At 68.4% G+C, this 226877-nt stretch carries 200 protein-coding genes, 1 pseudogene and 1 riboswitch (1 of these 202 running past the window's edge); of the genes and pseudogenes, 101 read left to right on the top strand and 100 right to left on the bottom strand.

Annotated elements, in window-relative coordinates; genetic code table 11:
• Nucleotides 1-26: 26 nt before the first annotated feature.
• Complete coding sequence (locus M2352_RS06855) at nucleotides 27-635, bottom strand: TetR/AcrR family transcriptional regulator (RefSeq protein WP_264663747.1); 609 nt, start codon at nucleotides 633-635, stop codon at nucleotides 27-29.
• A gap of 90 nt (nucleotides 636-725) precedes the next feature.
• Here M2352_RS06855 and M2352_RS06860 point away from each other — a divergent pair, with 90 nt between their 5' ends.
• The 4 genes from M2352_RS06860 (at nucleotide 726) to M2352_RS06875 (ending at nucleotide 5023) form a co-directional block, all read left to right on the top strand.
• A complete protein-coding gene (locus M2352_RS06860; protein ID WP_406567235.1) occupies nucleotides 726-1724 on the top strand; it encodes an aldo/keto reductase in 999 nt (332 codons plus the stop codon).
• A 129-nt stretch (nucleotides 1725-1853) separates the two neighbouring features.
• Nucleotides 1854-2315: a MarR family winged helix-turn-helix transcriptional regulator gene (locus M2352_RS06865; protein ID WP_264663748.1), complete on the top strand. Its 462-nt coding sequence runs from the start codon at nucleotides 1854-1856 to the stop codon at nucleotides 2313-2315.
• Nucleotides 2316-2341: 26 nt separating this feature from the next.
• The gene (locus tag M2352_RS06870) at nucleotides 2342-3460 is read left to right on the top strand and encodes an HlyD family secretion protein (protein WP_264663749.1); all 1119 of its coding nucleotides are present in this window, start codon (nucleotides 2342-2344) and stop codon (nucleotides 3458-3460) included.
• A gap of 12 nt (nucleotides 3461-3472) precedes the next feature.
• Nucleotides 3473-5023 (top strand): DHA2 family efflux MFS transporter permease subunit, encoded by a 1551-nt coding sequence (locus M2352_RS06875; protein ID WP_264663750.1) that lies wholly within the window; start codon nucleotides 3473-3475, stop codon nucleotides 5021-5023.
• A gap of 6 nt (nucleotides 5024-5029) precedes the next feature.
• Here M2352_RS06875 and M2352_RS06880 read toward each other — a convergent pair whose 3' ends face one another.
• The 4 genes and pseudogenes from M2352_RS06880 to M2352_RS06895 form a co-directional block, all read right to left on the bottom strand.
• The gene (locus M2352_RS06880) at nucleotides 5030-5377 is read right to left on the bottom strand and encodes an HVO_A0114 family putative DNA-binding protein (protein ID WP_264663751.1); all 348 of its coding nucleotides are present in this window, start codon (nucleotides 5375-5377) and stop codon (nucleotides 5030-5032) included.
• Nucleotides 5358-5597 (bottom strand): annotated as a pseudogene (locus M2352_RS06885) (toxin-antitoxin system TumE family protein); the annotation flags it as partial. The gene M2352_RS06880 and the pseudogene M2352_RS06885, both read right to left, overlap by 20 nt.
• A 118-nt stretch (nucleotides 5598-5715) precedes the next feature.
• Nucleotides 5716-6645, bottom strand: coding sequence for a glycosyltransferase family 9 protein (locus M2352_RS06890; RefSeq protein ID WP_264663753.1), 930 nt, complete (start codon nucleotides 6643-6645; stop codon nucleotides 5716-5718).
• Nucleotides 6642-7895, bottom strand: coding sequence for an O-antigen ligase family protein (locus M2352_RS06895; protein WP_264663754.1), 1254 nt, complete (start codon nucleotides 7893-7895; stop codon nucleotides 6642-6644). The genes M2352_RS06890 and M2352_RS06895 overlap by 4 nt, the downstream gene beginning before the upstream one ends.
• 187 nt (nucleotides 7896-8082) lie before the next feature.
• Between M2352_RS06895 and M2352_RS06900 the strand changes: the two genes are divergently transcribed.
• Nucleotides 8083-9243 carry a BMP family ABC transporter substrate-binding protein gene (locus M2352_RS06900; protein WP_264663755.1) on the top strand — a complete coding sequence of 387 codons (1161 nt, stop codon included), beginning with the start codon at nucleotides 8083-8085 and terminating at the stop codon, nucleotides 9241-9243.
• 56 nt (nucleotides 9244-9299) lie between these two features.
• Here the strand turns inward: M2352_RS06900 and M2352_RS06905 are convergent, their stop codons facing one another.
• Nucleotides 9300-10016: an RluA family pseudouridine synthase gene (locus tag M2352_RS06905; RefSeq protein ID WP_264663756.1), complete on the bottom strand. Its 717-nt coding sequence runs from the start codon at nucleotides 10014-10016 to the stop codon at nucleotides 9300-9302.
• A gap of 102 nt (nucleotides 10017-10118) precedes the next feature.
• Here M2352_RS06905 and M2352_RS06910 point away from each other — a divergent pair, with 102 nt between their 5' ends.
• The 6 genes from M2352_RS06910 (at nucleotide 10119) to M2352_RS06935 (ending at nucleotide 16131) form a co-directional block, all read left to right on the top strand.
• A complete protein-coding gene (locus M2352_RS06910; protein ID WP_264663757.1) occupies nucleotides 10119-10868 on the top strand; it encodes a VWA domain-containing protein in 750 nt (249 codons plus the stop codon).
• A complete protein-coding gene (locus M2352_RS06915; RefSeq protein WP_264663758.1) occupies nucleotides 10865-11563 on the top strand; it encodes a J domain-containing protein in 699 nt (232 codons plus the stop codon). Before M2352_RS06910 ends, M2352_RS06915 begins: the two co-directional genes overlap by 4 nt.
• A 160-nt stretch (nucleotides 11564-11723) precedes the next feature.
• On the top strand, nucleotides 11724-12593 hold the full coding sequence (galU, locus tag M2352_RS06920; RefSeq protein ID WP_264663759.1) for a UTP--glucose-1-phosphate uridylyltransferase GalU: 870 nt from the start codon (nucleotides 11724-11726) through the stop codon (nucleotides 12591-12593).
• Nucleotides 12594-12701: 108 nt separating this feature from the next.
• On the top strand, nucleotides 12702-14054 hold the full coding sequence (locus tag M2352_RS06925) for a UDP-glucose dehydrogenase family protein (RefSeq protein WP_264663760.1): 1353 nt from the start codon (nucleotides 12702-12704) through the stop codon (nucleotides 14052-14054).
• The gene (gene pgmG, locus M2352_RS06930; protein ID WP_264663761.1) at nucleotides 14051-15433 is read left to right on the top strand and encodes a phosphoglucomutase/phosphomannomutase PgmG; all 1383 of its coding nucleotides are present in this window, start codon (nucleotides 14051-14053) and stop codon (nucleotides 15431-15433) included. Before M2352_RS06925 ends, pgmG begins: the two co-directional genes overlap by 4 nt.
• 95 nt (nucleotides 15434-15528) lie before the next feature.
• Nucleotides 15529-16131, top strand: coding sequence for a GDSL-type esterase/lipase family protein (locus M2352_RS06935; RefSeq protein WP_264663762.1), 603 nt, complete (start codon nucleotides 15529-15531; stop codon nucleotides 16129-16131).
• Nucleotides 16132-16199: 68 nt separating this feature from the next.
• Here M2352_RS06935 and M2352_RS06940 read toward each other — a convergent pair whose 3' ends face one another.
• Genes M2352_RS06940 through M2352_RS06955 form a run of 4 tightly spaced genes read right to left on the bottom strand, consistent with a single transcriptional unit; the run spans nucleotide 16200 to nucleotide 18445 of the window.
• The gene (locus tag M2352_RS06940) at nucleotides 16200-16445 is read right to left on the bottom strand and encodes a type II toxin-antitoxin system HicB family antitoxin (protein ID WP_264663763.1); all 246 of its coding nucleotides are present in this window, start codon (nucleotides 16443-16445) and stop codon (nucleotides 16200-16202) included.
• A complete protein-coding gene (locus M2352_RS06945; RefSeq protein WP_264663764.1) occupies nucleotides 16442-16870 on the bottom strand; it encodes a putative toxin-antitoxin system toxin component, PIN family in 429 nt (142 codons plus the stop codon). Before M2352_RS06945 ends, M2352_RS06940 begins: the two co-directional genes overlap by 4 nt.
• 23 nt (nucleotides 16871-16893) lie before the next feature.
• Nucleotides 16894-17544, bottom strand: coding sequence for a guanylate kinase (gene gmk / locus M2352_RS06950; RefSeq protein WP_264663765.1), 651 nt, complete (start codon nucleotides 17542-17544; stop codon nucleotides 16894-16896).
• Between the two features lie 34 nt (nucleotides 17545-17578).
• Nucleotides 17579-18445, bottom strand: a complete 867-nt coding sequence (locus M2352_RS06955; protein WP_264665313.1) for a YicC/YloC family endoribonuclease — start codon at nucleotides 18443-18445, stop codon at nucleotides 17579-17581.
• Between the two features lie 118 nt (nucleotides 18446-18563).
• Here M2352_RS06955 and M2352_RS06960 point away from each other — a divergent pair, with 118 nt between their 5' ends.
• Nucleotides 18564-19334: an SDR family NAD(P)-dependent oxidoreductase gene (locus tag M2352_RS06960; protein WP_264663766.1), complete on the top strand. Its 771-nt coding sequence runs from the start codon at nucleotides 18564-18566 to the stop codon at nucleotides 19332-19334.
• Nucleotides 19335-19396: 62 nt separating this feature from the next.
• Here M2352_RS06960 and M2352_RS06965 read toward each other — a convergent pair whose 3' ends face one another.
• From M2352_RS06965 to M2352_RS06975, 3 genes are all read right to left on the bottom strand, one after another.
• On the bottom strand, nucleotides 19397-20002 hold the full coding sequence (locus M2352_RS06965; RefSeq protein WP_264663767.1) for a class I SAM-dependent methyltransferase: 606 nt from the start codon (nucleotides 20000-20002) through the stop codon (nucleotides 19397-19399).
• A 143-nt stretch (nucleotides 20003-20145) separates the two neighbouring features.
• Nucleotides 20146-20817 (bottom strand): exopolysaccharide biosynthesis protein, encoded by a 672-nt coding sequence (locus M2352_RS06970; protein WP_264663768.1) that lies wholly within the window; start codon nucleotides 20815-20817, stop codon nucleotides 20146-20148.
• Nucleotides 20814-22706 carry an ABC-F family ATP-binding cassette domain-containing protein gene (locus tag M2352_RS06975; RefSeq protein ID WP_264663769.1) on the bottom strand — a complete coding sequence of 631 codons (1893 nt, stop codon included), beginning with the start codon at nucleotides 22704-22706 and terminating at the stop codon, nucleotides 20814-20816. Before M2352_RS06975 ends, M2352_RS06970 begins: the two co-directional genes overlap by 4 nt.
• Before the next feature lie 151 nt (nucleotides 22707-22857).
• Between M2352_RS06975 and ndk the strand changes: the two genes are divergently transcribed.
• Together ndk and M2352_RS06985 are read left to right on the top strand one after the other, a co-directional pair.
• Entirely contained in the window at nucleotides 22858-23280 is a 423-nt protein-coding gene (gene ndk / locus M2352_RS06980; protein ID WP_264663770.1) for a nucleoside-diphosphate kinase, read from the top strand.
• A gap of 155 nt (nucleotides 23281-23435) precedes the next feature.
• The gene (locus M2352_RS06985) at nucleotides 23436-23942 is read left to right on the top strand and encodes a hypothetical protein (RefSeq protein WP_264663771.1); all 507 of its coding nucleotides are present in this window, start codon (nucleotides 23436-23438) and stop codon (nucleotides 23940-23942) included.
• Nucleotides 23943-23950: 8 nt separating this feature from the next.
• Here M2352_RS06985 and bla read toward each other — a convergent pair whose 3' ends face one another.
• Entirely contained in the window at nucleotides 23951-24826 is an 876-nt protein-coding gene (gene bla, locus M2352_RS06990; protein WP_406567268.1) for a class A beta-lactamase, read from the bottom strand.
• Nucleotides 24827-25053: 227 nt separating this feature from the next.
• Between bla and M2352_RS06995 the strand changes: the two genes are divergently transcribed.
• Entirely contained in the window at nucleotides 25054-25920 is an 867-nt protein-coding gene (locus tag M2352_RS06995; RefSeq protein WP_264663773.1) for a LysR family transcriptional regulator, read from the top strand.
• A 30-nt stretch (nucleotides 25921-25950) separates the two neighbouring features.
• On the opposite strand, the gene M2352_RS07000 is transcribed toward M2352_RS06995, so the two are convergent.
• Nucleotides 25951-26937, bottom strand: a complete 987-nt coding sequence (locus M2352_RS07000) for a cobalamin biosynthesis protein CobD/CbiB (protein WP_264663774.1) — start codon at nucleotides 26935-26937, stop codon at nucleotides 25951-25953.
• A gap of 22 nt (nucleotides 26938-26959) precedes the next feature.
• A complete protein-coding gene (locus M2352_RS07005) occupies nucleotides 26960-27523 on the bottom strand; it encodes an ankyrin repeat domain-containing protein (protein ID WP_264663775.1) in 564 nt (187 codons plus the stop codon).
• Nucleotides 27524-27658: 135 nt separating this feature from the next.
• Here M2352_RS07005 and M2352_RS07010 point away from each other — a divergent pair, with 135 nt between their 5' ends.
• The 8 genes from M2352_RS07010 (at nucleotide 27659) to M2352_RS07045 (ending at nucleotide 32451) form a co-directional block, all read left to right on the top strand.
• On the top strand, nucleotides 27659-27838 hold the full coding sequence (locus tag M2352_RS07010; RefSeq protein ID WP_264663776.1) for a hypothetical protein: 180 nt from the start codon (nucleotides 27659-27661) through the stop codon (nucleotides 27836-27838).
• A gap of 68 nt (nucleotides 27839-27906) precedes the next feature.
• Nucleotides 27907-28500: a hypothetical protein gene (locus M2352_RS07015; protein ID WP_264663777.1), complete on the top strand. Its 594-nt coding sequence runs from the start codon at nucleotides 27907-27909 to the stop codon at nucleotides 28498-28500.
• A 113-nt stretch (nucleotides 28501-28613) separates the two neighbouring features.
• On the top strand, nucleotides 28614-29006 hold the full coding sequence (apaG, locus tag M2352_RS07020) for a Co2+/Mg2+ efflux protein ApaG (RefSeq protein WP_264663778.1): 393 nt from the start codon (nucleotides 28614-28616) through the stop codon (nucleotides 29004-29006).
• A gap of 153 nt (nucleotides 29007-29159) precedes the next feature.
• Nucleotides 29160-29774 carry a GTP cyclohydrolase I FolE gene (gene folE, locus M2352_RS07025; protein WP_264663779.1) on the top strand — a complete coding sequence of 205 codons (615 nt, stop codon included), beginning with the start codon at nucleotides 29160-29162 and terminating at the stop codon, nucleotides 29772-29774.
• 137 nt (nucleotides 29775-29911) lie between these two features.
• Nucleotides 29912-30430, top strand: a complete 519-nt coding sequence (gene def / locus M2352_RS07030; protein ID WP_264663780.1) for a peptide deformylase — start codon at nucleotides 29912-29914, stop codon at nucleotides 30428-30430.
• Nucleotides 30431-30433: 3 nt separating this feature from the next.
• Complete coding sequence (gene fmt, locus M2352_RS07035; protein ID WP_264663781.1) at nucleotides 30434-31384, top strand: methionyl-tRNA formyltransferase; 951 nt, start codon at nucleotides 30434-30436, stop codon at nucleotides 31382-31384.
• A 4-nt stretch (nucleotides 31385-31388) separates the two neighbouring features.
• Nucleotides 31389-32126 (top strand): tRNA pseudouridine(38-40) synthase TruA, encoded by a 738-nt coding sequence (truA, locus tag M2352_RS07040; RefSeq protein ID WP_264663782.1) that lies wholly within the window; start codon nucleotides 31389-31391, stop codon nucleotides 32124-32126.
• Nucleotides 32127-32145: 19 nt separating this feature from the next.
• Complete coding sequence (locus tag M2352_RS07045; RefSeq protein WP_264663783.1) at nucleotides 32146-32451, top strand: monooxygenase; 306 nt, start codon at nucleotides 32146-32148, stop codon at nucleotides 32449-32451.
• 40 nt (nucleotides 32452-32491) lie between these two features.
• Here M2352_RS07045 and M2352_RS07050 read toward each other — a convergent pair whose 3' ends face one another.
• Together M2352_RS07050 and M2352_RS07055 are read right to left on the bottom strand one after the other, a co-directional pair.
• Nucleotides 32492-33412, bottom strand: a complete 921-nt coding sequence (locus M2352_RS07050) for a DMT family transporter (RefSeq protein ID WP_264663784.1) — start codon at nucleotides 33410-33412, stop codon at nucleotides 32492-32494.
• An 18-nt stretch (nucleotides 33413-33430) separates the two neighbouring features.
• Complete coding sequence (locus M2352_RS07055; RefSeq protein WP_264663785.1) at nucleotides 33431-33664, bottom strand: hypothetical protein; 234 nt, start codon at nucleotides 33662-33664, stop codon at nucleotides 33431-33433.
• Nucleotides 33665-33823: 159 nt separating this feature from the next.
• Here M2352_RS07055 and M2352_RS07060 point away from each other — a divergent pair, with 159 nt between their 5' ends.
• Nucleotides 33824-35191 carry a TldD/PmbA family protein gene (locus M2352_RS07060; protein ID WP_264663786.1) on the top strand — a complete coding sequence of 456 codons (1368 nt, stop codon included), beginning with the start codon at nucleotides 33824-33826 and terminating at the stop codon, nucleotides 35189-35191.
• A 3-nt stretch (nucleotides 35192-35194) separates the two neighbouring features.
• Here the strand turns inward: M2352_RS07060 and M2352_RS07065 are convergent, their stop codons facing one another.
• The 4 genes from M2352_RS07065 to M2352_RS07080 all read right to left on the bottom strand — a co-directional run bounded on the left by M2352_RS07065 (nucleotide 35195) and on the right by M2352_RS07080 (nucleotide 41290).
• On the bottom strand, nucleotides 35195-36892 hold the full coding sequence (locus tag M2352_RS07065; RefSeq protein WP_264663787.1) for a methyl-accepting chemotaxis protein: 1698 nt from the start codon (nucleotides 36890-36892) through the stop codon (nucleotides 35195-35197).
• A gap of 293 nt (nucleotides 36893-37185) precedes the next feature.
• Nucleotides 37186-38649: a cytochrome c oxidase accessory protein CcoG gene (gene ccoG, locus M2352_RS07070; protein ID WP_264663788.1), complete on the bottom strand. Its 1464-nt coding sequence runs from the start codon at nucleotides 38647-38649 to the stop codon at nucleotides 37186-37188.
• A 143-nt stretch (nucleotides 38650-38792) separates the two neighbouring features.
• The gene (locus tag M2352_RS07075; protein WP_264663789.1) at nucleotides 38793-40259 is read right to left on the bottom strand and encodes an aminotransferase-like domain-containing protein; all 1467 of its coding nucleotides are present in this window, start codon (nucleotides 40257-40259) and stop codon (nucleotides 38793-38795) included.
• Between the two features lie 59 nt (nucleotides 40260-40318).
• Nucleotides 40319-41290, bottom strand: coding sequence for a helix-turn-helix domain-containing protein (locus M2352_RS07080; RefSeq protein WP_264663790.1), 972 nt, complete (start codon nucleotides 41288-41290; stop codon nucleotides 40319-40321).
• Between the two features lie 164 nt (nucleotides 41291-41454).
• On the opposite strand from M2352_RS07080, the gene M2352_RS07085 reads away from it, so the two are divergent.
• From M2352_RS07085 to M2352_RS07110, 6 genes are read left to right on the top strand one after another with little or no spacing between them, the layout of a single operon-like run.
• Complete coding sequence (locus M2352_RS07085) at nucleotides 41455-42600, top strand: amine dehydrogenase large subunit (RefSeq protein ID WP_264663791.1); 1146 nt, start codon at nucleotides 41455-41457, stop codon at nucleotides 42598-42600.
• Nucleotides 42597-43130, top strand: coding sequence for a MauE/DoxX family redox-associated membrane protein (locus M2352_RS07090; protein ID WP_264663792.1), 534 nt, complete (start codon nucleotides 42597-42599; stop codon nucleotides 43128-43130). The genes M2352_RS07085 and M2352_RS07090 overlap by 4 nt, the downstream gene beginning before the upstream one ends.
• A gap of 21 nt (nucleotides 43131-43151) precedes the next feature.
• Nucleotides 43152-43763, top strand: a complete 612-nt coding sequence (gene mauD, locus M2352_RS07095) for a methylamine dehydrogenase accessory protein MauD (RefSeq protein WP_264663793.1) — start codon at nucleotides 43152-43154, stop codon at nucleotides 43761-43763.
• Nucleotides 43764-43805: 42 nt separating this feature from the next.
• Nucleotides 43806-44339, top strand: a complete 534-nt coding sequence (locus M2352_RS07100; protein ID WP_264665314.1) for a methylamine dehydrogenase light chain — start codon at nucleotides 43806-43808, stop codon at nucleotides 44337-44339.
• Entirely contained in the window at nucleotides 44336-44779 is a 444-nt protein-coding gene (locus tag M2352_RS07105; protein ID WP_264663794.1) for a c-type cytochrome, read from the top strand. Before M2352_RS07100 ends, M2352_RS07105 begins: the two co-directional genes overlap by 4 nt.
• A gap of 59 nt (nucleotides 44780-44838) precedes the next feature.
• Nucleotides 44839-45309 carry a c-type cytochrome gene (locus M2352_RS07110; protein WP_264663795.1) on the top strand — a complete coding sequence of 157 codons (471 nt, stop codon included), beginning with the start codon at nucleotides 44839-44841 and terminating at the stop codon, nucleotides 45307-45309.
• Nucleotides 45310-45387: 78 nt separating this feature from the next.
• Here the strand turns inward: M2352_RS07110 and M2352_RS07115 are convergent, their stop codons facing one another.
• On the bottom strand, nucleotides 45388-46425 hold the full coding sequence (locus tag M2352_RS07115; protein WP_264663796.1) for an FkbM family methyltransferase: 1038 nt from the start codon (nucleotides 46423-46425) through the stop codon (nucleotides 45388-45390).
• A 47-nt stretch (nucleotides 46426-46472) separates the two neighbouring features.
• Nucleotides 46473-47897, bottom strand: coding sequence for a hypothetical protein (locus tag M2352_RS07120; RefSeq protein WP_264663797.1), 1425 nt, complete (start codon nucleotides 47895-47897; stop codon nucleotides 46473-46475).
• A gap of 161 nt (nucleotides 47898-48058) precedes the next feature.
• On the opposite strand from M2352_RS07120, the gene dusA reads away from it, so the two are divergent.
• On the top strand, nucleotides 48059-49051 hold the full coding sequence (gene dusA / locus M2352_RS07125) for a tRNA dihydrouridine(20/20a) synthase DusA (RefSeq protein WP_264663798.1): 993 nt from the start codon (nucleotides 48059-48061) through the stop codon (nucleotides 49049-49051).
• 44 nt (nucleotides 49052-49095) lie between these two features.
• Nucleotides 49096-49743: a DUF6766 family protein gene (locus M2352_RS07130; protein WP_264663799.1), complete on the top strand. Its 648-nt coding sequence runs from the start codon at nucleotides 49096-49098 to the stop codon at nucleotides 49741-49743.
• A gap of 66 nt (nucleotides 49744-49809) precedes the next feature.
• Here the strand turns inward: M2352_RS07130 and M2352_RS07135 are convergent, their stop codons facing one another.
• The 9 genes from M2352_RS07135 to glnK all read right to left on the bottom strand — a co-directional run bounded on the left by M2352_RS07135 (nucleotide 49810) and on the right by glnK (nucleotide 59805).
• Nucleotides 49810-50556, bottom strand: a complete 747-nt coding sequence (locus M2352_RS07135) for a glucose 1-dehydrogenase (protein WP_264663800.1) — start codon at nucleotides 50554-50556, stop codon at nucleotides 49810-49812.
• 34 nt (nucleotides 50557-50590) lie between these two features.
• Nucleotides 50591-50827, bottom strand: coding sequence for a FitA-like ribbon-helix-helix domain-containing protein (locus tag M2352_RS07140; protein WP_264663801.1), 237 nt, complete (start codon nucleotides 50825-50827; stop codon nucleotides 50591-50593).
• 46 nt (nucleotides 50828-50873) lie between these two features.
• A complete protein-coding gene (locus M2352_RS07145; protein WP_264663802.1) occupies nucleotides 50874-52265 on the bottom strand; it encodes an aldehyde dehydrogenase family protein in 1392 nt (463 codons plus the stop codon).
• Nucleotides 52266-52279: 14 nt separating this feature from the next.
• Nucleotides 52280-53551 carry a TRAP transporter large permease gene (locus M2352_RS07150; protein ID WP_264663803.1) on the bottom strand — a complete coding sequence of 424 codons (1272 nt, stop codon included), beginning with the start codon at nucleotides 53549-53551 and terminating at the stop codon, nucleotides 52280-52282.
• A gap of 3 nt (nucleotides 53552-53554) precedes the next feature.
• Nucleotides 53555-54106 (bottom strand): TRAP transporter small permease, encoded by a 552-nt coding sequence (locus tag M2352_RS07155; RefSeq protein WP_264663804.1) that lies wholly within the window; start codon nucleotides 54104-54106, stop codon nucleotides 53555-53557.
• A gap of 17 nt (nucleotides 54107-54123) precedes the next feature.
• Nucleotides 54124-55095: a TRAP transporter substrate-binding protein gene (locus M2352_RS07160; protein ID WP_264663805.1), complete on the bottom strand. Its 972-nt coding sequence runs from the start codon at nucleotides 55093-55095 to the stop codon at nucleotides 54124-54126.
• A 203-nt stretch (nucleotides 55096-55298) separates the two neighbouring features.
• Nucleotides 55299-57938 (bottom strand): DNA translocase FtsK, encoded by a 2640-nt coding sequence (locus M2352_RS07165; RefSeq protein WP_406567237.1) that lies wholly within the window; start codon nucleotides 57936-57938, stop codon nucleotides 55299-55301.
• A 98-nt stretch (nucleotides 57939-58036) separates the two neighbouring features.
• A complete protein-coding gene (locus M2352_RS07170) occupies nucleotides 58037-59257 on the bottom strand; it encodes an aminotransferase class I/II-fold pyridoxal phosphate-dependent enzyme (RefSeq protein WP_264663806.1) in 1221 nt (406 codons plus the stop codon).
• A 209-nt stretch (nucleotides 59258-59466) separates the two neighbouring features.
• Nucleotides 59467-59805: a P-II family nitrogen regulator gene (glnK, locus tag M2352_RS07175; protein WP_264663807.1), complete on the bottom strand. Its 339-nt coding sequence runs from the start codon at nucleotides 59803-59805 to the stop codon at nucleotides 59467-59469.
• A gap of 303 nt (nucleotides 59806-60108) precedes the next feature.
• Here glnK and M2352_RS07180 point away from each other — a divergent pair, with 303 nt between their 5' ends.
• Nucleotides 60109-61374 carry a UbiH/UbiF/VisC/COQ6 family ubiquinone biosynthesis hydroxylase gene (locus M2352_RS07180; RefSeq protein WP_264663808.1) on the top strand — a complete coding sequence of 422 codons (1266 nt, stop codon included), beginning with the start codon at nucleotides 60109-60111 and terminating at the stop codon, nucleotides 61372-61374.
• Between the two features lie 210 nt (nucleotides 61375-61584).
• Nucleotides 61585-63552, top strand: a complete 1968-nt coding sequence (locus tag M2352_RS07185; RefSeq protein WP_264663809.1) for a di-heme-cytochrome C peroxidase — start codon at nucleotides 61585-61587, stop codon at nucleotides 63550-63552.
• A 498-nt stretch (nucleotides 63553-64050) separates the two neighbouring features.
• Here M2352_RS07185 and ettA read toward each other — a convergent pair whose 3' ends face one another.
• The 5 genes from ettA to M2352_RS07210 all read right to left on the bottom strand — a co-directional run bounded on the left by ettA (nucleotide 64051) and on the right by M2352_RS07210 (nucleotide 68392).
• Nucleotides 64051-65730 carry an energy-dependent translational throttle protein EttA gene (gene ettA / locus M2352_RS07190; protein ID WP_264663810.1) on the bottom strand — a complete coding sequence of 560 codons (1680 nt, stop codon included), beginning with the start codon at nucleotides 65728-65730 and terminating at the stop codon, nucleotides 64051-64053.
• 285 nt (nucleotides 65731-66015) lie between these two features.
• Complete coding sequence (locus M2352_RS07195) at nucleotides 66016-66705, bottom strand: hypothetical protein (protein WP_264663811.1); 690 nt, start codon at nucleotides 66703-66705, stop codon at nucleotides 66016-66018.
• Nucleotides 66706-66843: 138 nt separating this feature from the next.
• Entirely contained in the window at nucleotides 66844-67341 is a 498-nt protein-coding gene (locus M2352_RS07200; protein ID WP_264663812.1) for a periplasmic heavy metal sensor, read from the bottom strand.
• Between the two features lie 2 nt (nucleotides 67342-67343).
• Nucleotides 67344-67799 (bottom strand): hypothetical protein, encoded by a 456-nt coding sequence (locus tag M2352_RS07205; protein ID WP_264663813.1) that lies wholly within the window; start codon nucleotides 67797-67799, stop codon nucleotides 67344-67346.
• Nucleotides 67796-68392: an RNA polymerase sigma factor gene (locus M2352_RS07210; RefSeq protein WP_264663814.1), complete on the bottom strand. Its 597-nt coding sequence runs from the start codon at nucleotides 68390-68392 to the stop codon at nucleotides 67796-67798. Before M2352_RS07210 ends, M2352_RS07205 begins: the two co-directional genes overlap by 4 nt.
• Before the next feature lie 165 nt (nucleotides 68393-68557).
• Here M2352_RS07210 and M2352_RS07215 point away from each other — a divergent pair, with 165 nt between their 5' ends.
• The gene (locus tag M2352_RS07215) at nucleotides 68558-69283 is read left to right on the top strand and encodes a hypothetical protein (protein WP_264663815.1); all 726 of its coding nucleotides are present in this window, start codon (nucleotides 68558-68560) and stop codon (nucleotides 69281-69283) included.
• 11 nt (nucleotides 69284-69294) lie between these two features.
• On the opposite strand, the gene M2352_RS07220 is transcribed toward M2352_RS07215, so the two are convergent.
• The 7 genes from M2352_RS07220 to M2352_RS07250 all read right to left on the bottom strand — a co-directional run bounded on the left by M2352_RS07220 (nucleotide 69295) and on the right by M2352_RS07250 (nucleotide 76795).
• A complete protein-coding gene (locus M2352_RS07220) occupies nucleotides 69295-70494 on the bottom strand; it encodes a fused response regulator/phosphatase (RefSeq protein WP_264663816.1) in 1200 nt (399 codons plus the stop codon).
• Nucleotides 70495-70748: 254 nt separating this feature from the next.
• Nucleotides 70749-71519 (bottom strand): ABC transporter ATP-binding protein, encoded by a 771-nt coding sequence (locus M2352_RS07225; protein WP_264663817.1) that lies wholly within the window; start codon nucleotides 71517-71519, stop codon nucleotides 70749-70751.
• On the bottom strand, nucleotides 71507-72259 hold the full coding sequence (locus M2352_RS07230) for an ABC transporter permease (protein ID WP_264663818.1): 753 nt from the start codon (nucleotides 72257-72259) through the stop codon (nucleotides 71507-71509). The genes M2352_RS07225 and M2352_RS07230 overlap by 13 nt, the downstream gene beginning before the upstream one ends.
• Nucleotides 72256-73275, bottom strand: coding sequence for an ABC transporter substrate-binding protein (locus tag M2352_RS07235; RefSeq protein WP_264663819.1), 1020 nt, complete (start codon nucleotides 73273-73275; stop codon nucleotides 72256-72258). Before M2352_RS07235 ends, M2352_RS07230 begins: the two co-directional genes overlap by 4 nt.
• Nucleotides 73276-73364: 89 nt before the next feature.
• Nucleotides 73365-75224, bottom strand: coding sequence for an adenylyl-sulfate kinase (gene cysC / locus M2352_RS07240; RefSeq protein ID WP_264663820.1), 1860 nt, complete (start codon nucleotides 75222-75224; stop codon nucleotides 73365-73367).
• Between the two features lie 18 nt (nucleotides 75225-75242).
• Nucleotides 75243-76037 (bottom strand): sulfate adenylyltransferase subunit CysD, encoded by a 795-nt coding sequence (cysD, locus tag M2352_RS07245; RefSeq protein WP_264663821.1) that lies wholly within the window; start codon nucleotides 76035-76037, stop codon nucleotides 75243-75245.
• A gap of 5 nt (nucleotides 76038-76042) precedes the next feature.
• Complete coding sequence (locus M2352_RS07250) at nucleotides 76043-76795, bottom strand: phosphoadenylyl-sulfate reductase (protein WP_264663822.1); 753 nt, start codon at nucleotides 76793-76795, stop codon at nucleotides 76043-76045.
• Nucleotides 76796-77021: 226 nt separating this feature from the next.
• On the opposite strand from M2352_RS07250, the gene M2352_RS07255 reads away from it, so the two are divergent.
• From M2352_RS07255 to M2352_RS07270, 4 genes are all read left to right on the top strand, one after another.
• Complete coding sequence (locus M2352_RS07255) at nucleotides 77022-77327, top strand: DUF2849 domain-containing protein (RefSeq protein ID WP_264663823.1); 306 nt, start codon at nucleotides 77022-77024, stop codon at nucleotides 77325-77327.
• Between the two features lie 24 nt (nucleotides 77328-77351).
• A complete protein-coding gene (locus M2352_RS07260) occupies nucleotides 77352-79052 on the top strand; it encodes a nitrite/sulfite reductase (RefSeq protein ID WP_264663824.1) in 1701 nt (566 codons plus the stop codon).
• Nucleotides 79039-79539 carry a DUF934 domain-containing protein gene (locus tag M2352_RS07265; RefSeq protein ID WP_264663825.1) on the top strand — a complete coding sequence of 167 codons (501 nt, stop codon included), beginning with the start codon at nucleotides 79039-79041 and terminating at the stop codon, nucleotides 79537-79539. The genes M2352_RS07260 and M2352_RS07265 overlap by 14 nt, the downstream gene beginning before the upstream one ends.
• A 115-nt stretch (nucleotides 79540-79654) precedes the next feature.
• On the top strand, nucleotides 79655-80044 hold the full coding sequence (locus tag M2352_RS07270) for a response regulator (RefSeq protein ID WP_264663826.1): 390 nt from the start codon (nucleotides 79655-79657) through the stop codon (nucleotides 80042-80044).
• Nucleotides 80045-80057: 13 nt separating this feature from the next.
• On the opposite strand, the gene M2352_RS07275 is transcribed toward M2352_RS07270, so the two are convergent.
• The gene (locus M2352_RS07275; protein ID WP_264663827.1) at nucleotides 80058-80258 is read right to left on the bottom strand and encodes a hypothetical protein; all 201 of its coding nucleotides are present in this window, start codon (nucleotides 80256-80258) and stop codon (nucleotides 80058-80060) included.
• Between the two features lie 160 nt (nucleotides 80259-80418).
• A complete protein-coding gene (locus M2352_RS07280) occupies nucleotides 80419-81426 on the bottom strand; it encodes a polysaccharide lyase (protein WP_264663828.1) in 1008 nt (335 codons plus the stop codon).
• Nucleotides 81427-81715: 289 nt separating this feature from the next.
• On the opposite strand from M2352_RS07280, the gene M2352_RS07285 reads away from it, so the two are divergent.
• Nucleotides 81716-83416, top strand: a complete 1701-nt coding sequence (locus M2352_RS07285; RefSeq protein ID WP_264663829.1) for a methyl-accepting chemotaxis protein — start codon at nucleotides 81716-81718, stop codon at nucleotides 83414-83416.
• A gap of 93 nt (nucleotides 83417-83509) precedes the next feature.
• Here the strand turns inward: M2352_RS07285 and purB are convergent, their stop codons facing one another.
• Nucleotides 83510-84805: an adenylosuccinate lyase gene (gene purB / locus M2352_RS07290; protein WP_264663830.1), complete on the bottom strand. Its 1296-nt coding sequence runs from the start codon at nucleotides 84803-84805 to the stop codon at nucleotides 83510-83512.
• A 399-nt stretch (nucleotides 84806-85204) separates the two neighbouring features.
• Here purB and M2352_RS07295 point away from each other — a divergent pair, with 399 nt between their 5' ends.
• The 3 genes from M2352_RS07295 to M2352_RS07305 all read left to right on the top strand — a co-directional run bounded on the left by M2352_RS07295 (nucleotide 85205) and on the right by M2352_RS07305 (nucleotide 86762).
• Nucleotides 85205-85630 carry a hypothetical protein gene (locus M2352_RS07295; RefSeq protein WP_264663831.1) on the top strand — a complete coding sequence of 142 codons (426 nt, stop codon included), beginning with the start codon at nucleotides 85205-85207 and terminating at the stop codon, nucleotides 85628-85630.
• 71 nt (nucleotides 85631-85701) lie between these two features.
• Nucleotides 85702-86277 (top strand): hypothetical protein, encoded by a 576-nt coding sequence (locus M2352_RS07300; RefSeq protein WP_264663832.1) that lies wholly within the window; start codon nucleotides 85702-85704, stop codon nucleotides 86275-86277.
• Nucleotides 86278-86315: 38 nt separating this feature from the next.
• Nucleotides 86316-86762, top strand: coding sequence for a hypothetical protein (locus M2352_RS07305; protein WP_264663833.1), 447 nt, complete (start codon nucleotides 86316-86318; stop codon nucleotides 86760-86762).
• A gap of 123 nt (nucleotides 86763-86885) precedes the next feature.
• On the opposite strand, the gene M2352_RS07310 is transcribed toward M2352_RS07305, so the two are convergent.
• Nucleotides 86886-88436 (bottom strand): methyl-accepting chemotaxis protein, encoded by a 1551-nt coding sequence (locus M2352_RS07310; protein WP_264663834.1) that lies wholly within the window; start codon nucleotides 88434-88436, stop codon nucleotides 86886-86888.
• Nucleotides 88437-88767: 331 nt separating this feature from the next.
• On the opposite strand from M2352_RS07310, the gene M2352_RS07315 reads away from it, so the two are divergent.
• Together M2352_RS07315 and M2352_RS07320 are read left to right on the top strand one after the other, a co-directional pair.
• Nucleotides 88768-91416 carry a sensor domain-containing protein gene (locus tag M2352_RS07315; RefSeq protein WP_264663835.1) on the top strand — a complete coding sequence of 883 codons (2649 nt, stop codon included), beginning with the start codon at nucleotides 88768-88770 and terminating at the stop codon, nucleotides 91414-91416.
• Between the two features lie 132 nt (nucleotides 91417-91548).
• Nucleotides 91549-94788, top strand: coding sequence for a bifunctional diguanylate cyclase/phosphodiesterase (locus M2352_RS07320; RefSeq protein ID WP_264663836.1), 3240 nt, complete (start codon nucleotides 91549-91551; stop codon nucleotides 94786-94788).
• Nucleotides 94789-94794: 6 nt separating this feature from the next.
• Here M2352_RS07320 and radC read toward each other — a convergent pair whose 3' ends face one another.
• From radC to M2352_RS07335, 3 genes are all read right to left on the bottom strand, one after another.
• Nucleotides 94795-95589, bottom strand: coding sequence for a RadC family protein (gene radC, locus M2352_RS07325; RefSeq protein WP_264663837.1), 795 nt, complete (start codon nucleotides 95587-95589; stop codon nucleotides 94795-94797).
• A 131-nt stretch (nucleotides 95590-95720) separates the two neighbouring features.
• Entirely contained in the window at nucleotides 95721-96335 is a 615-nt protein-coding gene (locus M2352_RS07330; protein WP_264663838.1) for a hypothetical protein, read from the bottom strand.
• Entirely contained in the window at nucleotides 96332-96871 is a 540-nt protein-coding gene (locus tag M2352_RS07335) for a hypothetical protein (protein ID WP_264663839.1), read from the bottom strand. Before M2352_RS07335 ends, M2352_RS07330 begins: the two co-directional genes overlap by 4 nt.
• Before the next feature lie 437 nt (nucleotides 96872-97308).
• On the opposite strand from M2352_RS07335, the gene M2352_RS07340 reads away from it, so the two are divergent.
• On the top strand, nucleotides 97309-98505 hold the full coding sequence (locus M2352_RS07340) for a pentapeptide repeat-containing protein (RefSeq protein WP_264663840.1): 1197 nt from the start codon (nucleotides 97309-97311) through the stop codon (nucleotides 98503-98505).
• A gap of 31 nt (nucleotides 98506-98536) precedes the next feature.
• Here M2352_RS07340 and M2352_RS07345 read toward each other — a convergent pair whose 3' ends face one another.
• Nucleotides 98537-100960, bottom strand: a complete 2424-nt coding sequence (locus M2352_RS07345) for a hybrid sensor histidine kinase/response regulator (protein ID WP_264663841.1) — start codon at nucleotides 100958-100960, stop codon at nucleotides 98537-98539.
• Nucleotides 100957-102009: a BMP family lipoprotein gene (locus M2352_RS07350; RefSeq protein WP_264663842.1), complete on the bottom strand. Its 1053-nt coding sequence runs from the start codon at nucleotides 102007-102009 to the stop codon at nucleotides 100957-100959. The genes M2352_RS07345 and M2352_RS07350 overlap by 4 nt, the downstream gene beginning before the upstream one ends.
• 270 nt (nucleotides 102010-102279) lie before the next feature.
• On the opposite strand from M2352_RS07350, the gene M2352_RS07355 reads away from it, so the two are divergent.
• Nucleotides 102280-103125 carry an SDR family oxidoreductase gene (locus M2352_RS07355; protein WP_264663843.1) on the top strand — a complete coding sequence of 282 codons (846 nt, stop codon included), beginning with the start codon at nucleotides 102280-102282 and terminating at the stop codon, nucleotides 103123-103125.
• A gap of 145 nt (nucleotides 103126-103270) precedes the next feature.
• Here the strand turns inward: M2352_RS07355 and M2352_RS07360 are convergent, their stop codons facing one another.
• A complete protein-coding gene (locus M2352_RS07360; protein ID WP_264663844.1) occupies nucleotides 103271-103522 on the bottom strand; it encodes a hypothetical protein in 252 nt (83 codons plus the stop codon).
• A gap of 259 nt (nucleotides 103523-103781) precedes the next feature.
• Here M2352_RS07360 and M2352_RS07365 point away from each other — a divergent pair, with 259 nt between their 5' ends.
• On the top strand, nucleotides 103782-104579 hold the full coding sequence (locus tag M2352_RS07365; protein WP_264663845.1) for a Crp/Fnr family transcriptional regulator: 798 nt from the start codon (nucleotides 103782-103784) through the stop codon (nucleotides 104577-104579).
• A 180-nt stretch (nucleotides 104580-104759) separates the two neighbouring features.
• Nucleotides 104760-106439 (top strand): sensor histidine kinase, encoded by a 1680-nt coding sequence (locus tag M2352_RS07370; protein WP_264663846.1) that lies wholly within the window; start codon nucleotides 104760-104762, stop codon nucleotides 106437-106439.
• On the opposite strand, the gene M2352_RS07375 is transcribed toward M2352_RS07370, so the two are convergent.
• From M2352_RS07375 to modA, 8 genes are all read right to left on the bottom strand, one after another.
• On the bottom strand, nucleotides 106420-107619 hold the full coding sequence (locus M2352_RS07375; RefSeq protein ID WP_264663847.1) for a DUF1513 domain-containing protein: 1200 nt from the start codon (nucleotides 107617-107619) through the stop codon (nucleotides 106420-106422). The two genes, M2352_RS07370 and M2352_RS07375, sit on opposite strands and share 20 nt — an antisense overlap.
• A 3-nt stretch (nucleotides 107620-107622) precedes the next feature.
• Entirely contained in the window at nucleotides 107623-108756 is a 1134-nt protein-coding gene (locus M2352_RS07380; RefSeq protein WP_264663848.1) for an imelysin family protein, read from the bottom strand.
• A 14-nt stretch (nucleotides 108757-108770) separates the two neighbouring features.
• Nucleotides 108771-110087, bottom strand: a complete 1317-nt coding sequence (locus M2352_RS07385; protein WP_264663849.1) for a di-heme oxidoredictase family protein — start codon at nucleotides 110085-110087, stop codon at nucleotides 108771-108773.
• Complete coding sequence (locus M2352_RS07390) at nucleotides 110077-111555, bottom strand: multicopper oxidase family protein (protein ID WP_264663850.1); 1479 nt, start codon at nucleotides 111553-111555, stop codon at nucleotides 110077-110079. The genes M2352_RS07385 and M2352_RS07390 overlap by 11 nt, the downstream gene beginning before the upstream one ends.
• Complete coding sequence (locus tag M2352_RS07395; RefSeq protein ID WP_264663851.1) at nucleotides 111555-112865, bottom strand: imelysin family protein; 1311 nt, start codon at nucleotides 112863-112865, stop codon at nucleotides 111555-111557. Before M2352_RS07395 ends, M2352_RS07390 begins: the two co-directional genes overlap by 1 nt.
• Before the next feature lie 292 nt (nucleotides 112866-113157).
• Nucleotides 113158-114270, bottom strand: a complete 1113-nt coding sequence (gene modC / locus M2352_RS07400) for a molybdenum ABC transporter ATP-binding protein (RefSeq protein WP_264663852.1) — start codon at nucleotides 114268-114270, stop codon at nucleotides 113158-113160.
• Between the two features lie 3 nt (nucleotides 114271-114273).
• Entirely contained in the window at nucleotides 114274-114981 is a 708-nt protein-coding gene (gene modB, locus M2352_RS07405; RefSeq protein WP_264663853.1) for a molybdate ABC transporter permease subunit, read from the bottom strand.
• A gap of 43 nt (nucleotides 114982-115024) precedes the next feature.
• Complete coding sequence (gene modA, locus M2352_RS07410) at nucleotides 115025-115903, bottom strand: molybdate ABC transporter substrate-binding protein (protein WP_264663854.1); 879 nt, start codon at nucleotides 115901-115903, stop codon at nucleotides 115025-115027.
• A 421-nt stretch (nucleotides 115904-116324) separates the two neighbouring features.
• Here modA and M2352_RS07415 point away from each other — a divergent pair, with 421 nt between their 5' ends.
• Nucleotides 116325-117722 (top strand): GGDEF domain-containing protein, encoded by a 1398-nt coding sequence (locus M2352_RS07415; protein ID WP_264663855.1) that lies wholly within the window; start codon nucleotides 116325-116327, stop codon nucleotides 117720-117722.
• Nucleotides 117723-118220: 498 nt separating this feature from the next.
• Here the strand turns inward: M2352_RS07415 and M2352_RS07420 are convergent, their stop codons facing one another.
• Nucleotides 118221-118811 carry a DUF882 domain-containing protein gene (locus M2352_RS07420; RefSeq protein ID WP_264663856.1) on the bottom strand — a complete coding sequence of 197 codons (591 nt, stop codon included), beginning with the start codon at nucleotides 118809-118811 and terminating at the stop codon, nucleotides 118221-118223.
• Between the two features lie 422 nt (nucleotides 118812-119233).
• Between M2352_RS07420 and M2352_RS07425 the strand changes: the two genes are divergently transcribed.
• On the top strand, nucleotides 119234-120394 hold the full coding sequence (locus tag M2352_RS07425; protein ID WP_264663857.1) for a L,D-transpeptidase family protein: 1161 nt from the start codon (nucleotides 119234-119236) through the stop codon (nucleotides 120392-120394).
• 70 nt (nucleotides 120395-120464) lie between these two features.
• On the opposite strand, the gene M2352_RS07430 is transcribed toward M2352_RS07425, so the two are convergent.
• Nucleotides 120465-122501 carry an elongation factor G gene (locus M2352_RS07430; RefSeq protein ID WP_264663858.1) on the bottom strand — a complete coding sequence of 679 codons (2037 nt, stop codon included), beginning with the start codon at nucleotides 122499-122501 and terminating at the stop codon, nucleotides 120465-120467.
• Between the two features lie 153 nt (nucleotides 122502-122654).
• Nucleotides 122655-123038 carry a hypothetical protein gene (locus tag M2352_RS07435; RefSeq protein WP_264663859.1) on the bottom strand — a complete coding sequence of 128 codons (384 nt, stop codon included), beginning with the start codon at nucleotides 123036-123038 and terminating at the stop codon, nucleotides 122655-122657.
• Between M2352_RS07435 and M2352_RS07440 the strand changes: the two genes are divergently transcribed.
• From M2352_RS07440 to M2352_RS07455, 4 genes are all read left to right on the top strand, one after another.
• The gene (locus M2352_RS07440; protein ID WP_264663860.1) at nucleotides 123037-123525 is read left to right on the top strand and encodes a cache domain-containing protein; all 489 of its coding nucleotides are present in this window, start codon (nucleotides 123037-123039) and stop codon (nucleotides 123523-123525) included. The genes M2352_RS07435 and M2352_RS07440 overlap by 2 nt on opposite strands.
• A gap of 80 nt (nucleotides 123526-123605) precedes the next feature.
• Nucleotides 123606-125318 (top strand): methyl-accepting chemotaxis protein, encoded by a 1713-nt coding sequence (locus tag M2352_RS07445; protein WP_264663861.1) that lies wholly within the window; start codon nucleotides 123606-123608, stop codon nucleotides 125316-125318.
• Nucleotides 125319-125588: 270 nt separating this feature from the next.
• Nucleotides 125589-126056: a Dps family protein gene (locus tag M2352_RS07450; RefSeq protein WP_264663862.1), complete on the top strand. Its 468-nt coding sequence runs from the start codon at nucleotides 125589-125591 to the stop codon at nucleotides 126054-126056.
• 190 nt (nucleotides 126057-126246) lie between these two features.
• Nucleotides 126247-128361, top strand: coding sequence for a response regulator (locus M2352_RS07455; protein ID WP_264663863.1), 2115 nt, complete (start codon nucleotides 126247-126249; stop codon nucleotides 128359-128361).
• A 38-nt stretch (nucleotides 128362-128399) separates the two neighbouring features.
• Here the strand turns inward: M2352_RS07455 and M2352_RS07460 are convergent, their stop codons facing one another.
• The 5 genes from M2352_RS07460 to M2352_RS07480 form a co-directional block, all read right to left on the bottom strand.
• The gene (locus tag M2352_RS07460) at nucleotides 128400-129101 is read right to left on the bottom strand and encodes a DedA family protein (RefSeq protein ID WP_264663864.1); all 702 of its coding nucleotides are present in this window, start codon (nucleotides 129099-129101) and stop codon (nucleotides 128400-128402) included.
• Between the two features lie 113 nt (nucleotides 129102-129214).
• Nucleotides 129215-129706, bottom strand: coding sequence for a hypothetical protein (locus M2352_RS07465; protein ID WP_264663865.1), 492 nt, complete (start codon nucleotides 129704-129706; stop codon nucleotides 129215-129217).
• 97 nt (nucleotides 129707-129803) lie between these two features.
• Entirely contained in the window at nucleotides 129804-130244 is a 441-nt protein-coding gene (locus tag M2352_RS07470; protein WP_264663866.1) for a (deoxy)nucleoside triphosphate pyrophosphohydrolase, read from the bottom strand.
• 96 nt (nucleotides 130245-130340) lie between these two features.
• A complete protein-coding gene (gene argJ / locus M2352_RS07475; protein WP_264663867.1) occupies nucleotides 130341-131570 on the bottom strand; it encodes a bifunctional glutamate N-acetyltransferase/amino-acid acetyltransferase ArgJ in 1230 nt (409 codons plus the stop codon).
• 271 nt (nucleotides 131571-131841) lie between these two features.
• Nucleotides 131842-132828 (bottom strand): peptidylprolyl isomerase, encoded by a 987-nt coding sequence (locus tag M2352_RS07480; RefSeq protein ID WP_264663868.1) that lies wholly within the window; start codon nucleotides 132826-132828, stop codon nucleotides 131842-131844.
• A gap of 452 nt (nucleotides 132829-133280) precedes the next feature.
• Between M2352_RS07480 and secA the strand changes: the two genes are divergently transcribed.
• The 3 genes from secA (at nucleotide 133281) to M2352_RS07495 (ending at nucleotide 139477) form a co-directional block, all read left to right on the top strand.
• Complete coding sequence (gene secA / locus M2352_RS07485) at nucleotides 133281-135974, top strand: preprotein translocase subunit SecA (protein WP_264663869.1); 2694 nt, start codon at nucleotides 133281-133283, stop codon at nucleotides 135972-135974.
• Nucleotides 135975-136130: 156 nt separating this feature from the next.
• Nucleotides 136131-137036, top strand: a complete 906-nt coding sequence (locus M2352_RS07490) for a DMT family transporter (protein WP_264663870.1) — start codon at nucleotides 136131-136133, stop codon at nucleotides 137034-137036.
• Nucleotides 137037-137281: 245 nt separating this feature from the next.
• Nucleotides 137282-139477 carry an anthranilate synthase gene (locus M2352_RS07495; protein WP_264663871.1) on the top strand — a complete coding sequence of 732 codons (2196 nt, stop codon included), beginning with the start codon at nucleotides 137282-137284 and terminating at the stop codon, nucleotides 139475-139477.
• A 57-nt stretch (nucleotides 139478-139534) separates the two neighbouring features.
• Here M2352_RS07495 and M2352_RS07500 read toward each other — a convergent pair whose 3' ends face one another.
• Complete coding sequence (locus M2352_RS07500) at nucleotides 139535-139786, bottom strand: DUF2312 domain-containing protein (RefSeq protein ID WP_264663872.1); 252 nt, start codon at nucleotides 139784-139786, stop codon at nucleotides 139535-139537.
• A 272-nt stretch (nucleotides 139787-140058) separates the two neighbouring features.
• Here M2352_RS07500 and M2352_RS07505 point away from each other — a divergent pair, with 272 nt between their 5' ends.
• The 8 genes from M2352_RS07505 to blaOXA all read left to right on the top strand — a co-directional run bounded on the left by M2352_RS07505 (nucleotide 140059) and on the right by blaOXA (nucleotide 147499).
• Complete coding sequence (locus M2352_RS07505; RefSeq protein WP_264663873.1) at nucleotides 140059-141213, top strand: Re/Si-specific NAD(P)(+) transhydrogenase subunit alpha; 1155 nt, start codon at nucleotides 140059-140061, stop codon at nucleotides 141211-141213.
• 13 nt (nucleotides 141214-141226) lie between these two features.
• Nucleotides 141227-141649, top strand: coding sequence for an NAD(P) transhydrogenase subunit alpha (locus M2352_RS07510; RefSeq protein WP_264663874.1), 423 nt, complete (start codon nucleotides 141227-141229; stop codon nucleotides 141647-141649).
• 4 nt (nucleotides 141650-141653) lie between these two features.
• The gene (locus M2352_RS07515; RefSeq protein WP_264663875.1) at nucleotides 141654-143051 is read left to right on the top strand and encodes an NAD(P)(+) transhydrogenase (Re/Si-specific) subunit beta; all 1398 of its coding nucleotides are present in this window, start codon (nucleotides 141654-141656) and stop codon (nucleotides 143049-143051) included.
• A 259-nt stretch (nucleotides 143052-143310) separates the two neighbouring features.
• Nucleotides 143311-144486 (top strand): lytic transglycosylase domain-containing protein, encoded by a 1176-nt coding sequence (locus M2352_RS07520; protein WP_264663876.1) that lies wholly within the window; start codon nucleotides 143311-143313, stop codon nucleotides 144484-144486.
• Nucleotides 144487-144623: 137 nt separating this feature from the next.
• The gene (gene infA / locus M2352_RS07525) at nucleotides 144624-144842 is read left to right on the top strand and encodes a translation initiation factor IF-1 (protein ID WP_014198195.1); all 219 of its coding nucleotides are present in this window, start codon (nucleotides 144624-144626) and stop codon (nucleotides 144840-144842) included.
• A 34-nt stretch (nucleotides 144843-144876) separates the two neighbouring features.
• On the top strand, nucleotides 144877-145485 hold the full coding sequence (locus M2352_RS07530; RefSeq protein WP_264663877.1) for a Maf family protein: 609 nt from the start codon (nucleotides 144877-144879) through the stop codon (nucleotides 145483-145485).
• Nucleotides 145482-146693 (top strand): ribonuclease E/G, encoded by a 1212-nt coding sequence (locus M2352_RS07535; protein WP_264663878.1) that lies wholly within the window; start codon nucleotides 145482-145484, stop codon nucleotides 146691-146693. The genes M2352_RS07530 and M2352_RS07535 overlap by 4 nt, the downstream gene beginning before the upstream one ends.
• Nucleotides 146690-147499, top strand: a complete 810-nt coding sequence (blaOXA, locus tag M2352_RS07540) for a class D beta-lactamase (RefSeq protein WP_264663879.1) — start codon at nucleotides 146690-146692, stop codon at nucleotides 147497-147499. The genes M2352_RS07535 and blaOXA overlap by 4 nt, the downstream gene beginning before the upstream one ends.
• 3 nt (nucleotides 147500-147502) lie before the next feature.
• On the opposite strand, the gene M2352_RS07545 is transcribed toward blaOXA, so the two are convergent.
• Nucleotides 147503-148282, bottom strand: coding sequence for an alpha/beta fold hydrolase (locus M2352_RS07545; protein WP_264663880.1), 780 nt, complete (start codon nucleotides 148280-148282; stop codon nucleotides 147503-147505).
• Between the two features lie 273 nt (nucleotides 148283-148555).
• On the opposite strand from M2352_RS07545, the gene murJ reads away from it, so the two are divergent.
• Together murJ and fliN are read left to right on the top strand one after the other, a co-directional pair.
• A complete protein-coding gene (gene murJ / locus M2352_RS07550) occupies nucleotides 148556-150121 on the top strand; it encodes a murein biosynthesis integral membrane protein MurJ (protein WP_264663881.1) in 1566 nt (521 codons plus the stop codon).
• 68 nt (nucleotides 150122-150189) lie between these two features.
• A complete protein-coding gene (gene fliN / locus M2352_RS07555; protein WP_264663882.1) occupies nucleotides 150190-150489 on the top strand; it encodes a flagellar motor switch protein FliN in 300 nt (99 codons plus the stop codon).
• A 4-nt stretch (nucleotides 150490-150493) separates the two neighbouring features.
• Here fliN and M2352_RS07560 read toward each other — a convergent pair whose 3' ends face one another.
• Nucleotides 150494-151012, bottom strand: a complete 519-nt coding sequence (locus M2352_RS07560; protein ID WP_264663883.1) for a septal ring lytic transglycosylase RlpA family protein — start codon at nucleotides 151010-151012, stop codon at nucleotides 150494-150496.
• A gap of 453 nt (nucleotides 151013-151465) precedes the next feature.
• Between M2352_RS07560 and M2352_RS07565 the strand changes: the two genes are divergently transcribed.
• The 4 genes from M2352_RS07565 (at nucleotide 151466) to M2352_RS07580 (ending at nucleotide 156610) form a co-directional block, all read left to right on the top strand.
• Nucleotides 151466-152707: a diaminopropionate ammonia-lyase gene (locus M2352_RS07565; RefSeq protein ID WP_264663884.1), complete on the top strand. Its 1242-nt coding sequence runs from the start codon at nucleotides 151466-151468 to the stop codon at nucleotides 152705-152707.
• A 103-nt stretch (nucleotides 152708-152810) separates the two neighbouring features.
• Nucleotides 152811-154415 carry a DegQ family serine endoprotease gene (locus M2352_RS07570; protein WP_264663885.1) on the top strand — a complete coding sequence of 535 codons (1605 nt, stop codon included), beginning with the start codon at nucleotides 152811-152813 and terminating at the stop codon, nucleotides 154413-154415.
• 85 nt (nucleotides 154416-154500) lie between these two features.
• On the top strand, nucleotides 154501-155178 hold the full coding sequence (locus M2352_RS07575; RefSeq protein WP_264665316.1) for a winged helix-turn-helix domain-containing protein: 678 nt from the start codon (nucleotides 154501-154503) through the stop codon (nucleotides 155176-155178).
• Between the two features lie 10 nt (nucleotides 155179-155188).
• Nucleotides 155189-156610 (top strand): sensor histidine kinase, encoded by a 1422-nt coding sequence (locus M2352_RS07580; protein ID WP_264663886.1) that lies wholly within the window; start codon nucleotides 155189-155191, stop codon nucleotides 156608-156610.
• 292 nt (nucleotides 156611-156902) lie between these two features.
• Here M2352_RS07580 and M2352_RS07585 read toward each other — a convergent pair whose 3' ends face one another.
• The 4 genes from M2352_RS07585 to M2352_RS07600 form a co-directional block, all read right to left on the bottom strand.
• A complete protein-coding gene (locus M2352_RS07585) occupies nucleotides 156903-158447 on the bottom strand; it encodes an MDR family MFS transporter (RefSeq protein WP_264663887.1) in 1545 nt (514 codons plus the stop codon).
• Between the two features lie 142 nt (nucleotides 158448-158589).
• Nucleotides 158590-159165: a TMEM165/GDT1 family protein gene (locus M2352_RS07590; protein ID WP_319802024.1), complete on the bottom strand. Its 576-nt coding sequence runs from the start codon at nucleotides 159163-159165 to the stop codon at nucleotides 158590-158592.
• Between the two features lie 7 nt (nucleotides 159166-159172).
• Nucleotides 159173-159347: riboswitch (yybP-ykoY riboswitch) on the bottom strand.
• A gap of 42 nt (nucleotides 159348-159389) precedes the next feature.
• Nucleotides 159390-159842 carry a bacteriohemerythrin gene (locus tag M2352_RS07595; protein ID WP_264663888.1) on the bottom strand — a complete coding sequence of 151 codons (453 nt, stop codon included), beginning with the start codon at nucleotides 159840-159842 and terminating at the stop codon, nucleotides 159390-159392.
• 84 nt (nucleotides 159843-159926) lie between these two features.
• Nucleotides 159927-161270: a glutamine synthetase family protein gene (locus M2352_RS07600; RefSeq protein ID WP_264663889.1), complete on the bottom strand. Its 1344-nt coding sequence runs from the start codon at nucleotides 161268-161270 to the stop codon at nucleotides 159927-159929.
• A gap of 178 nt (nucleotides 161271-161448) precedes the next feature.
• Between M2352_RS07600 and M2352_RS07605 the strand changes: the two genes are divergently transcribed.
• From M2352_RS07605 to M2352_RS07620, 4 genes are all read left to right on the top strand, one after another.
• Nucleotides 161449-162738 carry an NAD(P)/FAD-dependent oxidoreductase gene (locus M2352_RS07605; RefSeq protein ID WP_264663890.1) on the top strand — a complete coding sequence of 430 codons (1290 nt, stop codon included), beginning with the start codon at nucleotides 161449-161451 and terminating at the stop codon, nucleotides 162736-162738.
• 170 nt (nucleotides 162739-162908) lie between these two features.
• Entirely contained in the window at nucleotides 162909-163934 is a 1026-nt protein-coding gene (locus M2352_RS07610; protein WP_264663891.1) for a hypothetical protein, read from the top strand.
• Nucleotides 163935-164473: 539 nt separating this feature from the next.
• Nucleotides 164474-164848, top strand: coding sequence for a hypothetical protein (locus tag M2352_RS07615; protein ID WP_264663892.1), 375 nt, complete (start codon nucleotides 164474-164476; stop codon nucleotides 164846-164848).
• Nucleotides 164835-165980 carry a hypothetical protein gene (locus M2352_RS07620; protein WP_264663893.1) on the top strand — a complete coding sequence of 382 codons (1146 nt, stop codon included), beginning with the start codon at nucleotides 164835-164837 and terminating at the stop codon, nucleotides 165978-165980. The genes M2352_RS07615 and M2352_RS07620 overlap by 14 nt, the downstream gene beginning before the upstream one ends.
• Nucleotides 165981-166130: 150 nt before the next feature.
• On the opposite strand, the gene M2352_RS07625 is transcribed toward M2352_RS07620, so the two are convergent.
• From M2352_RS07625 to M2352_RS07640, 4 genes are all read right to left on the bottom strand, one after another.
• Entirely contained in the window at nucleotides 166131-169214 is a 3084-nt protein-coding gene (locus M2352_RS07625) for an efflux RND transporter permease subunit (RefSeq protein ID WP_264663894.1), read from the bottom strand.
• Between the two features lie 4 nt (nucleotides 169215-169218).
• Nucleotides 169219-170355, bottom strand: a complete 1137-nt coding sequence (locus M2352_RS07630; protein WP_264663895.1) for an efflux RND transporter periplasmic adaptor subunit — start codon at nucleotides 170353-170355, stop codon at nucleotides 169219-169221.
• A 216-nt stretch (nucleotides 170356-170571) separates the two neighbouring features.
• On the bottom strand, nucleotides 170572-170967 hold the full coding sequence (locus M2352_RS07635; RefSeq protein ID WP_264663896.1) for a hypothetical protein: 396 nt from the start codon (nucleotides 170965-170967) through the stop codon (nucleotides 170572-170574).
• Between the two features lie 72 nt (nucleotides 170968-171039).
• Nucleotides 171040-171900, bottom strand: a complete 861-nt coding sequence (locus M2352_RS07640) for a glycosyltransferase family 2 protein (RefSeq protein ID WP_264663897.1) — start codon at nucleotides 171898-171900, stop codon at nucleotides 171040-171042.
• Between the two features lie 223 nt (nucleotides 171901-172123).
• On the opposite strand from M2352_RS07640, the gene M2352_RS07645 reads away from it, so the two are divergent.
• The 6 genes from M2352_RS07645 (at nucleotide 172124) to M2352_RS07670 (ending at nucleotide 181594) form a co-directional block, all read left to right on the top strand.
• Nucleotides 172124-172759, top strand: coding sequence for an ATP-dependent Clp protease proteolytic subunit (locus tag M2352_RS07645; RefSeq protein ID WP_264663898.1), 636 nt, complete (start codon nucleotides 172124-172126; stop codon nucleotides 172757-172759).
• A 194-nt stretch (nucleotides 172760-172953) separates the two neighbouring features.
• Nucleotides 172954-173862, top strand: a complete 909-nt coding sequence (gene ybgF / locus M2352_RS07650) for a tol-pal system protein YbgF (protein WP_264663899.1) — start codon at nucleotides 172954-172956, stop codon at nucleotides 173860-173862.
• Nucleotides 173863-173875: 13 nt separating this feature from the next.
• Nucleotides 173876-175207: a tRNA lysidine(34) synthetase TilS gene (tilS, locus tag M2352_RS07655; RefSeq protein ID WP_264663900.1), complete on the top strand. Its 1332-nt coding sequence runs from the start codon at nucleotides 173876-173878 to the stop codon at nucleotides 175205-175207.
• 113 nt (nucleotides 175208-175320) lie between these two features.
• Nucleotides 175321-177261: an ATP-dependent zinc metalloprotease FtsH gene (gene ftsH / locus M2352_RS07660; protein ID WP_264663901.1), complete on the top strand. Its 1941-nt coding sequence runs from the start codon at nucleotides 175321-175323 to the stop codon at nucleotides 177259-177261.
• A 538-nt stretch (nucleotides 177262-177799) separates the two neighbouring features.
• Nucleotides 177800-181165 (top strand): response regulator, encoded by a 3366-nt coding sequence (locus M2352_RS07665; RefSeq protein WP_264663902.1) that lies wholly within the window; start codon nucleotides 177800-177802, stop codon nucleotides 181163-181165.
• Nucleotides 181166-181369: 204 nt separating this feature from the next.
• The gene (locus M2352_RS07670; RefSeq protein WP_264663903.1) at nucleotides 181370-181594 is read left to right on the top strand and encodes a hypothetical protein; all 225 of its coding nucleotides are present in this window, start codon (nucleotides 181370-181372) and stop codon (nucleotides 181592-181594) included.
• Between the two features lie 99 nt (nucleotides 181595-181693).
• On the opposite strand, the gene M2352_RS07675 is transcribed toward M2352_RS07670, so the two are convergent.
• A complete protein-coding gene (locus M2352_RS07675) occupies nucleotides 181694-182110 on the bottom strand; it encodes an HRDC domain-containing protein (protein ID WP_264663904.1) in 417 nt (138 codons plus the stop codon).
• Between the two features lie 344 nt (nucleotides 182111-182454).
• Here M2352_RS07675 and M2352_RS07680 point away from each other — a divergent pair, with 344 nt between their 5' ends.
• The 3 genes from M2352_RS07680 to M2352_RS07690 all read left to right on the top strand — a co-directional run bounded on the left by M2352_RS07680 (nucleotide 182455) and on the right by M2352_RS07690 (nucleotide 184558).
• Entirely contained in the window at nucleotides 182455-182769 is a 315-nt protein-coding gene (locus M2352_RS07680; RefSeq protein ID WP_264663905.1) for an STAS domain-containing protein, read from the top strand.
• Nucleotides 182770-182930: 161 nt separating this feature from the next.
• Entirely contained in the window at nucleotides 182931-184127 is a 1197-nt protein-coding gene (locus tag M2352_RS07685; protein ID WP_264663906.1) for a PP2C family protein-serine/threonine phosphatase, read from the top strand.
• Between the two features lie 218 nt (nucleotides 184128-184345).
• Nucleotides 184346-184558 carry a hypothetical protein gene (locus M2352_RS07690; protein WP_264663907.1) on the top strand — a complete coding sequence of 71 codons (213 nt, stop codon included), beginning with the start codon at nucleotides 184346-184348 and terminating at the stop codon, nucleotides 184556-184558.
• A gap of 93 nt (nucleotides 184559-184651) precedes the next feature.
• On the opposite strand, the gene M2352_RS07695 is transcribed toward M2352_RS07690, so the two are convergent.
• Both M2352_RS07695 and M2352_RS07700 read right to left on the bottom strand, forming a co-directional pair.
• Complete coding sequence (locus M2352_RS07695) at nucleotides 184652-185113, bottom strand: ferritin-like domain-containing protein (RefSeq protein ID WP_264663908.1); 462 nt, start codon at nucleotides 185111-185113, stop codon at nucleotides 184652-184654.
• A 108-nt stretch (nucleotides 185114-185221) separates the two neighbouring features.
• Complete coding sequence (locus M2352_RS07700) at nucleotides 185222-186373, bottom strand: hypothetical protein (RefSeq protein ID WP_264663909.1); 1152 nt, start codon at nucleotides 186371-186373, stop codon at nucleotides 185222-185224.
• 94 nt (nucleotides 186374-186467) lie between these two features.
• Here M2352_RS07700 and hrpB point away from each other — a divergent pair, with 94 nt between their 5' ends.
• Nucleotides 186468-188999: an ATP-dependent helicase HrpB gene (gene hrpB / locus M2352_RS07705; protein WP_264663910.1), complete on the top strand. Its 2532-nt coding sequence runs from the start codon at nucleotides 186468-186470 to the stop codon at nucleotides 188997-188999.
• Nucleotides 189000-189099: 100 nt separating this feature from the next.
• Here the strand turns inward: hrpB and nifA are convergent, their stop codons facing one another.
• Nucleotides 189100-191049, bottom strand: coding sequence for a nif-specific transcriptional activator NifA (nifA, locus tag M2352_RS07710; RefSeq protein WP_264663911.1), 1950 nt, complete (start codon nucleotides 191047-191049; stop codon nucleotides 189100-189102).
• A gap of 366 nt (nucleotides 191050-191415) precedes the next feature.
• Here nifA and M2352_RS07715 point away from each other — a divergent pair, with 366 nt between their 5' ends.
• The 6 genes from M2352_RS07715 to M2352_RS07740 all read left to right on the top strand — a co-directional run bounded on the left by M2352_RS07715 (nucleotide 191416) and on the right by M2352_RS07740 (nucleotide 197381).
• Nucleotides 191416-192066, top strand: coding sequence for a TetR/AcrR family transcriptional regulator (locus M2352_RS07715; protein ID WP_264663912.1), 651 nt, complete (start codon nucleotides 191416-191418; stop codon nucleotides 192064-192066).
• Nucleotides 192063-193028, top strand: a complete 966-nt coding sequence (locus M2352_RS07720; protein WP_264663913.1) for an HlyD family secretion protein — start codon at nucleotides 192063-192065, stop codon at nucleotides 193026-193028. The genes M2352_RS07715 and M2352_RS07720 overlap by 4 nt, the downstream gene beginning before the upstream one ends.
• Entirely contained in the window at nucleotides 193025-193966 is a 942-nt protein-coding gene (locus tag M2352_RS07725) for an ABC transporter ATP-binding protein (protein ID WP_264663914.1), read from the top strand. Before M2352_RS07720 ends, M2352_RS07725 begins: the two co-directional genes overlap by 4 nt.
• Before the next feature lie 28 nt (nucleotides 193967-193994).
• Nucleotides 193995-195134, top strand: a complete 1140-nt coding sequence (locus M2352_RS07730; RefSeq protein ID WP_264663915.1) for an ABC transporter permease — start codon at nucleotides 193995-193997, stop codon at nucleotides 195132-195134.
• A gap of 84 nt (nucleotides 195135-195218) precedes the next feature.
• On the top strand, nucleotides 195219-196268 hold the full coding sequence (gene mepA, locus M2352_RS07735; RefSeq protein WP_264663916.1) for a penicillin-insensitive murein endopeptidase: 1050 nt from the start codon (nucleotides 195219-195221) through the stop codon (nucleotides 196266-196268).
• 138 nt (nucleotides 196269-196406) lie between these two features.
• On the top strand, nucleotides 196407-197381 hold the full coding sequence (locus M2352_RS07740) for an SAM-dependent methyltransferase (RefSeq protein WP_264663917.1): 975 nt from the start codon (nucleotides 196407-196409) through the stop codon (nucleotides 197379-197381).
• 21 nt (nucleotides 197382-197402) lie between these two features.
• Here M2352_RS07740 and M2352_RS07745 read toward each other — a convergent pair whose 3' ends face one another.
• From M2352_RS07745 to mltA, 3 genes are read right to left on the bottom strand one after another with little or no spacing between them, the layout of a single operon-like run.
• Nucleotides 197403-198182, bottom strand: coding sequence for a polysaccharide deacetylase family protein (locus M2352_RS07745; protein ID WP_264663918.1), 780 nt, complete (start codon nucleotides 198180-198182; stop codon nucleotides 197403-197405).
• The gene (locus tag M2352_RS07750) at nucleotides 198179-198709 is read right to left on the bottom strand and encodes a GNAT family N-acetyltransferase (RefSeq protein WP_264663919.1); all 531 of its coding nucleotides are present in this window, start codon (nucleotides 198707-198709) and stop codon (nucleotides 198179-198181) included. Before M2352_RS07750 ends, M2352_RS07745 begins: the two co-directional genes overlap by 4 nt.
• Before the next feature lie 12 nt (nucleotides 198710-198721).
• A complete protein-coding gene (mltA, locus tag M2352_RS07755; protein ID WP_264663920.1) occupies nucleotides 198722-199867 on the bottom strand; it encodes a murein transglycosylase A in 1146 nt (381 codons plus the stop codon).
• A 274-nt stretch (nucleotides 199868-200141) separates the two neighbouring features.
• Between mltA and M2352_RS07760 the strand changes: the two genes are divergently transcribed.
• Nucleotides 200142-201488, top strand: a complete 1347-nt coding sequence (locus M2352_RS07760; RefSeq protein ID WP_264663921.1) for an RsmB/NOP family class I SAM-dependent RNA methyltransferase — start codon at nucleotides 200142-200144, stop codon at nucleotides 201486-201488.
• Nucleotides 201489-201516: 28 nt separating this feature from the next.
• Here M2352_RS07760 and hutH read toward each other — a convergent pair whose 3' ends face one another.
• Entirely contained in the window at nucleotides 201517-203049 is a 1533-nt protein-coding gene (gene hutH, locus M2352_RS07765) for a histidine ammonia-lyase (protein ID WP_264663922.1), read from the bottom strand.
• Nucleotides 203050-203255: 206 nt separating this feature from the next.
• Here hutH and M2352_RS07770 point away from each other — a divergent pair, with 206 nt between their 5' ends.
• Nucleotides 203256-205004, top strand: coding sequence for a type I secretion system permease/ATPase (locus M2352_RS07770; RefSeq protein WP_264663923.1), 1749 nt, complete (start codon nucleotides 203256-203258; stop codon nucleotides 205002-205004).
• 101 nt (nucleotides 205005-205105) lie between these two features.
• Nucleotides 205106-206431 carry an HlyD family type I secretion periplasmic adaptor subunit gene (locus tag M2352_RS07775; protein WP_264663924.1) on the top strand — a complete coding sequence of 442 codons (1326 nt, stop codon included), beginning with the start codon at nucleotides 205106-205108 and terminating at the stop codon, nucleotides 206429-206431.
• Nucleotides 206432-206457: 26 nt separating this feature from the next.
• Here M2352_RS07775 and M2352_RS07780 read toward each other — a convergent pair whose 3' ends face one another.
• Both M2352_RS07780 and M2352_RS07785 read right to left on the bottom strand, forming a co-directional pair.
• Complete coding sequence (locus tag M2352_RS07780; protein WP_264663925.1) at nucleotides 206458-206901, bottom strand: response regulator; 444 nt, start codon at nucleotides 206899-206901, stop codon at nucleotides 206458-206460.
• Between the two features lie 184 nt (nucleotides 206902-207085).
• Nucleotides 207086-207751, bottom strand: coding sequence for a hypothetical protein (locus tag M2352_RS07785; protein ID WP_264663926.1), 666 nt, complete (start codon nucleotides 207749-207751; stop codon nucleotides 207086-207088).
• 199 nt (nucleotides 207752-207950) lie between these two features.
• Between M2352_RS07785 and M2352_RS07790 the strand changes: the two genes are divergently transcribed.
• Nucleotides 207951-209654 carry a hypothetical protein gene (locus M2352_RS07790; protein ID WP_264663927.1) on the top strand — a complete coding sequence of 568 codons (1704 nt, stop codon included), beginning with the start codon at nucleotides 207951-207953 and terminating at the stop codon, nucleotides 209652-209654.
• A 112-nt stretch (nucleotides 209655-209766) separates the two neighbouring features.
• Here the strand turns inward: M2352_RS07790 and trpE are convergent, their stop codons facing one another.
• Both trpE and M2352_RS07800 read right to left on the bottom strand, forming a co-directional pair.
• On the bottom strand, nucleotides 209767-211281 hold the full coding sequence (gene trpE / locus M2352_RS07795; RefSeq protein ID WP_264663928.1) for an anthranilate synthase component I: 1515 nt from the start codon (nucleotides 211279-211281) through the stop codon (nucleotides 209767-209769).
• Between the two features lie 60 nt (nucleotides 211282-211341).
• Complete coding sequence (locus tag M2352_RS07800; protein WP_264663929.1) at nucleotides 211342-213216, bottom strand: SurA N-terminal domain-containing protein; 1875 nt, start codon at nucleotides 213214-213216, stop codon at nucleotides 211342-211344.
• 318 nt (nucleotides 213217-213534) lie between these two features.
• Between M2352_RS07800 and tpiA the strand changes: the two genes are divergently transcribed.
• From tpiA to kdsA, 4 genes are all read left to right on the top strand, one after another.
• On the top strand, nucleotides 213535-214290 hold the full coding sequence (tpiA, locus tag M2352_RS07805) for a triose-phosphate isomerase (RefSeq protein WP_264663930.1): 756 nt from the start codon (nucleotides 213535-213537) through the stop codon (nucleotides 214288-214290).
• A 142-nt stretch (nucleotides 214291-214432) separates the two neighbouring features.
• The gene (secG, locus tag M2352_RS07810; RefSeq protein ID WP_264663931.1) at nucleotides 214433-214762 is read left to right on the top strand and encodes a preprotein translocase subunit SecG; all 330 of its coding nucleotides are present in this window, start codon (nucleotides 214433-214435) and stop codon (nucleotides 214760-214762) included.
• Between the two features lie 224 nt (nucleotides 214763-214986).
• Nucleotides 214987-216618, top strand: a complete 1632-nt coding sequence (locus M2352_RS07815; RefSeq protein WP_264663932.1) for a CTP synthase — start codon at nucleotides 214987-214989, stop codon at nucleotides 216616-216618.
• A gap of 91 nt (nucleotides 216619-216709) precedes the next feature.
• Nucleotides 216710-217534 carry a 3-deoxy-8-phosphooctulonate synthase gene (gene kdsA, locus M2352_RS07820; protein WP_264663933.1) on the top strand — a complete coding sequence of 275 codons (825 nt, stop codon included), beginning with the start codon at nucleotides 216710-216712 and terminating at the stop codon, nucleotides 217532-217534.
• A 103-nt stretch (nucleotides 217535-217637) separates the two neighbouring features.
• On the opposite strand, the gene M2352_RS07825 is transcribed toward kdsA, so the two are convergent.
• The 6 genes from M2352_RS07825 to M2352_RS07850 all read right to left on the bottom strand — a co-directional run bounded on the left by M2352_RS07825 (nucleotide 217638) and on the right by M2352_RS07850 (nucleotide 225561).
• Nucleotides 217638-218174, bottom strand: coding sequence for a hypothetical protein (locus M2352_RS07825; RefSeq protein ID WP_264663934.1), 537 nt, complete (start codon nucleotides 218172-218174; stop codon nucleotides 217638-217640).
• A gap of 41 nt (nucleotides 218175-218215) precedes the next feature.
• A complete protein-coding gene (locus tag M2352_RS07830) occupies nucleotides 218216-220261 on the bottom strand; it encodes a serine/threonine protein kinase (protein WP_264663935.1) in 2046 nt (681 codons plus the stop codon).
• A 162-nt stretch (nucleotides 220262-220423) separates the two neighbouring features.
• Complete coding sequence (locus tag M2352_RS07835; RefSeq protein ID WP_264663936.1) at nucleotides 220424-221716, bottom strand: adenylosuccinate synthase; 1293 nt, start codon at nucleotides 221714-221716, stop codon at nucleotides 220424-220426.
• A 132-nt stretch (nucleotides 221717-221848) separates the two neighbouring features.
• The gene (locus tag M2352_RS07840) at nucleotides 221849-223030 is read right to left on the bottom strand and encodes an ATP phosphoribosyltransferase regulatory subunit (protein ID WP_264663937.1); all 1182 of its coding nucleotides are present in this window, start codon (nucleotides 223028-223030) and stop codon (nucleotides 221849-221851) included.
• A gap of 175 nt (nucleotides 223031-223205) precedes the next feature.
• Nucleotides 223206-224600, bottom strand: coding sequence for an aminotransferase-like domain-containing protein (locus M2352_RS07845; RefSeq protein WP_264663938.1), 1395 nt, complete (start codon nucleotides 224598-224600; stop codon nucleotides 223206-223208).
• A 97-nt stretch (nucleotides 224601-224697) separates the two neighbouring features.
• Nucleotides 224698-225561 carry a ChbG/HpnK family deacetylase gene (locus M2352_RS07850; protein ID WP_264663939.1) on the bottom strand — a complete coding sequence of 288 codons (864 nt, stop codon included), beginning with the start codon at nucleotides 225559-225561 and terminating at the stop codon, nucleotides 224698-224700.
• 125 nt (nucleotides 225562-225686) lie between these two features.
• Between M2352_RS07850 and hutI the strand changes: the two genes are divergently transcribed.
• A protein-coding gene (gene hutI, locus M2352_RS07855; protein ID WP_264663940.1) for an imidazolonepropionase crosses the window boundary here: on the top strand, nucleotides 225687-226877 show its 5' portion. Its footprint extends 39 nt past the window's final position; only the first 1191 of its 1230 coding nucleotides appear in the window; the start codon lies at nucleotides 225687-225689; its stop codon lies beyond the right edge, outside the window.

Here is a 226877-nt window from a genome sequence, read left to right on the forward strand (position 1 = left end):
GCCGGGAAGAGGGGCCGGGGAGACGGTTAGTCCGCCCGGTGTGCGCGCAGGAAGGTCTTCACCGCCGCCGCGATCACCGGCCCGTCGTCGCTTACGGGCAAGCCCAGCAGCATGGGCCAGAACAGCGCCTCCTTGATCCCGCCGAGAAACAGCCCCGCCGCTGCCGCCTGATCGGGGATGCGCAGCACGCCGCGCTCGTTCAGCCCGGCGAGATAGCCCTGCAGCGGCGCCACCGCCGGCCCCTTGCCCTCGTTCAGAAGCACCAGCGCCAGTTCCGGGAAACGCCGGTGCTCGGCGATGACCAGACGCAGCAGGCCGGTCACCTCCGGCCGCCGCAGATGGGACAGCAGCGTGCGCGCGAAGTCGGGCAGCACGGTTTCCGGGGGCTGGTCCGGTGGTAGCCGGTCGTGGCCGGGGCCGTTCATCCCCTCGTACAACTGGGCCACGACGGCGGCGAACAGTTCCCGTTTGCTGGGGAAGTGGTTGTAGACGGTGCGCTTGGACGCCTGTGCCGCGGCGGCGATGGCGTCCATGGACACCGCCCCGTAACCGTCGGTCAGAAAGGCGCGGGCCGCCGCTTCCACCACCGAGCGGCGCTTGGCGTCCCCGCGCCGGGAACCGGACCCGATTGACATCTCCCCTCCCATAAGTACACTGCACAGTGTAGTGTATTTGTTGGCGCGGCCCAGCGTACCGCGGGCACACAGGGATGGAAAGGGCGGGCGATGACTTCACACACTCTGGAACGGCGGGCGCTGGGGGGCGGGCTGGCCGTCTCGGCGATCGGCCTCGGCTGCATGGGCATGTCGGAGTTCTATGGCCCCACCGACGACGAACAGTCGCTGGCGGTGCTGGCACGGGCGCTCGACTTGGGCGTCACCCATTTCGACACCGCGGACATGTACGGATCGGGCCACAACGAGCGGCTGCTGGCGCGGTTCCTGGCCGGGCGGCGCGACGGCGTGGTGGTGGCCACCAAATTCGGCATCGTCCGCAAGCCCGGCGACTACGCCCGCAGCCTGGACACCAGCCCGGCCTATGTCCGCCGGGCGTGCGAGGAGTCGCTGGCCCGGCTGGGGGTGGACACCATAGACCTCTACTACGCCCACCGGCTGAACCGCGACGTGCCGGTGGAGGATACCGTCGGCGCCATGGCCGATCTGGTGCGGGAGGGCAAGGTCCGGGCGCTGGGCCTGTGCGAGGTGTCGGCGGCCACGCTGCGGCGCGCCCACGCCGTCCACCCCATCGCCGCGGTGCAGAGCGAATATTCCCTGTGGACCCGCGATGTGGAAGACCATGTGCTGCCCGCCTGCAGGGAACTGGGCGTCAGCCTCGTCGCCTATGCCCCGTTGGGCCGCGGCATGCTGACCGGCACCGTGACCAGCGCCGGGCAACTGGCCGAAAACGATTTCCGCCGTCTGTCGCCGCGTTTCCAGGACGGCAACCTCGACGCCAATCTGGCGCTGGTGGAGGCGGTGAAGCGGCTGGCCGCGGCCAAGGGCTGCACGCCGGGGCAAGTGGCGCTGGCGTGGCTGCTGGCCCAGGGGCCGGACATCCTGCCCATCCCCGGCACCAAGCGGATCGCCTACCTGGAAGAGAACGTGGGGGGTGCCTCGGTGTCCCTCGGTGCCGATGAGGTGGCGGCCCTGTCCGCCGCCCTGCCGCGCGGGGCCGCCGCCGGCGACCGCTACCCGGCGGAGGGGATGAAGGGGCTGAACGCCTGACGGGGGATGGGGGCGGCGGGGGACTGCACCGCCGTTCCCGCATGGCTTGGGCGGATGGTTCGCGCTTGACTCCATAAGCAGGCTTACTAATTCTTCCTCTATGATAAGCCTGCTTATGATAAGTGCGTCATGACATCCCACGTACCCGACAGCCTGGGTGTTCTGCTGAACGAATCCACCCGCCTCCTGAACCGCCGGTTCGACCAGCGGGCGCGGGAGTTCGGGCTGACCCGTGCCCAGTGGCAATTGCTGAAACAGCTTTTCCGCAACGAAGGCATCAATCAGGCCGGGCTGGCCGAGCGGATGGACATCGAGCCGATCTCGCTGTGCCGTCTGGCCGACCGGATGGAGGAGGCGGGGTGGATCGAACGCCGCCCCGACCCCGACGACCGCCGCGCCCGCCGCCTGTTCATGACCGAGAAGTCCCTGGCCATGATCGGCACCATGCGGGCGCTGGCCGAGGGCATCTATGCCGAAGCCCTGGAGGGGCTGGAGCCCGACGAGGCCCGCCGCCTCATTGAGACGCTGGCCCATGTCCGCAACAACCTGTCCCGCCGCCGCGGGACCGATGCCGACGGCACCGAAGACTGACCCCCCTTCGATCAGGAATCCCTTCCATGTCCGATACCCCGTCCGCTCCCCAGCCCGTCCGCCGCCGCCCCTGGCGCCGCCGGCTGCTGATGGGGGCGGTGCCGCTGGCGGTGCTGCTGGCCGGCGGCTACGCCTGGATCTACGGCAGCCGCTATGTCGCCACCGACAACGCCTATGTGCAGCAGGACAAGGTGACGGTCAGCGCCGACGTCGCCGGGCGGGTGACCGCCGTGGCGGTGGCGGAAAACCAGCACGTCGTCCGGGGCGATGTGCTGTTCCGCATCGACGGCGAACCCTACCGCCTGGCCCTGCAACAGGCCGAGGCGGCGCTGTCCGCCGCCCGGCTGCAGGTGGAACAATACCGCGCCGCCTTCGGCCAGGCCGCCGCCGACGCCAAGGGGGCGGAGGAGACCGTGGCCTATCAGCAGCGGGAATTCGACCGGCAGCAGAAACTGCTGTCCAGCGGCGTGGCCGCCCTGTCGCGCTACGATCAGGCCCGCCATGACCTGCAGGACGCGCAGCAGAAGCTGCAATCGGCCCGCCAGTCCATGGAAAGCGCCCGCGCCGCCCTGGGCGGCGACACCAACATCGCCACCGACGATCACCCGGCGGTGCGCGAGGCCATCGCGCGGCGCGACACCGCCCTGCGCGACCTGAACCACACGGTGGTCACCGCGCCTGACGACGGCATCGTCAGCCAGACCGGGCGGCTGCTGGTGGGGCAGTACGTGGGCACCGGCATCCCCACCGTCAGTCTGGTGGAAACCGGGCGGACGTGGGTGGAGGCCAACGTCAAGGAAACCGACCTGACCCACATGCACACCGGCCAGACCGCGACGGTGGAACTGGACGCCTATCCCGGCCGCCGCTTCACTGCGGTGGTGGACAGCATCGGGGCGGGGACGGGCGCGTCCTTCTCGCTGCTGCCGGCGGAAAACGCCACCGGCAACTGGGTGAAGGTGGTGCAGCGGGTGCCCGTGCGCCTGCGCCTGGAACGGAAGACGGACGGGGACGCCCCCTTGCGCACCGGCCTGAGTGCGGCGGTGGAGATCGACACCGGCTATGTCCGCGACCTGCCGGGGCCGATGAAGGGCGCGCTGGCCTGGGCCGGGATCGGGTCCGCCACCGCAGCACCGGTGAACTGAGGATCATCCGACATGAGCGCCCATTCCGCGCCGACCCTGCACGTGGCCCATCCCGGCCCGGTCACCGTCTCCATCATGCTGGCGACGGTGATGCAGGTGCTGGACACCACCATCGCCAACGTGGCCCTGCCCAACATGCAGGGATCGCTGGGGGCGGCGCAGGACAGCATCACCTGGGTTCTGACCTCCTACATCGTGGCGGCGGCCATCGCCACGCCGCTGACCGGCTGGGCCGCCGACCGGCTGGGGCGGCGGCGGCTGTTCCTGATCGCCGTGGCGGGCTTCACCATCGCGTCCATGCTGTGCGGTCTGGCCGGCAGTCTGGTGGAAATGGTGGCGTTCCGGCTGGTGCAGGGGGTGTTCGGTGCCGCCCTGGTGCCGCTGTCGCAATCGGTGCTGCTGGACATCAACCCCAAGGAGCGGCACGGGTCGGCCATGGCCATGTGGGGGGCGGGCATCATGGTCGGCCCCATCGCCGGTCCCACGCTGGGCGGGTGGCTGACCGACACGCTGGATTGGCGCTGGTGCTTCTACATCAACCTGCCGGTGGGCATCCTGGCGTTCCTGGGGATCCTGCTGTTCCTGCCGGAATCCGACAGGCGGGTCCGGCGCTTCGACGCCTTCGGCTTCGTGGCGCTGGCGGTGGGCATCGGGGCATTGCAGATGATGCTGGACCGGGGCGAGTTGCTGGACTGGTTCGGGTCCACGGAGATCCTGATTGAAACGGCGCTGGCGCTGTGCGGGTTCTGGGTGTTCGCGGTCCACACCGCCACGGCCACTGCGGTGGGCAAGGTGCCGTTCATCGACCCGGCCATGCTGCGCGACCGCAACCTGCTGACCGGGCTGGGGCTGATCTTCATGGTCGGCATCATCCTGCTGGCCACCATGGCGCTGCTGCCGCCGCTGCTCCAGCATCTGCTGGGCTATCCCACGGTGACCACGGGGCTGCTGCTGGCCCCGCGCGGGGTGGGGACCATGGTGTCCATGATCCTGGTGGGGCGGCTGGTGCGCCACATCGACCCGCGCCTGCTGATCCTGTCGGGCCTGAGCCTGACCGCCGGATCGCTGTGGTGGATGACCGGCTTTTCCCTGACCATGGACCGCTGGCCGATCGTGTGGAGCGGGGTGGTGCAGGGCCTGGGCCTGGGTCTGGTGTTCGTGCCGCTCAGCACCGTGACCTTCGGCACGCTGGCGCCGCAGTTGCGCACCGACGCCGCCAGCCTGTTCAGCCTGATGCGCAACATCGGGTCCAGCATCGGCATCTCGCTGGTGTCCACCCTGCTGTCGCAATACACCCAGGTGAACCACGCCGAACTGGCCGCCCACGTCACCCCCTTCAACCCGGCGGTGGAGATGGCGCTGGGCGCCGCCCCGGCGCAGGCGGGGCTGGAGGCCATGGCCATGCTGAACGGCGTGGTGACGCAGCAGGCGGCGATGATCGCCTATCTGAACGATTTCAAGCTGATGATGTTCATCGCCCTGGCGATGATGCCCCTGCTGCTGCTGGTCCGCCGCCCGCCCAAGGCCGCCGCTCCGCCGGCAGACGCCGCGGCGATGGAGTGATCCGGCCTATGCCGCCCGCAGCATGAAATCCACGTGAACGGCGTCATAGGGAAATTCCGCCGTTCCGTCCGGCCCCCGGCGCAGAAGCCCGGCATCGGCCAAAGCCTCCACATCGGTGCGGACGCTTTCGGTGTCACGCCCCACGCGGCGGGCGATACTGTCGAGGGGCAGCGGCCCTTGCCCGGCCATGGCCCGCAGCACGTCCCACCGCGGGGCGGTGAACAGTTGCCACAGCAGGCCGGGCGAGGCGAAGCTGATGCGGGCGCCGTCCTCGGGCCGGTGGTTGTTCCAGGCATCGCGGAACGCGGCCAACCCCTCGGCCAATCCCGCGACCTCAAGAGTCACCGTGCTCATCGAGCCACCTCCGCACGTCGGTTTCGAAATCGGCCACCAGACGGTCGATCCCCTGAAAGTGGTAGGGGAACTCTTCCGCACCACGATGGACGTGATCGCCCTTGCCGGCCTCGTTGTCGTAGCGCAGGACACAGACGCCTTTGGTTACCAGGGCCATGCGGTATTTGTAGACATGGGCGCTGCCGACGAGGGCCACCGGCACTTCCCATAGGACCAATTCTGCTAAAGACCTTTGGCGTCAGGACGATGCGGCGGTCAAGGAGCGGGCGGGCCTTCATAGTTTATAGGGTGTCTACAACATTTGTTGTTGTCAATACACAACGAATGTTGTTTCCCCCTCACACCGCCGCCATCCGCAGGGTCACCGCCGCCAGCACCTCATCCACGTCCATGGTGTCGAAGGTGGGGTGATAGAGGGGGGCGGCGTGGCGGCCCACCGACTGGAAGATGGGGAAGGCGTCGGACAGCAGCACCAGCGACGGCGTGCCCACCGCGCCCACCAGATGGGTGGGGCCGGTGTCGTTGCCCACCGCGCACGCCGCCCGGCGGGCCAGCCCGGCGATGGCGGCCAGATCGGTCTTGCCGGTCAGGTCCACCGTCTGGGGACAGAGCGTGCGGATGCGGGCGGCCAGAGGCGTTTCGTTCGGGCCGCCCAGCACCACCGGGGTCATGCCGCGTCCGGCCAGCCGTTCGGCCAGGGCCGCATAGCGGTCCACCGGCCAGCGCTTGTCGGTGCGGTCGGGCGAACTGCCGGGGATCAGCAGGGCGAAGGGGCCGGGGGGCAGGGCGAAACGCCCGATGTCGGCGTCCAGCCACGACAGGTCGGGCCACGGCTCCACCGTGATCCCGGCCTGCGCCAGTTGCCGCGCATAGCGCTCGGGGCCGGGCAGGGCGCGGCGGTCCGGCGTCCGGTCGGGGTGGGAGCAGCCCCACGCCGTGCCCGACCATTCGGGCCAGGGGCCGGGGAACAGGGAATAGAAATAGCGGTTGGTGCGCTTTTGCGTCTGAAGATCATAGACGCGGGCGAAGCCGCCGCCGCGGATCATCCGCCGCACCGCCCAATAGGCGGCGGGGGAGCGTCCGCGCGGGTCGGTCCACACCGCGTCGAACCGCCCGCTGCGCTGGGCCAGATCGGCCAGGGATGGGATGGTCAGCAGCACCAGCCGGTCGCCGGCGTGGCGGCGGCGGATGGCCTCGAACGCTGGCTGGGCGAAGAAGAAATCCCCCAGCGCCCCCAGCTTGATCACCAGAATGGACCGGGTGCTCATGACGGCCGCCTCCACGGGCTGCGCACCGCCAGCGCGGTCAGCAGAGCCGCCGCCATCAGTGCCGCCATCCACCACGCCTGCCACAGCCCATAGGCCATGCTGGACAGGGTGAGGCCGGCGGCGTAGAGGGCCAGGGCCAGAGGCTGGTCGCCGGCGGCCAGCCGCCCGACGGCCCGCAGCACCAGCAGCAGCAGCGCCGTGGCCAGCACCGCCCCCGCCGCCCCCAGCTCGAACCACACCTGAAGGAAGGCGTTGTGAGGGTGCAGCGGCAGCAGGGTGTTGTCCATGGGTTCGAACTTGGACGTGACGCCGCCCGCCGGCACGGCGCGGGACGAATCCAGCCCCAGGCCCAGCCAGGGGGATTCCAGGATCTTGGTGGCCGCACGGTCCCAGATCTCCACCCGGTGGCGGGCGGACTGGAACAGCCATCCGGCGTCCGACAGATGGGCCACCCGCTCGGCCACCAGGGCGGCGGGAACGGCGCCGGCAAAGGCCGCCACCGTCACCGCCATCAACCCCTCCCGCACGGCCGCCGCCGGCCAGCGCCGCACCGCCAGCAGCACCAGCCCGCCCGCCGCCAGCCCGGCCAGCGCCGACCGGCTGGACTGGCCCAGGCTGACTGCGGCCATCAGCACCAGCACCGCCGCCGCCGCCCGCGCGCCCCAGCGGTGGTACAGCATCAGGGCCACGGGCCACACCAGCACCGCCAGCGCCGCCGCCGCCCGCTTGGGCACGTTGAACGCCTCGGTCCGCGGGTCGGCCTTGCCGCCGTGGAACAGGTGGTAGAGGGGGAAATCGGCGTTGGTCTCCACCCCGAACAGCACGATGCCCACCGTCATCCCGGCGGCCACCGCCAGCCCCAGCCGTTCCGCCGTGGCGGGAACCAGGGCGCGCACCGCCGCCCCGGCGATCAGGGCCGCCGCGGCGATGTAGGCCAGCTCCCCCAGCGTGGCCGGTGCACGGCCCGCGGGCGTCCATGGCAGGCTGGCCGCCGCCAGCCCCAGAAAGCCGGCGGCCACCGCCGCCCCGGCCCGTCCGCCGGGGGACGGCAGCGGCATCGCACGCCAGCGCACCAGCGCGGCCAGCGCCGTCAGGGTCGCCAGATTGATCCACACGGGCAAGCCCCGCGGCACCAGCCCGGCGCACAGGCCCAGAACGGCGGCCAGAAACACCGCCAGGGCGGCCAGAACGGTATCGGCGGAAAAACGGCGGAAAGAGGGGGCCGGATCGGCGGCCACAGGGTCGGTCATCGTCACGAAACCGGGAAACATCCGCCGGATCGGCGGGTGCCGCCCTTCTAGCACGGGGAACCTGCGCTGCAAAGGCGCAGGAAGGGGCCGCCGGGCGGCATTCCGGTGCCATTTTTCCCTGTTGTGATTCACGCTGGTTATCCGGTAGGGCTCGCGTATAGTCCTGAGACCCCTGAGCGAGGAGGCCATGACAGACCCGTTCACCCTCCGTCCCATGCTGTCCCGCCGCGGGTTCCTGGCTGCTGCCGGTGCGGGGGCCGGGCTGGTTCTGGCCGGGAGCATGCCGCCGGGCCGGGCCGCGGGGGTGGATTCCGGGGCGCCGTTCACCGTGGGGATCCTCTACAAGGGGCCGCGGGCCGATTTCGGCTACAACCAGGCCCACGCCGACGCCGCCCGCCACATGGCGGCCCTGCCCGGCGTGACCCTGGACGAGGTGGAATACGATCCCGGCGGGCGTGATGCCGCCCTGGCCGGGCTGGCGGGGCGGGGCGATTGCGGCCTGATCGTCGCCACCCGCGGCGGCGGGGCCGTGTCGGAATTGCTGTCCCAGGCCACCGCCCACCCCCGCACCGTGTTCCTGATCTATGGCGACGGGATGGAGGGCATGCGCCTGCCGTCCAACGTCATCACCTATGAAGGGTTGCTGAACGAGGCGCAGCACATCAGCGGCCTCGTCGCCGGCTATGCGGGGAAGAGGCCGGGGATGCGCGGGCGTTCCATCGGCTTCGTCGCCGCCGCCCGCACGCCGCGGGCGCTGCGGTCCATCAACGCCTTTGCGCTGGGTGTGCGGCGGGCCGATCCCACCGCCACCGTCCGGCTGGCCGTGGTGGGCGACGGTGCCACGCCTGAACAGGTGGCGGAGGCCGCCCAGGCCCTGGTCCACAGCCATGGTGCCGAGGTGCTGGCCGGCTATCTCGACAGCCTGCGCCCGGTGTGCGCGGTGGCGGAGGCCAACGGGGTGCTGTGCTGCGGCCTGCACACCAACCTGTCCTTCGCAGCCCCTCAGGGGTTCCTGACCGGGGCGGAATGGGAGTGGGGAACCTTCTACGCCGAAACGGCGGCGGCGGTGCGCCGGGGCGGGGGCTGGCCGGCGTCGGTGCGCGGCGGTTTCGCCGCCGGGCTGGTGCGCAACTCCCCCTATGGCCCCGCGGTGTCGGCGGAGGCCCGCGCACACGCCGACGCCGCGCGCATGCAGCTTGCCAACGGCAACGCCGCCGTGTTCCGCGGCCCGCTGACCGACAACAACGGCCGGGTGGTGCTGCCGCGGGGCAAAACCCTGTCCAGCAGCGACGGGGCGCTGGACAGCATGGCCTGGCTGGTGGATGGCGTCACCGACGTGTCCCGCTGACGCCTTTTTGTCCCGCTGACGCCTTTTTATGGATAAAAGCAAAGGGGGTTTGGGGATCACCCCAAACGGGTCTGGGCGGTAGCCCACTCCTCGCTCCACCCGCACCCGGCCAGCGCCGCCCGCATATGCTCCGGCACCGGTGCGGTCACGTCCACCCGCGGCCCGTCCCGCTCCAGGGTGAAGGCGATGCGGCGGGCCAGCAGGTGCAGGTTGCCCGGCGGCTGCCGTTCCGGCCCGTAATAGGGCTCACCCACCAGCGGGCAGCCGATGGCGGCGGCATGGACGCGGATCTGGTGGGTGCGCCCGGTGCGGGGGGTGAAGGCGATCCACGACCGCCCGCCGCCGGTGCCCAGCACCCGGTATTCGGTCACCGCCGGCTGCCCGTCCGGGTGGGGGGCGATGGTCCACGACACCTTGGGGATCACGGTCTTGAGCAGGGGCAGGTCGATCACCCCCGATTCGGCGGGCGGGATGCCGTCGGCCACCGCCCAATAGCTCTTGTCCACCCAGCCCCCGGCGAACAGCTTGGACAGCCGCGCCGCCGCCGCCGCCGAGCGGCCCAGCGCCAGACACCCGGCGGTGTCGCGGTCCAGCCGGTGGCCCAGCCGGGGAATCCCGTCCGCGTCGAAGGTCAGGGCGTCCATATAGAGGCCCAGGTGGTCCTCGATCCGGGCGGCGGCGTGGACCGCCAGCCCGGCGGGCTTGTTCAGCACCAGCACGTCGGTGTCGCGGTGGAGCACGCAGGCCCGGATGGCGTCGGCGGTGTAAGGCATGGCGGCCGTGGATAAGGGGTGGCGGGACCGGCTGCCGTCTGGACAGCGCGGCCCCGGCGTCATATCTGCAAGGAACCCCTCGCGACAAGGTGTTGCCTGCGCATGTCCGGTTCCGACGACGGATCTTTGCCCACCCGTTCCTCCGCCCGTCCTCCCGCGGCGGCGGAGGTGGATGCCTTCTTGAGGGCGGTGGACGCCTGCCCGCCGCCCGCGGTGCGCGCCGGCGGGGCGCGCGGGCGGCTGATGTTCGCGCTCGACGCCACCATCAGCCGTCAGGCCACCTGGGACCGCGCCAGCACCATCCAGGGGGAGATGTTCGAAGCGGCGGCGGCCCTGGGCGGGCTGGACGTGCAGCTTGTCTATTACCGCGGTTACAACGAATGCCGGGCCAGCCGCTGGGTGGGCGACGCGCGCGAACTCCTGCGGCTGATGACCGCGGTGCGGTGCGAGGCGGGGCGCACCCAGATCGGGCGCGTGCTGGCCCACGCCCTGTCCCAGACCCGCAAGGCCTCCGTCAACGCGGTGGTCTTTGTCGGCGACTGCATGGAAGAGAACCTGGACGAACTGGCGGCCCAGGCCGGGGAACTGGGCATTCTGGGCGTGCCGCTGTTCCTGTTCCACGAGGCCGGGGACCGGGCGGCGCGCGCGGCATTCGACACCCTGGCCCGGCTGTCGGGCGGTGCCTGCTGCCCGTTCGACGCCGGGTCGGCGGAGCAGTTGCGCAGCCTGCTGGGCGCGGTGGCCGCCTATGCCGCCGGGGGCGTGGCGGCGCTGGAGGATTACGGACGGCGCCCCGGCGGGCAGGCGGCGGTGCGGCTCTTGACGGCGCAGATGGCGGGCGCACGGCGATGATCTGGATTTTGACCGGAGCCGCCGTTCTGATGGGAATGATCCTGCTGGTGCGCGTGTTTATGACGGCGAACCCCCGCACCCTGGCGCGCGGCCTGCGCGTCACGGCGGTGGGGGGCGGTCTGGCGGTGGCGGCGGGGCTGATCGCCGCCGGGCGGCTCAATCTGGTTCTGGCGGCGGGCACCATGGCCGCACCGTTTCTGATCCGCTGGCTGCGGGCGCGCCGGTGGAGCGGGGCCGGTGGGGCGGGGCCGGCGGCGGGGGCCGAGTCCCGCGTGGAGACCCGTTTCCTGCGCATGGTGCTGGATCACGCCAGCGGTGCGCTGATGGGCGAGGTGCTGTCCGGTCCCCTGGCCGGGCGGGCGCTGGGCTCGCTGGACCGGGGGGAGGCGATGGCGCTGCTGGCGGCGTGCCGGGCGGACGATCCGTCCTCGGTCCCGCTTCTGGAACGGTGGCTGGCACGCGAGCGGCCCGGCTGGACCGCGGACGACCCGCCGCCGGACCCGCATGAACCGGCGGGCGGGCCCATGGGCCGGGCCGAAGCGCTGGCGGTGCTGGGGCTGGACGAGGGAGCGGACGAGGCGGCGATCAGGGAGGCGCATCGGCGTCTGATGCGGACGGTCCATCCCGACCATGGGGGGTCGTCCTATCTGGCGGCCAAGATCAACCAGGCGAGGGATGTTCTGTTGCCCCACTGACCTTTTGTCGCCCACCGGAAGGGCGGATTGAACCTTTCCGGGGGCTGTGGCAGAAGATGGGGCCGACGCCGGCCGCTTGTCCCGGCATCTTGCGGGACCGTCGCGGCAAACGGGTTTTGTGGTTCTTTCAAACATTGGTTCTTCAACATAAGAGACCCAAATGCGGAAATCTGTGCGCAAGGTGGTGTTCCCGGTGGCCGGCCTCGGCACCCGTTTTCTTCCGGCGACCAAGGCCATTCCCAAGGAAATGCTGCCCCTGGTGGACCGGCCCTTGCTTCAGCACGCGGTTGAAGAGGCTCGCGCCGCCGGCATCGAGGATTTCGTCTTCGTTACCGGCCGTTCCAAGCGCGCCATCGAGGACCATTTCGACGCCGACACCGAACTGAACCGCACGCTGGAGGAGCGCGGCAACGCCGCCGCCCTGGCCGAGGTCCACAACAGCGAAATCGCGCCGGGCCGCTGCTTCTACACCCGCCAGCAGCAGCCGCTGGGGCTGGGCCACGCGGTGTGGTGCGCCCGCGCGGTGATCGGCAACGAGCCTTTCGCCATCATCCTGCCCGACGATTACGTCCAGGCCGACAAGCCGTGCCTGAAGCAGATGGTCGAGGCGTATGAGGAGGTGGGCGGCAACATCGTCGCCGTGGTGGACGTGCCGCGCGAGCACACCCGCCGTTACGGCATCCTGGACGTGGCCAAGGACGACGGTCGTCTGGCCACCGTGCAGGGGCTGGTGGAAAAGCCCGACCCGGCGGTCGCCCCCTCCACCCTGTCGATCATCGGGCGCTACATCCTCCAGCCCGAGGTGTTCGACCATCTGGAAGCCGGCACCCGCGGGGCCGGCAACGAGATCCAGTTGACCGACGCCATGGCCAAGCTGATCGGCTCCCAGCCGTTCCACGGCCTGCGGTTCGAGGGCACCCGGTTCGATTGCGGCGACAAGGTGGGCTTCATCGAAGCGACCCTGGCGCACGCGCTGGCCCGCCCGGACATGGCGGACAAGGTGCGTGATATGCTGCGCAAGTACTGCTGATCAGAAAAACGTCATGGAAAAGACGCCCGCCGCCCCCTTGACGGGACGCGGCGGGCGTGGCTTTTCAAGCCCAAGCCTTGTCCAAGGGCACCAGCAGCGAGGACTCACATGCGCATTGCCATGATCGGCACCGGCTACGTCGGTTTGGTGTCGGGAGCGTGTTTTTCGGAATTCGGCGTGGACGTGTGCTGCGTCGATAAGGATGCCGGCAAGATCGAGCGGTTGAAGCGCGGTGAGATCCCGATCTACGAACCGGGCCTGGACGATCTGGTGGCCCGCAACGTGGCTGCCGGGCGCCTGTCCTTCACGACCGACCTGAAAGAGGCGATGGCCGGGGCCGACGCGGTGTTCATCGCCGTCGGCACCCCCACCCGCCGCGGCGACGGCCACGCCGATCTGTCGTACGTCTTTGCGGCGGCGGAGGAAGTCGCCACCCACATGGACCGCTACATGGTGGTGGTCACCAAATCGACGGTGCCGGTGGGCACGGGCCGCCAGGTGCAGGCGATCATCCGCCGCACCCGCCCGGACGCCGATTTCGACGTGGCGTCCAACCCCGAATTCCTGCGCGAAGGCTCGGCCATCGGCGATTTCCTGCGCCCCGACCGCGTGGTGATCGGCACCGAGACCGAGCGGGCCGCCGAGGTGATGCGCCAGCTCTACCGTCCGCTGTACCTGATCGAGACGCCCATCGTCATGACGGCGCTGGAAACCGCCGAGCTGATCAAGTACGCCGCCAACGCCTTCCTCGCCGTCAAGATCACCTTCATCAACGAGGTGGCGGACCTGTGCGAGAAGGTGGGCGCCAACGTCCACGACGTGGCCCGCGGCATGGGGCTGGACGGGCGCATCGGCAAGAAGTTCCTGCACGCCGGCCCCGGCTACGGCGGGTCGTGCTTCCCCAAGGACACGCTGGCGCTGGTGCGCACCGCCCAGCAGCACGGCAGCCCGGTCCGCATCGTCGAGACCGTGGTGGACGTGAACGACAAGCGCAAGAAATCCATGGCCGGGCGCATCGTCGCCGCCTGCGGCGGGTCGCTGGCGGGCAAGACCGTGGGCGTGCTGGGCGTGACCTTCAAGCCCAACACCGACGACATGCGCGATGCGCCGTCGCTGGACATCATCCCGGCGCTGCTGGCCGCGGGTGCCACCGTGCGCGCCTATGACCCCGCCGGCATGCACGAGGCGGAAAAGCTGCTGCCCGGCGTGGTGTGGGTGCGGGATGCGTACGACGCGCTGAACGGCGCCGATTGCGCCGCCATCCTGACCGAATGGAACGAGTTCCGCGCGCTGGATCTGGGCCGCGTCAAATCGCTGCTGAAGCAGCCGGTTCTGGTGGACCTGCGCAACGTCTATAATCCCCAGGAAATGGCGAAGGCCGGGTTTGCCTATACCTCCATCGGCCGCCCGCTGAACGTTCCGGCCGCCAACGAGCCGGCAACCCAAGAGGAAACGAAATGAGCGCCCCGCACACCTTCCATTCCACCGTCCTGCGCGAATACGACATCCGCGGCATCGTCGGCGACACGCTGACGGTGGACGACGCCCGTGCGGTGGGCCGCGCCTTCGGCACCGTGGTGGTGCGCAAGGGCGGCAAGACCGCCGTGGTCGGCTATGACGGCCGTCTCAGCTCCCCCGATCTGGAAGCGGCGATGGTCGAGGGGCTGATGTCCACCGGCCTGCATGTGCTGCGCGTGGGGCTGGGCCCGACGCCCATGCTCTATTTCGCCACCCGCGACCGCCACGCCGACGCCGGCATCATGATCACCGGCTCCCACAACCCGCCCGAATACAACGGCATCAAGATGATGCTGGGCAAGGGGCCGGTCTATGGCGCCATGATCCAGGAACTGGGCACCATCGCCGCGGCGGGCGATTTCGCCACCGGCGAAGGCTCGTCGGAGCAGGTGGACGTGCAGGACGAATACGTCGCCCGCATGCTCAAGGACTATGACGGCACCCGCGATCTCAAGGTCGTGTGGGACGCCGGCAACGGGGCGACGGGCGAGATCCTGCGCCGTCTGGTCGCCAAGCTGCCGGGCACGCACATCTGCCTGTTCGACGAGATCGACGGCACCTTCCCCAACCATCACCCCGATCCCACGGTGGAAAAGAACCTCGTGGACCTGAAGGCGGCGGTGGCGGAGCATGGTGCTGATCTGGGCATCGGTTTCGACGGCGACGGCGACCGCATCGGCGCCATCGACCACAAGGGCCGCGTGGTGTGGGGCGACCAGCTCGTCGCCATCTATGCCGGCGACGTTCTGAAGGACCATCCCGGCGCCACCATCATCGCCGACGTGAAGGCCAGCCAGACCCTGTTCGACGAGATCGCCAAGCTGGGCGGCACGCCGCTGATGTGGAAGACCGGCCATTCGCTGTTGAAGGCGAAGATGGCCGAAACCGGCTCGCCGCTGGCCGGCGAAATGTCGGGTCACATCTTCTTCGCCGACAAGTGGTACGGGTTCGACGACGCGCTCTATTGCGCCGTGCGCCTGATCGGGCTGGTGTCGAAGTCGGGCGGCACGCTGGCCGACCTGCGCGACCGTCTGCCGCCGGTGGTCAACACCCCGGAAACCCGGTTCCAGGTGGACGAGGTGCGCAAGTTCCAGGTGGTGGACGAGGTGAAGGCCCGTCTGGCCACCGCCGGGGCCGATGTCAACGACATCGACGGCGTGCGCGTCAACACCCCCGACGGCTGGTGGCTGCTGCGCGCGTCCAACACCCAGGACGTGCTGGTGGCCCGCGCCGAAGCCTTCTCCGACGAAGGGCTGGAGCGGCTGAAGGACCAGGTCATCGCCCAGCTTATTCAGTCGGGCATCGAAGCCCCGACCTTCTAAAGGGCGGGTTTCTTGTGTAGATGACGAAACGGCGTGTTCGGGATCACCCCGGACGCGCCGTTTTCCGTTTGGAGCAGCAGGGCAGGGGGGACGGAATGGCGGTTCTGCGTCTGGCGTTCGTGGGGGACAGCTTCGTCAACGGCACCGGCGACCGCATGTGCCTGGGCTGGGCGGGCCGGGTGTGTGCGCTGGCGGTGCTGCGGGGGCACGACATCACCCATTACAATTTGGGTGTGCGCCGCGACACCAGCGCCGACATCGCCGCCCGCTGGCGCGCCGAGGTGTCGGCCCGTCTGCCCGCCGAGTGCGATGGCCGGGTGGTGTTTTCCTTCGGCGCCAACGACGTCTGCCCCGGTGACGACGATGGCCAGCGCGTGTCCATGGCCCGCACGCTGGTCAACGCCGAGTCCATCCTGAGCGAAGCGCGGGCCCGCTGGCCGGTGCTGCTGGTGGGGCCGCTGCCCATCGCCGACGACCCGGCGGCCAGCACCCGCGCCGCCCAATTGGGCCGGGCGCTGGGCGAATTGTGTGAGGGGCTGGGCGTGCCGTACCTCAACCCCCATCCCGACATCGTGGAGTCGCGCGTGTGGCTGCGCGAAGCCCTGTCCGGCGACGGCGCCCACCCCGACGCCGGAGGGTACGAGGCGCTGGCCGCCCTGGTGGACGGGTGGGATGCGTGGCGGGCGTGGGTGCCGTAGGCGGCAGACGTCAAGGGGCGCTGCCCCTCGACACGCCCCGACAGGGGCCGGCGGCCCTTGTACCCCCCTTATTCGATCAGATCGTCGGGGCGTGGCGGATTGCCGATGCCGGAACGGGCCAGGATGGCTTTGGCCTGTCCGGGAACGGCCCGGCTGGCACGGGCGGTGAAGTAGCGTTCCGCTTCGGCTTGGGCACCGACCCGTGCGGCCAAGGCCGTGGTGATGTACTGATTGAGACTGACCCCAGCGGCCTCCGCCTGGGCGCTGGCCTCTTTCTTCAGGTCTTTGGGGATGCGAAGCGGAAACGTGCTCATGCCCTCAGCCTCCTCAACACATCGCTCGGGCGTTCGACCCGAATACCAAAAGGAATGGCGCCTGCTGTCATGTCGGCCAGATTGAAGCTGGCGATGACATCCGCCCTTCCGTTGATGGCCGTTTCCAGCACCAGATCGTCGTCGGGATCAACCGCTCCCGGCCGCCAGCGGTAATCGAAGGCAACCGGGATGCAGCACAGAGCCAGTTCATCAAGCACGGCAAGCACATCTGCTGCATCGATACCGAATTTCGCCAGATTGCCCGGACGGGTCAGCACGGCTTCGTATTCGACCATTAAGGTCGCCGATAGAAGAAGATGTGCGCCACCATCCAGCATGTCCAGAAGCAGGCGGCGGGATGCCCCCTGCTGGCTCTGGAAAGCCGCAAACATGACATCGGTATCGAGAACGATGCGCAGCATCATGACATCGTATGTGATGCCATCTCTTACCGCAACGACTCCTGCACCCCCCGCACGAAGCCCGACAGCCCCACCTGGCGGCGGCGTTTCAGGCGTTCGGCGCGCAGGATGGCCTGGACCGAGGCCACGCTTTCCTCGACGTCGGTGTTGACGATCACATAGTCGTATTCGGCCCAGTGGCTGATTTCGTCGCTGGCCTTGGCCATGCGGTGGGCGATGACCTCCGCCGAGTCTTGCGCGCGGGTGTGCAGGCGGCGTTCCAGTTCCTCGCCCGAGGGGGGCAGGACGAAGATGCTGACCAGATCCTCCCGCGCTTTTTCCGCCACCTGCTGGGTGCCCTGCCAGTCGATGTCGAACAGCACGTCCCGGCCTTCGCTCAGCTTGGCTTCCACCATTTCGCGCGGGGTGCCGTAGCAGTTGTTGAAGACGCGGGCGTATTCCAGCAGTTCGCCCGCGGCGGCCATGCGGTCGAATTCGTCCTGGCTGACGAAATAGTAATCGACCCCGTGGGTTTCGCCGGGGCGCATGGGGCGGGTGGTCACCGACACCGACATGGCGATGCCGGTGTCGCGTTCCAGCAGACGGCGGGAAATGGTGGTCTTGCCGGCGCCGCTGGGCGACGACAGGACCAGCATCAGGCCGCGGCGGTGGATGTCACGGACGCTCGTGGTTGCCATGGTCGGAAGCCTTCTTCTCTCTCTCGACGTTTCGTCACTCGATGTTCTGGACCTGCTCGCGGAACTGCTCGATGGTGGCCTTCAGCGACAGGCCGATGCGGGTCAGGTCCACGTCCTGGGATTTGGAGCAGAGCGTGTTGGCCTCGCGGTTGAACTCCTGGCACAGGAAGTCCAGGCGGCGGCCGATGGCGCCCCCCTCGGCCAGCAGGGCGCGGGCCTGCTCCACATGGGCGCGCAGGCGGTCCAGTTCCTCCCGCACGTCGCCGCGGGCGATCAGCAGGGCGGCTTCCTGGGCCAGGCGGTCTTCGGACAGGGCCGGCACCATCTCCAGCAGCGCCTGCACCTGGGCGCGCAGCTTTTCGCGCAGCGCTTCGGGCTGGGTCGTGACGTTGGCCGCGGCGGCCTCGGTCAGGCGGGCGATCTCGTCCAGATGGCCGGACAGCACGGTCAGCAGCCGCGCCCCTTCCTCGGCCCGTGCGGCGGCCAGCTTGCGGGTGACCTCGGCCAGACCGGCCTTTACGGCACCTTCCAGCTTGGTGCGGGCGTCCGATTCGTCCTCTTCCACCGTTTCGATGATGCCGCGCACGGACAGCAGCGCGTCGAGCCGCGGGGGGGCCGCCCCTTCGCCTTCGATCTCGCGGGCCACGGCCAGCACCTGGGCCAGCAGGTCGCGGTTGACGCGCACCTGCGACACGGCGGCGGTGCGGGTGACGGTCAGGGTCAGGTTGACCGAGCCGCGGGCCAGGATCTTGGGAATATCGGCGCGGGCCGCGGCTTCCACCGTGTCGAAGCCGTAGGGCAGGCGGCAGCGGATGTCCAGGGTGCGGCCGTTGACGCTCTTGGCTTCGAACGTCCAGGTGTAGCCGTCGCCATGGCCGTCCACGCGGGCGAAACCGGTCATGCTGGCGATGGTGCGGGGTGCGGTCACTCTGGCCTCTGATCGGGTGGGGGATGATAAAAAGGTGGCGTTCTTATAGCCCGGCGACAGAGCCGGCAACAACGTTGCAGCGGGGGGAGATATGAGCAAACCGGGACGCATCGTCATCACCGGCGCATCCAGCGGCATCGGTGCGGCGCTGGCGCTGCACTATGCCGCACCGGGGGTGATGCTGGGCCTGACCGGGCGCGACGCCGGGCGGCTGGCGGCGGTGGCCGATGCCTGCCGCGCCAAGGGGGCCGGCGTGGTGGCCGACACGGTGGACGTGGTGGACCGGGCGGCCCTGGCGGCGTGGCTGTCGGCCTTCGACGACGCCCACCCGGTGGACCTGCTGGTGGCCAACGCCGGCATCTCCGCCGGCAGTGGTGCTGCGGGGGAGACGGAGGAGCAGTCGCGCCGCATCTTTGCGGTCAACCTGGACGGGGTGCTCAACACCGTCTATCCGCTGCTGCCCCGGCTGCGGGCGCGGCGGCGGGGGCAGGTGGCGCTGGTGTCGTCGCTGGCGGGGTTCCGCGGCTTTCCCGGCGCGCCGGCCTATTGCGCGTCGAAGGCGGCGGTGCGGGTGTGGGGGGAATCCCTGCGGCCCCTGTTGGCCGCCGACGGCGTGGGGCTGTCGGTGGTCTGCCCCGGCTTCGTGGTCAGCCGCATCACCGACAGGAACGATTTTCCCATGCCGTTCCTGATGGGGGCGGAGCGGGCCGCCCGCATCATCGCCGATGGGCTGGCGGCCAACCGGGCGCGCATCGCCTTTCCCTGGCCCATGCGGGTGATGACATGGCTGGTGGCGGCGCTGCCGCCGGCGTGGACCGACCCGCTCCTGTCCCGCACCCCGCGGAAGGCGGCGCAGACATAAAAAAAGCCCCGCCGGTCCATCCCTGGGGCCGGCGGGGCGCTTTCGCAGCACGATCTCGGTCCTCAGTCGCGCCAGTAGGCCCAGACCGACGCGGGCGGGATGTTGCCCATGGTCCAGCCCAGCCGGTGACCCTTGATGTTCAGGGCGTCGCGGTTCAGCGGCGAATGGATCATGTAGGTGTAGAGCAGGAACCGCCCGCCCTTGGGCAGGACGCGAATCGTGGCGTCCACGATCTCCTGCTGCAGGGGCATGGGCAGGGTGACCATGGGAATGCCGATGACCACGGTGCTGACGCGCGATGCCAGGTCCGGCCCCAGCACCTTTTCCACGTTGCGGCAATCCTCGTTCAGCACGTTCACGTCGGGGAACACGCCGCGGACGTAGGATGCCAGTTCCGCGTCGATCTCGAACGAATAGATCCGGTCGCCGGACACCCCGGATTCCAGCAGCGCGCGGGTGATGGCGCCGGTGCCGGCACCGAATTCCACGATGATCTGGTCGGGGCCGCAGGCCAGATGCTCGCGGATCAGCCGGCGCAGACCCGGACCGGACGGCGTGACCGACCCCATGGACAGCGGGTTCGCCATCCAGCGCTGGAAGAACAGCCACGCTGCCGGCGGCTTCTTCGCCTTTTTCGCCTTATCCGCGGTGATTTCCGTTGGTGTCATTGATCGGCCTTTCGCCGGAGTGTGTTGAACCGAGAGGCTGGGGTGACAACAAGCGACGGCAGCGGAATATCCCCACTTCGATATTCCACGTCGCGTTTATGTCCGAAAGCGGGGTCTGCTGCAACAAACGCAACGGACCTATCCTATTCCGCCGCACCGTTTGCCATGAGTTCGTGACCCGCGTATGACAGTCCGCTGGCCACCGCCATGAAAAACACCACGCCCGCCAATCCCAGTCCCAATCCGGCCCCCACGGCCCCCCCGTCCCGTTCGATCAGGCCCAGGGCCAGCAGCAGCAGGGCGAAGCCCGGCAGCCACCCCGTCAGCGGCAGCGGCACGAACGCCGCCAGCGCCAGCACGAAGACCATCACCCCGAACCAGCGTTCCCCGTCGATGTCCGCCAGCCGCAGCCAGCGGGGCCGCAGCAGCCGTTCGATGGACCGCAGCCGCGGCAGCACCGCGTCCAGCATGGCGCCTGCGGCCTTGGTGGACACCGACCGGCGCAAGAGCCACCCCGGCAGCACCGTATCCCCCCGCCCCAGCATCAGCCGCAGCGAGAACAGCAGCACCGGCGTGTTGAACAGCACCGATACCCCCAGCGGCACCGGCGCCACCGTGGGCAGGGCCAGCGCCAGCAGCACCGTGCCCAGCGAACGGTCGCCCAGCGCGGTGATCAGATCGCCCAGGCTGACCCGCCCCGCCGGCATGTCCGCGCGGAACGCGGCCAGCACGTCGGACGTGCGCACACGGTCATGGTCGGCGGGGTGGGGATCGCCGATGCGGGGTTCCCGGTGATGATCCTCGATCCCGCTCATGCGCCGATGCCGGCCTCCGCCGCCGCGGCCTCATAGGCGTCGGCGGCGGTCAGCCACGCGTCCTCCGCCTCGGCCAGTTTCTTCTGCACGGAGCCCAGTTCGATCTGCAGCTTGGTCAGCGCGTCCGCCGGGCCGGTGTAGAGGGCGGGGTCGGCCAGCTTCGCCTCGATCTTCGCCTTGTCCCCGCTCAGCTTGGTCACGCGCTTTTCGGCGTCGGTGACCGTGCGCTTCAGCGGCGCCAATGCGGCGCGCGCCTCGGCCGAGGCGCGGCGCTGGTCCTTGCGGCTGGGGCCGGCGTCGGCGCCGCGGGCATCGGCACGTTCGCCGCGCGCCTTGTCCAGCAGCAGCTTCTTGTAATCCTCCAGATCCCCGTCGAACGGCTGGCAGGTGCCGCCGTCCACCAGCCACAGCCGGTCGGCGGTCAGTTCCACCAGATGGGGATCGTGGCTGATGAGGATCACCGCGCCGTCATAGGCGTTGATGGCCTGCACCAGCGCCTCGCGGCTGTCGATGTCCAGATGGTTGGTGGGTTCGTCCAGCATCAGGATGTGCGGCGCCTCGCGGCTCATCAGCGCGAACAGAAGGCGGGCCTTCTCGCCCCCCGACAGGCTGCCGATCACCGTGTCCGCCTTGGCCTGGGGGAAGCCGAAGCGGCCCAGATGGGCGCGCACCTTTTCCTCCGGCGCCTGGGGCATGGTGCGCTGGACCTGCGTGACGGGCGTCACGGACAGGTCCAGCTCCTCCGCCTGATGCTGGGCGAAATAGCCGACCTTGATCTTGCCGGACTTGCGCATCTCCCCGTCCATGGTGGCGAGCCGTCCGGCCAGCAGCTTCACCAGCGTGGATTTGCCGTTGCCGTTGGCGCCCAGCAACGCGATGCGGTCCTCCATGTCGATGCGCAGGTTGAGCCGCCGCAGGATCGGCTTGCCGTCATAGCCCACCGTGGCGTTTTCCAGCGCGATCAGCGGCGGGTTCAGCGGCTCGGGCGAGGGGAAGTTGAAGGCGATGGCCGATTCCTCTTCGATCGCCGCGATGGGCTCCATCTTTTCCAGGAGCTTCATGCGGCTCTGCGCCTGCCGGGCCTTGGTGGCCTTGGCGCGGAAGCGGTCGATGAAGTCCTGGATGCGCTTGCGCTCGGCGGCCTGCTTGGTGGCCATGGCCTGGGTGCGCTCGATGTTGGCGCGGCGGGTGGCCACGAACTGGTCGTAATTGCCGCCATAGGTCACCAGCTTGCCCTGGTCCACGTGGATGGTGGTGGTGGGCACGCTGTTCAGCAGGTCGCGGTCGTGGCTGACCAGCAGGATCGTGTGGGGATAGCCGCGCAGGTAGCTTTCCAGCCACAGCGTCGCTTCCAGATCCAGATGGTTGGTGGGTTCGTCCAGCAGCAAAAGGTCGGGGCGGGCGAACAGCACACCGGCCAGCGCCACGCGCATGCGCCAGCCGCCGGAGAAGTCGGAGCAGGGCCGGGTCTGCGCCTCGGCGCTGAAGCCCAGGCCCGACAGGATCTGGGCGGCGCGGGCGGGGGCCGAATGGGCCTCGATGTCGGCCAGCCGCGTGTGCACCTCGGCGATGCGCATGGGGTCGGTGACGGTTTCCGCCTCCGCCAGCAGGGCGGTGCGTTCGGTGTCGGCGGCCAGCACGGCGTCGATGAGCGTGGTGGGGCCGCTGGGCGCCTCCTGCGCCACCATGCCCATGCGGGCGGTGGCGGGGATGGAGATGGAGCCGCCGTCGGGGGCATAGTGCCCGGCGATGAGCTTGAGCAGGGTGCTCTTGCCGGCACCGTTGCGCCCGACCAGCGCCACCCGGTGGCCGCGGGGCACCACGGCGGTCGCCTGATCGAACAGCACCCGTCCGCCGAAGCGGAACGTCAGATTATTGATATGAAGCATGGCACCGCCGGTTTAGCACGGGCGCGGGTATGCGGAAAACCGTCATGGTACTGTCCCATCATGCCGGTTGCCGACGCCGCCGTGCCCCATTATAACCCCGCTCACCCATAGCACCCTTTCCAACGAAAATCTTTCTATCAGGAGGTCCACCATGGCCGTCGAACGCACCCTGTCGATTCTGAAGCCGGACGCCACCCGCCGCAACCTGACCGGCAAGATCAACGCCCGCTTCGAAGAAGCCGGCCTGCGCATCGTCGCCCAGAAGCGCGTCCTGCTCTCCCAGGCCCAGGCCGAGGAATTCTACGGCGTCCACCGCGAACGCCCGTTCTTCAAGGATCTGGTGGCCTTCATGATCTCCGGCCCGGTGGTCCTGCAGGTGCTGGAAGGCGAGAACGCCATCGCCCGCAACCGCGAGATCATGGGCGCCACCAACCCGGCCAACGCCGCCGAAGGCACCATCCGCAAGGATTTCGCCGAATCGATCGACGCCAACTCGGTCCACGGCTCGGACGCCCCGGAAACCGCCGCGGTGGAAATCGCCTACTTCTTCTCCGGCCTGGAGCTGGTGGGCTGAGATCAGCCGCCGCTCCGCTGCCGCAGCGGATGATGGAATGGGCCGCTTCCCCCCGTGGGAAGCGGCCTTTTTCATGGCCCGTGGACAGGCCGCCCGTTTGGCGCTATCTGGGAAGATAAGAGGCCACGATACGCCGTCAGCGGAGAGTGCAGGCGATGGATTACACCGGAAAGCCGAAACCGATCGTCCTGTCCCTGCTGGAGCCGGTAACGCCCCAGACCGGCGGCGCCAACGATCTGGGCGACGAAGCGGTGGTGACGCTGCTGGTGCGCAGCTATGTGGACCGCTGTCTCGATTCCTTCCACGACGCCCTGACCGGCGCGCGCACCCAGGACGACGCCAGCGAGGACATCTACGCGGTCGCCATGGCGCTGAACGACCTGTTCCTGGGGCTGGAGCCGTTTGAGGCGGTGACGCTGCACCCGTGGAACGACCCGGACCAGCTTGGCGTGTTCCTGCGCGACACGCTGGACCTGGATTTCCCCCCGGATGAATGCGTGCGCGCGGCCCTGGTGCTGCTGGCCACCCACGTCATGGACATCCTGCGCAAGCCCGAAGAGGAACGCGGGCCGGAGATCGAGGCGCTGATCGTCGAAACCCGCGACCTGCTGATGGGCCGGCTGGCGGACGAGGGCGGGGACAATCCCTTCACCCTCATCTGAAGATTATCTTATCTCCCCAGCGTGGCGGCCAGGGCGGCTCCCACCTCGGCAATCGCCTGGTTGCGGGTGTCGATGGTGCCCTTGGTGCCGGTCAGATAGACGGCGGCGATCACCGGCTGGCGCTCCGGCGGCCAGATCACCGCGATGATGGAGCGCGACCCGTGGCCACCGGCCCCGGTGCGGTCGGCCACCCGCCACCCTGACGGCAGGCCGGCGCGCAGCAGCGGGCCGCTGACCGCGTTGCCCAGAAGCCAATCGGTCAGGCGCTGGCGCGACGGCGGCGTCAGAACATCGCCCAGCACCAGCCGCTGAAGGCTGGCCGCGGCCATGGCCGGGGTGGTGGTGTCGCGGGGGTCGCCGGGGCTGGCCTCGTTCATCTCCGGCTCCCAGCGGTCGAGCCGGGTCTTTTCGTCACCGATCGAGCGCATGAAGGCGGTGAAGCCCGCCGGGCCGCCGATGCGTTTCAGCGCGGCGTTGGCGGCGGCGTTGTCGCTCTGGACCATGGCGGCGGCGCAGACCTCGGCCACGCTCATCCCCGGCCCGCCCGCCACCTTTTCCACCACGGGGGAGTGGGACACCAGATCGCTTTTGGCGAAGGTGACGATCCGGCCCAGATCCTCCTGCCCCCGGTCAACCCTCGCCAGGACGCCGGCACAGGCGAACGCCTTGACGGTGCTGTTGAGGGGGAAGCGTTCTCCGGCCCGGTGCGTCCAGGTCCGCCCGGTCTGGGTGTCGAGGATGAAGGCGCCCACCCGCCCCCCCAGCCGCTGTTCGATGGACCGGAAGCTCTGGCCCAGCGGCGAGGTGTCGGACTTTTCCGCCGCCATGACCGGGGACGACAGGCAAAGCGCGCCAATAACGGCAAAAATGCCGAGAGATTTCATGCGGCGGTGCAAACGGAACCCGTTGGCACCCTGGATCATTCCAGCGCCTTTGGTGATGATATTCTTCATTTTTTCTTCCAGAATTTCGATTGTATCTGGGATACGATCCGTTGATGCCGGCAGCGGTGATGCATCCGTCATGGAAAATTGCCCCGATACACGGTGTCGGTGCAAAGGATCATTCCTTGGGTTAGACCCGAGAAAAATTTGGGGGCAGGGCAACACTGATGGAAATCTCGCAACTGCCGCTCAACGCCCTGCGCGCGTTCGAGGCGTCGGCGCGTCTGTGCAGCTTCACCCGCGCCGGGCTGGAACTGAACGTCACCCAGACGGCGGTCAGCCATCAGGTAAGGGCGCTGGAGGAGATGCTGGGGATCACCCTGTTCGAACGGCTGCCCCGCGGGCTGGCGCTGACGGAGGAGGGGCACGCGCTGCTGCCGGTGCTGACCGACGCCTTCCGCCGCATGGGCGCCATCCTCAGCCAGCTCGAAGAGGGGAATTTCCACGAGATCCTGACGGTGGGGGCGGTCAGCACCTTTGCCGTCGGCTGGCTGTTGCCGCGGCTGGCGCGGTTCCAGCGGGCGCACCCGTCCATCGACCTGCGGCTGAAGACCAACAACAACCGCGCCGACATGCTGGCCGACGGGCTGGATTTCTTCATCCGTTTCGGGCACGGCGCATGGCACGGAACGGACGCCGTGCCGCTGGTGGAGGCCCCGCTGGCCCCGGTCTGCGCCCCCGCCCTGGCGGCGGGGCTGTCGGAGCCCGCGGACCTGCTGAAGCTGCCGCTGCTGCGTTCGTACCGCCGGGACGAATGGACCCTGTGGTTCCGCGCCGCCGGGCTGGAGGTGGCGAATCCGCGGGGCTGGATGTTCGATTCGTCCATCGCCATGGTGGAGGCGGCGGCGCAGGGCGCCGGTGTGGCCCTGGTCCCCGCCGCTTTGTTCGCCAGCGACATCGCATCGGCCCGGATCGTCCAGCCCTTTGCGGTCACGGTGCCCACGGGCCGCTATTGGCTGACCCGTCTGATCTCCCACCCCGAAACCCACGCCATGCAGGCGTTCCGCACCTGGCTGCTGGAAGAGACCGGATAAGGGAGTGGGGCGCGGGCGGCAGCCCGGCGTTCAGAGCCGCGCCACACCCACCATCAACACCCCCACCAGCCCGGCCAGCAGCAGCGCCGCCACGGCGGTGAGTGCCTGCGCCTTTCTGATGTCGGCGGGGGTGGCCTTTGCCCGTCCCTGACCGACCCAGGGATCGTTGACGGTGACGCCACCGTCCTTGTGCGGCCCCGCCAGCGCCAGATCCAGCGCCCCCGCCATGCCGGCCAGCGGCCAGCCCATGTTGAGGGAGGGATGAAGCCGTGCGTCGGTGCCCAGGGTGCGCAGGGCGGACCCCAGGCGGCCCCCGGTGAACGGGGCGCCCAGCGCCAGCAGCAGCCCGGCCAGCCGGGCGGGCAGGGCGTTCAGGGCGTCGTCCAGCCGGGCGGCGGTCAGGCCGAACCGCTCGTGCCGCGGGCCGGCGCGCCCGATGGCGGCGTCGGCGCCGTCCACGACGCACCACATCAGCAGGCCCGGCACCCCCAGCAGGATGAACCAGAAGGCCGGCGCCACGGTCTTGCGGCAGAAACTGCGGGCGGCGTGCTCGATGGCGGCGCGGGCGATGGCGTGGATGTCCATGGCGTGGACGTAGCGGCGGGTCAGGCCGGTGACGGCGGCCCGCGCGCCCTCGATCCCCGGCTGTTCCAGGGCATGGCGCACGGCGCGCACCCGCGCCGCCGCCATCCCGCCGCGCAAGGCGGCCAGCAGCACCAGCAGCTTGAGAAGGGTGCCGATGGCGGAGCCGCCGGCGGCCAGCGCCTCCACCACCCAGCCGGCGGATGCCGCCACGGCCAGCAGCACCGCGATGACCAGGGCCCCGCGCAGCAGCCGGTCCTTTTCCCGCCGGTCGGGGCGGTTCAGGCGGCGGTCGAGCACGGCGCACAGGCGTTGCGTCAGCCCGGCCACGTCGGGCAGCGCCCGGCCCAGCCACGCGCCCAGCACGGCGTCGATCCCCAGCGCCAGCAGCAGCAGGAACAGCGGCCCCGGCCCGCCGAAGGCGGTGGACATCATGGGCAAGCCCCCGCGGCGGGCATCAGCGCCCGCCGGCGTTTTGGATCAGGGTGGTCACGCGGGCGTTGCGCCCCTCGCGCGCCCAGCCCAGGGCGGTGCGCCCGGTGTAGTCGGCGATGTCCACCCGCGCCCCGGCCTTCAGCAGCCGTTCCACCGAATCCGCGCGGCCGGCGCGGGCGGCGACCATCAGCGGCGTCAGGCCCTGGCGGTTTTCCTGGTCGAGGCGCGCACCGCGCTTGATCAGCGCGTCGATGCTGTCGATCTGGCCGCTTTCCGCCGCCCAGATCAGCGGAGTGTTGCCCACCCGGTCGGCGTTGTTGGGGTTGGCGCCCTGGTCCAGCAGCAGCTTGACCATATCGAACCGCCCGCTGTTGATGGCGACGATCAGCAGGGTCTTGCCACCCTTGTCGGCCATGTTGGGGCTGCTGCCCTTCATGATCGACGCGCGGGCGCCGTTCAGGTTGCCGTCGGTGACGTGCTTCAGCAGGTCGTCGCCGGCCAGGATGTTGATTTCCGCCGCCGCCGGCAGCGCCAGGGAGGTGGCGGCGGCGGTGGCCAGAAGGGCTGCCAGAACCAGACGTTTCACGACCCCTACTCCCTTGTCTCCCCATCCGGCGGGTGCGCCGGTGAATTTCGTTCCCATGGCAGGGCGCCGCAGTGTACCCAAAGGGACGGAACGCCGCATCAGTTTCCCATCCTCCGGCTGCATCGGAAGCGCCCCATGACCCAGCCCGCCGCCCCGGCCCGGGACAGGCCCCGCAACCCGCTGACCCGGCACATCGTGCTGTTTCTGGTGGTCAAGGCCGTGCTGATCGGGCTTGGGCTGTGGTGGTTCGTCGCCACCCTGCCGCCGCCGCGCGGGGCGATCGTGCCGGCGGCGGCCGGTTCCCCGCCGCCCTGATACGGGCGGAACCCCGCCCGCCCTGCGCCGGTTATTCCGTCATGGGTTTCAGGAACGGGAGGGCCGTCATGACCGATACCACCGCATCCGCCGCCGCATCCGCCGCCACCGCCGGGCGCATCCGCGAGGCGGTGGCGGTGTTCGACGCCCCCGAGGCTTTGCAACGCGCGGTGGACGACCTGACCATCGCCGGGTTCGAGCGGCGGGAACTGAGCCTGATGGCCGGGGACGACACCCTGAAGGAGCGGCTGGGCGCCGTCCCGTCCGACATCGACGCGGTGAAACACGATCCCACCACCCCGCGCCAATCCTATGTGGCGCCGGAGGACGAGGGGAACGCCAAGGGCATCGCCATCGGCGTGCCGGCCTATGTGGGGGCGGTGCTGGCATCGGGTGCGGTGCTGGCGACGGGGGGCACGGCGCTGGCGGCGGCGGCGGTGGCCGCGGCGGCGGGGGCCGGCGGCGGTGCCCTGGGCGGGGTGTTCGCCTCGTGGCTCGGCGACAAGCGCAGCGAACCGCTGCGCCAGCACATGGCGAAGGGCGGCATCCTGCTGTGGGTTCATCTGGCCGATGCGCCGCGCGAGGCGCAGGCGGTGGAAATCCTGTCCCGCCACACCCCCCACCCGGTGGAGATTCACGAGGTGCCCCAGACCGGAAGCTGACCGCCGGGGCTCCGGACCGGCCGTAACTCTGGACAGGCGGTGGGGTGCCTTTCTATGCTTCGCCTCGGAAAGAATGCGCCGCACCAGGGTCAGAGGCGGCGGGAGGGGCGGTCATGTACACCAAAGTCACCCGCGATATCCGCATCACCGTCGAACCGGTCTTTCTGGAGGATCAGTCGATCCCCTCCCAGAACCATTTCGTCTGGGCCTATCACGTGAAGATCGAGAACGTGGGCGGTGAAACCGTTCAGCTCCGCACCCGCTATTGGCGAATAACCGACGCGCTGGGCCGGGTGCAGGAAGTGCGCGGCCCGGGTGTGGTCGGAGAACAGCCCCGGCTTTCACCCGGTAAATCCTTCGAATACACCAGTGGAACCCCGCTCACGACTCCATCGGGAATCATGGTGGGCAGTTACCAGATGGAAACCGATACGGGCGAGATGTTCGACGCTGCTGTTCCTGCCTTTTCCCTGGACAGTCCGCACCAAGCCATACGTTTGAATTGATTTGTTTTCTACAGGACAGCTTTTCCCGTTATTTCGTTAAAATTTTTCAAGAGATGTGGTCTGAAGGGTTGACGTGTGGCACGCTCGTCCTAAGTCGCAGGGGCCGGGCCCATGCCGGCACCGGCAGGTGGTTTGCTTGAGAGGACGCGCATCGTGACCGTAGTGACAGTTGCCCCGGCGACGAAGCCGACCCGTGCCGAGGCCGAAGAGGCGGTGCGGACCCTGATCCGCTGGGCCGGCGACGATCCCGCCCGCGAGGGGCTGGCGGGCACCCCCGACCGTGTTGTCCGTTCCTATGAAGAGTTCTTCGCCGGCTATGAGATCGAGCCGTCGGAAATCCTGTCGCGTACCTTCGAGGAGACCGACGGCTACGACGAGATGGTGATCCTGCGCGACATCCGTCTGGAATCCTATTGCGAGCATCACATGGTGCCGATCATCGGCAAGGCCCATGTGGCCTATCTGCCCCGGCACCGGGTGGTCGGCATCTCCAAGCTGGCCCGTCTGGTGGATGCCTACGCCAAGCGGCTGCAGATCCAGGAGAAGATGACCGCCCAGATCGCCAACACCATCGAGGAGGTGCTCCAGCCCGAGGGTGTGGCCGTGGTGATCGAAGCGCAGCATCAATGCATGACCACCCGCGGCGTGCACAAGACCGGGGTGACCATGGTCACCAGCCGCATGCTGGGCGCGTTCCGCACCGACCCGTCCACCCGGCGGGAGTTTCTCAGCATGATCGGGAACCCGGTCAGCCACAGCCGGGATTGATCGGTGGCCGGGACTGGCCGGCAAACCGGGGTGGATCCCTGGGCGTTCCCCGCCGTTCCTTGACGGAAGGGCGGGGGGAGCATAGGTATTGACCATACCGACTTTCGTCCCGCACTTCTCAGGTCCGCTGCACTCCGATGGCCATCCTGCCGATTCTCGTCGCTCCTCACCCGGTGTTGAAACAGACCGCCCGGCCCGTGGCCGCGGTTGACAGGCGTGTCGCCACGCTGATGCGCGACATGCTGGAAACCATGTACGACGCCAACGGCATCGGTCTGGCCGCCCCCCAGGTCGGGGTGTCGGAACGCATCATCGTGGTGGACGTCCATGAAAAGGACGAGGCCCCGGCGCCGCTGATGATGGCCAACCCGGAAATCATCGCCGAATCCCCCGACCTGAAGGTGTACGAGGAAGGGTGCCTGTCGGTGCCCGAACATTACGCCGAGGTCACGCGCCCGTCGTCGGTCACCGTCCGCTATCTGGACGAGACCGGGGCGGTGAGGGAGCTGCAGGCCGACGGCACGCTGGCCGTGTGCGTCCAGCACGAGATCGACCATCTGAACGGCGTGCTGTTCGTCGATCACCTGTCCTCCCTCAAGCGCAGCATGATCCTGCGCAAGCTGCAAAAGCAGCAGCGGCAGAAGGCGCCGGCCTGAGCCATGGCCGCCGTTCCGCTCCGGGTCATCATGATGGGCACGCCGGATTTCGCCGTGCCCACGCTCCGCGCCATCGTCGATGCCGGCCATCAGGTGGTCTGCGCCTATTCCCAGCCGCCGCGTCCGGCGGGCCGCGGGCAGCAGGTGCAGCTTTCCCCCATCCACAAGGCGGCGGAAGCGCTGGGCATCCCCGTGCGCACGCCCAAGACCCTGCGCACCGCCGAGGCGCAGGCGGAGTTCGCGGCGCTGGGGGCCGACGTGGCGGTGGTGGCGGCCTATGGGCTGATCCTGCCCCAGCCGGTGCTGGACGCCCCCCGTCTGGGCTGCATCAACGTGCACGGCTCGCTGCTGCCGCGCTGGCGCGGGGCAGCCCCGATCCAGCGCTCCATTCTGGCCGGCGACGCCGAGACGGGCATCACCATCATGCAGATGGACGCCGGTCTCGATACCGGGGCCATGCTGCTGAAGGAAGCGGTGGCGATCACCGGTGACACCACGGCCGCCACGCTGCACGACGCCCTGGCCGCCCTGGGCGCGCGGATGACCGTGGCCGCCCTGGACGGGCTGGCCGCCGGCACCCTGACGCCCGAGTCCCAGCCCGCCGACGGCGTCACCTATGCCGCCAAGCTGGCCCGCGACGACGGGCGGCTGGACTGGACCCATGACGCGGCTTTCATCGAGCGGCAGGTGCGGGCGCTGACGCCGTGGCCGGGGTGCTGGTTCGATCTGGGGCCGGCTCAGGGAAACGAGCGCATCAAGGTTCTGGCCGCCGAACCGGCGGGGGAGGGGGCAGGCGCCCCCGGCACCCTGCTCGACGGGCGCATGACCGTGGCCTGCGGCGACGGGCGGGCGGTGCGGCTGGTGCGGGTGCAGCGCCCGGGCAAGGCGCCGGTGGACGGGGAGGCGTTCCTGCGCGGCTTCGCCATTCCCCCCGGCACGGTTCTGGGCGCCTGACGGCATGGCGCGGTGGAAACTGACGGTCGAATACGACGGTCGCCCCTTCGTCGGCTGGCAGCGGCAGGACAACGGACCCTCGGTCCAGCAGACCCTTGAGGAAGCGGTCCTCCGCCTGTCGGGGGAAACGGTGCGGGTCCACGCCTCGGGCCGCACCGACGCCGGGGTCCATGCCCGCGGGCAGGTGGTGCATGTCGATCTGGACCGCCCGATCACCGGGCTGAAGCTGCGCGACGCGCTGAATTTCCACGTCCGCCCCTGGCCGGTCGCCGTGTTGGCGGTGGAGGAGGTGGGCGAACCGTTCCACGCCCGCATGTCGTGCCTGGGCCGGTCGTACCTGTACCGCATCCTCAACCGCCGTGCGCCGCCGGCCATCGACGCCGGGCGGGTGTGGCACGTCCAGCGTCCGCTGAACGCCGCCGCCATGCACGAGGCGGCGCAGGTGCTGGTGGGCCGGCACGATTTCTCCACCTTCCGCGCCGCCCTGTGCCAGGCCAATTCGCCGGAAAAGACGCTGGACCTGCTGACCGTCGAACAGGCGGGGGAGGAGATCCACATCCGCGCCGCCGCCCGGTCGTTCCTGCATCATCAGGTGCGCAACATGGTGGGCACGCTGGAGATGGTGGGGTTCGGCAAATGGACCGCCGCCGACGTGCGCCGGGCGCTGGAGGCCCGCGACCGCTCCAAGGGCGGTCCCACCGCCCCGCCGGACGGCCTCTATTTCATGGAAGCCCGCTATTGACGGCAGGAGGACGGAAACGATGAGCGCTGTGCTGTTTCAGGTGGATTTCCCCTACGGCGGCCCGTGGGGCGCGGAGATGGCCGGGGCCTTCGACGGTCTGGCCCGGGACATCGCCGCCGAAGACGGGCTGTTGTGGAAGATCTGGACGGAAAACCGTGCCGGGGGCCGGGCCGGCGGCGTCTATCTGTTCCGCGACGCCGCGTCCGCGGAGCGCTACCGCGACAAGCACGTGGCCCGGCTGACCGGATTCGGCATCACCGGCATCGTGGCCCACGTCTTCGCGGTCAACGGGCCGCTGTCCGCCGTCACCCGCGCCCCGCTCTGATACCGGCCCGGCGGCCTCAGCCGGTTTTGATCCGCCGGCCTCAGCCGGCCTTGGGCTTGCGGGTGGCCAGCAGGATGCCCGCGGCGATCAGCGCGATGCCGGCGGCGTGATACCAATGGGGCTGTTCGCCCAGGAACAGGATGGCCAGCAGGCTGCCGAACACCGGCATCAGATGGATGCTGAGGCCGGTGCGGTTCGGCCCGATCAGCGCCGCCGCCCGGTTGAAGCACAGATAGGCCAGGATCGACGGGAAAACCGAGACATAGGCGATGGCCCCGATGGACACCGGGGTCAGGCGCAGGGGATGGCCGCTCATCCCTTCCCACACATAGAGGGGCAGCAGCATCGCAGCCCCGATGGCGAAGGTGACCACCACGAACGACAGCCCGTGCACCGTGGGCCGCTTGCGCAGCAGGGCGGTATAGGCGCCATAGGCCAGGACGGCGGCGAAGATCCACACATCCCCGGCGGCAAAGCGCAGGCCGGCCAGAACCTCCGGGTCGCCGTGGGCGATGAGGGTCAGGGCGCCGGTCAGCGACACGGCGATGCCCAGCATCTGCGCCGGGCTGATGGTGTCGCCGAACAGGAAGAAGCTCATCAGCACGATCAGCACCGGCATGGCCGACTGCATCATCACGCCGTTGAGCGCGGTGGTGCTGCCCAGCCCGATGTAGACCAGCGTGTTGAACGCCGCGATGCCCAGCGCCGAGAGCAGCAGCACCATGGGCCAGTGGCGGGTGAACACCGGCCAGTCGCGGCGCAGGTGCTTCCACGCGAACGGCAGGGTGATGAGCGCCCCCAGCGTCCACCGCCAGAAGGCGAGCGCCACCGGCGGAACCTCCCCCGCTACGAACCGTCCCAGGATGAAGTTGCCCGACCAGAACAGCGGCGGCAGCATCAAGAGCAGCCACGCCTGATCGAACACGCCGTGGCGGGACGGGGAGGCGGCGGGGGTGGTCATGGCGTCTCCGGGCTGGTCTTAGCGGCGGGGGCCGGCGGGGGGCGGACGGCGGGCGGGACGCGGCTCCACGGGGGCGCGCAGCTCCGCTTCCAGATCGGCGATGCGCTTGACCAGCGCCTCGCGGATGGTGGGGGCCGTGTGGGACTTCAGCGCGGCGAGCTGTTCCTTGAGCTGCTGGAGTTGCAGCACCTTCTGCTCGCGGGTGCGTTTGATGGTGATACGGTCGGAATGCTGGCCGTCGAAGGCACGCATGGCAAACGCCTTTTCCTGTAAACAAGTGGTGAAGCCGTCCCGGCGGGGCCGCCGGGCGGAAGGGGCGGATTATTGGGATCGGACCCCGCCCATGCAAGGCCAGTCTTTTTTCGGCACACCCGGTATACTGCCCCCGTCCCTGCCCACAGGAAGCCGCCCATGACCGCCGCACCGCCTCCCGCCCCTGTCCCCGCCGCCACCGACGATGATCTGACCCTGCTGGACGGGCTGGTCAAGGCCGCCCGGCGGCAGGGCGCCGATGCCGCCGACGCGGTGCTGCGGCGCCATGATTCGCTCAATCTGGCCGTGCGGTCGGGGGAGACGGAGCGGCTGGTGCGGGCCGAATCGGTGGCGCTGGGCCTGCGCGTCCTGATCGGTACGCGCCAGGCGGTGGTGTCGGCCAGCGACCTGTCGCGCGGCACCCTGGACGGTCTGGTCCCGCGGGCGGTGGCCATGGCACGCGCGGTGCCGGAGGATCCCTTCTGCGGGCTGGCGGATGCGTCCGCCGCCGTCTGGCCCGCCCTGGACCTGGACGAGCCGGGGGAGCCGTCCGCCGATGTCTTGCGCGAACAGGCGCTGGCGCTGGAGGCGGCGGCCTATGCCGTGCCGTCGGTGGCCAACGCCCGCGTGATCGATTCGACCTGGAGCCGCAGCCGCTTCGCGCTGGCCGGCTCCAACGGCTTCGCGGGCGCGTGGTCGGCCACCCGCCATGCGCTGATGGCGTGGGTGCTGGCGGCCGGTCCCGGCGGGATGGAGCGGGGGGGCGACAGCGATGCCGCCACCCACGCCGCCGCCCTGCGCGGCACGGCGGAGATCGGGCGCACCGCCGGGGAGCGGGCGGTCCGCCGGCTGGGGGCGCGCAAGATGCCCAGCGGCTCCCTGCCGGTGGTGTTCGACCGCACGGTGGCGGGGTCGTTGCTGGATCACCTGCTGGCGGCGCTGTCGGGGCCGGCGGTGGCGCGCGGCACCAGCTTTCTGAAGAACGCGCTGGGCACGGCGGTGTTCGCCCCCGGCGTGTCGGTGATCGACGATCCGCTCCAGCCCCGCGGCCTGCGCTCCCAGCCCTTCGACGCCGAGGGGGTGACGGGCGCGCGGCGGGCGCTGATCGACGGCGGGGTGCTGACCGGGTGGCTGCTGGACGCCCGCTCGGCCCGGCAACTGGGGCTGCCCCCCACCGGCCACGCTGCCCGCGCGGCGGGGGGTATGCCGGGACCGTCGGCGGGCAACGTACGGCTGACGGGGGGAGCCGGCACGGTGGCCGACCTGATCTCCGACATCCGCGAGGGGTTCTACGTCACCGAGCTGATGGGGTTCGGCGTCAACATCGTGACCGGCGACTACAGCCGCGGGGCGGCGGGGTACTGGATCGAGAACGGGCGCATCACCCACCCCGTGGCCGAGATGACGGTGGCGGGAACGCTGCCGGCCATGTTCCGCCGGCTGGTGCCGGCGGGCGACCTCGACCCCCGCACCGGCATCGACGCCCCCACCGTGCGCATCGACGGCATGACCGTGGCGGGGCGGTAGGGGTTACCCCCGCGCCGCCCGGGGCGCGTCCATGTGGTCCAGGCTGGCGCGGACCACGCGCACCAGGGTGGTGCGCAGGTCTTGCACGCTGTCGGCCATGTGGTCGGCGGTGCCGCGGACCGCGCCGGCCCGTTCGCCGGTGGCCCCGGCTTCCCGCGATACCTCGGCGATGCGGCGCGACACCTCTTCCGCGGCGGCGGCGGTCTCGTGGACGTTGCGGCTGATTTCCCGGGTGGCGGCGGCCTGCTCCTCCACCGCGGTGGCGATGGAGCCGGCGATGCCGTCCATCTCGGCGATACCCTCGGCGATGGCCTGCACCGCCTGCACCGCGTCCACCGTCACCGCTTCGATGGCGGCGATCTGTTCGGCGATGTCCTCGGTCGCCTTGGCGGTCTGGCTGGCCAGATTCTTCACCTCGGTCGCCACCACGGCGAAGCCCTTGCCCATCTCGCCTGCCCGCGCCGCCTCGATGGTGGCGTTCAGCGCCAGCAGGTTGGTCTGGGACGCGATATCCTGGATCAGCCGGGTCACGTCGCCGATGCGGCCCACGGTTTCCGACAGCGACAGGATGGTGGTGCGGGTGTGCGCGCCGGTTTCCACCGCCCGGCGGCTGACGGTGCCGGCCTGGGCCACCTGGGTGCCGATCTCGCGGATGGCGCCGGCCAGTTGTTCGGACGCGGCGGCGACGGTCTGGGCGTTGTGCAGCGCCTGCTGCGCGGCGGCGGCCACCGACTGGCTGTTGGTGCCCACCGCGTCCGCCGAGCGGGCCATGGTGGATGCCGCCTCGTGCATGCGGCGGGAATGGCCCGCCACCTGCTCCACGGCGTCGTGGGCGGCGCGTTCCACCGTGTCGGCCATCTCGGCCAGGGCGGCGCGTTTGGCCGCCTCCCCCGCCTGGCGCTGGCGTTCCTGGTCGTGGCGCAGGCGGTCGTTCTCGATGCCGCTGGCCTTGAACACCTCCACCGTGCGGGCCATGTCGCCCACCTCGTCCCGGTGGTGGGTGTGGGGGATGACGACGGAGAAATCGCCCTGGGCCAGCCGCTTCATCACCGCGGTCAGCCCGCCGATGGGCCGCACCACCCGTGTGAGCACCATCAGCCCGCCCGCCGCCGCCAGCAGCGCCCCCACCAGCAGCAGCAGGAGCGACACCGCGTGCGCGGTGGCGTAGCTGGCCTGCGCCTCCGCAAAGCTTTCCCCCGCCACCCGGACCTGCAGGTCGATCAGCGCGCCGATGATGTCGGTCAGCGGGTCGATGGTCTGGTACAGCTCGGTCTTGACGAAACGGTCCAGGGCGGCGGCGTCGCGGGTGGCCAGAATGCCGGTCAGCCGGGCGACGGCGGCGTCGGCGGCGGCCATCAGCGGCTTTGCCCGGTTCACCAGATCCCGTTCCTCCGGCACCAGATACGTGGCGAGGTACGTGGTCCAGCGGCTCTTGATGTCGGCCTCGGCCCTGGCGACCGACGCGGCGCCGTCGGCCCAGGTGAAGTTGCCGTTGCGCACCTTGTGCGAAGCATCGACGATGAACACGGCGTAGGCGTCGGAAATCACCTTCAGATCCCGCAAGGGGACCACGCGGTCCTCATAGACCGTCTTGATGTCCTCGTTGGCATTTTCCAGCGCCCGCAGACCGATCAGATCGCTTATCAGCAGCAATCCCCCCAGGCAGGAGAGAACGAGCAGCAGAACGAATTTGATGGTCATACGCATTGTTCTTCGGCCTTGTCCTGTATAACGGATTTATGACGAATGCTCGTCTGGGGGCGTCAGCAAAACCTTTTTGTGCATGAACGGCTTCTGATGAACGCTTCCTGCGCAATTGCCGAAGGAACGGGCGGAGGATTGCTGCGAAGGGAGGCAATAAAACTGTCAGCAAATCATACAATCAGTTCGTTTCGATGGTATGAAAAAGCCCCCCTGTCCCGACTCGGGCGGAACAGGGGGGCGAGGTGGCCGCGGAGGCGGCAGGGTGTATGGATTGATCGGATAACCGCCCGTCAGGGCGACAGGAACACGGTGCCGGCGCTGTGGACCCTGCCGGTGGCGGTGTCGGTCAGGGTGACGGTCAGGGGGGTGGAGGCCGGCAGGCCGGCGGCGGCGCGCACGTGGATGCGGGCGGTTTCCACCCGGTCCGGCCCGGCGGTCAGGGTGGGGGCGGCGTCTTCCCCCCCGCCGGCCACCGTCACCGCCGCTCCGGGCACCCCGGCGACGGTCAGGCGGAAGGTCTGCGGCTGCGGCGTCATGTTGGACAGCTTGACGGTGTAGCTGTTCTGGATGCGCCCGTCGGACAGGGTGACGAACAGCGGCGCGCGGTCGCGCAGCACCGCCACGTCGGCGGTGGGCCGCAGCACCAGCCCCATGGTGGTCAGCCCGCCGGAAATGATCAGCAGCAGGGCATAGACGATGGTGCGCGGGCGGACGATGCGGGTGGGGACGGCGGGGGTTTCGGCCCGGCGCTCGGCCTTCACCGCCTGGGCGGCCTGGGTGTCGAAGCGGATGAGGCCCGTTGGCTGGCCGATGCGCGTCATCACGTCGTCGCAGGCGTCGGCGCACAGGCCGCAGCTGATACAGTCCATCTGCAGCCCGTCGCGGATGTCGATGCCGGTGGGGCAGACATGGACGCAGGCACCGCAGTCGATGCAATCGCCCAGCCCCATGGCCCGGCGTTCGGCATGGTTCTGGTCCTTGCGCAGCGGCGCGCGGCCTTCGCCCCGCCAGCCCTGATAGGTCACCACCAGACTGTCGTCGTCCAGCATCGCCGCCTGGATGCGCGGCCAGGGGCAGACGTACAGGCACATCTGCTCGCGCATGAAGCCGGCCATCAGGTAGGTGCTGACCGTCATGAACGCCATCCACCCCAGCACCAGCGGCGAGGCGGCAAAGGCCGCCGCGTCGGCCACGAAGCCGAAGGCGTCGGTGAAGTACAGCAGCGCCGTGACCCCGGTCACCGCGGAGATCGCCAGCCACAGGGCGTGTTTGGCCGCCTTCTTGGCGATGTAGGCGCCGTCGCGCGGCCCCTTGTCCAGGCGGATGCGGGCGCCGCGGTCGCCCTCGGTCAAGGCTTCCGCCCACACGAACAGGTCGGTCCAGACGGTCTGGGGGCAGGCGAAGCCGCACCACACCCGCCCGGCGATGGCGGTGGCCAGGAACAGCCCCACCGCCGCCAGGATCATGATCCCGGTCATGATGTAGACCTGCTGCGGCCACAGTTCGGCGGCGAACAGGTAGAAGCGCTGGGCCTCCAGGTCGAACAGCACCGCCTGATCGGGCAGGCCGGCGCCGCGGTCCCACCGCACCCACGGCAGCACCAGATACAGAACCAGAAACACCGCGGTCAGCCACCATTTCAGCCGGCGGAACCGGCCCTTCACCGCCTTGGGGTGGATCTTGCGGTGGGAGGCGTAGAGTGGAGCGGCGGCGGGGGCGCCCGAAAACGGGCTATGGGCATGGTCGTTCATCATGCGCCTTTTCATGAAGCCGGGAGACGGGCGCACTGTATGCATTCAATGATCCCGGCGCAAGGAAAATTGAATGCATTGATTGGTGCTCCGGCGGCGCGTGATTGTATGGTTCCGTGATTGTATGGGGCCGGTCCGCCCCCGGATCAGATCACCGTGCCGGGCGCCGCGGGCAGCCGGTCCAGCGCCTCGGCCACCACCGCCAGCATGCGGCGGGTGCCGTCGCGCCCGTGGGCCGCGCCCAGGCACAGGCGCAGCGCCTCCGGCACCGGGGACGTGCCGTCGGCGGCGAAGGCGTCGGCGGTGACGGCGGCGATGCCGTGGGTGCGCAGATAGGCGGCGAAATCGGCCCGCGGCCACACCGCGGGCAGGGGCAGCCACACGTGGTACGCCTCTGCCGGGCCGATGGTGCTGCCGGGGGGCAGGAGGGATGCCGCCATGGCCCGGCGGGCCACGGCCTCGGCGCGGATGGCCCCCAGCACCTGGGCGGCGGTGCCGTCGGCGATCCACCGCCGGGCCACCGCCGCGGTGATGGGCGAGGGCATCAGCGCCGATCCCCGCAGCACCGCTCCCAGCCGCAACGCCTGCCGCGCCGAGGGGGCGGCCACATAGGCGATGCGCACCTGCGGCGACAGGCATTTCGCCAGCCCGGCGATGTGGAACACCTGATCCGGGGCGAAGGCGGCCAGCGGTGGAATCGGCGTGGCGGGCAGGGGGCCGTACACGTCGTCTTCCAGCACCGGCAGCCCGTGGCGCTGCACCACCGCGGCCACCGCCCGCCGCCGGTCTTCCGGCATGGTGGCGGTGGTGGGGTTGTGCAGGGTGGGCGTGCAATAGAGCAGCGCCGGCCCGTGTTCGGCGCAGCAGCGGTCCAGCGCGCCGGGGTCGATGCCGTCGCCGTCCATGGGCACCCCCACCACCCGCAGCCCGCGCTGGGCGGCGGCGGCCTTGAAGCCGGGGTAGGTCAGCGCCTCGGTGCACACGGTGTCGCCGGGCTGGGTCAGCAGGGTCAGCAGCGCCAAAAGCGCCCCTTGCGTGCCCGGCGCGGTCAGCAGCCGGTCGGCGGGCACGCCGGGCAGCCGCGGGGCCAGCCACGCCGCCGCCGCCGCGGGCCCGTCGGCCTCCGCATCCGGGTCCAGCCCGTCGGGATAATGCAGCAGGCCGGACAGCCCGGCGGGCAGCGCCGCCGCCATCCCCGCCCGCATCCGTTCCAGCAGCGCCGGATCGGCAGGGACCGGCGGCTGGTTCATGGTCATATCGACCAGCCCCGATACCGGCCCCGGCATGGGGACCGGTTCGGGCCGGGCCGGGCCGGCGGGTGCGGCGGCGCGGACAAAGGTGCCCTGGCCCACCCGCGCGTCGATCAGCCCGCGGTGGCGCGCCTCCACATACGCCCGGCTGACGGTGGTGAAGTCGATGCCCATCAGGGCCGCCAGATGCCGCTGGGGCGGCAGCCGCTGGCCGGGGGTCAGGATGCCGGCGGCGATGTCGTCGGCGATGGCGTCGGCGATGGCCAGATAGACCGGCTTGTCCCGCCCCGCGGTCACGGGCACCCACATGGCCCCGCTGGGGGCCGCCGTCGGGGTCTCGTTCCCCTGTCTGCCGTGGCTCATGCTCGAATCCTCCCGTCGCACCCTGCGCGGCCCATAGGGCGACGGAATTGTATGGATTGTCAAGACGGGCGGCGGCGCCTCCGTCCCCCCGCCTTGTCGGGGTGGGCGGCCTCGTCGGTCTTGCGCGCGGTCTGGGACGGGGATTCGCCGTACTGTTCGGCGTAATAGGCGGAAAAGCGCCCCAGGTGCCAGAATCCCCATTTCATGGCGATGTCCGACACGGTGCTGCCGGTGGTGTCGGACGCCATCAGATCCCGCCGCGCCCCGTCCAGCCGGTGCTGGCGCAGCCATGTGCCGGGGCCGATGCCGACCGTGGTCAGGAACGCCTGACGCAGCGCCGCCGCCGACACGTCCAGGCGCAGCGCGATTTCGCTGATGGTGTGCGGCTCCTCGCTTTCCGCCGCCACCAGATCGCGGGCGCGCTGGAACAGACGGAAATCGCCGGACGAGCGCAGCCCCAGCGCCCGGCCCCCCGCGACGATGCGGTCGAACAGATAGGCCAGCTTGTCGGTCATCAGGTCGGACAGCAGCAGCGCCTGTTCCGGCCCGGCAGCCAATTCGCCCGCCATGCTGCCGGCCAGCAGCGACAGGAACCATGTCCCCGCCACGTCCGCCGCCGTGAACCCCGCGGCCAGATAAGCCGGGGCCGGACGCCGCACCGGCACCGGCAGCCGCTCCTTGTCCACCGTCACGATCAGCAGGTCGCTGCCGGGGGGAAGGGCGGCGTGAACCTCCTGCCCGCCGTGCAGCATGATGACGTGGCCGTCGGGGATGCGCGCGGCGTTGATGCGCCCGTCCTCGACCGGCGTCAGCGGTTGGACGAACACCATGCGGCCCGCCGGGGCCACCACGTCCTGCTCCACCGCCACATTGATCCATTCCCGCGAAATGCTCACGCCCGGCAGGGTCAGGGTCTCCACCGACCCGTCATAGCTCCCCGGCTTCAACTGCACATAGTGCTGGGTCCAGTTGCGCAGGCCGCACTCCTGCTCGCTCGCATCCGCAAAACGCTGCCGATGCAAATCCATCATTCACCCGGTGATTTGTTGCCCCGCGCTCATTAGACGCTTCGCACAAAAGATAGTCAATCACGTCGATGATGAATTTATAGGCAATGCTGCACCGCGAAACTGGATAGCTGACGCTTGCGGGCTTCCCCTATCGTCTTACTCGGTCACAGTGTGGAGGAACCATCGTGGTCCAGTTCGAACGGCTCGCCCTTTGTGCGGTCCTGGCCCTTGCCGCCGCCCCCGCCATGGCGCAGCAGGCCCCCTTCAAACCGGAACAGCTCAGCGTTAAAAGTGCCATCGACCCCGGCCCCAACCTGTTGATTCATCAACAGGAATGGAAGGGTGCAGGGTCCACCGCCGTGTTCTCCAAGGACGATCTGTCCTTCAAGGGAACCCTGGCGACGGGCAACATGGCGCAGATGCTGGTGGGTGTGGACGGCAAGACCGCCTATGCCCAGTCCACCTTCATGAAGCGCATCGTTTCCGGCGATCTGGAGCATGTCCTCCAGATCTACGACATCGCCACCCTGACCCCGGTCAAGGAGGTGAGCCTGCCGCCCAAGGCCGCCATGTCGCTGGGCTATGCCGCCCTGTTGCAGCAGAGTGCGGACGGCAAATTCGTCTATGTCCAGAACGGGACGCCCGCCTCGTCGGTCACGGTGGTTGACGTGACCAAGGCCGCGGTGACCCAGGAAATCCCAACCCCCGGTTGCTGGGGCATCTACCCCTCGGCCAAGGGCTACGGCTTCACCATGCTGTGCGGTACGGGCACGGTGGGGGCGTTCTCCCTGACCGACGCCGGCACGCTGGCGGGTTCGACCCAGAGCGCCAAGATCTTCGATCCCGACAAGGATCCGCTGTTCATCACCTCGGCCACCATCGGCGGCGACCGGCTGTTCCCCAGCTACGGCGGGTCGATCCTGCGGGTGTCGGACGCCGACAAGACCGCCAAACTGGTCGAGACGGTCACGATCAACGAGGGGATCGAGGGCCACTGGGCGCCCGGCGGCTATGCCCCCATGGCCTACAGCGAAAAGGCCGGCGTGCTGTTCGTCGGCATGCACGCCGATGCCAGGAACGGCAGCCACAAGAACGCCGCGGAAGAGGTCTGGGCCTATGACCTGAAGGCCAGGAAGCTGCTGTCGCGCACGCCGGTCGAGCATCTGATGACCATCATCGTCACCGGCGATGCCGAGCCGGTGGTGTTCGGCCTGACCGAAGACCCCAAGGTCATCCGCTTCACCACCGACCCCAAGGCCGGTTTCGCCCTGGCCAAGACCGGGGAAGCCAAGCTGACCGGCTATCCCTATGTGGCCGCGGTGACGCCATGACCGGCGGGGCGTGGGGCGCGCTCGCCTCCGGGACGGCGGTGGTGTTCACCACCCTGCTGTTCGCCCGCGCCGCCTGGCACAAGCTGGCCGATTTCACCGCCTTCACCGGCTATGTCGCCGATTACCAGCTGATGCCCGAGTCCTGGTCCAAAGCCGCCGGGGCCGTGGTGGTGGCGGCCGAGTTGCTGGCCGTGGCCGCCCTGGTGCTGCCGGGCGGGCAGGCGGCGGGGGTGGCGCTGTCCATCGCCCTGCTGCTGGGCTACGCGGCGGCCATGGGGATCAACCTGCGCCGGGGCCGCGACCGCATCGAATGCGGGTGCGGCGGGGCGGTGCAGCCGCTGAACCAGGCGTTGATCCTGCGCAACATCGGCCTGTCGGCGCTGGCCGCCGTCGGCTTTATCGGTTCCGATTTCGGCTTGCTGGCGCCGGAAGCGGTCACGGCCCTGATGGGCGGTGCGACCCTGTGGATCGGCTATGTGCTGGTCGATCAGATCCTTGCCAACGGCGCGTACCTGCGCCGCCGCGCCTGACGAGACGGGTGGAGACGTAAAATGGAAACCGTGAACGTTCTGACCTTCGCCATCGGCATGCTGTGGCTGGTGGTGATCGCCCTGATCGTGGCGCTGTTCGCGCTGGCCCGTCAGGTGGGCGTGCTGTTCGAGCGCATTTCGCCCATGGGCGCGCTCATCAACGACTCCGGCCCCAAGGTCGGCGATGTGTCGCCGCAGTTCGCCCTGCCCAGCCTGACGGGCGGCGAGGTCGCCATCGGCCCGCGGGCGGGGCGTGCGACGCTGGTGTTCTTCGTGTCGCCCACCTGCCCGGTGTGCAAGAAGCTGCTGCCCGTGCTGCGCTCGGTCCGGCAGGCGGAATCCAAGTGGCTGGACGTGGTGCTGGCCAGCGACGGCGAGCGGGAGAAGCACGAACGCTTCATCGAAACCGCCAACCTGTCGGCTTTCCCCTATGTGGTGTCCACCGAACTGGGGCTGGCCTACCGCGTCTCGCGCCTGCCGTTCGCCGTCCTGCTGGACAGCGCGGGCGTGGTCCGGTCCAAGGGCCTGATCAACAGCCGCGAGCAGCTCGAAAGCCTGTTCAACGCCCATGAGATGGGCGTCGGCTCGATCCAGAGCTTCCTGGACGACCCGGCGGCCCCGGCCCGCGGCTGACGCCGTTCCGATACCGTCTTTTCCGAGGGAGACATCGACGTGATGAACCTGTTCGACACGATCCTGGAGAGGATCGACCGCTTCACCGAGCGGAGCACCCGCACGGTGGCCAAGACCAGCGGGCGGCGCAGCTTCCTGGCCCGTGCCGGGGGCATGATGCTGGGCGGGGCGATGCTGCCGCTGCTGCCCTTCGACCGCACCTTCGGTCAGGCCATGGCCGCCACCCCCACCGACGGCGACGCGCTGGTGTGCGAGTACTGGCGCTATTGCGCGTTGGACGGCAACCTGTGCAGTGCGTGCGGCGGGTCGATCACCCAGTGCCCGCCGGGGTCGGAGGCGTCCAAGGTGTCGTGGGTCGGCACCTGCCGCAACCCCAACGACGGCAAGGATTATCTGGTCGCCTACAACGATTGCTGCGGCAAGCCCATCTGCGCCAACAGCCCGTCGTGCCTGCGCTCGGAAGGGGAACGCCCCGGCTACCGCATGGGCCTGCACAACGACATCAATTGGTGCATGGCCAACGCGTCCAAGGGCTACCATTGCACGGTGGCCATCCTGGTCGGTCTGGCCGAATGAGGCTGGGTGCGACCCTGCTGACGCTGGCGGCGCTGGTGGCGCCGCCGGCGCTGGCCGCCGGGCCGGGCGAGACCGTGTTCAATCAGGTCTGCGCCGCCTGCCACCAGGCGGGCGGGGTGGGGGCGCCGGGTCTGGCGCCGTCGCTGGTGGACCCGCCGTTCTGGCAGAAGCTGGGCACGGGTGCCCCCGGCTATGTGACGGGCGTGCTGCTGGGCGGGCTGTCGGGCACCATCGTGGCGCGGGGGGAAACCCTGATGGGGCTGGTGATGCCGGCCCAGGAAGCGCTCGGCGATGCCGATCTTGCCGCCGCCGCCACCTATGTTCTGAAGGATCTCAACGGGATCGGGGTGACCGTGGACGCATCGGCCGTCGCCGCCGCCCGCAAGGCGGTGCCGTCCCATGCCGAACTGCGCGCCCAGCGCAAGGCGGCGGCGCAATGACCGTGCGCGCGGCCCGGACCGGGACCAGCCGGAAAGGAACCAGCCCGAAAGGAACCAGAATGATGCGTGCTGTTCGTATCATGGCCGGCGTTGCCGTGATCGGTGCCGGTGCCCTGCTGGCTTCGGCGTCCGGGGCGCGCGCCGACGGCTACACCCCGGTGACCAACTACATCCTGCGCTGTGCCGGGTGCCACAGCATGGACGGCTCCGGCCACCCGGTGGGGGGCATCCCGGATTTCCGCGGGTATATCGGGGCGTTCATGAACGACGACGATGGCCGCACCTATGTGGTGCGGGTGCCGGGGGTGGCGGGCGCCGGCCTGACCGCGGCGGAGACCGCCGCCGTGCTCAATCTGGTGGTCGCCAACTGGGCGGGGGACTCGAGACCCGCCACGTTCCGCCCCTTCACCGAGGCGGAGGTCACCGAACGCCGCACCCGCCCGGTGACCGACGTGGTGGTGCTGCGCCGGGAGATCGCCGCCCGGCTGGTGAAACAGGGGTTGCCCATGGCCGAATACCCCTGGCCGTGAGAGCGGCACCGCGTCAGGAAAAACGGTGCTCCGGTGGGGCGCCGTTTTTCCAAGATGGAAGCATGCCTTCCAGTAAGCTTAATTCAGAGCAGCATTGTAATCTTCACGGAAAAAACGGCTTGCAATAACATTGGTTCCATTCTGCCAAATAACATAATAGCCGTTGGCGGGCAAAAAGGCCATCAATTCGTAATTCATTTTACCGGCGGTATCGACTTCGGAAATGATGACGCGAGGGCGGTATTTTTCAAGATTCAAGCCAAGCAAGACATTGATTTCTGTTCCTTCGGTGTCAATGCTCAAAAGCTCGAATTCATGAGGAAAATTCAATTCGTCCAGAACCGTTTCCAGGCGCCGGACCTGTACGGGGGTGGAGGTGGTGTGGATAAAACTACGTTTTAGCGACGAGTGAACCGTGTGTTCCCCGTGGAAGAACTCCATCTCCCCGTCTTTATCGGAGGCAGCGATGTCCAGACAGACATCCTCGGGGCGGTAGGTCTGGAAAAGGGCATTGAGCTTGGGATGCGGTTCCAGGCATACACCCCGCCATCCGCGCGTGTACAGCCCATATGTGTTGCTCATTTGAACCGGATGGTGCGCGCCCACATCGGCGAATCGTCCGAAAGGAATGTCACGGAACAGCCGGTACAAGATCTGGTCTTCACCGAATTGGCTGAACGATCGGACGGGTTCACGCGCATTGTGGCCACGGATGGCCGCGGCCATGTGTGCATACACCATGTTGGCCGCGGTGTGTTGCCCCAGGATCGACAGAGCGCTGGCGTAATCGGCAAGCTCGGACGTGCTGTCAGGCCGCCCATCGGCAGCCCGCTGCAGGTATGGCAACGCCCTTTCGGCCCCGGCGGTATCCCAGATTTGCAGACCGATTCGATGGGCATCGGCCGGGGCCAGCATATCGGGAGGCGTCATCGGACCGAGGGCCGGGATGAGATCCTGACGGTTGGCCTGGTAACAGAGGCAAGCGAACAGATGCTGGGCCTCGGGCTGGCCAGGCAGGGCGCTGAGGATGTTCTGATAGACTCCTCCCGCCTCGTTCAAACGCCCAGCTTTATGGTGCTGGATGGCGAGTTCCAGCGCCTCTGTCAAGGTGGCCATAATCTATCCTTGGTCGTGATCGGTCTTGGCCTGCTGCTCAAGGAGATTCAGGCCTCGGACCACGGATTATAGGGACGGAAACATGCCCCAGCAATATCCGGCTCCACCACCAGGCGTGCGGTAACGTTCAACGCGGCGGCAACACGGCTGAAAGTGCTTTCACTGGCCATCACGATATCGCTGTGCATCAGAATATAGAAATCCTGGACCTGTTCCAACCCTTCCCAGGCGGGGGCCAGATCGGACAGAATCAACGGTTTGAACTCGGCCAGTTCGCTGCGGATGATGTCTACGTCATCGCTGGCGACAAAAAGAACGGGGGCATCGAGGCTGGGCCAGATGTTCCGCAGCCAGCGTCGGTACATTTCAGGTTTCGGCATGAAGTCGGCGTAATGCGCATATTGTGGCAAGCGCAGGTCGCCATGCCGATAATGCAGACCGACGACGGTGTTCCCACGGCGGCGCAATTCGGCAAGAGCAGGGGCAAGCCGCGGCCGCCATACCGGCCGGAAACGCATACGTGACAGAATTTCCGCGCGTCCCGACAAGCGGTAGGGGTGGCGCATCTCCTTCATGATGTCATCTGGGTCCGTCATACAGGGCCGATCCGACAGCCCTGGATCGTCCAGTTCGAACAGATAGTGTCCAACCCAATCCGGGGTTTCAAAATCAGCCCCATATTTTCGGGCATACTGAAGGGTGGTCATGTACACTAGGAGGGAGTGCCCGAACCGGACCCCGTAATCGACCAGCTTGGTCGTGATCTTGGGTTGAATCAGAGCGGGAGGGCGTCGGGGAAGCACGCCGCCTTCACGGTGCAGATACGTGTTGAGCCAGGCAACACTTAAGGCCGGGGAATTGTAGACGAGCCGGATATCGCGGGCGACCCCGCGTTCGTACATGCGCGCGGATTCCTCAGGATAGCCGCATTTGGCCAGTTGAAAGGAGACATTACCAAAAAATGACGCGTCTCCATCGAATGGAAGATCGGCCAAACCCTTCAAGATATTGCCCGCACCCTTTGGATCATGGGCATTCAGGCGTTCCGCCGCCAAGGCGCTGGTCAGGTTTATGAGCAAGGGTATTGCTTCGTGCAGGTCGGGCTTTAGGGCCAGTGCTCTGCGGTAAGCGTTCAGGCTCTCTTCTGCCCGGCCCACCGTCTTCAACGCATTGGCGAAATTGAACAGCACTTCGGCGCGTTCACCGCCCAAGGCGATCGCGCGGCCGATCAGCCGGACGCCGTCCTGGCTCCGTCCCGTTTGATGATGAAGCGTCCCCAAAAGATGAAGAGCATCATAATGGATTGGGTTATCTATCAACGAAAGCCGATAGAATTTTTCTGCCAAATCATAGTGTTTTGATTTATGGCTTTCGAAGGCTCTGATGAGAAAATCAGCAAATACTATTGCTTCATTTAAAATATTTCCAGAATCTATCTCGTTTTTTGATGTATCTTTATTGGTAGAATTCATTCTACGCACCTCCTCAGGGGAAATTTCAGCCATTTCAGCCATTTTTGACCGGAAATCAAATGGGCTGTCAATGTGTTTGGGTCAGGCGTCTTTCCCTTGCCAATCTTGTTCCTCCGGCGTATTCCCCACCTTTGCTTCATTTGGACCATACCTGCCTCTCCATGACCACGCACCCGCTCAGCATTGCGCCCATGATGGACTGGACGGACCGGCATTGCCGGTTCTTTCACCGGCTGCTGACCCGGCACACGCTGCTGTATACTGAGATGGTGACCTCCGCCGCCATCCTGCACGGGGACCGTGACCGGCTGCTGGGGTTCAACGACGCCGAACACCCGGTGGCGCTGCAGCTCGGCGGGTCGGAGCCGGCGGATCTCGCCGTGTGCGCGCGGGTGGGGGAGGATTGGGGGTACGACGAGATCAACCTGAACGTCGGCTGTCCCAGCGACCGGGTGCAGTCGGGGCGGTTCGGGGCCTGCCTGATGGCCGAGCCGGATCTGGTCGCCCGCTGCGTCGCCGCCATGCAGGACGCCACCCGCGTTCCCGTCACCGTCAAGACACGCCTTGCCATCGACGAAATGGAGGAATGGCCGACGCTGCTGGGCTTCGTGCGCACGGTGCGGGCGGTGGGCTGCACGCGCTTCATCGTCCATGCGCGCAAGGCGTGGCTGAAGGGCCTCAGCCCCAAGGAGAACCGCGATATCCCGCCGCTGCGCTATGATCTGGTCCACCGGCTGAAGGATGAATTTCCCGATCTGGACATCTCCCTGAACGGCGGCATCCGCACGCTGGATGCGGCGGCGGAGCACAGGCCGCATCTGGACGGGGTGATGATCGGGCGCGCGGCCTATGAAGACCCGTGGATTTTGGCCGATGCCGACCGCCGCTTCTATGGGGTGGAGGACCGCGAGCCGCTCACCCGCCATGATGTGATCGCCGCCATGATGCCCTATGTGGAGGAGCAGTGCCGCCGCGGCGTGCCGCTCAACGCCATCACCCGCCATATGCTGGGGCTGTTCCAGGGCATTCCGGGGGCGCGGGCGTGGCGGCGTCTGTTGTCGGAAAACGTCCACCGCGCCGGTGCCGGGCCGGACTTGCTGATGCAGGCGGCCTCTCTTGTGCGGGGCGGCGGGGGGCTGGCGGAAACCGGATGAGCTTCCCGCGCGTTTCCTCCTGACCAACCGGGAGGAGAGGCGGGATGAGGCGCTTTTTGCACGATAACGGGCTGTCCCTGGTGTTGCTGGCGCTGTTCCTCGGCGCCATCATCGCGCAGGCGGTGGCCGGGTGGCGGGCGGATGTGGAGGATCTGCGGGTCCACGGCGCCCCGGCGCTGGGCTTCGCCGCCTATCTGGCGTCCGGCCATTTCCTGTCGGCGGTGTTCGAGAACTGGGAAAGCGAATTTCTGCAGATGGCGGTCTATGTGGTGCTGACCGCCATCCTGATTCAGCGCGGATCACCGGAATCCCGCGACCCCGACGAACAGGAGGATGAGGACCAGACGCCCGCCGATGCCCTGCCGGGGCCGGTGCGGCGGGGCGGGCTGCGGCTGTGGCTCTATTCCCATTCGCTCAGCACGGCGCTGGTGGCGCTGTTCCTGCTCTCCTTCGGGCTGCACGCGGCGGGCCGCACCCTGCGGGCGAATGAGGAGGGCGCCCTGCACGGCCAGCCGCCCCACACCATCGCCGACACCGTCACCGACGCCGAATTCTGGTACGAGAGCTTTCAGAACTGGCAGAGCGAATTCCTGTCGGTGGCGGTGCTGGTGCTGCTGGGCATCTGGCTGCGGGAGAAGGGATCGCCGGAATCCAAGCCGGTGTCCGCCCCCCACAGCCAGACAGGGAGATGATAAAAAAGGTGGAGGTTTGGAGGCGCCAGCCTCCAAGCGGGGTCGGGGCGGCAGCCCCGATCTCCCTCACACGCAGCGCCCGCCATCCACCTCCAGACACACGCCGGTCAAGAACTCCGCCTCGTCCGAGCACAGAAACAGCGCGGCGTTGGCGATATCCGCCGGGGTGGACAGGCGGCCCAACGGGATGGAACTGCGGAACAGATCGCGCTTGGCCTCGGTATCTTCCCCCATGAACAGGTGCAGCATGCCGGTTTCCCCGGCGACGGGGTTCAGGGCGCAGACGCGGATGCGGTCGGGGGCCAGTTCCACCGCCATGGATTTGGTCAGGGTGATGACCGCACCCTTGGACCCGTTGTACCACGTCAGCCCCGGCCGGGGCCGCAGGCCGGCGGTGGAGGCCACGTTGAGGATCACCCCGCCGCCCTGGTCCCGCAGCACCGGCACCCCGTGGCGGGCGGCCAGGAAGATCGACTTCACGTTCACCGCGTAGATGCGGTCGAAGGTGGCTTCGTCCACCGCGGTCATGGGCATGTTGCGGTGGGTGAAGCCGGCGTTGTTGACGATGATGTCCAGCCGCCCGAACGCCGCCACCGCCTGGGCCACCATGGCCGCCACGTCGGCATCCACCGACACGTCGGCGCGGCAGGGCAGGGCGGCGGGGCCGCAGTCCGCCGCCACCTGGGCGGCGGCATCGGCGTTCAGGTCGGCCACCAGCACCCGCGCCCCTTCCGCCACGAAGCGGCGGACGATGCCGGCGCCGAACCCCGATCCGCCGCCGGTGACGATGGCGGTCTTTCCTTCCAGGCGCATGCGCCGTCCCCCCTCTGCCTGCCGGGCTGTTTGCTCAGACGGTGCCGCGGGTTTGCCGCATCAGCAGGTCCGACGGGGTGAGCCGCCCGCCGGCGACGGAGGCGCGGAAACCCTCCAGCTTGCGCAGCGCCTCGGCCTTCAGGTCGGGGGTCAGCGCGCGGCACAGGATCTCGCGCATTTCCGCCTCCATGGAGCGGCCGTTGCGGGCCGCGCGTTCGCGCAGGCGGTCCACCAGATCGTCGTCCACGTTGTGGATCATCAGGGTTTGCATGGTCTTGTCCTTCCCTACGGGTGTTTGCCGGTGGGTTGCGGGGCGGTCAGCCGTGCCGGATGGCGATGGTCTTCACGGTGGAAAAGCCGTACAGCGCCTCGAACCCTTTTTCGCGGTTGAATCCGCTCTTCTTGACGCCGCCGAAGGGCAGTTCCACCCCGCCCCCGGCGCCGTAATTGTTGATGAACACCTGCCCGGCCTGAAGCCGGCGGGCCATGCGCAACGCCCGCCCGCCGTCGCGGGTCCACACCCCGGCGACCAGGCCGAAGGGGGTGCCGTTGGCAATGCGCACCGCCTCCTCCTCCCCGTCGAAGGGGATGAGGGCGAGGGCGGGGCCGAACACCTCCTGCTGCGCCAGGGGGGCGTCGGGATCGACGCCGCCGAACAGCACGGGCGGAACGTAGAAGCCCCCCGTCGGCGCCGACGGGACGATGCGGCCCGCGGCCAGCACGTGGAAGCCGTTGGACCGCGCCACATCCACCATGCCCGCCACCCGCTCGCGCTGGGCGGCGTTGATCAGGGGGCCGAGGTCGTGATCCTCCAGCGCCGGGCCGGCGGTGAGGGTGGCGAAACGCTCGGCGATGCGGGCGGCCACCGTCTCATAGATGGGCCGCTCGATCAGCACGCGGCTGCCGGCGGAACAGGTCTGGCCGGCGTTCTGGATGGCGGCGCGCACCAGGAAGGGCAGGGCGTCGTCCAGGTCGGCGTCGGCGAACACCACCTGCGGCGACTTGCCCCCCAGCTCCAGCGTGACGGGCACGATGTTGCGGGCCGCCGCCTGCTGCACCAGCACCCCCACCTCCTGGCTGCCGGTGAAGGAGATGTGGTTGATGCCGGGGTGGGCGGCCAGCGCGGCACCCGCCTCCTCGCCATAGCCGGTGACGATGGCGAAGGTGCCGTCGGGGAACCCGGCCTCCGCCGCCAGACGGCCCAGGTACATGGTGGTGAGGGAGGCGTCCTCCCCCGGTTTGATGACGCAGGCGTTGCCCATGGCGAGTGCGGCACCGACGCTGCGCCCGATGATCTGCATGGGGTAATTCCACGGGATGATGTGCCCGGTCACCCCGTGGGGTTCGCGCAGCGTCATCACCGTGTAGCCGTCGAGATAGGGGATGGTGTCGCCGTGCACCTTGTCCGCCGCCCCGCCGTAGAATTCGAAATAGCGGGCGCAGGCCGTCACGTCGGCGCGGGCCTGGGCCAGCGGCTTGCCCACGTCGCGGGATTCCAGCACCGCCAGCGCGTCGGCGTGTTCGAGGATCAGGGTGGAGAGCCGGTGCATCAGCCGCCCGCGCTCCGCCGCCGTCCGTTTGCCCCATTCACCGTCGAAGGCCGCGCGGGCGGCGTCCACCGCCGCGCCGATGTCGGCGGCGGTGCCGCGGGGGATGCTGTCGAACGCCTCCCCCGTGCTGGGGTCGATGCAGGGTATGGTGTCGCTCATGCGGGCACACTCCTTCACGGCAGGCTGCGGAACAGCAGCGTCAGCCCCGGCACATAGGTGATGATCATCAGACAGGCGAAGACCACGGCGACGAACGGCACCAGCCGCGGGACGATGCGCTCGATGCCCACATTCGCCACCTGGCAGGCGGCGAACAGGTTGACCCCGAACGGCGGCGTGACCATCCCCAGCGCCAGATTGACGATCATCACCAGCCCGAAATGCACCGGGTCGATGCCGAAATGCACCGCCACCGGCGCCAGGATCGGGGCCAGCACGATGATGGCCGCCGAGGTTTCGATGAACATCCCCACCACGAACAGGAAGACGTTCACCGCCAGCAGAAAGGCCCAGCCGCTGCCGATGGCCCCGGCGATCCAGGCACCGATGGCCGCCGGTACCCCGGCGCGGGTGATGAGGAAGCTGAACAGCCCGGCGGCGGCGATGACGAACATGATGATGGCCGACGACAGCACCGATTTGCGCAGGATCGGCCCCAGATCCCGCCAGCCGATGGCGCGGTACACACCCATGCCCACCGCGAAGGCATAGACCACCGCCACCGCCGACGCCTCGGTCGGGGTGAAGACGCCGCGGTAGATGCCGCCGATGATGATGACCGGCATCAGCAGCGCCAGGGCGGCGCGTTCGGTGGCGCGGACGAAGCTCAGGCGCCCCTCGCGGTCGCCCGTGCCCCAGCCGTTCAGGCGGCACAGCAGATAGGTGAACAGGATCAGCGCCCCGCCGATCAGCAGCCCCGGCCCGATGCCGGCCAGGAACAGGTCGCCGATCGACACCTCCGCCGACACCCCATAGAGGATCATGGGGATCGACGGCGGGATGATGACGCCCAGTTCGGCGGACGTGGCCTGCAGTGCGGCGGCGAACTCCCGCGGATAGCCGTGAGCGATCATGGCCGGAATGATGATGGCGCCGATGGCAAACGTGGTTGCCACGCTGGACCCCGACACCGCGGCGAAGATCATGCAGGTCAGCACGCACGAACAGGCCAGCCCGCCCTGGATGCCGCCGACCACGGATTTGGCGAAATCCACCAGCCGGGCGGAAATGCCCCCCGATTCCATCAGGTTGCCGGCCAGGATGAACAGCGGCACCGCCATCAGCGGAAAGCTGTCCAGCGAGGTCATCAGCTTCTGCGCCACCACCACCAGCGGCATGGGCGTGAACAGGGTGATGCCGCCGATGGCCGCCGCCGCGATGGATATCGCGATGGGCACCGACAGGGCGAACAGGGCGACCATGGCCGCCATCATGAAGGCGGTCATGGGCTACACCTCATAGGTTTCGTGTGGCGCCACCGGGGCGGTGCCGCTGCGTTCGGCCAGAAGGGCGCGCACCTGTTCGGCGGTGCGGGCCAGCAGACCGACGATGGCGAGCGCCGCCCCGGTGGGCACGGCGGCATAGACCCAGGCGATGGAGATGCCGCCGCCGGTCAGGGGGTTTTCCACCCCCGCCAGCATCTGGAAGCGGGCGCGCATCACCATGTCGATGCCCGCCCACACCATCACCAGCAACACCCCCAGCGACAGGCCGAAGATCACCGCCGTCAGCACCAGCCGGGCCGTGCCGTGCAGATGGCTGTAAAGGAAATCCACCGCCAGCAGCGCGCCGGTGCGGAACGCCGCCGCCACCCCCAGATAGACCATCCAGATGGTGAGCGAACGGGCCGCCACCTCCGACCATGTGGACGGTTCCTCGAACAGGAAGCGCGTGACCACCTGATAGAAGGCGATGCCCGCGGCCAGCACCAGCAGCGCCATGGCCGCGCGCAGGGTCCAGCGCATCAGGGCGCGTTCGACGGCGGCAAGGACCGTCAGCATGGGGGCCGGTCCCCGGATCAGTACTTGTAATTGCGGATGGCGTCGATCCGCTCCTGCCCGAAGGTCTTGGCGTACTGGGCATAGGCGGGCTTCAGGGCTTCCTGGAAGGCGGCGGCGTCCACGTCGGTCACCACCTCCATGCCCTGGCGGCGCAGCTCGTCCACACCGCTGGCGGCATCCGCCTCGGCCTTGTCGCGCATGGCCTTGGCGCCGACCTTGGCGGCCTGCATGAACCAGCCCTTTTCGGTGTCGTTCAGCCGGCCCCACACCGTGGGCGACAGGATGATGAAGGCGGGGGAATAGACGTGCTGGGACACGGTCAGGTACTTCTGCACCTGGGAGAACTTGGCCGACAGGATCACGCCGATGGGGTTTTCCTGCCCGTCCACCGTGCCCTGCTGCAGGGCGGTGAACAGTTCGGGAAAGGCCATGGGGGTGGGCAGGATGCCCAGCGTCTTGAACGCCGTCATGTGGACCTGATTTTCCATGGTGCGGATCTTCAGGCCCTTGGCATCCTCGGGCGTGCGGACGGCGTGCTTGGAATTGGTCAGGTTGCGGAACCCGTTCTCACCCCACGCCAGCGCGATCAGCCCGTGCTTGGGGAACTGGTCCAGGATGGCCTGCCCGATGGGGCCGTCCAGCACCGCGTGGGCGTGCTGGTAGTTCTTGAACAGGAAGGGGATGTCGGTGATGAGCGTGTCGGGGACGAAGTTCCCCACCGGGCCGGAGGAGGTGACCACCACGTCCACCGTGCCGATCTGTGCCCCCTCCACCATCTCGCGCTCGCCGCCCAGGGCGTTGGCGGGGTATTGCTTCAGCGTCCACTTGCCCCCGGACAGTTTCGCCAGTTCATCGGCCATGGCCGTGGCGCTGACACCGTAATGGGACGTGGGGGCCAGCGAATAGCCGATCTTCAACTCCTCCGCCGCCACGGGCGTACAGAGAAAGCCCGCGGTCAGGGCGCATGCGCCCACCCATGCCTTGAGCATCGAAATACCCTCCCCGGTGATTGTTTGTTTGCCGCTTTGTTTTGCTGAGCAGCCTAACCCAACCACGGGAGGATGTGAGATAGCCTCTTCGGCGTAAGGCCCTGGTCATACCGGAGGGGACGGCGGTAGGTGGACAAAGCCGGGAAATCCCCCTCTCCCCGGGGGGAGAGGGCTTGTTGGTGCACGGAAAGCGCCCCCAACCGTTATTCCTCGATGTTCCGCGCCAGCACGTCGCGCTTGCCCGAATGGTTGGGCTTGGACACCACGCCTTCCTCCTCCATCCGCTCGATCAGGCGGGCGGCGGAGTTGTAGCCGATGCGCAACTGGCGCTGGATGAAGCTGGTGGAGGCCTTGCGCTCGCGGCAGACCACGGCGACGGCGCGGTCGTAGAGATCGTCGCCGCTGGCGCCGTTGCCCCCACCCGGCCCGCCGCTGTCCGACAGGATGGGATCGCTGTCGTCCTCTTCCAGCACCGCTTCCACATAGGACGGCTCGCCCTGGGATTTGAGGTAGCGGACCACGTGCTCCACGTCGGAATCCGACACGAAGGGGCCGTGGACGCGGGTGATGCGCCCGCCGCCGGCCATATAGAGCATGTCGCCCTGGCCCAGAAGCTGTTCGGCCCCCGCCTCGCCCAGGATGGTGCGGCTGTCGATCTTGGTGGTGACCTGGAAGCTGATGCGGGTGGGGAAGTTGGCCTTGATGGTGCCGGTGATGACATCCACGCTGGGCCGTTGGGTCGCCATGATCAGGTGGATGCCGGCGGCGCGCGCCATCTGGGCCAGACGCTGGATCGCCGCCTCGATGTCCTTGCCGGCCACCAGCATCAGGTCGGCCATCTCGTCCACGATGACGACGATGTAGGGCAACTCGGTCAGGTCCAGCGGCTGTTCTTCGAACAGCGGCTTGCCGGTGTCGGGGTCGAATCCGGTCTGCACCCGGCGGGTCAGGGATTCGGCGTTCTCGCGGGCTTCGCGCAGGCGGGCGTTGTACCCCTCGATGTTGCGCACGCCCAGCTTGGACATGTTGCGGTAGCGGTCCTCCATCTCCCGCACCACCCATTTCAGCGCCACCACCGCCTTTTTCGGGTCGGTGACGACGGGGGTCAGCAGGTGGGGGATGCCCTCATAGACCGACAGTTCCAGCATCTTGGGGTCGATCATGATGAAGCGGCAGCGGTCGGGCGGCAGGCGGTAGAGCAGCGACAGGATCATGGTGTTGATCGCCACCGACTTGCCCGACCCGGTGGTGCCGGCCACCAGCAGATGGGGGAAGCGGGCGAGATCGGCCACCACCGGCTGCCCGCCGATGTCCTTGCCCAGCGCCAGCGTCAGCTTGCCGGGGCTGTCGGCGAACATCTCCGCCGTCAGCAACTCGCGCAGCACCACGGTTTCGCGCTTGGCATTGGGAAGCTCGATGCCGATGACGTTGCGGCCCGGCACCACGGCCACGCGCACCGACACCGCACTCATGGACCGGGCGATGTCCTCGGCCAGACCGATCACGCGCGACGATTTGGTGCCGGGGGCCGGCTCCAGCTCGTACAGTGTCACCACCGGGCCGGGGTGGACCTTCTGCACCACGCCGCGCACGCCGAAATCGGACAGCACCTTTTCCAAAGCCTCGGCGTTCTTGGACAGGGCGGCCTCGTCCACCCGCTGGGGGCCGGTGCTGGGCGGCGGGGCCGTCAGCAGGTCCATGGGCGGCAGTTCGTAGCGCTCGGCCTCCTCATCCTCGCCGTAATAGGCGTCGGGGTCGTCGGGGTCGTGGCGGGGCGGGGGGACCGCCGGCGTTTCCGCCGTCACCACCACCCGCGGGCGCGGGCCGGCGGGCCGGGGGCTGTCGCCATCGTCGTCGAAATCGTCCGCGTTGTAGCCGCTGCCCGGTTCATAGGCAGCGCCGGAGGCGGGGGAATCGTCGAAGCCCGGCATGATGCGCGGGCGTTCGGCTTCCGCGGGGCCACCGCCGAAGAGGCTGCCGAAGCGGGGGGATTCCCGCCGGGCCGTCTCCGCCTCCGCCCGCGGGGGCGGGGAGGAATAGGAGGGGGTGGCAGCCCGCGGAGGCGGCTCGTCCTCTTCCCCCATGGCGGCGGCACCCAGGCGGTGGGCGGTGCGCAGGGCGCCGTCGCGGGTGCGCCGCGCCAGATCCATGCCCGAGCGCACACCGCCGCCGACGCTGCCCAGCAGCCGGCGGATGGAGCCGAACAGGGCGATGACGCTGCGCACCCATTCCACGACGGACAGGCCGAAAGCGATGAACAGCGCCACACCGGACAGGGCGGCGGCACCGGCGGCCACGGTTTCCTTGGCCCCGCCCCCGAACAGCAGCCGGTTGACCGCGTTCAGGATCAGCGTGCCCGCACTCCCCCCCGGATAGCCCATCAGCGGGTCGGCCTGCACCGGCATGAAGCCGGCGATGGCGGCGGCGGCCAGCAGCACGCCCCACAGCGCCAGCACCAGCCGGAACAGCGGCGCCGTCACCGGCTTCTGCATGGACAGCCGCCAGCCCCACGCCATGGGCAGCACCGCCAGCAGCCACGCGGCCCAGCCCAGCGTCTGGATCAGCAGATCGGCCACATAGGCGCCGGGCGTGCCCAGCAGGTTGCGCGCCGGGGTGGTGGAGGCCGTGTTCCACGACGGGTCCGACGGGTCATAGGTCAGCAGCATCGCCACCATGACGCCGCCGACGATGGCCAGGACGAATCCCACCGCCTCGCGCGTGCGGGCGATCAGCATGGCGCGGGCGGCAGGGGACAGCAGCGGCCGTCCCTGGGGACGGCCCGTGGCCCGGCCCGCGGTGCGGGGGGCGGTGCGGGCCGATGCGTCCGCCGCACCCTTTCCCATGACCGGTTCCCGTTTGGCGGGTTTTTCCCGTTTCCTGGTCACGCCCATGGTTCCAACCGTGATCCTGACGACAAAAGAGGCAGAGAGACGAAAACGCTTCAGCGGTCCAGAATACGCACCAGCGCCGCCGTGCCCTGGGCGACGGTGGCGGTGTCGTGGACCAGGGCGACACGGATATAGGGGGCGCCGGCGTTGGGGCCGTCACCGTTGGTGCGGGTGAGATAGGCACCGGGCAGCACGCGGATGGCCCCCTCGGTCCACAGCCGCCGCGCCGCATCCTCCCCATCGCCCACGTCGAGCCACAGGAAGAAGCCGCCCGCGGGCCGGACATAGCCGAACCGGCCCTGCAGCGCCTCTTCCGCCGCGGCGAACTTGGCGCGGTAGGCGGCGCGGTTCTCCTCCACATGGGCCTCGTCCCGCCACAGGGCGGTGGCGACGGACAGCAGCGGCAAGGGCGTGCCGGCGTTGGAATAGCTGCGCAGGCGGTTGAAGCGGCGGATCAGCGCCGGGTCGCCGGCCACGAAGCCCGAGCGCAGGCCGGCAGCGTTCGACCGTTTGGACAGGGAATGGAACACCAGGATGTTGTCCCACGGCGACACCGCCCACGGCAGGGACGACGCCACCTCCAGCGCGCCCACCGGGGGCGTGTCCAGATAGATCTCGGCGTAGCATTCATCCACCGCCAGCACGAAGCCGTACTGCCGGGCCAGCGTGATGGCGCGGGCCAGATAGGCCGCATCCGCCGCCGCCCCTTGCGGGTTGGCGGGGGTGCACAGGTAGAACAGCGCCGTGCGCTCCAGCAACTCCGGCGTCAGGGCGTCGAGATCGGGCAGGAACCCCGTTTCCCGCGTGGCAGGCAGGAACACCGGCTCACCGCCGGCCAGCAGCCCCGCCCCCTCGTACACCGCATAGAAGGGGTTGGGCATCAGCACCGCGGGGGTCTGCCCCGCCTTGCGTTCCGGCACGGCCAGGACGGCGGTGAGATAGAGCGCCTCACGCGTGCCGGCCACCGGCAGCACCGACACCTCGGGGTCGAACAGGCCCGAGGGAAGCTGGTAGCGGCGGGCCAGCCAGTCGCCCACGGCGGCGCGGAAGTCCGGCGTGCCGGCCACGGGCGGGTATTTGCCCCACAAATGGGCGGTGGTGCGCAGCGTCTCGTCGATCAGGGCGGGGGGCGTGTGCTGCGGCTCGCCGATGGACATCACCACCGGCTCCACATTGGCCCGCGGGGTCAGACCGTTCAGCAGGTTCGCCAGCCGGGTGAAGGGGTAATCGGTCAGCCGGTCGAGCCGGTCGTTGCCAAGCGCCGGAGTCGCCATGACGGGACAGCACCTTTCCAAAGAATATCGTCCGATCGCCACACTGCGCCCATGCAGCATGCGGCGCGACTGTACCCGCCCACGGGTGCGGGGCACAAGACCCGCGGGGGCCGGAGACAAGGCCAAGGGAAAGACACGAAAAAGGCCGCAGCCGGGTCACCCCCGCTGCGGCCAATCCGTCACCGCCCTTACAGGCCGGGGATGCCCGATCAGAGCGCTTCGGCGTTGGTCTCGCCGGTGCGGATGCGGACCGCCTGGGCGATTTCCAGCACGAAGATCTTGCCATCGCCGATGCGGCCGGTGTTGGCGGCCTTCTGGATGGCCTCCACCACCTGATCGGCCTGGTCGTCGGCCACCGCCACCTCGATCTTCACCTTGGGCAGGAAGCTCACCGAATATTCGGCCCCGCGGTAGATTTCGGTCTGGCCCTTCTGACGGCCAAAGCCCTTGACCTCGCTCACGGTCAGGCCCTGGATACCCAGCGAGGTCAGCGTCTCGCGCACTTCATCCAGCTTGAACGGCTTGATGATGGCCATGACGAGTTTCATGGTGCTCCCCTTCATTGACTATGTTCCGGCGCCCCGGTGTATGGCCGCCTGATGGCTTGCGGACGCCCCGCGTCTTTCAGGATAAGCCTGTTCGCGCTGGCCGCAAAAATCAACGAATTCAAGAAGCGTGCCGTTGCCGCAGCGCAGAATTCCGTCACCCGTCCGGCCACCGTCGGCTTCAATGCCGGGCAGTTGCCCAAAATGTGGGCATTCGGCCCCTGCGGCGTTTGCTCCCTCTGGACAAGCGGCGCGGACCGTCCGATTGTCTGCGCCATTATCACACAAGCGCACGGGCAGGGTATCATGGCCGAATCGGGGGTTGAAACGGCACGGGACGGTTCCACCGACGTGATCGAGACCGACGTGATCGTTCTGGGCGGCGGTCTGGCGGGCCTCAGCATGGCGGCGGCGCTGGCCACGGCGGGGGTGCCGGTGGTGTGCATCGACCGCGACAGCCCGCAGAACCACCAGCGCGACGATTTCGACATCCGCACCACCGCCATCGCCTATGCCTCCAAGAAGGTGCTGGAAGGCGCGGGGGTGTGGCGGCACATGGAACAGGATGCCGGCCCCATCCTGGACATCCGGGTGGCCGACCAGTTCTCCCCCCTGTTCGTCCATTACGATCACCGCGAACTGGACCTGAACGGCGAGAACGTGCCGTTCGGCTGGATCCTCGACAACAAGGACATGCGCCGCGCCCTGTTCGCGCGGGCCGCCGAACTGCCGGGCCTGCGCCATCTGGCCCCGGCCCAGGCCACGGCCATCGACCGCGACGGCAGCGGCGTGACGGTGACGCTGGCCGACGGGCGGCGGGTGCGCGGGCGGCTGCTGGTGGGGGCCGACGGGCGCAAGTCCATGGCGCGCGAGGTGGCGGGGATCAAGGTGCGGCGCTGGGCCTATGACCAGACCGCCATCATCTGCACCATCCGCCATTCCGAACCGCACAACGGCGTGGCGGTGGAGCATTTCCTGCCCACCGGCCCCTTCGCCCTGCTGCCCATGACCGAGAACCGTTCGTCGGTGGTGTGGAGCGAGAAGTCGTCGCTGGCCGACGCCTACATCACCCTGCCGGAAGAGGAGTTCATCGCCGAGCTGGACCGCCGTTCCGGCGGCTATCTGGGCGATATCGAGATCCTGACCCGGCGCGAGGGCTGGCCGCTGTCGGTGCTGCTGGCGGAATCCTTCGCCGCCCCCCGCATCGCCCTGGTGGGTGAAGCCGCCCACGCCATCCACCCCATCGCCGGGCAGGGGTTGAACCTGTCCCTGCGCGACGTGGCGGCCCTGGCCGAGGTGATCGTGGACGCCTACCGGCTGGGCGTGGATGTGGGGTCTGATACGGTGCTGGCCCGGTATCAGCGCTGGCGCCGGTTCGACACCGTGCTGCTGGCCGTGGTGTGCGACGGGCTGGTGCGGCTGTTCTCCAACAACATCCCGCCCATCAGGCTGGCCCGCGACGTGGGCATGGCGGTGGTCAACAAGCTGCCGCCGCTGAAGCGCTTCTTCATGCGCCATGCCATGGGGGTGGTCGGCGACCTGCCGCGGTTGATCCGCGGGGTGCCGCTGTAAGAACAGTTCTGCCGGTTCCTGAGAAACGCCGCCCTATCCATGGGCGGCGTTTTTCTATTCTCAGGGCGGAGTGCGCGGTCAAAATAGTACGAATGTATTCAAAAGAAAATTATCTTTCTCGCGTCATAAGTATTACTTCTTTTGTGGTTATCAAAACTATCCTCCCGAGCAAAGGCGGTGTGGCGCCTTGCGTTTGGGGAGAAATAACCAATGACAAAGCGTATTTTGGGGGTGGCGGCCCTGGCGGGCCTGATGCTGAGCGGTTGTGCCAGCGTGGAACCGCAGCCGGCCCGGCCCGTGTCGGTCAAGCCACCGGTGCAAATCAACGGGATCTGGTATCTGGACCAGAATTGGACGGATGAAGCGCGCCAGTGGTATTATAATACCACTCAGGGTTCGCAGATCATGCCCTATGACTGGTTCATGGCGCTGACCGATCCGCAGACCAAGGCGCCCTTCGTCCAGAGCCTGCAGCGCTTCGGCTATCCCGCCGGCACCGCCGGGTCGGGCACCGCCGACACGCTGCCGCTGGGCTTCGTCAAGGATACCAATCCCGACAAGAGCAGCTTCATCGGCATGACCTGTGCTGCCTGCCACACCGGCGACGTGACGGTCAACGGCCAGACCCTGCGCATCGACGGCGGCGTCACCACCGGCGACCTCTACGGCTTCATCCAGGCGCTGAGCCAGACGCTGCACGCCACGGTGACGGTGGATGCGCTGTTCGAGCCCTTTGCCACCCGCGTGCTCGGGCCCAACGCCACGCCGGAAAAGCGGCTGGAACTGTACAATCAGGTCAAGGATTTCGACGGCAGGTTCGCGCTGTTCGTGTCGCAGAGCACGCCGGCCACGCCCTGGGGGCCGATGCGCACCGATGCGTTCGGCATGATCTTCAACCGCGTCTCGTCCATCGACCTTGATATTCCGGCCAACAGCCAGCCGCCCGACGCCCCGGTCAGCTATCCGGTGCTGTGGGACGGCCCGCACCAGCCCAAGGTGCAGTGGAACGGGCTGCTGCCGAACGCCAACGCGTTCGACGCGCTGGGCCGCAACGCCGGCGAGGTGCTGGGCGTGTTCGGCCACATCACCCTGAAACCGCCGACGCTGACCCATTACTACTACAGTTCCAGCGTCCGGGCGCGGAACCTGATCGACATGGAAAAGCAGCTTCGCGCGCTGCGGTCCCCCGTGTGGCCCGACGCGATCGCCGGCCGCGTCAACACGGTGGAGGCCGCCAAGGGAGCCGACCTCTACCAGCAGAACTGCGTGAGCTGCCACGCACTCCTGCCGCGCGACAAGACCTACACCACCGCGCCCATCACCATGGTCCCGCTGGTCCAGTGGGCGAAGCCCGACGACCCCGATGCGGTCATCAAGGCGCTCGATACCATGTGCAAGGGCGGTGTCGAGGCGGCGGTGACCGCCAAGATGGTCACGGTGAGCTATGCCGCCGATCCCAAGACGGCGCTGGACGCCCTGTGCCGGAACGTGAGCACCGGCCCGCTGGCCGGCACCGCCATGCCGCCCCAGCTTCTGGGCGGGACCAAGCTGAAGAATCCCGACATGGCGGTGAACCTGCTGGCCAATGCGGTGATCGGCGCCATTCTGAGCGACATCGTGAACGATCCGTCGCTGCTGATGGATCTGGCCAACGCCAACAACGGTGTGGGTGATCCGCTGCCGCAGCCCGCGGTGGCAAAGGCTGCCGCCCCTGCCGCCCCCCTGACCACCAGCCCCCTCGTCACGTCCAAGTCCAAGGGGAAGGTCACCGATCAGCATCGTGCCGCCGCCAGCCTGCTGCAGGCGTCCTGGAAGGGCGTGAAGAACGACAGGAAGACGTCCAAGGGCGTCAAGGCTCTGGCCGAGACGATCAAGACCCTGATGGCGTACAAGGCTCGCCCCCTGGACGGCGTGTGGGCATCGGCCCCGTACATGCACAACGGCTCGGTGCCCAGCCTGTATGAAATGCTGCTGCCGGCGGCCCAGCGGTCGGTGACGTTCACGATGGGCGGCGGTGCGCTGGACCCGGTGAAGGTCGGCGTGGATTCCACCGCCCCCACCTCCACCTTCCTGTTCGATACCACCAAGCCGGGCAACCGCAACACCGGCCACGAGTTCGGTGCCCACCTGACCGACGCCGAGCGCCAGCAACTGGTGGAATTCCTCAAGACCCTCTGATCCGGCGGCGTTGCAGCCCCCGGTCCCGGTTGGTGAAGGGCCGCTCTCCGGAGCGGCCCTTTTCTTGTGCGCCGATGGTACAGGCACACGCCGGGTGAAACGCCACACTTATGCATGCGCTTTTGAGGTGAGAAAGCCGGCGCCGTGCGCTATGGCTTGGTTGTGTGGCGCGGGAGGGGGAGGACAGGCCTCCCCCCGCCACACGAAGGAGATGAGAGGATGAAGAAATGCAAAGACATCCTCGAACTCCTGGCCCTGATCCTGAGGATCATCAAGCGGGCGCTTGATATCCTGGATCAATAAGGCCGGGCCGGGTGGTGGGGACTGCCATCCCCACCACCCAAGCCCCATAAATGTAAGCGATCCCTCATCCCCCGGCAAGGGGGGCAGGGCCGGCACACGGCGCGCGAAACATCACGCCAATGCATGCGCTTTCGAGAGAAGAAGGCCACCGCCCGCGCCATGGTTTGATGCATGGCGCGGGCGGGTGCCGGGTGGTCAGTTGCGCACCAGCGGCTTGTACTTGATGCGGTGGGGCTGGTCGGCGTCGGCGCCCAGGCGGCGCTTCTTGTCGGCCTCGTAGTCCTGGAAGTTGCCTTCGAACCATTCCACATGGCTGTCGCCTTCGAAGGCGAGAATGTGGGTGGCGATGCGGTCGAGGAACCAGCGGTCGTGGCTGATGACCACGGCGCAGCCGGGGAAGCTCTCCAGCGCCTCTTCCAGCGCCCGCAGGGTGTCCACGTCCAGATCGTTGGTCGGTTCGTCAAGGAGCAGGACGTTGGCGCCCGACTTCAGCATCTTGGCCAGATGCACGCGGTTGCGCTCACCGCCCGACAGCTGGCCGACCTTCTTCTGCTGGTCGGGGCCGCGGAAGTTGAACGCGGAGACGTAGGCGCGGCTGGGCATGGACTTCTTGCCCAGGTCGATCACGTCCAGCCCGTCGGAGATTTCCTCCCACACGGTCTTGTTGGGGCTGAGCGAATCGCGGCTCTGGTCCACATAGCCCAGCTTCACCGTCTCGCCCACGCGGAAGGTGCCGCCGTCGGGCTGGTCCTGCTCGGTGACCATGCGGAACAGGGTGGTCTTGCCGGCACCGTTGGGGCCGATCACGCCGACGATGCCGCCGGGGGGCAGGCGGAACGACAGGTCGTCGATCAGCAGACGGTCGCCGAAGCCCTTGGAGATGCCCTCGGCCTCGATCACCACATTGCCCAGGCGGGGGGGCGTGGGGATGACGATCTGGGCGCTTTCGGGGGCGGCGTCCTTGTTGGACTGGGCCAGCAAGGTCTCGTACGCCTGGATGCGGGCCTTGCTCTTGGCTTGACGCGCACGGGGCGACTGCCGGATCCATTCCAGTTCGCTGGCCAGCGTCTTCTGGCGCGAAGCATCCTGACGGCCTTCCTGCTCCAGCCGCTTCTGCTTCTGCTCCAGCCACGAGGAGTAGTTGCCCTCGTACGGGATGCCCTGGCCGCGGTCGAGTTCGAGAATCCAGCTCGTCACATTGTCCAGGAAGTAACGGTCGTGGGTCACCAGAACGACGGTGCCCTGATATTCCTTCAGATGCTGTTCCAGCCACGCCACGGATTCGGCGTCCAGGTGGTTGGTGGGTTCGTCGAGCAGCAGCAGGTCGGGCTTTTCCAGCAGCAGGCGGCACAGCGCCACGCGGCGGCGCTCACCGCCCGACAGCTTGGTCACGTCGGCATCGCCCGGCGGGCAGCGCAGCGCGTCCATGGCGATTTCGACCGTACGGTCGATGTCCCAGGCGTTGGCGGCGTCGATCTTTTCCTGCAGGTCGGCCTGTTCGGTCAAGAGCGCGTCGAAATCGGCGTCGGGGTCGGCCATCATGTTCGACACTTCGTTGAAGCGGTCGAGCAGCGCCTTGGTTTCCCCCAGCGCCTCCATGACGTTTTCCTGCACCGTCTTGGTGGGGTCGAGCTGGGGTTCCTGCGACAGATAGCCGACCTTGGCCCCGTCCGCCGACCACGCTTCGCCGGAATAATCCTTGTCCAGCCCGGCCATGATCTTCATCAGGGTCGATTTACCGGCGCCGTTGACGCCCAGAACGCCGATCTTCACGCCGGGAAGGAAGCTGAGCCAGACGTTTTCCAGCACCTTCTTGCCGCCGGGATAGACCTTGGTCAGGCCCTTCATCACGTAGACATACTGATAGGACGCCATGGCGGCTTTCGATCCCTTGCTAAGATTGATTGGCTGCGACTGATGGGGGAAACCCCGGCGGCGGCTCAGCCAAGCCCCCCGCACTGTCCATGGTTTTACCCCATTGCGGCCCGGCTGGAAACGGTGTTGCACGGTCCTCGCGCAACCACCCCCTTTCGCCCCGGCCGTCCAGACGCGAAACGGCACGGGCGGCCCGCTGCCGCTGGACCGCCCGTGCCTGGGGATCGCACCGCCGCCCCGGTAGGGATCGGGGACGGGGCGGCGGTGCCGTTGCTGGCGTAGGGGTTACGCCAGAACGTTCACGATCTTGGAACTGTAGAGCTGCTTGAACGTCTCCACCGCGCTGGAGGAGGAGGACGAGCCGCTGCCCTGGCTGCTGTTCAGGAACTGCGACAGAAAGGAGCTGATGTCCGCCGCCCCGCTGGTGGCGGAGGTGGACGCGGTGCTGCTGCTGTCGGAAGAGGAACCGTCGCCCGACTGCCCCATCATGCCACCGCCGGGGGGTGGGCCGGGGGGCGGGCCACCCATGCCGCCGCCGGGAGGCGGGCCGCCGGCACCACCCATGCCGCCCGCGCCGCCGCTGCCGGAGGTCATCTGGCTCTGGATGTCGGCGAAGGTGGATTTGATGGAGTCGGCTTCGTCCGACGACAACTTGCCGGATTCGACGTCGGCGTCGAGCTGGGAGAACAGCTTCTCCTGCATCTCGTCGGTGGACGATGTGGAGCCGTCGGCGTTCATGCCGAACATGCCGCCGGACCCACCGCCCGTGCCACCCATCCCACCCATCCCACCCATGCCGCCGGGCGGCGGGGGTGGGGGCCGGTTGGACGTGGCGCCCGTGCTGCCGGTGCCGTCGGTGGACGATGTGCTGCCGGTCGCGCTGGTGGAAGACGATGATTGCGACTGGCGCAGCTTCAGCATTTCCTGAAGTGCGGACGCCGCCGAAGAAGATGAGGCGCTGCTGATGGACGACATGGAAGCTCTCCCGCCGTGGGTTGCTGCCGATTGTTTTGTGCTTGTCTGTAGGGTGAAACGGCGGGGGGAAGCGTATCCTGCGCAGTTTTTTCGCCACCGCCGTTTTTTCTGAAGCGGCACGGCGGCGGAACGCCCGCCTTACCGCGGGGGCGGCGGCGGACGGTCGTGGAAATCGGCCAGCTTGTGGCGGCCGTCGGCGGACATGGCGGCGATGGCGGCGGCGGCGTCGCGCAGGAGCGGTGCCAGCTTCCGGTCGTCGAACGCCCGCTGCCCTTCCAGCGCGCTGATGAAGGCCGTGCTGTCGAACGGTTCGGTGGACAGGATGACGCGCAGGCGCGTGCGCATCATCTCCATGTTCTCGCCCATGCTGTGCAGCGCGTCGCGGTGGATCATCACCACGTTCTGGAGCTTTTCGGCGTCGGCAGGCGGCAGCACGCGGCCCAGGTCGTGCAACAGCCGCTCCACCGCCTTGGCCGGGCCGGGGGGCGGGGGGGGCGGGCCGAACGTCCGCTGCGCCACCAGAACCCCGCCCATGAACATGTTGGCGGCCAGCGACGCCAGCAGCAGCCAGCGTTCCCAGCGCTGTGGGCGGGAGCCGGCCGCCGGGGCGCTGTGGCCCGGAGTGCCTGACGTCATCCTTACAAACTCCCGAAATAGGTGGTGCCGGCGTACGTCGTGCCGCCCAGGGCGCTGGTGAAATCGGTGGCCGATGCCGGGGCCGGCAGCAGGCCGCTGGCGCACACCAGGAATCCGGCGATCCCCATGGCCGCCAGGAACCCGGCGGTGGGCCACAGCCGCAGCGTGTTGCGGGCCGCCGTCAGGGAATAGGGCACCGGCGGGGCCAGATCGTCCATCCGTTCCGACAGACGGGCCAGCACCCGTTCGGCCCGTTCGTCCGACACCGCGGGCGCGGCCGCGCGGTCGAGCTCGGCGTCCAGCGCCGCCGCCCCGTCCAGGATGGCGCGGGCCTCGCCGCTGTGGGCGAGCAGCATCAGGGCGCGGGCGCGGGTGTCCGCGGGCCATCGCTCGATGTCGCCGCCGTAGAGTTCGGCCATCCGGCCGAAATCCGTCACTGAGAACTCTTTGAGCGTCATGTTGTCCCCCCGTCCTTCTGACGGATGAGTGGCTGAAGCCGGGAGCGGACCACCCGCCGCGCCCGGACCAGAAGGCTTTCCATGGCCGATACCGAAACCTGCATGACCTCCGACGCCTCCGCACAGCTCAGCTCTTCATAATAGCACAAGCTGAGCGCGGCCCGCTGGCGGTCGGGCAGGGATTCGATGGCCTGATCCACCGCCGCGGCGATTTGCCGGTCGGACACGGCGGTTTCGGCGTCGATGCCGCCGTCGGGCATCTCCCCCGCCTCCTCCAGGGGGTCGAAGCTGCGGCGGCGCCGGTAGTCGATGGCCCGGTTCACCACGATGCGGTACAGCCATGTGGTGAACCGGGCGCCGTTGTCGTGCCAGCGGTCGGCACGGGTCCAGATTTGCAGGAACGCGTCCTGCACCACCTCTTCGGCGTCGTGGGCGTTGCCGACCACGCGCTGGGCCAGGCTCAGGCTGCGTTTCAGGTGACGGCGCGACAGGATGTCGAAGGCCGCGCGGTTCCCCGCCGCGACCTCCCCCATCAATGTCTCGTCGTCGGCATCCGTCAACGCCGCCGCCCGGCTGTGTGTCCAAAGTCCCAAACCGCTCGACCCGTCAAACAATCGGTTTCATCGGCTCCCATGGCGTTGCACGGGGGATGGGGCACCGCTCCTGCGCCCGCCCGGCACATTTTTCGCCGCAGGAGGTGCCCCGCCCGCACCGTTTCATCCCCAAGATCAAGGTGCACCGACAGGCGGGTGACGGCCATGGCGTCTTACGATTTCACCACGGAAAGCGGCATTTCGTCGGCGGCATCGGATCTGGCCGCCTCGGTCCAGGCCGCCATCAAGTCCGCGGAAGCCTCCAGCGCGTCCGACGGTTCCGACGGTGTGCAGGAGTTCTCCAAGACCGTCCGCAAATCCTCGTCCACCATCGCTTCCAAGGCCACCGATATCGGGGTGCTGGCCAAGAACACCACCCGCCTGAACGTGGTCAGCAATCTGGAAGCCAAGGACAACGTGGATTTCTACAAATTCCGCGTTGCCAACACCGGCGAGCCCACCCTGGCCAACGTGGGCGACGAGGGCGCGCGCATTCAGGTGATGACCAGGCTGGGATCGGTGATCGCCGACAGCAACACGGATTCCGGCAGCACCTATGACGCGTACCAGTCGCTGCAAAAGGGTGAACTGACGCTGGATTCCGGCGACTACACCATCCGCGTCACCCGCGACAAGGGCGTGGACGCCGGCACGCCGCTGAACTATGCCCTGCAGCTCGGCATGGGATCCTACACCCAGGATTTCGACACCATCGCCCAGCAGGCCGACAAGAGCAGCGAGGACACGGTTTCCCTGTCCGCCGATGCCCAGGGGCTGATGAGCATGCTGTCCTCGGCGGTGGACACCACCGCCAACGGCCTGTTCACCGCCGGCCAGGGCACCGCCAGTTCCTCCGACCTGATCGGCACCCTGTTCGACGGGTATGTGTAACGGGCCGTCCGTCAGCCCGTCAGGCTGGCGGTGACGATCAGCATGTCGTCGTTGATGCGCGGCCCGAAACGGTCGAAGAAGCGTTGCCCCAGCCATCCCGCCAGGCTTTCGCCCACAAATCCGGCAGGCAGCGCCGTCTCGATCCACGCGGCCAGTTCCTCTTCGTCCCGTGGCGCGGAGACGTCGCCGGGGCCGCCGGGGTCGCATTCCACCAGCGCATCGCTGTAGACGATCAAGGTATCGTCCGTGCCCAGCACGATTTCCCGCGTGTCGCGGGGCATATGGGGTGTCATGCCGAACGGCACCCCCGACAGGGACACACTGTCCAGCCGCGGGGGGCCGGACCGCTGGCCATGCAGGATGAAGCCGTGGCGCAACCCGCCGCCGATGAAGCGGAAAACCCGGCGGGCGGTGTCGAACAGCCCATAAACCCCTGCCACATACTGCCCCTTTTCCCGGCCGAAGGCGTACAGCCGCCGGTCCAGATGCGCCGCGGTGGCATCCAGATCGGCGGAGAACGGCGGCGGCGGGGTCAGCAGCGTGTGGAACGCGAACATCCGCAGCGCCGCCGATACCCCATGGCCCGACACATCGCCCACCATCAGGGCAATCTGATCCGGCCCGGCGGTCCAGCAATTCCAATAATCGCCGCCGATGGCCGAGCACGGGTGGTAATAGGCATCGAGGCGGACGCCCCGTTCGGCCATGCGTTCCAGCGTCGTGGGGTGGGGCAGCACGGCTTCGCTCAGCAGGCGGGCCTCGGCCAGTTCCGCTTCCATATGGGCGCGGTAGGCCATCAGGCCGCCCGATGACAGCGCGTTGGACAGGTGTACCCGCACCCGCGCCTCCAGTTCCGCCGGGTCATAGGGTTTGGCCACCACGTCCGACGCCCCGGCGGCGAACGCGGCCCGGCGGTCCTCGGGCTTGCTCATCACCGTCTGGATGATGATCGGGGTATAGGCGAAGCGGGGGTCGGTCCGCAGCCGCCGGCAGACCTCCAGCCCGTCGATGCCGGCCATCACCACGTCCAGAAGGATGCAGGCCGGCTGTGCGCGCGTGATGAAATCCAGCGCCGCTTCCCCGCTGTCCACGGACACCACCGACGAGAAGCCGCCTTGGCGCAGCAGGTTTTCAATGACCAGGCGGTTGACCGCTTCGTCATCGACCACGAGAATCAGGGAATCGGCCAGGGATGACAGGGTGTCGGACATTGGCGGCTTCGGGTTGGAAACCACAGCAATGTGGCTGTGCATTAGAACAAGGGCAACATATATTCCAAATATGAGATGAGGCAGGAAGACGCAGAAGTGGGTACTGCTTGAGAACTGGCTAAATCATGGACCGTAATGATCGTTTAGAGACCTTTCGATTCGCATCCATCCAGTGCAAGTTGTGTCTTCCGATGCAAATAAACGATGGCGGGCACACAAAGAATACGCCTTGGTGTGCCCGCATCGGTTCAGATTCAGATGCTGTAATTGTCGGCCAGCCCACCGCGCACCTGACTGACCTGATCGTGGAACGCGTTGCCGTCGCTGCCGGGCGTGTTGGCGAAATCGCGCACGATGCGGGCCGGGCCGCCGCCGGTGCTGTTGCCGCCCAGCAGCAGGATGCGGTCGGCCAGATGCACCGCCTCTTCGATATCGTGGGTGACGAACAGGATGGTCTTGCCGGTTTCCTGGTGGATGCGGCGCAGCTCTTCCTGCAGGTTCCGGCGGGTGATGGCGTCCAGCGCCCCGAACGGCTCGTCCATCAGCAGGATGTCCGGCTCCACCGCCAGGGCGCGGGCGATGCCCACCCGCTGGCGCTGCCCGCCCGACAGTTCATAGGGCCAGCGGCGGCCATAGCCGTCGAGATGCACCAGCCGCAGTGCCGCCGCGGCGCGGTCGGCACGGGCGGTCTTGGGCACGGGCAGCCCCTCCAGCCCGAATTCCACGTTCTTCTGCACCCGGCGCCACGGCATCAGCCGGGCGTCCTGGAACACCAGCGCCACCGGGCGGCGGTCGGGCCGTTCGGGGGCGTGGATGTCCACATGCCCGGTGCGGGCGCCGTGCAGGCCGGCGACCACCCGCAGCAGGGTGGATTTGCCCACGCCCGACGGGCCGACAATGGCGACGAAGCTGCCGCGCTCGATGGCCAGCGTCACCCCCGCCAGCACCGGCGGCGCGTCGGCGCCATAGCCGATGGAGACGTCCTTGAGGTCGATTGCGACCGTCGATCCGTTTATCGGCGCCATGCCAGCACCCGCCCCTGCACGCGCATGAAGATGAAGTCGGACACGCCGTACAGGACGGCGATGGTGACCATGTAGAGGACCACGATGTTGGTGGCGAGCATGCCCGATGCGTCCTGCATCCGCATGCCGACCCCGGTGATGCCGAACAGCTCGGCGGCCACCACCGTCATCCAGCCCTGGCCCAAGCCCGCGCGCAGGCCCGACAGGATGCCGGGCATGGCGGCGGGCAGCACGATCTTGAACACCCGCGGGATCAGCCCGCCCTGGCCGAACGCTTCGCCCAGTTCGATCAGATCCTTGTCGATGCCCTGCACCGCGGCGTAGCTGGCGAAATAGTTGATCCAGAACACCGTGAGCGCGATCAGAAACGACGCCGCCTGTTCGCTGACCCCGAACCAGATGATGGCGAACGGGATCCAGGCGATGGACGGGATGGGCCGCAGCATGCGCACCACCCACGCCTGCAGCGCATCCCACACCGGCCACAGCGCCGCCGCGGCGCCGAAGGCGATGCCCAGAAGCGAGCCGATCACCAGCCCCTTCAGGTAATGGGACAGGCTGGACAGCACCATGGCCTGCCACATGCCCCGCTTCACCTCCGCCAGGAAGGCGGGCGGAACGGCGCTGGGGGACGGCAGAAGGCCCGCAGGGACGAATCCGCTGCGGGCCATGGCTTCCCAAAGACCCAGGAAGACCGCCACACCCAGCGCGGAGAGAATCACCGCGCGCTGGGTTTTCATTTCTTCACCGCCGCGTCATAGAAGCGGAAGTCGAACGCCTGATCCACCGCAATGCCCGGCTCGGCGGTGCCCAGTTCCTCCTGGTACGCCTGCATCTTGCGCGACGGCTCCAGAATGGTGTGGGGGTCGGCGTCGAACTTGGAGGCGGGGGAGGCGATGGCCGATTCCAGCACCGCCGGTTCCACCAGACCCTTGCCCAGGTATTCGTTGGCCAGTTCCGCCGTGCGCTTCGGGTTCGCGGTCACGGTGTCCACCGCCTTGACGTGCAGGGCGACGAAGCGGGTCAGCGCGTCGGCGTGGTTCTTGATGACCGAGCCGTGGGCGGCCACGACGGTGCCCGGCTGCTGCGGGAACATGTCGCCGCCCAGCGCCATGATGGCGGACTTGGGATCGGCCTGACGCACGATGGTGACGGTGGGTTCGCGGATGGTGGCGGCGTCGAGCGCGCCGGCCATCAGCGCCTGCTGCGTCTTCTCGATGCCCATCGGCACGATCTCGACCAGGGCGGGATCGACCTTGGCCATCTTCGACAGCCAATGCTGCAGCGTGGTGTTGGGGACCGAGCCGGGGGGCTGGGTGCCGATCTTGGCCTTGCGCCCATTCTTGGCGAAGAACGCCTTGAAGGCGTCCGCCGCCGGCACCCCGTCCGACGCATCGGCCAGCGGGCCGCGGCTGACCACGGTCATCTCTTCCATGCCCGAATTGGCGACCACGGCCACGTCCACGCCCTTGGATTTGGCGACGATCACCGGGGCGACACCGGCATAGAGCATGTCGATCTTGCCGGCGGCCAGCGCCTGGATGCCGGCGGGGCCGGATTCGAAGCGGGTCAGCTTCAGCTCGAAGCCTTCCTTCTTGGCCCAGCCCTCACCCTCCAGCACGAACAGCGGGGCGGCGGCCAGGATCGGGATATAGCCGATCTCCAGCTTCAGCGCCTCGGCGGCACGGGCGGCGGGGGCGGCGGTCACCAGGGCCAGGGCCACCGCGGCGGCGGCGGTTTTCCACGTCTTCAGCATCTCTCTCGTCCAATCCCTTATCGTTTGACGCCGACAACGGCACCGGCGGGGGGCCGGTACCGTTGGCGGAACAGTTCAGCGGCGGGGGATTACGCCAGACGGCGCGTGGCGGCGTTGGCGCCGAACGTCCGCTCCACGTAATCCACCAGGGTGGCCAGCGCATCGGCCTGGGGCAGCGTGCCCGTGTCGATGGTGACCTCGGGGTTCTCCGGCGCTTCGTAGGGGGAGGAGATGCCGGTGAAGTCGGGAATGTCGCCCGCGCGGGCCTTGGCGTAAAGCCCCTTTGGATCGCGCGCTTCGCAGGTGGCGAGGTCGGCGGCCACATGCACCTCGTGGAACCGTTCGCCGCCGATGGCCCGCGCCCGCGCCCGGTCGGACGCCAGCGGGGAGATGAGGGAGGTGATGACCACCATGCCGGCGTCGGCGAACAGCTTGGCGGCTTCGGCCACCCGGCGGATGTTCTCCGCCCGGTCTTCCAGCGAGAAGCCCAGGCCGGCGTTCAGGCCGCCCCGCACCCCGTCGCCGTCCAGCACGAACACCTGCCAGCCGCGGTCGAACAGCACCCGTTCCAGCGCCATGGCCAGCGTGGACTTGCCGGCCCCGGACAGGCCGGTGAACCACAGGACGCCGCCCTTGTGGCCGTTGGCGGCGGCGCGTTCGTCCGCCGTCACCGCGTGGTCCACCGCGTGCAGGTTAGTCGCCGCCGCCGCTTCGTTGGCTTCCAGCACGATGCAGCCGCCAACCACGTCGTAGCCGTCGATCAGCACGCCGCGGCCGGTGCGCGACAGGTCCGACGCCTCGTCCACCGGGATCGGGCGGCGGCTGCGGAACACCACCTCCGCCACCTCGTTGCGGTGGATGATCTTGCCCGGCGTGGCCGACAGATCCTCGATGTCGATGACGGCGGTGATGGACTCCACGGTCACCCGGTGCTCGGACGTGGCGATCTTCAGCGTCAGCACGTCGCCCACCGCCAGCGGGCGGGACACCAGCCAGAACAGCCGCACCGACAGGGTGTGCGCCAGCTTGGGCGCCTGTTCCCGGTGGAAGCCGACGTGGCCGCGCTCCACGAACAGGCGCTTGTCCAGCGTGATGCCGATGGACTGGCCGGCACCTGCGGACAGCACCGTCTCAGGATGGTTCCAGGCTTCGATGGTGATGATGGTGGCACTTTCCCCCGTGGGGGCGAAGTGCAGCGTGTCGCCGACGCGCAGGCGCCCGCTTTCGATGCGGCCCGCCAGGATGCGGCGGTCGTCGGGCTTGTACACGTCCTGGATGGGGAAGCGCAGCGCCTGGTCCAGCGGGGCGCGCGACGGCATGAAGGCGTCCAGCGCCTCCACCACCGTCGGGCCGCTGTACCACGGGGCCTTGTCCGACGGGCCGGCGATGTTGTCGCCGTGGCGGGCGGCCACCGGGATCACCGAGGTGGGAGTGACGCCCAGCTCGCCCAGATAGGCGCGGATTTCCTGTTCCACGGCCTGGAAGCGGGCCTCGTCGAAATCCACCCGGTCCATCTTGTTGACGGCCACCGCCACCTGGCGCACGCCCAAGAGGTGCAGCAGAAAGGCGTGGCGGCGCGACTGTTCCAAGGCACCTTCGGCGGCGTCGATCACCAGGATGGCGGCGTCGGCCTGGGACGCGCCGGTCACCATGTTCTTCAGGAACTCGGCGTGGCCCGGTGCGTCGATGATGACGTAGGGGCGCTGGGCCGTCTTGAAGTGGATCTGGGTGGTGTCGATGGTGATGCCCTGATCGCGTTCCGCCTGGAGCGCGTCCATGACGAACGACCATTCGAAGGGCATGCCGCGCTTGCGGCTCATTTCCTGGACCTGATCGACCTTGCCGTCGGGCAGCGACCCGGTGTCGTTCAGCAGCCGGCCGATCAGGGTGGACTTGCCGTGGTCCACGTGGCCGACGATGACGATGCGCAGTTGGGAAGTTTGGGGCATGGTCCCGGCGTCCTTATCTTACATGTAGCCCGAGCTGCGCAGGCGCTCGAAGGAGTCTTCGGATTCATTGTCCATGGTGCGGCCGGCGCGTTCGGACACGCGGGTGACGGCCAGTTCGGCAATGATCTCGTCGATGGTGGAGGCGTTGGAGTCCACCGGGAAGGTGATGTTCTTCTCGCCCAGCGAGCGGTAGCGCTTGCCGTTGCGGGAGAAGTACAGCGGGACGATGGGAATGTCCTCGCGCTTGGAATAGCGCCAGATGTCCATTTCGGTCCAGGCCAGCAGCGGGTGGATGCGGACGTGGGTTCCCTCGGCGAAGCGGGTCTTGTAATGGTCCCAGAATTCCGCCGGCTGGTCCTTCACGTCCCACGCGCCGTCCAGCGTGCGGGGGGAGAAGATGCGTTCCTTCGCGCGGGTCGCCTGCTCGTCGCGGCGGATGCCGACCACCACGCCCTGATACCCGCCGTGATCCAGCAGGTTGCGCAGGCCCACCGTCTTGCGGGCCGCAGCACGGGTGTTGGGGGGCAGGGTGGGGTCCATCTCGCTTTCCGGCGGGCAATGCTCGACGCGCAGGTCGAGATCCCATTCCCGGGCGATGCGGTCGCGGAACTCGTACACCTCCGGCAGTTCCATGTCGGTGTCGAGCTGGACCACCGGGAACGGCACGCGTCCGAAGAACGCCTTGCGGCACAGCCACAGCAGCGCGTTGGAATCCTTGCCGATCGACCAGAGCAGCGCCATTCGGTCGATCGAATGATAGGCTTCGCGCAGGATGTAGATGCTCTGGCTTTCAAGCTGGTCGAGATCGTTCATGGGACTCACGCGTCGAGAGAGGCAGGGGCGGAGGCGGTCGGGGAAGAGAGGCGGGATACATGGATCCCGCATTCGGTCTTGGCCTGTCCGGCCCAGCGGCCGGAGCGGGGATCGGCACCGGGCGCCACGCGCTCGGTACAGGTGTAGCAGCCGATGGACAGGAACCCGTCCTCTTCCAGCGGGTGGCGGGGCAGGGCGCGGCGCGCGAACTCCGCGTCCAGGCGCTCCCGGTCCCAGGAGGCCAGCGGGTTCAGCTTCACGCGCCCGCCGTCGGCTTCGAACAGGGGCAGGGCGGCGCGGGTGGACGCCTGGAACCGCTTGCGGCCGGTGATCCACCCGTCGAACCCGTCCAGCGCCCGGTCGAGCGGCAGCGTCTTGCGGATGTGGCAGCAGGCGTCCGCATCGCGCTGGAACAGCAGCCCGTCGGCGTCGGCCCCCGCCAGATCGGCGGCATCGGGCCGGATGGTCCGCACGTCGGTCAGCCCCAGGTGCCCCGTCAGCGTGTCGCGGTAGCGCAGGGTCTCGCCGAACATCTTGCCGGTGTCGAGGAACAGCACCGGGATCGCCGGGTCGGCCTCGGCCACCAGGGACAGCAGCACCGCGGATTCGGTGCCGAAGGACGAGACGACGGCCAGACGGCCCGGAAACACCTCGTGCGCCACGGCCCGCAGCAGGGCCGCACCGTCCAGGTGCCCATAGCGCCGCGTCAGGTCGGCGGCAGCCTCGGCGTCGAAAGAAGAGGTGTGGGACGGCGGCATGGAATCACACAATCAATTGTGTTGTATGGCGGTGTCTGAAGCGACATTAACACCACAAAAGATATGCTGCAACAGATTTACTTTTCCTACTAGTAAAATAGACATAGCATGGCAAAGAACGATGTTGATTTCTGGCGGGGTTTTCCTATAAACAACAGCAAGACATATGTTATACCTGCCGCGTTTCCGTGGGAAATGGCTGGCAACTGACGGGAGAATCGAGGCGATGGCGTTGCAGGCGATCACCGCCAACCGGCTGCGCGACGGCGTGGTGGTGTGGCGTGCCAAGGACGGTGCGTGGGTGGAGCGTCTGGAGGACGCCGCCGCGTTCGAACCGGCCGATGCGGAGCAGGAACTGGCAGCCGCCCGCCTGGACGAGCGGGAGAACCGCATCGTCGGCCTGTACGCTTTTGACGTGGTGGTTGAGAACGGCCTCCCCGTGCCTGTGAAAATCCGCGAACGGCTGCGCGGCCTCGGCCCCAGCGTCCGCACCGATCTCGGCAAGCAGGCGCCGCCGCCTGCCGCCGCCTGATACCGCGCAAAAGGTCCGCCCACCATGACGCATCACGCAACCCAGCCCACCGCCCCGGCGAACGCCCCCGCCCACGCCGGCATCTACCGCTATGACGCGGTGGACCGCCAGTTCGTCGCCGAGCGGGTGGCCCAGTTCCGCGATCAGGTGCAGCGCCGCCTGTCCGGCGTGCTGAGCGAGGAGGAGTTCCGGCCGCTGCGGCTGATGAACGGCCTCTACCTCCAGCTTCACGCCTACATGCTGCGCATCGCCATCCCCTATGGCACCCTGACGGGGCAGCAGTTGCGGGCACTGGCCGGCATCGGGCGGCGGTACGACAAGGGCTACGGCCATTTCACCACCCGCCAGAACCTGCAGTTCAACTGGATCCGCCTGGAGGACACGCCCGACATCCTGGAGGCGCTGGGGGCGGTGGACATGCACGCCATCCAGACCAGCGGCAACTGCATCCGCAACGTCACCACCGACCAGTTCGCCGGGGTGGCGGCGGACGCCGTGGCCGACCCGCGGGTCTATGCCGAAATCCTGCGGCAATGGTCCACGCTGCACCCGGAATTCACCTTCCTGCCGCGGAAATTCAAGATCGCCATCATCGCCGGCGACCACGACCGCGCGGTCATCCGCGCCCACGACGTGGGCGTGAAGGTGAAGACGAACGAGGCCGGGGCCATCGGGTTCGAGGTCTATGTGGGCGGCGGCCTGGGCCGCTCGCCGTTCCTGGGGCAGAAGACCCGCGACTGGGTGGACGAGCAGGATCTCATCGCCTATCTGGAGGCGGTCTTGCGCGTCTACAACCGTCTGGGCCGGCGCGACAACATCTACAAGGCGCGCATCAAGATCCTGCTGCACCAGACCGGGCTGGCCAAGTTCACCGAGATGGTGGAGGAGGAGTTCGCCAGCCTGCGCGGCCCCCGCTACCATCTGGATCCGGCGATCGTCGCGGAGATCCGCCGCCATTTCGCCCCCCCGCCCTATGATGATCTGGCCGAAACCGCGGTGGACGCGGTACCGGGCACGGCGTTTGCCCGCTGGCTGGAAACCAACGTGGCCGCCCACCGCCAGCCGGGTTACGCCGCCGTCACCGTGTCGCTGAAGCCGGCGGGCGGCATCCCCGGCGATGCCACCTCGGACCAGATGGAGGTGGTGGCCGATCTGGCCGACCGCTTCAGCTTCGGCGAGGTCCGCGTCACCCACGCCCAGAATCTGGTGCTGCCCCATGTGCGCCGCGCCGATCTGGCCGAGGTGTTCGCGGCCCTGGACGCCGCCGGGCTGGGGGCGGCCAACGTCGGCACCATCGCCGACATCATCGCCTGCCCCGGCCTGGATTATTGCAGCCTCGCCAACGCCCGCTCCATCCCGCTGGCGCAGGAACTCTCCCGCCGTTTCGCCGACCCCGAGCGGCAAAAGGCCATCGGCGACGTGTCGATCAAGATGAGCGGCTGCATCAACGCCTGCGGCCATCACCATGTCGCCAGCATCGGCGTGCTGGGCGTGGACAAGCACGGCAAGGAAGCCTATCAGCTCACCCTGGGCGGCGACCCCACGCTGAACGCCGCCATCGGCGACCTGCTCGGCCCGGCGATGGCCGAGGAAGAGGTGGCGGACGCGGTGGAAAAGGTGGTGGATCTGTACCTCGCCCGCCGCGAACCCGGCGAACGCTTCAACGACACCCTGGCCCGTCTGGGCCGTGCCGCCTTCAAGGAGACGGTCTATGCCGCTGGTTAAGGACGGTCAGCCCGTCGAAAACACCTGGGTCACGCTGGGCGACGGCGACGCCGTGCCCGCCGATGGCGCCATCATCGTGACGCTGGCCCGCTGGACCGCGGACAAGGACGCCCTGTCCACCCGCACCGCCCCGGTGGGGGTGGAGGTGCCGGGGACCACCCCGGCGGCGGATCTGGCCGCCGATCTGGGGCGGCTGGGGGTGATCGCCATCCGCTTCCCCATCTTCCGCGACGGGCGCGGCTTCTCGCTGGCCCGCGACCTGCGCGAACGTCACGGCTATGGGGGGGAGATCCGTGCGGTGGGGCACACGCTGCCCGACCAGTACCAGTTCCTGATCCGCTGCGGCTTTTCCACCGTGGAACCGCCCGACGGCAAGGATCCCGCCCTGTGGGCCGCGGCCTACCGCTCGATCACCGTTGCCTATCAGGCGTCGATCGGGGAGGAAACGCCCCTGGGCCTGCTGCGGCGGCGCTTCGTGGGATCGTGACGGCGGCCCCCCTATCGTAACGTGGGGTTGTTCGCCGTCATGATCGGCGTATGATCGGAATCGGCAGTTCCGCATGACGCGGGGCTGCCGGTTTTGCTTTGTCCAGGAAGGCCCTATGGCGTCTCTCGATTCGACCCTTGCCGGTGCGCGGATTTTGCTGGTGGAGGACGACCATCTGGTGGGGTTGTCCATCGCCTCGACGCTGGAGGCGTTCGGGTGCGCGGTCTTCGGCCCCGCCTATGACGCCGAGGCGGGGGTGGCTCTGGCGCTGGCCGAACCGCTGGACGCGGCCTTGCTCGACGTCAATCTCGGCGGCCACGCCACCAGCGAGACGGTGGCCGATGCCCTGCGCACCCGCGGGGTTCCCTTCGTCTTTTGCACCGGTTACGGCGATGCCGGCATTCCCTCCGGCCACGCCGGTGCGCCCACCTTGCAGAAACCGTTCGGCATGAACGACCTGATCGTGGCGCTGGGCGGTCTTCTGGCGCAACGCCGCAACGCCTGAGCCCGGCGCCCGCTCAGCGGCGGCGCAGCAGCCGGTCCCAGAACGAGCGGGAACGGAGTTCGTGTTCCTTGGCGGCCAGCCATTGGTCGGCCAGCTCGCGCACCTGCCAGTCGCCCAGAAAACGTTCGCAATCAATGGCGGTGTAGAGCCGCACCCGTTCCGGGCCAAGCCGTTCGAAATAGTCGAGCGTCCGTTGCCGGTCCGGTTCGTCCATCCACGCCCCACACTGCAGCCCGCGTCCGATCCGACCCGGCCATCCGAGTCGTGCGCGGCCCGAGTGTAGCGTCAGCCATGCATAAACCGCAATGGTTCATCCGGGATAGCGGGTTATCCGGGATAGGCCGCCCCCGGTGGAAAGGGGCGGCCCGTCCGGGTCAGGGCTTCGCCGTTTCCGGCGCGGCGGGCACGGGCGCCGGGGCCGCCGCCGGGGTGACGGGCCTGTCCGCCGCCGGCTTGCCGCCATCCTCTTCGTTCCGGCTGATTTCCACCGGCATCACCTGATGCGCTCCGCCCAGCGCCACCTCTTCGTACGAAGAGCCGCGGCGGAAGGCGTCGAGATAGGCGGTGGTGGCGTAGGAGGCCGGGTTGCGGTAGGGGCCGAACTTGAAATACTGGATCGGCAGCGGCGGGTTGGCATAGCCGATGCGGCCCGACGCCCGGGCGATCAGCTTGCCGCCGGCCCACACCTCGGCGATGCCGTAGCCCTCGGGGCTGGGGCGGAAATGGTAGATCATGTCGGTCCAGCTGTCGAACGGGTTGGGCAGGTAATCGAACCGTTCGACCACGATGTCCTTCATGCACGGCTGGTCGTTGCCGTCGGAACTGTCGGCCATGGGCGGCGGTTCGGACTGGTACGCCACCAGGATGCGGCAGGAATCGCCCGGCGTGGGGGCATCCTGTTCGACCGTGATGAAGAAGGTGCGGTTCTTGAACCGTTGGGCCATGATCGGGCTGCCGCCGCCGGCCTCCTTCCACTGGCCGATGACCAGCCGGTTGCCGTCGGTGGAGCTGACCTCCCCGCCGATGTACATGCTGAAGCCGTACCAGACGTCGGTGCCGAAGGGCAGGCGGTCCTTCTGGCGTTCCCACAGCTCGGCCCGCTCGGTGCCGTCGGGGGTATAGGGCTGGCCGGGGTCGATGCATTCCTTGGACGGCGGTACCAGTTCCAGGCTGCGCGTCAGGGGCGGGGGGAACACGGTCATGCTGCCCGCCAGCCGGCCCATGCGGTAGACCTGTCCCTGATCGGAAAAGCGGTTTTCCGGCCGCCGGCACGGGGCGAGCGTGCCCAGATAGATGTCGCCGCTCTCGAAATTCTCCATCAGCGCGATGGCCGGGGCCGGGTCGGCGTCATCGTCCGCCAGCGCCACTGTGGGTGAGAGCATTATTCCGGTAATAATCAGAAAGGTCCGTATATTCATTTGGGCCGCCCCCTACCACTTAATTGCTAGAGGGCTCATCAAAACAGGGTACTTTGAATTGCGCAAGTGCATCGCAGTCCCCAGATCGGGGTCTTGGGATAATGATGCGGTGCGGCATAAGACCTTCGGTCGGGTGCATCCCGCTTTTTGTCCCAGCCTTGGTAATCATTCATTCATGTGAATGAAATAGGCCGCCAGTCTTCTGCGGTTTTCACCCGGCGGACTTCCGCCGGGTCCAGACGGGATTTGCCACATGAACCTGAGCAACCTATCAATTTCCACCAAGATCGGCCTGATCATCCTTGTTTTGGCCGGTGCCTGCGGTGCCATCACGGTGTCGTCGGTCACGGGAATGCAGGATTTGACCAAGGCGGCACAGGACATCGACACCACGGCGGGTGAAATCCGCATCGGGGGCCGGCTGAACCGGCTGACCTTCCAGTTGAACCGCGACGAATACCGGCTCGCCACCACCCCCCAGGACGTGTCGGCCATATCCGCCGAGATGGACAACACCCGCGGTCAGCTCCGCGCCGCGCTGGAGGAGGTGCACAAGACCGCCGACCCGCGCCAGCGCGAGCTTCTCCAGGCCATCGGCCGGGCGCTGGACGCCTACAGCCGCGAAATCGACGGCACCATCGCCGCTGCCCGGCAGAATGGGGACGGCGTTTCCCTGTCCGATGCCCAAAAGGCCATCCTGGCGGAGGTGGACACCAGCCGCGCCGCGGCCCAGGCGTTGGTCGCCGCGTCCATGGCCTATGTCGCCTACACCGACGAAGAGGGCACCCGCATGGCGAAGGAGGCGGGCGAACTGGCGGATTCCCGCATGACGCTGCTGATCGCGGTGGCGGCGGGCGGCGTTCTGGCCGGCCTGCTGCTCGGGTGGGTGGTGTCGCGCTTCGGCATCGTCCGGCCCATCAACGCCATCGTCGCCTGCCTGCGGTCGCTGGCCGAGGGGAACCTGTCGGCGGAGGTGTTCGGGCGTGACCGCCGCGACGAGATCGGCGCCATCGCCGCCACGGCGGCGGTGTTCAAGGACAACCTGATCCGCACCCGCGCCATGGAGGAGGAGGCCCGCGCCGCCGATGAACGCGCCCGCGCCGAAAAGCGCCAGGCCATGCTGGACCTGGCCCGGCGGTTCGAAGGGCAGGTGGGCGGCGTGGTCAACCGCGTGGGCCAATCGGCCACCGACCTTCAGGCCACCGCCGCCCAGCTTGCCGCCGCGGTGGAGGAGGTGGGAACCCAATGCACCGCCGTCGCCGCCGCATCGGAGGAGGCCAGTTCCAACGTGCAGACCGTCGCCGCCGCGTCGGAGGAATTGTCGGCGGCGATCAACGAGCTGTCCCAGCGGGTCAGCCGCTCCGCCCAGCGGTCCAAGGCGGCGGCGGAGGGGGCGGAAACCGCCCAGCGTCAGTTGGACGTGCTGGCCGGCGCCATCGAGCAGGTGGACCAGATCGTCGCCGCCATCAACGCGGTCGCCAGCCAGACCAACCTGCTGGCGCTGAACGCCACCATCGAGGCGGCGCGGGCCGGCGAAGCGGGCAAGGGTTTTGCCGTCGTGGCGTCGGAGGTGAAAAATCTCGCCAACCAGACCCACGCCATGACCGACCAGATCGGCAGCCAGATGGCGGCGGTGAAGGACGCCTCCTCCCGCACGGTCACCGCCATGCACGCCATTCTGGCGCAGGTGGCCGACATCGACCGCTCGGCCACGGAAATGGCGGCGTCGGTGGAGCAGCAGAGTGCGGCCACCGCCGAAATCAGCCGCAACGCGCAGCAGGCCGCCACCGGCACTGCCGAGGTGTCGCGCAACGTGGTGGGCATCCAGCAGGCGGAGACCGATACCGGCCACGCCTCGGTCAACGTCAAGACCGCCGCCGACGCCCTGGCCGAACAGGCCGACACCATGAAGACCGCCGTCGCCGCCTTCCTGGCCGACATCCGCGCGGCATAGGGAACCGTAACGAACAGGAGGGAACCGTAAACGAACAAGGGCCGGCGCCCGTCACAGGCGCCGGCCCTTCGGGTCATGCCCGGACAGGCCCGGTCAGTCGCCGAACACGCGGCGGAACACCGTGTCCACATGCTTGGTGTGGTAGCTCATGTCGAACATCGGGGCCAGCGTCTCGCGGGCGATGTGCTTGGTCACCGACTCGTCCGCCGACAGCTTGTCCAGCAGGTGGCCGCCCTCGTGCCACACCTGCATGGCGTTGGTCTGCACGGCGCGGTAGGCGTCCTCGCGGCTCATGCCGGCCTGGGTCAGCGCCAGCAGCACCCGCTGGGAGAACACCAGACCGCCCAGATCGTTCAGGTTCCTGTCCATGCGGTCGGGATAGACCACCAGCTTGTCCATCATGCCGGTCAGGCGCACCAGGGCGAAATCCAGCGTGACGGTGGCGTCGGGGCCGATCATGCGCTCGACCGACGAGTGGGAGATGTCGCGCTCGTGCCACAGGGCGACATTCTCCAGCGCCGGCACCACCGCCGCCCGCACGATGCGCGCCAGACCCGTCAGGTTCTCCGACAGGACCGGGTTGCGCTTGTGCGGCATGGCCGACGAGCCCTTCTGGCCGGGGTGGAAGTATTCCTCGGCCTCGCGCACCTCGGTGCGCTGCAGGTGGCGGATCTCCACCGACAGGTTTTCCACCGACGAGGCGATGACGCCCAGCACCGAGAAGAAGAAGGCGTGGCGGTCGCGCGGGATCACCTGGGTGGACACCGGTTCCACCGACAGCCCCAGCTTTTCCGCCACATGGCGTTCCACGAACGGGTCGATGTTGGCGAAAGTGCCGACGGCCCCGGAAATGGCGCAGGTGGCGATGTCGTCACGGGCGGCCACCAGACGCGCGCGGGCGCGTTCGAACGCGGCGTAGTGCCCGGCCAGCTTCAGCCCGAAGGTGGTGGGTTCGGCGTGGATGCCGTGGCTGCGGCCGATGCACACCGTGTCCTTGTGCTCGTACGCCCGGCGCTTCAGCGTGGCCAGCAGGGCGTCGAGATCCTCCAGCAGCAGGTCGGCGGCCTGCTTCAGCTGCACCGCCAGACAGGTGTCGAGCACGTCGGAGGAGGTCATGCCCTGGTGCACGAACCGCGCCTCCGGCCCGACATATTCGGCCAGATTGGTCAGGAAGGCGATGACGTCGTGGCGGGTTTCCCGCTCGATGGCGTCGATGCGCTCGATCTCCCACTGGCCGCGTTCCCACACGGCCTTGGCAGCGTCCTTGGGGATCACCCCCAGCTCGGCCTGGGCGTCGCAGGCATGGGCCTCGATCTCGAACCAGATGCGGAACTTGTTTTCCGGTTCCCAGATCCGCGCCATTTCCTGGCGGGTGTAGCGGGGGATCATAACTGTCTCCTCGATGCGGTGCGCCACAGGCTCCCAGGGGCCGCGCGGCGCCATGGATTCCGGCGGTTTCCCTGCGTTGAGGCGCAAAATCAGACCGACGGGTGCCGCTGTCAAGACGCTTGGCGTTCCGGCGGTGGCGGGCCGGCGGACCGTCCCCGTCCCAGCCCTGCGCCGCCCGCAACGCTTACCATCCTTAGCGCGAAAATCTGCATGATTGACACACGGATAGCGTTTGACAGCGGAGGTGGTCACGCCATACTGACGGAAGTCACGCAAGTAACAATCATAGGATGCTATTGAATATTACGGTATGGTTTGCTGGCGTGACGGTCAATCAACTGTGAAACATAAGACAACAAATGCTGAATCCTCAGCCGTGATGATGGAAAGAGGGAAGACATGCTCCGCACCAAATTCATCGCCTTATCTGCCTTATCCCTGATGGCCATGGCCGCCCCGGCCCATGCGCAGAAGATCACCGCGTACGTAACGGATAACTCCAGCAGCTCGATCACCCGCCAGGATTATAGCTGCACCTCGGCCACCTGCTCGCCGATCCCGCCGTCGTCGATCAGTGCCTATTCCACATCCTCGGCGTTCGGCGCCATCCCGACCGGCACCGGCACCACCGCCTATATGCGCGTGACCTACGGCACTTCAGCCCACCAGTGCCGGTTCATCGTCCAGACCAACAAGATCAATGGTGTGTGCTCCTCGCCGATTACGAGCGCCTTTGCCTACAACGGTACGCCGACATGCTCGGTGGTTCAATATCAGCAGGCTGCAAATTGTGACCTTGCCATCCTCTTGGAATATAAGAAGTAAGCAGGGTTATGCCGGCGTCACTATGCTTGTACAAGCAGATTGGCGCCGGCCTTCGTAAAGCAGGAGGTATCATGAGCACATCGATACAATCCGATGCCCTGATATCAAGCAACAGATATCAGCGTAATTCCTTGTCAAAACCGGCAAGCTCTTCTTCGATTTTTTCTTCTGCGTCAGCGGACGCCGCTGGAAATGGGAGCCAGGCCGCAACGATTCTAACGTTGTCATCCCAGGCACAGAGTGCCATGGCAGCCTTCCAGGCAACACAAAAAGACACGAAAAGCCAGGGCAGCGAAGGGCATAAGGACAGCACAAATTTTTCTTTGTCCACGGACCATGATTTGCTGAATGCTCTTCGTGATCCATCAAACAAGGAAATTCTCAATGGAATTCGCAATGGTGTCCTATCAAAAGATGTTGCCTCGTTCGATGAGGCTGTCAAGAATGGAACGCTGAATATCAATAGGGCGGAAAACGTTCCTGGACTGAATTTCAAGAACACCATAACGAAAGTACCTGGCGCCGAAGGTGGAATGGGCGAGACGGCAACAATGAGCAGCAGCCGTTTGCCGGAAATGGATGATCCTAATTATAGGGGTGTGCTTGGGTGGCATAGAGATTTTGGAAGCTACTATATTACGTGGTGATGGTGAGCGTGCAGTCCATGTGACGGGGAAGAATGACGATGAGCACGTCGGTTTCATCGAACGTTTTGGATGCGGCGGGCCGGACCCGTGCCGGCAGCCTGTTGAAATCGGCACAGACGGCCTCCACCACGGGGACCGCCGGCCAGCCGGCAACGATTCCAACGCTGTCCCCACAGGCGCAGGCGGCGATGAGCGTGTTCCAGGCGGCATCGGGCGACGGCAAGGCGGCCACCGCCACCAGCGGAAAGGCCACCAAGGACATTCTGCCCACCGATCGCGCGTTGCTCGATCAGTTGCGTGATCCGGCTTACAAGGGGACGCTGGATGCCATGAGGAAAGGCGTGCCCAGCGAACAGCTCGCCTCCTTCGATGCCGCTCTTGCCGATGGGACGCTGAACATCCAGCGGGCGGAAAATGTCCCCGGCCTGAATTACAAGAAAACGGACATCGCTGCGAAGGCCCCGACGGGGGCAAAGGCGGCATAACCATCTTCGCCAGCAGCCGCCTGCCTGAAATGGATGACCCCAATTACCGCGGCTTCATCGGGTGGGACGCCGATTTCGGCAGCTTCTACGTCACATGGTGATGCCTCCCGGCCCGCCCCCGCGTCAGTTCAGCCCCTTCACCCCGGCCAGGAAGCCGGTGATCTGGTCCAGGGTTTCGTCGGCGGTGCGGGCCAGGGTGGCGGCGGCGTTGCCCATGCGGCGGGCGGCGGCGGCGGCGTTGCCGGCGGCCTCGTCCAGCGTTTCCACGCCCTGGCTCACCTCGGCGGTTTCGGCCGCCACGCGCTGAAGATCGGCGGTGATGGATTGGGTGGTGTCACCCTGGATGCGCACGCTGCCGGCCACCCGCTCGGCGATGCCGTTGATGCGCATCACCGTGTCGCCGGTGGCGCGGATGGCATCCACCGCGGCGTTGCTGATGGATTGGATGCGGGTGATGTGGGCCGCCACCTCCTGCGATGCCCGGGCGGTCTGTTCGGCCAGCACCTTCACCTCGGTGGCGACGACGGCGAATCCCTTGCCGGCCTCGCCCGCCCGCTGGGCCTCGATGGCGGCGTTCAGCGCCAGCAGGTTGGTCTGGCGGGCGATCACGGCGATCATCCCCATGATCTCCCCCACCCGCTGGGAGGCTTCGGCCATCGACCCCATGGTCTCGTTGGTGCGGGCCAGTTCGGCCACCGACTCTTGCGCGATGGCCGAGGCCGCCGCCACCTCGCGGTTCACCGCGGCGATGGTGGTGGACAACTGGGCCGCGGCGTCGGACACGTGGCGCACGCCCCCCGCCACCGCCCGCACGCCGCCGGCCACGGCGGACGCCTGCTCGCGGGTGATGTCCACCTGCGCGCAGGCGTCCGCCGACTGGCCGGTCAACGCCGCCACCGCCTGACGGGAATCGTCCATGATCCCCGACACCTGCCGTTCGAAACCATAGGCCAGATGCTCCAGCGCCTCGCGCCGGCGGGTCTGCCGCTCGGTTTCCTGGGCGGTGCTGCGGTGGTTGGCGTGCAGGTCGTCCACCAGCCGGGCGTTCTGGTATTTCAGCCCCAGCGTGCGGTTCAGCTGCTCGTCGGTCTGGCGCATCAGCCGCACGAACACCAGGGCGATCAGCACCAGCGCCACCGTCACCGCGACGGATCCGGCCCGCCCGTCGGCCACCGTCAGCGCCCGGTGCAGGAACACCAGGATCATTGCCGCCATGATGACCGGCACGAACAGAAAGAACGCCCGCCGGTACACCGACAAGGAGATGGTGCCGGCGCAGCACAGCAGCGTGTACAGGAACGACAGCACCATCAGACCGTCCAGCCCCGCCGAGGCGCCGAACAACGGCACCCCCGCCACCCACATCACCGCGGCCAGCAGCGTGCCGGCCAGGGTGTGGCGGTGGGCGGCCTCCAGCCCCTCCCGGCTGTCCTCCGCCGCCATGCCCCGCCGCACCACGGCAAAGCGGTACAGCGTGACCGCCAGTGTCAGCACCGTCCACACCAGTTGCACCAGCGCGTCGGTCTGCCCCCAAAAGGCGGCGGTGACCAGAACCACCGCCCCGATGGTGGGGCCTGTGGTGTTGCCCACGCTCTTCAGCAGCAGCCGTTTGCGGTCCCGGTCGATGTCGGCGGCGAAGGGCGGCACGGAGGATGCCGGGGCTGCGGACGTCATCTGTCCCAAACCTCCGGCAAAGCCGTCATGATGTTGCGCGAAGGACATCGCTTTCATCCCTGATGCTGTTTTTAATTGACGTAAACGTCAATCAATTTCCCCATACAGGACTCACCGCGCGCAGGGCAAGCCGTCCGAAAGACGTATGATTAAGTGTATGAGCGGGCCGGGGCTCATCGCTGCGGCGCAGCAATGAAAAATCAAATCCGACGGAGGTACAGGTTACATTTTAAGGAGAGTCTCGTTATTTTATCCCTGTAATTATAAAAAGCAGGCTCTGCCCTGCCTGAGGGGACAAAAAGAACAACCGTCGCTAGCGGGAGGAAATCACATGCGCGCCCTTGCCGGGGGTGAAGACACCCTGACCTCGGTCCTGTCCGCGTTACCGCCCATCACCGGGGCGGTGCGGCTCTTGGATATTCTGGAGGGAACGCCGATCCCGACGTTCGTGATCGACTGCAACCACCGGGTTACCCATTGGAACCGGGCATGCGAGGCGATCATCGGCATCAGCGCCGCCGAGATGGTCGGCACCAACCGCCAATGGCAGGCATTCTACCCCGAACCCCGGCCGGTGATGGCCGACCTGATCGTGGACGGCATCACCGACGAGATGGTGGCCCGGCTCTACACCGGCCGCTGGCGGCAATCGCCCCTCATTCCCGGGGGATACGAGGCGGAGGGGTATTTCGAGCATTTTCCCGGCGGTGCCCGCTGGCTGTCGTTCACCGCCGCCCCGCTGTTCGACGCCGACGGCGCGCTGATCGGCGCCATCGAGACGCTTCAGGACATTTCCGCCAGCAAGGAAGCGGAACTGCGCCAGCGCGAGCACGCCGCCGAACGCACCCTGGCCCAGATCGTGGAGAACAGCCCCGTCCCCACCTTCGTCATCGACGCCGACCACCGCATCATCCATTGGAACCACGCGTGCGAACGGGTGACCGGGCACGCGGCGGAAACGCTGGTGGGCACGCGGCGGGCGTGGCGGGGGTTCTACGACCACGAACGCCCGGTGCTGGCCGATCTGGTGCTGGACGGGGCGGGGGAGGGGGAGATCGCCCGCCATTACCCCCGCACCTTCCACCGCTCGGCGGTGATCGACGGGGGGTACGAGGCGGAGGACTTCTTCCCCCTGTGCCCCGGCGGCGGGCGCTGGCTGTCGTTCACCGCCGCCCCCCTGCGCGACACCGAAGGCACCGTGATCGGCGCCATCGAGACCATGCAGGACATCACCGAACGCCGCCGGGCGGAAGAGGCGATGCGGCTGTACAAGCGGGCGGTGGAATCCACCAACAACGGCATCATCATCACCGACGCCAACGCCGCCGACCACCCGGTGGTCTACGCCAACCCGGCGTTCGAGCGCATGACCGGGTATCCGGCGCTGGAAACGCTGGGCCGCAACCCACGCTTCCTGCTGGGCGGCGACCGCGAACAGATGGAGCTTGAGGGGGTCAAGGCGGCCCTGCGCCAGCGCCGTGCCGGCAGCGGCATCCTGCGCAACTACCGCAAGGACGGCACGCTGTTCTGGAACGAACTCTACCTTTCCCCCGTCCGCGGCGAACAGGGGGAGGTCACCCACTTCGTCAGCGTGATGACCGACATCACCGACCGCAAGCGGTACGAGGAGGAACTGGAGCACCAGGCCAACCACGACGCCCTGACCGGGCTGGCCAACCGCAACCTGCTGACCGACCGGCTGAACCACGCGCTGGCCTGCGCCCAGCGTTACAGCGGGTCGCTGGCGGTGCTGTTCATCGACCTGGACAACTTCAAGACCATCAACGACACGCTGGGCCACGCGGCGGGAGACCAGCTTGTCCAGCACGCGGCCCAGCGGCTGGTCCATTGCCTGCGCGACGTGGACACGGTGGCGCGGCTGGGCGGCGACGAATTCGTCGCCGTGATCCACGACCCGGTGGAAGAGGGCGACGTGATCCAGGTCATGCGCCGCATCAACGAAACCATGGCCCGCCCGTTCCGGCTGGACGCGGCGGAACTGCACGTCACCTGCTCCATCGGTGCCGCCCTCTACCCCCGCGACGGGGCGGACGCCGGCACGCTGCTCCAGCACGCCGACGCTGCCATGTACCGCGCCAAGGAACTGGGCCGCGGCACCTTCCAGTTCTTCACGCGCGAGATCAACGAGCGGGTCAGCGAACGGCTGGCCATCGAACGCGAACTCTACGGGGCCATCGCCCGCAACGAAATGGCGGTGCATTACCAGCCGCAGCTGTGCGTGAAGACCGGCGCCATCGTCGGCGCGGAGGCCCTGCTGCGCTGGACCAACCCGCGGCTCGGCTCCATCTCGCCGGCCAAGTTCATTCCGGTGGCCGAGGACAGCGGCCTCATCCTCACCATCGGGCGCTGGGTGCTGGAAACCGCGTGCCGCGACGGGCGGCGGTGGAGTGCCGCCGGGTGGCGCGATGCCCGGCTGTCGGTCAACCTGTCGGCCCGCCAGTTCCGCCAGAGCGACCTGTACCAGAGCATCGACACCCTGATCCGCTCGGCCGGCGCGGCGGGGGAGGAGAGCGGGGTCGGTGCGCTGATCCTGGAGCTGGAACTGACCGAAAGCATGGTGATGCAGAACCCCGAATCCGCCGTCGCCACCATGCAGGCCCTGAAGGGCATCGGGCTGCGGCTGGCGCTGGACGATTTCGGCACCGGCTATTCCAGCCTCAGCCACCTGCGCCACTTCCCGCTGGACATCCTGAAGGTGGACCAGTCCTTCGTCCGCGACATCACCGCGCACGCCGATGGCGAGGCGCTGGCCGCCGCCGTCATCTCCATCGGCCACGCCCTGGGCAAGAAGGTGGTGGCCGAGGGGGTGGAGACGCCGGAACAGCTCGATTTCCTGCGCACCCATGGCTGTGACGAATACCAGGGGTGGCTGTTCAGCCCGGCGGTGACGTCGGACCGATTCCTTGAACTGCTGCGGCAGAAGGGACAACTTACGGCAGATGGCCCGGAGCCGGGCTGACAGAAAGATGTGTGACAGAATGACGGACGGTGCCCATCGGCCTTGAAACGGCTTTACCGCTGCGGGTTAATACGCGGTCGGCGTGGCCATCTTTGTGGGTATGAGAAAAGGCCGATACCGGGAGAGCATCGTTTGAGCACGTCCGTTCCGTCACCGCCCGCTGCCGGGGCGCGCTCACCGGATGAGGCGCGTTTCTACCGGCTGCAGTTCCTGGGCTTCGTGCTGCTGGTATCGCTGCTGGTGCTGGCGCTGGGTTCCTATTTCATCACCCAGCACATCCGCGATTTCGAACGCGACCAGCAGGCATCCGACGCCCGGTTCCAGGCCGAGCAGGAGCGTATCCTGAAGCGGGAGGTGGACAACGCCGCCGATTACCTGCGTTTCGTCCGTTCCCGCACCGACGAGGTGCTGCGCCAGCAACTGCGCGATCAGGTGGACATGGCGTTCCAGGTGGTGGAATCCATCTACCGCCGTGACCGCGAGCATCATACCACCCAGCAGGTCAAGCACGCGATCATCGAGACGCTGCGCGACATCCGGTTCTTCGACGGGCGGGGCTATTTCTTCGTGGACGGGCTGGACGGCACCTGTTTGCTGCTGCCGACCGACCCGGAACGGGAAGGCTCGTCGCTGATGGACAACCGCGACGACCAGGGCACCTACATCATGCGGTCCCTGATCCAGTCGGTGGAGGCGCCGGAGAAGGAGGGGTACAGCCGTTACCGCTGGTATTCCCCCCTGGACCACAGCCGCATGGCGGAAAAGGTGGCTTTTGCCCGGTTGTTCGAGCCTTATGGCTGGATCATCGGCACCGGCGAATACACGGTGGTGATCGAACAGGCGCTGCAGCGTGAAGCCCTGGACCGGATGCGTGCCGTGCGGTTCGGGGAAAACGGCTATCTGGCCGTGCTGGGCAGCGACGGGCGGGTTCTGGTCTCGCCCACCGCCCCGGCGTCGGAGGGGCGCTCCCTGACTGAGATCGGGTCGGCCCCCGAACGCGCGGTGGTGCAGTCCATCATCAAGACCGCCGGGGCCGGCGGCGGGCTGATCCGCTATGACTGGCCCAAGCCGGGCAACACCCTTGCCACGCCCAAGCTGTCCTATGTCTCTCCCCCCAACGAATGGGGCTGGATCGTGGTCGCCGGCATCTACCTGGACGAAATGGCCGAGGGCATGGCCAAGCGGCAGGCGGAACTGCAGGCCAGCGTGCGCACCCGCATCATCACCACCGTGACCATCCTGGTGGCGGCGCTGGGGGCCGCCAGCCTGCTGTCGTGGCTGCTGATCCGGGGAATGCGGCGGATCGTCGGCGGCTACCGCACCGATGTCAGCCGCCGCGACCTGATGCTGCGCGAACGGGGGCGGGAGCTGTATCTGGCCAATTTCTTCGTGGATCACGTTTCGGAGCTGGTGATCCTGGCCGACGCCGAACGCCGCATCACCTATGTCAACCCGTTCGGGTGCGAGGTGCTGGGGGCACCGGTGGACACGCTGGTGGGGCAGCCGGCGGCGCTGCTCGATCCCTTCCGTCCCGATATGGACGCCGAGGCCGATGCCCGGTTCGAAACGCCGTTCACCACCGCCGGTGGCCGCACCTTGACGCTGGAGGTCACTGCCAGCGCCGTGCAGTACGAGGGCCAGCAATATTATTGCGCCATCGCCCGCGACGTGACGGCCCGGCGGCAGGTGGAATGGCAGCTCAGCCTGTCGGCAAAGGTGTTCGACAACGCGTCGGAAGGGATGATCATCACCGACGCCCAGAACCGCATCGTCGCGGTCAACGACGCCTTTTCCGACATCACCGGCTACACCCGCACCGACGTCCTGGGCAAGGATCCGCGCATCCTGGCCTCCGGCCGCCATGGGGCGGAGTTCTACGGCGCCCTGTGGGCCGATCTGAAAGCCGCCGGCCATTGGACCGGGGAAATCTGGAACAAGCGCAAGAACGGGGAGCTGTTCCCCGAGTGGCTCAGCATCCAGCTTGTCCGCAACGGGCAGGGAGAGGTGGTGAACCACATCGCCGCCTTCACCGACATCTCCGAAACCCGCGAGCAGCAGGAGCGCATCCGTCATCTGGCCCAGTACGATTTCCTGACCGATCTGCCCAACCGTTTCCTGCTGCGCGACCGGCTGGAGCGGGCGATCCTGTCCGCCCAGCGGTCGGGGCGCAAGGTGGCGGTGATGTTCCTGGATCTGGACCGGTTCAAGACCATCAACGATTCCCTGGGTCACGTGGTGGGCGATTCGCTGCTGCAGGCGGTGGCCCAGCGGCTGACCGCCAGCGTGCGGGCCAGCGATACCGTCAGCCGCCAGGGCGGTGACGAATTCGTGGTCCTGGTCACCGACATGGAGCGGGCGGAAGCGGCGGCGGGCGTGGCGGCCAACCTGCTGTCGTCCCTGTCCACCCCGTACCATCTGGACGGGCATGAGCTGCTGATCACCCCGTCCATCGGCATCGCCGTCTATCCCGACGATGGCACCGGCATCGACGCGCTGCTGAAGAACGCCGACATGGCCATGTACGCCGCCAAGGAGGGGGGCCGGGCCACATATCGTTTCTTCACGCCCGAACTGAACCAGCGGGCCACCGAACGGCTGTGGGTGGAAAACAACCTGCGCCGCGCCATCGAACGGGGGGAAATGGAGCTGCATTTCCAGCCGCAGCTCTCCATGGACGGCACCCGTCTGCTGGGGTGCGAGGCGCTGGTCCGGTGGCGCCAGCCCGATGGACGGCTGATTCCGCCGGGGCAGTTCATCCCGGTGGCGGAGGAAACCGGCCTGATCGTGGCGTTGGGCGATTGGGTGCTGGAAGAGGCGTGCCGGGCGGCGGCGTCCCTGCGCCAGCGGCTGGGGCCGCTGATCATGGCGGTCAACCTGTCGGCGGTGCAGCTTCACCGCGCCGACATCGGGCGGCGGGTGGAGGAGCTTCTGAAACGCTACGGCCTGCCCCCCGGTGCGCTGGAGTTGGAGGTGACGGAAAGCGTGCTGATGGACGACGCGGACGAGGTGGTGCGGGCCCTGGAACGGTTCCGCGCTATCGGCGTGCCGCTGGCCATCGACGATTTCGGCACCGGCTATTCCTCGCTCAGCTACCTGAAGCGGTTCCATGCCGACAAGCTGAAGATCGACCGCAGTTTCGTGCAGGGGCTGGGCTGCGGCGGGGACAGCGCCGCCATCGCCGAAGCGATCGTCGCCATGGCCCACAGCCTGGGTATGGACACCCTGGCCGAGGGGGTGGAGACCGAGGAGCAGCGCGCGCACCTGCATCGTCTGGGATGCGGGCAGGTGCAGGGGTTCCTTTTCGGGCGGCCCATGCCCTATGACGCCTTCGTCACTGCCATGGCGGGACGGCCGGTGGGCATGGCGGCGTGATGGATCTTAGAGCAGGTGCAGGGCCTTGAAGCTGGCGTGCTTGCCCTTGCCGATCACGATGTGGTCGTGGATGACGATGCCCAGCGCCTCTGCCGCGCGGTTGATCTCCCGCGTCATCTCGATGTCGGCCCGGCTGGGGGTGGGGTCGCCGGAGGGGTGGTTGTGCACCAGGATCAGGGACGAGGCGCCGAGGTCCAACGCCCGCCGCACCACCTCCCGCGGGTAGACGGGGGTATGGTCCACGGTGCCGCGCTGCTGCACCTCGTCGGCGATCAGCACGTTTTTGCGGTCGAGGAACAGCAGGCGGAACTGTTCCGTCGCCTCGTGCGCCATGGCGGCGGTGCAATAATCCAGAACCGCCTGCCACGAGGCCAGGACGGGGCGGTTCATCACCTCCTGCCGCATGGCGCGCAGGGCGGCGGCACCCACGGCGCGCACCACCGCGATGCCGCGGTCGGTGGTCAGGCCCACCCCCCCGGCGGCAAACCCGCGCAGCTTTTCCGGCGGCGCCATCAGCACCGCCCACAGGCTGCCGAATTCCTTCAGCAGCGCCTTGGCCAGCGGTTTCACGTCGCGGCGCGGGCTGACCGGGAACAGGATCATTTCCAGCAGTTCGTAATCCTGCAAGGCGTCCGGCCCGGCGGCCAGGAACCGGGTGCGCAGCCGGTCCCGGTGATCCACATAATGGGGCGGTGCTTCCGCTTCCGCCGTGATGGCCGTCCCGCCGGCATCGCTCAGGCCGGGCAGGGTGGCATCCTCCTCCCCGGCGGCAGGGGTGGAGCGGGCGGAGCGCGAAGCCATGGAACGGCAATCCTCATACATACGGATGAAATGCCATCCTAGACGATCCCGCCGGCGGTGTCAGCCCGCAACGGTTGCCGGCACGCCCCGGTCATCCACCGGAAGCGGGTGGAGGAGGCGGCTTCCGCCCGTCAGTTCCGGGCCACCATGGCGCGGCGGGGAACGGCCGGGGCGGGTTTTTCCTCGCCGGTGCGGCGGCGGAAGGCCGATGCCTGGGTCACCGGATTGACCGTTAGCGCCGCGAGCGCGCTGGGGCGGATATCCACGATTTCGAAGCCGGCCTTGCGGGGGAAACGGGCGGCGATCCGTTCCCGCGCCTCCCGCTCGTTGTCGCTGACCAGCAGGTAGCGGCGGACGCCGGCCCACGTGCGGTGGGGCAGGCGTTCCTCCTGCGCCTGGGGCAGATGGCGGACCGCCACCTCCCAGAACCGGCCGGGGCGGGGCTCCAGCCGGTCGAAGACATAGAAACGGTTGGACGGCAGCCCGCGGCAGGCTTCCAGCCGGGCGAGCGTCTGGGTCATCTCCTGCTCCGCCTTGGCGGTGCGTTCCTGGGCGTCGGCGTGCTCCTTGGCGGCCTGCTGGCACAGGCGGACGGCGGTTTCCAGATCCCCGGCCATGGAATCCAGCTTTTCCCGCGCCTTGCGGGTGGTGCCGCTGGTGGTGGAATGGCGTGAACGCCAGTAACGGTTGGAAACCACCGTCAGAATCATCAGGCCGAAGGCCAGGTACAGCATCATCCCGGTCATCGCGCGCCCCTCCCGTCGCCGGGGGCGGCAGGGCCGTCGGGGGCCATGGACAGCGGCACCACCGGGGCCGGCTGCACGCCCGAGCGGGCGGGGAAGGTGGCGGTGAGCAGGGCGCCGGCCTGATCGGCGGTGGCCGCCCACACATGCGCCACGTTGCGGTATTCCCAAATCTGGCGGGAAAAGATGATGTCCTGCCGTTCGGTCTTGGCGAAAGCGGGCGTGACCGTCAGTTGCGACCAGAAGCCGGTCGGGCCGTCGCCCACCTCGTGCACCAGTTCGTTCTGGCTGGTCTCCAGCGCGCGGATCTCGGTCAGCGCCTTGTGACGGCGTCCGGTGAATTCGGTGTGCTGCGCTTCCAGCGTCACCAGGGCGGCGCGAAGCTGGGCGGTCTTGGCCGTCCACTCCTTCACCGCCAGAACGCGCTTGTCGATCTGGCGCTCCAGCATCAGAAGGCGGGCCTGCTCCGCGCTGACCCGCCCGACGTCGATGACAAGGGAAAGACCCAGGGCCGCCGCACTGGCGACCAGAAGAACCATGCCTAAGAATTCCGCGGTAATGACCATGCCCGGTATTACCCCCTGTTTCTTTATACCCTTTTGCGTGATGTGGTCTTTTGCTTTCCTCACGCGATCCCACACGCCGATGATGGGCAGCCCATCTGACCTGATTCCGCGTCAGACTGCCACGTTCTTTTCTGTCGTGCGCCGGGATACAATCCTTCCCATGCATGGTTAAGAGGCGATAACCAAGGTGAAGTTCTTGAAATATAACGTTCTTTTACGCATGCGCATGTGTTGCGGCAAATAACCGCACAATGGCTAAACAAATTGTTTTCAAAGGCTTACGGATCGTCATCCGGGCTGGGCCGGGCAGACTCCGAAGCGCCGGAACCGGCGGTGGGGCGGGTCTTCGTCCGGCGTGACGGGACGGGGGATTTCCATTACCTTTCCCGGCAGAGACAGAGGTTGGGGGGATGAGCGGCGGACGGAGCGAACGGGAAGTGCGTGCGATCCGCGACGCGCTGGTCCAGCATCAGAACTGGCTGAAGGGGCACGAGCCGTCCACCGGGGCGCAGCGGGCCGACCTGAGTTTTTTCGACCTGTCCAATCTGGGGTTGAACCGTATCGCGCTGGCCGGGGCCCGGCTGGTGGGGGCCAGCCTGGCCGGGGCGCGGCTGGCCGGGGCCGACCTGCGCCAGGCCGACCTTTATTGCGCCGACGTTTCCAAGGCCGACCTGACCGGGGTGCGGATGTCCGCCTGCGACCTGCGGGGCCTGCGGGCCGACGGGGTGCGCATGGCGGGGGCGGACCTGCGCGGGTGCGACATGCGCCGCGGGGCGATGGTGGCGGGGGACCGCCGGCCCGCCGGCAACCAGGACGGGGCCACCACCTTCGTCAACGCCCAGCTTTCCAACGCGCTGATGGCTCAATGCCGGGCGGGGCAGGTGGATTTTTCCGGCAGCAACCTGGCCGGGGCCGACCTGACGGGGGCGGATCTGACGGGGGCGGTGCTGATCGCCGCCAACCTGACCGAAGCCAAGGTGCACAAGACCACGCTGGACGGCGCCCTGCTGCTGGGGGCGCAGCTCGATCACGACCTGCGCCGCCATCTGGAGCGGCTGGGGGTGGATGTGGACGGCACCGGCCTGCACCCCTTCGCCGAGCGCATGGCCGACGCCATCGCCGCGCACCAGCTCTGGGTCGATCACAACGCCCGGCTGGGCCAGCGGCTGACCATGCAGCGGGCCGACCTGCGCGGGTACAATTTTGCCAACAAGCTGCTGCCGGGCTGTGTCCTGCGCTACAGCGGCTTACGGGGGGCGGATTTCTCCGGCGCGCGGCTGGCGATGGCCGACCTGTCCTATTGCGACCTGCGGGAGGCGGACTTCACCAGCGCCGATTTGTCGGGCGCGAACCTCAGCGGCTCCAACCTGGCCGGCGCCAAGCTGTGGCGGGCGCGGTTCGCCCCGGTGGACCTGAGCGGCAACGGCACGCGCCTGTGGCCGTCGAACCTGGAGGGGGCATCGCTGGTCGGGGCCGACCTGCGCCATGTCTCCCTGGCCAAGGCCCGCCTGAGCGGCGCCAATCTGGCGCAGATCCGGGTGAACGCCAGCACGCTGCTCGGCCCCGACGCCCCCCCGTCCCCCGGCCGCGTCATCCTGTCGAACTGACGGAACGGGGCTTCTTCCGCCCCGGCAGGGTTTACGGCTCCGCCACGTTCTCCGCGAACTCCGCCGACAACGCCGGGAACCGCTTGGCCAGCGCCTCCAGTGCGGCGGCCAGCCGGGCGGGCAGGGCGGTGCGCAGGGAGGCGGCCACGTCGGGGTGCCCGTCCTGCAGCGCGTGCTCGATCCCTTCCGCCAGCGCCCGCAGGGATTCCAGCCCCAGCGTGGCCGAGGTGGATTTCAGGTCGTGGGCGGCGCAACGGGCGGCGAGGCCGTCGTCCTGCATGGCGGCGGCGTATTTGGCGCGGGCGTCCTGGATGAAGGCGGTGACCAGTTGGCCCAGATCCTCCTCCCCCAGCACGGCGGCCAGAGCGGCCAGCGGGTCGGGGTTGAGGACGGCCAGCCCGCGGCCCGGCGTTTCCGCCCCCCCGCCGTCATCGGCCAGCGGGGTGCCGCAATGGCGCAGCAGGGCGGCCTGCAATGCCTCGGGCACGATGGGTTTGCTGACGTAATCGGACATGCCGGCGGCGCGGCAGCGCTCGGCGTCGCCCGGCACCCCGTCGCCGTTGCCGGGGCGGGCGTTGGCGGTCAGCGCGATGATCGGCACCGTGGCCGGGGTCTGGCCGGCGGCGGCTGGCGGGTGGGGCAGGGCGCGGATGCGGCGGGTGGCCTCCAGCCCGTCCATGCGCGGCATCTGCATGTCCATCAGCACCACGTCGAAGCAGCGCCGTGCGGCGAGGGCGACCGCCTCCTCCCCATCCGCCGCCACCGTCACCCGGTGCCCGGCGCGGGTCAGCAGGGCGACGGCGACCTTCTGGTTCACCGGGTTGTCCTCGGCCAGCAGCACGGTCAGAGGCGGCAGGCGGATGCCGGGGGGCACGGTCTTTTCCGCCGCGGCATGGCGGGGGGCGGGCAGGGCGGCGATGTCCAGGGGCACGGTGAAGCGGAAGCAGCTTCCCTCGCCCACCCGGCTGTCGGCGCGGATGGCGCCGCCCATCAGCGACACCAGCCGGCGGCAGATGGCCAGCCCCAGCCCCGTGCCGCCGAACCGGCGGGAAATGCTGCTGTCCGCCTGGAAGAATTCGGTGAACAGGTGGGGTATGGCATCCTCGGCGATGCCGATGCCGGTGTCGGTCACGGCGAAGGTCAGCATGGGCGGCGCGCCGCTGTCCACGGACACGGTGACGGTGACGCTGCCGGCGGGGGTGAACTTGACGGCGTTGGACACCAGATTGAGCAGCACCTGACGGATGCGGGCGGGGTCGCCCCGCACCCACGCCGGCACGGTGGCCCCGATGGCGGCGGTCAGGCTCAGCCCCCGTTCCGCCGCCCGTGACGACAGCAGCGACACCACCCCGCGCACCAGCCGGGGCAGATCGTAATCCACCCGTTCCAGGGTGACGCGGCCCGCTTCCAGCTTCGACATGTCGAGCACGTCGTTGAGGATGGCCAGCAGCGCTTCGCCCGACGACAGCACGGTTTCGGCATAATCGCGCTGCTGGGCGTCGAGGGGCGTGTCCAGCAGCAGCCGCACCATGCCCAGCACGCCGTTCATGGGGGTGCGGATCTCGTGACTCATCATGGCCAGGAAATCGGCCTTGGCGCGGGCGGCGTTCTCGGCGCGGCGGCGGGCGGCTTCCACCTCCTGCGTGCGCGCGGCGACCCGCTGTTCCAGGTAGAAGTTGGCGTCCACCAGGGCCTGCTGGGCGCGTTTGCGTTCGGTGATGTCGCGGATGACGCCGGTGTAGAAGCAGCGGTTGTTCACCCGCACCTCGCTGACGCCCATCTCGATCAGCACCTCGCCGCCGTTCTTGTGGCGGGCCACCACCTCGCGCTGGCGGCCGACGACGGTGTAGTCGCCGCTGCGCAGGTTGGCGCGCATCAGGTCGTCGTGGTGCTGGCGGTAATGGCCGGGCAGCAGCATGTGGACGTTGCGTCCCACCATCTCCCCGGCGGTGTAGCCGAACAGCTTCAGGCAGGCGGGGTTGACCGAATGGATGATGCCGCGGTCGGTGATGGTGATGATGGCGTCCACCGCCTGGTCCATCATCGCCTTGGCCCGCTCCTCGCTTTCGCGCAGGGTGTCGGCGTGGGTGCGGGGGGCGGTGATGTCGGTCAGGTGCAGCGCCACGCCGCGGGGCCGGTCCTCCCCGTCCGGCAGGGCCGGCACGGTGTAGACGTCGGCGTCGTACCAGCGGGCGGCGGGGGCGTAATAACCCTCCAGCCGTTCGGGCGCGCCGCTGCGCCGCACACGCTCCATGGGGCGGTAGAAGTGGCAGGCCAGTTCCGGCGCCACATCCCACAGGTCCAGCCCCGCCGCCGCACCCGCCGCCAGCCCCAGCAGGGCCGCCCCGGCGGCGTTGGCGTAGGTGATGGTCCAGCGGTGATCGGTGGCGATGACCGGATCGGCCAGCCGGTCCAGGACGGCCTGGATCACCGCGGGGTCGGCGGGGGGGATCACGGCGGCGTCCCCGCCGCGTCCGCCGGAGGCAGGGTGTCGGCCACGGTGATGCGCCCCTGGATGATGGCCGCCCGCGCCGCGTCCACCCGCTCCAGCATGGCGGGGGTCAGCAGGGGGCGGTTGTTGTCGTCGATGGCCAGCCCAACCCCGTCGCCGGCCAGCCCCAGCGCCACGGTGCCGGGGGCCCAGGTGCCGGATGCCGCCGCCTGGAACGTCCCCTCCACCGCGCGGTCCACCCGCTTGAGCATGGAGGTGAGGATGGTGCCGGGATAGAGCCCGTTCTGGTTGCTGTCCACGCCGATGGCCAGCACCCCCTTGTCCTTGGCGGTGGCGAACACGCCGAAGTTGGACGTTCCGGCCCCGGCGAACAGCACGTCGGCCCCGCGCTGGATCTGGCTGACCGCCACCTCGGTCCCCGTGGCGGGGTCGTTGAAGGCGGCAGGCGTGGTGCCCACGAAATTCACCAGCACGCGGGCATCGGGGCGGGCGTGGCGGGCACCCTGGGTGTAGCCGGCGATGAAGCGGCGGATCAGCGGGATGTCCAGCGCGCCGATGAAGCCGATGGTGCCGGTCTTCGACGCCAGGGCGGCCAGCACGCCGGTCAGGAACGCGCCCTCGTGCTCCTTGAACACCACCGAACGGACGTTGGGCGCCTCCACCACCGCGTCCACCAGGGTGAAGCGGACGGCGGGGTAGCGGGGGGCCACCTGGGCCAGCGGGGTGGCGTAATAGAACCCGATCACCGCCACGTCGGTCACCTTGTGCCGGGCCAGCCCCTGAATGCCGCGTTCGAATTCGGCCGGCGACTGGGGCAGGAATTCCACGGTCTTGGCGCCGGTGGCCTGAGCAAAACGCTCGGCCCCGGCCAGCGCCCCTTCATTGAAGCTGCGGTCGAACTTCTGCCCCACGGCGTAGAGCAGCCCCGGCACCACGGGGGATGCCGCTTGCAGGGGACGCACGGGCCACAGCCCCGCCGGCAGGGCCAGAAGCCCGCAAGCGGCCCCAAGGGCGGTGTGGCGCAGAAGGGTACGGCGGGTGGTGATGGGCATCGCGTCTTCCCCCTGGGGATGCGGCGGCGAAACCGCGCCGGTATTGATTGTAGTCACGCCCGCCCATGGTTCGCCAAGCCCAAAGCGGACGCCGCCGCCGCTCCGCGCCGCCGTGCCCGCAAACCCCCGGTGTTGGCAGGGTTTTTGATTGACGTATACGTCAATGAGTTCTGTCGCGGGGCGGCATGCCGTGATAGCATCCGCCATCGCCCCGCCGGGAATCGGGGCCGTCCATGAATGGACCTGTTCGAAAAAAGGGAGGAACACCCCGTGCCGTCATCGACCACCCCCGCCGCCGCCCGTTCGCTGGCCGGCAAGACGCTGTTCATCACCGGGGCCAGCCGCGGCATCGGCAAGGCCATCGCGCTGCGCGCCGCCCGCGACGGCGCCAACGTCGCCATCGCCGCCAAGACCACGGAACCCCACCCCAAGCTGCCCGGCACCATCTTTTCCGCCGCCGACGAGATCGAGGCGGCGGGCGGCCGCGCGCTGCCGCTGCTGTGCGACATCCGCGACGAGGGGCAGATCGCCGAGGCGGTGATGAAAACCGAAGACGCCTTCGGCGGCATCGACATCCTGGTCAACAACGCCAGCGCCATCAGCCTGACCGGCACCATCGACACGCCGATGAAGCGCTGGGATCTGATGATGGGTGTGAACGGGCGCGGCACCTTCGCCACGTCGCAGGCCTGCCTTCCGTCGCTGCTGAAGGCGCCGAACCCCCATATCCTGACCCTCTCGCCGCCCTTGAACCTCAATTCCAAGTGGTTCAAGCATCATACGGCATACACCATTGCGAAATACGCCATGAGCATGTGCGTGCTGGGCATGAGCGCGGAGTTCCAGGGACGGATCGCCGTCAACGCGCTGTGGCCGCGCACCATCATCGCCACGGCGGCGGTGGCCATGCTGAAAGGCGCGGCGGAATTCGACAATTGCCGCACCCCCGACATCCTGGCCGACGCCGCTCACGCCATCCTGACGCGGGATGCGCGCACCTGCACCGGCAATTTCTTCGTGGATGACGCGGTGTTGGGGGAAGAGGGGGTGACCGACCTGGACCGTTATGCGGTGAAGCCGGGCACGCCGCTGGCGCCCGACATCTTCCTGGATTGATACCGGGGGCCGCGGTCCTGCGCGGCCCCGTCACTGACCGTCATGCACCGGAGCGGGAAGCGATGCTTCCCGCTTTTTTTATCGTTTCATGAAGGGAAATATCAGGAAAATACCCCATAAATTGCACGGCATGCGCAGCATAGAACTAATCGCCATTCTTCTCTGATGGGCGCGCAGCCTCTAACTGACCGGATATTGCCTCAATGATATTTTCAGCTTCCTTGTGGATGGATTGATCGGTTTCGGACGCGCTCAATATTCTATGAGCTGAGGCGGCATCTTCAAGCGCAGAGCGGGCCTCCTCAACTTGCAGTACACCTTTTTCGACGAGCGTCAGCAGCAAGGCTTCGCAGATGGAAAGAGCAGCCCACCCTGCAGCACCGTTTTGTTCCGGCATGATCTTCTCGGCCCCGGCTGTTCGTCTTCATCCGGGGCAGAGCGGCGGCATGCCTGCGGGCCGGATGAAGAGTTGCTGGTTGGTCAATGCTTTGGACCGCTTTTTGTCACGGCCTCGCGGCGGAAAATCCTATGCGATTAACCTATGTTATGGCGCTCGCAATCGGAAGTCGGGATCGTGGGACGCATTCCGGTGCTGCACCGACCACGCTGGTCACCATCCCCGCATGACGCAACAGTAACGCGAGTAAGAGCCAGACATGAGCATCGTGGCGGCTGGGTCCGCACCGGACAGCCCTCTGTGTACCAAACTTGGCAGCTATCTCGCCTTGACCGACGCCGAGCGGGGTTTCCTTGCGCAACTGGAACGCAACGTCCAGCGCCGTCCGGCCAAGCATGACCTGCTGCACCAGGGCGAACAGTACGGGGCGGTGCGCGTCCTGCGTGAAGGATGGGCGGTGCGCCACAAGGCGCTGCCAGACGGGCGCCGGCAGATCATCAATTTCGTGTTGCCGGGCGACATCATCGGTATCTATTCCCATCTCTTCGAGGTTGCCGACCACAGCGTCACCACCTTGACCGGTGTGGAGGTGGCGATCTTCTCGCTGGATCAACTGGCCGAACTGTTCCGCGGCTTTCCCCGGCTGGCGGCGGCCCTGGCGTGGTCGGGCGCGCGGGAAGAGGCGATGGTGGCCGAACGGCTGCTCAGCCTGGGCCGGCGCACCGCGCTGGAACGGGTGGCGCACCTGATCGTGGAGATGTTGCGGCGGCTGAGCGTGGTGCAGCTTGCCAACCGCGGCCATTTCACCCTGCCGGTCACCCAGGAGATTCTGGCCGACGCGCTGGGGCTGTCCATCGTCCACATCAACCGCACCTTGCGCCGGCTGCGCGAAGCGGGGCTGATCGAAATCAACGGGCAGCGGATCACCGTGATCGACGTGGACCAGTTGGCGGAGATTGGGCAATTCGACGAGCTGTATCTTCATCTCATTCAGGCCCCCAAGTCTCTGGAACGGGCCATTGCGACGAAGAAGGGAGGAAAAGAAGTGCCCATCTGACAAAATCTGGTGATAAGAGCCTGGCGGCGGCAAGCTGAAAACGACAGCGCCATGCCTTTTATAGAAATATACCGGAATTTTTGTCAGTCATCAATCCAACTTCCCGGTGCATGGGCCGATGATAACGAAAGAGATAGCGTCCTTGACTTATGATTCCTGCCCTTTGACCAACGGATAGTGATGGGCTACCGCACGCACCGATCCTTGCGCTTCAACCGGACCGTCGGCTGGGTGACCCTGGCCGTCGCCTTGGCGATGCTGCTGCTGATCGGTGTGTTGAGCCAGCGCGTCCGCCACGAGATCAACGCCACGGCGGAGTCCGGGGCGGCGGCGGCCACCCGGCTCCTGTCGGAACACGCCGCCCGCCTGTTCGACACCGCCGATCAGGTGGTGATGCGCGCGACCGAGCAGGTGGCCTCCCTGTCCTGGGACGAGATCGAGACCTCCCATGCCCTTTGGGAGCGGCTGGACCAGGAGCAGAGCCGTTACCCCTATCTGGGCGATTTGTGGATCAACGACGGGGCGGGGCGCCTGCGCCTGACCACCGCGGCGTTCCCGGTGCCGGAAGCCCATGCCGCGGACCGGGATTTCTTCACCGTCCATCGGGATGGCTTCGCCGGCCCCACCATCAGCGAACGGTTCATGGGCCGGGTCACCCGGTCGCCGCTGTTCATGGTGACGCGCCGGCTGGACGACGGCGCCGGGGCTTTCCGCGGGGTGATCGGGGAAACCATCGAAACCCGCTATTTCTCCGAATTCTACAGCACGCTCGATCTGCCGCTCATGTCGTCCATCGCCATGATCCGGCCCGGCGACACCCATCCGATCGCCGCCTTCAGCCGTATGGGCGGGGCCGAGGACGGGATCGCCGTCGCCGGCGCCGTGCCCGATGTCCCGGCGGCGGTGCGCGCCGCCCTGGCCGCCGGGGAGCCGGAAGGCATCTTGCGCGCGGACGGGGAAACCCTGGTCTACCGCCGCATCGGTCCATGGCCGGTCTATGCGCTGGTGCGCATCGACGGCGGGCTGGTGGACCGGCAATGGCGTCAGGCGGTGTTGCCCTATACGCTGGCGGGGGTGGTGGTGGTGCTGGCGGTGGCGGGCATCGCCGCCGCCACCCTGCGCCGCATCCGGGCCGAGGTGGACGCCCGCCACGGGCTGGAGGAGCGGGTGCGGGAACGCACCGCGACCCTGCACGGCGCCCTGGCCCGCATGGAAGAGGCGGTGCGGCAGAAGGATCTGCTGATGCGGGAAAGCAACCACCGCATCAAGAACAGCCTTCAACTGGTCAGCAGCATCCTGACCATGCACGGGGTGGCGCTGAAGAACACCGACATCCGCAGCCATTTCGCCGAGGCCAGCCGCCGCGTGGCCGCCATCGCCGACGTTCACGAACTGCTCTACCGCGGCGACAGCCTGTCCTGCCTGTGTTTCCGCGATTATCTGGAAAACCTGTGCCGCAGCATGCGGGTGTCCAGCCTGCCGCCTTCGGAGGGGTGGGAGGTGCACCTGGACGCCGACCCGGTGGTCGTCTCCGCCGATCAGGCGGTGGCGCTGGGCATCATCGTGGGCGAGTTGCTGACCAACTGCGCCAAGTACGCCTATCCCGCACCGGGACCGAAGCCGGTCTTCATCGTTCTGAAGGCGGAGGAAGGCGGCGCCGTCCGCTTGAGCGTGGCCGACCAGGGGGTGGGCCTGCCGCCCGAAGGCAACGGCTCCCACGGGGGAACGCCCCCGCGGGGAACCGGGCTGGGGATGCGGGTGGTAAAGGCGCTGAGCGTCCAGATCGGCGCCCGGATCGCCATCGACCGCACCCCGCCGGGGGTGTGCTACACCCTGACCTTCACCCCGCGGACCGCGTGAGCGGCATGGGCACCGTGGCCGCCATCAGGTGGTTGTCCCAGCCATAGGCGGCGGTGGTGCGCTCCATCTCCGCCGCACCGCCACGGTCCATGGTGACCACGCCGCCGAAGCCGCCGGTCAGGATGAAGCCGTTGCCGTGGGTCGCCAGCCCGCAGCCGTCGGGCAGGGGGCGGCTGCCCAGAAAGGCGCCGGTGGCCGCATCCCACAGGCCGGTCAGCCCGCCGCGGGGCGACGATCCCGCCACCACCGTGCCGTCGGCGTTCACCGCCACGCTGCCGATGTAGCCGTCCAGCCGCGCCAGCACGTCGTCGGGGGTCTGGTAGAGCGTGACCGGCCCGCCGGGCCGGGCGCTGCCCATCAGCGGCTGGAGCATCCCCACCGGGTGCTCGTCCTGGGTGCCGAAGGCGACCGACCCGTCGGGCAGGGCGGCCAGATGGCGGATGCCCAGGTTGGAATGTTCTTCCGGCAGGCGCAGCTTGTCCACCAGACGCCCGCCCGCCACCTCCACGAAGGTGAGGGAGGCGTCCATCTCGTCCAGGTTCAGCTTGGCCCGCCCGGTGTCGGGGTGGGTCAGCACGCCGCCGTTGCCCACCGCCAGCACCGATCCGCCGTTGACCAGGATCGCCTCGTGCGGGCCGATGCCGTGGGTGGGCAGGGTGCCGATGCGTTTCCAGTCGTCGGTGCTCTCGGCGGCGGTGTCGTAGACGGCGATCACGCCCGCCTCGCCCGGCACGTCGTCCTCCACCGCGAACAGGGTGCGCCCGTCGGCGGAAAACAGCCCGTGGCCGGTGGTGCGCCGGTCATCGGGCACCATCGCCACCCGGCCCGCCTGTCCGGTGGTCAGGTCGATGGGCACCAGCCAGCGGCCCGGCCGCCGCTGGAACACCACCGCCAGCGGGCGGGTGGGATGGGGCATCACCGCGTGCCCGCGGCCCGGCAGCGGGATGCGGAACAGCACGGTGCCGTCGTCGGCCATCCCGGCCATGCCGTAACGCGCGCCCTCGCCCGCGTTCATGTCGCGGTAGGAGGTGAGATAGACCGTCCGGTTGCCCGCCGGCACCGCCGCCCCGGCGGCGAAGGGGCGGAACAGCCCCAGGGCTGCGACACCGGCACCCAGCCCGGCCAGCACCGCGCGCCGGCTGATGCGGGGCCGTTCGATGGGGATCATGTCCACGCCCATGGCTCAGTCCCCGTCCAGCTCGTTGAAGCCCAGGGTGATGCCGATCAGCGGCGGCAGCTTTTGCGTCAGGGCGTCGCGGGCGGCCTTCACCGCCTTCAGCGCCGCGTCCGCCGCCTGACGCGGTTTGGCCTCGCTGATGGTGCGCTCGAAGGGGGCGGGCACGGATGCCGCGGCCTTGGCGGCATCGGCGAAGGCGGCGACGGTGGCGGCGGCCGCGGCCTTGCCCTCCGCCGTGGCGGGGATCAGGCTGACGAAGCCGGGGCCGCCGTTCTCCCCCGCCACCATGGCGCCCATGGCCTCCAGGTTCTGGGTGACGTTGCGCATGGTGCGCCCGCTGCGCACGGATTCCGCCACCGCCGGCTTGGCCTCGCCCGCGTTGGCGCCCATGGGGGCCAGCAGCTTCTGGTCGGTCACGATCTGCGAGGCGGTGACCAGCGACGAGAACAGGTTGTTCACCGCGTCGGTGGCGTTCTGCCCGACCGAGGTCGCCTCGCCCCGCACCAGGGCGGGCGTGAGATCATGCCATTCGGTCTTCACCGCACCGGCCACGTCGGCGACGTTGTGGCCGATGGCGGTGGCGACGGCGCAGCGGCGGGCGTTGTCGCCGGCAAAGCGGGCCGGCGTCACGTCGGTGTCCCACAGCAGCCGTTCCAGCGCCGTCAGCCCCTGGACCGCCGCACTCTGCTTGCCGATGGCGTCGGCGGTCACCGGGGTGGTGCCGTTCAGAAGCTGGCCGAGCTGGCGGGCGACGATGCCGCGGCGTTCCGGCCAGAAGGCGATGCGCTCGTTGCGGAGCTGCAGCAGCAGCGGGCCGGGGCGCAGGTGCTGGGCGCCCATCCAGGCGTCCATGGCGCCGTTGAAGCCGGCGCGCGCCTTGTCCAGCCCGGCGTCGTCGGGAGCGGCGCAGAAACCGTCCAGCCGGGTGGCGAGGTCCGCCGTGGCGGCGGCCAGCGCGTCGATGCGCGGCAGGATGTGGGTCCGGCTCAGCCCGTCGAGGAAACTCTTGTCCTCCTCCACGCTGCGGGCCGACGCCGGGGCGGCGGCGAGCGCGCCGGCCAGGGTCAGGGCGGCGAGGGAGAGGGCCAGGGGGCGGATGGCGGTGCGGCGCCGGGGCGGGGGGGTGTTTGGCAGGGACATGTGCGTGTCGTCTTCTAAAGAGAAAGAACGAAGCGGATCAGCCGGTCCCGGTCCGCTTTGGACAGTGCGGCGAAGCGGGTGCGGGCGCTGTCCGCCTCCCCGCCGTGCCACAGGATGGCCTCGGCCACGCTGCGCGCGCGGCCGTCGTGCAGCAGCGCCAGCTTGCCGTCCTGGGATGTCAGCCGGTGCAGCCCCCACAGCGGCGGCGTGCGCCATTCGCCGCCCGCGGCATCCCCCGCGGCCAGCCCGTCGCCCAGGTCCGGCCCCAGATCATGCAGCAGCAGGTCGGTGTAGGGGAAGACGGCCTGACGCGACAGCGCCGGGTTGGCGGGATCGTCGCCCGTGGTGAAGGCCGGGCGGTGGCAGGCGGCGCAGCCGGTCTCGGTGAACAGCGCGCCCCCCGGTCCGTCGGGGGGTGTCGCGCCGGGGGCCTGGGTATGGCTCATGTAGCGGTCGAGCAAACCCATCATGGAGGAGGGGATCTCCACCCCTTCGAACCGGGCCTGGTTGCCGTGGGGGGCGGCGCGGCAGGCGGCCTGCGCCTCGGTGCAGTCGCCCCAGGGGGCGGGGAACAGGGCGGTGGACAGGCCCAGGTCGAGCATGGCCGCCTCGGCGTTCTGGGCCGCCAGCGTGGCGTTGGTCGCCTTCCACCCGAACCGGCCCAGCGCCCCGGAAGCGTCGCGGTTGGGGCGGCCCGAGATGCCGTCGCCGTCGCGGTCGTCCGGGTCGGCGGCGGCCAGGATGTCCGCCTCGGGAATGCGTTCCAGAAGGCCGGCACCCAGCACCGGCGGGGCCACCCGCACCGACGTGCGGGTCGTGGCGGCCAGCGGGCCGAAGTTCAGGCCCACCGGCTGAACATCCAGCCGCCGCAGCCGCACCGTGGTGCCGCCCGGCAGCTTGACCCGCCGGACATCGCGGGAGGTGACGGACAACAGCCCCTCGGCGGTCTGGCCGGCGACGGCCTGCACCTGAAGCTGGCGGCCATAGACCGGATCGCCCACCGATCCGGTGGACCCCAGCCGCAGGGCCACGCCGATCCCCTGCTCCCCCGGCTTTGCCGGGTCGGGCAGTTCGCCCCGCCCGCCGCCGGGGTGGCAGGCGGCACAGGAGCGGGCGTTGTAGAGCGGCCCCAGCCCGTCCGCCGATTTGGTGGACGACGGCGCCTTGACCCAAAGCCGTTCGAACACCGCCTGCCCGATGGCGTGGTCCAGCATCTCCTGATCGTCCAGGCCCGCCACCGGCTCGCTGTGATAGGGCAGGGGATCGGCGGCGAAGGCGGGGGCGCTGAACGCCAGAAGCAGGGCGGAAAGGCGGGCGGCGTTACGCGACACGGAGATACCCCATCATGCCGGTGTCCTGATGCTCGATGATGTGGCAGTGGAACATCCAGTCCCCCGGATTGTCGGCCTTGACGGCGACCTTCAGCCGTTCCTTGGGCTGGAGCAGCACGGTGTCGGCGTGGTGGCGCGGCACCGGGCGCTGGTCGGATTCCAGCACCAGGAAGGTGTAGCCATGGATGTGGATCGGGTGCAGGTGGGGGGTCAGGTTGTTCAGCTCGAAGATGTAGCTGCGCCCCTTTTCCAGCGTGGCGATGGGCGGGGGCAGGCGGCCGTGCCCGCCCTCGGGCCAGGATTGCTGGTTGATGGCCCAGAAGGTCTTTTCCGACAGGCACAGGGAATCGGCCAGCGGCAGGCCGGCGGTCAGCGCCGGGTCGAACACCTGGGCCACCGCGGTGGCCGAGAACGCCATGGGGATGGTCGGCGCGTTCCTCAGGTCGGGCGTGGGGATGGCGGCGGCGGCGGGCAGGGCGCGGGGGCGGAAGCGGCGGTTGGCCCGCGGCTCGCCCACCGCGCGGAAGGTGGCCAGGGGCTTGGCCTCGCTGGAATAGACGTTCAGGAGACGCAGCGTGGCACCGGCGGTGCGGGGGGCGCGGAACAGCACGTCGATGCGCATGGCCGGACCCATCAGCCAGCCGTCCAGGGGGCGGGGGGTGAGCGGGTTGCCATCGACGGCGATGATCCAGGCTTCGGCCCCTTCGATCTGGAAATCCACCACGCGGGTGCTGTCCACGTTGTAGAGGCGCAGGCGCACGTCGCCGTTGGCCGGCACGTCGATCACCGGGCCGATGGCGCCGTTGACCGTGGTGACGCTGCCGAAGGTGCCGGCGCGTGCCGCACCGCGGTCGCTGGTGATGGTGCCGAAGCTGCCGTCGGGGTTGAGCGCCCAGTCCTTGACCACCGCCACGATGTCGGCGTCGAAACGGGGGGCGTCGTCCTCGTCCACGATCAGGATGCCGGCCAGCCCGCGGCCCAGAAGCTGCACGGTGTTGCAGTGGGGGTGAAAGAAGAAGCTGCCGGTGTCGGGCGGGGTGAACTCATAGACGAACCGCTCGCCGGGCTTGACCGGCGGCTGGGTCAGGAACGGCACCCCGTCCATGCTGTTGGGCAGGCGGATGCCGTGCCAGTGGATGGAGGTGTGCTCGTCCAGCCCGTTGACCAGGGCGGCGCGCAGGGGCTGGCCCCGTTTCAGCCGGATCACCGGCGTCTCGTCGCCATAGGTGATGACGGGGCTGAGGCCGGCGGGGGCGGGCAGGATGCGTGCCTGCCGCACCCTGGCCGTCAGTTCGACGTCCAGGGGGGCAGGCGGTGCCCCCCTGGCCGCGGGCGGGGCGGCCAGGGGAGCGCCGGTGGCGGACCAGGAGGAGACGGCCAGCGGCGCGACCAGCGCCGCCGCGCCGCCGGTCAGAACGGCGCGGCGGGATGGCCCCGCGCCGTTCCGCCAACCCCCGGCCCGGTCCATTACTTCTTCACCGCCGAGGGGTTGTCGAGGCTCTTGGAGCCTTCGATCTTGATGCTGACGCCCAGTGCGGCGACGGCGGTTTCCAGCGCCTTCTTCTGGCCCACCAGCTTGTCCACCGCGGTCTGGATCAGGGCGTTGCCCTCGGTGTTGCCGGCACCCAGCATCTGGTCATAGGCCATCGTGCCGCCGTCGGCGGTGCTCTTGATGGCGGTCATGGCGGTGGTGGTCTCGCCCATCGCCGCCTTGATCCTGGCGTCGGCGTCGGCGTTCACCGCGGCCACCACCTGCGACAGCGACGGCCCCTGGACCGTGCGCCCGTCAACGCGGGTGTAATGGCCGCTGTAGACGTTCACCATGCCCTGCTGGTCGTAGAAGTGGGCGTTGTGGGTGTTGTCGGAGAAGCAGTCGTGCTCTTCTTCCGGGTCGTGCAGCATCAGGCCCAGCTTCATGCGCTCGCCCGCCAGTTCGCCATAGCTCAGGCTGCCCAGGCCGGTCAGGATGCGGGCCAGGGCCGGCTTGCCGCCGCTTTTGCCGGCGTCCTTTTCGATGGAGGCGCGGGCCTTGCCGCCGGGCGCCCAGCTCTTGGCCATTTCCGCCAGATCGTCGATCAGCAGGTCGGTCGCCACCTTCAGGAACTGGATGCGGCGGTCGCAATGGCCGCCGGTGCAGGCGGTGGTGGAATAGTCGGTGGCGGGGCGCTTGCCGGCCCCGGCGTCGGTGCCGTTCAGATCCTGGCCCCACAGCAGGAATTCGATGGCGTGGTAGCCGGTGGCGACGTTGGCTTCGATCTTGCCGGCTTCCTGGAGCTTGTCGGCCAGCAGCGCCTTGGTGATCTTGGTGGCGTCGATGGTCTTGCCGCCGGCCTTCAGCTTGGTGTTGGCGATGACGTTCGCCTTGCCGAAGGGATTGGCTTCGCTGGGCTCATAGGACTCGTCGGTGTAGTCGATCAGGCCCTCGTCCAGCGGCCAGGCGTTCACCTTGCCTTCCCACTTGTCCACGATGGGGTTGCCGAAGCGGAACGCCTCGGTCTGCATATAGGGGACGCGGGCGTCGATCCACGCCTTGCGCGCAGCGGCCAGGGTGGCGTCGGAGGGGGTGGCGACCAGCGCGTCGATGGCCACCTTCAGCGCCTTGGCGGTGGCCAGCGAGTCCTCGTACCCGGCCTGGGCCATGTCGGCATAGTTCTTCACCACCGCCTTCACATCCACCTTTGCGGTGTCGGCGGCGAAGGCGGGGGCGCCGAGCGACAGGGCGGCGAGGGGCAGGGCGACGGCGGCCGTGGCCAGCAGACCGGAAAAACGCTTCAACATACGGACACTCCCGATGGACAGCCAGTGGGGGACAGCGGGTTGGGACAGGCAGGAAGGCAAATGATAATGACTTGCATTTGCTGGATTTTGCCTGAGAATGTCAAGCGTTATCACAAGCACAGTGGGGGATTTCCGGCCAGTGCTCTGGTGTGCTGTTGCCGGGCGGCGCCGGTGACTGGAGAAGGCCGGGTGTTTCTTCAACCAAACACCGAAAAGGCCCGCGGCGGGGCTTGCCGACCCTCGCCCCGGCCCCGGCCCTGATCCCCCCCGGTGGGGCAAGGGGGAATGCGCCTTACAGATCCACCACCGCGCCGCCGTTGCCATTGGGGTCTTCGTCGGGGTCGAAGGACACGCCTTTAATCAGGGCGTAAACCGGCGTACCGGCACCCAGGTTCAACTGATGGAACGCACGGCGGGTCACGCGGGCGGTGATGGACGAGGCGCCGGCGGCGATTTTCAGATCCACCGACGATCCGGTGTTTTCCGCCACCTCCACCACCGTTCCGGCCAGCACGTTCTGAACGCTGAGGCCGGTGGGCGGGCTCAGCGCCACGATCACGTCGCGGGCGTGGATGTGCAGCCGCACCGGCGCCCCCAGCGGGCGCAGCAGGCGGGGGATCACCAGTTCCCCCCCGTCGAAGCCGACCCGCGTCAGCCCGTCGCCGTCGTCGTGGGAATCGATGCGCGCCTCGATCACCGCACCGGCCTGACGGAACCCCATGGCCGACGCGGTGTCCAGCCGGCCCAGCACGTCGCGCACGGGGCCGAACGCCTGGAACCGCCCGTTGGCGATCAGCGCCACGTCGGACGCCAGCCGCACCACCTCCTCCATGGCGTGGCTGACCAGCACCATGGGGATGTTCATCTCGTCGCGCAGCCGTTCGATGTAGGGGATGATCTCGGCCTTGCGCGCCGAATCCAGGGCTGCCAGCGGCTCGTCCAGCAGCAGCACCCGCGGCTGCGACAGCAGCGCCCGGCCCAGCGCCACCCGCTGTTTCTCGCCGCCCGACAGGTTGCGCGGGCGGCGGTCCTGCAGATGGCCCAGCCCCAGAAGCGCGATCACCGGCTCGGGCGCTATGGCCTTGTCCCCCCGCACCCGGCGGTAGCCGTACAGCAGGTTGTCGCGCACGGTCATGTGGGGGAACAGGCGGGCTTCCTGGAACACGTACCCCACCCGCCGCTTTTCGGTGGGCAGGTCGATGCGGCGGGCGCGGTCGAAGAAGGGCACGTCATCGACGCGGATGTGCCCCTCGTCGGGGCTGGTCAGGCCGGCGATGGCGTTGATGATGGAGGTCTTGCCCGACCCCGACGGGCCGAACAGGGCGGTGATGCCGCGCTGGGCGGTTTGCAGCGACACGTCGAGCGTGAACGCCCCCAGACGCTGGCGGATGGTCAGGTCGAGCATGGGTCAGCGTCCGATCATGGTCTTGACGCGGCTGGCGGCGATTTCCGAGGCCATCAGCGCCGCCAGTGCGATGACCAGAGCGATCAGCGACAGCCGGGCCGCCATGGCGTCGCCGTCGGGGGTCTGGGTCGCGGCATAGATCGCCAGCGGCAGGATCTGCGTCTGACCCGGAATGTTGGAGGCGAAGGTGATCACCGCCCCGAACTCCCCCAGGGCCGCGGCAAAGGCAACGATGGACCCGGACAGCACGCCCGGCAGCATCAGCGGCAGCGTGATGGTGAAGAAGCGGTCGATGGGGCCGGCGCCCAGCGTGCGCGCGGCGGATTCCAGCCCGGTGTCGATGGCCTCGATCGACAGGCGGATGGCCCGCACCATCAGCGGGAACGAACACACCGCCACCGCCACGATCGCCCCGGTGGTGGTGAAGATCAGGCGGATGCCGAACCAGTGGTACAGAAATCCCCCCACCGGCCCCCGCGTGCCCAGGACCAGCAGCAGGATGTACCCCACCACCACCGGCGGCAGCACCAGCGGCAGATGGACGAAGCCGTCGAACAGGGTCTTGCCGGGAAACGAGCAGCGCGCCAGCACCCAGGCGGCGAGGATGGCCGGCGGCAGGCTCCAGACCACCGCCCAGCCTGCGACACGCAGGCTGAGCAGGATCACCGTCACCTCGTCCGGCGTCAGGGCCAGGGAAAAGCCGTCAAGCATCGTCGGTCCGGGTCACGGGTTGTTTCGGGGGCTGGGCCGGCGGTCACTGGCCGGCATTGGTCAGCGGGACGAAGCCGAACTCCGCAAACACCGCCAGCGCCTCGCCCGACTTCAGATAGCTGAAGAAAAGCTGGGCGTTGGGGTTCTTGGTGGCGGCGGTGACGGCGGCCGGATAGATGATGGCAGGGTGGGTGTCCTTGGGGAAGGTGGCGATGATCTTCACCCCCTTGTCCACCGCCGCGTCGGTGCGGTAGACGATGCCCAGCGGCGCCTCGCCGCGGCTGACCAGGGCCAGGGCGGCGCGCACGTTGTCGGCGCGGGCCAGCTTCGGTTCCACCTTGTCCCACACGCCGAGCTTGGTCAGGGCCGCCTGGGCGTACTTGCCCACCGGCACATTGGAGGGATCGCCGGTGGCCAGACGCCCGTCGCCCAGCAGCGCCACCAGATCGACGCCCGGCTTCAGATCGACCGTGGCGGTGGAATCCTTGGGCGCCACGATGACCAGATCGTTGCCCAGCAGGTTGATCCGGGTCTTCGGGTCGATCAGCGACCGCTTTTCCAGGTAATCCATCCATTCCAGATCGGCGGATGCGAAGATGTCGGCGGGGGCGCCGTTCTCGATCTGCTTGGCCAGCGCCGAGGACGCGGCGAAGGAAGGCGTGACCTTGATGCCGGTCTTGGCCTGGAACTGGCCGCCGATCTTTTCCACCGCGTTCTTCATGCTCGCCGCGGCCATCACCAGCACGTCCTGGGCCTGGGCGGCGCCGGGAGCGCTGAAGACCACCACACCGGCGGTCAGCGCGCCGGCCATCAGGGCCGCCGCGGCGCGGCGGGACACCGTACGCAGAAAGGACGGGCGGGCCACAGGGGCGGGCTGTCCGTCGTTGGTGCGAAGGCGCGGCAGGGCGTTGCGGATCGCCATATCGTTTTCCTTTTCCGGTTGATGGCGGCGGTGACGGCACGGCCGGTTCGCGGTACCGGTTTGCGGGCGCTCTGCCGCCGGGAAGAAAGACTTTATATCCGAGAGGATATAGCCAATTTTGCATGAGCGTAAAGCAGTTTCCGGCACCCCCTATCCGGCCCCGTCCGCGCCGGCGGCCGGGGTGCGTCATCCTGTTGCAGGGGGCGTAAAGGTTTTCTTGTGACTTGCACCGATAAAAGACTGCGATCGGTTCGAGCACGTAAGGAGGTGCTTCGCTTTGGCGAAGAGTTTCGCTACCGACCCATCGAAGATGGCTGTCCGTTTGTCCCCGGTCGGCGGGGAATTTCATGACTCCTATCGCGAAGGGGTCTATCGCACCGGAATTTTTCCGGAAACGATCCGCCATGCTCGGCTTCTTTTCTTGCTTTCTGCGATCCTGAACAGCCTGTTTTTTATCAGCGACTGGCGGTTCCAGGGGACGGAGCACTTTTTTGTCGCGGTGCCCGCGCGGGGGGTGGTGGTTGCGGTTGCGCTGGTCTGCCTGATCCTGATCGGGCGGGCGGGCAGCATGGCCGCGGCGCAACGGGTGATGGGGCTGTGGCAGGCGGGCACGGCGGTGCCGGTGGCCTTTCTGGTCAGTTCCCACAGCGATCTGGCCTTTCTGGTGGTGTTCATGCTGCCGGCGATCTTCTATCTGGCGGTCCCGGCGCCGTTCCGGCAGACGGTGGCCGGCGGGGCGGGGTGCAGCGCGCTGATGCTGGCGGGCTACCTGCTGCCGGTGCCGTTGCCGCCCACCGTCACCGGGCTGGTTCTGGGCATGGTGATGCTGAACGCGGCGTTGCTTCTGACGGTGGTCCGGTCCAACCGGCTGCGCCGTCTGGAATGGGCGGCGGCCGAGGCCGAGCGCCGGACCAAGGAGGAATTGGCCGCCAGCCGTGCCATGCTGGAGACCATGTTCATGGCGGCCCCCCTGCCGCTGGTGGTCACCGCGCGGGCCGACGGGGCGATTTTGCGGGCCAACCAGGCGGCCTACCGTTTCTTCGGCGGCGACCCGGCGGCGTTGGGCATCGAAACCATGGCCGAGATCTACAGCGACCCGCTGCAGCGCGGCGCCCTGCTGAAGGAGATGGAGCGCTGCGGGCGGGTGGACGGGTTCGAAGCGCGGGTGCGGCTGGCCGGCGGAGACCTGCGCGACGTGCTGATCGCGGCATCCCCCATCGTGGTGAACGGGGAGGAACAATTGATGGCCGGCGTGGTGGACATCACCAGCCGCAAGGAGATGGAGGCGCACCTGGAACGGCTGGCCACCACCGATCCCCTGACCGGGCTGGCCAACCGCTACCGTTTCTTCGGCGTGGCGGAGCAGGAAATCACGCGTGCCGCCCGCTATGACCGCCCGCTGGCGGTGCTGATGGCCGATCTCGACCATTTCAAGCGCATCAACGACACCTGCGGTCACGAGGCCGGGGATTACGTCCTGACCGCCTTTGCCGCCCTGTGCCGCCAGATCCTGCGGCCCAGCGACCAGATCGCCCGCTTCGGGGGGGAGGAGTTTGCCCTGCTGCTGCCGGAAACCGGCCTGCCGGGTGCCGTGGCCCTGGCCGAACGGCTGCGGGCGGCCACGGAAACCCTGTCCGTGCCCGACGGCCGGCTGCGGGCCAGCACCAGCATCGGCGTGACCGTGGTGCATCCCGGCGAATCGTCGGTCGATACGGCGCTGTCCCGCGCCGACCGGGCGCTCTACGCCGCCAAGCAGGGCGGGCGCAACCGCGTCTGCGTGTCGGACGAGGACGCGGTGGCGGAAACGGCGGGGGAGTAATGGCGGATGAGTAACGGCGCGAACGCCGGAGGAGAGGGCCCACACGAGAAGGGTGGGCCCACAAGAGAAGGTATGGTGTCCGCGGCGGGATTCGAACCCACGGCCCCAGGATTCGTACCACTTCGGCTTTCACCGCCGCCCCCCATGGGGCGTTCGTGGTCTGGACTGTCCCTTCACCATAGGCCGCCCGGAAAGCCGGAAGACCCGTAGGCGCTGCCCATCCAGTCTCTACACCTTCCCCGTTTCCGGGGCTTGGCTCGGGATTGGCAAGGTGCGGTGCGCACCGTAGCGTTCCCCGACTTTGAGCAGATCCGCTGCGGTGTTTCCAGCCGCAGCGCCCAATTTGATTTAGGAATCCTGTGCTCTATCCTGCTGAGCTACGCGGACACTGACCTTCGGCGCACGGACGGCTGGTGTCCGTGGCCGGACCTTCCCGTGTCGTGCGATGCGGCGCATCATATCGGGCGCGGGCGGCAGCGGCAACCCCGGATATGGGGCTTACCAGGTGCGGACCGGCCCGGTGTCCACATGGACGAAGTTGCTGCGGGGGTAATAGCCCACGCCGCCGGCATGGAGCTGCTTGGCCTCCTGCATCAGACCCTTCAGGTTGCGGTCGGGCAGGTGGACGTCGATGGCCATGGCGCGGGTGTGATAGCTGTCCTTCGCCACCCCGCGGGACCGGCGGCGGGCCACGGCGTTGGTCTTGCGCGAGCGGTAGCCGCAGATGACCTGGAACGGCTGGGACGATTCCATCCGCCCGTGAAGCTGGGACAGGATGTCGAACAGGCGGGGGTCGAATTTCTGCACCGCCCCGGCGCGGTGGTCGCGCAGCAGGACGTCCAGCTTGCGCAGCGCATCCTGGCGATAGGCGCCGTTGGCCCAGTAGACGTCGTTGAAATTCTCGCCGGTGTTGATGTTGTGCAGATTAAGCCGGCGGACGGACGTCCCGGCCGGGACCGCCGCTTCGGCGCTGCGGGGCGCTGCGAACACCGTCGGAAGGAGTAAGGCGGAGGCTGCGGCGAGTCCAAAGGACAGAAAACGGCGGCGTCCCAGCTCGGGCGCCTGGACAGTCTCGTCACCAGCCTGCATACCCAACCCCCTGGAAGTCTGAACCAATCGTTAAAATTCGAACTAAAGCTTGTTCTCGTTACGCCCTCGGCAGTGAATCGGCCCCGTGTGCGGGACCAACCACCCCTCCACCGGAAGGCGTGCTGTCGAACGCCCGGTAAAGAACCCTTTTTCTTATGGTCATACCGGAGCAGATGTTTCGTATAGGCGAGATGGCGGGGGAGATCAACCTCTTTCGTCTTTCGCCTGTGCCGGATCGGTGAAAGATCTATGTCTTTCCTTGTGGGTGGCCCGATTTCCGATTCCGCGGGGGTGCTCCGCAAGAGAACGCGCAAGCCTTTTTGCGATGGCTCATGTAAAGACAGGATGAGACGGGCATTCATGAATAGGGCCGGGGTATCGGACCAGACAACCGATCCGGGACTGACGTGGGGATACGAGCGATGATGATCGGGCTTAAGCCGTGGAGGATGGCGGTGACACTGGCGGTTCTGGCCATCGTGCCGGAATCGTCGTGGGCGGCAGGGTTCCGTGATACGCTGGCCGGGTGGGCCGGCCGTCTTGATGCCGCCGCCGCCACGGCGGAAGCGGCCCCGCCGGTGACCGCCACCCGCATTCCGCCGGGCACCGCCCTGAAGAAGGGCACGGACGGCGACCGGGTGCCCCAGCTGGTCCAGCGGCTGACCGAGCTGGGCTATATGAAGCCGGAGCAGCAGACGGCCCTGTTCGACGACACGGTGGATGCCGCGGTGCGGGCGTTCCAGTTGTCGCAGAACCTGAAGGCCGACGGCGTGGTGGGCGGGGCCACCCGCATCGCGCTGAACCGCACGCCGGCCGATTCCGTCCGGTCCATGCGCCAGAGCGCCGAGGCCATGCGCAACCTGCTGGCCACCATGCCGGATTCGGTGCTGCTGGTGAACCTGCCCAGCCAGACGGTCACCCTGGTCCGCGACAACGCGGAGGTGATGACCATGCGCTCGGTGGTGGGGCGGCCGTCGCGCGAAACCCCGCTGCTGCAGGACCGCATCACCCACATCATCGTCAACCCCACCTGGACCGTGCCGCCCACGGTGCTGAAGGAAGACAAGCTGCCCATGCTGCGCGCCCGCGGCACGCCGGGCATTTCCAACGCCACCGTCTATCTGGACGGCGAACCCGTCCCGCCCGAGGTGGTGGACTGGACCCAGGTCACGCCGGGCCGGGTGCGCATCGTGCAGCAGCCGGGCGACCACAACGCGCTGGGCCGGTTCCGCTTCAACCTGACCAATCCCTACAACATCTACCTGCACGGCACCAACGAGCCGCGGCTGTTCGACCGCGACCTGCGCACGGTCAGCTCCGGTTGCGTGCGGCTTCAGGACGCCCGCGCCCTGGCCGAGGTGCTGCTGGCCGAGGTGAACGTCACGCCCCAGCGCATCGATGCCATCCTGGCCAAGGGCACCACGGAATGGATCAAGGTGAAGCCGCTGGAGGTGCGTTTCGTCTATTGGACCGCCACCGTCGCGCCCGACGACAGCATCCAGCTTCACCCCGACGTCTACGACATGGTGGAGGACGCCCCCCAGCGCGCCGCCGCCGCCGCGCCCCCGCGGTCGGGGGCGTAAGGGCCCGGCGATACCCTGAATACGGAACGGGCCGGAGGAAACTCCGGCCCGTTCCCGTTCGGGGAATGGGTCAGACGGCGGCCAGCGCCTCGCGCCGTTGTTCCACCGCCCGGTCGGCGGCCTTGCCGGTCAGCTCCTGCAGCCGGTCGAACGCCCAGGTGTAGGTGCCGACCCCCAGCGACAGCGACCGCAGCTCCACGATCAGATCGTGGATTTCCGCCTGCGGCATGGTGGCCTTCACCTCGTCCCACCCCTGCCAGCCGGGCCGGGCGTCATAGCCCAGGATCTGGCCGCGCCGCCCGCTGATCAGCCGCTGGACCTTGGGCGTGTAATCCGACGGCACGGCGACGGTCACGGTCAGCACCGGCTCCAGCAGCACGGGATCGCATTTGGGCATGGCTTCGCTCATGGCCTGCCGGGCCACGGTCTTGAACGCCATTTCCGACGAATCCACCGCGTGGAACTGCCCGCCGGTCAGGGTGACGGCGAAATCCACCACCGGAAAGCCCAGCGGCCCCTGCACCGCGTAGTCCCGCACCCCGGCCTCCACCGCCGGGATGTACTGGCGCGGCACCGCCCCGCCCACCACCGCGTCGAGGAAGGCGATCCCCGCCCCGCGCTCCTGCGGGGCGATGTCCACCTGGATGTCGGCGAACTGCCCGTGGCCGCCGGTCTGGCGCTTGAAGCGGGCGTGGTGGGACGTGCCCTTGCGGATGCTTTCCCGGTACGGCACCTGGGGGGCGCGGCCCTTGACCGCCACGTTGAACTTGCTGCGCAGCCGGTCCATGGCGATGTGCAGGTGGATGTCGCCATGGCCCCACAGCACCATCTCGCCCGTGCCCGCCGTCTGTTCGAAGCGCAGCGAGGGATCCTCCTCGATCAGCTTCTGGATGGCGGCGGACAGCTTCACCTCGTCGTTGCGGTTTTCCGCGTGCAGCGCCAGCCCGAACACCGGCGGCGGCACCTCGGGCCAGTTTTCCGCCCGGCCCTGGTTGCCCTTGTCGGTCAGCAGGTCGCCGGTGGCGGCCTTGTCCAGCCGGCCCAGCGCCACCACGTCGCCCACCGCCGCCTGGGCCAGCTTCTGCTGGTCCTTACCCATCAGGCGGTAGAGGCCGGACACCCGCTCGCCCCCCAGCGCCATGCCGTCGGTCACGGTCCCCCACCAGACGCGGGCGATGCTGAGCTTGCCGGTGTGGGCGGCGTTGAGCGTCTTGAACGGCTGCACCACCGTGCCGCCGTCGGGGATGGACAGGCGCTCCGCGGTGGTGGCCACGTCCGGGGCCTCGTGCCGCAGGGCCTTGAGCAGGCGGCGGATGCCGCCGTCGTTCTCCGCCGAGCCGAGGAACACCGGCACCACCAGATCCTGGGCCAGATCCTTGGCGAACTGCTCGTAAACGGTGCCGGGGTCGGGACGCACGTCCTCAAGAAGCTGTTCCAGCAGGGAATCATCGAAATCGGACAGCGCCTCCAGCATCTCCTGGCGCGCTTCGCCCTCGCGGTCCCTGACGGAGTCGGGCAGGGCCATCAGGTCCGACGGCTTGTGCGGGTTGAAGTGATAGGCCCGCTCGCTGACCAGATCCACATAGCCGGTGATGCGGTCGCCCTCGCGCACCGGCACCTCGCGCAGCACCAGCGGGCGCGACGACACCGCCTGGTATGCCTGCACCACGTCGCGGATGCGCAGGTCGCCCAGCGTGTCCACCTTGTTGATGAACAGGATGTGGGGAATGCCGTTGTCGTCGAGGAACTTGAACAGCGGGGCCAGGATCACCGCCTTTTCCGCCTGCGGCTCGGCCACCACCACCGCCACGTCGCAGGCCATCAGCGCGCACTGGGTCTCGTAGCCCAGCTCCACCGAGCCGGGGCAGTCGAGGAACTGCCAGCGCTCGCCCAGATACTCGCAGCCGGCGACATTGATCTCGACGCTCATCTGCCGGGCCTTGGCTTCCGGCGACGCGTCGCCCACCGCGTTGCCGTCCCGCACGCTGCCCTTGCGGCCGATGGCCCCGGTGGCGGACAGCAGACTTTCCAGCAGCGTCGTCTTGCCGCTGAGATAGGGGCCGGCCAGGGCGGCGCAGCGGACCGTGGGCACTTGGGAATGGGGCATGAACACCTCCCGTCAGTCGTTGTGCTGTTCGTTTTTCGGGCCGTGAGGCGCGTTTCTTCTCCCGCTGCCGCGGGAAGGAACGGCTGGGACTGTTACCCGGCATGGTCCCACCCGCCGGCCCCGGCTGTCGATGGAAAAAGAGGCGGCATCCCGTCACGGCGGGGTGTGGTGCAGCAGAATTGCGTTTGACGCATAGATGCCATGCGTCCATAGGCCGCAGTGGTCAAAAACGGGTTGAATTGCCACCAACATCCTGATTCCGCTTACCTTTTGTTCGGCGCACCCGGCTATCGCAACCGATACGTTTATTGCATTGCGGTAATGTCTTGTGACAGACACAAAACCTGCCTGACAAATTGCTGAAATCTCCGGGCTGTAAAACTTTTGTACCGATCGGGAAGCGTGATGTGCGCCGTCTGGGTTTTCCGGTGCGATACGGGCGGCGGATTGCACGCCGTGCTGAACTTCTGGTCCGTTTGCGCGGCCCATGGGGAACGAAACACAACGGGCGTCATTTTTTGAGGGGGAATAGTCCATGCTGAACATCACCCGCACCCTGGCCGCCGGTCTGACGGCGCTGGCCCTGTCCGGTGCGGTTTTCGCGGTTGCCGCACCCGTGCCCGCGTTCGCCCAGGCCGCACCCACCCAGGACGAAGCCAAGGCCCTGACCCTGAAGGCCGCCGACCTGATCGCCGCCAAGGGGCTGGAAGAGGCGTCGAAGGTCTTCAACGACAAGGGCGAGTTCAATTACGGCGAGATCTACGTCAACGTCATCGACCTGGACGGTGTGTGGCGCGTGTACCCGCCGCGCCCCGCCGGCGTCGGCCAGAACGTGCTGAACGTCAAGGATCCCGACGGCCGCATGATCGTTCAGGAAATCCTCGCCACGGCCAAGGACAAGGGCGAAGGCTGGGTCGAATACCGCTGGATGAACCCCACCACCAACAAGATCCAGCCCAAGGTCACCTTCGTGAAGAAGGTGCCGGGCCTGGATTACGTCGCGTACGTGGGGATCTACAAGTAAGGGCACGGGCGGCCCGGACCATCATGGTCCGGGCCGTTTTCCATGGGTTGAGCCGGTTGGATCGGGAAAAGGGGGGTGGCATGAACGGGGGATTTCTCGCGGGCCTGAGCGGAACCTCGGTGGCGGCGCGGGTCTTCGCCGCCCCGCTGATGGGCATCCTGCTGACGGTGGCGGCCCTGGTCCTGGCCGACCGTCAGGCGGAACAGGCGGTGACCTCGGTGGACCAGATCCACCAGTCGGCCACATCCCGCCGCGCCCAGATCGACCGGCTGGTGGCCACCGCCTATCAGATCCACAGCGACGTGTCGCGCCATCTGGCGCTTGCCGGGTCGGGGCTGGAGGACGCCAAGCTGCAGGAGATCCGCTCCGCCATCACCGCCAGCACCGCCAAGGCGGGCAAGGCGCTGGAAACCCTTAACGCCATGCCGCTGGCGGCAGCGGAACGCGCCCTGCTGGCCGACGTGCAGAAACGGCTGGCGGCCTATGCCAAGGCGGTGGACGAGATGAACCAGATGGCGGCCATCGACCGGCTGATCGCCATCCCGCTGATGTCCCACGTTGACGATCAGTTCCGCGGCCTGACCGGCAAGGCGCTGGAGGCGCAGACCGCCATCGAAGGGTCGGCGGAACGCGCGGTGCAGGACACCCGCGACGGTGCCGCCGCCGCGCGGTTGCAGTTCGCGCTGGTCATGGCCGGTCTGCTGGCCGGCATGCTGATGGCCGGTCTGCTGTTGGCCCGCAGCATCACCCGCCCGCTGGGCGCCCTGTCCGAGCGCACGGCCGGGCTGGCCGCCGGTGATCTGAACAGCGAGGTGCAGGGCACCTGGATGAAGAACGAGATCGGCGCCATGGCCCGCGCGCTGAAGATCTTCCAGGACAACGCGCGCGAGGTGGAGCGGCTGAAGCTGGAGCAGGAGCACCAGAAGGCCCAGGCGGAAGAGGAGCGCAAACGGGTGGTCCGCGAGCTGGCCGACCTGTTCGAAGCGCGTGTCAGCGAAGTGGTGCAGCAGGTGGGCAGCGGCGCCCATCAGGTGCGCTCCAACGCCCGCGGCATGCTGGACCGTGCCAACGACGCCAACCAGAAGGCCGCCGCCGTGGCCTCCGCCAGCCAGCAGGCGGGCATGAGCGTGCAGACCGCCGCCACCGCGGCGGAGGAGATGTCGGCCTCCATTGCCGAGATCGGGACGCAGGTCCGCCGGTCCTTCGACATGGTGCGCAGCGCCGTGACGGCGGTGGACGAAACCAACGGCCACGTGGTCGGGCTGTCGGAAGCCGCCGGCAAGATCGGCGAGATCGTCAGCCTGATCAATTCCATCGCGGCCCAGACCAACCTTCTGGCGCTCAACGCCACCATCGAGGCGGCGCGGGCCGGCGAAGCGGGCAAGGGGTTCGCCGTGGTGGCGTCGGAGGTCAAGAATCTCGCCACCCAGACCGCCAAGGCGACCGAGGACATCTCGACCCAGATCGCCGGGATGCAGCAGGTGACCGGGGCCGCCGTCAACGCGATCCGCGGTATGGGGGAAACGGTGGTCGCCATCGACACCATCATCGGCGCCATCGCCGCCTCTATGGAGCAGCAGGGGGCCGCCACCCAGGACATCGCCCGTCACGTGCAGGAAGCCGCCGCCGGCACCACCGAGGTCAGCCAGAACATCGCCGTGGTGTCCACCTCCGCCGGCCAGACCGGCACCGCGGCGGGGGAGGTGCTCCAGGCCGCCGAACTGCTGGACGGGCAGGCCGCCAAGCTGAACACCGAGGTCAAGCAGTTCATCGGGCGCCTGCGCCACGGGTGACGGGGCTGTGGCGGGCTTGCGAAGGGGCGCTCCCGCGGGCCGGGGCGCCCCTTCGCCGTTCCACCTAGGCCGAGTGTCCGGGTTCCGGTTTTTCCCGGAACGGCCATAATCCCGACCCGGCGTGGGGGTATGCGTCGATCCGCCGCTGCCGCTTGTTAGAACTATTCTAGAAAGTGGTCTTGTGAAAGCGCCGCGCGCGGGCTACCTTATGTCCACGAGATCAAACGACCGGCCCCCCGGCGGGGAGCCACGGCAGGGAGTATGGATACGATGAAGATCGATATCGGCATCAGCGACAACGACCGGAAGGCCATTGCCGAGGGGTTGTCCGCGGTTCTGGCCGACACGTTCGCCCTGTACATCAAGACCCACGGCTTCCATTGGAACGTCACCGGCCCGATGTTCAACACGCTGCACACCATGTTCATGCAGCAGTACACCGAGCTGTGGACCGCGCTGGATGAAATCGCCGAGCGCATCCGCGCCCTGGGCTACCCGGCCCCGGCCAGCTTCACCCAGTTCGCCAAGCTGACCTCGGTGACCGAGGAAACCGCGGTGCCGCAGGCCAACGACATGATCCGCCAGCTCGTCGCCGGGCACGAGACTGTGGCCCGCACCGCCCGCGGCATCTTCCCCCTGGCCGAGGAAGCCAACGACCAGCCCACCGCCGACCTGCTGACCCAGCGTCTGCAGATCCATGAAAAGACCGCCTGGATGCTGCGCAGCCTGCTGGAATGACGGTTGCCGGTTCCTCCGGTTGCCGGTTTCAGACCCCGCCGCGGCATGCCCGCGGCGGGGTCTATGCTTTCGGGGTATAGGCAATATGGGGGTGCAACCTTAACCCTTGCCCACGTTCCACGACTGCGTTTGCCGTGGTATTTCCTTGCCGTGAAAAGAAGAAGCACCGGATGCGGGGGGTGGTGGCGTAATGCCGGATCAGCGTTCCGACAGCAGATTTTCCGTATCCCCCAAGGATACGGCTCCGATCGAAGGGGATCTGCGTGATTCGCCTGAGCATACGAGCTTTCGCCTTTTGGCTGAAACCTTGCCGCAATTGGTGTGGAGCGCGGATGCCCACGGCCATGTGGATTATATGAACGGGCGCTGGTTCACCTACACCGGCCAGCCTCCCGTCACCGGCATGGCGTTGGGCTGGATGGAGGTGCTGCACCCGGACGACCGCGAGGCGACGGTGGCCCGCTGGTTCCGCAGCATGACCAGCGGCGAGCCTTATGAGATGGAGCACCGGCTGCGCGGGGCCGACGGGGAATACCGCTGGTTTCTGTGCCGCGGCCTGCCGTTGCGTGACGGGGCGGGGCGGCTGGTGCGCTGGTTCGGCACCAGCACCGACATCAGCGGCATGGTGGACGCACGCCACGCCCTGGCCCGCAGCCGCAACGACCTGGAAGAACTGGTCGCCCGCCGCACCGCGCAGTTGGAGGACGCCAATCGCCGCCTGATCGCCGAGATCGACGAGCGGCGCCAGGCCGAAGCCGCCCTGCGTCAGGCCCAGAAGATGGAGGCCATCGGCAAGCTGACCGGCGGTGTGGCCCACGATTTCAACAACCTGCTTCAGATCATCTCCGGCAATCTCCAGCTTTTGGAGCGGGACGCGGCCATGGACACCAACGGCCACCGCCGGCTGCAGACCGCCATCGCCGCCGTCGGGCGCGGGGCCAAGCTGGCGGCCCAGCTTCTGGCCTTCGCCCGCCGCCAGCCGCTGGAGCCGCGCCCGGTGGACCTGTCGCGCCTTCTTGGCGGGATGGATGATCTGCTGCGCCGGGCGCTGGGGGAAACGGTCCATGCCGCCACCCACGCCGAACCGGGGCTGTGGCCGGCGCTGATCGACCCGGCGGAGCTGGAGAACGTCGTCCTCAATCTGGCGGTCAACGCCCGCGACGCCATGGCCGGCAGCGGCGCCCTGACCATCCGGCTGGAAAACGCGGTGCTGGACGTGCACGCCGCCGCCCGTCTGCCCGATGCGGCACCGGGGGATTATGTGATGCTGTCGGTGGCCGATACCGGCTGCGGCATGGCCCCCGATGTGCTGGAACGGGTCTTCGAGCCCTTCTTCACCACCAAGCCGGACGGGCAGGGCACCGGGCTCGGCCTGTCCATGGTCTATGGCTTCGTGCGCCAGTCCGGCGGCTGCGTCACCATCGACAGCCGGGTGGGGGAGGGCACGGTGGTCCGCCTGCTGCTGCCCCGCGCCGCCACCGCCGCCGAGGATGCGCCCGTGGCCGAGACCGGCCCCGTGGTCGGCGGCTGCGAAACCATTCTGGTGGTGGAGGACGATCCCGACGTGCGGGCCACGGTGGTGGATCTGCTGACCGATCTGGGATACCGCGTTCTGAAGGCCCCCGATGCCCAGAGCGCGCTGTCCATCATCGAAACCGGCGTGCCCATCGACCTGCTGTTCACCGACGTGGTGATGCCGGGGCCGCTGCGGTCCACCGAACTGGCCCGGCGGGCGCAGGACATTCACCCCGGCCTGGCCGTTCTGTTCACCAGCGGCTACACCGATGGCGCCATCGTCCACGACGGGCGGCTCGATCCGGGGGTCAGCCTGCTGAGCAAACCCTACAACCGTGAGGATCTGGCCCGGCAGTTGCGCCGTATGCTGGGCCGCCGTTCCGCGGCCCCCGCCGCCGTGCCGGCTCCAACCCCGGCCCCGGACCGGCACTTGCGCATTCTGTTCGTTGAGGACGATGCGTTGATCCGCATGGCCACCACCGACCTGTTGCTGGAGCTGGGCTACGCGGTGACCGACGTGCCCGACGCCGAAAGCGCGGTTCCGCTGCTGGATCAAGAACCGTGGGATGTGCTGTTCACCGACGTCAGCCTGCCCGGCATGTCGGGCATCGCGCTGGCCGAACAGGCGCTGGCCCGCGCCCCGGAATTGACGGTGATCGTGTCGTCCGGCTATGGCCGGGATATGGAAACGCTGAACACCGGGCTGCCGCTGCTGTATCTGCCCAAACCCTATGACCTGGACCGGGTGGAACAGGTGCTGGCGGCGGCCAGGGCGCGGGCGGCGGGATGACCCGCCGGCCGGGCTTCGGTCCCGGTGGCGGTGCGTTCTCAGTCGGCGGCGTCGAGGGCCGAACCGACGGCGGCGGCGCGGCGGCGGGCGATGATGCACTGGACCTTGTGCACGACGAACACCATGCCGAACATCACCGCGAACACGCCCAGCATCGCCACCGTGAAATAGGATGCGAACTGCTCCAGAACCGGGCGCAGCAGGTTCCCGGCCGCATAACCGATCCCGACGAAGCCGATGGCCCACATCCCGGCGGCGATGAAGTTCAGGTAGAGGAAGCGGAGGCCCTTGAGCTGGCTCATGCCCAGCGCGAAGCTGGCGAAGTTGCGCACGCCGTAGATCCAGCGGAAGCTGAGGATGAATTTCCAGTCATGTTTCTCCAGCCAGCCCGATGCCTTGTCCACCGGCTTCTGCCAGCGCGGGAAGCGGCGCAGCAGTTTGGGGCCGAAGTAACGTCCTGTATAAAAATAGGTTTGGTCGCCGCAGAAGCTGCCCAGCCACGCGCACGCCAGCAGCAGCGGACCGTCGAGCAGCCCCTGCGAAATCAAAACACCGGCATAGATGACAAAAGTTTCACCTTCGATAAAAGTCCACAAGAAGGTGATGATGTAAAACCAGACTCCGTATTCCGCAATCAGTTGTTGAAGCGAGTGGAGGTCCATGCCGGTCCTGCAAGGTTTGGTGCCAAATGGCGGGCGCGGCGGATGGTAACGCCGTTCCACCACACAGCGCAACGTCATTCCGGGAAATCCGGCGGACGGCTGGAAATATTATTGTGGCATCCGCGATCCCCTTGCGATTCTATTGCAGCGCAACCACGGGGATTGGAGCCGGTCAACGGCCAAACTTCCGCTCAGGTGTCGTCGCCCGACAGCTCCCCCACCGTCTGGCGCGCGGCCCGCAGCAGCAGCGGGTTGGGTTCGGCATCCCGTTCCCCGTCCACGCCGCCGTCATCGTCCCAGTCGCCGCCCGGCGTGACGCGCTGTTTCAGTTCCCGCGCCGCTTCGGTCAGCAGGTGGGCCAGCTTGGCGTCGGGCAGTGCCTGCACCAGCGCGCGGATTTCCGCCAGCGACAGGCGGGCGGGGTCGAGCGGGTCCACCGGCGGCGGGGCGGCGGCGAACAGCGGTGGCAGGCTGGGGGCCGTCTGGGCGGCCGGGACCGGTTCATGCACCTGATCGACCGCGACGGCGGCGGCGGCGCTGCGGCGGGGGGATGCGCCGCGCCGCCGCCGGCCCGCGGGTGGAGCGGTTTCCGGCAGGTCGTCGAACAGCAGCGACTGCCCCGCCGGGGGGAGGGGGGCCGGGGACGGGGGGGCCGGAAGGGCTTCGCCGGTTTCGGTGTGCATGACCGCCGCTCGCAGCTTGATCCGTTGAATGTTCTCGTTCCATTCTACGGATTGCGCGGCGGATGTCGAGGGGGAATGATCCCGTTCCGTTCTGGTTTTACAGCAGATCCCGCAGCATGGCGACCAGCGGGACGTCGGCGGGTGGCATGGGGTAGTCGCCCATGCGGTTGGGCGTGACCCAGGCCAGTGTCTGCCCCTCCAGCGGGCGGATCTCCCCGTTCCACACGCGGCAGACATAGAGCGGCATGAACAGGTGGAATGTCTCATAGGAATGGGACGCGAAGGTGAAGGGGGCGAGGCAACTGGCCGCCGTGTCGATGTCCAGTTCTTCCTTCAACTCGCGCACCAGGGCCGCTTCGGGCGTTTCGCCCTCGTCCACCTTGCCGCCGGGGAATTCCCACAGGCCGGCCAGTTCCTTGCCCGGCGGCCGCTGGGCCAGCAGCACCCGCCCGTCCACATCCACCAGTGCCACGGCGACGACGAACAGAACCCGCTTGGAACCGGCGGGCGGGGTGGAGGTGGGGTCGAAGCAGTCCATGAAAGCACCCTTGGTCAGAATGGCGAAAGGGCCGGCGGAGCGCATGCCCCCGCCGGCCCTTTTCCCGTGATCCGTATCCGGCACCGGGGGCCGGCGTCAGCTCCGGTAGCTGCCGTTGATGTCAATATACCCGTGGGTCAGGTCGCAGGTCCACACGGTGGCGCGGCCCTTGCCCAGGCCGATGTCCACCAGGATGTCGATCTCCTGCCCCTTCATGTGGGCGGTCACCGGGGCCTCGTCATAGCCGGGCACTTCCATGCCCTCGGCGCAGATCAGCACGCCGCCGATGGTGATCTTCAGCAGGTCGCGGTTGGCCCGTTCTCCGGCCCGGCCCACGGCGGCGACGATACGGCCCCAGTTGGCGTCCTCGCCCGCCACCGCGGTCTTGACCAGCGGCGAATTGGCAACCGTCAGCGCGATGCGCTTGGCCGCGGCATCGCTCTCGGCCCCGGCGACGGTGACCGACACGAACTTGGTCGCCCCTTCGCCGTCGCGGATGATCTGGTGAGCCAGATCCAGCATCACCGCTTCCAGTGCGGCACGGAAGCCGTCGAGCGCGGGGTCGGCCCCGTGGGTGACCGGCGGGTTGCCGGCCTTGCCGGTGGCGAACAGCAGCAGCGTATCGGAGGTGGAGGTGTCGCCGTCCACCGTGATGCTGTTGAAGGTGCGCTCCGTCAGGTCCGACAGCATGGTCTGCAGCGCCTTGGCCGGGATGGCCGCGTCGGTGAAGATGAAGCCCAGCATGGTCGCCATGTCGGGGGCGATCATGCCCGACCCCTTGGCGAAGCCGGTGATGGTGACGGTGGTCGATCCGATGGTGGCGGTGCGGGTGGACGCCTTGGCGAAGGTGTCGGTGGTCATGATCGCGCGTGCCGCCGGCTCCCAATGGGGGCCGAGGGTATCGGCCATGGGCGGCAGAACCTTGGCGATGGCATCCGCGGCCAGCGGCTGGCCGATCACGCCGGTCGAGGCCACATACACCTCTTCCGGGGCGCAGCCGGCCAGGCCCGCGGCGGCGCGCACGGTGTCGCGCACGGTGGCGTCACCGGCCTTGCCGGTGAAGGCGTTGGCGTTGCCGGCGTTGACCACCAGCGCGCGGGCCAGCCCGTGGGGCAGGGCCATGCGGCACCATTCCACCGGGGCCGAGGCCGCCAGCGACCGCGTGAGCACGCCGGCCACGGTGGTGCCGGGGTCCATCACCGCCAGCAGCAGATCGTCACGCCCCTTGTATCGGATGCCGCTGTTGGCCGTGGCCAGACGCACGCCGTCCAGGGCCGGCAGCTCGGGAAACGCGGAGGGAGCAAGCGGGGAGACGGTCAAAGCCATGGTCGCATTCCGTGTCTGGTGAAAGCCGGCCCCGGCGCGGGGCGGCAGGGCCGTGACGCCCGTGGCCGCCGGAAGGGTTTTCCGGCGGCCACGGGGCATCGTCCTGTCTTGGACGGATAGGGATACCTGCGGCGGCGCCGTTTGTCGATGACCCGCGGGGCCGGGGCAGGGCTGCGGGATTCGTTGGCAAAGCGCCTGATTCTCCCTCGTCCCGCCCTTTCCCCGGTGGGGGGGAGAGGGCGGGAGGCAGGGGCACCCGGATGAAAAACCCTTACTTCTTGGGTTCTTCCTTCTTCGGCTCGTCCTTCTTGGCCGGCGGGGCCGCGTCCTTCTTGGTCTCGTCCTTCTTCGGCTCTTCCTTGGGCGCGGGCGTGCCGTCCATGCGGAAGGTCTCGATGGAGGCGGTGGCCTTCAGGTCGTCGATGACGCCGCTGACGATTTCCTTGGAAAGCTGCTGTTCCAGCTCCGGCTTCACCTCGTCCAGGCTGGGCTGGGGCTGGAGCCGCTTATCCTCGACCTTGATGATGTGATAGCCGAACTGGGTCTTGACCGGGGTCTTGCTGATCTCGCCCGGCTTCATGGCAAAGGCGGCCTCGGCGAACGGCTCCACCATGGTGTCCTTGGTGAAATAGCCCAGATCGCCGCCCTGCTGGGCCGCCACCGTGTCCTTGGACTTTTCCTTGGCGATCTTGGCGAAATCGCCGCCCTTGGCCAGCTCGTCGAGGATGGCCTTGGCCTCCTCTTCCTTCTCCACCAGGATGTGGGACGCCTTGACCTCTTCCTGCGCCGGGTTCTCGGCCAGATACTGCTTGTACTGCTCGGCCAGCGCTTCGGGGGTGATGCGGGCGTGGATCTGCTGCTGGATGTAGGCGCGCTGCACCGCGCGCTCCTCGGCGCGCTTCAACTCCTCCTTCACCTCCGGCGACTGCTCCAGCTTTTCCTTGTAGGCGGCGACCGACACCAGCTTCTGGCTGATGATCTGGTCGAGCAGCGGCTGGAACAGCATCTCCAGCGGCATCTGCTGCACCTGGGGCGGCAACTGGCCGACGGCGCGCATCACCTCGCCCAGCTTGACCTCCTGGCCGTTGACGCGGGCGACCACGGTGTCAGGGTTCGGCGCGGCGGCGGGGGCCGGGGTCTGGGCCGGTGCCGGGGTCTGGGCCGGGGCAGGGGCCGGAGCGGGGGTCTGGGCGTGGGCGGCGAGCGCCAGCCCGGCGGCGGTCAGCGACAGAAGGGCGGCGCGAAACACACGAATCACCTGGAGAACTCCATTTCCTGCGGGATGGCGGAGCATCGTTGGGCACGGGGGCTCTCCGCCGCTGTCCCGTGCCGGTGCTTGGTTTGCGATTAAGCATGGGCAGCCGCCGGGGAGCAAGCCGCACACCATCGGCGGGGGCGCACGGCGGCCTGTTCTCATACCATTGACCCATGAAACCGCGGGAAACCGCGCGGAACATGAGGGAAATATGAAAAGTGTGTCATAAAGGGGATGTTCCCGTCCGCCACCTGTCCCGAATCGGGAGAATCCCCCGGCTCCGCCCCTGCGCGGCTGTGACGGAAAAGGGTCCGGCCGGCCTTTATTCCCGCCGGGGTTTGCTCTATGGTTCCGCCCCATCCGTTGACGCGGGTGCGCCGCCCCCTTATCTGTGAGGCGGCCGTTTCCCCGTCGGTTCCACCCAGGCCGGTTCCGTTACGCTTCGAGGTTTTTCCATGTTCGGTGCGCTCGCCCGCAAGATTTTCGGCACCGCCAATTCGCGCGCCGTCAAGGCGCTGCAAAAGAACGTCCAGAGCATCAACGCGCTGGAGGCGGAGGTGTCGCCCCTGTCCGACGAGCAGTTGCGCGCCCGCACCGACTGGCTGCGCGGCCGCCTGGCCAAGGGCGAGACGCTGGACGACATCCTGTGCGATGCCTTCGCCACCGTGCGCGAAGCGGCCAAGCGCGTGCTGGGCCAGCGCCATTTCGACGTGCAGCTCATGGGCGGCATGGTGCTGCACCAGGGCAAGATCTCCGAAATGCGCACCGGCGAAGGCAAGACGCTGGTCGCCACGCTCGCCACCTACCTGAACGCGCTGGAGGGCAAGGGCGTCCACGTCGTCACCGTGAACGACTATCTGGCCAGCCGCGACAGCGGGTGGATGGGCCGGGTCTACGGCTTCCTGGGCCTGACCACCGGCTGCATCGTCCACGGGCTGACCGACGACGAGCGCCGGGCCGCCTATCAGGCCGACATCACCTATGGCACCAACAACGAATTCGGCTTCGACTACCTGCGCGACAACATGAAGTTCCGCCACGAGGATCTCGTGCAGCGGGCCTTCAACTACGCCATCGTGGACGAGGTGGACTCGATCCTGATCGACGAGGCGCGCACGCCGCTCATCATCTCCGGCCCGTCCACGGACTCGTCGGACATGTACGTGCAGGTGAACCGGCTGATCCCGCGCCTGACGGCGGAGGATTACGAGAAGGACGAGAAGCACCGCGCCGTCTCCTTCTCCGAAGCCGGGCAGGAGCATATGGAACAGCTTCTGGCCGAGGCCGGCCTGCTGAAGTCGGGCGGCCTCTACGACATCCAGAACGTGGCGCTGGTCCATCACGCGCAGCAGGCGCTGCGCGCCCACATGCTGTTCCAGCGCGACAAGGACTACATCGTCAAGGACGACAAGGTCGTCATCATCGACGAATTCACCGGCCGCATGATGGAAGGGCGGCGCTATTCCGAAGGGCTGCACCAGGCGCTGGAAGCCAAGGAAGGCGTCACCATCCAGCGGGAAAACCAGACGCTGGCCTCCATCACTTTCCAGAACTATTTCCGCCTGTACCCCAAGCTGGCCGGCATGACCGGCACCGCCCTGACCGAAGCGGCGGAATTCGCCGAGATCTACGGGCTGGAGGTGGTGGACATCCCCACCAACGTGGGCGTGAAGCGCAAGGACCACGATGACGAGGTCTACCGTACCGCCAACGAGAAGTACAAGGCGATGACCGACCTGATCGAGGAATGCCGCGGGCGGAACCAGCCGGTTCTGGTCGGCACCACCTCCATCGAAAAGTCGGAACTGCTGTCGGACCTGCTGAAGCAGCGCGGCATCCCCCACAACGTGCTGAACGCCCGCCACCACGAGCAGGAAGCCTACATCGTCGCCCAGGCCGGGCGTCCGGGGGCGGTGACGGTGGCCACCAACATGGCGGGCCGCGGCACCGACATCCAGTTGGGCGGCAACCTGGACATGCGGGTTCAGACCGAACTGCACGACATCCCCGACGGGCCGGAACGCGAGGCGCGCGTCAAGCAGATCCGGGCCGAGGTGGAAGAGGCCCGCCGTCTGGTGATGGAGGCCGGCGGCCTGTACGTGGTCGGCACCGAGCGGCACGAAAGCCGCCGCATCGACAACCAGCTCCGCGGCCGGTCGGGCCGCCAGGGCGACCCCGGCGCGTCCAAGTTCTTCCTGTCGCTGGACGACGACCTGATGCGCATCTTCGGGTCGGAGCGCATGGACGGCATGCTCCAGCGCCTGGGGCTCCAGGAGGGTGAGGCCATCATCCACCCCTGGATCAACAAGGCGCTGGAAAAGGCGCAGCAGAAGGTGGAAGCCCATCACTTCGAAACGCGCAAGAACCTGCTGCGCTTCGACAACGTGATGAACGACCAGCGCAAGGTCGTCTATGAGCAGCGCCGCGAGATCATGGACAGCGACGACATTTCCGAAACCGTCACGGAAATGCGCCACCAGATCATCGCGGAAATGGTGTCCAAGGCCATCCCCGCCAACACCTATTCCGAACAGTGGGATCTGTCGGGCCTGCACGAGGATGTGAAGCGCCTGCTGGGCATGGACATCCCCGTCATCGACTGGGCCAAGGAAGAGGGCATCGCCGAGGCCGAGGTCGAGGAACGCATCCGCGAGGCCGCCGACGCCAAATACGCGCAGAAGGTGGCCGACTATGGCCCCGAAATGATGCGCTACGCGGAAAAGACCCTGCTGCTCCAGATCCTGGATCAGGAGTGGAAGGATCACCTGCTGCATCTGGACCATCTGCGCCAGGGCATCAGCCTGCGCGCCTATGCCCAGAAGGATCCGCTGAACGAGTACAAGCGCGAAGCCTTCGACATGTTCGAATCCATGCTGTCGTCGCTGCGCGAACAGACCACCAGCGTGCTGATGCATGTGGAGGTGCGGGTCGCTCCGCCCATGGAAGACATGTACGCCCCCCAGGAGATGCACGAAATCCACGCCGACCCGGCCCTGGCCGATGCGGGCGGGGATCTGCCCGACGGCATGGTCCGCCGCAGCGAGGCTTCCGCCCCGCTGGCGAATCCCTGGCCCGAGACCCCGCGCAACGCCATGTGCCCCTGCGGGTCGGGCAAGAAGTACAAGCACTGTCACGGGCGGATCGCCTGATCCCACCCCGCATTGCGTTTCGGAACGGCGGCGCCCATGGACCCCATGGGCGCCGTTTCCGTTTCGGGGGCCTTGCCGTCCGTTATCCTCGTCCTTTCGTCTAGGATAACGGACGTCCCGTTGACGGCGGGTGGACGGGTAATCCACAGTTGCGCAATGCAGAATTCCGCATCCTCCCCCACCGATACCGCCGCGGCACCGTCGCTGATGCTGGCGCGCGCCGCCGGGCTGACGGCGCTGGCGATGATGGCCTTCGCCGCCAATTCCATCTTGTGCCGGCTGGCGCTCAAGGGCACCGGCATCGACGCCGCCAGTTTCACCACGCTGCGCATCCTGTCCGGTGCCGTGGTGCTGGGGCTGCTGGCGTGGCGGGCCGGCGGTCAGACGCGGGTGGGCGGGTCGTGGGCGTCGGGGCTGGCGCTGTTGGCCTATGCCGCGGCGTTCTCCTTCGCCTACATCACCCTGCCGGCGGGGTCGGGCGCCCTGCTGCTGTTCGGGGCGGTGCAGGTGACCATGATCGTCAGCGGTCTGGTGGGCGGCGAGCGTCCGGGGATGATGCAGGCCGCCGGGCTGGCGCTGGCCGCGGCGGGGCTGGTGGCGCTGGTGTTGCCGGGGGTATCGGCGCCGCCGCTGCTGGGATCGGCGCTGATGATCGCCGCCGGCATCGCGTGGGGCGTCTACTCCTTGCGCGGGCGCAAGAGCCGGGAGCCGGCGCTGATCGCCACCGCCGGCAACTTCATCCGCGCCGTGCCCATGGCGCTGGCGGTGTTGGCGGCGGCACTGCTGGTGGATGCGGGCGGGGTGCGGGTGGACGGGCCGGGGGTGGTCTATGCCCTGCTGTCGGGGGCGGTGGCCTCGGGCATGGGCTATGCCCTGTGGTACGCCACCCTGCCGCTGCTGACCGCCACCCGTGCGGCATCGGTGCAGTTGAGCGTGCCGGTCATCACCGCGCTGGCCGGCGTGCCGCTGCTGGGCGAACCGCTGTCGCTGCGGCTGGTGCTGGCGTCGGTGGCGGTGCTGGGCGGCATCGCGCTGGTGATCACCGGGCCGCGGCGGGCATAAAACGCGACGATCCCCGTTGACAGCGAAACCGTTCCGTGTCTTGCTGGTGGTATGAAAACGATGACGCACACCCTTTCCCGCCGCTGGTGGTGGCCCGACTGACCGGGCCGGCCAAGGCGGGTGCGTGCGCACCCTAAAACAAAACAGGCCGCCCCGGAGGGTTCCGGGCGGCCTTTCTGCTGTGTGGCATCGGGCAAACCAGACTCTCCGCGGGCATCAGCGATACCCTTCCCGGAGATGGTTCCATGGCGCTCGCCGATCCCGCGTTTTTCACCCCCTTCACCCGCACCACCCCGGCGGGGCTGACCATCACCCGCACCGCCGTGGTGCTGGACCCGGCCCGCGCGCTGGACCCGCTGATCGACGCGCTCGACACCCGGCGGGGGCTGCTGATGCGCTGCGGCGTCGATGCGCCGGGCCGCTACCGCCAGGGGGCGGTGGGCTTCACCGATCCGGTCCTGGCCGTCACCGCGCGGGCGCGCACCGTGGTGGTGGAGGCGCTGAACCCCCGTGGCCGGCTGTTGCTGCCGATGGTGCGGGCGCTGCTGGAACAGACCCCGGCGGTGGCGGATCTGGAGGCCGCCGACGGCGCGCTGTCCGCCCGCATTGCGCCCCAGGACGCGGGCTTTGCCGAGGAGGAGCGCAGCCGCCAGCCCTCGGTCTTCTCGGTCCTGCGGGCGATCCGGGACGGGTTCGCGGTGGCGGACGATGCCTATCTCGGCCTTTACGGCGCCTTCGGCTACGACCTCGCGTTCCAGTTCGAGGCGATTCGCCAACGGCTGGAGCGCGCCGACGACCAGCGTGATCTGGTGCTGTACCTGCCCGACACGGTGACCGTCATCGACCCTGACGCCGGGGTGGCGCGGCGGTTCCATTATGCTTTCCACAGCGCCGACGGCACATCCACCGCGGATCTGGCGGGGGGCGGGGAGGTCCATGGCTACCGCGCCGCCACCAACGCCGGGGCCTATGGCGACCACGGGCCGGGGGACTATGCCGCCGTGGTGCGCACCGCACTTGCCGCCTTCGGCCGCGGCGACCTGTTCGAAGCGGTGCCGGGGCAGGTGTTCGGGGAGCCGTGCGCCGATTCCCCCGCCACCGTGTTCCGCCGGCTGATCCGCGCCAACCCCGCCCCCTATGAGGCGCTGATCAACCTGGGCCATGGGGAATTCCTGGTGGCGGCCAGCCCCGAGATGTACGTGCGCGTCACCGGGCGGCGGGTGGAGACTTGCCCGATTTCCGGCACGGTGGCGCGGGGGGCCGACGCGCTGGGCGATGCCCGCCAGATCTTCAGCCTGCTGTCCAACCCCAAGGAGGAGGCGGAACTGACCATGTGCACCGACGTGGACCGCAACGACAAGGCCCGCGTGTGCGACCCCGGTTCGGTGCGGGTGATCGGGCGGCGGCTGATCGAGATGTATTCCCGCCTGATCCACACGGTGGACCATGTGGAGGGGCGGTTGCGCGGCGGATTCGACGCGCTGGACGCCTTTCTCACCCACACCTGGGCGGTGACGGTGACGGGCGCGCCCAAGCGCCACGCCATGCAATTCGTCGAGGACCACGAGCGCACCGCGCGGCGGTGGTACGCCGGGGCCTTCGGGCGGATCGGCTTCGATGGGGGGCTGGAAACCGGGCTGACCCTGCGCACCATCCGCATGAAGGACGGCATGGCCGAGGTGCGGGCCGGCGCCACCCTGCTGTCCGACAGCGACCCCGACGCCGAGGACGCCGAATGCCGGCTGAAGGCATCGGCCCTGCTGGGCGCCATCCGCGGCGATGGGGCGGTGCGGGAACCGGCAGCGGTGGCCCAGGCGGGGGCCGGGCGGCGGGTGCTGCTGGTGGATCACGACGACAGCTTCGTGCTGATGCTGGCCGATTACCTGCGCCAGACGGGGGCGGAGGTGACCACCCTGCGCCACACCCACGCCCGTGGGGCGGTGCTGAGCGGGGCCTATGATCTGGTGGTGCTGTCGCCGGGGCCGGGGCGCCCGGCGGATTTCGACGTGGCCGGCACGGTGGACGCGGCGCTGTCGGCGAATGCCGCGGTGTTCGGCGTGTGTCTGGGGCTGCAGGGCATCGTCGAGCGATTCGGCGGCGCGCTGGATGTGCTGCCCCGGCCCATGCACGGAAAACCGTCGGTGATTCGGGTGGACGGCGACGGGGTGCTGTTCGCCGGGCTGCCGGAGCGGGTGCGGGTCGGCCGCTACCACTCCTTGCACGCCCGCGCCTGCAGCATACCCGCTGCGCTGGCGGTGACCGCCCGGAGCGAGGACGGGGTGGTGATGGCGGTGGAACACCGGACGCTGCCGGTGGCCGCCGTGCAGTTCCACCCCGAATCCCTGATGTCGCTGGACGGCGGCACCGGCATGGCCATCGTCGCCAACGTCCTGTCGCGCCTGCACCCCGCCGGTGCCGTCCGGCAGCCGGCGGCGGCGTGAGGGGGCTTAGGCCCCCTCTTCCCGCCGGGGAGAGGGTTTGTCCAAGAGAAAAGCGGCTTATTCCGTCGCCATGCCCAGGGCCTGGAGGTAAAGCTCCAGAATGGTTTCCTGTTCCTGGCGGTCGGCGTTGTCCATTTTCCGCAGCCGGATGATCTGGCGCATGATCTTCACATCGAAGCCGGTGCCCTTGGCCTCGGCGTAGATTTCCTTGATGTCGTCCTGGATGCCCTTCTTCTCTTCCTCCAGCCGCTCGATGCGTTCGATGAAGGATCTCAGGCGGTCTGCGGCAATGCCACCCACGTCGGACATGGCGGTGGTCCTCTTCTCTAAAGGATAGGATGCGATGAGTGGCCGGGACGATATCGGGGTGCCCGGCGATCCGCAAGGGGGCCTGCGGTGCCTTCCCTAAGAGGCGCTTCGTAACGTATACGTCATGTACTTTTGCCGCAGGGAAAAAGCGACAGCTTCACAAAACCTCGCAAATACGGCAAAACTTCGCGTCCAAGGGCCGGACAGGTAAGACCACTCGCGGTTAAGACAGTGGCGCGCCACAGGCCCGTTCTAGGCAGGGGAGCACCACCATGAAAGTCGCCATACCCAAGGAGCGACGCCCGAACGAGGCGCGGGTTGCCGCCTCGCCCGAGACCGTCAAGAAGCTGAAAGCCCTTGGCCTGGACGTGACGGTGGAAACCGGGGCGGGCCTGGGCGCATCCATCACCGACAAGGCCTTCGCCGACGCCGGCGCCACCATCGCCGCCGATCTTCCGGCGACGCTGGACGGTGCCGACATTGTGCTGAAGGTGCAGCGCCCGCTGCTGCCGGGCGAGGGCGAGGTGGATGAACTGGGGCTGATCAAGCGCGGGGCGGCGCTGTTCGGCATCCTCAACCCCCACACCAGCCGCGAGGCGGTGAAGGCCTACGCCGAGGCCGGCGTCGATGCCTTCGCCATGGAATTCGTGCCGCGCATCACGCGCGCGCAGGTGATGGACGTGCTGTCGTCCCAGGCGAACCTGGCCGGGTACAAGGCCGTGGTCGATGCCGCCAGCGAATTCACCCGCGCGTTCCCGATGATGATGACCGCCGCCGGCACCGTGCCGCCGGCCAAGGCGTTCATCATGGGCGTGGGCGTGGCGGGGCTGCAGGCCATCGCCACCGCCAAGCGTCTGGGCGCCATCGTGTCGGCCACCGACGTGCGCCCGGCGGTGAAGGAACAGGTGCAGTCGCTGGGCGGCAGCTTCGTCGCCGTGGAGAACGACGAGTTCAAACAGGCGGAAACCGCCGGCGGCTACGCCAAGGAGATGTCCGACGATTACAAGCGCCAGCAGGCGGCGCTGGTCGCCGAGCACATCAAGAAGCAGGACATCGTCATCACCACCGCCCTCATTCCGGGCCGCAAGGCCCCGGTGCTGGTGACCGCCGAGCATGTGGCCTCCATGAAGCCCGGTGCGGTCATCATCGATCTGGCGGTGGAGCAGGGCGGCAACGTGGAAGGGTCGGAAGCGGGCAAGACCGTCATCACCGCCAACGGGGTGAAGATCGTCGGCCACACCAACTACCCCAGCCGCATCGCCGTCGATGCCTCGCTGCTGTACGCCAAGAACCTGCTGGCGCTGCTGACCATGCTCCATGACAAGGAGTCGAAGACGGTCGCGGTGAACTGGGACGACGAGATCGTGAAGGCCATCGCGCTGACCCGCGGCGGCCAGGTCGTCCACCCCGCCTTCCAGTCCGCCTGAGGAGACGCCCGTCATGGAACAGACCCAATTGGCCGCCAAGGTCGCCGAGCTTCAGGCGAGCCTGTCCGTGCTGGCGCACAAGGCGGACCTGCTGGCCGCCCAGGTGGCCCAGACCGCCGGCTCGGCCCCCGTGGCCGAGGCCGCGTCCCACGGCAACTTCTTCATCACCGGCCTGACCGTGTTCGTGCTGGCCTGCTTCGTGGGCTATTACGTGGTGTGGCGGGTGACGCCGGCCCTGCACAGCCCGCTGATGGCGGTGACCAACGCGGTGTCGTCGGTGATCATCGTCGGGGCGCTGATCGCCGCCGGCCCCGCCGGATTCGGCTTTTCGAAAGTCATGGGCTTCCTGGCCGTCATTCTCGCCTCCGTCAACATCTTCGGCGGCTTCCTGGTGACGCAGCGGATGCTGGCCATGTTCAAGAAGAAGGGCAAGTAAGACCATGGAAACCCTTTCGGCCCTTCTGTACCTCGTGGCCTCGGTGTGCTTCATCATGGCACTCCGCGGCCTGTCCAGCCCGGAAACCTCCCGCCAGGGCAATTTCTACGGCATGGCCGGCATGGTGATCGCCATCGCCACCACGCTGGCGCTGCCGGTGGTGCAGTCCTATTGGATGATCGTGCTGGGCATCGCCATCGGCGGCGCCGTCGGCTACGTCATCGCCAAGAAGATCGAGATGACGGCGCTGCCCCAGTTGGTGGCCGCGTTCCACTCGCTGGTCGGTCTGGCGGCGGTGTGCGTGGCGCTGGCCGCGTACTATGCCCCCGACGCCTACGGCATCGGCATCCGCGGCGCCATCGCCAAGGGTTCGCTGGTGGAAATGGCGCTGGGCACCGCCATCGGCGCCATCACCTTCACCGGCTCGGTCGTCGCGTTTGCCAAGCTCCAGGGTCTGGTCAGCGGCAAGCCGCTGGTGTTCCCCTTCCAGCACCAGCTCAACGCGGGCCTCGGGCTGCTGACGGCGCTGCTCATCATCTGGCTGGTGCAGTCCAATTCCGATGCCGCCCTGTGGCTGATCATCGTGGTGGCGCTGGCGCTGGGCTTCCTGCTGATCCTGCCCATCGGCGGCGCCGACATGCCGGTCGTCATCTCCATGCTGAACAGCTATTCCGGCTGGGCGGCGGCGGGCATCGGCTTCACGCTGCAGAACAACCTGCTGATCATCACCGGCGCGCTGGTGGGGTCGTCGGGCGCCATCCTGTCGTACATCATGTGCAAGGGGATGAACCGCTCGATCTTCAACGTGATCCTGGGCGGCTTCGGCGGCGAATCGGCGGTGGCGGCGGCCGGCGGCGGCGGCGAGCGCGGCACGGTCAAGGCCGGCTCGGCCGAAGACGCGGCCTACATCATGAAGAACGCCCAGTCGGTCATCATCGTCCCCGGCTACGGCATGGCGGTGGCCCAGGCGCAGCACGCGCTGCGCGAAATGGCCGACCTGCTGAAAAAGGAAGGGGTGGAGGTCAAGTACGCCATCCATCCGGTGGCGGGCCGCATGCCCGGCCACATGAACGTGCTGCTGGCCGAAGCCAACGTGCCGTACGACGAGGTGTTCGAGCTGGAGGACATCAACCGCGATTTTCAGACCGCGGACGTGGCCTTCGTCATCGGCGCCAACGACGTGACCAACCCGGCGGCCAAGACCGACCCGGCCTCGCCCATCTACGGCATGCCGATCCTGGACGTGGAGAAGGCCAAGACCGTGTTCTTCATCAAACGGTCCATGGCGTCCGGCTATGCCGGCGTGGAGAACGAGCTGTTCTTCCGCCCCAACACCATGATGCTGTTCGGCGACGCCAAGAAGGTCACCGAAGAGGTGGTGAAGTCCATGGATCACGCCTGATCCACGGGTGCCGTCCTGGCATGAACGGGGGCGGGAAGGGTAACCTTCCCGCCCTTTTTCGTGGGCGCCCGGACCATCACCCCTCGCCCCGGCGGGGTGAGGGGCGCGCGAAGCGCGGGGGTGAGGGCCGGACGCCGCCGCCCCGCCCGATTCCGTCAATTCAAGACTTTTTGCACGATCCGTGTTAGGGTCGCAGACGGACCGCTGCCCATGACGGCGCAGTCCGGGTGCGCGAACAGGCTGAAAACACCGGAAACCCATGTCCATCAAGGTCATGACCTATAACCCGGCCCCCACCGCGGCGGATCGCCCGCCCGAGGCGGGGCGGGATGCCACGGCGTCGGGTGGGTCCGGTGAATTCCAGGACACCATGAGCCGGGTGCAGACGGCCCGGAACAACGCCGGGCGGCTGCCGTCGGTGCCGCTGCCCATGCGCAAGCCCACGGTGCCGCTGGTGCTGGACAACGGCCAGTCGGCCCCGCCGCCGCCGGACCAGAAACCGCTGCAGCTCGCCAACGGCCAGAGCATGCCGCCGGTGCCGGGGGAAAAGCCGGTGGAACTGGCCAACGGTCGGGCCACCCCGCCGGTGCCGGGGCAGAAGCCGGCGTTTCCCGCTGAGCAGGACGGTTCCGACGCCCAGGCCATCGCCGCGGTGATGCCGGGCCGCAAGCCCGCCGTGCCCCCCATCTCCACCGCCCAGGCCGATGCCGACCGCATCACCCTGGCCAGCCGGCAGGTGGCGGGCCTGTCGGGCCACAGCTTTGCCGCCATCCTGGCCCAGGCGACCCAGGAAAGCGGCCTGAACCCCGGCATGAAGAACAGCGCCAGCACCGCTGCCGGCCCGTTCCAGTTCCTGGAGCGCACGTGGCTGGGCCTGTTCCAGCGCTATGGCGCGGCCTACGGCCAGAGCGAACTGGCGTCCAAGATCTCGGTCAAGAACGGTATCCCGCGGGTGGATGATCCGGCGGTGCGCAAGCAGATCCTGGACCTGCGCCACGACGTGGACCTGTCCGCCGGCATGGCCGCCCGCTACCTGTCCGAGGGGCGCGACCGGCTGTCGCGCAACCTGAAGCGTCCGGTCACCGAAACCGAAAGCCGCATCGCCTATGTGCTGGGGGTGGGCGGGGCGGCGCAGCTTCTGCGCGCGGCCCAGTCGTCGCCCAACGCCGTGGCCGCGGAACTGCTGCCCAAGGCGGCGGAGGCCAACCGCGGCCTGTTCTACGACCGGGCGTCGGGCCGGGCGCTGACGGCGGCGGAAACCGTATCGCGGCTGGCCCGCCGGATGGACAGCGACCACAGCGAAATGTTCTCCGCCATCTCCCGCGCCGACGAGCAGCGGCAGCGACTCGATGGCACGCCGTCGCCCTTCGCCGCGTTCCAGTCGGCCCAGGCGGGGGATGAAACGGGGGCCGGCGGGGGTGATGCCCTCGCATAAAGGGTGCCGAACGCCGCTTGCGGGCCTGTGCCGGCGGTGCATGGCTGCCGTTTGCTCATCTTTCCTGCGAATGCCCTTGACCCGCGCGGCGCGGATGGTCAGTTATTGCGCGACCTCATGGATGGACTTAAGGGCCTATGGCGAAGGAAGATCTGATCGAGTTCTCGGGCACGGTGGTTGAACTGTTGCCGAACGCGATGTTCCGGGTGAAGCTGGACAACGAGCACGAAGTGCTGGCGCACACCTCCGGCAAGATGCGCAAGAACCGCATCCGCGTGCTGGCGGGTGACCGGGTCAACGTGGAAATGACCCCCTATGATCTGACCAAGGGTCGGATCACCTTCCGCTTCAAGTAAGCGGACGGCCCCCCAGGCGGACACCTTTTTGAGCATGTCCGAAGCTGTCCCCGTCAAGCGGTTGATCCTGGCGTCGGCCTCGCCACGCCGGGTCGATTTGCTGCAGCAGATCGGCGTGACGGCGGATGCCGTCGATCCCGCCGACATCGACGAAACCCCGCTGCCCGACGAGTTGCCGCCGCAGCACGCCGCCCGCTTGGCCCGTGCCAAGGCGGACGCGGTGGCGGCGCGTCATCCGGGCGCCCTGATCCTGGCCGCCGACACGGTGGTGGCCTGTGGCCGCCGCATCCTGCCCAAAGCGGAGACGGAGGCGCAGGCGCGTTATTGCCTGGGTCTGCTGACCGGGCGGCGGCACCGGGTGCTGGGCGGCGTGACCCTGGCCGTCACCGACGACACGGGGGCGGTGGTGCGCCGGCTGGAACGGCTGGTGCGCACCGACGTGACCTTCAAGCCGCTGTCCCGGCCCGAGATCGAGTCGTACATCGCCTCGGGCGAATGGCACGGCAAGGCCGGCGGCTACGCCATCCAGGGGCGGGCCGCGGCCTTCGTGCGCTGGATCGGCGGCTCGCACCCCAATGTGGTGGGCCTGCCGCTGTTCGAGGTGTCGAACCTGCTGCAGGGTGTGGGCTGGCTGACGCCGTGAGCGGCAGCCCCCCGGCCTCTCCCCCGGCTCCGATCAACATCCTGGCCGACCGCCGCGGGGCGCTGGTCCGCGTGGCGGTGCTGACCGGCGGGCGGCTGTCCGATCTCTATCTCGACCGTGTGGACCGTCCGGCCTTGGCCGGGGCGGTGGTGGCCGGGCGGGTGGACCGCATCCAGGCCGGGCTGAACGCCGCCTTCGTCGATCTGGGCGGTGGAGCCATGGGCATGCTGCCGGCCCAGGACGTACGCGGTGTTGTGAGCGACGGCCCCCCGCGCATCGGGCGGCTGCTGCGCGCCGGCCAGACGGTGCTGGTGCAGGTCAAGGCCGAAGGGGCGGGCGACAAAGCCGCGCCTCTGACCATGGACGTGTCCCTGCCGGGCCGTTTCCTCATCCATGTTCCCCATTCCGGCGGCCTCAGCGTTTCCAAACGGCTGGGGGACGCGCGCGAGGCGCTGGCCCGCCGCGCCGGAACCCTGATCGGGGCGGCGGGGTGGATCGTCCGCGCCAGCGCCCTGACCGCCGATGATGCCGATCTGGTGCACGAGGCCCAGGCCCTGGCCGCCCTGTGGCGGCGGATGGGGGAGGGCGGGGCGGCCCCCGCCGTGCGCCTGCCGCCCTCCGGCGCCCTGATCCGCGCGCTGGTGGAGCATGGTGCCGGTCCGGTGCGCCGCATCGCGGTGGAGGACCACGGGCTGTTCGCCGCCGCGCACGCCTGGGCCGAGTCCTTCGCCCCCGCCCTGGCCGGGGCGGTGGAGCGGGCGCCGCCGGGGCTGTTCGAAACCGCGGACCTCGATTCCGAACTGGCGGTGCTGGCCGGGCGGCGGGTGCCGCTGCCGGGCGGAGCCTGTCTGGTCATCGACCGGACGGAGGCGCTGACCGTCATCGACGTCAATGCCGGCGAGCGCGGCAACCCCATGGACGTCAACCGCGATGCCGCGGCGGAGGTGGCGCGGCAACTGCGCCTGCGCAACATCGGCGGCATCGTCATCGTCGATTTCCTCAACATGCGCGCCAAGGGGGAGGGCGAGCGGCTGCTGCGCACTCTGTCGCAGGCGGTGGCGGGCGATCCCGTGCAGACGCAGGTGTATGGTGTGTCGAAACTGGGGCTGGTGGAGATGACCCGCGCCCGCCGCGGCGTCACCCTGGCCGACGCGCTGGCCGGCACCGACCCCCTGGACGGTCTGCCCGCCGAGGAGCACGGACCATGAGGCTTATCCGCACAGCCGTTCTTACGATGGTCCTGGCGCTGATGGGGACGGGCGCGGCCCTGGCCGCCCCCGTCTGCACCCTGGTGGCGGAGGCCGAAGGCGGCATGGTGCGGGTGCGGCTGGGCGATGCCTGCGCCACCCGTTTCAGCCCGGCGTCCAGCTTCGCCATCCCCCTGGCGCTGATGGGGTACGATCTGGGGCTGCTGGTGGACGAGCACACCCCGGTCCTGCCCTACAAGGACGAGTACGAGGCGCCGGTGGAGGCGTGGAAGCAGTCCACCGACCCCGCCGGCTGGATGCGTGACGCCGTGGTCTGGTATTCCCAGGCCCTGACCAGCGCCATGGGCATGGACCGCTTCGGCGCCTATGTGGAGGCGTTCGGCTACGGCAACGGCGACCTGTCGGGCGACGAGGGCATGAACAACGGCCTGACCCACGCGTGGCACAGCTCGTCCCTGGCCATCTCCCCCGACGAACAGCTCACCTTCCTGGAAAAATTCTGGCAGCGGCGGCTGCCGGTGGCCGACATGGCCTATGACCGCACCCGTGCCATCGTGCCGTCGTACGCGGCGGCGGACGGCTGGCGGGTGTGGGGCGAAACCGGCACCGGCTATCCGCGCACCCCCGACGGCACCAAGGACCACACCCGCGCCTTCGGCTGGTTCATCGGCTGGGCCGAGCGGGAGGGCGGGACCGTGCTGTTCGTCCGCCTGATCCAGGACGACGGGCCAGAGGACGCGCCCGCCGGCCAGCGGGCGCGCGACGGTTTCCTGACCGACCTGCCGGATTTGTTGAAAGCCCCCTGACTCTTACAGAAACCCTTCCACCAGCCCGGTGAACTCCTCGGGCCGTTCGGCGTGGACCCAGTGGCCGGCGCCGGGGATCATGTCCACCCGCGCCTTGGGGAAATGACGGTGGATGGCGGGTTCGCTGGCGGCGGTGATGTAATCCGACGCGGTGCCGCCGATGAACAGCGCCGGCCCGCCATAGGTGGCGCCGCCGAAATCGGGGAAGCCGATCAGATGGTCCATGTTGGCCCCGATGGCGTCCAGATTGATGCGCCAGCGGAACGCCCCCTGTTCCAGCACCAGATTTTGCAGCAGGAAGGAGCGCAGCGGCGCCTCCGGCACGGCGTCGGCCAACTGCGCCTCCACCTCGCCGCGGCGGGTGAGGCCGTCCAGCCGCGCCGCCTTCATGGCGGCGACGAAGGGGGCGTGGGTGTGGGTGTAGGTGACGGGAGCGATGTCGGCGACGATCAGCCGCTCCACCCGGTCGGGGTGGGCCAGCGCCAGCGCCATGGCGGTCTTGCCGCCCATGGAATGCCCCAGCACCGCGGCGCGGGAGAAGCCGCGGTCGTCGAGGAAGCGCAGCACGTCGGCGGCCATCTCGGGATAGCTCATGCCCGGCGCCCACGGTGCCCCGCCGTGGTTGCGCAGGTCCAGGGCATAGACGTGACGCTGCTCGCCCAGGCGGCGGGCGATGGCCTGCCAGTTGCGGGCCGACCCGAACAGGCCGTGCAGCACCAGCAGGGGCGTGCCGCCGATGGTGTCGCCGGCTTCGAGAAAGGACAGGGGAAGACCCTCGGGCATGGAAACCACCGGATGCGGAACGGGGGGACAAGGACAGGGCCATTACCCTAACCGCGGCGGCGGCGGGCCGTCCAGTCCCCCGGCCCCGTCAAAAGAACAGCCCTCTCCCGCCCCGGGAGAGGGCTGGGTGAGGGCCGATTTTCGCGCGGCAGCCCGAAAATCGAGCCGTCAGGCTCTCCAAACTGAAAGGGCAAGGGGGGAGGGCATGGTCACCGTTGCGCGGACGGCGGTTTCGCGTAATCTGCGCGCCGTCATTCGGGGGGGCGGTGATCGGTGCTTCGTAACATCCTGTCGGTGGGCGGGCTGACGCTGGTCAGCCGGGTTCTGGGGTTCATCCGCGACGTGCTGACGGCGGCCATCCTGGGGGCGGGGCCGGTGGCCGACGCCTTCTTCGTGGCGTTCCGGCTGCCCAACCATTTCCGCTCGCTGTTCGCCGAGGGGGCGTTCAACGCCGCCTTCGTGCCGCTGTTCTCGGCCACGCTGGTGCAGGACGGGCGGGACGGGGCCAAACGCTTCGCCGAACAGGTGATGAGCCTGCTGGTGGTGGTCCAGGTGGTTCTGCTGGGGGTGTTCTGGGCCATCATGCCGTGGTTCATGCTGGTGTTCGCCCCCGGTTTTTCCGACGAACCGGACAAGTTCGCGCTGGCGGTGGAGTTCACCCGCATCACCTTTCCCTATCTGCTGTTCATGTCGCTGGTGTCGCTGCTGGGGGGGGTGCTGAACGGGGTGGGGCGCTTTGCCGCCGCCGCCGCCGCCCCGGTGCTGTTGAACCTGTCGCTGATCGCGGCCTTGCTGCTGGTGGCGCCGCTGACGCCCACGGTGGGGCACGCGCTGGCGTGGGGCGTGCTGGTGTCGGGGCTGCTGCAGTACCTGTACCTGCTGTGGGACGCCCGGCGGGCGGGCATGGGGCTGGCGCTGGTGCGCCCGCGGCTCACCCCCGGCGTGCGGAAATTCCTGGGCGTGCTGGGGCCGGCGGCGCTGGGGTCGGGGCTGACGCAGATCAGCGTGTTCGCCGACACCCTCATCGCCTCGCTGCTGCCCACGGGGGCGGTCTCCTACCTTTATTACGCCGACCGGCTGAACCAGTTGCCGCTGGGGGTGATCGGCATTGCGGTCGGCACCGTGCTGTTGCCGGAAATGGCCCGCCGCATCAAGAGCGGAGACGAGGCCGGGGCGGTGGACAGCCAGAACCGCGCCATCGAGTTGACGCTGCTGCTGACGCTGCCCGCGGCGGCGGCGTTCCTGGTGTCCGCGCTGCCGCTGATCTCGGTGCTGTTCCAGCACGGGCGCTTTTCCGCCGCCGATGCCGCCGCGTCCGCCGCCACCTTGCAGGCCTACGCCCTGGGGCTGCCGGCCATGGTGGTGATCCGGGCACTGGTGTCGGGGTTCTACGCCCGCCACGACACCGCGACACCCGTGCGGGTGGCGCTGGCGGCGGTGGCGGCCAACGTGGTGCTGAAGCTGGCGCTGATGGGGCCGCTGGCCCAGGTGGGGCTGGCCGTGGGCACGGCGGTGGGGGCGTGGGTCAACGCCGGGCTGCTGGCGCTGGTGCTGCACCGCCGCGGCCTGTTCCGGGTGGACGCGCGGCTGCGGCGCCACCTGCCGCGGCTGGCGCTGGCCACGGCGGGGCTGGCGGCGGCGCTGTGGGGGGCGCAAGGGTGGCTCGCCCCGTGGATCTTCGGCGCCACCCTGGGCGAACGGCTGGGCGGGCTGGCGGCGCTGGTGGCGGCGGGCATCGTGGCCTATGCCGCACTGGTGCTGGCGCTGGGCCTGTTCCGCCGCGCCGATCTGGCGGTTTTGCGGCGGCGCAAAGGGGCGAGCCCGCCTCCGAAGACGTAAGCCCGTTGCCGTGGAACAGGGGAGGGGGTACATGACTCCCCACAGGACAGAGACGAGGGAGCCGCCGCATGAGCAGCATCGACGATCTTCTGGGGGCAGCCACCGACGACGGCGATGCCGGCCAGTTCGCCATCGGCGACGCCCCCGTTGAAATCAAGGTGGTGATCGGCACCGCCATGCTCCGCGTCCGCGACCTGCTGAAACTGGGCCGCGGCGCCGTGGTGGAATTGGACCGCCACCTCAAGGATCCCACCGACGTTTATGTGGAGGGCGTGCTGGTGGCCCGCGGCGAGGTGGTGATCATCGACGACAAGATCGGCGTCACCCTGACCGATTTCGTCAAATCCAGCCGCGAGTGGAAGCGGTAGGCCACTACCGTTCCGAGTCATCCTCGTCGCCGGGCACGGCGGCCACCTGCAGGTCGGCGGGGGCCGGGGCCGGCTTGGCCTGGGGCACCGGCGGCACGGTGCTTTCGGGCGGGGCGGACACGGTGATGGCGACCTTGGCCAGCCCGTCGCCCACGAACCCCAGATCGCGCGCCGCCCGGCGCGACAGGTCGATGATCCGTCCGCGCACATAGGGGCCGCGGTCGTTGATGGTCACGGTGACCGATTTGCCGTTGTCCACATTGGTGACCACCACCTCGGTGCCCAGCGGCAGGCTGCGGTGCGCCGCGGTCAGGGCGTGCTGGTTGAAGGGGGTGCCGCTGGCGGTTTCCCTTCCGTGAAAGCCGCCGCCGTACCACGACGCCTTGCCGGTCTGGTGGAAGCTGGCCAGGTTCAGATCCTTGCCGCTGCGGGTGTCCATGGCGTCCGCCACGGGGACCGTGACGGTGGAAAACAGGACGATGCCGGCTGCGGCAAGCCGGAAAGTGGTCCGCGGGAACTCCATCACTCCATCCTTTTTGTTGCCCGGAACTGGGGCCTTCCCCTTAGGTCAGGCTCAAGCGAAACAGGACGCAGACTAATGGGGTTCCTCCCGCAGTGCAAACAAACGAAGGAGAGGCCGGGTACTGCCCCTTTATCCGTATGACACTCCTTATGGACGCCAAGGAAATATCAGAAAAGGGGGTGAACTTGTTATGTCTGCATGAGAGTCGGTTTGGGGATTTTCTCGGTCATGATCGTACGGGAAAAAGACATGATCTGTTCGGTAGACCCACGGTCATACGTTGTCTGGACAGGCGGGCGGAGGCTGGAAAACTGTACTGATGCGCTGTTGCCCGCCGCGGGATTTTATCCGCGGCGTTTTCGCCGGCCTTGGTGTGGCCAGCCCCCTTGACGCCGGGTTCCAAGATTGCTTTCGTTTCAGGGGGCCGCCTGTCCGGCCAGGGAGAACGCTGACATGCCGGAATTGCTGCCGTCCTGCACACCTCGGGTTCTGGTGAATCCCCGTGCCGACCAGGAACGGGCCTATGGCCCGTCGGAACGGGCGATCATCAGCCTTCCGGCGTTCGCGGAGGCGCGGGCGGAAATCTCCGCCTGGCCCGGCTACGCGCCCACCCCGCTGCGCTCGCTCAAGGGGCTGGCCAAGGCCGCGGGCATCGACCGGCTGTGGTACAAGGACGAAAGTTTCCGCTTCGCGCTCGGCAGCTTCAAGGCGCTGGGCGGGGCGTACGCCGTGCTGCGCCTGCTGGAGCGCGAGGTGTCGGCCCGCGCCCCCGGCGTGCCGGTGTCGGCGCTGGATCTGGTGGTGGGCCGCTACGGCAAGATCACCCGCACCGTCACCGTGACCACCGCCACCGACGGCAACCATGGCCGGTCGGTGGCATGGGGGGCGCAGGTGTTCGGGGCCAAGGCGGTGATCTACGTCCCTGCCTGCTGCTCCGCCGGGCGGCGCCACGCCATCGAGGAATACGGCGCGCGGGTGGTGGTGGTTGACGGCAATTACGACGACGCCGTGCGCCGCTGCGCCGGGGATGCGGCGGACAACGGGTGGTTCGTGGTCTCCGACACCTCCTACACCGGCTATATGGACATCCCCCGCGATGTGATGCAGGGCTACACGGTGATGGTGGACGAGGCCATCGCCCAGTTGCCCGCCAGCGAACGCCCGACCCATGTGTTCGTGCAGAGCGGCGTCGGCGCCCTGCCGGCGGCGGTGTGCGGGCATCTGTGGGAAACCTGGGGGCGGCAGCGGCCCCAGTTCATCGTCGTCGAACCCCATGATGCCGATTGCCTGTACCGCAGTGCGGAGGCCGGGCGGCCGGTGACGGTCACGGGCGGCCTGCACACGGTGATGGCCGGTCTGGCCTGCGGCCAGCCGTCGCTGCTGGCGTGGGCGATTCTGGAGCGCGGCGCCGACGCCTTCGTCTCCATCCCCGATGACGCCGCCGTCACCGCCATGAAACTGCTGGCCAGCGGGGAGGCGGGGGACCGCCCGGTGGTCGCGGGGGAATCCGGCGTGGCCGGTCTGGCCGCGGTGCTGTGCGTGGCCGGTGACCCGGAAGCGCGCGCCGCCCTGGGCCTTGCCCCCGACGCCCGCGTCCTGGTCTTCGGCACCGAGGGGGCGACCGACCCGGCGGTGTACGAGGCGCTGACCGGCCTGGCCCCCTCGGCGGTGTGCGGCCCGGCGCGGGTGGGGTGAGGTTCCCTTAAAATTAATTCATCCCGGCGCAAGGCGGCGGAGAGCGTGCCGGGACTACCTATTGGAACAGATCCGATCCTTGCTGTTACGGGAGATCCGTTCCATGACGCCGCAGCCTTCCGTCCGTTCCTCCGGTGCTCCTCTGTCCGGTGCCCGCCGCCTGCGCCGCACCGTCGCCGCCGTTCTGCTGGGCACCACCATGCTGGGTGCCGCCGGCATGTCCGGCGCGGTGCTGGCGGCCAACGATTCCGTGGCCCCCACCGCCCCCATCACCGCCCCGTCCATGGCCGCGTCCCTGCCGGGCAGCTTCGCGCCGCTGGTGGAAAAGGTGGCCCCGGCGGTGGTGACCATCACCGCCCGGCACGACGCCGGCAAGCCGGCCCAGACCGCCGAGGACGATGGCGATGAGGGCGACGGCGACAACCCGTTCCAGAACATGTTCCCGCCGGGATCGCCGTTCGAGGATTTCTTCCGCCGCTTCCAGGACCAGATCGGCCCCCGCGGCCACGGCCCGCGGCCGGAGGCGCCGCGGGGCGGCGGCACCTCGCTCGGTTCGGGCTTCATCATCGACCCCGCCGGCTATGTGGTGACCAACAACCATGTGATCGACGGCGCCAACGCGGTCACCGTCACCCTGAACGACGGCACCGACCTGACGGCCCAGGTGGTGGGCCGCGACGACAAGACCGATCTGGCGCTGCTGAAGGTGTCCAGTTCCGCGCCGCTGCCCCATCTGGCCTTCGGCGACAGCGACAAGGCCAAGGTGGGCGACTGGGTGCTGGCGGTGGGCAATCCCTTCGGGCTGGGCGGCACGGTGACGGCGGGGGTGATCTCGGCCCGCGGGCGCAACATCAACGCCGGCCCCTATGACGACTTCATCCAGACCGACGCCGCCATCAACCGCGGCAATTCGGGCGGCCCGACCTTCGACACCAGCGGGGCGGTGATCGGCATCAACACCGCCATCTTCTCCCCCACCGGCGGGTCGGTGGGCATCGGCTTCGCCATCCCCTCCAATCTGGCCAAGAGCGTGGTGGCCCAGTTGAAGGAAAAGGGGGCGGTCGAACGCGGCTGGCTGGGCGTGCGCATCCAGGCGGTCACGCCGGAACTGGCCGAAGGGCTGAACATCGGCAAGGCCCACGGCGCGCTGGTGGCCGAGGTCACCGCCGACAGCCCCGCCGCCAAGGCCGGCGTGCGTCAGGGCGACCTGATCACCGCCTATGACGGCAAGCCGGTCAACGACCTGCGCGACCTGACCCGCCACGTGGCCGACACCAAGCCCGGCAACAGCGCCGCCCTGACCGTGATCCGCAACGGCAAGGAGGTCACCCTGTCGGCCCGTATCGACAAGATGGCCGCCGCGGAGAAGGTGGCCCAGGCCGACAGCGCCCCCTCCGCCACGCCCATGGCCGCGGCGCTGAAGGGCCTGTCCCTGGCCCCGCTGGACCGCACCACCCGCGGCAAGCTGGGGCTGGACGAGAGCGTGAACGGCGTGGTGGTGACCGCGGTGTCGTCCAAGACGGCGGGGGAAACCCCGGTGCGCCCCGGCGACGTGATCGAACAGGTGGGCGACGTGCCGGTGAAGAGCCCCGCCGACCTGATCGCCCGCGTGACCGAGGCGGAAAAGGCCGGGCAGAAGGCGGTGCTGCTGCTGGTCAACCGCCAGGGCACCGAAAGCTTCGTGGCGCTGAAACTGCCGCGGGCGTGATCCGCCTTGTCACAGAGGGGCCGGCGGCAGCGGCGGCACATTCCGCCGCTTGGCTCCGGCCCCGTGGGACGCTACCATCATGCACATGAAAATCCTGGTGATCGAAGACGACCGGCAGGCGTCCGCCTATCTTGCCAAGGGCCTGAAGGAGGCCGGGCATGTGGTGGACATCGCCAACGACGGGAAAGAGGGGCTGTTCCTGGCGGGCAGCGAGGTCTACGACGTCATGATCGTGGACCGCATGCTGCCGGGCCGCGACGGGCTGTCGCTGGTGGAATTGCTGCGCGCCACCGGCAACGACACGCCGGTGCTGTTCCTGTCGGCGCTGGGCAGCGTCGATGACCGGGTGAAGGGGCTGAAGGCCGGCGGGGACGATTACCTGACCAAGCCGTTCGCCTTTTCCGAGCTTCTGGCCCGCATCGAGGTGCTGGTCCGCCGGCGCGGCGCCGGGCAGCCCCAGACCCGGCTGTCGGTGGGCGATCTGGAAATGGACCTGCTGACCCGCACGGTGAAGCGGGGCGGGCGCGACATCGACCTGCTGCCGCGGGAATTCGCCCTGCTGGAATTCCTGATGCGCAACGCCGGCAGCGTGGTCACCCGCACCATGATGCTGGAAAACGTCTGGGACTATCATTTCGACCCCCAGACCAACGTGATCGACGTCCACATCGCCCGGCTGCGGCAAAAGATCGACAAGGATTTCCCCACCGCCCTGATCCACACCGTGCGCGGTGCGGGGTATTCCCTGCGCGCGGCGGGATAGGCCGCACCCGGTGCCGCTGTTCCATTCTTCCGAGGGGCCCGCCGCACGGGTGGCCGTGCGGCTGCCGCGGCTGTGGCGCACCATGGCGTTCCGGCTGTCGGTTCTGTACGCCGGGCTGTTCGTGGTGTTCACCGGCCTGCTGCTGCTGTTCGTCTACCGCTCCACCGCCGGGTTCATCCAGAACGAGATGTCCGATACCGTCGCCATCGAGGTGGCGGGGCTGGAGGATCAGTACGCCCGCCACGGTCTGGCCGGCCTGCTGGAGGTGGTGCGCCAGCGCAGCAGCCTGCAATACACCAACTCCCTCTATCTGGTGCGGGCACCCAACGGGGTGATCCTGGCCGGCAACCTGTCGGCGTGGCCCGACGTGCCGCCCGACGAGAACGGGTGGGCGCATTTTCAGGTGGCCTCGTCCGCCGGTCCCAGCAACCGCCCGTCCACCGCCAGCGCCATGATGTTCACCCTGCCGGGCAACGCCCAGCTTCTGGTCGGGCGCGACACCAGCGAGATCGACACCCTGCGCCGCCGCATCTGGCAATCGCTGGGCTGGGTGGTGACGGGGGCGGTGGTGCTGGGGCTGATCGGCGGCGGCCTCATCAGCCACGGGGCCATGCGCCAGATCGACGCCATCAACCGCACCACCCGCCGCATCATGGGCGGCGACCTGACCGGGCGGGTCAAGCGCAGCGGCAGCGGTGACGAGATCGACACCCTGGCCGCCAACCTCAACACCATGCTGGACCAGATCGAACGGCTGATGACCGGCATCCGGCAGGTGACCGACAGCATCGCCCACGACCTGCGCACGCCGCTGACCCGCCTGCGCTCCCGCATCGAGCTGGTATTGATCCGCGAGGACGCCGACCCCGAGGTCTATCGCACCGCCCTGCAGGAAACCATCGTCGAGGCCGACCGGCTGCTCGACACCTTCAAGGCGCTGTTGTCCATCGCCGAGGCCGAATCGGGATCGCGCGGGCGCAACTTCCAGCCGGTCAATCTGGCGGAGGTGGCGCGCATGGCCGCCGACCTGTACGAGCCGGTGGCCGACGACAAGGGGCTGGAACTCCACGCCGACATCCGCGGCGAGCCGGTGCTGAGCGGCAACCCGCAACTGCTGTCGCAGGCGCTGGCCAACCTGCTGGACAACGCCATCAAATATACCCCCGCCGGCTCGGTCACCCTGACCGTGGAAGCGGGCACGGGGGGGCGGGGGCCACGGGTGACCGTGGCCGACACCGGCCCCGGCATTCCCCCGGAGATGCGGGACAAGGTGCTGGAACGCTTCGTGCGGCTGGACGACGCCCGTGCTTCCCCCGGCAACGGGCTGGGGCTGAGCCTCGTGGACGCGGTGGCACGGCTGCACGGGGCGGCGCTGGAGTTGGACGGCAACGAGCCGGGGCTGCGCATCACCCTGCAATTCCCCAAGGCGTAAGGGGGAGCGCGGGGCGGCTGCCCCGGCCCCGCCTGGAGGTCGGCTCCTCCAAACGCCGTCGGTTTCATTCATAAAAAAACAGAGGGGTGGGCGGTAGCCCAACCCGTCGCCGACGAAAAAAGGCCCGCCGGTGAGGGCGGGCCTTCGAGTTCGATGACATCAGCGAGAATGACTCCATTGGCGTCAAACGGACATATTGGTGCCTGCATCCGTTTTGAAAACCCGGCGGGAGCCATAGCGGCGCGTCATTTTCGTTCTATGCCGATTGACCGGGGCCGATTGACCGGGGGCCTTACGCCGCCGGTTCGTCGGTGCGCGCCGGGGCGGCCCGCAGCGGCAGTTCCGGCAGAAGCAGCGTCAGCAGGAACGACACCACCGCCAGCCCGGCGGCCATCAGATAGGTGGTCTCGAACCCGCCCTCGAACGCGCGCAGCACACCGGCCTGCACGGGTGCGGGCAGGGTGCCGATGACGGCGTTGCCGCGTTCCATCACCGCCCGCGGGTCCAGGCCGGGCAGGCCGGCTTGCGCCAGCCGCCCCGACACGTCGGCGGACAGGGCCGCGCCGAACAGCGCCACCCCCGCCATGCCGCCCAGCGAGCGGAAGAACCCCACCGAGGCCGTGGCCGCCCCCATGTCGCGGTGATCGACCGCGTTCTGCACCGCCACCGTCATCACCGGCATCACCAGCCCCAGCCCCACACCCAGCGGGATCAGGATCAGCGACGATCCCAGCGCCCCGCTCACCATGTGGCTGGCGAATCCCAGGATGGCGTACATCACCGCCGACAGCGCCAGCCCGGCCAGGGGATAGATCTTGTACCGGCCCGAGCGCGCGATCAGCCGCCCGCCGCCCGCCGCACCGAAGGTCATGCCCAGCACCATGGGCAGCAGCAGCAGCCCCGATTCGGTGGCCCCCGTCTGCTGCACCAACTGCAGATGCAGCGGCAGGAACACGATGCCGCCGAACAGCACCATGGCCGACACCGCCACCACCGTCACCGCCACGGCGAACACCCGCACGCGGAACAGGCTGAGCGGCAGCACCGGTTCCACCGTGCGGCGCTCGTGCCAGATGAACGCGGCGGTCAGCGCCAGCCCCACCGCCGCCAGCCCCAGGATGGGCCACGACGTCCACGCCAGCCGCACGCCGCCGTTGGACACCAGCAGCAGCAGGCACGTCACCGCCGCCATCAGCAGCAGCGCCCCGGCCACGTCCACCCGCGGGCGGGCGCGCCCGCGCGGCAGGCGGCCCAGCGCCCGGCCCGTCATCACCAGCGCCGCCCCGCCGATGGGCAGGTTGATGAGGAAGATCCAGTGCCACGACAGATGCTCGGTGAAAAACCCGCCCAGCAGCGGCCCGGCCACGCTGGCCAGCGCGAAAATGGCGCCGATCAGCCCCTGGTACCGCCCGCGCTCGCGCGGGCTCACCACGTCGGCGATGATGGTGAAGGCCAGGACCATCAGCCCGCCGCCCCCCAGCCCCTGGATGGCGCGGAAGATGACGAGTTGCACCATGGTCTGGGCCAGCGCGCACAGCACCGACCCGGCCAGAAAGAACAGGATGGCCGCCTCCAGCACCCGCTTGCGCCCGAACAGGTCGGACAGCTTGCCGTAGATGGGGGCGGTCGAGGTGGCGGTCAGCAGATAGGCCGACACCACCCACGACGCCAGATCCAGGCTTCCCAACTGTCCGGCCATGGTGGGCAGGGCGGTCGCCACGATGGTCTGGTCGATGGCCGCCATCAGCATGGCGAGCGCCACGCCGCTGAACACGGTCAGGATGTCACGGTGGCTGAAGACGGCGGGAGACGGGGTTCCGGCGGAGGCTTCGGACATGGTGCTTTCCGAACGTTGGCGACGCAAACGGCGGGGTCACCATAACCGCCCGGCGGCGGGGCGCAAGCCCGGTCTGGGGGATGACGGCCCCGCCGTCCTTTTGCGCACCGGCGGCGGGGCACTTTTTCAAGACCGGTTCTGATCAGCCGCCGAAGACATTGCCGGCGTTCAGCAGCGCCAGCACGCCCAGAACGGCGAAGATGGCGGCGGCGATGCCGTGGACCAGTTTCAGCGGCACCTTGGTCGCCGCCTTTTCGCCCAGCAGCACAGCGGGGACGTTGGCCAGCATCATGCCCAGCGTGGTGCCGGCGGTGACCAGCATCAGGTCGTTGAACCGCGCCGACAGGGCCACCGTGGCGATCTGGGTCTTGTCGCCGATTTCCAGAAGGAAGAAGGTGACGATGGTGGCGATCAGCGGCCCGAACCGGCTGTCCCCCCCGGTGTCGTCGTCCACCGCGTCGGGGATCATGATCCACACCGCCATGGCCAGGAACGACACGCCGAGAATCCAGCGCATGACGTCGGCTCCCAGCCACCCGGCCACCAGCGACCCCGCCCAGGCGGCCAGCGCGTGATTCGCCAGCGTGGCGATCAGAATGCCGAGAATGATCGGGATGGGCTTGCGGAACCGCGCCGCCAGGACCAGGGCAAGCAACTGGGTCTTGTCGCCGATCTCGGCAACGGCCACCACACCGGTGGAAATGAGCAGGGCTTCCATCAAAGGCTCGATCGGGGGCTGGGCAGACACGGCCGATGGCTTCCCGCCCTGCCCAGCCCCTGGGACAGCGGTGAAGCCAAAGGTCTTGCCAAGCTGATCGCCGGATGCGCCATGGGCCGGGGCCCAAGTCTGTTGACGCATCCCCCCTTTCGACAGGGCGGCTACTCCCCAATGACAGGCGGACCGTAACCCCTTCGTTTTGGGAAATCAATTGAGAGCGATTCTCAACTTGTTGTTTTCTGGGGATGGTCCTCCGCGGTCTGCCCCTCCTCTTCCGTCACACCCCGCACATGGGCATTGAGCTTGGTGTCGAGGAAGATCACGTGCCGCACCAGTCCGGCGGCGAAATCGTACAGCAGCCCGGTGGTCAGCCGGTTGGGGCACAGAAAGAACAGGCGGCTGAGTTCGTGCAGCGCGCGGGTGGCCTCGTCGTGCTGGGCCTTGTGGTCGGTGATGAAGGGGTAGTCGATCACCTCCATCAGCTTTTCCTCGCGCGGGAAATGATCCTGGGTGTAACGCAGCAGGAACAGCAGGCCCAGGGCGGCGCCCTTGGCATCGAAGGCGGGGGCGGCCAGAATCTCGCCCAAGACGTTGACATGGGCGATCAGCTCCCGGTGGTCGGCGTCCAGCCGCGCCACGCCGGTGCTCATGGTCTCCCGCCATTGGATGCCGGTCATCCCACCCGTCCTGACACGAAAAACCCGGCGGCTGGGGGCCGCCGGGTTCCGTCATGGCAGATAAGTGTTGCGGAACGTCGGGCCTTACACGTTCAGCAGCAGATTTTCACGTTCCCACGAACTGATGACGCGGTTGTACGCCTGATACTCCGCTTCCTTGACGCAGGTGAAGGCTTCGATGAAGCGTTCGCCCAGCACCTCGCGCAGCGGCTTGCAGCCGGTGAACTTCGCCAGCGACTCCGACTGGTGCCGCGGCAGGCTGTAGGCCAGGCGATAGGCCGACCCCTTCACCGGGTCCGACGGCTCCAGACCCATGGACATGCCCAGATAGCCGCAGGCCAGCGACGCGGCCATGGCGAGATAGGGGTTGGCGTCGGCACCCGCCACCCGGTTTTCCACCCGCCGCGCCTCGGGCGTGGACACCGGCACCCGCAGGCCGGTGGTGCGGTTGTCGCGGCCCCAGTGGACGTTGATCGGCGCGTCCGAATTAGGCACCAGCCGGCGGAACGAGTTCACGTTCGGCGCCAGCAGCGGCATGACATAGGGCAGGAACTTCTGCAGACCCGCCAGATGGGCCATGAACAGCTCGCTGTCCGACCCGTCGGGGTTGGCGAACAGGTTGCGCCCGCTGTCCAGGTCCACCACCGACTGGTGCACGTGCATGGCGCTGCCCGGCTCGCCCTGCATCGGTTTGGCCATGAAGGTGGCGTAGACCTGATGGCGCAGGGCGGCTTCACGGGCCGTGCGCTTGAACAGGAACGCCTGATCGGCCAGTTCCAGCGCGTCGCCGTGGTTGAAGTTGATCTCGATCTGCGCGGCACCCGCCTCGTGGGTCAGGGTGTCGATGTCGATGTCCTGGGCTTCGCAGAAATCGTAGATGTCTTCGAAGATGGGATCGAACTCGTTCACCGCGTCGATGCCATAGGCCTGACGCCCGCTTTCGATGCGGCCCGACCGGCCGACCGGCGGCACCAGCGGGTAATCGGGATCCTTGTTGATCTGAACCAGGAAGAATTCCAGCTCGGGCGCGATGATCGGCTTCCACCCGCGCTCTTCGTACAGCTTCAGCACGCGCTTCAGCACATAGCGCGGCGCGAAATCCACCTGTGAGCCGTTGTGGTACACGCAGTCGGTGATGACCTGGGCGGTCGGTTCCTTGTACCAGGGAACGAAACGGATCGTGCGTTCGTCCGGGATCATGTAGACGTCGGAATTCTCGTCCGACGTGACGTCCTCGTCGTCCGGGTAGTCGCCGGTGACGGTCTGGACGAAGATGGCTTCCGGCAGCCGCAGGCCGCGATCGCGCAGGATGCGGAGAAACTTTTCGGCGGGGACGATCTTGCCCCGCGCAATGCCCGACATGTCGGGCACCAGGCATTCAACTTCGGTTATGCGATTCTTTTTGATGAAGTCATCCATAAAGGCCATGAAACAATCGGCCCGCCGCCATGATCGGGGCGGACGCCTCCTTGCCGTTGCGCGTTTCGACAATATGGTGCCGAACGGGGGGGCGCCGCCAGGGGGGTCTTTGTTCTGTCATCATTTAAATATTCCGTCACCAAGGAGCGGTTGACCGGACCAAATGGGCGGGATTATCCCAGGCGGTATGATTCACGCGACCCCCGCCCCCCACGCCCCATCCTGGTACGCCGATTCCGCCACTCCCCATCCCGGCCACCCGGCGCTGGCGGGGGAGGAGGCGTGCGACGTCTGCGTGATCGGCGCCGGCTACACCGGGCTGACCGCGGCCCTGGAACTGGCCGAACGCGGCTACAGCGTCATCGTGCTGGAGGCGGAGCGGGTCGGCTGGGGTGCCTCGGGGCGCAACGGCGGCCAGATCATCACCGGCTACAACAAGCCCTATGCCGCCATGGCCCGCATGGTGGGGGAGGGGGACGCCCGCATCCTGTGGGATCTGGGGGAGGAGGCGAAGGACCGGCTGGAGCGCCGCGTCACCCGCCATGCCATCGCCTGCGACCTGACCTGGGGCTATCTGCTGGCGGGGCTGAAGCCGCGGCACATGGACGAGCTGGCGGAGCTGGACGCGGAACTCCGCGGCCCGTGCGCCTATCCCCACACCCGCCTTCTGGACGCGGCGGAGGCCCGCGCGGTGGTGGACAGCCCGCGGGTGGTGGGCGGCCTCTACGACGGGCGCAGCGGCCATCTGCACCCGCTGAACTACGCGCTGGGGCTGGCCGGCGCTGCGCTCGCCGCCGGGGTGCGCATCTTCGAGGGCAGCCGGGTGCGGCGGCTCGCCACCGGGGCCGCCCCGGTGGCGGAGACGGACGGCGGACGGGTGCGGGCGCGGTATGTGGTGCTGGGCGGCAACGCCTACCTGGGCGGGCTGGTGCCGGCGCTGGCGCGCATGGTGATGCCGGTCGCCACATACATCGTCGCCACCGAACCCCTGGGTGCGGAACGGGCCGCGGCCCTGCTGCCCGGCAACGCCGCGGTGTCGGATATGAATTTCGTGCTGAACTATTTCCGCCGCTCGTCCGACCACCGCCTCTTGTTCGGGGGGGAGGTGAGCTATTCCGGTCTGGACCGTCCGGGGCTGGCGCGGTCGCTGCGGGGCAAGATGCTGCGCATGTTCCCCCAACTGGCCGGCGTGCGGCTGACCCATTGCTGGGGTGGCAAGGTCGCCATCACCGTCAACCGCATGCCCCAGATCGGACGCGTGTCGCCCACCGTCTATTTCGCCCACGGCTATTCCGGCCATGGGGTGGCGCTGAGCGGCATGGCCGGCGCGCTGATCGCCGAGGCGGTCGATGGAACGGCGGGACGGTTTGACGTCATGGCCCGCATACCCCATATGGCCTTTCCGGGTGGCCCCATCGCCCGCACCCCGGCGCTGGTGCTGGCGATGCTCTGGTTCCGGCTGCGTGATTTGCTGTAAGCTGGAATCCGCGGCATACCCCGGCATTCAAGCGCTGCCGGCCGGGAGTGTGACGTTGGGACGCAGACCGCCGTGTGTTGCGGGCTCGCTTCGGGTTGCGCACAGGGAATGGAATCGGGTACGGATCTTCCGCATCCTGGGTTATGGAATGTCGATAACATGGCCTTCGCATGAGTGATTCGAACGCGACCCTGGCCGAACAGGCCCGATCCCCCGTGCCCGAGGGCGGCCCGGCGGGCGCAGGGACGGATTCGGCGGCGCCGGCGGCCCCGCGCGACACGCATTTTGATTTCGAGCACAAGGTGTTCAGCATCTCCGGCGCCTTCTTCGCCACCGACGCCGCCACCAAGCAGCCGGTGCTGAACATCACGCTGGGCGATTTGAAGGCGTCGCTGCCGTTCAAGACGCTGAAGGAATCCTTCGACATCAAGGACGGCACCCACGACGCCAAGCTGTTGGAGATGGTGGAAAAGGGGCTGGCCTATGTGAAGCAGATCCGCCCCGGCGAAAAGATCCCCGGTGAATTGCTGGACGGTTCCGCCTCGTGGTCGGTGGAGCCGCAGCATCTGATGATCGCCAAGGGGCGCATCACGGTGCAGCTCGTGTCGTGGGTGACCGGATCGGAAATGATTATCGTCGATCTCGACGAGCTGGAGCAGGTGGTCGAAGACCCGCAGACCAAGAGCCGGCTGAAAAGCGCCTATGGTCAGATCGCGGAAAAGCTGGGCATCACCGACAACGCCGAACAGTACATCAACGACCGCATCGACGATCTGGCCCAGGAACTGTCGTACATCGAGGCGCTGCGCGACCGGTTCAAGCACATCCGCGCCATTTCCGACAACCTGACCCGCATCGGGCAGCTTTATCGCTCCGACCGTCTGCTGGTCAGCGAGGTTGCGCGCATGCAGGGGATGATCAAGAAGCCCCTGCGCCGGTACGACGCCATCTTCGAGCAGGCCGACGCCCAGACCGGTGAAATCGTCGGCGCGCTGAAGGCGTTCGACACCACCGTCACGTTCATCCGCAAGATCCGCGACGACCTGCGCACCCAGCTCATGGAGTGGGAGGAACTGCTCCAGGCGTGGGACAATGTTCCCGTCGAACGGTCCATGGCCATCGAGCAGTTGCAGAAGGCGACGTACCGTTTCCTGGCGAGCCGCTATCTGGAAACCAAGGTGTGGGAGCGGAAGTAACGCAAAGCGCCGCTTGACGGGTCTGGAACTCAGCCGGCGTTGCCGGCCCCCCCCCGCCCGGTGGGATCCCGGCGGGGGTTTGTGATGCCGTCACGGCCAATGGGCCTTCTCTCGCCTTGCCTCGTCCTATGCGCGTGGCGCTGCCAAGGTGGTGGCCTTGTGAACGATTAGCTCGTGGTCCTGCTGGTCATAAATGGAAAAGCCGCTGACGGGTCTTGAAACCCTGAGCGGTGGATAGCATCTGAATCGACGACAATATGTATGAATTGTCCGGGTTCCACACCGATCCATGGCCAGGAGACGGAGGCTTGGCTGCGTCCGGCTGGATGAACCGGGAAGAGGTGTTCCACCATCGTGTCGATGGAAGCCACGGGGCTTGGTGTCGTTTTTCCTGACAGGCCCTCGGGCACTATCAACGTGATTCTGTCGTCCTCGGCCCCAAAGGGGAGGGCGATCATGTACCGTCATTCCGTGATGGTATTTCCCCGCGTGTTTTTTCCATAGAAAGGTTTCTCGATATGTCTTGTATGGAGTATTTAATGGATGGAAATAAACCAGAACCCCATATTGTAAAAGGAATTCTGCTTACGTCTTTTTCCGTTCATTGTCATCTGATTGGCAGTGAAAATTTAGATGACATTTGTTTTGGTCATGATGATTTTATGGATGACAATGCCATATTTCATATGGATGCCGGTGATTCTTTAGCGTTCTTGGCAAATGCAGCAACTATCGTAGGGCTTGCTTGGCAAATCATTTCTGCCTGTCTTGCCAAAGGGAAGCCGCAGCCGTCTTCTGACGAGATTGATAAAATCATTATTGCCGTTCACCAGAAAAGTACCTCACTTTCTCAAGCCCAACGGCTTGAGATTTATATTAATATCGACAAGAGACTTAAAGATGAATCCAATTAAATTTTTCTATAATGTAATTTATCATCGTTTATTTTCTTTACCTGTTCTTGAGATGCCTTTCGTCGTGATAGGCATCTCTTATTTTTCCGCGCATCAAAATTTAACGGCAGCGTTTGTATTTATTGCATACTTTATTATTTCTTTTTCTATATTGAGTGGGCTGTTATTTATAGCCTCTTTTTTTGATAAAACTTCCGTTCTTTCTTTTGTAGAAAAATGCCAAGGGACGGAATTTATTCGTGTAAACTCTATGGATTTCATAAAATATTTTGACTTTTATTTTTTGATACCATCTTATTTTCGCCCGAAAAAATTCATTGCCTATTTTGCCAAAAACTATGTTCATGTATTTACGGTGAAGAGAGGGCGTGGCATGCCTAATATATCGCCCTGCGCCTATGTGTCGCCGATCGCTCAAGATGTTTTTATATTCTTGCGTGATAATTTTAAAGAAATGAATCCTGTTCTTAATTTTAAGATTTGCCATGAATTAGGTCATGGGGCTGGGATGTATAGTGTTATTGCAAAGCGAAATTTGCTCGGGCTAAAGATCGTATCTCTGTCAATTATTTGGATACTTATTGTTTCAGAATGGAATTTTTGGCTGCTTTCCTGGACTTTAATTCAAGTTATTGGAATCGTGATTGTAAATCGCACAGTTTATAGTCAATTCCATAAGCGACAGCCACTGATGGGAGAGGTAATCGCTGATTACATAGCGATACGGCATCTCAGTTCTGAAACCATAACGTCGTTGATCGATTCTGGTGCTGCAGAGAGGTTGGTGCAAACAAGTAAGATACTTTCTGAAGAACAAATGAATATAAGGCGAAGAATACTTGCCGAGCAATTTGAGCGCCGGCAACGAGGTGAGGTCATAGACGTTCCGGCCATTGTCATGGCAGATGTATTTAGTCATCCATGGCAGCTAATAATATTTAATATTAGCCATTTTTGCTATCTTTTTTTCTTTGGTTTCCTTGCTTCTCCAACGCTGTGGTTAATATGGGGAGGGGCCTTAATCGGAGCTTTGCTGCTCTCTCTTTTCGCTATGGCGGATGCACAACTTCGTATTGATATCAATAGGGCCGTATCTGCCCCGGCTGATCCCAGTGACGTTGCTCTCACATAAGATGTGGCGCTCGACCGCAATGCACCGCGGGCTACGCCACTTTGGATAAGGGGTGCTTTCCTGTCGGGGCCTGCGCCATTGTTGCCGGGATGGGGCATTGTGATAGTGTCCCATCCCGGTCCAAGAGGGCGCGCGTCAACACGGCCCCCCTCACTCCGCCGGGTGCGGGGCGGCTCCCGGATGGTGGTCATGGTGGGCGTCTTCCGCCCCCAGCTTTTTCCTGGCGATGTAGCTGTAGACCACCGGCACCACGAACAGGGTCAGCAGCGTGCCCAGCATCATGCCGCCGACGATGACGATGCCGATGGCCTGACGGCTTTCGGCGCCCGCTCCCTTGGCCATGGCCAGCGGCACCGCCCCCAGCACCATGGCCCCCGTGGTCATCAGGATGGGGCGCAGGCGCAGCACCGCCGCTTCCTCCACCGCCTTGCGGATCTCGGTGCCGGCGTGCTGGAGCTGGTTGGCGAATTCCACGATCAGGATGCCGTGCTTGGTGATGAGGCCGACCAGCGTCACCAGGCCGATCTGGCTGTAGACGTTCATGGTGCCGCCGGTCAGCTTCAGCCCCAGAAGCGCACCTGTCATGGACAGCGGTACCGTCAGCATGATGACGAAGGGATCGACGAAGCTTTCGAACTGCGCCGCCAGCACCAGATAGATGAAGGCCAGTGCCAGGATGAACGTCACGTACAGCCCGGCGGAGGATTCGCGGAATTCGCGGCTCTGCCCGCCGTAATCGGTCTGGGCCGCCGCCGGCAGCACCCGTTCCGCCGCCCCGTTCAGGAAGGTCAGCGCCTCGCCCAGGGAATAGCCCGGTGCCAGGGTGGCGGTGATGGTCACCGAGCGCAGCTTGTTGAAGTGGTTCAGTTCGCGGGGCGCCACCCGCTCCTCGATCTTCACCAGATTGGCCAGCGAGATCATCTGCCCGCGCCCGCCGCGCACATAGATGGCGGCGATGCTGTCGGGGTTGCGGCGGTCGGCCTCCGACACCTGCACCACCACGTCGTACTGCTTGCCGTCGCGCTTGAACCGGGTCACCTGCCGCCCGCCCAGGAAGGTTTCCAGGGTGCGGCCCACGGTTTCCACCTCCACGCCCAGGTCGGCGGCCTTGTCGCGGTCGATGGAGATGCGCAGTTCCGGCTTGTTCAGCTTCAGATCGGTGTCGATGTTCATCAGGCCGGGGTTTTTGCGCGCCTCGGCCAGCAGGGTATCCAGCATCTTCTGCAGGTCGGCGTAGCCCAGCGAGGTCTGGATGACGAAGTTGATCGGCTTGTCAGTGGCACTCTGCCCCAGCGACGGCGGGTTGACGGCAAAGGCCAGCACGCCTGGAATGCCGAACAGCTTAGGGGCCAGACCGGCCACCACCTGCTGCTGCTTGACGGTGCGCAGATCCCAATCCTTCAGGCGCATGAAGCTGATGGCCTGATTGACCACGGGGAAACCCACCACCATGAAGTACTTCTCCGCCTCCTCCAGCTTGGCGAAGGTGCCCTCCATCATCCGGGCATAGGTGCTGGTGTACTCCAGCGTTGAGCCTTCGGGCGCGATGGCGATGGACACGATGGTGCCGCGGTCCTCGGTGGGGGCCAGTTCGCTGGGCAGGCCCTTGACCAGCACCCAGCTCGCCACCGCCACCCCGGCGCCGATCAGCAGGATCACCGGGCGCGCCCGCAGCGACAGCCGCAGCAGCCCGCGGTACCCCTCGGTCAGCCCCACCAGGAACTTTTCGATCAGGGTGTAGAAGACGCCGTGCTTGGCCTCGTGCCGCAGCAGCTTGGAGCACATCATGGGCGACAGGGTGAGCGCCACGAACCCCGACACCAGCACCGCGCCGGCCAGCGTCAGGGCGAATTCGGTGAACAGCCGCCCGGTGCGCCCGGTCATGAAGCCGATGGGGGCGTACACCGCCGCGAGCGTGATGGTCATGGCGACCACGGCGAAGCCGATTTCCTTCGACCCCTGCAGCGCCGCCCTGAACGGGTGAACCCCTTCCTCGATGTGGCGGTAGATGTTCTCCAGCATGACGATGGCGTCGTCCACCACCAGACCGATGGCCAGCACCATGGCCAGCAGGGTCAGGGTGTTGATGGAGAAGTTGAACAGGTACATCAGCGCGAACGCGCCGATCAGCGACACCGGGATGGTCACCAGCGGCACCAGCGTCGCCCGCAGAGACCGCAGGAAGAAGAAGATGACCAGAACCACCAGCACGATGGCTTCGAAGATGGTGTGGAACACCGCGTCGATGGATTTGTCGATGAAGATGGAGCTGTCATAGCCCACATCCACGCCCATCCCCTCGGGCAGCACCTCGCGGATGCGGGGCAGGTTGGCCTGCACCGCCGCCGACACCTCCAGCGGGTTGGCGGTGGACTGCTTCACCACGCCCAGCGCCACCGCGCTCTTTCCCATGAAGCGGGCGCTGACCCGCTCGTCCCGCGCGCCCAGCTCCGCATGGCCCACGTCGCGCAGGCGCACCAGATAGCCCGATTCGTCGCGCAGGATGATCTGGTCGAATTCGGGCGGCGTGCGCAGGTCGGTTTCCGACACCACGGTGAATTCCCGCGCCACGCTTTCCACGCGGCCCGCCGGGATCTCCACGTTCTGCCGTTTCAGCGCGTTTTCCACGTCCTGGGGCGTGATGTTGTAGGCGGCCATGCGCTGGGGATCGAGCCAGATGCGCATGGAGAACTTGCGCTCGCCGAAGATGCGCACCTCCGCGACACCGGGCAGGTTCTGCAGCCGGTCCTTCACATAGCGGTCGGCGAAGTCGGTCACCTCCAGCGGCGAATGGCGGTCGCTGGAAAAGGCCAGATAGATGATGGGCTGGGCGTCGGCCTCCACCTTGGCGATGATCGGCTCGTCCACGGCGTCGGGCAGCACGCCGCGGGCGCGGCCCACCCGGTCGCGCACGTCGTTGGCCGCCTCGTCCACGTCGCGGGTCAGGCGGAAGCGCAGCGTGATCTGGCTCTTCTCCGCCCGGCTGACCGAGGAGATGACGTCGATGCCCTCGATGCCCGCCAGGGATTCCTCCAGCGGCTGGGTCACCTGGGATTCGATGATCTCGGCCGACGCACCCTGGTAGGTGGTGGTGACGTTGACCACCGGCTCGTCGATCTTGGGGTACTCGCGCACCGACAGCCGCTGGTACGACACGATGCCGATCAGCATCAGCGCCAGACTCATCACGGTTGCCAGCACCGGGCGGCGGACGGAGATGTCGGACAGAACCATGATCTTACGTCCCCGCCGGCTTGTTCTGGGCGCCCGCCACGGCCACCGGGGCGCCGTCGCGGATCTTGATCTGGCCGCCGGTGATGATGGTGTCGTCGGGGCTGATGCCCTCGGTCACCTCCACCTCCCCGTTGCGGCGCACGCCGATCCTTACCTTGGTCAGGGCGGCCTTGCCGTCCACCACGCGGTAGAGAAGCTGCTGGAGCCCCTGTGCGAACAGCGCCTGTTCCGGCACCAGCACCGCGCTGGGGTTCTCGGTCAGGGCCAGCACCACGCGGGCGAACAGGCCGGGGCGCAGTTCCAGCCCGGCGTTGGGCACCCGTGCGCGGATCACCACCGCGCGCCCGTTCACGTCCAAGAGCGGGTTGATGGCATAGACCGTGCCCTGGAAGGTGCGGCCGGGAAAGGCGTCCACCGTCACGTTCAGCGCCTGCCCCACGCGCACGGCGGGCAGGTAGGCCTCGGGCACGCGGAAATCCAGCTTCAACTGGTCGATGGCTTCCAGATTGACGATGGCCGCCCCCGGCTGCACCACGTCGCCCACCGACACGGCCCGCAGCCCCAGCACCCCGTCGAACGGGGCGGCCAGCGTCAGCTTGTCGAGCTGCGCCTGGGCCAGCTGCACCGCCGCCTCGTCGGCCTGGAGCTTGGCCAGCGCCTGTTCGCGCGCCTTGGCGGTGCCGGAGCTCTGGCGGAACAGTTCCGACGCCCGGTTCAGGTCGGCGCGGGAGAACACCAGACTGGCCTGGGCCTGGGCCAGGGTGGCGCGGGCCACCGCGTCGTCCAGGCGGATCAACACCGCCCCCTTCTTCACCGGCTCGCCTTCGCTGAAGGCGATGTTGGTGATGCGCCCGGTCACCTCCGGCCGGATCACCACCGATTCGCTGGACATCAGCGAGCCGACGGCGGTGACCGTGCGGGTGACGGCGCCGACCTTGACCTTCACCGCCTCCACCGGCATCGGGCGGGCGGGGGGTGTCCCCGCCGCAGGGGCCGCCGGTACCGCCGCATCCTTGCCACCCCCCTTCGCCAGGGCCAGCAACTGGCCGACGGTGCCGCTCTGGTCGATGAAATACCAGTAACCGGCCCCGCCCAAGGCCAGGAGCACGAGGAGAAGGGCGATGCGGAGCGGATGGCGCATGGGACGGGTTCCAGCCGGAATCGGCCGCCGGGGATGGGCGGCACTGTACGGTTGCAGACGCCGCCGGCCACCGGGCCGGAAGCGGACTGAACTATATCGTTCAGTTCACCCGCGGCTGTCGAGAGAATTGACGGTCTGGAAAAGGCCGCATCCATCCCCCGCTCACGCCCCCCCTCTCACGCCCCGGGAGAGGGGGGATGAGGGGCGGCGCCCCGGTCAGCGCCGGGCCGGGCCGCAGCGGGGCGGGGTGCAGACGCAGGCCACGGCATAGGGGCCGGCGGCGTCGATGGCCCCGGCCCGCAGCCGCACCCGCCGTCCGGGGCCGCCGTCGATGGTTAGATCGGCGGTGACGCCGGGGCGGATCGGCGCCTCGGGCGACAGGTGGCAGACCCGTGCCCCGTCCAGATCGACGCCGCGGCAGCAGCACGGCGATTCCCCCGCCGCCAGCACCGCCCGCACGGCGCCGCATTCGATGCGCACGTCGCACAGGCAGAAGCCATCCTCGTCAGGGGGGGCGGGCAGGGGCGGGAGAAGGCGCACGGCGGGAATGCGTGCCCGTTTCAGCCAGTACTTGCCCGTGGAGAAGGAGGGGGATGAGAAAGGATCGTCCATCGCCGGCACGCGCCCGCCACCGCCGCTCGGACGGCCGGGCGCACTGTCATGAGTCCGTCATTCGAAGGCGTATCATGCACCCGGATGAGGAATCGCGCAAAGCTTCCCGCACGTGGAGAGGTATTCCTGAAAGGTGGTAACGCGTCCGGCCTGATGGGCGGTGCTGAAGGCGGCGTTCAGGGCCCGCTTGGCCTGGATGGCGTCGGCGGTGCGGCGGCGCAGGTCCCCGTCGGTCAGCCCCAGCCCGTCCCGTTCCAGCCGGTCGAGCATGTGGCGGTAATCGCGGTCGGCCCGTTCGGCGGCGTCGTCGCCCACGGTGATCGAGCCGTCGCGCTGGCGGTATTCGTAGAGCGGGGCCAGGGCCACGGGCAGGCGCCCCGTCCGCTCCAGCACCCGCAGATTGAACACCACGTCGTCGCTGAAGCGCATGTCCTCGGGCCAGGGCGGGCACAGGCGGCGGGCCACCATCAGGAACAGCGGGACCGAGGTGGCGAGGAACCCGTCCGCATCCAGCATCCGCACCCCGGCGGACGGCGCGAACAGGGTGCCCAGCGCTGCCCCGTCGCGGTCGCGCACCACCGCCACGTTGTCGGCGGCGGCCCCATGCTCCAGCGCCAGCGGCACCAGGGTTTCCAGCCGGCGGGGGTGGTACAGGTCGTCGGCGTCCAGGGGGGCGACCAGGGGCAGGGCGGCGGCGGCCAGCCCGGCGTTGCGCGCCGCGGGCGCCCCGGCGGCGATTCGGCCCGTGGTGAGGAAGCGGAAGCGCGAATCGGCGATTCCCGCGCCCGCCAGAACGGCGGCGTAGTCGGCGCCGTCGTCGGCGACGATCAGCGCCTCCCACGCGGGATGGGTCTGGGCCAGCAGGCTGGCGGCGGCCCGCCCGATGGTCGCTTCGGCCCGGTATGCGGGAATGATGACGCTGACACCGCTCATGGCCCGCCGATCTCCGCCGTTTCGTCACGCTGCATGGCGCCACAGCACAGGTTCCGTGTCAACCGGCAGTAGGTTTGTCCGGTGCGCCAGTACACGCGCATTCGGTGGCGGTGCGGAAAAAGTGGCGGCCAAGCCGTTGAACCGGACGCCAATACGGGCTATGTGGAGATTCGCCCCGTGCGTTCCCGCGCACGGCCGCCGGAAACCAGGGAGACGGACGACGATGGCGCACGCCTATACCCGTTTGGACGAAGAAGATCCGAACGAACCGGGCAGCGAACCGGATGAAAAGTCGAAGGACAAGGCCCCGGCCCCCTTCGCAGCGGTGCAGCAGTCGCTCTTCAAGGCGCGCACCGTCCTGATTTTCGGCCAGATCGACATGAAACTGGCCCAGGGCATCACCGCCCAGCTTCTGGCCCTGGCGCACGAAAGCGACGACCCCATCCGCGTGGTGGTCAATTCCCCCGGCGGCCATGTGGAAGCGGGCGACACCATCCACGACATGATCCGGTTCGTGAAGCCCGAGGTGAAGATGCTGGGCACCGGCTGGGTCGCGTCGGCCGGCTGTCACATCTTCCTGGCGGCCAAGCCGGAAAACCGCTTCTGCCTGCCCAACACCCGCTTCCTGATCCATCAGCCGCTGGGCGGTGCCGGCGGCCGTGCCACCGACATCGCCATCGAGGCGAAGGAGATCATCCGCATGCGGGCGCGGCTCAACGCCATCATCGCCCGCGAAACCGGCCAGCCGCTGGAAAAGGTCGAGAAGGACACCGACCGCAACTACTGGATGCTGGCCGACGAGGCGCGTGACTACGGCATCGTCCGCACCATCATCGAGTCCGCCGACCAGCTCGTCTGAGGCTTGGCCGGTACCGGAAACGGGCGACGGGCGGCGGGGTTTCCCGCCGCCCGTCGCGTTTGCGGCGCTGCTTGAGCTTTTTGGCTTCTCAGCCGGCGGCCTCTCGTCATATTTTCGCCCCGTTGCCCCGCCACAGTCCCGCCTCTTCGCCTTCCCCGCCCCGGCGTGGCCGATCCGACATCGAAGCGAGAACGATGAACACCCAATCGTCCCCAGCCCGCCGCCGCTCCGCCGCCATCCTGCGCCGCGCCGTCTCCCGGCATGTCCTGGCCGGTGCGCTGGCCGCCGCCGCGTTCCCGGTCCTGGCCCAGGACGCCGGCCAATGGCAGCGGCTGGAACGGCTGGAGGGGACCGCCGCGGCCATGGGCGGGCCTGTGCAGGTGGCCGAGCTGTCCTCCTCCCTCGCCGCGGATTTCGAGGTGCGGCTCCAGCGGCTGGAACGCATGATCGCCGAGGTCAACGGGCGCAACGAGGAACTGGGCTATCAGGTCACCCAGCTCAAGGACCGGCTGGAGCGCATCAACAGCGACATCGACTTCCGCCTGAACAGCCTGGAGTCGGGCAAGGGCGGCGGCCTGTCGGCGGTGGCGCCCGGGGCCCCGGCGGCCAAGGCCGCGGCGGAGCCGAAGGGCGGCGACCGCGAGCCGCCGGCGGACAAGCCGGCTCCCGCCGCCAAGGCCGACGCCAAGCCCGCCCCCGTGGCGCTGCCGTCCGGCCCGCCGGAAAAGCAGTACGAATACGCCTTCGCCTTCCTGCGCAACCAGGAATACGACAAGGCGGAAAAGGCGCTGCAGGAGTTCGTCGCCAAGAACAAGGGCAACGATCTGGCCGGCAACGCCCAGTTCTGGCTGGGCGAAACCTATTTCGTGCAGAAGAAGTACACCGAGGCCGCCGTCGCCTATGCCGAGGGGATGCAGAAGTATCCCAAGAACGCCAAGGCCGCCGACAATCTGCTGAAGCTGGGCATGTCGCTGGGCCAGCTCAACAAGAAGACCGAGGCCTGCACCGCCTTTGCCCAGCTCAACAAGAAATTCCCCACCGCCGCCGCCAGCGTGAAGCGCCGGGCGGAGGCGGAACAGCGCCGCCTGAACTGCCCGTCGTAAGGTGACCGGCGGGGTGCCGCTGGCGGCGGATGCCTTCGCCGCCCGCATGGACCGGCTGGGCGGCTTCGAACCCGCTCCCCGCGTCGCCGTCGGCGTGTCCGGCGGGGCGGACAGTCTGGCGCTGGTCCTGCTGGCCCACGGCTGGGCCGCGGCCCGCGGTGGGTCGGTGCTGGCCCTGACCGTCGATCACGCCCTGCGCCCCGAATCCGCCGGGGAGGCGGCGCAGGTGGGCCGCTGGCTGGCCGCCCACGGCATCGTCCACCAGATCCTGCGGTGGGACGGGGACAAGCCCGCCGCCGCCATCCAGCATGCCGCGCGCGAGGCGCGGGCCGCTCTGCTGGCCGCCGCCTGCCGGGATGCGGGCATCCTTCATCTGTTGCTGGCCCACCACCGCGACGATCAGGCGGAAACCGTGCTGATGCGGTTGTCGCGCGGCAGCGGTCCCGACGGGCTGGCCGGCATGGCGCCGATACGCTGGGGCGCCGACGTGCGGGTGCTGCGGCCGCTGCTCGACGTCTCCCACGCCGAGCTTGCCGCCACCTGTGCGGCGCTGGGGCAAGGGTGGGTGGAAGACCCCTCCAACCGTTCCCCGGCCTATGCCCGCGGGCGGCTGCGCGCCGCCGGGGAAGCGCTGGCGGCGGAAGGGCTGACGGCGGAGCGGCTGTGCGGCACCGCCCGCCGCGCCGCCCAGGTGCGCAACACGCTCGACACCCTCACCACCGGCCTGCTGGCCGGCACCGCCACCGTGCGGCCCGAGGGCTGGATCCGTCTGGACGCCGCCGCCCTGGCCGCCGCCCCGGAGGAGATGGCGCGCCGTGCCGTGGCCCGTGCCCTGGTCACGGTGGGCGGGGGAGCCTATGCTCCGCGGCTCGACCGGCTGGAGCGGCTGCTGGCCGCCATCCGGCCGGGGGCGGCGGGGAAGGGCGCCACCCTGGCCGGCTGCCGCGTGCTGGTGCGCGGCGGCGGGCTGCTGGTGGTGCGCGAACCGGCGGCAGCCGGAGGGCGGCTTCCCTTGCCGCCCGGCGGGCGGGTGCTGTGGGACGGGCGCTTCACCGTGACGGCGGCGGCGGGACTCGGGCACGGGGTGACGGTGGCGGCTCTGGGGGCCGCCGGCTGGGCGCAGGTGAAGGGGCAGGGCGGGGTGCCGTCCCCTCCGTTGCCGGAGCCGGTGCGGCTGACGCTCCCGGCCCTGTGGCGGGGGGAAAGGGTGGTTGCCGTGCCCCATTTCGGGGGAGGGGAGGCCGGCGGAACGGGGGAGGGCATGGCCGCCGTGCTCTTTACCCCCGCCGTGCCGCTGGCCGGTCCCGCTTTTCCAGTTGTTTCAGGCGGGGGCGGCATTATCTAATCTGGCGGAGAGACCCGTGGGATTGGGGATGATCCACCGGCGTCCACAGTTTGGATGATCCTTCGGATCTGTAAGGCACCGATCAGCGCTGGGTTCGCAGAAAGGCGTGAAACGTGAACAACTTCGGCAAAAATCTCGCGCTCTGGATCATCATCGGGCTGCTGCTGGTGGCTCTGTTCAACCTGTTCCAGAGCTCATCCACCCGCAGCCCGCAAGCCACCATTCCGTTCAGCGAGCTGATCGCCGAGGTCGATCGCGGACAGGTGGCCGATGTCACCATCAAGGGCAATCAGGTCAACGGCCATTTCACCGACGGCCGTTCGTTCAGCACCTACATCCCGTCGGAAGCCAATCTGGTCGAGCGGCTGACGCAGAAGAACGTGCGCATCAGCGCCGTGCCCGACGACAGCAACGTGCCGTCGCTGTTCAGCGTGCTGCTGTCGTGGTTCCCCATGCTGCTGCTGATCGGCGTGTGGATCTTCTTCATGCGCCAGATGCAGTCCGGCGGCGGCAAGGCCATGGGCTTCGGCAAGTCCCGCGCCCGGCTGCTGACGGAAAAGGTGGGCCGCGTCACCTTCGACGACGTGGCCGGCATCGACGAGGCCAAGCAGGAACTGACCGAAATCGTCGAGTTCCTGAAGGACCCGCAGAAATTCCAGCGCCTGGGCGGCAAGATCCCCAAGGGCGTGCTGCTGGTCGGCCCCCCCGGCACGGGTAAGACGCTGACCGCGCGCGCGGTGGCGGGCGAAGCCAACGTGCCGTTCTTCACCATCTCCGGCTCCGACTTCGTGGAAATGTTCGTCGGCGTCGGCGCGTCGCGCGTCCGCGACATGTTCGAGCAGGGCAAGAAGAACGCCCCCTGCATCATCTTCATCGACGAAATCGACGCCGTGGGCCGTCACCGCGGTGCGGGCCTGGGCGGCGGCAACGACGAGCGCGAGCAGACCCTGAACCAGCTCCTGGTCGAGATGGATGGGTTCGAGGCGAACGAGGGCGTGATCCTGATCGCCGCCACCAACCGTCCCGACGTGCTGGATCCGGCGCTGCTGCGCCCCGGCCGCTTCGACCGCCAGGTGGTGGTGCCCAACCCCGACGTGCTGGGCCGCGAGAAGATCCTGAAGGTGCACATGCGCAAGGTGCCGCTGGCCCCCGACGTGGACGCCCGCATCATCGCCCGCGGCACCCCCGGTTTCTCCGGCGCCGATCTGGCCAATCTGGTCAACGAGGCGGCCTTGCTGGCCGCGCGCCTGGGCAAGCGCGTCGTGACCATGAGCGAGTTCGAGAACGCCAAGGACAAGGTGATGATGGGGGCCGAGCGCCGCTCCATGGTCATGTCCGAGGACGAGAAGAAGCTGACCGCCTATCACGAGGCCGGTCACGCCGTCGTCGCCATCCATCAGGCCGACAGCGATCCGGTGCACAAGGCCACCATCATCCCCCGCGGCCGTGCGCTGGGCATGGTGATGCGCCTGCCCGAAGGGGACCGCATCTCGCTGTCCAAGGCCAAGCTGATCGCCGATCTGTGCGTCGCCATGGGCGGCCGCATCGCCGAGGAGCTGATCTTCGGGCGCGAGCGGGTCACCACGGGTGCGTCGGGCGACATCAAGATGGCCACCGAAATGGCCCGCCGCATGGTCACCGAATGGGGCATGAGCGACAAGCTGGGGCCGCTGCTGTACGGCGAGCCGACGCAGGAGGTGTTCCTGGGCCATTCGGTCACCCAGCACAAGAACATGTCCGACCACACCGCCCAGGCGGTGGACGAGGAAATCCGCCGCATCGTCGATGAATGCTACGCGGAGGCCCGCCGCATTCTGACGGAGAACATCGACCAGCTTCACACCCTGGCCAAGGGGCTGTTGGAGTATGAAACCCTGTCGGGCGACGATATCCGCCGCCTGATGGACGGCGAGCCGATCATCCGTGATGACGAAGGCCGCAAGGTGGACAGCTTCGCCCCGCCCAAGCAGCCCACCTCGGGCGGGCGCCGCGCGTCGGTTCCGCCCAGCACCGGCAAGGATGCCGGGCTGGACCCGGAACCCCAGGGAACCTGATATCCGGCGTTCCCTCCCATCGCTGGTTGCCGAAATCCCCCGCCCGATCCGTTGGGCGGGGGATTTTTTCATGGCAAAATAATAAAAGTTTAATAAATTTATCCGAAGAAATGAAGCGGATGCTCTGCTGCAACAAAATAACCCAATAGTCTTTAATCTAAGGAAAACTTGCACTTTTTCTGTTCGTGTGCAAAAAGGGATGGAAAATATTGTTATTTCAACAGACATCGATACGGTGACGTTTGTTTGAAACCTGTGCCGTTTACGTTGTTTGATCAATAGAACAAGGTTTGCCGGAATGACGGGGCAGAAGACGATCCGCACACGATTGGCGTGGCTGGCAATCGCCTGCGCCTTGCCTGCGTGGATCATCGCCGGCATCATGATTCATAACTCTTATCATGATAAGAAAGTTCTTCTCGAACAGCAAATGCTTGAAACGGCCCGCGCCCTATCGCTTGCCGTTGATATAGAATTTGAAGGGGTGAAGGGAATTCTGGCCGCCTTGGCCTCGTCGCCTTATTTGGAGCAGGGGGATATGGCCCGGTTCCACACCCAGGCGCGGCAGGTGGTGGAGCATTTCGGGGAACCGGTCAACATCATCCTGGCCGATGTCAGCGCCCAGCAACTGGTCAACACCTACCGCGAGTTCGGCCAGCCGCTGCCCCGGCGGGGCTCGCCGGAGTCGGTGGAACGGGTGTTCGCCACCGGCAAGGCATCCGTATCCGATCTCTACATCGGCTCCATCAGCAAACGCCCGCTGGTGTCCATCGACCTGCCGGTGATGCGGGACGGGCGGGTGATCTATGTTCTCAGCATGTCGATTCCCGCGGTGCGGCTGGGGGAAATCCTGCTGCGCCAGCGCCTGCCGGACGGGTGGCTGGGGGGGCTTCTCGACACCCGCGGCATCATCGCCGCCCGCACCTTCAAGCCGGAACAGGCGGTGGCCAAACCCACCGACGCCGATTTCTTCGCCCAGATCCAGCGGGAACCGGAGGGTGCGGCGAGCGTCACGTCGGTGGAAGGGATGCCGCTGTTCCTGACCTACAGCCGCAACCCGCGGTCGGGGTGGACGGTGGTGATCGGGGCCCCGGCGGAAATCATCGGCAGCCAGCTCAGCCGCTGGCTGCTGTGGAGTCTGGGCGGTGCTGCGGCGGTGTCGCTGACCAGCGTGGCGCTGGCGGTGCTGCTGGGGGGGCGCATCGCATGGGCCATCCGCGGACTGCTGGAGCCGGCGGCGGCGCTGGGCCGGGGGGATACGGTGGCCTTCCGCCCCCTGGGGCTGCGCGAAGCCGACGAGGTGGCGCAGGAAATGGCCCGCGCTTCCAACCTGCTGCGCCAGCGCGAGGCGGAACGGGACTCGGCGGAACGCTCGCTGCTGGACCGCTCGCGCACGCTTCAGCGCCATACCGAAAACCTGCGGGCGTTGAACGATATCGCCGCCTTGCCCCATCAGGACATCGCGCTGCAGTTGACGATGGCGCTGGATGTGGGCCGGCGGCAACTGGGGCTGGCCGCCGGGGTGCTGGGGCGGGTGGACGGCAACCAGTACACCGTGCGTTTCCATGCCGCCTCGGCGGACCTGGGGCTGTCGAACGGTATGGTGCTGCCGTTGGACCATACCTATTGCGCGCTGGCCCTGGAAAAGGGCGATGTGGTGGCGATTTCCCACATGGGGCAATCCCCGTGGGCCGCTCACCCCGGCTACACGGTGTTCGGGATGGAATCCTACATCGGCGTGCCGGTGATGGCCGGGGGTTCGGTCTATGGGTCCGTCGGCTTCATCTCCCGCGAGCCGTCGGCCCGTGTGTTCGATCACGGCGATCTGGAGTTCATGCGCCTGCTGGGCCGCTGGGTCGGGGGCATGCTGGAACGCGAACAGGCCGATGCCGACCTGCGCGCCGCCAAGAGCGCGGCAGAGCAGGCGAGCCAGGCCAAGTCCGCCTTCCTCGCCAACATGAGCCACGAAATCCGCACGCCGATGAACGGGATCCTGGGGCTGGTCTATCTGCTGGAGCAGACCGACCTGACGCCGGTGCAGCGGGATTACGCCCGCAAGACGCAGATTTCCGCCCAGTCGCTGCTGGGCATCCTGAACGACATCCTGGATTTCTCGAAGGTCGAGGCCGGGCGGGTGGAGCTGGAGGCGGTGCCCTTCCGGCTCGACGAGATGATGAAGACGCTGGCCACCATCACCGCCGCCAACGCCCGCGGCAAGAATGTGGAGGTGCTGTTCCGCATCGCCCCCGACACGCCGCTGTCGCTGATCGGCGACCCGCTGCGGCTGCAGCAGATCCTGTTGAACCTTGCCAGCAACGCCATCAAGTTCACCCACGAGGGGGAGGTGGTGCTGTCCGTCACCCCCACCAGCCAGGACGGCGCGTCGGTGGAGCTGTCCTTCACCGTGCGCGACACCGGCATCGGCATCTCGCCCGAACAGCAGGCCACCATCTTCGACGCCTTCACCCAGGCCGACAGCACCACGACCCGCACCTTCGGCGGCACCGGGCTGGGGCTGGCCATCACCCAGCGTCTGGTGGCGCTGATGGGCGGGCGCATCACGGTCACCAGCGAACCCGGCCACGGCAGCCTGTTTCAGGTCACCGTCCGCTTCGGCCGGGGGAACGAGGACACGGCGCCGCCGGCAGCGGTTCTGCCGGCCATTTCCCGCCGCCTGCGCGTGCTGGTCGCCGACGACAACGCCACCGCCCGCGACGTGCTGTCCACCATGGTCGGGTCGTTCGGGTGGGACGCGGTGACGGCATCCACAGGCTGGGAGGCGATCGGCGCCATTGACCGCCTGGCCCGCGACGGGGAGCGGCTCGACCTGATCCTGCTGGACTGGCTGATGCCGGGGGCCGGGGGGCACGAGGTGCTGAATGTCGTCAAGGAGCGCTGGGCGCCGTCGGAAATGCCGGTGATCCTGGTGGTCACCGCCTTCGAACAGGAACAGGTGCGCGCCGCCGTCGGCAACGATCCGGCCATCGGCATGGTTCTGACCAAGCCGGTGATGCCCTCCGGGCTGATGGACGCGGTGGCGGCGCTGTTCCATTCCGCCGCCGGGCGTCAGCCGTCCCCGGCGGCCGGTGACGCCGGCTCCGTTCCCGGCCATCCGTCCCTGACGGGGCTGTCGATCCTGGTGGTGGAGGACAACGCGATCAACCAGATGGTCGCCCGCCGCATCCTGGAAACCGCCGGAGCCGCCGTGGCAACCGCGTCCAGCGGGATGGAGGCGATGGAAAAGCTCGCCACCTTCCCCGAAGCTTTCGATCTGGTGTTGATGGACATCCAGATGCCGGGCATGGACGGGTACGAGGCGACCCGGATGATCCGCGATGCCCTGGGCCAAACGGCCCTGCCGATCATCGCCATGACCGCCAACGCCATGCCCAGCGACCGGGAGCGCTGCCTGTCCGCCGGCATGAACGAGCATGTCAGCAAGCCGCTTGACCTGGACCGGCTTTTGTCGGTGATCCTGCACTTCACCCGCGGCAAGCCGCGTGCCGTCTGTTCCGTGCCCGCACCCATGCCCGCGCTGCCGCCACCCGCCGAGCTGGCGGGATTCGACGCCGAGATGGCGCTTGAGCGCGCCAGCGGCGACCGGGATTTCCTGAAGCTTCTGATGACCGAATTCGTCAAGAGCTGTGCCGGAACCGGAGATGGCATCGTCCACGCCCTGGCCGACGGCGATCTGTCCAAGGCCGGGCAACTGGCCCACACGCTGAAGGGGGTGGCGGGAAATCTGGGGGCCATGCCCCTGTGCCGGGCGGCGGATGCGCTGCTGACGGCGGCGCGCCAGGGCAACCGGGATCAGGCGGCGGCGGTCAGCGGCGACGTGGTCCGGCTGCACCGGACCGCCATCGCCTCCGCCGCGGCTTACGCCGGCATTCCCATTCCGGCGTGACACGTTCCGTTCGGGATGAAAATCCGGTAATTCCCGTGATGTTTGTTTCCCATCTGAATTTTGGGAATGACCTTACCGAAATAAGGGAGACATGAGCCGTCCCTAGGATGCTCTCCGCCGATAACGGGGGCGTGGGCGGTTATGGACAAGACAGGGACGTGCGGAGGGGGAGCGCTTTACGGGGAGGAAACCGGTGATCCCCCCGTGTGCGGCGTGCTGGAAGAGGCGCTGTCCACCATCACGAAGACCAGCGGCCTGGAACCGGATGTGCGGAAAACGCTGTGCGCCCGGCTGCGGGCGCTCCAAGCCGGCTTCTGCGGCGGGCGGCAGGATTGCAGGGGCTGCGACCGCGGCTTTTCCTGCCGTCAGGTGGTGCGCATGCTGTTCCATGCCAACGGCCTGATCCCGCCGCCCGAGGACGGGATTTAGGGCGCCTCCGGTGCTTGCCGGAGCATCGGAAGCACCCTCAGCTTTTGGTTTTTCCGTGTGATTTACGCTTCAAACGATTCCGTGTGAACCGATCACACCCTAATCAATCAGCTCTTCCAGCGTGGTGCGGACCACCTGCACGATCTCCGGCGCACGGGCGTCGAAATCGCTGCTGCGGGTGCCGAGGATGATCGACAGCTCGTGCCCCGTGGTGGGGGCGAAGCGGGCGATTTCCTGCAGCAGATCGTCGGGCAGCACGGCATCGCGGCTCAAGTCTTCCGTCGTGGCCGTGCGGTCGCGCCACAGGCCCAGCGCGGCGGCGATCGACGCCTCGATCTGCTGGGATTCCTCCTTGCGGCGCAGATCCTGATACAGCACCAGAACCCGCCACGCGCCGGGCGCGTAGGCGGTGTCGATCCGTGACACCTCCACCGTCCGCAGGAACGCGGCCAAGTCCGCCTGCGCCCCGTCGGGCTGGTCGTCGGGAATGGAGAAGGTCTTGATTTCCAGGGTCATGATGGTCGGACCGGATCTCGTGGCAGAAGCGGAAAGGCCACCCCGCCGGGTTGCGCGCAGCGGCCATCGCCCTGAAATGTGACGCTTTGCACCGCGTCCTGCAACTGCCGCTTATGCTGATGGTGCATAAAGAAGGAAACCACTGCGGGAGCCGATCTTTCTATCCTTACCGCAATATTAAAATGTTGGCCGATGATGGTGAAGAAACGGTGAGGCATTGCACGGCTGTCATCAAAACGACACTTTACAGTGAATGACGCGGTGCAGAAGCTCGTGTTAAGTTGTGCGTGATCCTGGGATGGGATTTCTGGGATCGCCGTGCAGCCAATCAGACGAGAGCCATCATGGATTACCGGGTCAGCAAGAACGCCGAGGCACCCGATACCACGGTCGTCTATCTGTCGGGGCGCATGACCTTCGCCGACCACGAGACATTCCGCGGCGTCATCGCCGCCTTCGACGGACCGGCGGGGCAGCGGATGATCTTCGATCTGTCGGAGCTGGCGTTCATCGACTCCTCCGGCCTGGGCATGTTCATCATCGCCCGCGACACCGCGCAGAAGCGCGGCCTGGAGTTTTCCATCCGCGCGGCGCGGGACGAGGTGAAGCGGCTGATCACCGTCGCCAAGTTCCACCGCATGTTCGACATCACCGACTGATGCTGAAGACCGCCCTGCGTGCCCTGCCGCGCCCCATGTGGCGCACCGTCCGTGCCCGTATGCGGCGCCGGCATGCCCCGGATGGCCCGCCCCACCCGTTGACGGCCGGGCAGGGCGACACCCACCACCGCCCCGATTCCCCCCAGCACGGCAGGTCCGTCATGCCCGTTTCCGCGTCCCATTCGCTGTACGGTCTTGATCCCGGCATTCCGCTGCATGGGCAGCGGGTGCTGATCGTGGACGACAACACCTTCAACCGCCGCACGCTGACCCGCTTCCTCACCTGGGCCGGCATCCGCCGCGTCGATGCGGTGACCGAAACCGACGAGATCATGGCAGCATTGGAAACGGTCAACCCCGACATGGTGGTGATCGACTGCGACATGGCGGGGCTGGACGGCATCGCGCTGTGCCGGCGCCTGCGCGACGACCGGCGGTGGCGCGACCTTCCGGTGGTGATGCAGACGGGGCTGCCGTCGGACCAGTTCCGCGCCGTGTGCTTCCAGGCCGGGGCCACCGACATCATCGGCAAGCCGGTCAACCCCGGCGAATGCATCGCGCGGGTGCGCTATCACCTGGAGCGCCGGCAGTTGATCCACGAGTTGCGCGGCTTCCGCGAACGGGTGGAGCGCGAACTGATGCAGGCCCGCGACATGCAGCTTGCCCTGGTTCCCGAAACCGCCCATGTGGCGGCGGTGGGCGAACGGCACGCCATGTGGATCGACGCGGCGTTCCGCTCGTCGGACGAGATCGGCGGCGATTTCTGGTCGCTGTTCGAACTGGACGGCGAGCGGCTGGCGGTGTTCGTCGCCGATTTCTCCGGCCACGGCATCACCGCGGCCATCAACGCCTTTCGCCTGCACACGCTGCTGCTGCGCCTGGCCCCCACGGATATGGCCGATCCCGCCGCCCTGCTGACGCTGCTGAACCAGCGGCTGAAGGAGATCCTGCCGGTGGGGCAGTTCGCCACCGCCTTTTACGGCATCATCGACCGGGCCACGGGCCTGCTGACCTATTCCGCCGCCGGGGCGCCCAACCCCATTCTCGGGACCGGCGGCGGTTTCCGGCCGCTGGATGCCAGCGGTTTCCTGCTGGGCGCCTTTTACGAGGCGGCGTTCGAGAATCACGTGGTGCCGTTCAGCCGCGGCGAGAGCCTGTTCCTCTACAGCGACGGCCTGAGCGAGGCGCAGGACATGTTCGGCTGCATGATGGGGGAGGATGGCCTGCTGAACCTTGTGGCCGACGCCGCTCGCCGCAACCACGCCCGCCCCTTGCCCTGTCTGCTGGACACCGTGGCCTCCCGCTACGGCGACCGGCTGCACGACGACCTGACGGCGGTGTGGATCACCCGCCGCTGAGGGATGGGCGGGCAATGGCCGGGCGGGGCGGTCGGGCTTTGGCCTTTTTCGTACTTTTCTGCGCTGATTGATGCATTGCGGAATGGTATCTCTGGCGAACCGTCAGATAACCATATTATATTTCCGGCTATACCGTCCGGCTCCGTGACCCGGTGCGCCGGTCCCGGATGGCGGCCACGGCGATGCGTTGAGCAAGCAGAAGACACGAGGAGAATGGCATGGCTTCGATCATGATTAAGGTTGCCCGCGAGGGTCTGATTTCCAAGGCGCACCGTTCCGCCGACGTCGGCCCCACCACCGGCGATTCCGTGGTCTATGAAATCCTGAACGTTCCCGACGGCGTGTCGGTGGATGACGTGATCGCGGCCTTCAAGGGTTACAAGCCGGCGGACAAGGTGTACGAAATCAGCTACGCCGACCTGTCCAAGTGACCGTGGCCGGCGCACCGGCGCCGGCACCGCACCGAATAAAAACGCCCCGGCCGTCAGGACCGGGGCGTTTTCGTTGGGATGCTCCCCAAGGGGTCAGCCCTGCTTGGCGTAGCGGGCGGCCCAGATCTCAAGCTGCTTCACGTGGTCGGCCTCTTCCGCGGCGAATTCCTCGGCCATCATGCGGACCTCGGGGTCGGCGGTGTCGCGGGCGATGTCGGCGTAGAAAGCCTGGCTGCGCCGTTCCCCCTCCAGCGCCAGTTCCAGGGCGTAGTCGGTGGTCATCAGGTAATGGGACGCTTCCATCGACGCCGCTTCGGGGCTGTCACCCTCGGGCCAGCGGTACTGCTCGGGCGTCAGCACGGGGATGTCGCGGTAGGCGGTGCGGCTGCGCGCTTCGGCCAGATGCATCCGCGAATATTCGGCCATCTTGGAGAAGAAGCCGGCCACGTCGCGGTTGCCGTAGGTCTTCATCGACTCGGCCAGATCGGCGTAACGCTCCGCGGCTTCCTGTTCCAGGGCGACGGCGTGGGCGAGAAACTCGGCGATATCGTTCATGGCGGGGCGCGCTGACTGTTGATGGGATGGATTGGGTGTCCAACCATCTATACGCCTTTCGGCCATGCCGCACCAGCGGTAAAGCCACCGGCTGGAAGGGGTCTTTCCTCAGAAGCTGGCCGGCACCTCGCGTTTGCGGGCCAGCACGATGTCCAGCTTCTGGAACATCTGGGTGCTTTCCTCGAAGCTCAGCCGGTTGCCCCGCGACGGCTTGACGTCGGCGGAGAAGATCGACGCGCTGCTGTTCAGCGCCGACAGGCAGCTTGCCAGCACCCAATAGGTACGCCGCGCCCCTTTGAGGAACTGGATCAGCCGCTTGGGCTTGCCGCCCAGGAACGCGGCATGGGCGCCGTCGTACTCGTGCATGATGGCGCGGGTTTCGTCCACCTGCGCCTTCAGCCGGGCGACGATGCGTTCGCGGAACATGGTGAGCTGGTCCATGTAGGTGCGGTTCATCGACGCGTCGAACGGCACCGCATCCCGTGAGGAGAACCAGCGGATCATCTCCGCCACCTTGGGCGCGATGCCGCGCAACTGCACCTGATAGAAGGTGATGCCCTTCCACGCGGCGAACACCACCGGCGCGTCGCCTTCGCCGATGCCGAAGGCGGCGATGAAGTCGCGCGCCTCGGGCAGGGCGGGGTTCCACAGGGCCGACACCACCCGCTCGCGGTCGGTGGCCGGGCGCTTGCCGGCGGCGAACGCCTTGTCGATGATCTCGCCGATCTTGGCGGAGATCATCTGGCGGATCAGCGCCACCTCCTTCTCGTTCAGTTGCAGGTACGACGGGTCATAGGCCACCTGCTGGCTGTCCAGGTAATCCTTGACCAGGAACGGGTCCAGCGACGGCACATGGTCCAGCATCAGCAGCAGGTCCATGTCGCGCCGCAGCCGTTCGTTGCCGCTTTCGGCCCAGATGCCGAGATAATCCTGCAGCAGCACGTCGCAGTTCTTCTGCCGCAGATAGATGGCCGAGCCGCCCTCCCGCGGGCGGCGGCCGTCATAGGGGATGTAGATGCCGGTTTCGATGGGACGGAAATCATCCATGTCCCCCCCGTCGAACAGGCCGCCGGAGGGCATGCGGTCGGGGAAGTTGGGGTATTTGAACAGCATGGCGCCGTTCAGGGCGTGCGACGTGAACAGCCGGGTTTCCGGCTTCGCCTCCCGCGACAGCAACGCCAGATTCATCGACACGCTGGACCCGCCGTAGAGAATGGAATCCAGCAGCGGAGAAAAGCTTTTGCCAACGACGGCGTTCATTGTACCCACCTGACCCAGCAATGCGGCCATCCATGGCCCGATTCGATCCTAAACCGGTGGGCTTACCTCTTCCTTAAGATATAGGCGTGCAACCGTGAGCCATCTGCCTATTGACAATATACTTCCATCGCTGGCATTCGCCCTGGAGGAGCGCGGAATGGCGGTGCTTCAGGCGCCGCCGGGCGCGGGTAAGACGACAAAGGTGCCGCTGGCGCTTCTGGATGCGCCGTGGCTGGCGGGCCGCAAGATCATCGTGCTGGAACCGCGCCGGCTGGCGGCACGCGCCGCGGCACGCCGCATGGCTGCCATGCTGGGGGAAGAGGTGGGCGGCACCGTCGGCTACCGTGTCCGGCTCGACACCCGTGTGGGGCCGAAGACGAGGATCGAGGTGGTGACCGACGGCCTGTTCCTGCGCCAGCTTCAGGAGGATCCCGAAATCCCCGGCATCGGTGCCGTGCTGTTCGACGAATTCCACGAACGCGGCATCGACAGCGATCTGGCCCTGGCGCTGTGCCTGGAATCCCGCGGGGCGCTGCGCGACGACCTGCGGCTGGTGGTGATGTCGGCGACCCTGGACGGCGCGCCCGTGGCCCGGCTGCTGGGCGATGCGCCGACCGTGACCAGCGAGGGGCGGGCGTATCCCGTGGAAAACCGCCATCTGGACGCCCCGCCGGCGGGCGGGCGCATCGACGATGCGGTGGTGGGCGCCGTCCGGCGCGCGCTGGCCGAGGAAAGCGGCAGCCTGCTGGTGTTCCTGCCCGGTGCCGGGGAGATCCGGCGGGTGCAGACGGCGCTGGACGGCAGCGTCGGGCCGGGGGTGGAGATCGCGCCGCTCTACGGCGACCTGACCGCCGAGGCCCAGGACCGCGCCATTTCCCCGGCCCGGCCCGGCGTGCGCAAGGTGGTGCTGGCGACATCCATCGCCGAAACCAGCCTGACCATCGAGGGCATCCGGGTGGTGGTGGACAGCGGGCTGATGCGGGTGCCGCGCTTCGACCCGCGCAGCGGCATGACCCGGCTGGTGACGGTGAAGGTGTCGCAGGCATCCGCCGAGCAGCGCCGGGGCCGCGCTGGGCGCCTGGAACCCGGCGTGTGCTACCGCCTGTGGCCGGAAGCGGCGCACCGGGCGCTGGCGCCCTTCACCGCACCGGAGATTTTGGACACCGACCTTGCCCCCCTGGCGCTGGAACTGGCGGCGTGGGGGGCCGGCGACCCGGCGGGGCTGGCGTGGCTGGACCCGCCGCCCGCCGCGGCCCTGGCCCAGGCGCGCGAACTGCTGAACGAACTGGGCGCTCTGGACGCCGCCGGGGGCATCACCCCCCACGGGCGGCGCATGGCGGCGTTCGGCGTGCACCCGCGGCTGGCCCACATGATGCTGAAGGCGAAGGAGATGGGGCTGGGCGGTCTGGCCTGTCAGGTGGCGGCCCTGCTGGGCGAGCGCGACATCCTGCGCGCCCAGCCGGGCTTTCAGGACAGCGACCTGCGCCTGCGGGTGGAGGTGCTGCGGGGGCTGGAGCGCGGGCAAAAGGGCGTCGGTGCCGGGCGCGGCCTGTCGGTGGAGCGGGGCGGGGCGCAGCAGGCGTCCAAGCTGGCCCGCCAGTGGCAGCGGCAGTTGCGGGTGCCGGGGGACGAGGGCGCCGTCGGCTCCACCGGACTGGTGGTGGCGCTGGCCTACCCCGACCGCATCGCCCGGCGCCGTGGCGGCGGGGGCGGGGCCGGCGGGCAGGCGGCGCAATACCGCCTGTCCAACGGGCGCGGCGCCTTCTTCGCCGCCCCTGAACCGCTGTCGGCGGAAGACTGGCTGGCGGTGGCCGATCTCGACGGTGCCGCGCGGGAGGCGCGCATCTTCCTGGCCGCCCCCGTCACCCAGGCCGAGATCGAAGACCTGTTCGCCGACGCCGTGCGCACCGAGACTGAGGTGGCGTGGGACGCGCGCGAGCAGCTTGTGCAGGCCCGCCGCCGCCGGATGCTGTTCGCCCTGACGCTGAAGGAGGAACGGCTGCAAACCCCGCCCCCCGGCACCGTGGCCGCCGCCATGGCCGAGGGGGTGCGGCAGATGGGGCTGTCCTGCCTGCCGTGGACCGACGGCCTGCGGGCGTGGCAGGCCCGCGTGTCCTTCCTGCGCCGCATCGAGGGGGAGGAGTGGCCCGACGTGTCCGACGCCGCCCTGCTGGCGACGCTGGACGATTGGCTGCTGCCGTTCCTGGACGGCATCGGCCGCCGGGCGCATCTGGAGCGCATCGACCTGGCATCCGCCCTGCGCGGGCTGCTGCCGTGGGCCATGCAGAAGCGGCTGGACGCGGAGGCGCCGACCCATGTGGAAGTGCCCTCCGGCTCCCGCGTGCCCATCGCCTATGACGGGGAGGAGCCGGTGCTGGCGGTGCGGCTGCAGGAGATGTTCGGACTGGCCGAGACGCCGCGCATCGCCGGGGGGCGGGTGCCGCTGCTGCTGCACCTGCTGTCGCCGGCCCGCCGCCCGGTGCAGGTGACCCGCGACCTTGCCAGCTTCTGGGCCAATGCCTACCGCGCGGTGAAGGCGGACCTGAAGGGGCAGTACCCCAAGCACTATTGGCCCGACAACCCGCTGGAGGCCGAACCCACGGCGCGGGCCAAGCCGCGGCGGTAAGGGGGGAGGAAGAGGTTTGGGGGGCCTCGCAACGGTTTCCAGGCGTCAGCCTGAAAAGCGAGCCGTCAGGCTCCCCACCCATCCGGTACGGACGCTGCTCTCAGAACCGCTTGATCTCGATGTTGTACTTGCGCAGGGCGTAGCTCACCTGACGGGTGGTCATGCCCAGCAGGCGGGCGGCCTTGGCCTGGACCCAGCCGGTGCGGTCCATGGCCCAGATCAGCCGGTCGCGCAGGCTGCCGCCGTCGGGATCGTCCAGGAACGCATCGCCCAGATCGTCGGCGCCGCCGTTCACCGCCACGGCGGCGGAGGCCGGGGCGTGGACGGGCGGGGCCGCAGGGGATGCCAGCACCGGGGCCGCCGGCATCACCACCGGGGCCGGAACCACCGTGGCGCCCACCGCACAGCTTCGGCCCGCCACCGGGGCCGCCGCGCACGAGGCGCACGCCGTGGCCGCCGCCGGCACCGTCATGCCCGGCATTCCGGGGGGCATTCCGTTCGGCATCCCGGCGGACGCCGCCGCCGGCAGGGGGCTGGGCATGGCCGGGGCCGCCACGGCAGGGGCGGGCAGGGGGGCGGAAACCGGCTTGGGCATGGCCGGGGACACGGGCACGCCCTGGCCGGCGATGCCGGTGGCCGCCGGGGCCAGGCCGCCCACCGCCGATCCCATGGTGCGGTACTGGAACAGCACCGACGAATTGCACAGGTTCATGCTGCACGACAGATCGGCGGCACGGATGGTGCCGTCCCGGCTCTGGGTCGCGGCCCGCTCGATGCAGTTCTCAAGCTCGCGCACGTTGCCGGGCCACGTGCAGCGGTCCAGCACGTTCTGGGCGTCGTCGGAGAGCGTCAGCGCCATGCCGTTGTCGCGCCCGAACTTGGCGACGAAATGCCGGGCCAGAGGTGCGATGTCGCCGCGCCGTTCGCGCAAGGGGGGCAGGAAGATGCTGACCACGTTGATGCGGAAATAAAGGTCGGCGCGGAATTTGCCGTGGCCCACCGCCTCTTCCAGATTGACGTTGGTGGCGCAGATCAGGCGCACGTCGGTCTTGATGGTCTTGGACCCGCCGACCCGCTCGAACTCCTGCTCCTGGAGCACGCGCAGCAGCTTGGCCTGGAAGTTGGACGAGATGTCGCCGATTTCGTCCAGGAACAGGGTGCCGCCGCTGGCCAGCTCGAACCGGCCCTTGTGGTCCTTCTGCGCGCCGGTGAAGGCGCCCTTCTCATGGCCGAACAGTTCCGATTCCAGCAGCGATTCCGGCAGTGCCGCGCAGTTCACGCGGATGAAGGGGCCGTCCTTGCGGGGGCTGAGGTTGTGGATGGCGCGCGCGATCAGCTCCTTGCCGGTGCCGCTCTCGCCGCGGATCAGCACGGTGGACTTGAAGGGGGCCACCCGGTGGACCTGGGCCAGCACCTCCATCATGTTGGGGCTGGTGCACACCACCTCGGTGATCGGCTGGGGCGCGCGCACTTCCTTTTGCACGCGGAAGGTTTCCCGCATCATGAAGCGGCGTTCCTCGGCCACCGTGCGGTGCAGCCGCACCATTTGGCCGATCAGGTTCGCCACCATGGTCAGGAACCGCACGTCGGTGCCGAAATGGGTGGTGGGGCCGTCGTCGCTGATGCGGTCGATGGTCAGCACGCCGATGACGGTGCCGGCCACCTTGATCGGCACGCCCACCAGCGACGCCACCTGTTCGTCCAGATCCTCCCGCCCCGTGCGGTTGAGGAACAGCGGCTCCTCGGCCAGGTTGGGCACGACGGCGGGCATCCCGGTCTTCAGGATGCGGCCGATGATGCCCTCGCTCTCGTTCAATTCGATCTGGGCCGCCGCTTCCTGCGACATGCCGTTGGCGGCGACCAGCCGCAGCGCGTTGTCCTCGCCCACCAGGAACACGCGGCCCCGGTGCATCTGAAGCTGGTATGAGAGAAGCCGCAGCACCTCCCGCAAGGTCTGCTGCAGGTCCAGCGACGATCCCAGGATCTTGCTGACTTCATAGATCGCCAGCAACTCCAGATTGGACGTGCCCTGACGCGAGGATGCAGGCATTCCCGAACGCCTCCTAGATCGACCACCATTCAACCGGCCGGCCGCCCCATGGCGCCGCAGCCGCGTTTCGTGTGCGCTCCGCCTGTCCGGCGTTTCCAGTCCCGTTCATGTCCTTGATGACACCTGTGCCGGTGCCTTGCCTTGGCAATGGGGGCCGCAGGGCCCCAGCCAAAGAATCTGTCCGCTTTCCTACCATTTTCAGTAGGGCGGACAGTTGGGAAGTTTCGGGGACATCCGCGCTAAAGGCAAGCCTTTTTGCATAGGGGTTATTGCGGTGCAGCATGATCTTGCGCCGGAAAGGCCCGTGACCTTTGGTGTAGGTTGTGCTTTGATAACTGAACGGTCAGTAACTTAATGGGAAACGCCATGGCCGCAACACCCCCGCCCCGCTGGCGCCGCCGGAAAGAGGCGCGGCCCCAGGAAATCCACGAGGCGGCCCTGGCGGTCTTCGCCGAACGGGGCTTCGCCGCCGCGTCCATGGAGCAGGTCGCCGCCCGCGCCGGCATCAGCAAGGGCACGCTTTATCTGTATTTTTCCAGCAAGGAAGAGCTGTTCAAGGCCGTGGTCCGCACCGCCATCGTGCCCGCCCTGGAAGCGGCGGAGGAGGAGGCGGCCCACGACGTTCCGGCCATGGCGATTCTCGAACGGCTGCTGGCGGGCATTGCCGCCCGTCTCGTCGCCGGGCCGGCGGGGGTGATCCCGAAGCTGATGATCGCGGAAAGCGGCAACTTCCCCGAACTCGCCCGCTTCTACCGGGACGAGGTGATCCGCCGCGCCCTGGCGCTGCTGGCGCGGGTGCTGGAGCAGGGGGTGGCGCGGGGCGAGTTCCGCCCGCTGGACGCCGCGGCCACGGCCCCTTTGCTGGTGGCGCCGCTGCTGATGGCGGCCCTGTGGCGCCATTCCTTCGCGGCGCTGGACGGTGCGGACCACCAGCCGGCGCTGGAGCCGGCGGCGCTGATGCGCACCCACCTGGATCACCTGCGTTACGCCCTGGCTGCTGAAGGGAGGGGAGCATGAGCGGATGGATGGATGCCGCCACCGCCGTCTTTACCGCGGTTCTGGGGGCGCTGGGCCTGTCCGCCGCCCCCGCCCCGCCGGTGGTTCAGGGCTATGTGGAGGGGGAGTACCTGCGCATCGCCGCACCCGTGGCCGGCACGCTGGCGGACCTGCCCGTCGTCCGCGGCCAGACGGTGGCGGCGGGCACGCCGCTGTTCGCGCTGGACCTGACCGCGGCGCGGGCGGAACGGGACCGGCTGGCCGCAGCCTTGGCCCAGGCGGAAGCCCAGGCCGCCGACCTGACCAAGGGCAAGCGCGCCGAGGACATGGCCGTCATCGCCGCCCAGAAGCGGCAGGCGGAAGCGGCCCTGCGCTATTCCGAAACCGACCTTGCCCGCCGCAAGGCCCTGGCCGAACGCCGTGTCGGCGCGCTGGAGGAACAGCAGTCGGCCCAGGCGGCCTATGACCGCGACCGCGCGCGGCTGGCCGAGATGGCGGCGCAGGAGGCGGTGGCGGCGCTGGGCGCTCGCCCCGACCAGATCGCCGCGGCGGAACAGGCGGTGTCCATGGCCCGCGCCGCCCTGGCGCAGCAGGACCGGCGGCTGGCCGAGATGACCCCCGCGGCCCCGGCGGCGGCACGGGTGGAGGATACGCTCTACAACGTCGGCGAATGGGTGCCCGCCGGGTCGCCGGTGGTGTCGCTGCTGCCGCCGGAGCGGGTGAAGCTGGTGCTGTTCGTGTCCGAACCGCTGGTGTCCCGCGTCACCCCCGGCGCGCGGGTGGACGTGCGCTGCGACGGCTGCCCGGTGGGGCTGACGGCGCGGATCCGCTTCGTGGCGTCCCAGGCGGAATACACCCCGCCGGTCATCTACAGCCTGACCACCCGCGCCAAGCTGGTGTTCCGGGTGGAGGCGGTGCCCGACACGCCCACGGCCCTCGCCCCCGGCCTGCCGGTGGACGTGCGGCTGGGGGACGGGCCATGACCGGGGGGGAGGACGGCCCCCTGGCCATCGACGTGGAGGGGCTGGTCAAGCGCTTCAACGGGCGCACGGTGGTGGACGGCTTTTCCATCCGCGTGAAGCGGGGGGAGATCTTCGGCTTCCTCGGCCCCAACGGCAGCGGCAAGACCACCACCATCCGCATGCTCTGCGGCCTGCTGACTCCCGACGCGGGGCAGGGCACGTGCCTGGGCCTGGACATCCGCCGCGACAGCGCCGCCATCAAGCGTCAGGTCGGCTACATGACCCAGAAGTTCAGCTTCTGGGAGGATCTGTCCATCGCCGAGAACCTTGATTTCGTCGCCCGCGTCTATGGCTTGCCCGACCGGCGGCGGCGGGTGGCCGGCGCGCTCGACCGGCTGGGGCTGGCCGGGCGGCGGCAGCAGTTGGCCGGGGAGCTGTCGGGGGGGTGGAAACAGCGGCTGGCGCTGGCCGCCTGCATCCTCCACGAACCGCGCCTGCTGCTGCTGGACGAACCCACCGCCGGGGTGGACCCCCAGGCACGGCGGGAGTTCTGGACCGAGATCCACGCCCTGGCCGCCGACGGGCTGACCGTGCTGGTCAGCACCCATTACATGGACGAGGCGGAGCGCTGCCACCAGATCGCCTATCTCGCCTATGGCCGCCGCATGGCGCAGGGCAGCGTCGAGGCGGTGATCGCCGGCTCCGGCCTCGTCACCTATGCCCTGTCGGGGCCGGGGGTGGACACGGCGGCGGCGGTGCTGGCCGGGCAGGCGGGGGTCGAAATGGTCACCCCCTTCGGCGCCCGGCTGCACGTCAGCGGCACCGATCCCATAGCCCTGAAAGCCGCGGTGGAGGGGCTGGCGCTGCCGGGGCTGCGGGTGGCGGCGGTGGAGCCGACGCTGGAGGATGTGTTCATCCACCTGATGCGTTCGGCCACCGACAATTTCGCACCGTCCTGACAAGGGCCATGAACAGGGGGGCCGTGCCATGAGCACCCGGTTTTCGTTCGCGCGCTTCCTGGCGGTGCTGGTGAAGGAATTCATCCAGATGCGCCGCGACCGGCTGACCTTCGCCATGATGATCGGGATTCCGGTGATCCAGCTGGTGCTGTTCGGCTACGCCATCAATTCCGACCCCAAGCGGCTGCCCACCGCGGTGCTGAGCGCGGACGGCGGCAGCCCGTTTGCCCGCTCGCTGGTGGCGGCCATGGTCAATTCCGCCTATTTCGACGTGCGGGCGGAGGTGAGCGACGCCCGCCATCTGGACGCGCTGCTGACGGAGGGGGAGGTGCAGTTCGCCGTCACCATCCCCGCCGGCTTCGCCCGCGCGCTCCAGCGCGGCGAACGCCCGGTGCTGCTGGTGGAGGCCGACGCCACCGACCCCGCCGCCACCTCCAACGCCCTGTCGGCCATGACGGTGCTGGCGCGCCAGGCGCTGAACCCCGACCTGACCGGCCCGCTGGCCCCCTTGCGCGCCGGGCCGGACCCGGTGGACCTGCGGCTCCAGCGCCGCTACAACCCCGAGGGGCTGACTCAGTACAACGTGGTGCCCGGCCTGATGGGGACCATCCTGACCATGACCATGGTGATGATGACGGCGCTGGCCGTGACCCGCGAGCGGGAACGGGGCACCATGGAAAACCTGCTGTCCATGCCCGTCCGCCCGTTCGAGGTGATGCTGGGCAAGATCGTGCCCTTCATCCTGGTGGGCTATGTGCAGGTGGTCATCATCGTGCTGGCCGCGCGGTTCCTGTTCGGCGTGCCCATCGTGGGGTCGCTGGCGCTTTTGTCGGCGGTGATGGTGCTGTTCATCGCCGCCAATCTGGCGGTGGGCTTCACCTTTTCCACCATCGCCCGGAACCAGCTTCAGGCGCTGCAGATGTCGTTCTTCTTCTTTCTGCCGTCGATGCTGCTGTCGGGCTTCATGTTCCCGTTCCGCGGCATGCCCGGCTGGGCGCAGGCGCTGGGGGAGGTGCTGCCGCTGACCCATTTCCTGCGCATCGTCCGCGGCATCCTGCTCAAGGGTTCCGGCCCCGCCGACATCGTGGGCGAGATGGTGCCGCTGCTGCTGTTCCTGGCCGCGGTGACGATGGTGGCGCTGAAACGCTACCGCCAGACCCTGGATTGAGCGGGGTGTTCCCCTGTTCAATCTTTTCTTAATCACCGTTGCGGTGTAATCCTCCGTTCGCAGGAAATGGCGCTGGGGGATGCGATGCGTCGGGGGCTGGCCGGTCTGGCGGTGATGGCGGTTGCGCTGGCTGTGGCGTCGGGGGGACCGGCGCTGGCCGAAACCAAGAAACCCCCGGCCAAGCCGGCGGCGGCCAAGGTGACCAAGGCCGTGGCCAAGCCCGCGTCCAAGGCCAAGCCGCAGAAGGCCGCCCTGCGCAAGCCGGCGGCGAAGAAGCACACCGCCAAGCCGCTGCCCCCCGGTTCGGTGCGGCTGAACCCCGTGGCGTGGAGTGCGGTGGCCGCGCCCAGCATCGGCCTGGCCCAATCCATCGGCGGCTATGCTTCCGGCTGTGTGGCCGGCGCGGTGGCGCTGACGCCGGAAGGGACGGGGTATCAGGTCATCCGCCTGTCGCGGGCGCGCAATTACGGTCACCCCACGCTGGTGTCGTTCCTGCAGGATTTCGGGCGCCGGGTGGACCAGCAGGGGCTGGGCACCGCCCTGGTGGGCGACATGGGCCAGCCGCGCGGCGGCCCCTTGCCCTATGGCCATGCCAGCCACCAGAGCGGGCTGGACGCCGACATCTGGCTGCGGCTTGACCTGCCGCCCATGAACCGGGGCGCGCGGGAAAGCCTGAGCGAGATCAAGTACGTCGATTACGGCTCCATGACCGTCATCCCGTCGTGGGGCGAACGGCAGGCGGCGCTGATCCGCACCGCCGCCGCCGATCCCCGCGTGGCCCGCATCTTTGTCAACCCGGCCATCAAGCGCGAACTGTGCACCGCCGCCGGGGCCGACCGCGGCTGGCTGCGCAAGGTGCGCCCGTGGAACGGCCACGACGGCCACATGCACGTGCGCCTGTCGTGCCCCGCCGGCAGCCCGGAATGCCAGGATCAGGCCGCACTGCCCGACGGCGACGGCTGCGGCGAGGATCTGGCCGGCTGGCTCGACCGTGCCGTGCCCGCCCGCGAGACCCCGCCGTCGAAGGCGAAGCCTCCGAGTCCCGTGCAGCCGGCATCCTGTGCCGCGGTGTTGCAGGGGCCGGGCAACCGGGTGGCCCAGGCCGGTGCCGTGCCCGCGGGCTATCGCCCCTGAACCTGCGGGGGAGTGTTGCCGCCACAGGTTGATCGGCCTGCGGCCCATTCGCCTCCGTCCAACTTTCCAGTGTGAAGCCCTAGCAAACGTGATAGGTATTCCCGCAGGGTCGGTTCCTTTCCGCGGGGCGGGACGGGCATGAGTGAAAGCACGGACAAGAACCATGGCGACAGCCAGAGCCATGGCGACGGCAAAGCGCCGAAACTCGGCCTGAAGACCCGGCTTGTCGCCTGGTGGGAGGGCTATGACCTGTCCGGCCTGCGCCGGAAGGGGGACGAGGGCGCACACCACGGCGGCGGCGGCGATGCCGGCCCCCGGTCCCGCGATCCGTCGCTCAACCGCTGGGGCAAACCGCTGTGGAGCGCCACCCGGATGGAGGTGGCGGAAACCCTGTGGGGCGCCAATTTCACCACGCCCGGCGGCACCGACTATGTGCCCACGCTGGTGCGTCCGCTGGGGCTGAACCCGGCGATGAGCGTGCTGGAACTGGGCGCCGGCCTGGGCGGCATCAGCCGGTTCATGGCCGCGCAGTCCGGCTGCTGGGTCACCGGGCTGGAAGCCGACCCGACCCTGGCCAGGGAGGGGATGGAGCGGTCCTACAAGGAGGGGCTGGACAAGAAGGCCCCCATCGACCATTTCGACCCCGAGACCTTCACCCATGCCAAACGGGTGGACGCCATCGTGTCGAAGGAACTGCTGTTCACCGTCCGCGACAAGGACCGGCTGTTCGACGCCATGGAAGCGGCGCTGAAGCCCCGCGGCCATCTGCTGCTGACCGATTACGTTCTGGACACCGCGTCGAACGTGAAGGCGATCCGCGACTGGGCCGACCGGGAACCGCTGGAACCCAACCTGTGGACCACCGAGGACATGCGCAACGCCTTTGCCCAGCGCAATCTGGACCTGCGCATCTGCGAGGACATCACCGAGGCGCAGCGCGGCCTGATCCTTCACGCCATCCAGAATTTCGTCACGTACCTGATGAAATACTCGCTGGACAAGGAAACCAAGGTGGCGGTGCTGGACGAGGTGGAACTGTGGGTCCGCCGCACCACCGCCTTCGACGCCGGGCTGAAATGCTGCCGCTTCTACGCGCTGAAGCCGGCGGACTGATCACACAAGGCCCCCCGTGCGTCACGGCTTGTTGGCCACCGTGGTCTGACGGATCATGATGCTCTTCCATTCCGCCAGCGTGACGAAACGGTATCCCGCGGCCTGGGCGCGTTTCAGGATGCCGGGCAGGGCGGTGACGGTGTTGGCGTGGTTGGAATGCATCAGCACCACCGCACCGGGGGCAAGCTGGCCGACCACGCGCTCCTCCAGCACCTCGGGCGGGCGGTCGCGGTAATCCTGGGAATCGACGGTCCACAGCACCATGTCCATCCCGGCGGCCCGGGCCAGCGGCCCGGTCTTTTCGTCGTACGAGCCATAGGGCGGGCGGAACCACTGGGTGGTGATGCCCTGGCGGGCCAGGGTGGTGGCGGTGCGGGACATTTCCCGCGCCTGTTCCGGCCCGGTCTGGGTGATCAGGCGGGTGTGGTCCCAGGTGTGGTTGCCGATCTCGTGCCCGGCGTCGGCGATGGTCTTCAGCATGTCGGGATAGCGCTGCGCGTTGCGCCCGATGACGAAGAAGGTGGCATGCGCCTTGTGCTCGGCCAGGATTGCCAGCAGGGCGGGGTCGTTGTGCGTATCCGGCCCGTCGTCGAAGGTCAGCGCGATCACCGGCTCCATCCGCTCCGGCGGGGCCAGGGTGAAGGAGGCGCCGGGGATCAGGTGCTCCGACCGGTAATCGGCCCGCCCATGGCTGGCGGCGTAGCTCATCTCCCCCGCCCGCACGCCGGGCAGGATGGTCAGCACCGCGGCGGTGGCGGCGGCGATGCGGCAGAAGGAACGGCCAAAGGTGCGGCGATTCATAATGGTCTTCCCAGAAAAAGCAGCGGTCCCCGTTCCACCGCATGAATGAATCCGGCACGGGTGTAGAAAGCGGCGTTGCGGGCCCCCACCCCTGTGACCACGTGCATGCCGGCCAGCCCGTCGCTGATGCAATCGGCGGCAAAGGCATCGATCAGCCGCCGTCCCAGACCCAGCCCGCGGACATCCGGGGCCAGATTGATGTGCAGATGGGCGGGAAAAGCGGCGAACAGGTCGGCGAACACCCCGTATTTCGGGATCACCCGCCCCGGCCCGTCCACCGCGGCGCTGTCGCGGCACCCGGTGAGATAGCCGGCATAGCCCCCGGCGCCATCGGGCTGGAACCACACGTCGTGGGGTGCGTGATCCAGATACCACCCGGTCCAGGTGGTGAAGAAACGGTTCCGCGCCGCTTCGTCCGCAAAGTCCGCCCGGCTGGTGGACTGGAAGAAGATGACGCGCAACGCTGCCCGCGCCGCCGCCGGATCGGGCAGGCCGGTCAGCCGGACAGGGGGCGGCAGCGGCGTCATGGGCGGCCCCGCTTACGGCTTGGCCGCGGTGGCATAGGCGATGGTGCGCGGCACCAGCATGAAATAACGGCCCCGCGCCTTCATCACGCCGGCCCCTTGCTCGGCTCCCGGCCCGTGTCCCCAGAACAGGTCGCCGCGCACCGGCCCGCGGATGGCGCCGCCGGTATCCTGGGCCACCACCAGCCGCTTGATCTGGCCGCCGGCCACCGGCACGTTGGTCGCCTCCAGCCACAGGGGCACGCCCAGCGGCACATGGCTGGGGTCCACGGCCAGGCTGCGGCCCGGCGTCAGCTCCATGTTCCGCGCCCCGCGCGCGCCGCCGTCCTTGCGCAGGGTAAAGAAGACCACCGAGGGGTTGAGATTCATCAGCGCCTGCTGCTGGTCGGGATGCTCGGTCATCCAGGCGCGGATGACCTGCAGCGACATCTGGTCCGGCGTCGCCACCCCCATATCGATCAGCCGGCGGCCGACGGGAAAATAGGAATGGCCGTTCTTGCCGGCATAGCCGACGCCGACCACGCTGCCGTCCTCCATCACCACCCGGCCCGAACCCTGGATTTCCAGGAAGAAGGCGCTGATGGGATCGTCCACCCACAGCAGCTCCAGCCCCTTGCCGGCCAGCGCGCCGCGGGCGATGGCGGCGCGGTCGGGATAGCCGTTCTTGGGCTTGGGCGGCACGCGGTAGAGGGGGGTGTTGTACCGCGCGCTGCGCTTCCAGCTTCCCCGCAGTTCGGGTTCGTAATAGCCGGTGAACAGCCCCTCTTCCCCCGGTGACAGGGCGACGGGCTTGAAGTTGGCCTCGAAGAAGAGACGGGCGCCTTCCACGTCGTTGACGCCGATGCCGCGGGCCTTGTCGCACAGCGGGCGCCAGTCGGCGACACGGCCCGCCACCGGGGTCTTGCCCACCAGCGCGTCGGGGCTCTGGCTGCGCACCCAGACACAGGTGTTCTGCAGGGCGGCCATCGCCTCCCCGTGGTGATCCTCGCCCCATCCGGTCAGGCTGCGGAAATCGGGGGTGATCCGGTCGATCGGCACCGGCCCGCCGGGGCGCCCGGTGGTCAGCGCCCCTTCCCCGGTGGGCACCGGGGGCGTGGACGCACAGGATGCCAGCAGCACCGCCGCTGCAACGCTCACCAGAAAACCACGCATACCGGCCATCGCCCTGATCCCCACCCGTCTGAGCAGACAAATTCCACTGGTTGAGCGGGCGCCGTCCCTGCACCCGGCAAGCGGACCCCGCTCCTTTGATCTTTAGGCATCCCCCACCCGGACGGTCAACGTCATCCTGAAAGAAGGGGGAGGGTGTGGCCTTCCTGCCGCGCGGGGCAGGGCCGCCATGCGGTGGATGACAGACGCGCGCAAACGCGCTATCCAACCCGGTTCAAGGGTCTGTTCCCTGTTCTCCCCCCGCTCTTATCCAAGGTTCGCTCCCATGACACCCGCCGCACGCCTTCAGGCGGTCATCGATCTGTTGACCGAGATCGACGCCACCCCACGCCCCGCGGACGCGGTGATGAGCGCCTATTTCCGCGCGCGCCGCTACATCGGGTCCAAGGACCGCACGGCGGTGGCGGAAACCACCTATGCCATCCTGCGCCGCCACGCGCGGCTGAACTGGTGGCTGGCGAAGGAAGGGCACCCCAACACGCCGCGGGCACGCGTGATCGCCAACGCAACCCTGGGCGAGCAGCGCCCCGGCGGCGCCGTCGCCAAGATGTTCACCGGCGACCGTTTCGATCCCGCCCCGCTGACGCAGGAGGAAAGCGCGCTGCTGGGTGCCCTGGAAAACCACACGCTGGAACACCCCGGCATGCCCGACGCCGTGCGGGTGGAATGCCCGGACTGGGCCGAGGCGCCCATGCGCGCCGCCCTGGGCAACCGTTTCGCGGTGGAGATGACGGCTCTGCTGGACGCCGCCCCCTTGGACCTGCGCGTCAACGCGGTCAAGGCCAACCGCGACAAGGCCCGTGCCGCCCTGGCCAAGGCCGGCATCACCGCCACGCCGACGCAATGGTCGCCGCTGGGCCTGCGCGTCCAGGGCCGCCCGCCGCTGGGGCAGGTGGACGCCTTCAAGAACGGTCTGGTGGAGATCCAGGACGAAGGCTCGCAGCTCGTGGCCTTCGCGGTCGCGCCGAAGCCGGGGGATCAGGTGGTGGATTTCTGCGCCGGGGCGGGGGGCAAGACCCTGGCGCTGGCCGCCCTGATGAACAACAAGGGCCGGGTGGTCGCGTGCGACGTGCTGGCCGGGCGGCTGAAGCGGGCGGCGGAGCGGTTCCGCCGCGCCGGCCTGCACAACATCGAAGCCAAGCCCCTGACCAGCGCCCGCGACCCGTGGGTCAAGCGGCACAAGCGGAAATTCGACCGCGTGCTGGTGGATGCGCCGTGCAGCGGCACCGGCACCTGGCGCCGCAACCCGGATTCCCGCTGGCGCGTGCTTGGCCCCGGCCTGGAACAGCTCGTGCCGTTGCAGGCGGAGATCCTGGACAGTGCGGCGCGTCTGGTGAAGCCGGGCGGGCGGCTGGTCTATGCCACCTGCTCGCTGCTGCCGGAAGAGAACGAGGGGCAGATCGCCGCCTTCCTCGCCACCCACCCCGATTTCACCGTGAAGCCGGTGGCCGAGGTGTGGGCGGAGGAGAGCGTGGGCGCCACGCCCCCCGCCGACGGCCCGTACCTGCGCCTGTCCCCCGGCCGTCACGACACCGACGGCTTCTTCGCCGCCGTGCTGGTGCGGGCGGCGGATGAGGGTGCGGAACCGGTGGGAGGCGAGGGCGAGGCGTGATGCGCCAGGGCTTCGCTCTGCCGCACACCTACCCCGCCATCACCCCCGTCACCATCGGCTGGAACGCCCCCGCCGTCACCAGTTCCTTGACCGCGGCGATGTCGGGGGCCATCAGCCGGTCCTCCTCCCACGCGGGGGCCACGCCGCGGACCAGCGCCTTGGCGTGTTCCAGGGTGGGGGAGGTGGTGAGCGGTGCCCGCAGGTCGATGCCCTGGGCCGCACACAGCAACTCGATGGCGACGATGCCGGCCAGATTGTCGGCCATGTCCGTCAGCCGGCGGGCGGCGTAGGCCGCCATGCTCACGTGATCCTCCTGATTGGCGGAGGTGGGCAGGCTGTCCACGCTGGCCGGGTGGCTCATCTGCTTGTTCTCCGACGCCAGGGCCGCCGCCGTCACCTGCGCGATCATGAAACCGCTGTTCAGCCCGCCGTCGCGCACCAGAAACGGCGGCAGGCCCGACAGGTTGGTGTCCATCAGCAGGGCCGTGCGCCGTTCCGACAGGGCGCCCGTCTCGGCGATGGCGATGGCCAGCACGTCGGCGGCCATGGCCACCGGCTCGGCGTGGAAATTGCCGCCCGACAGGATGGCGCCGGTGTCGGCGAACACCAGCGGGTTGTCGGACACCGCGTTCGCCTCCCGCTCCAGCACCCCGGCGGCGAAACGCAGGTGATCCAGCGCCGCCCCCATCACCTGCGGCTGGCAGCGCAGGCTGTAGGGATCCTGCACCGTGCCGTGGTCGCCGCGGTGGCTGTCGCGGATGCCGCTGCGCTCCAGCAGCGCGCGGGTGACGGTGGCCACCGCCTCCTGCCCCGGCTGGCCGCGCAGGACGTGGATGCGGGCATCGAAGGGGCCGTCGCTGCCCATGGCGGCGTCCACGCTCATGGCCCCGGCCACCAGGGCGGCGGCAAAGGCGTTCTCCGCCGCGAACAGCCCCACCAGGGCCAGGGCGGTTGACGCCTGCGTGCCGTTCAGCAGCGCCAGCCCTTCCTTCGCCGCCAGTTCCAGCGGCTCCAGCCCGGCGCGGGCCAGGGCATCCGCTGCCGGCACCCGTTCCCCGTCCACGTCGGCCTCGCCCACCCCCAGCAGCACGCCCGACAGGTGCGCCAGCGGGGCGAGGTCGCCCGAGGCGCCGACCGAGCCCTTGGCCGGCACCACCGGCAGCACCCCGCGGTTCAGCAGCGTCAGCAGCGCGTCGATCACCACCCCGCGCACCCCGGAAAAGCCGCGGGCCAGCGCGTTCACCTTCAGCACCAGCATCAGCCGCACCACCGCCGGGGGCAGGGCCGGGCCGGTGCCGGCGCTGTGGGACAGCACCAGCCGCCGCTGCAGATCGCGCACCTGTTCGGGCGGAATGCGCTTGCGCGCCAGCAGGCCGAAGCCGGTGTTGACGCCGTACACCGCGCGGTCCCCCGCCGCGGCCTGCGCCACCGTGGCGGCGGAGGCGTCGATGGCCGTCCGGCACGCCCGGCTCAGCCGCACCAGCCCGTCGCCCCGCGCCAGCCGCCGCAGGTCGGCCAGGGTCAGCGTGCCGGGGATCAGGGTAAAGGGTTCGGTGGTCATAACGGGCAGCCTCCGTGCGCCAGACACCATCAGAAGGTGAGAACCGCCGGCAGGCTCTGCCAGTGCCGGGGGCGAAAAGGGGGTGGTTCCTGTGGCATTTGTGGGAATCCGAGTGTGGTTAACGCCTCGTTTACCACGATGACGCCCCATGGGGGTCAGTCCGAAGGCAACCCTTCGCCCCTTTTCCGGCTCATCGGAGGATTTGGATGACCGACAGCCACCGCCTTCCGCCGGCCCCTGCGGGGGAAAAGCAGGCGCCCCCCACCCGCGCTTTCGTCACCCGCATCCTGGCGGCGGCGTTCGTGTTCAGCGCGGCGATCAACCTGCTTCAGCTCAGCCTGCCGCTCTATTCGCTCCAGGTGTTCAGCCGGGCCATCCCGTCCAACAACATCGACACGCTGATCATGCTGTCGGTGGTGGTGGTGATCGCGCTCAGCATGACCGCCTTGCTGGAGGTGGTCCGCACCCGCCTGTTCACCCGCGCCGCCAACGCGCTGGAGGTGGCGTGGCGCCCGCGTCTCAGCGCCGAGGTGCTGGACAGCACCGCCCGCGGCCGCCCCGACGCCCAGGCGCTGAACGACCTGATGGAGGTGCGGGGCGCCATCACCCGTCCGGCCACCGCCGCCGTTCTCGATCTGCCGTGGACGCCGCTGTACGTCATCGGCATCTACCTGATCCATCCGCTGCTGGCGGGGCTGCTGCTGGCGGGGATGGCGCTCATCACCGGCTTCGGCTGGCTGGGGCACGCGGTGATCCGCCGGCTGATGGACGACAGCAAGCAGCCCAGCTCCCGCGCCCAGCGGCTGTTCGACGCCGTGCAGGCCCGTGCCGGCACCGTGCGTGCCCTGCGCATGGCCCCGGCGGCGCTGGACGGCGTGGTGCGCGACAGCATGACCGCCGCCGCCCTGGCCGGGCAGTCCGCCGAACGCTCGGCGGCGGTGGGATCCGTCACCAAGTGGGTGCGGATGGTGCTTCAGATCGCGGTGACCGGTGTCGGCGCGTGGCTGGTGATGGAACAGCACCTGTCGTTCGGCGGCATGATCGCCACGTCGATGCTGGTGGGCCGGGCCATGGCCGCGGTCGAGCAGACCGCCGGTTCGTGGGGACCGCTGGCGAAATCCGCCGATGCCGCCCGCCGGCTGATCCCGCTGCTGACCCGTCTGGACCGCGAGCCGGTGCGTGACGCGGTGCCGGTGACGCCGGGCCGGCTGACCCTGGAAAACGTGCTGTTCGTGTCGCCCCGCGACCAGAAGCCGATCCTGCGCAGCGTGTCCATGAGCATCGAGCCGGGATCCATGGCCTGCGTCCTCGGCCCCAACCGGGCGGGGAAATCGGTGCTGGCCCGTCTGCTGGCGGGGGTCCAGGCCCCGTCCGCCGGCACGGTGCGGCTGAACGGGCTGGCGCTGACCGCGCTGACCCCCGACGATCCCAAGGCAGGCATCGGCTATCTGCCCCAGACACCCGACCTGCTGCCCGGCACCATCGCCGAGAACATCGCCCGCTTCCAGGACGTCCCCATGGCCGAGATCCGTGCCGCCGCCGAACGGGCCGGTGTGCACGACATGATCGAGAGCCTGCCCATGGGGTACGAGACCAACACCGAAGACCCGCTGACCCCGCTCAGCGCGTCCTTCGCCAAGCTGGTGGCGTTGGCCCGTGCCGGCTTCGGCACCCCGGCCCTGGTGGTGATGGACGACCCGGTGTCGGGGCTGGACGAGAACGGTGTCGCCGCCGTGCGGAAATTCGCCGCCGCCCTGAAGGAACAGGGGGCGACGGTCATCGCGCTGTGCCACCAGCCGGCCTTCCTCGACATGGCCGACAAGACCTTCGTCATCCAGAACGGCATGGCCATGGAAGCGCAGCCGCGGCCCCACGACGGGCAGCAAACCGCCACCGCCGCCGGGGCCGCCGCCTGGGGCCGCCGGGCCGCCGCGGTTCCGGCCGCCGTCTCCTAACCCCCGATCCCCCTTTCCCCGGTGGGAGAGGGGGAACCGGCCCCGCTGCCGCCGCCACGATACCTGCCGCCGCCGTCACATCTCAGGAAACGAGTTCAGCCATGAGCAAGACCACCCACACCGTGCTGATGCCCAAGACCGGGGTCCGCAATCTTCTGGCCGGGGGCTGCGCCATCCTGGCGCTGGGGTTCGGCGGCATGACCGCGTGGGCCGCCCTGGCGCCGCTGCACAGCGCGGTGGTGGCCGCGGGGGCGCTGGCCCCCGACACCGGGCGCAAGACCGTCAAGCACAACGAGGGCGGACAGGTGGGCCGCGTTCTGGTGCGCGAGGGCGACAGCGTGCGGGCCGGGCAGGTGCTGGTCCGCCTGGACGCGACCGAGGCGGAAACCCGCCTCCAGATGCTGCGGGCGAGCTGGCTCGACTCCCTGGCGCTGGAGGCGCGGCTGTCGGCGGAACTGTTCGAGAAGGACGCCATCGCGTGGCCGGCGGCGCTGGCGGACCAGCGGGCCGGCGACCCTGCGGTCGCCACCGCCATGGACAACCAGGAAAAGCTGTTCCGCGTCCGCCACGGCCAGTTGGACACCGAGGAACGGCTGATGCGCGAGCGCATCGCCACGCTTGACGAGCACATGGCCGGCGTCCGCGCCCAGCGCACCTATCTGGCCCGCGAACTGGAACTGGTGAAGGAGGACATCGCCATCACCCAGGGGCTGCTCAGCCGCGGCAACTCCACCCGCACCAAGCTGGTGGAGCAGGAAAAGGAACAGGCCAGCCTGATGGGCCGCGACAAGGAGCTGGAGGCCACCATCGCCCAGAGCCGGCAGCAGCAGGTGGAGACCGAAGGCGAAATCGTCCGCCGCCGCAACGATTTCCGCGAAAAGGTGCTGACCGATCTGGAAAAGGCCCGCAGCGACGTGCAGAAGCTGGCCGAACAGATCCGCGACGCCGAGAACCGCCTGACCAACCGCGACATCAAGGCGCCCGACGACGGGGTGGTGGTGATGCACAGCCATCTGGCCCCCGGCGTCAGCGTCACCCCCAACGAACCGGTGCTGGACGTGGTGCCCGCGGGCCGCGAACTTCTGGCCGAGGTGCGCATCCAGCCCAAGGACATCAAGTCGGTCCACGTGGACCTGCCGGTGAAGGTGCAGTTGACCGCCTATGACACCCGCATCGTCGGCACGCTGGACGGCACCGTGACCTATGTGTCCGCCGACCGGCTGAACGACCCGGCCACGCGGCAGGATTACTTCCTGGCCCGCATCCGGCTGAACGGCGAGGACGCCTCGGGCAACAGCATCGGCAAGCTGTCCATCCGCCCCGGCATGCCGGTGGAGGCGCGCATCCTGCTGTCGGAACGCACGCCGCTGGATTACCTCGTCACCCCGCTGAAGCAGTCGTACGTCAAGGCGTTCATCCAGGAATAAGGGTCACTTCTCAGGAAGAGGGTCACCTATGGCCGCGCGCCGTTCTTGAGACGGCGCGCGGCCAGTTCCAGCACCGATTTCAGTTGGGCCGAGGAAAACGGCTTGTGAACCACCCCCAGCGGGTAGGTTTCGGTGATCCGCCCCATGGTGGAATGGTCGGCGTAGCCCGACAGATAGATGGAGCGGATGCCCAGCGCGCTGTTCAGCCGCCGGGCCGCGGCGATGCCGTCCCCACCCCTTCCCAGGCGTACATCCATCAACGCCACCTCGGGCCGGTGTTCGGTGGCCAGGGTCAGCGCGTCGGCCTCCGTATGGGCCACGGCGCAGACGGTATGGCCCAGATCCTCCACAACCTCGCGGATGGCGTGGGCCAGGGGTACTTCATCCTCTACGATCAGCAGGCGCAAGGAGCGATGACTCAGCGAAAGGGGGTGGGCGATGCAATCCGTATCGGTATCGGTCCCGTTCATCGCCGCTCCCTCCGATGCGAGACGGTAAACAACATGTTTACCAAGACTGTGCGTGACTACCCCCTTCAAATCAAGCGGGACGTGGCGGAGTACCATACCGTGGTGGGATGATATTTGCCGAAAATGCGGATTACCCAACTCGATCGGGACAATCCGCGCGGCGGCGGCGGAACGGTCCTGCGGGTCAGAAGGTCTTGCCGCGTCCCAGCCAATCGACGTCCTTGGGCGGTTCCGGCCGGCGTGCGCCCCGCGGGGCGGCGGGGGCGGCGGCGGGCAGCACCCACACCGGGGCCGCGACGGTGCCGTTGAGCGGGGCGGGGGTGGTTCCGTGCCGTGCGGGTGGCGGCGGGGCGGAGGTGGCCGACAGCAGCAGCGAATCCACCGGGGTTGCCAGAATCGGCGATGCCGCCGGGGCAGGGGGCGCGGGGGGCGGGGCCACGGGCTGGACCGCCGCGGGCTGGGGCGGCGGTGGCGGGGCCGGGACCGCAGCGGGGCCGGGCGGCACGTCCATTCCACGCAGCCGGGGCGGGGCGGGGCGCTGGTCGTCGGGGATGGCACCGGTGGCCAGCGATGCGCGGCGGGCGGCATCGCGGATTCCGGCCAGGGTGGCGACGGCGTATTCCAGCAGCGGCAGCATGCGCGCGGCGTCGGCCAGATCGCCGGGGGTCAGGGCGGCGAAGCGGCTGCTGACCTGATCCACCTGTTCATCGACGAAGGCCCGCAACGCGCTGGTTTCGTCGATCAGCCGTTCCAGATCCTGGCGCAGAGCGGAGATTTCGCACGCCTGGCGCAGTTCGTGGAAACCGATGGTCTGGGTGGCGTCGCGTCCCCCGCGGGCGTCTGGCGGCATCGTGGCAACCCTTGCGAACCGGTGCTCCGAGGGGTGGACGGCCCTGTTCCGCACCCGTACGGCACGAGCGGAAACGCGGCGGGAAACCGTTTGCGCCCCATGGGGCCTTGTACTATTTTTCGCCGTCCGGGGGAAAGGCTTCCTTTTGTGTCTCCAAGGGTTTCCCGCCCGCCCATCCTCACACTGTCCGGGTGCCACGGTGTCGATCGACCGCACGGAATTGGACCGGCTGATGGCGGAACGCCCCGCCGGGAACCGCAGCGCCATGCAGGCGGTGCGCGATTGTTACGGCGATATCAGCCTGATGCGCGAACGCGGCCTGTCGTGGGCCGACATTTCGGGCATTCTGGCGCGGCTGGGCATCACCACCCGCGACAACAACCCGATTTCGCCGGTGACGCTGCGTTCCGCCTTCTTCCTGGTGGGCAACGAGATCCGTTCCGGCGCTTCGGTGACGGAGGAGGGCGGGGCCACGGCCGAGACCATCGCCGCCGTCCACGCCGCAGCCCTGGCCGCCGGCCTGCCCGTCGATGGGGAAGGGGATGAGCCCCCTCCCACCCCTGAGCCGGACGTGCAGCCGGACAGCCAGCCGGACGAGCCGGCCCCCGAACCCGAACCGCTTCCCGAGCCAGAGCGTGGCGGCGAGTCGCCCGCCCCCGCCGTCCCCTCCCTGCTTTCGCCCGTGACGGATTCGGACGAAGCCCCCACCGTCGCTGACGCCCCGGTGACAAGGGTAGGCGCGGATGACGCAGCGGACGAAGCCGCCGCCCCGGCCCCCGAACCGCCGCTTCCCGCCCCCGTGCCGGAGCCGGTGGCCGAAGCCCCGGCGGCAGAGCCGGCGTCGGAGCCGGTCAAGCCCCTGAAAGATTTCGATCTTCTGGCCCCCGCACCGCGGGATGACCCGCCCCCGCCCCCGGTTGCGGTGCAAGAGGATGAACCGGAACCGGAGCCGGAACCCGAACTGCCACCACCCGAACCGGCCCCGGCCCCGCCGCCGCCCCCGCCGCCGGTGCCCAAGGCCGTGGCAATCGCCCCGGCGGTAGTGATAGAACCTGCATCCGTAGCGGTCTCTCCTTCCGACCGGACAGACAGACTTTGGAAAGGCGATTTCATGCTGGGAACGATTTTCGTCCTCAATGACCGCGGTGGGGTGGGTAAGACTCTGCTCTCGCATCACCTGATGGCGACCGCGATGCTGGAGGGCCTGCAGCTCAAGGTCGTCGAGTACGAGGTCAACGAACGTCTGGCCCGTCTCTTCGGCCCGGAAATCGTCGAGCACCGCCGCATCACCCAGGACTTCATGAACATGATGGGGTCGGGTGACGGTTTTTATGAATTCTGGGACCAGATCGGCCCCGAACTGCAGCGCGGCGGCCGCCTGTTCGACTTCGGCGGCAACATCAGCCAGTGGTTCTTCAACTGGGCCGAGGTGTCGGGCTTCGACTATTACGTGGGTGAAGGCGAACGGCTGACGTTCATGATCCCGGTCACGGTCGATCTGGCGTCGCTGTCCACCGGCATGGCGACCCTGGACCGCATCGCCGCCATAGCACCCAAGGCCAAGCGGGTGATCGTGGAGAACGCCTTCTCCGGCCCCTTCACCCAGCTTGAGGACAGCCAGTACGCCCGCCGCAAGGCCGAGCTGCAGGAACGCGAGGGGGTGGACTTCATCTCCATGCCGCCCTGCACGGCTCCGGCCTGGGCGCGCCTGACCGGCCACCGCCTGGATCAGGTGGCGCAGATGACCCGCGAGGATCTGGTGAAACTGGGCATGACCCCGCCGGTGGCGTCGCGCTCGCTGATCATCATCCACGACTGGCTGCGCACCATGCGCCAGTCGCTGGCCCCGTACCTGATCGACGCCTTCCGCCAGACGCCGGGTGCGGCCAAGCCGGCGCGCTAATACCTGAAGCAAAAAGCCCCCCGTCCCTGACCAGGACGGGGGGCTTTTTATTGATGGGATGCAAGGGCTATCGCCCTTGCCGGGGCGCCGGGGCAGCGCCCCGGCATCCTCTTCAGTTCCGCGCCGCTTCCGCCCGCACGGCTTCTTCCGCCGCGCGGATCAGCGCCTGCGCCTTGTTCACAGTCTCCTGATACTCGGCCTCGGGGTCGCTGTCGGCGACCACGCCGCCGCCGGCCTGCACCACCATGGTGCCGTCCTTGATGACCGCGGTGCGCAGCGCGATGCAGGTGTCCATGGCCCCCGACGCACCGAAATAGCCGATGCAGCCGGCATAGATGCCGCGGCGGGTCTTTTCCAGCTCGTCGATGATCTCCATCGCCCGCACCTTGGGCGCGCCCGACACGGTGCCGGCGGGGAAGCCGGCGGCCAGAGCGTCCAGCGTGTCGTGGGCGGGGTCGAGTTCCCCTTCCACGTTGGAGACGATGTGCATCACGTGGCTGTAGAACTCCACCACCATCTTGTGGGTCACGCGCACGGTGCCGACCTTGGCCACCCGGCCCACGTCGTTGCGGCCCAGGTCCAGCAGCATCAGGTGCTCGGCCAGTTCCTTGGGATCGGCCAGCAGATCGTCCACCATCGCCTGATCCTCTTCCGGCGTGGCGCCGCGCTTGCGGGTGCCGGCGATGGGGCGGATGGTGATCTTCCCGTCGCGCACCCGCACCAGGATTTCCGGCGACGAGCCGACGATGGACAACTCGCCGAAATCCAGATGGAACAGGAACGGCGACGGGTTCAGCCGGCGCAGCGCCCGATAGAGCGCCAGCGGCGACAGGGTGAAGGGAATGCGGATGCGCTGGGACGGCACCACCTGGAAGATGTCGCCGGCGCGGATGTACTCCTTCGCCCGCTCCACGATGGCGTGATACTCCTCGCGCGTGGTGTTGGAGGTCTGGGGTAGGGGCAGCGTGCCGTCCACCCGCGGCTCGCGGCGCAAGGGGAGCGGGCGGCCCAGATCGGCCACGGCGTCGGCCAGCCGTTCCGACGCGCGGGCATAAGCCGCGGTGGCGTCCACCCCGGCCTCGGGCCATACGGGGGTGACCAGCGTCACCGAATCGGTCTGGGAATCGAAGATGGCGACGATGGACGGGCGGGTCAGGATGGCGTCGGGCACGCCCAGTTCATCGGGGTTGCCGTCGGGCAGCCGTTCCATCAGCCGCACCATGTCGTACCCCAGATAGCCGAACAGGCCGGCGGCCATGGGCGGCAACTCCGCCGGCAGGTCGATGCGGCTTTCCGCCAGCAGCGCGCGCAGGGAATCCAGCGGGGGCAGGGGGCACGGCTCGTACCCGGCGGCGTCATAGAGCGCGCGGCGGTTCACCTCCACCTGCGACCGGCGGCAGCGCCAGACCAGATCGGGCTTGAAGCCGATGACGGAATAGCGGTCGCGCCGGGCGCCGGCCCCGCGCTCCGCCGATTCCAGCAGAAAGCCGAACGGACGCCCGTCCGCCAGCTTCAGATAGGCCGAAACCGGCGTTTCCAGATCGCTGACCAGCGTGGTCCAGACCACCTGCGGGCGGCCTTCGGCATAGGCGGCGGCGAAGGCGGAAAAATCGGGCAGAACCTTCACGGGACGAACTCCGGCCGGATGCGGCGGTGGGTGGTGGGAACGGGGCGGATCAGGGCGGTATCAGGGGGCCGCGAACATCTGGGCGATGCGCTGGCGCTCGATGGTGACGGGGTAGCGCTGGCGCAGGGCCTCGGCGAACTGGGCGGCCAGATCGCTTTCCACGCCGCGGCTGACCTGGGTGGCCAGCGTGGCGGTGTCGGCGCCCGGGGCGGCGGGGTCGGCGGGCACGATCTCCTTCAGCCGGGCCACCACCTGGGCGCCGTCGGCAGCACCGGTCACCACGTCGTTGGGGGCCGCGGCGAACAGCTTGGCGACCAGATCGGCGGGCACGCCCTCCACGCTGGTGGCGTCGCGGGTGAAGGGGGCGGTCAGGGCGACGGTGCCGCCCGCGGCCTGGGCCAGGGCGCCGGCCTCACCCCCGGCCTTCAGCTTGTCGGCCAGGGCCGCCGCCGCCGCCGCGGTCTTCTTGGCCTGCTCGTCGGCGGTCCAGGCGGCCACCACGTCGGCGCGCACGCTGTCCAGCGGGCGGGGGGTGGCGGGGGTGACGCCGGTCACGTGCACGACGATGAAGGCACCTTCCTTCGTCTCGATCACATGGCTGGTCTTGCCGCCTTCCAGCGAAAAGGCGGTGCGGGCCACTTCGGCCACGGCGGGCACGCCGGTGATGGGGGCGCCGTCGGGGGTCTTGCCGTCGGCGGTGAGGGCGGGGATGGTGACCAGGGCCACATCCTGCCCCTTCGCCACCTCTTCCAGCGACGCACCGCTGGCGAGCGCGTCGTCCACCTGCGTCTCGATCTTATAGAGGCGGTCGGCACCCTTTTCCCGGCGGATGTCGGCGGCCAAGCGGGCGCGCACGTCCTCCAGCGGCTTGACCGAACCGGGGATCACGTCGGTGACCTGCATCACGTACCAGCCGAAGGCGGTCTTGACCGGGGCGCCGGCCTTGCCCTTTTCCTGGGCGAAGGCGGCATCGCCGAGGTCCAGCACCTCCTGCTTGGTCACGTTGTCCAGGGACCGCACCTCCTCGCCCGCCGCCTTGGCGGCGTCGTCGAGGGAGCCGGCGGCTGTGGCGTCGGAAATGCTCTTGGCCTTGGCCTCGTCGTCCACCAGCACGAAGCGGATGGTGCGGCGTTCGGGCTGGCCGAATTCCGACGAGCGCTCGTCGTAGGCCGCGCGGATCTCCTCGTCGGAGACCTGAACGTCGCGGCCCGCGGCCTCCACGGTCAGGGGCAGAACGGTGACGGAGCGGAACTCCGGCGCGGTGTAGCGGGCGACGTTGGCGTCGTAATAGGCCTTCACCGCCGCATCGTCGGGGGTGCCGACGTCGCCGGCGGTGCTGTTGGGCAGGGTCACCACCTCCGCCACCCGCTTTTCCTCGTGATGGCGGTAGAGGGCATCGACCAGCGGCTTGGGCGCCGCCGCCCCGGCCACCACGGCCCCGGCCACCAGGCCGCGGCCGATCTCCTGCCGCAGGGCCGCGATGTAACCGTCTTCGGTCAGGCCGTTGTTGCGCAGAACGGCGCGGAAGCGGGTGGGGTCGAACTGCCCCGCCTCGTTGCGGAAGGCCGGTTCCTCGGCGATGCGCTGGCGCACGGTGTCCACGCCGACGCTAAGGCCCGCGTCCTTGGCGGCCAGATCGTAGAGCGCGCGCTGGACCAGCACGTTCACCGCCTGATCCACCAGACCGAACTGGCGGGCCTGCTCGGCGGTCAGGCTGGTGCCGAACAGGGGGCGCAGCCGTTCCATCTGGCGGCGGAATTCCTGATCCAGTTCGGTGCGGCCGATCTCCATCGGGCCGACCTTGGCGACGGTGGAGGACTGGCCGCCGCTGCGGATCACGTCACCGATGCCCCAGACACCGAAGCTGAGGATCAGAACCACGAACAGGATCTTGACGATCCACGAGCCGGCGTAGGTACGGATGAACTGAAGCATGGTATCCGGTCAGGCAAGGAAAAGGGCCGCGCCAGGGGCTGACGGTCGGGCGGCATCATAAAAGCGCCGCCGGGGGGCGGCAACCGTCCGTTTTGTCCATGTGCGCGGGGGCGCGCCCGTTTGCCACACCGTCTCCATGCTCCACCGTCTCCATGCTCCCTCTCCCGCAGCCTCTCCTCTCCCCGGCGGGGCGGGGGGCGCCGCGGGGCGCCCGTCCGGGCGGGTGGAAATTGCCGTGGCGGGCTGATACACACGGGACACCGCCGGGCCGATGGCCCGCCGCAGGTGTGATTCTCGATCTGGGAGGGAACGGAAACCATGGCCGAACGCCGCAAGCTGATCGCCGGCAATTGGAAGATGAACGGGCTGAAGGCCGACGGGCTGGAACTGGCCTCCGATCTGGCCGGACGGCTGAAGGGGGCCGGTGCGGTCGCCTTCGACATGCTGGTGTGCCCGCCGTTCCCGCTGCTGTTCCCCGTGGGCGAGGCCATCACCGATTCCCCCCTGGCGCTGGGCGGGCAGGACTGCGCGCCCAAGCTGAGCGGCGCCCACACCGGCGACGTCAGCCCGCAGATGCTGAAGGATGCCGGCTGCTCCTTCGTGATTCTCGGCCATTCCGAACGGCGCCAGGACCACGGTGAAACCGACGCGGCGGTGAAGGCCAAGGCCGAAGCCGCCATCGGCCAGGGCCTCGTCGCCATCATCTGCGTCGGCGAGACCGAGGCCCAGCGTGAAGCCGGCCAGGCCGAAGCGGTGGTGGGGGCCCAGGTGGCCGGATCGCTGCCGGCCGGCGCCAACGCCGCCACCGTGGTCATCGCGTACGAGCCGGTGTGGGCCATCGGCACCGGCAAGACCGCCACCCCGGCGGATGTGGCGGCCATGCACGGCTTCATCCGTGCCGAACTGGCCAAGGCGCTGGGCGACGCGGACGCGGTGCGCATCCTCTACGGCGGTTCGGTGAAGCCCGGCAACGCGGCGGAACTGATGTCCACCGCCGACGTGGACGGGGCGCTGGTGGGCGGCGCTTCGCTCAAGGCTGACGATTTCTGGGCCATCGGCACCAGTTGCCGCTAGCATCCGCGTGAGCCGCGCTTTATAACATGGCGGCTCAAGCGCGCCGGGGCCGTGACGGTCCCCGGCGCGCTCTCGGTTTTTGATGGGCCGGTTTCAAAATGAATAAGGCCGGATCCGGCCTGCGAGGGAAGGGTACAGGTCTATGCACGCGGTGGTTCTCGTCATTCACCTGCTGATCGCGCTGGCCCTGGTCGGCGTCATCCTGATCCAGAAGTCGGAAGGCGGCGGCCTGGGCATCGGCGGCGGCACCATGGGCGGCATGATGTCGGCCCGCGGCACGGCCAACCTGCTGACCCGCACCACCGCCATCCTGGCGGCGTGCTTCATGGCGACCAGCATCGTCCTGGCGGTCATGGCGGGCAACACCGGGGCCCAGCGCCCGGCGTCGATCATCGATAGCATTCCGGCCCAGCCCGTGGCCCCGGCGGCTCCCGCCGCCCCGGCCCAGCCGGCGCCGCCCGTCGCGCAGTAACGGGCGTTCAAGGGACGTGGCCAGCCGCCCGGCAGCGATGGGGCGGACGTCCGGTTGATGAAACCGGCAAAAAGAACAAGAAAGAGGCGGCCGTATCCGAAGCCGCCTCTTTCCTTTTGATGGGGGCCGGACGATCGGCGCCCATCAGCGGAATTCGGGATCGGTTCCCGGCCCCCATGCGTGGTGCCGGGTCTTCGGACGGAACATAGGGTCTTCGGACGAACATGACGCGGTACATCTTCATCACCGGAGGCGTCGTCTCCTCGCTCGGCAAGGGTCTGGCTTCGGCGGCGCTGGGTGCCTGCCTTCAGGCGCGCGGCTACAAGGTCCGCCTGCGCAAGCTCGACCCCTACCTGAACGTCGATCCGGGGACCATGAGCCCCTATCAGCACGGCGAGGTGTACGTCACCGACGACGGGGCGGAAACCGACCTCGACCTCGGCCATTACGAGCGCTTCACGGGCGTGGCAGCCCGCCGCAGCGACAACGTGACCACGGGCCGCATCTATTCCACCGTCATCGCCAAGGAACGCCGCGGCGACTATCTGGGTGGAACGGTGCAGGTGATCCCCCACGTCACCGACCAGATCAAGGACTTCATCCGCGCCGACGTGACGGACGAGGACTTCATCCTGTGCGAGATCGGCGGTACGGTGGGCGACATCGAATCGCTGCCCTTCCTGGAGGCCATCCGCCAGTTCGGCAACGAGGTGGGGCCGGAACGGGCGCTGTTCGTCCATCTGACGCTGCTGCCCTACATCCCCTCGGCGGGCGAGCTGAAGACCAAGCCGACCCAGCATTCCGTCAAGGAACTGCTGGGGGTGGGGATTCAGGCCAACATCCTGCTGTGCCGCGCCGACCGCCCGATCCCGGAGAACGAACGGCGCAAGATCGCGCTGTTCTGCAACATCCGGCCCGAGCGCGTCATCGCCGCCCTCGACGTGGACAGCATCTATCAGGTGCCGATCAGCTACCATGAAGAGGGTTTCGACACCCAGGTGCTGAGCTATTTCGGCCTGCCCACCGACAAGGAACCCGACCTGTCGCGCTGGCAGACCATCGTGGACCGCGTGCGCAAGCCCCAGGGCGAGGTGACCATCGCCGTGGTCGGCAAGTACACCAGCCTGCTGGACAGCTACAAGTCGCTGGCCGAGGCGCTGACCCACGGCGGCATCGCCAACAACGTGCGGGTCAAGCTCGACTGGATCGACTCGGAGATCTTCGAGGACGACGGCGAGGCGGTGCAGCGGCTGGAGCATGTGAACGGCATCCTGGTGCCGGGCGGCTTCGGGTCGCGCGGGACCGAGGGCAAGATCCTGGCCGCCAAGTTCGCCCGCGAACGCAAGATCCCCTATTTCGGCATCTGCTTCGGCATGCAGATGGCGGTGATCGAATCGGCGCGCAACATGGCCGGCATCGTTGACGCCGGTTCCACCGAACTTGGCCGTCCGGGCAACCCGGTGGTCGGCCTGATGACCGAGTGGGTGCGCGGCAACGCCCTGGAAACCCGCAACCAGGCGGGCGATCTGGGCGGCACCATGCGTCTGGGCGCCTATCCCGCCCGGCTGCTGGAAGGCTCCAAGGTGGCGGAGATCTACGGCTCGACCGAGATTTCCGAGCGTCACCGCCACCGTTATGAAGTGAACGTGTATTACAAGGAGCGTCTGGAGTCGGTGGGCATGTGCTTCTCCGGCCTGTCGCCCGACGGCGAACTGCCGGAAATCGTCGAGATCCCGACGCATCCGTGGTTCATCGGCGTGCAGTTCCACCCGGAACTGAAGTCCAAGCCGTTCGACCCCCACCCCCTGTTCACGTCCTTCATCCGCGCGGCGATGGACCAGAGCCGTTTGGTCTAAAATGACGGGATGCAAGGGCCTTCCGGCCCTTGCCGGGTGAGTGCGAGAGGGCGGCGCCCTCTCGCGTGTCTCTTTTCAGGAGCGTTCCTCCATGCCCCACAGCGTCCAGATCGGTTCCCTGACCATCGCCAACGACCGCCCGTTCGTCCTGCTGGCCGGGCCTTGCGCCATGGAAAGCCGCGACCACGCGATGGAGATGGCCGCGGCCCTGCACGAGATGTGCAGCGCGCTGGGCATGGGCCTGATCTACAAGTCGTCGTTCGACAAGGCCAACCGCACGTCGATCGCGTCGGCCCGGGGCATCGGCCTGGAAAAGGCGCTGTCGGTGTTCGCCGAGGTGAAGGACCGCTTCGGCTGCCCGGTGGTGACCGACGTGCACGAGCCGCACCAGTGCGCGGCGGTGGCGGAGGTGGTGGACGTGCTCCAGATCCCCGCCTTCCTGTGCCGCCAGACCGACCTGCTGGTGGCCGCCGCCGAGACGGGCCGGGCGGTGAACGTGAAGAAGGGGCAGTTCCTGGCCCCGTGGGACATGAAGCAGGTGCTGGCCAAGCTGCTGGCCGCCGGCAACGACCGGGTGATGCTGTGCGAGCGCGGCGCCAGCTTCGGGTACAACACGCTGGTGTCGGACATGCGGTCGCTGGCGATCATGGCCGAGACGGGGCACCCGGTGGTGTACGACGCCACCCATTCGGTGCAGCAGCCGGGCGGGCAGGGCGCCACCTCGGGCGGGCAGCGGGAATTCGTGCCGGTGCTGGCGCGGGCGGCGGTTGCCGTGGGCGTGGCGGCGGTGTTCATGGAAACCCACCAGGATCCCGATTGCGCCCCGTCGGACGGGCCGAACATGATTCCGCTGCGGGAGATGCCGGCCCTGCTGGCGCGCCTGCAGGCGTTCGACCGGCTGGCGAAGGGACTGTAAGGGGAAAGCATTGAGGCCGGGATCGGTTCGCAAGCGCCGTTCCCGGTCTTTCCGTCTTGTTCCGCGACCGGCAAGGGGGCGGGTGAGGCGATGCCGCCCCCGGTTACGCCGGCTGTTCCTTCTCCGCCCCGTCCTCGGCGTTCTCGTCGCCGTCCCCGTCTTCGAAGGCGTCGCCAGCAACCTCCGGTCCCCATTGCTGGACCAGTTCCGATTTCTTCATGCGCAGCTCTTCCACCCGCTTTTCCGCGCTGCGGATCTCGGCGTTGGCCACCGCGGGCGGGATCCCGTAATAGAAGGCCCAGCCGAGGGCGGCGGCACCGTACATCACCAGCCATGTGACCGGGTTGGCCAGCATCTTCATGGCGATGCCCATGCTGTGGCCCTGCTGCCAGAGCATGATCGCAAACGGCATGCAGCCGCAGAAATTCAGCCCCCCCACGATGATCGGCGCCGGCTTTTCCGGGTCGCGGTCGATCAGATAGGCGACGATGGTGGGAATCATGCCGACGCTGAAGATCATGGTTGTGGGCAGGACCACCAGGGCCGCCGGCAGCATCAGCAGCAGCAGGGTCAGCATCCGGCTGCGGCCCTTTTTCTTGGCCTTGCCCCCTTTCTTGTCCTTGGTCTTGGGCTTTGCCATGATGGTCCGTCTGGTCGGCGTCCGTTTGGTCGGGCGGCGGGTTAAAGGGCGAAGTAGAGGATGATGCCGGCCACCAGAATGGTGGAAACCAGGCTGGAGGCGATGGCCGCCACCTGACGGCCCGAGGATTCGATGATGCCGTCACGGTCGGCGATCATCTGGCGCAGTTTGTCGATCTCCGCATCGGCTTCGCGGTAGCTGATCTGGGCGGCTTCGAATTCCGCCTTGTCGCGGCGCAGCGCCTCGGGGTCGTCCACGATCTTCAGGATGGCGGCCAGCTTGCCGGCGTGGGCGGCGCTCTCGGCGGCCTTGCGCACCTCCACCTGCTGCGCCCGGCTGTGGAACCGGCGGAAGGCGGGGTCGAGCAGGTTGACGATCCACGAACACAGATTGGGCAGCCCCTCCGCCCCCGTGCGGGTCTGCACATCGGACAGGATGGTCAGCATGGCGATGACCCGGCGCAGGGGATCGTTGCTGGGGGCGAGCTGGGCGTACAGCACCTCCTCCGTCCGTTTGTGGCGGGCGGCGAGGAAGGATGCCACGTGGCGGTCGATGGGTTCGCGCTTGCGGTCGGTCAGGCTGGTGGCCGCCCAATCCAGCGCGCGCAGCAGGTCGATGGGGGTCAGCGGGTAATAGCCGAACACCAGCGGGCTGACGCAGGGCATGGTGGCGTTGGCCTCGTACACCACCCGCTCCAGCCCCAGCCCGTGGGCGGAACGGTCGAGAAAGGTGCGGAGCTGGTCGAAGGCATGGACCAGCGGCACGTATTCGGGGCGGAAATCGCTCTGCACGCTGACCCAGAAGCCGGGAAGCTGGTTGGCGATCACCTCGGCCACCGCCTGGGGCGATTCGTTGCGCAGGAACGCCTCGGCCAGCAGCACCGCCACCCCGTCGGGCATCATCGACTTGCCGCGGTAGCGGATGGGGGCGGTGGGGTCCAGCGCCATGCACACCCGCGACACCAGCCGGTCGGTGACGCTGCCGCCCTTGGTGGAGGAGGCGGACTGCACCGCGTTCGCCACCGCTTCGGCGCGGGCGTCGTCGGACATGCTGCGGCGCAGCCATTTGTCCAGCTCGCCGGTTTCGATCAGCGGCATGGCGGCGGCGGGGGCGCGGGCGAAGGCGCGGGCCACGGTGCGGCAGTGCCAGTATTCCTGCCCCTGGAACTCCAGCGGACGCGACCCGCGGCGGGGGATTTGCGGCTGCTTCGGCGACAGCCGCCGGCCCGACAGCCACAGGTCCAGGTCGTTCAGGGTCCAGCGCTGCTTGGGATCGTCCACCAGCAGGCCGCGGATCACTTCGCCGATGCCCAGCGGCAGACGCATCTGGCCGACCAGGGCGGGGTACGACCCCCGCTCGATCTTGGCCTGCATCAGCGTGTCCTCGTCCAGGTGCGCCACCGGGTTGCGGCCCAGCAGCAGCACCAGGAGCGTCACCCCCAGCGCATAGAGATCGTCGGCGATGGTGCCCTGGCCGCGGCCCGCGGGGTTGGCCATGCCGCGCTCGACGGTTTCGAACAGCGCCGGCTGGCCATAGCCGATGGGCACCGACATGCCTTCCCCCAGCATCAGCGAGCCGGAGGTGAGGTCGCGGTAATAGATATTGGTGGGCCGGATGGCGCCATGGACCACGCCGCGGCCGGACAATTCGCGCAGCGCCCCCACCAGCGGCTGGATCAGCAGGCGCGTCAACTGGTCTTCCGGCATCGGCTCGACGCTGTCGGTCAGCGCGTTCATCAGCCGGCGGCCGCTGGGCTTTTCGAACAGGAAGCAATACCGGCGCGCCTTGTCCGGCGGCCAGTCGATGACGCCCCAGTCCAGGAGGCGCATCATGGTGGTGTTGTCCATGTTGGCGAACGTGGACACCACCTCGCTGCGGGGCAGGGTGGCGCCGCTGCAGATGATGGCGAAGGGTTCGACCCGCTTGTCGCGCAGCGCGCGGGCGGCATAGGCGTTGCCGCCGGGGGATGTCAGCAGCGGCAGCGGGGTGGACGGCATGATCTCATACCGCTCGCCCAGCTTGACCGGCTCGGCGTTGATGACGGCGGCGCGCTCGCCGGCGGGGGTGGTCTGGGCGTCCGCTGCCATCGGGCTTGTGCCGTCCTTCGCGCTTACATCCGGGGCCGCGCTTACATCCGGGGCGGGGGAAGGGCGCCGCCGGAAAAAAGGGCTGTGTCGCGCCGCAACCTTACCCGCTTCCGCCCGTCAGGTCGAGAGGGGGGCTTTACCCCCTCTCGCGTCCCGCGGGTATCAGTCGGCGAAGGGGTCGTGCATCAGGATGGTGTCGTCGCGCTCGGGGCTGGTGGACAAGAGCGCGACGGGAGCCTGGATCAGTTCCTCGATGTGGCGGACGTACTTGACCGCCTGGGCGGGCAGTTCGGCCCAGGTGCGGGCACCCTGGGTGCTTTCGCCCCAGCCCTCGAAGGTCTCGTAGATCGGCTCCACGCGCGCCTGCTCGGCGGCGTTGGCCGGCAGGTGGTCGATCTCCTTGCCGTCCAGGCGGTAGCCGATGCACACCTTGATCGCGTCCAGGCCATCCAGCACGTCCAGCTTGGTCAGCGCGATGCCGTCGATGCCGCCGGTCTTGATGGCCTGGCGCACCAGCACGGCGTCGAACCAGCCGCAGCGGCGCTTGCGGCCCGTCACGGTGCCGAATTCACGGCCGCGCTGGCCGATCAGCTCGCCCACCTCGGTCAGATCCTCGGTGGGGAAGGGGCCGGAGCCGACGCGGGTGGTGTAGGCCTTGCAGATGCCCAGCACATAGCCCACGGCGCGCGGCCCCATGCCCGACCCGGTGGCGGCGTTGCCGGCCACCGTGTTGGACGAGGTGACGTAGGGATATGTCCCGTGGTCCACGTCGAGCATGGCGCCCTGGGCGCCTTCGAACAGGATGCGCTTGCCGGCGCGGCGCATCTCGTCCAGCGTCTTCCACACCACGCCCGCAAACGGCAGGATCTTGGGCGCGATTTCCTTCAGCGGCTCCAGCAGTTCCGCGGCGGTGACCTCGGGGCTGCCCAGGCCGCGCAGGACGGCGTTGTGGTGGAACAGGAGCTGCTCGACCTTGTCCGCCAGTGCCGCCTCGTCGGTCAGGTCGCACAGGCGGATGGCGCGGCGGGCCACCTTGTCCTCGTACGCCGGGCCGATGCCGCGGCCGGTGGTGCCGATCTTCGACGCGCCGCGCGCCTCTTCCCGCGCCTTGTCCACCGCGCTGTGGATGGGCAGGATCAGGGCGACGTTCTCGGCGACGATCAGGTTTTCCGGGGTGACGGTCACGCCCTTGGCGCGGATGGCCTCCACCTCGCGCAGGAAGGCCCACGGGTCGAACACCACGCCGTTGCCGATGACCGACAGCTTGCTGGCCCGCACCACGCCCGAGGGCAGCAGGCTGAGCTTGTATTCCACGCCGTTGATGACCAGCGTGTGGCCGGCGTTGTGGCCGCCCTGGAAGCGCACGACGACATCGGCGCGGCTGGACAGCCAGTCAACGATCTTGCCCTTGCCTTCGTCGCCCCACTGGGCGCCGACCACCGCCACGTTGGCCATTGTCAGTCTCCGTCTCTGGACCCCTTAGTCCGGGGTCCGCAGGTACCAAAGATGCCGCCGTCCGGCGGGCGTGATAAGGGGCCGGCGGAGTGTCCGCCGGTCCCGCGAAAACCATGCCTGAACCCGATGGGATCAGGCCAGCGGCACCAGGGCACCGCCGTGGAAAAGATGGGTGCAGCCCAGCCGGCGCGCTTCCGCCTCCGGCTCGGCCACGGGTTCCAGGCCCGCCAGCGTCACCCAGCCGGCGGTGCGCAGGGCCGCCGCGTCGGCATGGGGGGTGGCGTGGGGCACATACACCCGCCGCACCTCGGGCAGCGGGGGAACGGCGCGCAGCACCGAATCCAGGTACAGCGTGAAGCCGGTGGCGGGTTCGCCCTCGGCATCCTTGTGCTGGTGATCCTTGTGCTGGGCACCGTGGGTGCCGGCGCGGTAGCGGCCGCCGCTGCCCATCTCCCCGCGCTGGCCGCGGGCGAACAGGGTGAAGCTGAGGCCGGTCTGATATTCGAAGCCGCGGTGTTCCACCAGATCGATGGTCAGCGTCAGCGACGGGGCGGCGGCGCGGATCAGGGCCACCACCTCGGTCATGCGGCGCCGGTCCTTTTCCGCCGCTTCCGGCAGATCGAAGGAGGCCAGCGCCGCCATGGCCCGTTCGGCGGGGCCGGAGGCGTCCATCATGCGGCCCAGCAGGGCGGCGGCGGGGCCGCCCTCGGCGGCCACGGCGGCGGCGTCCTTGCGGTCCAGCGCGGCGCGCAGGCGGGCCGCACTCTCCCCGTCCAGGCCCAGGCCCTGGCACACCAGCGGCACCATGGTGGGCACGCACAGATCGACCGACACGTGGCGCACGCCCACCACGTCCAGCGCGCGGGCGGCCAGCAGCACCGCCTCGGCGTCCGCCGCGGGCTGGAGCGAGCCGATCAGCTCCACGCCCGCCTGCATGAGCTGGCGTTCGGGGCGGAGCTGCGAGCCCTTCACCCGCAGCACCGGCCCGGCGTAGCACAGGCGCAGGGGCCGCGGGGCGGTGTGGAGGCGGGAGGCGGCGATGCGGGCCATCTGCGGCGTGATGTCGGCGCGCAGCGCCATCATCCGCTGCGACAGCGGGTCCATCAGCCGGAAGGTCTGGGCGGCCATGGAGGCGCCGGGACCGGACAGCAGATTGCCTTCGAATTCCATCAGCGGGGGGCTGACGCGCTGATAGCCGTGGCTGGCGAATTCGCCCATCAGGCGCTCGACGGCCGCCGCTTCCAGGGCGGCATCGTTGGGCAGCACGTCGTGCAGGCCGGCGGGCAGCAGCGCGGTGCTCTGAGTATTGGGCATGGCCTGATTTCGAACTGGTCACAGGGTCGGGGTGCGCGGCGCGCACACACGACGCCGGTCAATAGCCGACCTTCCCCCCTCAGGGCAAACGGAAAAGCCGCCCGCCGGGGGCAAACCGGCCCGGCGTTGCGCGCGGGGCCGGTTGCTGCGGCGCACCATCATGCGATGGAACGGGCTATACGATCGACAGGGTTGCCGTGGCAGGGGTGGACAGCACATCGGCCAGCAGGTGCAGGCCGCGGGCCGCCTCGTCGCGGGAATTGGGCTGGCACAGGCCGATGCGCACGCCATGGGGGGCCGGGTTGCGGCCCACGGCGAACACGTCGGCGCCGGTGACGATCACCCCGCGGCGGCGGGATTCGGCCAGGAAATCCTCGCGCCGCCAAGGTTCCGGCAACGTCATCCACAGGTGCTGTGCCGCCGGATGGCCGCTCACCACCGCGGGGGGCAGGATGGCGCGGGCGATGGCCTGACGGGCAATCCCCTCCGACCGCTGGGCGTCGGCCAGCCGGTCGGCGGTGCCGTCCTGAATCCAGCGCGCCGCCACCTCCCCCACCAGGGGCGGGGCGGAATACATCAGGGCGCGGATCACCGCTTCGATCCGGGTGGTCAGCGCTGGGGGTGCGACGACATACCCCACCCTGAGGCCCGCCGACATGCTCTTGGACAGGCTGGTCATATAGACGGTGATGTCGGGGGCGATGCGGTGGATGGGCAGCGGGTCGCGCACCAGGAATCCGAACACGTCGTCTTCGATGATCGTCACCCCGTGGCGGCGGCAGATGGCGGCGATCTCCATCCGCCGCTCCTGCGGCATGATGGTGGCGGTGGGATTCTGGAGCGTCGGCACGATGTAGAGCGCCTTGGGCGCCAGCCGGCGGCAGGCGGCGTCCAGCGCATCCGGCACCAGCCCGTGGGCGTCCAGCGCCACCCCCTCCAGATGCAGGTCGAGGGAGGCGGCCAGCGCCTTCATCCCGTAATTGGTCATGCGCTCGGCCAGGATCACGTCGCCGGCCCGCGCAAGGGCGGAGATGGCCACGGCCATGCCGTTCTGCGCCCCGGTGGTGAGCAGCACCGATTCGGGCGTGGTTTCCACCCGGTGCTGCCGGGCCATCCACTGCACCGCCGCCGTCCGGTGGGCCGGCAGCCCGGCATGGGGCGCGTAGGAGATGAGGTGTTCGGCGCTGCCCGAGGCGGCGATGGCCGCCAGCGTCGCCGCGATGGCCTTTTCCGCCCCGCTCTGCTTGGGCGTGATGACCGTCATGTTGATGGCCGACGCCTCGGGCGGGCGGTGCCACGCCAGCGGGTCGGGGTGGGGCAGGGGTTGGCTGCCCAGGACGAAGGTGCCGCGCCCCACCTCGCCCCCGATCAGTCCGCGCCGCTCGGCCTCCGCATAGGCCCGCGTGACCGTGCCCACCGTCACGCCCAGGCGGTAGGCGAGGTCGCGGTGGGTGGGCAGCCGCGTGCCCGCCGACAGCCGGCCCCCCGCAATATCATTGGCCAGCGCATCGGCGATGGCACGGTAGCGGGGGCCGGGGTGGGCGGCGAGATCAGGGGTCCAGACGGTCATGAGCGGTGCCGGGCGGTTGTGCGGACGGGAATGTGACTATTGTCCCGATGACAATGTACACAATGTGGTCTGACCATCACAACAGGCAAGCGGATTGTCACCCCCGGCTCGCCATCGCCTCGGCGAAGCGCCCCGGCCGGAGGTTGAGCCCGTCCAGCAGGGTGCTGAAGGCGGGGCTGCGCAGATATTCGTATTCCACCGCCCGCGGCCCCACCAGCGGGTCGGCCCGGCGCAGTTCCTCGTCGGGGATTCCGGGGTGAACCATCACCAGGGTTCCCGGCGGCATCCGGTCGAGAAAGCGGCCCATCATCTCGGGGAACGGCTGGCTGGTGGCGAAATCGTACACGCCGCGGAAGCTGGCGTTCACCGGCACCCCGTGGCGGTGGGCCAGAGCGGCGAAGCGCTGGCCCAGCCCGCTGATGAGCAGCGTCTTGGGCACCGCGATGCCGCGCCGCGCGATGGCCTCTGCCGGGTCGCGGCACAGGCGGGCATAGGCCCCCGGCAGCGTCTTCAGCGCCGCGATCACCGCATCGCGGATGATGGGCAACTGGTGAACGTGCTGGTGTCCGTCGATGAAGGCGGGCGCCGTGCCGAACGCGGCGGTGAAGGCGTCCACCTGCCGCCGCACCTCGGCATCGATTTCCGCCCGGTTCAGGCGGCGGGTCAGCGCCAGCGGCATCAGCCGGCCCAGGGGCGGCAGCCGGCCGGCGGGGGCGAGCCGGGGCATGGAACCCAGCGGCGCCTGATCGGTCAGGGTCAGGTGAAGCCCGATGTCGGCCCGCGCCCCCAACGGCTTCAGCTTCGCCGCCTCATCGGCCCAGCCCGGACAGACGGTCATGCACGACGTGGCCGACAGCCGCCCCTGTTCGATCAGGTCGCGGATGGCCGTGCCGACACCGGGCGACAGCCCGTAATCATCGGCGCACAGCACGAAGCGGCGGGGTGGGGGAGACGCGGACATTCGGATCGGAACCACATGCGCAAAAGAACCCATCCGCGAGAAAGCATGACCTCATATGATTATGCAAGAGCGGCGGTCCGGCAGAGGTGGGGCCGCCGGACGGAAAAGAAAAGGGACCGGACGGGATGGAGTGGGACAGCTTGTGGCATAACGGCCATGCCTTCACGGCCGGCGATGCGGGCATCATCACCGATGCCGCCCTGGGGGTGCGGAACGGGCGCATCGCCTGGATCGGCCGGGCCGCCGACCTTCCCGCCGGCGTGCGTGCGGGCGGCGAGCACGACCTGGGCGGCGCCTGGATCACGCCGGGCCTGATCGATTGCCACACCCATCTGGTTTTCGGCGGGGACCGCGCCGCGGAATTCGAAATGCGGCTGGAAGGCGTGCCGTACGAGGAGATTTCCCGCCGCGGCGGCGGCATCGCCTCCACCGTCGCCGCCACCCGTGGGGCCGGGGCCGAGGGGCTGGTGGCGGCCAGCCGCCCGCGGCTCGCCCGGCTGCTGGCGGAAGGGGTGACGGCGGTGGAGATCAAATCCGGCTATGGTCTGGATCTCGGCACCGAACGCGCCATGCTGCGGGCCGCCCGCGCGCTGGGGGCGGATGGGCGGGTGACCGTCGCCGCCACCTGCCTTGCCGCCCATGCCCTGCCGCCGGAATACGCCGGGCGCGCGGACGATTACATCGCCCACGTCTGCGGGACGATGCTGCCCGCCCTGGCGGCGGAGGGGCTGGTCGATGCGGTGGATGCCTTTTGCGAGCGCATCGCCTTCACGCCGGAACAGACGGCGCGGGTGTTCGAGACGGCCCGCCGGCTGGGGCTGCCGGTCAAGCTGCACGCCGACCAATTGTCCGACGGCGGCGGGGCGGCGCTGGCCGCCCGTTACGGCGCCCTGTCCGCCGACCATGTGGAGCACACGGGCGAGGATGGAGTGCGGGCCATGGCGGCGGCGGGCACGGTGGCGGTGCTGCTGCCCGGCGCCTTCTACACGCTGCGGGAAACGGTGGTGCCGCCGGTGGACCTGTTCCGCCGCCACGGGGTGGCGATGGCGCTCAGCACCGACTGCAACCCCGGCACCTCCCCCGTCACGTCGCTTTTGCTGATGCTGAACATGGGCTGCACCCTGTTCCGCCTGACCCCGGCGGAGGCGCTGGCGGGCGTGACCCGCCACGCCGCCCGCGCGCTGGGCATGGAGGGCGAGCGCGGCACGCTGGCGGTGGGCAAGGCGGCGGATTTCGTGGTGTGGGACATCAACCGCCCGGCGGACCTGTGCTACTGGCTGGGCGCCAACCCGTGCCGGACGGTGGTGAAGGATGGG

It is taken from the genome of Azospirillum fermentarium (assembly GCF_025961205.1).
Classification (GTDB): Bacteria; Pseudomonadota; Alphaproteobacteria; order Azospirillales; family Azospirillaceae; genus Azospirillum; species Azospirillum fermentarium.

What these genes read in the sequence shown, in the direction of transcription:
- M2352_RS06855 (WP_264663747.1), bottom strand. Translation starts at nt 635, where the DNA reads ATGTCAATCGGGTCCGGTTCCCGGCGCGGGGACGCCAAGCGCCGCTCG.
- M2352_RS06860 (WP_406567235.1), top strand. Translation starts at nt 726, where the DNA reads ATGACTTCACACACTCTGGAACGGCGGGCGCTGGGGGGCGGGCTGGCC.
- M2352_RS06865 (WP_264663748.1), top strand. Translation starts at nt 1,854, where the DNA reads ATGACATCCCACGTACCCGACAGCCTGGGTGTTCTGCTGAACGAATCC.
- M2352_RS06870 (WP_264663749.1), top strand. Translation starts at nt 2,342, where the DNA reads ATGTCCGATACCCCGTCCGCTCCCCAGCCCGTCCGCCGCCGCCCCTGG.
- M2352_RS06875 (WP_264663750.1), top strand. Translation starts at nt 3,473, where the DNA reads ATGAGCGCCCATTCCGCGCCGACCCTGCACGTGGCCCATCCCGGCCCG.
- M2352_RS06880 (WP_264663751.1), bottom strand. Translation starts at nt 5,377, where the DNA reads ATGAGCACGGTGACTCTTGAGGTCGCGGGATTGGCCGAGGGGTTGGCC.
- M2352_RS06890 (WP_264663753.1), bottom strand. Translation starts at nt 6,645, where the DNA reads ATGAGCACCCGGTCCATTCTGGTGATCAAGCTGGGGGCGCTGGGGGAT.
- M2352_RS06895 (WP_264663754.1), bottom strand. Translation starts at nt 7,895, where the DNA reads ATGACCGACCCTGTGGCCGCCGATCCGGCCCCCTCTTTCCGCCGTTTT.
- M2352_RS06900 (WP_264663755.1), top strand. Translation starts at nt 8,083, where the DNA reads ATGACAGACCCGTTCACCCTCCGTCCCATGCTGTCCCGCCGCGGGTTC.
- M2352_RS06905 (WP_264663756.1), bottom strand. Translation starts at nt 10,016, where the DNA reads ATGCCTTACACCGCCGACGCCATCCGGGCCTGCGTGCTCCACCGCGAC.
- M2352_RS06910 (WP_264663757.1), top strand. Translation starts at nt 10,119, where the DNA reads ATGTCCGGTTCCGACGACGGATCTTTGCCCACCCGTTCCTCCGCCCGT.
- M2352_RS06915 (WP_264663758.1), top strand. Translation starts at nt 10,865, where the DNA reads ATGATCTGGATTTTGACCGGAGCCGCCGTTCTGATGGGAATGATCCTG.
- galU (WP_264663759.1), top strand. Translation starts at nt 11,724, where the DNA reads ATGCGGAAATCTGTGCGCAAGGTGGTGTTCCCGGTGGCCGGCCTCGGC.
- M2352_RS06925 (WP_264663760.1), top strand. Translation starts at nt 12,702, where the DNA reads ATGCGCATTGCCATGATCGGCACCGGCTACGTCGGTTTGGTGTCGGGA.
- pgmG (WP_264663761.1), top strand. Translation starts at nt 14,051, where the DNA reads ATGAGCGCCCCGCACACCTTCCATTCCACCGTCCTGCGCGAATACGAC.
- M2352_RS06935 (WP_264663762.1), top strand. Translation starts at nt 15,529, where the DNA reads ATGGCGGTTCTGCGTCTGGCGTTCGTGGGGGACAGCTTCGTCAACGGC.
- M2352_RS06940 (WP_264663763.1), bottom strand. Translation starts at nt 16,445, where the DNA reads ATGAGCACGTTTCCGCTTCGCATCCCCAAAGACCTGAAGAAAGAGGCC.
- M2352_RS06945 (WP_264663764.1), bottom strand. Translation starts at nt 16,870, where the DNA reads ATGATGCTGCGCATCGTTCTCGATACCGATGTCATGTTTGCGGCTTTC.
- gmk (WP_264663765.1), bottom strand. Translation starts at nt 17,544, where the DNA reads ATGGCAACCACGAGCGTCCGTGACATCCACCGCCGCGGCCTGATGCTG.
- M2352_RS06955 (WP_264665313.1), bottom strand. Translation starts at nt 18,445, where the DNA reads ATGACCGGTTTCGCCCGCGTGGACGGCCATGGCGACGGCTACACCTGG.
- M2352_RS06960 (WP_264663766.1), top strand. Translation starts at nt 18,564, where the DNA reads ATGAGCAAACCGGGACGCATCGTCATCACCGGCGCATCCAGCGGCATC.
- M2352_RS06965 (WP_264663767.1), bottom strand. Translation starts at nt 20,002, where the DNA reads ATGACACCAACGGAAATCACCGCGGATAAGGCGAAAAAGGCGAAGAAG.
- M2352_RS06970 (WP_264663768.1), bottom strand. Translation starts at nt 20,817, where the DNA reads ATGAGCGGGATCGAGGATCATCACCGGGAACCCCGCATCGGCGATCCC.
- M2352_RS06975 (WP_264663769.1), bottom strand. Translation starts at nt 22,706, where the DNA reads ATGCTTCATATCAATAATCTGACGTTCCGCTTCGGCGGACGGGTGCTG.
- ndk (WP_264663770.1), top strand. Translation starts at nt 22,858, where the DNA reads ATGGCCGTCGAACGCACCCTGTCGATTCTGAAGCCGGACGCCACCCGC.
- M2352_RS06985 (WP_264663771.1), top strand. Translation starts at nt 23,436, where the DNA reads ATGGATTACACCGGAAAGCCGAAACCGATCGTCCTGTCCCTGCTGGAG.
- bla (WP_406567268.1), bottom strand. Translation starts at nt 24,826, where the DNA reads ATGAAATCTCTCGGCATTTTTGCCGTTATTGGCGCGCTTTGCCTGTCG.
- M2352_RS06995 (WP_264663773.1), top strand. Translation starts at nt 25,054, where the DNA reads ATGGAAATCTCGCAACTGCCGCTCAACGCCCTGCGCGCGTTCGAGGCG.
- M2352_RS07000 (WP_264663774.1), bottom strand. Translation starts at nt 26,937, where the DNA reads ATGATGTCCACCGCCTTCGGCGGGCCGGGGCCGCTGTTCCTGCTGCTG.
- M2352_RS07010 (WP_264663776.1), top strand. Translation starts at nt 27,659, where the DNA reads ATGACCCAGCCCGCCGCCCCGGCCCGGGACAGGCCCCGCAACCCGCTG.
- M2352_RS07015 (WP_264663777.1), top strand. Translation starts at nt 27,907, where the DNA reads ATGACCGATACCACCGCATCCGCCGCCGCATCCGCCGCCACCGCCGGG.
- apaG (WP_264663778.1), top strand. Translation starts at nt 28,614, where the DNA reads ATGTACACCAAAGTCACCCGCGATATCCGCATCACCGTCGAACCGGTC.
- def (WP_264663780.1), top strand. Translation starts at nt 29,912, where the DNA reads ATGGCCATCCTGCCGATTCTCGTCGCTCCTCACCCGGTGTTGAAACAG.
- fmt (WP_264663781.1), top strand. Translation starts at nt 30,434, where the DNA reads ATGGCCGCCGTTCCGCTCCGGGTCATCATGATGGGCACGCCGGATTTC.
- truA (WP_264663782.1), top strand. Translation starts at nt 31,389, where the DNA reads ATGGCGCGGTGGAAACTGACGGTCGAATACGACGGTCGCCCCTTCGTC.
- M2352_RS07045 (WP_264663783.1), top strand. Translation starts at nt 32,146, where the DNA reads ATGAGCGCTGTGCTGTTTCAGGTGGATTTCCCCTACGGCGGCCCGTGG.
- M2352_RS07050 (WP_264663784.1), bottom strand. Translation starts at nt 33,412, where the DNA reads ATGACCACCCCCGCCGCCTCCCCGTCCCGCCACGGCGTGTTCGATCAG.
- M2352_RS07055 (WP_264663785.1), bottom strand. Translation starts at nt 33,664, where the DNA reads ATGCGTGCCTTCGACGGCCAGCATTCCGACCGTATCACCATCAAACGC.
- M2352_RS07060 (WP_264663786.1), top strand. Translation starts at nt 33,824, where the DNA reads ATGACCGCCGCACCGCCTCCCGCCCCTGTCCCCGCCGCCACCGACGAT.
- M2352_RS07065 (WP_264663787.1), bottom strand. Translation starts at nt 36,892, where the DNA reads ATGACCATCAAATTCGTTCTGCTGCTCGTTCTCTCCTGCCTGGGGGGA.
- ccoG (WP_264663788.1), bottom strand. Translation starts at nt 38,649, where the DNA reads ATGATGAACGACCATGCCCATAGCCCGTTTTCGGGCGCCCCCGCCGCC.
- M2352_RS07075 (WP_264663789.1), bottom strand. Translation starts at nt 40,259, where the DNA reads ATGAGCCACGGCAGACAGGGGAACGAGACCCCGACGGCGGCCCCCAGC.
- M2352_RS07080 (WP_264663790.1), bottom strand. Translation starts at nt 41,290, where the DNA reads ATGATGGATTTGCATCGGCAGCGTTTTGCGGATGCGAGCGAGCAGGAG.
- M2352_RS07090 (WP_264663792.1), top strand. Translation starts at nt 42,597, where the DNA reads ATGACCGGCGGGGCGTGGGGCGCGCTCGCCTCCGGGACGGCGGTGGTG.
- mauD (WP_264663793.1), top strand. Translation starts at nt 43,152, where the DNA reads ATGGAAACCGTGAACGTTCTGACCTTCGCCATCGGCATGCTGTGGCTG.
- M2352_RS07100 (WP_264665314.1), top strand. Translation starts at nt 43,806, where the DNA reads ATGAACCTGTTCGACACGATCCTGGAGAGGATCGACCGCTTCACCGAG.
- M2352_RS07105 (WP_264663794.1), top strand. Translation starts at nt 44,336, where the DNA reads ATGAGGCTGGGTGCGACCCTGCTGACGCTGGCGGCGCTGGTGGCGCCG.
- M2352_RS07110 (WP_264663795.1), top strand. Translation starts at nt 44,839, where the DNA reads ATGATGCGTGCTGTTCGTATCATGGCCGGCGTTGCCGTGATCGGTGCC.
- M2352_RS07115 (WP_264663796.1), bottom strand. Translation starts at nt 46,425, where the DNA reads ATGGCCACCTTGACAGAGGCGCTGGAACTCGCCATCCAGCACCATAAA.
- M2352_RS07120 (WP_264663797.1), bottom strand. Translation starts at nt 47,897, where the DNA reads ATGAATTCTACCAATAAAGATACATCAAAAAACGAGATAGATTCTGGA.
- dusA (WP_264663798.1), top strand. Translation starts at nt 48,059, where the DNA reads ATGACCACGCACCCGCTCAGCATTGCGCCCATGATGGACTGGACGGAC.
- M2352_RS07130 (WP_264663799.1), top strand. Translation starts at nt 49,096, where the DNA reads ATGAGGCGCTTTTTGCACGATAACGGGCTGTCCCTGGTGTTGCTGGCG.
- M2352_RS07135 (WP_264663800.1), bottom strand. Translation starts at nt 50,556, where the DNA reads ATGCGCCTGGAAGGAAAGACCGCCATCGTCACCGGCGGCGGATCGGGG.
- M2352_RS07140 (WP_264663801.1), bottom strand. Translation starts at nt 50,827, where the DNA reads ATGCAAACCCTGATGATCCACAACGTGGACGACGATCTGGTGGACCGC.
- M2352_RS07145 (WP_264663802.1), bottom strand. Translation starts at nt 52,265, where the DNA reads ATGAGCGACACCATACCCTGCATCGACCCCAGCACGGGGGAGGCGTTC.
- M2352_RS07150 (WP_264663803.1), bottom strand. Translation starts at nt 53,551, where the DNA reads ATGACCGCCTTCATGATGGCGGCCATGGTCGCCCTGTTCGCCCTGTCG.
- M2352_RS07155 (WP_264663804.1), bottom strand. Translation starts at nt 54,106, where the DNA reads ATGCTGACGGTCCTTGCCGCCGTCGAACGCGCCCTGATGCGCTGGACC.
- M2352_RS07160 (WP_264663805.1), bottom strand. Translation starts at nt 55,095, where the DNA reads ATGCTCAAGGCATGGGTGGGCGCATGCGCCCTGACCGCGGGCTTTCTC.
- M2352_RS07165 (WP_406567237.1), bottom strand. Translation starts at nt 57,938, where the DNA reads ATGGGAAAGGGTGCGGCGGACGCATCGGCCCGCACCGCCCCCCGCACC.
- M2352_RS07170 (WP_264663806.1), bottom strand. Translation starts at nt 59,257, where the DNA reads ATGGCGACTCCGGCGCTTGGCAACGACCGGCTCGACCGGCTGACCGAT.
- glnK (WP_264663807.1), bottom strand. Translation starts at nt 59,805, where the DNA reads ATGAAACTCGTCATGGCCATCATCAAGCCGTTCAAGCTGGATGAAGTG.
- M2352_RS07180 (WP_264663808.1), top strand. Translation starts at nt 60,109, where the DNA reads ATGGCCGAATCGGGGGTTGAAACGGCACGGGACGGTTCCACCGACGTG.
- M2352_RS07185 (WP_264663809.1), top strand. Translation starts at nt 61,585, where the DNA reads ATGACAAAGCGTATTTTGGGGGTGGCGGCCCTGGCGGGCCTGATGCTG.
- ettA (WP_264663810.1), bottom strand. Translation starts at nt 65,730, where the DNA reads ATGGCGTCCTATCAGTATGTCTACGTGATGAAGGGCCTGACCAAGGTC.
- M2352_RS07195 (WP_264663811.1), bottom strand. Translation starts at nt 66,705, where the DNA reads ATGTCGTCCATCAGCAGCGCCTCATCTTCTTCGGCGGCGTCCGCACTT.
- M2352_RS07200 (WP_264663812.1), bottom strand. Translation starts at nt 67,341, where the DNA reads ATGACGTCAGGCACTCCGGGCCACAGCGCCCCGGCGGCCGGCTCCCGC.
- M2352_RS07205 (WP_264663813.1), bottom strand. Translation starts at nt 67,799, where the DNA reads ATGACGCTCAAAGAGTTCTCAGTGACGGATTTCGGCCGGATGGCCGAA.
- M2352_RS07215 (WP_264663815.1), top strand. Translation starts at nt 68,558, where the DNA reads ATGGCGTCTTACGATTTCACCACGGAAAGCGGCATTTCGTCGGCGGCA.
- M2352_RS07220 (WP_264663816.1), bottom strand. Translation starts at nt 70,494, where the DNA reads ATGTCCGACACCCTGTCATCCCTGGCCGATTCCCTGATTCTCGTGGTC.
- M2352_RS07225 (WP_264663817.1), bottom strand. Translation starts at nt 71,519, where the DNA reads ATGGCGCCGATAAACGGATCGACGGTCGCAATCGACCTCAAGGACGTC.
- M2352_RS07230 (WP_264663818.1), bottom strand. Translation starts at nt 72,259, where the DNA reads ATGAAAACCCAGCGCGCGGTGATTCTCTCCGCGCTGGGTGTGGCGGTC.
- M2352_RS07235 (WP_264663819.1), bottom strand. Translation starts at nt 73,275, where the DNA reads ATGCTGAAGACGTGGAAAACCGCCGCCGCCGCGGTGGCCCTGGCCCTG.
- cysC (WP_264663820.1), bottom strand. Translation starts at nt 75,224, where the DNA reads ATGCCCCAAACTTCCCAACTGCGCATCGTCATCGTCGGCCACGTGGAC.
- cysD (WP_264663821.1), bottom strand. Translation starts at nt 76,037, where the DNA reads ATGAACGATCTCGACCAGCTTGAAAGCCAGAGCATCTACATCCTGCGC.
- M2352_RS07250 (WP_264663822.1), bottom strand. Translation starts at nt 76,795, where the DNA reads ATGCCGCCGTCCCACACCTCTTCTTTCGACGCCGAGGCTGCCGCCGAC.
- M2352_RS07255 (WP_264663823.1), top strand. Translation starts at nt 77,022, where the DNA reads ATGGCGTTGCAGGCGATCACCGCCAACCGGCTGCGCGACGGCGTGGTG.
- M2352_RS07260 (WP_264663824.1), top strand. Translation starts at nt 77,352, where the DNA reads ATGACGCATCACGCAACCCAGCCCACCGCCCCGGCGAACGCCCCCGCC.
- M2352_RS07265 (WP_264663825.1), top strand. Translation starts at nt 79,039, where the DNA reads ATGCCGCTGGTTAAGGACGGTCAGCCCGTCGAAAACACCTGGGTCACG.
- M2352_RS07270 (WP_264663826.1), top strand. Translation starts at nt 79,655, where the DNA reads ATGGCGTCTCTCGATTCGACCCTTGCCGGTGCGCGGATTTTGCTGGTG.
- M2352_RS07275 (WP_264663827.1), bottom strand. Translation starts at nt 80,258, where the DNA reads ATGGACGAACCGGACCGGCAACGGACGCTCGACTATTTCGAACGGCTT.
- M2352_RS07280 (WP_264663828.1), bottom strand. Translation starts at nt 81,426, where the DNA reads ATGCTCTCACCCACAGTGGCGCTGGCGGACGATGACGCCGACCCGGCC.
- M2352_RS07285 (WP_264663829.1), top strand. Translation starts at nt 81,716, where the DNA reads ATGAACCTGAGCAACCTATCAATTTCCACCAAGATCGGCCTGATCATC.
- purB (WP_264663830.1), bottom strand. Translation starts at nt 84,805, where the DNA reads ATGATCCCCCGCTACACCCGCCAGGAAATGGCGCGGATCTGGGAACCG.
- M2352_RS07295 (WP_264663831.1), top strand. Translation starts at nt 85,205, where the DNA reads ATGCTCCGCACCAAATTCATCGCCTTATCTGCCTTATCCCTGATGGCC.
- M2352_RS07300 (WP_264663832.1), top strand. Translation starts at nt 85,702, where the DNA reads ATGAGCACATCGATACAATCCGATGCCCTGATATCAAGCAACAGATAT.
- M2352_RS07305 (WP_264663833.1), top strand. Translation starts at nt 86,316, where the DNA reads ATGAGCACGTCGGTTTCATCGAACGTTTTGGATGCGGCGGGCCGGACC.
- M2352_RS07310 (WP_264663834.1), bottom strand. Translation starts at nt 88,436, where the DNA reads ATGACGTCCGCAGCCCCGGCATCCTCCGTGCCGCCCTTCGCCGCCGAC.
- M2352_RS07315 (WP_264663835.1), top strand. Translation starts at nt 88,768, where the DNA reads ATGCGCGCCCTTGCCGGGGGTGAAGACACCCTGACCTCGGTCCTGTCC.
- radC (WP_264663837.1), bottom strand. Translation starts at nt 95,589, where the DNA reads ATGGCTTCGCGCTCCGCCCGCTCCACCCCTGCCGCCGGGGAGGAGGAT.
- M2352_RS07330 (WP_264663838.1), bottom strand. Translation starts at nt 96,335, where the DNA reads ATGACCGGGATGATGCTGTACCTGGCCTTCGGCCTGATGATTCTGACG.
- M2352_RS07335 (WP_264663839.1), bottom strand. Translation starts at nt 96,871, where the DNA reads ATGGTTCTTCTGGTCGCCAGTGCGGCGGCCCTGGGTCTTTCCCTTGTC.
- M2352_RS07340 (WP_264663840.1), top strand. Translation starts at nt 97,309, where the DNA reads ATGAGCGGCGGACGGAGCGAACGGGAAGTGCGTGCGATCCGCGACGCG.
- M2352_RS07350 (WP_264663842.1), bottom strand. Translation starts at nt 102,009, where the DNA reads ATGCCCATCACCACCCGCCGTACCCTTCTGCGCCACACCGCCCTTGGG.
- M2352_RS07360 (WP_264663844.1), bottom strand. Translation starts at nt 103,522, where the DNA reads ATGCCGGAACAAAACGGTGCTGCAGGGTGGGCTGCTCTTTCCATCTGC.
- M2352_RS07365 (WP_264663845.1), top strand. Translation starts at nt 103,782, where the DNA reads ATGAGCATCGTGGCGGCTGGGTCCGCACCGGACAGCCCTCTGTGTACC.
- M2352_RS07370 (WP_264663846.1), top strand. Translation starts at nt 104,760, where the DNA reads ATGGGCTACCGCACGCACCGATCCTTGCGCTTCAACCGGACCGTCGGC.
- M2352_RS07375 (WP_264663847.1), bottom strand. Translation starts at nt 107,619, where the DNA reads ATGGGCGTGGACATGATCCCCATCGAACGGCCCCGCATCAGCCGGCGC.
- M2352_RS07380 (WP_264663848.1), bottom strand. Translation starts at nt 108,756, where the DNA reads ATGTCCCTGCCAAACACCCCCCCGCCCCGGCGCCGCACCGCCATCCGC.
- M2352_RS07390 (WP_264663850.1), bottom strand. Translation starts at nt 111,555, where the DNA reads ATGGACCGGGCCGGGGGTTGGCGGAACGGCGCGGGGCCATCCCGCCGC.
- M2352_RS07395 (WP_264663851.1), bottom strand. Translation starts at nt 112,865, where the DNA reads ATGTTGAAGCGTTTTTCCGGTCTGCTGGCCACGGCCGCCGTCGCCCTG.
- modC (WP_264663852.1), bottom strand. Translation starts at nt 114,270, where the DNA reads ATGCTCGACCTGACCATCCGCCAGCGTCTGGGGGCGTTCACGCTCGAC.
- modB (WP_264663853.1), bottom strand. Translation starts at nt 114,981, where the DNA reads ATGCTTGACGGCTTTTCCCTGGCCCTGACGCCGGACGAGGTGACGGTG.
- modA (WP_264663854.1), bottom strand. Translation starts at nt 115,903, where the DNA reads ATGGCGATCCGCAACGCCCTGCCGCGCCTTCGCACCAACGACGGACAG.
- M2352_RS07420 (WP_264663856.1), bottom strand. Translation starts at nt 118,811, where the DNA reads ATGCAGGCTGGTGACGAGACTGTCCAGGCGCCCGAGCTGGGACGCCGC.
- M2352_RS07425 (WP_264663857.1), top strand. Translation starts at nt 119,234, where the DNA reads ATGATGATCGGGCTTAAGCCGTGGAGGATGGCGGTGACACTGGCGGTT.
- M2352_RS07430 (WP_264663858.1), bottom strand. Translation starts at nt 122,501, where the DNA reads ATGCCCCATTCCCAAGTGCCCACGGTCCGCTGCGCCGCCCTGGCCGGC.
- M2352_RS07440 (WP_264663860.1), top strand. Translation starts at nt 123,037, where the DNA reads ATGCTGAACATCACCCGCACCCTGGCCGCCGGTCTGACGGCGCTGGCC.
- M2352_RS07435 (WP_264663859.1), bottom strand. Translation starts at nt 123,038, where the DNA reads ATGGACTATTCCCCCTCAAAAAATGACGCCCGTTGTGTTTCGTTCCCC.
- M2352_RS07445 (WP_264663861.1), top strand. Translation starts at nt 123,606, where the DNA reads ATGAACGGGGGATTTCTCGCGGGCCTGAGCGGAACCTCGGTGGCGGCG.
- M2352_RS07450 (WP_264663862.1), top strand. Translation starts at nt 125,589, where the DNA reads ATGAAGATCGATATCGGCATCAGCGACAACGACCGGAAGGCCATTGCC.
- M2352_RS07455 (WP_264663863.1), top strand. Translation starts at nt 126,247, where the DNA reads ATGCCGGATCAGCGTTCCGACAGCAGATTTTCCGTATCCCCCAAGGAT.
- M2352_RS07460 (WP_264663864.1), bottom strand. Translation starts at nt 129,101, where the DNA reads ATGACGTTGCGCTGTGTGGTGGAACGGCGTTACCATCCGCCGCGCCCG.
- M2352_RS07465 (WP_264663865.1), bottom strand. Translation starts at nt 129,706, where the DNA reads ATGCACACCGAAACCGGCGAAGCCCTTCCGGCCCCCCCGTCCCCGGCC.
- M2352_RS07470 (WP_264663866.1), bottom strand. Translation starts at nt 130,244, where the DNA reads ATGGACTGCTTCGACCCCACCTCCACCCCGCCCGCCGGTTCCAAGCGG.
- argJ (WP_264663867.1), bottom strand. Translation starts at nt 131,570, where the DNA reads ATGGCTTTGACCGTCTCCCCGCTTGCTCCCTCCGCGTTTCCCGAGCTG.
- secA (WP_264663869.1), top strand. Translation starts at nt 133,281, where the DNA reads ATGTTCGGTGCGCTCGCCCGCAAGATTTTCGGCACCGCCAATTCGCGC.
- M2352_RS07490 (WP_264663870.1), top strand. Translation starts at nt 136,131, where the DNA reads ATGCAGAATTCCGCATCCTCCCCCACCGATACCGCCGCGGCACCGTCG.
- M2352_RS07495 (WP_264663871.1), top strand. Translation starts at nt 137,282, where the DNA reads ATGGCGCTCGCCGATCCCGCGTTTTTCACCCCCTTCACCCGCACCACC.
- M2352_RS07500 (WP_264663872.1), bottom strand. Translation starts at nt 139,786, where the DNA reads ATGTCCGACGTGGGTGGCATTGCCGCAGACCGCCTGAGATCCTTCATC.
- M2352_RS07505 (WP_264663873.1), top strand. Translation starts at nt 140,059, where the DNA reads ATGAAAGTCGCCATACCCAAGGAGCGACGCCCGAACGAGGCGCGGGTT.
- M2352_RS07510 (WP_264663874.1), top strand. Translation starts at nt 141,227, where the DNA reads ATGGAACAGACCCAATTGGCCGCCAAGGTCGCCGAGCTTCAGGCGAGC.
- M2352_RS07515 (WP_264663875.1), top strand. Translation starts at nt 141,654, where the DNA reads ATGGAAACCCTTTCGGCCCTTCTGTACCTCGTGGCCTCGGTGTGCTTC.
- M2352_RS07520 (WP_264663876.1), top strand. Translation starts at nt 143,311, where the DNA reads ATGTCCATCAAGGTCATGACCTATAACCCGGCCCCCACCGCGGCGGAT.
- infA (WP_014198195.1), top strand. Translation starts at nt 144,624, where the DNA reads ATGGCGAAGGAAGATCTGATCGAGTTCTCGGGCACGGTGGTTGAACTG.
- M2352_RS07530 (WP_264663877.1), top strand. Translation starts at nt 144,877, where the DNA reads ATGTCCGAAGCTGTCCCCGTCAAGCGGTTGATCCTGGCGTCGGCCTCG.
- blaOXA (WP_264663879.1), top strand. Translation starts at nt 146,690, where the DNA reads ATGAGGCTTATCCGCACAGCCGTTCTTACGATGGTCCTGGCGCTGATG.
- M2352_RS07545 (WP_264663880.1), bottom strand. Translation starts at nt 148,282, where the DNA reads ATGCCCGAGGGTCTTCCCCTGTCCTTTCTCGAAGCCGGCGACACCATC.
- fliN (WP_264663882.1), top strand. Translation starts at nt 150,190, where the DNA reads ATGAGCAGCATCGACGATCTTCTGGGGGCAGCCACCGACGACGGCGAT.
- M2352_RS07560 (WP_264663883.1), bottom strand. Translation starts at nt 151,012, where the DNA reads ATGGAGTTCCCGCGGACCACTTTCCGGCTTGCCGCAGCCGGCATCGTC.
- M2352_RS07565 (WP_264663884.1), top strand. Translation starts at nt 151,466, where the DNA reads ATGCCGGAATTGCTGCCGTCCTGCACACCTCGGGTTCTGGTGAATCCC.
- M2352_RS07570 (WP_264663885.1), top strand. Translation starts at nt 152,811, where the DNA reads ATGACGCCGCAGCCTTCCGTCCGTTCCTCCGGTGCTCCTCTGTCCGGT.
- M2352_RS07575 (WP_264665316.1), top strand. Translation starts at nt 154,501, where the DNA reads ATGAAAATCCTGGTGATCGAAGACGACCGGCAGGCGTCCGCCTATCTT.
- M2352_RS07585 (WP_264663887.1), bottom strand. Translation starts at nt 158,447, where the DNA reads ATGTCCGAAGCCTCCGCCGGAACCCCGTCTCCCGCCGTCTTCAGCCAC.
- M2352_RS07590 (WP_319802024.1), bottom strand. Translation starts at nt 159,165, where the DNA reads ATGGAAGCCCTGCTCATTTCCACCGGTGTGGTGGCCGTTGCCGAGATC.
- M2352_RS07595 (WP_264663888.1), bottom strand. Translation starts at nt 159,842, where the DNA reads ATGACCGGCATCCAATGGCGGGAGACCATGAGCACCGGCGTGGCGCGG.
- M2352_RS07600 (WP_264663889.1), bottom strand. Translation starts at nt 161,270, where the DNA reads ATGGCCTTTATGGATGACTTCATCAAAAAGAATCGCATAACCGAAGTT.
- M2352_RS07605 (WP_264663890.1), top strand. Translation starts at nt 161,449, where the DNA reads ATGATTCACGCGACCCCCGCCCCCCACGCCCCATCCTGGTACGCCGAT.
- M2352_RS07610 (WP_264663891.1), top strand. Translation starts at nt 162,909, where the DNA reads ATGAGTGATTCGAACGCGACCCTGGCCGAACAGGCCCGATCCCCCGTG.
- M2352_RS07615 (WP_264663892.1), top strand. Translation starts at nt 164,474, where the DNA reads ATGGATGGAAATAAACCAGAACCCCATATTGTAAAAGGAATTCTGCTT.
- M2352_RS07620 (WP_264663893.1), top strand. Translation starts at nt 164,835, where the DNA reads ATGAATCCAATTAAATTTTTCTATAATGTAATTTATCATCGTTTATTT.
- M2352_RS07625 (WP_264663894.1), bottom strand. Translation starts at nt 169,214, where the DNA reads ATGGTTCTGTCCGACATCTCCGTCCGCCGCCCGGTGCTGGCAACCGTG.
- M2352_RS07630 (WP_264663895.1), bottom strand. Translation starts at nt 170,355, where the DNA reads ATGCGCCATCCGCTCCGCATCGCCCTTCTCCTCGTGCTCCTGGCCTTG.
- M2352_RS07635 (WP_264663896.1), bottom strand. Translation starts at nt 170,967, where the DNA reads ATGGACGATCCTTTCTCATCCCCCTCCTTCTCCACGGGCAAGTACTGG.
- M2352_RS07640 (WP_264663897.1), bottom strand. Translation starts at nt 171,900, where the DNA reads ATGAGCGGTGTCAGCGTCATCATTCCCGCATACCGGGCCGAAGCGACC.
- M2352_RS07645 (WP_264663898.1), top strand. Translation starts at nt 172,124, where the DNA reads ATGGCGCACGCCTATACCCGTTTGGACGAAGAAGATCCGAACGAACCG.
- ybgF (WP_264663899.1), top strand. Translation starts at nt 172,954, where the DNA reads ATGAACACCCAATCGTCCCCAGCCCGCCGCCGCTCCGCCGCCATCCTG.
- M2352_RS07665 (WP_264663902.1), top strand. Translation starts at nt 177,800, where the DNA reads ATGGCCCGGTTCCACACCCAGGCGCGGCAGGTGGTGGAGCATTTCGGG.
- M2352_RS07675 (WP_264663904.1), bottom strand. Translation starts at nt 182,110, where the DNA reads ATGACCCTGGAAATCAAGACCTTCTCCATTCCCGACGACCAGCCCGAC.
- M2352_RS07680 (WP_264663905.1), top strand. Translation starts at nt 182,455, where the DNA reads ATGGATTACCGGGTCAGCAAGAACGCCGAGGCACCCGATACCACGGTC.
- M2352_RS07685 (WP_264663906.1), top strand. Translation starts at nt 182,931, where the DNA reads ATGCCCGTTTCCGCGTCCCATTCGCTGTACGGTCTTGATCCCGGCATT.
- M2352_RS07690 (WP_264663907.1), top strand. Translation starts at nt 184,346, where the DNA reads ATGGCTTCGATCATGATTAAGGTTGCCCGCGAGGGTCTGATTTCCAAG.
- M2352_RS07695 (WP_264663908.1), bottom strand. Translation starts at nt 185,113, where the DNA reads ATGAACGATATCGCCGAGTTTCTCGCCCACGCCGTCGCCCTGGAACAG.
- M2352_RS07700 (WP_264663909.1), bottom strand. Translation starts at nt 186,373, where the DNA reads ATGAACGCCGTCGTTGGCAAAAGCTTTTCTCCGCTGCTGGATTCCATT.
- nifA (WP_264663911.1), bottom strand. Translation starts at nt 191,049, where the DNA reads ATGCCTGCATCCTCGCGTCAGGGCACGTCCAATCTGGAGTTGCTGGCG.
- M2352_RS07715 (WP_264663912.1), top strand. Translation starts at nt 191,416, where the DNA reads ATGGCCGCAACACCCCCGCCCCGCTGGCGCCGCCGGAAAGAGGCGCGG.
- M2352_RS07720 (WP_264663913.1), top strand. Translation starts at nt 192,063, where the DNA reads ATGAGCGGATGGATGGATGCCGCCACCGCCGTCTTTACCGCGGTTCTG.
- M2352_RS07725 (WP_264663914.1), top strand. Translation starts at nt 193,025, where the DNA reads ATGACCGGGGGGGAGGACGGCCCCCTGGCCATCGACGTGGAGGGGCTG.
- M2352_RS07730 (WP_264663915.1), top strand. Translation starts at nt 193,995, where the DNA reads ATGAGCACCCGGTTTTCGTTCGCGCGCTTCCTGGCGGTGCTGGTGAAG.
- mepA (WP_264663916.1), top strand. Translation starts at nt 195,219, where the DNA reads ATGCGTCGGGGGCTGGCCGGTCTGGCGGTGATGGCGGTTGCGCTGGCT.
- M2352_RS07740 (WP_264663917.1), top strand. Translation starts at nt 196,407, where the DNA reads ATGAGTGAAAGCACGGACAAGAACCATGGCGACAGCCAGAGCCATGGC.
- M2352_RS07745 (WP_264663918.1), bottom strand. Translation starts at nt 198,182, where the DNA reads ATGAATCGCCGCACCTTTGGCCGTTCCTTCTGCCGCATCGCCGCCGCC.
- M2352_RS07750 (WP_264663919.1), bottom strand. Translation starts at nt 198,709, where the DNA reads ATGACGCCGCTGCCGCCCCCTGTCCGGCTGACCGGCCTGCCCGATCCG.
- mltA (WP_264663920.1), bottom strand. Translation starts at nt 199,867, where the DNA reads ATGGCCGGTATGCGTGGTTTTCTGGTGAGCGTTGCAGCGGCGGTGCTG.
- M2352_RS07760 (WP_264663921.1), top strand. Translation starts at nt 200,142, where the DNA reads ATGACACCCGCCGCACGCCTTCAGGCGGTCATCGATCTGTTGACCGAG.
- hutH (WP_264663922.1), bottom strand. Translation starts at nt 203,049, where the DNA reads ATGACCACCGAACCCTTTACCCTGATCCCCGGCACGCTGACCCTGGCC.
- M2352_RS07770 (WP_264663923.1), top strand. Translation starts at nt 203,256, where the DNA reads ATGACCGACAGCCACCGCCTTCCGCCGGCCCCTGCGGGGGAAAAGCAG.
- M2352_RS07775 (WP_264663924.1), top strand. Translation starts at nt 205,106, where the DNA reads ATGAGCAAGACCACCCACACCGTGCTGATGCCCAAGACCGGGGTCCGC.
- M2352_RS07780 (WP_264663925.1), bottom strand. Translation starts at nt 206,901, where the DNA reads ATGAACGGGACCGATACCGATACGGATTGCATCGCCCACCCCCTTTCG.
- M2352_RS07785 (WP_264663926.1), bottom strand. Translation starts at nt 207,751, where the DNA reads ATGCCGCCAGACGCCCGCGGGGGACGCGACGCCACCCAGACCATCGGT.
- M2352_RS07800 (WP_264663929.1), bottom strand. Translation starts at nt 213,216, where the DNA reads ATGCTTCAGTTCATCCGTACCTACGCCGGCTCGTGGATCGTCAAGATC.
- tpiA (WP_264663930.1), top strand. Translation starts at nt 213,535, where the DNA reads ATGGCCGAACGCCGCAAGCTGATCGCCGGCAATTGGAAGATGAACGGG.
- secG (WP_264663931.1), top strand. Translation starts at nt 214,433, where the DNA reads ATGCACGCGGTGGTTCTCGTCATTCACCTGCTGATCGCGCTGGCCCTG.
- M2352_RS07815 (WP_264663932.1), top strand. Translation starts at nt 214,987, where the DNA reads ATGACGCGGTACATCTTCATCACCGGAGGCGTCGTCTCCTCGCTCGGC.
- kdsA (WP_264663933.1), top strand. Translation starts at nt 216,710, where the DNA reads ATGCCCCACAGCGTCCAGATCGGTTCCCTGACCATCGCCAACGACCGC.
- M2352_RS07825 (WP_264663934.1), bottom strand. Translation starts at nt 218,174, where the DNA reads ATGGCAAAGCCCAAGACCAAGGACAAGAAAGGGGGCAAGGCCAAGAAA.
- M2352_RS07830 (WP_264663935.1), bottom strand. Translation starts at nt 220,261, where the DNA reads ATGGCAGCGGACGCCCAGACCACCCCCGCCGGCGAGCGCGCCGCCGTC.
- M2352_RS07835 (WP_264663936.1), bottom strand. Translation starts at nt 221,716, where the DNA reads ATGGCCAACGTGGCGGTGGTCGGCGCCCAGTGGGGCGACGAAGGCAAG.
- M2352_RS07840 (WP_264663937.1), bottom strand. Translation starts at nt 223,030, where the DNA reads ATGCCCAATACTCAGAGCACCGCGCTGCTGCCCGCCGGCCTGCACGAC.
- M2352_RS07845 (WP_264663938.1), bottom strand. Translation starts at nt 224,600, where the DNA reads ATGACCGTCTGGACCCCTGATCTCGCCGCCCACCCCGGCCCCCGCTAC.
- M2352_RS07850 (WP_264663939.1), bottom strand. Translation starts at nt 225,561, where the DNA reads ATGTCCGCGTCTCCCCCACCCCGCCGCTTCGTGCTGTGCGCCGATGAT.